Origin of the sequence: Brachybacterium muris, assembly GCF_016907455.1 — a bacterium.
GTDB classification, from domain to species: Bacteria; Actinomycetota; Actinomycetes; order Actinomycetales; family Dermabacteraceae; genus Brachybacterium; species Brachybacterium muris.
Map to the genome: position 1 here is coordinate 1,944,034 of NZ_JAFBCB010000001.1, position 230,686 is coordinate 2,174,719.

Here is a 230,686-nt window from a genome sequence, read left to right on the forward strand (position 1 = left end):
CCCCGGATCCTTCGCACGCTGCATCGCACCGTATTCGTGGTGACCACCGAAGGGCTCACACTCACACCTCTGCACGAGTCCTCGCGGCATGTGCCCTGGGATGATGTCGACCACCTGGCCCAAGAGGAGAGCTCGAGACTGCGCGGCGCCCTGGTGGTGGCGACCACCGACGGCGAGCGCATCACCGCGACCGGCACCGGCCCCGCCAGTGCCATCAGCTTCGCGCCTCTTCCCGCTCGCCTCGCACGCAACACCCGAGGCGCACCCGCTCCGCACGTTGCGGCCCACGCCGCACTCGACCTGTATCGCAGCGGCGCGTTCCACCGTTGATGCACCGTCGCGACGGGTTCTAGAGCTGGCGGTCCGCTTCCTCTGCGGGATCGTGCACCCTCCCGCTCGAGGCACCCGGATCCTCGTCCTCGATGATCTCGGTGATGCGACGCACGCCTTCGGCGAACTCCGGATGGGTGCGCAGGTTGTGGACGGTCTCGTCGTCCCTGCCCGAGTAGGCGGGAAGGATCTCGTCGTGGACGACGCGACCGGGCCGCGGTGACATAACGATCACACGGTCCCCGAGGTATACGGCCTCTTCCACGCTGTGAGTGATGAAGAAGACGGTGTCCTTGCGCAGGTGGTGCAGCACCAGCAGGTCGCTCTGCAGGCGGCGACGGGTCAGGGAGTCCAACGCACCAAAGGGCTCGTCCAGCAGCATGATCTGCGGGCTGTTGGCCAGCACGCGGGCGATCTGGCAGCGCTGCTTCATGCCCCCGGACAGCTCGTAGGGCTTGGAGTCGGCGAAGTCGGCCAGGCCCACCATCTCCAGGTAGCGGTCCGCGATGCGAGTGCGTTCCTCTGCGGGGACGCCCCGGTACTTCGGGCCCGCCTCCACATTGCGTCGCACGGTCCACCACGGGAACAGGTTGGGCTGCTGGAACACCACGCCGCGCTCCGGCGACGGACCGGTGACGGGCGCGCCGTCGACCGAGACGGTGCCCTCGGAGGGGCTGAGGAAGCCGGCCAGCATCCGCAGCAGCGTCGTCTTGCCGCATCCCGAAGGGCCCACCACAGTCACGAAGGATCCGGCCTCGATGTCGAGGTCCACACCGTCGAGCGCGGTCACCTCCGCACCGGCGTCGGTGAGATAGCGGTGTGTGATCGATTCCAGTCTGATACCGCCGCCTGCCTGCTCGTTCTGAGCGTCGGTGCTCATTCGGCGACCTCCTGGACGGCGTCGCCGTAGACCCGTTCGGCGTAGTGCTCGGGCGAGTGCGCCCCGGTGCTCTGCCGCACCTGGGCCAGGAACTCGGCGGTGGAGGCGATCGACTCGGCCGCTCCCCCGCCCATCCATTCCTCACCGGCGAGGTCCTCGGCGGTGAGGTAGGTGTAGCCGGACATCTGGTCCAGCGCCACCGCCGGGGTGATGCCCAGCTGCGCGGAGATCGATTCGGCTGCCAGTTCGGGGTCCTCGATCACTCTTTGAGCCGCGTGGTCCTGCATACGGGTCCACATCAGCATGAACTCGGGTTCGGCCTCGATGAACTCATCTCGGGCGGTCTGTGAATATTCGCCTCGCTGGGGTCCGCTGATCGAGGGTTCGGGTGCCACGTCGCTGCCGTAGCGGTGGCGTCGTTCGGGACCACCAGTGGTGTCGTTGGGGCCGCTCTGTCTACGCTCCTTCCGCCGTGTGTATAGGGCACGCGGCGGAAGGAGCAATCTGGAATGGTACGGAAGATCAGGGCGAAGCTGGTGCTCCAGCTGCGCGCAGAAGGTCTGTCGGGGCGAGCGATTTCGTCCTCGCAGGGCATGTCCCGCAAGTCCGTGAGGGCGGTGTTCGAGGCCGCTGACGCTGCAGGGATCGGGTGGGGCGATATCGCGGACGTCGCCGATGAGCAGGTGTATGCCCGGTTGTTCCCGGGCCGGGGCGAGCACGAGAGCGTGTTCGCACAGCCGGACTGGGAACAGGTCCATCGAGAGATGGCCAGGGTCGGCGTGACGCTGAAGCTGTTGCACGGCGAGTACTTCGACGCGACCACGGCGGCTGGGGATCCGGCGATGGGGTATGACCGGTTTTGCCGCACCTACCAGCACCACGTCATGGTCACCGGTGCCGCTTCGAGAGTCGGTCACAAGGCCGGCCAGAGCGTGGAGGTCGACTGGTCCGGCCCCACGATGGAGCTGGCCGATCCGGTCACCGGCGAGGTCTCGAAGGTGTTCTTGTTCGTTGCCTGCCTGCCTTTTTCTCGTTACGCGTTCTGCTTCCCGGCGCTGGATATGCGCCAGGAGTCCTGGCTGCGAGCGCACGTAGCGATGTTCGAGGCGCTGGGCGGGACGGTCCCGAGGATCGTTCCGGACAACCTCAAGACCGGTGTGGTGAAGCACCCCCGCGAGGGCGAGATCGTCCTGAACGATGCGTATCGCGAGATGGCAGCGCATTACTCGGCGGCGGTGCTCCCGGGGAGGGTGCGGAAACCGAAAGACAAGGCGAGCGTGGAGAACACCGTCGCGCACGTCGCGACCTGGGTCATCGCCGGGCTGCGGGATCAGCGATTCACGTCCCTGCCCGAACTTGCAGCCGCCATCGGGCAGCGGATGGAGGCCTATAACGCGGAGCCGTTCCAGAAGCGGCCCGGATCCCGCGCCAGCGTGTTCGACGCGGAGGAGCGGCCGCTGCTGACGCCGCTGCCGGCGGTGCCCTACGAGATCTCGACATGGCACTACGGACGACGAGTGGGCAGGAACGGGCACGTCACGTTCGCGCGGAACTTCTACTCCGCGCCGTTCGCGCACATCGGCGCGAAGGTCGATCTGCGCATCACGGCCCGGACGCTGGAGATCTATCAGGGCAGCCAGCGACTGACCAGTCACCTGCTGCTCCCGGAGACCGCGAGCAATGAGTACCGCACCAACGACGCGGACCTACCTGCGGGCGAGCGTTTCCAGGCCTGGGACGCGCAGAGGGTGCGGGCGTGGGCAGATCGGGTCGGGCCGGCCACGGTGATCGTGATCCAGCGGATCTTCGAGTCCGTGCCGATCGTGGAACAGGGCCTGGATCCCGCGTTGGCGGTGCTACGGCTCTCTCGCCGCTTCTCCGTAGATCGGGTCGAGGCGGCCTGCGCACTCGCGCTGACGGGACGGGTCCGTTCACCGCGCTATGCGCATCTGCACCCGATCTTGGCCACCGGGCAGGACAAGGTCGCCGCCCTGCGTCCACCCCGCGAGGAACCCGCGGAAGACGGCGGATACGTCCGTGGCGCCGACTACTACGCCGGAGGTGTCCGGTGAGCGTGATCGATAACGACACGAAGCGGAAGCTGCGCGAGATGGGCGCGACCGCGCTGCTGGACGCGATCGATGCCCAGGATGAGGCTCACGTGCTGGGGATGTCGTTCCAGGAACGGCTCCAGCTGATCGTGGACGAGGCGCATTCCATCTTCAATCATGGAAAGGTCGAGGGTCTGATCCGCCGGGCGGGGCTGCGTTATCCCGGAGCGGACCTGCGGCGGCTGGATCTGGTCGAGGAACGGGGACTGAACCGGAACGTGATCGCGCAACTGGCAACCTGCTCCTTCATCCAGCGGCAACAGAACGTGGTCTTCCAGGGCTTCACCGGCTCAGGGAAGTCCTACCTCGGCTGCGCGCTGGCGAAGCAGGCCTGCCAGCACCGGCTCCGAGCCCACTACATCCGAATGCCCGACCTCGAAGAGGCCTGGGCCCTGGCAAAGGACAAGCCGCAGGGCCAGACGAAGTTCCTGCGGAAGTACTCCACGTTCTCGCTGCTGGTGATCGACGAGTGGCTGCTGGACCATCCTGACGAGGGAATGCGTTCGATGCTGCTGGAACTGCTCGAGCGCCGCTATGACACCGGCTCGACCGTGTTCTGCACCCAGTACCCGAAGAAGGACTGGCACGCCCGGCTCGGTGGAGCAGTCCACGCCGATGCGATCATGGACCGCATCGTGCACAACACAATCTGGATCGACACCGGCGACAGGAACATGCGAGAACACACCGCACTGCCCCAGTGACCCGATGCCGGCGGGAGCCAGTGGTCCCCACCGCGGCGGCTACTGGCCCCCGTCGGCACGATCGGCGGTCCCCAAGAGCAAGATTCGGTGGCTCCCACGACTACGAATACTCAGTCTGCATGTCGAAGGTGACGAAGCCCTGCTCTGCGGCCTCGGCGCTGTCGATCACCACGGTCCCGCCGATGTCGGTGAGCTCGGTGAGTGTGGGTTCCCAGGTCCAGGCGGCATCGATCTGTCCGGCGCGGGCCGCGGCGGGCATCTTGTCATTGGTCAGGTTGATGACCTCGACCTGCCCTTCGATACCGGCAGCCGAGATCATCGACAGCAGCACGTAGTGCGGGGTCGCGCCGAAGGTGACCGCCACGCGCTTGCCGGCGAGGTCCTCGATCGACGTGATCTCCTCGTCGAAGGCCACCAGGGCCTCGGACGACCCGATCACGTCGGGCACCCAGACCAGGGAGATGGGGAGGTCCAGGGGCGGGCTCATGGCCTTGACCCCGGCGGAGGAGCCGTAGATGCCGATGTCGATGGAGCTCGATCCGAACGCCTGGATCACGTCGTTGCCACCGTTGAAGCGCAGCCATTCGATCGTGGCGTTGATTCCTCGTGCTCGGAGCGGCCGTCGGGCTCAAGCTCTTCGAGGGGCGACTGAACATCATCCCGCCCAGCCGTCACATCAAGCTCAAGGAGACCGAGCTGCCCGATCACCGCATCACCGACCGCTGATCTCCGAGTCCGCACCATCCCGCACTGACCACCGATAGACCTTCAGGGAAGGAACACCACCCATGTCCGACACCAAGCGTCACCTCATCGTCGGCGGCGTCGCCGGCGGCGCCTCCACCGCAGCCCGACTCCGTCGCCTGGACGAGAGCGCCGAGATCATCATGTTCGAGCGGGGACCCCACGTCTCCTTCTCCAACTGCTGCCTGCCCTGGCACCTCTCCAGCGCGATCCCCGAGGCCGACAACCTGGTGCTCATGTCCCCGCCGCAGTTCTGGGCCCAGTACCGCATCATCGCCCGCACCGGCCACGAGGTCACCGCTGTGGACACGGCCGCCAAGACCATCACCGTCAAGGACATGGCCACCGGTGAGGAGAGCACCGAGAAGTACGACACCCTCACCCTCTCCCCCGGCGCCGCACCGATCCGTCCACAGATCCCCGGCATCGACTCCGACCACGTCTTCACCGTGCGCAACGTCCCGGACATCGACGCCCTGCAGCGGTTCGTCGTCGGCAACGATGCGAAGGACATCGTGGTCATCGGCGGCGGCTTCATCGGCCTGGAGGTCGCGGAGAACCTGGTGCACGCCGGCCGCAAGGTGGCCCTGGCCGAGGCGCTGCCGCAGGTGCTCGCCCCGGTGGACCCGGAGCTCGCCGCCGTGCTGCACAAGGAGCTGCACGACAAGGGTGTGGACCTGCGCCTGGCCGACGGTGTCGCCGAGATCCGCGAGAAAGAGGTCGTGCTGACCTCCGGCGCGGTGCTCCCGGCCGACGCAGTCGTCATGTCCATCGGTGTGCGCCCGGAGACCGAGCTGGCCAAGGCCGCGGGCCTGGAGATCGGCACCACCGGCGGCATCAAGGTGGACGAGAACTTCCAGACCTCCGCCAAGGACGTGTACGCCGTGGGCGATGCGATCGAGGTGAGGAACCACATCACCGGTGAGCCGACCCGTCTGGCCCTGGCCGGTCCGGCGCAGCGGCAGGCCCGTATCGCCGCAGACCACATGTACGGTCGCCCCACCCGCAACCGCGGCGTGATCGGCTCCTCCGTGGTCCAGGTGTTCGACTACACCGCTGCCTCCACGGGCCTGAACGAGGAGCAGGCCAAGGCAGCAGGGCTCGACTACGGTTTCGTGTACGTGATCCCTGCGGACTCCGTAGGCATCATGCCGGACTCGAAGCCCATGTTCTTCAAGCTGCTGTTCGAGCGTCCCTCGGGTCGAGTGCTGGGCGCTCAGGCCGTGGGCAAGGGCGGCGCCGACAAGCGCGTGGACGTGGTCGCCACCCTGATCATGATGGACGGGACGCTGGAGGACCTCGCGGACCTGGAGCTGGCGTACTCGCCGCTGTACTCCACCGCCAAGGACGTGGTGATCCACGCCGCCCTGGTGGGCCTGAACGTCCTGAACAATGAGTTCGAGCAGGTGCCGGTGACGGCGGTGCGAGGCCTGGTCGAGCAGGGCGCCTTCATCATCGACGCGCGCGAGCCCGATGAGTTCGAGGCCGGCCACATCACCACCGCGGTGAACATCCCGCTCTCGCAGTTCCGCGACCGATTGGACGAGATCCCGGAGGACCGCGAGGTGTACGTGCACTGCCGTTCCTCGCAGCGCTCGTACAACGAGGTCCGCGCCCTGCAGCAGCTGGGCAGGCCCAACGCGGTGAACATCTCCGGTTCCTACCTGGGCATCTCGATGGAGCAGTACTTCGACGATCAGGCCTCCGGGCGCGAGCCGATCGTCACCGAGTACAACTTCACCTGACCTCGGCGGGCTCAGCCTGTCGATCCGGCGTGGTCCCGGCTCCGTGGGGAGCAGGGTCGGGACCACCACCTCCGGGGCGGTGCGATCATGGATCGCACCGCCCCGCCATGCTGCGTGGGATGAGACGAGCAACGGGAAGGACATGCATGGGGACTGCGACGGCGGCACCTCCGGGCCGGGGCCAGGAGCTGTACAGGGCCGAGTTCTACCCGATCTTCCCCATCCTGCAACGGATCGGGCTGGTGATCGCCGGAGCGGTCTTCGTGGTCCCCGCGCTCCTGCTCGGGGTCCTCGTCGCGATCGCCATGCAGTCGACCTGGGGCATCGTGGTGGCACTGGGAGTGGTCCTCGTCGGAGCCGCCCTGGGCGGGGTGTTCATCGCACTGACGTGGCGCAGCACGTCGATGGCCATGGTGGTGACCACCACCGGCATCGAGGTGCGCGGGTACTGGATCCGCCGTTGGGTCCCGTGGGAGCAGATCGCGAGGATCGAGTCCAGCGCCCACTGGTACTGGCGCCGGGCCACCTGCATCCTCACCCACCACAGCCTTACGGCCAACGGCGAGCGCATCATCGCCACCGTGACGGCCTACCAATACATCTTCTGGCGCAATGAGGCGTACGACGCCCAGGCCCGCGATCCGCGCGAACACCTCATGCCCACCCGGGTGGCGATCGACGCGCACCGCAGATACCTGCGCGGCGAGTTCTCTGCTGCCGCTTCCCCCGACCGGGAGAAAGCCTGATGACGGCGCCGTCGATCGTGGCACCCGTACGGGTGCTCACCGCTGCGCAGGCCCGTCAGGCCCGGCTGCTCCACGAGGAGCGGGCCGACGCCCTCACTGCCGAGCACCGGGAGCGCCGCGCGCGAGGTGAGAAGCACCCCGTGGAGGACTTCCTGTTCTCCTACTACCCGTTCTCCACTGCGCGTCTGCGGCGCTGGCATCCGGGGTGGCGCATGGCCTACGACCCTGTCGCCGACCTGGACCCCGCGGGGCACGGGATCGGCGGTGACGTGCAGGAGGACGGCTCACGCACCTGGTACGTGGACGTTCCCGCGGGAACGTTCGAGTCCGAGATCCCGGACGGGGACGTTCCTGCGGGAACGCTTCTGCGCCGGGCCGATGTGGACCGGTATCTCGCCGAACGCTCTGATGCGCTCGGCTTCATGGTGCGTCTGCTGTCTGCCTCATCCATGGCGCGGCGCACCCCGCAGTTCGGCTGCTTCGGGCTGCATGAGTGGGCGATGGTGCACGGACTGCGACCGGGACAGCAGCGCCACGAGGCCCTCCCGCTGCGCCTGAGCCAGGCCGAGACCGACGCAGTGGTGGAGAGGGAGCGCCTGGTGTGCTCGCACATCGATGCGTTCCGCTTCTTCACCCCCTCGGCCGCCCCGCGCAACGCCACCCAGCCCACCCGGGCCACCCAGGAGGCCAACGACAACCCGGCCTGCCTGCACGTGGGGATGGACCTCCACACGTCATAAAGACATCGTACCTCTGGTGAGGCACACCACTCTTTGTGCTCGGCACAGGTATGCTCAGCTCACACGCTGAACATAGGAGAAGAAATGCCCACGACCTGCGCTGTCAACGGTTGCCCCGCCGAAGCCAAGACCCCCCTCCCCCTCCTGGCGGGAGGAGAGGTGCGGTTGGAGTGGTTGACGTGCCAACTTCACGCCGATGCGATCCGCGCGGGCGAGGAGTTCTCCATCTCGGGGGCCAACGACTCCACGATCTTCATGGGTACCGACCTCCCGCCCAAACTCGAAAGCGTCAGTGCGGTCGGCTTGGGAAACGTGCCCACCCTGCTCCTCAACCTCGAGGACCGTGACGGCGGCAAGCGCCAGATTGCCATTGAAGTGACCCGTGACCAGATCGACATGCTTGGAGACCTGCTCGTCAAGGACGTGATGTTTGAGGCAACACCTGTAGCCGACGCGTGATCAGTGGTTCATACGCACCGGGAGAGCGCCCGACTTTCGGCGAATTGTGCTCAGGTGCGGATGGACGACTCCTGGCGTTAGCCTCGATCTTTCATGGTGCTGCTGAGCGGCGGTGTCCGGCGTCGTTGCCGGTGTGCGCGAGCTGATTGTGGCATGAGGGTGTGACGGGTCGCCGCGTGTCGATCGCGGTGGCCGGGCGTTCCGGTGCCAGGGTCCTTGGGGAGTGCGGTCAGCGACGGGGCCGGGAGCTATCCGGCCGGGGCGGGAAGCTGGGTGAGGCGGTCGTAGCCTGCCTGGATGATCCCGGCCCAGCGTGACCGGTCCGAGAGATGCAGGACCCGCTGCCGGGCATGGCGAGCGAAGGTTGCGGCGGTCTGGAACAGACGCAGTCGCTGGCGTTTGGGTTCCCATCGCCGTGCCGAGGAGTCGGGAAGCGCGAGCAGGCCCATCCAGGCAGTGATTTCGCTGGCCAGAGCGATGATCTGGCACCAGATCCGGTTCTGGGCGAAGGATTTCAGCGGCAGGTTCCGTAAGCCAGCGTCTTTCGCGGCCCGGATCCGGTCCTCGCAGCGAGCACGGCGACGGTGGCGCACTTCCAGGTCCGCCAACTGGCCTTGCGTGGTGTTGGTCGCGAAGGCGGTCAGGCGGTAACCGTCGACGTCCTCGAACCGCAGCTGCGCCCCGGGGTGCGGTCGCTCGCGGCGGACGATGACCCGCACCTGAATATTCGCCTCGCTGGGGTCCGCTGATCGAGGGTTCGGGTGCCACGTCGCTGCCGTAGCGGTGGCGTCGTTCGGGACCACCAGTGGTGTCGTTGGGGCCGCTCTGTCTACGCTCCTTCCGCCGTGTGTATAGGGCACGCGGCGGAAGGAGCAATCTGGAATGGTACGGAAGATCAGGGCGAAGCTGGTGCTCCAGCTGCGCGCAGAAGGTCTGTCGGGGCGAGCGATTTCGTCCTCGCAGGGCATGTCCCGCAAGTCCGTGAGGGCGGTGTTCGAGGCCGCTGACGCTGCAGGGATCGGGTGGGGCGATATCGCGGACGTCGCCGATGAGCAGGTGTATGCCCGGTTGTTCCCGGGCCGGGGCGAGCACGAGAGCGTGTTCGCACAGCCGGACTGGGAACAGGTCCATCGAGAGATGGCCAGGGTCGGCGTGACGCTGAAGCTGTTGCACGGCGAGTACTTCGACGCGACCACGGCGGCTGGGGATCCGGCGATGGGGTATGACCGGTTTTGCCGCACCTACCAGCACCACGTCATGGTCACCGGTGCCGCTTCGAGAGTCGGTCACAAGGCCGGCCAGAGCGTGGAGGTCGACTGGTCCGGCCCCACGATGGAGCTGGCCGATCCGGTCACCGGCGAGGTCTCGAAGGTGTTCTTGTTCGTTGCCTGCCTGCCTTTTTCTCGTTACGCGTTCTGCTTCCCGGCGCTGGATATGCGCCAGGAGTCCTGGCTGCGAGCGCACGTAGCGATGTTCGAGGCGCTGGGCGGGACGGTCCCGAGGATCGTTCCGGACAACCTCAAGACCGGTGTGGTGAAGCACCCCCGCGAGGGCGAGATCGTCCTGAACGATGCGTATCGCGAGATGGCAGCGCATTACTCGGCGGCGGTGCTCCCGGGGAGGGTGCGGAAACCGAAAGACAAGGCGAGCGTGGAGAACACCGTCGCGCACGTCGCGACCTGGGTCATCGCCGGGCTGCGGGATCAGCGATTCACGTCCCTGCCCGAACTTGCAGCCGCCATCGGGCAGCGGATGGAGGCCTATAACGCGGAGCCGTTCCAGAAGCGGCCCGGATCCCGCGCCAGCGTGTTCGACGCGGAGGAGCGGCCGCTGCTGACGCCGCTGCCGGCGGTGCCCTACGAGATCTCGACATGGCACTACGGACGACGAGTGGGCAGGAACGGGCACGTCACGTTCGCGCGGAACTTCTACTCCGCGCCGTTCGCGCACATCGGCGCGAAGGTCGATCTGCGCATCACGGCCCGGACGCTGGAGATCTATCAGGGCAGCCAGCGACTGACCAGTCACCTGCTGCTCCCGGAGACCGCGAGCAATGAGTACCGCACCAACGACGCGGACCTACCTGCGGGCGAGCGTTTCCAGGCCTGGGACGCGCAGAGGGTGCGGGCGTGGGCAGATCGGGTCGGGCCGGCCACGGTGATCGTGATCCAGCGGATCTTCGAGTCCGTGCCGATCGTGGAACAGGGCCTGGATCCCGCGTTGGCGGTGCTACGGCTCTCTCGCCGCTTCTCCGTAGATCGGGTCGAGGCGGCCTGCGCACTCGCGCTGACGGGACGGGTCCGTTCACCGCGCTATGCGCATCTGCACCCGATCTTGGCCACCGGGCAGGACAAGGTCGCCGCCCTGCGTCCACCCCGCGAGGAACCCGCGGAAGACGGCGGATACGTCCGTGGCGCCGACTACTACGCCGGAGGTGTCCGGTGAGCGTGATCGATAACGACACGAAGCGGAAGCTGCGCGAGATGGGCGCGACCGCGCTGCTGGACGCGATCGATGCCCAGGATGAGGCTCACGTGCTGGGGATGTCGTTCCAGGAACGGCTCCAGCTGATCGTGGACGAGGCGCATTCCATCTTCAATCATGGAAAGGTCGAGGGTCTGATCCGCCGGGCGGGGCTGCGTTATCCCGGAGCGGACCTGCGGCGGCTGGATCTGGTCGAGGAACGGGGACTGAACCGGAACGTGATCGCGCAACTGGCAACCTGCTCCTTCATCCAGCGGCAACAGAACGTGGTCTTCCAGGGCTTCACCGGCTCAGGGAAGTCCTACCTCGGCTGCGCGCTGGCGAAGCAGGCCTGCCAGCACCGGCTCCGAGCCCACTACATCCGAATGCCCGACCTCGAAGAGGCCTGGGCCCTGGCAAAGGACAAGCCGCAGGGCCAGACGAAGTTCCTGCGGAAGTACTCCACGTTCTCGCTGCTGGTGATCGACGAGTGGCTGCTGGACCATCCTGACGAGGGAATGCGTTCGATGCTGCTGGAACTGCTCGAGCGCCGCTATGACACCGGCTCGACCGTGTTCTGCACCCAGTACCCGAAGAAGGACTGGCACGCCCGGCTCGGTGGAGCAGTCCACGCCGATGCGATCATGGACCGCATCGTGCACAACACAATCTGGATCGACACCGGCGACAGGAACATGCGAGAACACACCGCACTGCCCCAGTGACCCGATGCCGGCGGGAGCCAGTGGTCCCCACCGCGGCGGCTACTGGCCCCCGTCGGCACGATCGGCGGTCCCCAAGAGCAAGATTCGGTGGCTCCCACGACTACGAATACTCAGCATCTGCTCAGGCCAGTCCTTGAGGTCCAGCAGTCCGGTCAGCTCGGCCACGTCCGCCCCTTCTCGTGGGGTGCCGTCGGGGTCATAGGCCGGCTCCCAGACATGCTCGGGGATGATCCGATAGACCTCCGGGGTGTTGGCGGGCAACGTGAATCCCACCGAGTACGAGACCCGGCGTTTGACCAGCTCCTCGATGGTTTTCTTGGTGGAGCCGGCACCGTCGATCCGGATCAGCACCTTCTTCCCCGGCCTGGGCCCCAGCCCTACTTGGGCCAGCGCCTGTCTGATCACGGTCTTGTGGTCAGCAGCCGTGTTCGAGCCCGCGTTCCCGGGCCGGAGCAGGCAGGTCAGCATCTCCCCACCACCGCCTTCGCCGTGGTCGGCGAAGGCCAGCAGGGGATGGAACCCGAATCCCTTCTTGAACGTCGCTCGTGCGTTCTCCTTCTCGCTATGAGCTGTCACGAGGGTGGCGTCCAGATCGATGACCAGCGGGTTCTTCGCGGTGACGTGATGGCTCGGGGCATGGCTGCCGGCCCGAGCCCACGCCGCCTCGCGGGCGCGGCGCCGGGCGGTGTTGATCGCGCGTTCGGCAGCATCGACATCGCTGGCCAGGAGCGCGAGCAGGCGAGAGATCGTGGGATCCGAGGCCACCTGACCGTAGACGTCCGGCTCGGCCCGCACCGCGGCGACGTCGGCCAGGCAGTCCCCGCCCACAGCCAGTGTCAGCGCGAGGTCGAGCAGGATCTTGCCTGGATCATGCTGCGCCAACGGGCGCCGCCACGGTCCCAGCGCTTGCGACAGGGCCCGGTCCAGACCGGTGGCGCGGACCGTCTCGGTCAGCAGCACCCCACCCGCCTGCCCCACCGCCGCACTCGGTGCGACATCAACCTGCACCCGCGGATACAACCCGGTAGTGTTCACCCTGAAGGTGCTCCTTCGACCTTGGAGAATTGGACCCTAAGCAAGCCCTATTCTTCCAGGTCAGGAGCACCTTTCCGCGTCTACGACCACCCCTCGGACACCTCAACGATGAAAGCCCGAGGTTAACTGCGCACCCCTACGACCCGCAGCTCCCGGCACCGTACGATTCCTCTAGCGTCGAACGCGGCGCAGGATGCCGCCGAACAGAGCCGTTAGGAAGCGTCATATGGAGAGCACAGGCAGAACCAGCCACCGCGCCCCGAGCACCTGCATGATGCCGAGCACGTGCCGCATACCAGTCGTGCACAGGCGACTTGAAGCCGCGCATCGCGCATGGCATACCGCCCGCGAAGGCTACAACGACCCCAATGACTTTACTTTTGGCCTAAATAGCTGCATTCAAGAGCTACGCAACGTAACATTCGCCCTTCAATCGGCTCTCCGGAATAAAGTAGAGGGATTCGATGAGTGGTATGCACCATGGTCCCAGACACTTCGATCAGACGACGTATGCAAATGGGCAAGTAACGCTCGCACGGAAATCACCAAGGTTGGCGATCTAAATTCACGTTCAACCCTCCGAGTGTGGCACCTCTTCACCTACGATGATGTTGCCGCGTTTCGCCAGTACAAGGTAAATGGCGCCGATTATAGCAACTACGCAATAGAGCCACTCTTAAGCGCCGCCGAGGTTGTCGAGAATGACAAATTAGCCTCCGGCAATTCGCCTAGAGTTCAAGCGCTCGGGATGGAGCGACGGTGGACCGTCCCTGAGATTCCCGAGTGGGAGCTTCTGGATGCTCTTTCACACTGCTACGGCGTACTGGCAAAACTCGTAATAGACTGCGAAGCCAGCCTCATCGCGCCTCTAAGCGGCAGGAACTATTCCGCCTTCGCGGAGCAAATTACGGACAAAACCACAACGCCGAACTGCATGCGAGCAAAGGAAACTGACCGGCTAGAGCTAGTCTCTCCGAAAACCGGCCTTGCCAGCGCGCACCGCATTACGAGAATCGAGCGAGATGATAGTACGCTGCCAGAATTAGTGGAGCGTTATGGGCCGCTTCGGGTTCTGCCGAAAGACGTGTCCTCCCCCCTCGATCTAGTATTACCTCAGTTCAATAACGCCAAGAGAGTGCTTGCCGCCGACGGTTATCACCTTCGAATACAGATGCTGTATCGAGGTACTACTATCGTTCACAACGAAGCGGTCGAGCTAGGCGACCGGACCGATAAATATATGCACTCCTTGCGTTTGGCCGAGCTTGCAACGCGACTTGGCGCGGACGGCTTCTTCGAGATAGCCGAAGCCTGGTACGCAAGCGCGCATTCAGCAACGGCTGATCCATACGGCGAAATCTCCGACCGGGAAGGTCGACGCGAGATACTCTTCGTGACAGCGTTTACCCGGCGGGAGGGCGTTCTGTCGCGATGGTGCTTTTTCAATCGCACGGCTTTCGGGATTACTTTCGAGGAAGACCGCTCGGATACCCTAGCGTGGAATCACCTCAAGCCCCTAGCCCAGTCCTGGGGAGTGGGTTTCGAAGCAACCATTTAGGTAATCTGCCTCTTTGAACGGCTTTGCATGAAAGTTGAGGGATAGGTCATGGTCGCTCTATACCGATCGTGCGTCGGAACCGTAGCGGATCACAAACGTTGACTCCCAAGCTATGGCCGTAAAGGCGCAACTTTGAGTGCTATTTTCTCCTGACCTGTACAAGTGGGCGATGAAGCTCTCCCCCTTGGTGCCGAGCTCCCTGGTGCTGGACTGCTTCGAGCACGCCCGCGAGACCCGCGTGCTGGACATGGAAGCGAGCCCGTATGACGTGCGGCCCCTGGGCTACGGGGTGGTCCCGATCGAGACGCCTGCCGGGAAGGCGGAGTACGTGCGGCGGCAACGTGCCCTGGTCGACAGGGCCGAGCAGCTCCGCGGGCGGATCCTGGGTGAGCTCGAGGGATTGCCGGTCGACGCTCCCTGAGCGGGCCCGCCCCTGTCGCGCAGGGACCGGATCATGCACGATGGACACCGCACGCCCGCCCATCACATCCGGGACCGAGGAGACGAGCGCCTGGTTCAGGTGCTGTGCCTGCTGCCACCTTTCAAACTCCCGGACTGAGCTGAGGAGCACCATGACCGCACGCCGATCCGATGACCCGACCGCCGACGCCGCGGCGCCGGATGCCGCGTCGAGTCTCGAGTACTGGACGAAGGAGCGTCGTGACGCAGCGAATCCGGTGCCGATGACCCGTGAAGTCCCGACTGAGAGTGAGGAGGACCGGGCCGACAGGACCCCGGATCCACCCTCTACCTGCAACGACACCGGCGAACAGGAGCCGGGGACCTCCGAGTGATCGCACCCGAGGACCAGTACGGAAGTACCAGCGAGTAACGGGAGAAGCGGGCACGGCAGGAGAAAGTCCATCCTTTGGTGCCGCCGGGCATACACGGACGAATCGGTCGCCGCGAGGGTCGTGCCCCGATGTGGGCCAGGTCACCGCTCCTACGATGACTGGCCTCGGCTCCCGCAGTCGGGACCTGTCCACGTAGTCCCTTCGAAAGGACTCCCCTCGTGGCCAACGCATCGATCACCAAGAACGACCGGACCAGACGCTCCTCACGGATCCGCAACGGGGTGAAGCTCGCCGGCGGCGCCGCCTTCGCCCTCACCCTGTCCCTCAGCAGTGCCGGCCTCGCCGGTGCCGATCCGATCTCCAGCCCGAGCATGGACCGAGGAGCGGATGGAGCAGGCCACCCCTGCCGACGAGCTGGTCGAGGACAAGGGCGCGGCCCCCGCCGAGGTCGAGCGGGACGCTGCCCCGTTGAAGGTGCCGTCGGTCTCCACCAGCAACCTGCCGCAGACCGCTGCCGAGACCGTTCCCGGCAGCGGAGACCTTGGAGGCACCGACCACATCGGCAAGGTGTTCTTCACCGTCGGCGGCAACGACTACGTGTGCTCCGGCAACTCGGTGGCCTCCACCAACGGCTCCACCGTCTCCACCGCGGGTCACTGCGCCAGCAGCGGTGGCACCTGGGCCAGCAACTGGGTGTTCGCCCCGGGATACGACCACGGTGAGACCCCCCACGGACTGTGGGCGGCCACCGAGATCGTCTCCACCAGCCAGTGGATCAACAGCGAGGACATCAACTACGACGTGGCCTTCGCCAAGGTGCAGTCCGATACCGCCGCGGGCACCCTGTCCGAGACCGTCGGAGCGTCCGGCGTCGCCTTCAACGAGGAGCGCGGTCTGGCATACAGCGCCTACGGCTACCCGGCCGATGTCCCGTTCGACGGTGAGGGCCTGGAGCAGTGCCACGGCACCACCTCGGACGACACCCTGGGCGGCACCCAGAGCCAGGGCATCGACTGCGACATGACCGGCGGCTCCTCCGGTGGCCCCTGGTTCATCGGCGGTGACGCCGGCGGCTACCAGAACTCGGTGAACAGCTTCGGCTACAAGACCCAGGCCAATGTGATGTACGGCCCGTACTTCGGTGACGAGGCCAAGCAGGCCTACCAGGAGGCAGAGGTCGCCTGACCTCACCCTGCATGGCCGCGTGACAGCACGGGCACGTGACTGCGCGACGAAGGCCGGTGTCCACCAGGGCACCGGCCTTCGTCACGTCCGGGTGCCCGCGTGCATAGCCGTTTCCTCGGGGGATGTCGTTCAGTCCTCGAGCAGCAGGGAGCGGATCCGCAGCTCCGCCTCTTCGTAGCTGATGCCGTCGTAGAAGTCCCGCACCAGCGGGTGGTCGACCTCGGGATCGGGCTCGAGGAAGGGCCGAAGGTCTCCCCGGGTGGTGACTCGCATCGCCAACGGCTGGGGGAACTCGTACCCGGGGATCGCGGTGCTGAGCCAGCCGAAGTAGTGGGCGTGATGGTCCGGATCGTCCCAGTGGTCGACGTAGTCGGTGAAGCTCTGCTCGCTGAGGGATACCCATGGCCCGTACTCGAGCGTGCGCTGATGGCCGATCACGGGCAGAGACAGGGTGACCCGGATGAAGCGGTCCACCTGGTCTCCCCAGTCGATCACCACCAGGTCGTCGTCGGCGTGTGCCCGTTCCTGCTCCTCGGGTGTGAGTTCCAGGTACGGGTCGGGACGGTGGAAGCTCAGCGCGGGCCAGTCGTCCCCGCCGCCGTGGGACCCGTCGTGGTGCTCACCGCAGGCGTCGCAGTGGAAGCTGGTGTCGGCCATCGGACCTCCCCTTCCTCAAGGCCGGCGCCGTCGGCCGCCCCTGCACGCATCGTAGGCGCTCACGCACCTGAGAGACTGGACCCATGGCTTCGCTGACCCCTTTCCTGCCCGGTGACCACTCCTCCCCCGTCGCCGCGGACGACGAGGCGGCGCAGGACCGGATCGTCGACGGGTTCATCGCCTCCCAGGAGGAGATCGGCCGCACCCTGTACCCCCACCAGGAGGAGGCGCTGCTGGCGATCGCCGCCGGGGACCATGTGATCGCAGCGACCCCCACCGGATCGGGGAAGACCACCATCGCCTACGCAGCCCTGTTCGCGGCCATGGCCCGCGGCGAGCGGGCCTACTACACCGCCCCCATCAAGGCCCTGGTGAGCGAGAAGTTCTTCGACCTGGTCTCCCAGTTCGGCGCGGAGAACGTGGGCATGATGACCGGGGACAGCTCCGTGAACCACGATGCCCCGATCATCGTGTGCACCGCGGAGATCTTCGCCAACCATGCCCTGCGCGACGGTCCCACCTCCGATGTGGGCCTGGCGGTGATGGACGAGTTCCACTTCTACGGCGACTCCCAGCGCGGTTGGGCCTGGCAGGTGCCGCTGGTGGAGCTGCCCAACTGCCAGTTCGTGCTGATGAGCGCGACCCTGGGCGATGTCACCTTCTTCGAGGAGGACCTCGAGCAGCGCACCGGCCGCCCGGTCACCACGATCGACGACGCGCCCCGCCCGGTGCCGCTGGACTTCCGCTGGTCGATGGAGCCGCTGCCGGACACGATCGCCACGATCCTCCAGGACCGCGACGCCCCGGTGTACATCGTGCACTTCACGCAGAAGGAGGCGCTGGAGCAGGCACAGGCCCTGCAGAGCCAGAAGATCCTCACGGCTGAGGAGAAGGAGCGGGTGCGGGAGATCATCGGCGACTTCCGCTTCGCCAAGGGCTTCGGCCGCACCCTGTCCAAGCTGGTGCGGGAGGGAATCGGTGTGCACCACGCCGGGATGCTGCCCAAGTACCGGCGACTGGTGGAGAAGCTCGCCCAGTCGGGCCTGCTGAAGATCATCTGCGGCACCGACACCCTGGGTGTGGGCATCAATGTGCCGATCCGCACCGTGCTGCTGACGGGACTGGTGAAGTACGACGGACGCCGCTCCCGCCTGCTGAACGCCCGCGAGTTCCACCAGATCGCCGGTCGTGCTGGAAGGGCCGGCTACGACACCGTCGGTCACGTGGTGGTCCAGGCCCCGATCTGGACCATCGAGTTCGAGCGCGAGCGCGCCAAGGTGCGCGCCCGGGAGGAGGCCGGCAAGGCCCCCAACAACGCGAAGAAGCGCAAGAAGGAACCCAAGCCCAAAGTGCCCGATGGTGCGGTGACCTGGTCCGAGCAGAACCTCACCAAGCTGGTGGAGAACCCCCCGGAGCAGCTGCGCCCCCACCTGCGGATCACCGCTTCCATGGTGCTGGCGCTGATCACCCGCCCCGGGGACGCGATCGCCGCGGGCCGGCACCTGATCATGACCAGCCACCAGACCCGCACCCAGAAACTGGTGCTGGTGAAGCAGGCCGTGGAGATCTTCCGCGGGCTGCGCGACGCCGACATCATCGAGATCCTCGATGAGCCCGACCACCTGGGCCGCCGGATCGCCCTGGTGGAGGACCTGCAGCTGGACTTCACCATGAACCAGCCGCTGGCCCCCTTCGCGATCGCGATGATCGACTCCCTGGACGAGGAGGCGGACACGGTCACCCTGGACACCGTCTCGATCATCGAGGCGATCCTGGAGGACCCGATGCAGATCCTGCTGGCCCAGCAGAACGCCGCCAAGGGCGAGCTGCTGGCGGAGCTGAAGGCCGACGGCGTGGAGTACACCGAGCGGATGGCGCAGCTGGACGAGGTCACGTGGCCGAAGCCCCTGGCCGAGGACCTCGAGGCGGCACTGGAGATCTATCGCGCCAAGCACCCCTGGGTGCGGGCCGGGGACCTCTCCCCCAAGTCGATCGTGCGGGAGATCTACGAGACCGGGCAGACCTTCAGCGAGTTCGTGCAGCGCTACACCCTGGCCCGCTCCGAGGGCATCGTGCTGCGGTACCTCTCGGACGCCTACCAGGCGATGCGCCGCACTATCCCCCAGGACCTGCGCACCGAGCAGCTCGAGGACATGATCGAGTGGCTGGGCGTGCTGGTGCGCGGCATCGACTCCTCCCTGCTGGACGAGTGGGAGGCCCTCACCCATCCCGAGGACGCTCCCGACGGCGCCGAGGAGATCAGGCCCACGACCCCGCGGGGGCTGTCCGCCCAGACCAAGGTGCTGCGCACGATGGTGCGCTCGGCGATGTGGCAGCGGGTGGAGCACTTCGCCTTCGAGCGGGAGGCACGCCTGGCAGAGCTGGACGGCGCCTCCGGATGGGACCGGAAGGCCTGGGCCGAGGCCATGGACGACTACTACGACACCTACGACCACGTGGGGATAGACGGCCCGGCCCGCTCACCGCAGCTGCTGCAGATCACCGAGGAGTCCAAGGTGTGGCGGATCCGCCAGGTGCTGGATGACCCGGACCACAACCGCGACTGGGGCATCGAGGCGGAGCTGGACCTGGAGGCCACCGACGAGGCCGGCGAGCCGGTGCTGGCGATCACCCACGTGGGCGTGAATATTCGCCTCGCTGGGGTCCGCTGATCGAGGGTTCGGGTGCCACGTCGCTGCCGTAGCGGTGGCGTCGTTCGGGACCACCAGTGGTGTCGTTGGGGCCGCTCTGTCTACGCTCCTTCCGCCGTGTGTATAGGGCACGCGGCGGAAGGAGCAATCTGGAATGGTACGGAAGATCAGGGCGAAGCTGGTGCTCCAGCTGCGCGCAGAAGGTCTGTCGGGGCGAGCGATTTCGTCCTCGCAGGGCATGTCCCGCAAGTCCGTGAGGGCGGTGTTCGAGGCCGCTGACGCTGCAGGGATCGGGTGGGGCGATATCGCGGACGTCGCCGATGAGCAGGTGTATGCCCGGTTGTTCCCGGGCCGGGGCGAGCACGAGAGCGTGTTCGCACAGCCGGACTGGGAACAGGTCCATCGAGAGATGGCCAGGGTCGGCGTGACGCTGAAGCTGTTGCACGGCGAGTACTTCGACGCGACCACGGCGGCTGGGGATCCGGCGATGGGGTATGACCGGTTTTGCCGCACCTACCAGCACCACGTCATGGTCACCGGTGCCGCTTCGAGAGTCGGTCACAAGGCCGGCCAGAGCGTGGAGGTCGACTGGTCCGGCCCCACGATGGAGCTGGCCGATCCGGTCACCGGCGAGGTCTCGAAGGTGTTCTTGTTCGTTGCCTGCCTGCCTTTTTCTCGTTACGCGTTCTGCTTCCCGGCGCTGGATATGCGCCAGGAGTCCTGGCTGCGAGCGCACGTAGCGATGTTCGAGGCGCTGGGCGGGACGGTCCCGAGGATCGTTCCGGACAACCTCAAGACCGGTGTGGTGAAGCACCCCCGCGAGGGCGAGATCGTCCTGAACGATGCGTATCGCGAGATGGCAGCGCATTACTCGGCGGCGGTGCTCCCGGGGAGGGTGCGGAAACCGAAAGACAAGGCGAGCGTGGAGAACACCGTCGCGCACGTCGCGACCTGGGTCATCGCCGGGCTGCGGGATCAGCGATTCACGTCCCTGCCCGAACTTGCAGCCGCCATCGGGCAGCGGATGGAGGCCTATAACGCGGAGCCGTTCCAGAAGCGGCCCGGATCCCGCGCCAGCGTGTTCGACGCGGAGGAGCGGCCGCTGCTGACGCCGCTGCCGGCGGTGCCCTACGAGATCTCGACATGGCACTACGGACGACGAGTGGGCAGGAACGGGCACGTCACGTTCGCGCGGAACTTCTACTCCGCGCCGTTCGCGCACATCGGCGCGAAGGTCGATCTGCGCATCACGGCCCGGACGCTGGAGATCTATCAGGGCAGCCAGCGACTGACCAGTCACCTGCTGCTCCCGGAGACCGCGAGCAATGAGTACCGCACCAACGACGCGGACCTACCTGCGGGCGAGCGTTTCCAGGCCTGGGACGCGCAGAGGGTGCGGGCGTGGGCAGATCGGGTCGGGCCGGCCACGGTGATCGTGATCCAGCGGATCTTCGAGTCCGTGCCGATCGTGGAACAGGGCCTGGATCCCGCGTTGGCGGTGCTACGGCTCTCTCGCCGCTTCTCCGTAGATCGGGTCGAGGCGGCCTGCGCACTCGCGCTGACGGGACGGGTCCGTTCACCGCGCTATGCGCATCTGCACCCGATCTTGGCCACCGGGCAGGACAAGGTCGCCGCCCTGCGTCCACCCCGCGAGGAACCCGCGGAAGACGGCGGATACGTCCGTGGCGCCGACTACTACGCCGGAGGTGTCCGGTGAGCGTGATCGATAACGACACGAAGCGGAAGCTGCGCGAGATGGGCGCGACCGCGCTGCTGGACGCGATCGATGCCCAGGATGAGGCTCACGTGCTGGGGATGTCGTTCCAGGAACGGCTCCAGCTGATCGTGGACGAGGCGCATTCCATCTTCAATCATGGAAAGGTCGAGGGTCTGATCCGCCGGGCGGGGCTGCGTTATCCCGGAGCGGACCTGCGGCGGCTGGATCTGGTCGAGGAACGGGGACTGAACCGGAACGTGATCGCGCAACTGGCAACCTGCTCCTTCATCCAGCGGCAACAGAACGTGGTCTTCCAGGGCTTCACCGGCTCAGGGAAGTCCTACCTCGGCTGCGCGCTGGCGAAGCAGGCCTGCCAGCACCGGCTCCGAGCCCACTACATCCGAATGCCCGACCTCGAAGAGGCCTGGGCCCTGGCAAAGGACAAGCCGCAGGGCCAGACGAAGTTCCTGCGGAAGTACTCCACGTTCTCGCTGCTGGTGATCGACGAGTGGCTGCTGGACCATCCTGACGAGGGAATGCGTTCGATGCTGCTGGAACTGCTCGAGCGCCGCTATGACACCGGCTCGACCGTGTTCTGCACCCAGTACCCGAAGAAGGACTGGCACGCCCGGCTCGGTGGAGCAGTCCACGCCGATGCGATCATGGACCGCATCGTGCACAACACAATCTGGATCGACACCGGCGACAGGAACATGCGAGAACACACCGCACTGCCCCAGTGACCCGATGCCGGCGGGAGCCAGTGGTCCCCACCGCGGCGGCTACTGGCCCCCGTCGGCACGATCGGCGGTCCCCAAGAGCAAGATTCGGTGGCTCCCACGACTACGAATACTCAGGCGAGCTGGGCGGGCACTGAGGTCGTCCGCGCGTCCCGCCGGAGTGCCCAGCAGCCGCGTACGGTTGCCGGATGAACCAGACACGGCGCTTCGACCTCGTTCTCTTCGGTGCCAGCGGCTTCGTGGGCCGCTTGGTGGCCCAGCACCTGGCCGATCAGGCCCCTGCTGGGGTGCGCATCGCCCTGGCAGGACGCACCCTCGCCCGGCTGGAGGAGGTGCGGGACCGTCACGGCCGGTCCGAGTGGGCTCTCCTCACCGCCGACAGCAGCGACCACGCCGCGTTGGCCGACCTCGCCGGGGCGGCCCGCGTGGTGGCGAGCACCGTCGGCCCGTACCACCGCCACGGCCTGCCCCTGGTGCTCGAGTGCGCCCGAGCCGGCACCGACTACGTGGACCTGACCGGGGAGGTCGCCTTCGTCCGCGAGTCGATCGACCGCGCCCACGACGAGGCGGTGCGCACTGGAGCCCGCATCGTGCACTCCTGCGGTTTCGACTCGGTCCCCTCCGACCTGGCCGTCCACCTCCTGCACGGCGCCGCCACCGCGGACGGCGCCGGCGGGCTGGGCGACACCACGCTGCTGGTGACGCAGCTGCGCGGCGGCCTCAGCGGCGGCACCGTCGACTCGATGCGCGAACAGCTCACCCTGGTCCGCTCGGACCGGGAGGCAGCGCAGCTGGCCGCCGATCCCTACGCGCTCGCACCGGACCGGGCCACCGAGCCGCGCCTGCCCGGGCAGGACGACTCGACCGAGATCTTCATCGAGTCCGCATCGGGTCGGTGGACGGCGCCGTTCGTGATGGCGTCCTACAACACCCGTATCGTGCGCCGCAGCCACGCGCTGCTGCGCGAGCACGGGGACACACCGGCGGGGTACGGCGCGGCGTTCCGGTACCGCGAGATGGTCGACACCGGGCGAGGGCGGAGGGGACGCCGGCGTGCACAGGCGCTCCGAACCGGACTCGCGGCGCTGTGGCTGGGGCTGAGCACACCGGGCCTGTCGCGGATCGTCGATGCCCTGCTGCCGGAGCCCGGCGAGGGCCCCTCCGCGGCGCAGCGTGACGCCGGCAGGTTCGAGGTGCAGGCACGGACCACCACCGACAGCGGGGAGTACCTCGCCACCGTGGGAGCACAGGGCGATCCCGGGTACGCCGCGACCTCCGTCATGATCGGACAGGCCGCCCTCGCGCTGGCTGTCGACCCCGGCCACTGCCACCCCGATGGCGGCGTGCTGACACCGGCCGTGGCCCTGGGCGATGTGCTCGTGGAGCGGCTGCGGGCGCAGGGTTTCCGGTTGCGCGTGGACCCCCTCTAGGCGCCGGTCTTCTGCGGCTCCCGGCGGGGCAGCACCTTGCGCATGATGTCGGTCGAGGTGACCACGCCGAGGAACTCCTCCCCGTCCATGACCGCCGCGAGCTGCTCGTTCTCTCCGCGGATCATGGTCAGCGCGGCCAGCACCGGGGTGTCCCCCTGGAGCCGGAAGGCGGGGCGAGCCAGTTCGGCGACGGGACGGGCCGGGTCCTCCAGCAGGGTGTCGCGCACGTGGATCACACCGGGGCCGTCTGCATCCAGGTCCCGCACCAGGATCCGCTTGTGACCGGTGCGGGCCGAGGCCGCCTGGAGATCGGCGACGGTGGCATCGCGATCCACGGCGGTGGCCCGATCGGCCGGGTCGATCAGCTCGCGCAGCGGGACGTCGGCCAGGTCCAGCACCTCGGAGATCTGCGAGCGGAACTCCTCCTCCAGCACGCCCTGCTCGCCGGAGTGCTCCACCAGCTGGCGGATGGTGTCCGCGTCCCGCCCTCCCACGGCGGCGCGGTCGACGGGCTCGATGCCGCTGGCCTTCACCAGGCGGTTGGCGACGGCGTTGACGAAGGTGAGCAGGGGTCGCACCAACGTGATGAACACGCGGGAGGGGATCGCGATGACCTTCGCAGCGGTCTCGGGAGCGGCGATCGCCCAGGACTTCGGAGCCATCTCCCCGACCACCAGGTGCAGGAACGTCACCAGCAACAGGGAGAGGACGAACGACGTGGTGCCCGCCACCTGGGACGGCAGACCGATGGTCTCCAGCAGTGGCCCGAGTGCCTTGTCCACGCCGGGCTTGGTGATCGCGCCCAGGGCGAAGGTGCACAGGGTGATGCCGAGCTGGGCGCCGGCCAGCATGATCGTCAACTCGTGCATGCCCTTCAGCGCTGCCCTGGCGGAAGCGCTGGTATCAGCCTCCTCCTCCAGACGGTGGCCTCGTGCGCCCAGCAGGGCGAACTCGATGATCACGAAGAATGCGCTGGCCACCAGCAGCAGGATCGTCGCGACGATGACGAAGACGGGATTGGTGCTCATCGTTGCTCCTCCTCGTCACGGGTCTCGTCGTCGTCCAGGTCCTCCAGCTCGCCCGGATCGACCTCGTGCTCCTGCAGCTCGACCCGCAGGCGGCTGGGCACGTGCCGGTCGGTCTCCAGCACCTCGATGTGCAGCTCGCGCCGCATCGGCTGGTCGGCGACCATGTCGCTTGGCACCGCCGGCAGCGTCACGGTCAGGGTGCGGCCCTCTTCGGGCAGCTCGCCGAGCTGGGCGATGACCAGGCCACCCACGGTCTCGTAGTCGTCCTCCGGCAGCGGGTAGCCGATCAGCCGGATCAGCTCGTCGGCGTGGACGTCGCCGTCCATCTCCCAGGAGTCCTCGGGGCCGTCGGAGGCGGTGACCTCGTCGGTGTCCTCGTCGTGCTCGTCGTGCAGCTCACCGATGAGCTCCTCGGCCAGGTCCTCCTCGGTGAGGATCCCGGAGAAGGTGCCGAACTCGTCGATCACGCAGGCGATCTCCTGACCCACCTCGCTGAGCGCCTCGAGCACGTCCGGCAACGGCATGCGCTCGGGCACGATGAGCGGTTCGCGCATGGCGACGGTGACGGGCTCCTCGTCCCGGTGGCGGGCCGCCAGCAGGTCGGTCATCAGAACCACGCCGACGGGCTCGTCCTCGTCGGAGACCACGGGGTAGCGGCTGTGAGCGCCGGCCATCAGGGTGCGGATCTCGCCGATCGTGGTGTCCTCGTCCACCGTGTCCACCTTGGCGCGGGGCACCATGGCGTGCTCGGCGTCCTGCTCGGGGAAGTCGATCACCCGGTCGATGACGTTGGAGAGGTCCTCGGGCATGTCACCGCTGGCGCGGGAGTCCCGCACGATGCGCTCGAGGTCCTTGGCGGTGGCGGTGGAGTCCACGTCGTGCACGGGCTCCATGCCCAGCAGGCGGATCAGTGCATTGGAGGCGTGGTCGAAGAAGGAGATCAACCAGCCGAACAGGGCCAGGTAGATCAGGGTGGTGCGGGATACGAGGCGCGCCACCTTGTCCGCGGCGGCGATGGCGAGGTTCTTGGGGTACAGCTCACCGAAGATCATCTGCACCACGGTGGCGATCACCAGGGCCAGCACGGTGCCCACCGAGATGCTCACGGCGGCCGGTACGCCGGCCCTGCCGAGCAGATCGCCGAGGGCCTCTCCCACCAGGGGTTCGGCAACGTAGCCGACCATCAGGCCGGTGACGGTGATGCCCAGCTGCGCTCCGGAGAGCATAAACGAGGTGCGCTCGGTGACCTTGAGGGCACGTGCAGCCGCTTCGTCGCCACCGGCTGCCGCGGCGCGCAACTTGGCACGGTCCACTGACATGAAGGCGAATTCCTGGGCCACGAAGTAGCCGTTGGCGGCGATCAGCACCAGGATGATGAGAATGCCGAGCAGCAGGAGGAGGATCGTGGTGCCCATCAGCCACGCCCTCCGATGAGCGCACTGGTGGGCCGGGGACTGGCAGACGGGGAGTCGTCGGTCATGACGGCGATCGTAATGGCTTTCCTACGCGGTGTCTGAGAAGGGGCTGGCACTGGCAGCGAGGTGTAGCGCCTGTCACCCCTGGATCATCAGGGCAGGTCGTCGACCTCGAGATCCACCATCAGTTCCCCGGCGATCCGCTCCAGGGCCTCGCGCACCTCGGTCGGGTCGCCCTGGGCAGGAAGGTGCACCAGCGCCTCGGCCTCGAACAGCACCCCACCGCCCTGCGGGGCGTCGGTGGTCCACGAGCGCAGCTCCTCGATGCTGGCGTGCAGCGCTGCCAATGCCGTGGTCACCTCGCGCACCATGCCGGAGCGGTCCTGGCCGATCAGGTGCACGTGCAACGGCACGGACCCCTCCGCCGGGCCGTCGGCGAGCATGGCATCGCGTTCTGCTGTGCGGGCCTCGGTGACATCGACCCGCAGCCCGACGCTCTGCTGCAGGGAGGCGAGGGCCGCTGTGAGCTCCTCGGCGCGGTCCTCGGGGACGTCCACCAGCACGACGCCGGCGAATTTGCCTGCCAGGTGGGAGAGGCCGCTCTCCAGCCAGTTGCCGCCGTGCAGGTCCACCTGCTCGGCCAGTGCGGAGACCAGTCCTTCGCGGTCGTCCCCGATCGCGGTCAGCACGAGTTGAGTCATGCTGCGCAGACTATCCGAGACCGACGTCACTCGGGAGTGCTCGATCACGATGACGGTGGGATCAGCCGGTGGGTGCGGCCACGCCCGCCTTGTACAACCCGTAGGTGTACGCGTCGGAGATGGCCTCCCAGGATGCCTCGATGATGTTGGGACCCACGCCGACGGTGGTGAACTCGAGGTCCGCCCCGGCGGTGCGCACCAGCACGCGGGTGGTGGCGTCGGTGCCGTGGTGGGCATCGAGGATCCGCACCTTGAAATCCTGCAGCTCCAGCTGGTCGATCAGTGGGAAGCGGTCCCGCAGTGCCTGCCGCAGGGCGAGGTCCAGGGCGTTGACAGGACCGTTGCCCTCGGCGATCGCCACAGCTCGTCCCGTGGAGGCGCCCCCGTTCTGCCCTGTGCCGGTTCCGCTGACGGTTCCGCGCAGCTTCACGGTGGCCTCGGTCTCCAGGGTGCCGTCACGCAGCTGCTGGGAGGTGGCGCGCCAGGACTCCACCTCGAAGTACCGCGGCACACGGCCGATCTCGTCCAGCAGCAGCAGCTCGAAGGAGGCATCGGCAGCCTCGTAGGAGTACCCCTCGGCCTCGCGCTGCTTCACCGTGCCCGCCAGGCGCGAGAGCACGTTCTGCTCCCCCGTCAGGTCGAAGCCCAGCTCACGGCCCTTCAGCTCGATGGAGGCGCGGCCTGCCATGTCCGAGATGATCATGCGCATGTCGTTGCCGATGGCGCGCGGATCCATGTGCTGGTAGAGGTCCGGGTCCACCCGGATGGCGCTGGCGTGCAGGCCCGCCTTGTGGGCGAAGGCGCTCGCCCCGACGTAGGGCGCGCGGGCGCCGACGGGCATGTTGACGATCTCGCCGATGGCGTGCGCGATCCGTGTGGCCTCGGCGAGGGTCTCCCCCGGCACCAGGTCCAACCCCATCTTCAGCTGCAGGTCTCCGAGCATGGTGAGCAGGTCCGCGTTGCCGGTGCGCTCCCCGTAGCCGTTGACGCAGCCCTGCACGTGGGTGATGCCCGCTCGCACTGCCATGAGGGCGTTGGCAACGGCACAGCCGGAGTCGTTGTGGGTGTGTGCGCCCAACCGCGCCCCGGCGTGCCCTGCGGCCTCCAGGCGGGCGCGCAGCTCCTCGACCACCTCGGTCACCTGGTGCGGGAGCATGCCACCGTTGGTGTCGCACAGCACCACCACGCGCGCGCCCGCCGCGAAGGCCTCGACCACCACGGAGGTGGTGTAGTCGGGATCATGGGCGAAGCCGTCGAAGAAGTGCTCGGCGTCCACGAACACCTCCCGCCCCAGCCGGACCAGGTGGGCGACGGTGTCCCGCACCATCGCCAGGTTCTCCTCGCCGTTGGTGCGCAGCGCGCCGGTGACGTGGCGCAGATCGGACTTGGCCACCAGCGTCACCGTGGGGGCGCCGGAGCCCACCAGGGCCGTGACCTGCGGGTCGTCCTGCACGGGCACGCCGGCCTTGCGGGTGGCACCGAAGGCCGCGAGCCTGGCGCAGTGCAGGTCCAGTTCGGTGCGGGCGCGGGCGAAGAACTCGGTGTCGCGCGGCACGGCACCGGGCCAGCCGCCCTCGATGTAGGTGACGCCGAGCTCGTCGAGGTGGCGGGCCACCGCGAGCTTGTCGGCCACCGACAGGGTGAGACCCTCCTGCTGGGAGCCGTCACGCAGGGTGGTGTCGTAGAGGTGGAACGCGTCGATCGGATCGACTGCGGTGCGGGGACCGGGGGTCGTCATGGCATCCTCACACCAGTCGGGTCAGCCAGCCGTGGCGGTCGGGGACCCGGCCGTACTGGATGCCGGTCAGCTCCTCGCGCAGGGCGAGGGTGGTCTGGCCGGAACCGCCGTCGCCGATGGTCCAGGTGCCGTCCTGGGAGCGGAACTCACCGATCGGGGTGATCACCGCCGCGGTGCCGCAGGCGAACATCTCGGTGATCTCCCCGGCGCTGATCTGGCGGGCGACCTCGCTCATCAGCAGCGTGGTCTCCACGGGCTGAAGCCCGCGGTCCTGGGCGATGCGCAGCACGGACTCGCGGGTCACGCCCTCCAGGATCGATCCGGACAGGCGCGGGGTGAGGATGCGGTCGTCCCGCGTGATCGCGAAGACGTTCATGCCGGAGAGCTCGTCGATCGCGGTGTGGGTCTCGGAGTCCAGGAACATCACCTCATCGGCCCCGTGGGAGACGGCCTCGTTCTTGGCCAGCAGAGAGGAGGCGTAGTTGCCGCCGCACTTGGCGGCGCCCGTGCCACCGGCGCCGGCGCGGGCGTAGGTGTCGGTCACCCACACCACCAGCGGCTGCACGCCGCGCGGGAAGTAGGTGCCGGCCGGGGAGGCGATCACGTAGTAGTCCACCGTGTGGGAGGCCCGCACCCCCAGGAACTCCTCGGAGGCGAACATGAACGGCCTCAGGTACAGGGAGGTCTCCCCCTCCGGCTGCGGCACCCAGGGCTCATCGGCGGCAACGAGGGCGCGCACGGACTCCAGGAAGTCCCGCTCGGGAAGCTCGGGCAGTGCGAGCCGGCGGGCGGAGCGCATCATGCGGCGCGCGTTCTGCTCGGGCCGGAAGGTCCACACGGAGCCGTCGGCGTGGCGGAACGCCTTCATGCCCTCGAAGATCTCCTGCCCGTAGTGCAGCACCGCCGCAGCGGGTGAGAGCTGCAGCGGCCCGAAGGGCACCAGCTCGGCGCCGGTCCAGCCCTCCGACACGGTCCAGCGGGCGTGAGCCATGAAGTCGGTGAAGTGCTGGCCGAAGCCGGGGGCGGCGAGGATGCGGGCGCGCTCGTCGTCGGTGATGCGCCGCGCGGTGGCGGCGGGGGTGAAGGTGAGCGCGCTCATCGATGTCTCCTCGGGACGGGGTAGGGGCAGGATAGTTCGGTCAGTGTCCGCTGATCGCGGCGACCAGGGCGTCGCCGATCTCGGTGGTGCTGCGGGTACCCAGCTCGCCCCGAGCGGCGAGGTCGGCCTCGACGGCGGCCCGCACGGTCGCGGCGGCCTGCTCGTGGCCCAGGTGGTCCAGCAGCAGTGCCACGGAGGACACGGTCGCGGTGGGGTCAGCGATTCCCTGCCCGGCGATGTCGGGGGCGGAGCCGTGCACCGGCTCGAACATGGAGGGGAACTCGCCGGTGGGGTTGATGTTCCCGCTGGCGGCCAGTCCGATGCCGCCGCCGATCGCGGCGGCGAGGTCGGTGAGGATGTCGCCGAACAGGTTGTCGGTGACGATCACGTCGAAGCGGCCCGGGTCGTTGACCAGGTAGATGGTGGCGGCATCGATGTGGGCGTAGTCCACGGTGACCTCGGGGAACTCGCGGCCCACCTGGTCCACCACGCGGCTCCACAGCTTCCCGGCGTGGACCAGCACGTTGTGCTTGTGGACCAGGGTGAGGCGCCGGCGGCGGCGCTGGGCCTGCTCGAAGGCGTAGCGCACCACGCGATCGACACCGACGGCGGTGTTCAGCGAGACCTCGGTGGCGACCTCCAGCTCGGTGCCGGTGCGCATGGATCCGCCGTTGCCGACGTACGGGCCCTCGGTGCCCTCGCGGACCACCAGGAAGTCCACCTCGCCGGGATCGGCCAACGGTGAGGCAACGCCGGGCACCAGGCGGGTGGGGCGCAGGTTCACGAAGTGGTCGAAGCCGAAGCGGAGCTTCAGCAGCAGCCCTCGCTCGAGGACCCCGGAGGGGACCTCGGGGTCGCCGACGGCACCCAGCAGGATCGCGTCGTGCTCGGCCAGGCGCTGCATGTCGTCCTCGGTGAGGGTCTCGCCGGTGCGGTGCCAGCGGCCGGCGCCGAGGTCGAAGTCGGTGGTCTCCACCGACACGCCGGCGGGTTCGAGAGCGGCGCGCAGGGCCCGCAGACCCTGGGGGACCACCTCTTTGCCGATGCCGTCGCCCTCGATGACGGCGAGGCGGATGCGGGTGCGCCGGGGGTCGGGGGCGCTGGGAGTGCTGGGGTTGCTCGTCATGGCTGTCTCCGGTTCAGTACGCGATGTCGACGGTGTGGATGGCGCGGGCACCGATGGCCTCGCCGATCCGCTCGGCGAGCTCGCGCGGGGCGGACTGGTCGAGGTTGAGGATCACCAGGGCCTCGGCGCCGGGTCCGTCCCCGGCGCGGGACACCTGCATGCCGGCGATGTTGACGCCGGCCTCGCCCAGCAGGGCACCGTACTGGCCGATCTGGCCGGGGCGGTCCTCGTAGCGGATCATCATCAGGTGGTCGCTGAGTGTCACGTCCAGGGGGTGCCCGGCCACCTCGATCAGCTTGTGGATCTGGTCCACTCCGCTGAGGGTGCCGGAGACGGAGACCACCTCGCCGTCACGGAGGGTGCCGCGCACCTGGATCACGTTGCGGAAGCGCTCGGTGCCCTCGTGGGTCTCGAGGTTCACGGTGATCCCGCGCTCCTCGGCGAGGACGGGGGCGTTGACATAGCTGACCTGCTCGGTGACGACGCTGCGGAACACACCGCGCAGCACCGACAGCTTCAGCGCGGTGACGTCGCGGGAGGCGATCTCGCCGCGGATCACGATGTCCAGCAGCTCGGGAGCCTCCCCCGCCATCACGGTGAACAGCTGGCCCAGGCGGTCGGCGAGGGCCACCCCCGGGCGCACCAGGTCGTCGATGGCTCCCCCGGCCACGTTGACGGCGTCGGGGACCAGCTCCCCGGCCAGGGCCAAGCGCACGGACTGGGCCACGGCGATGCCGGCCTTCTCCTGCGCCTCGGCGGTGGAGGCACCCAGGTGCGGGGTCAGGGTGACGTTGTCGAGCTCCAGCAGCTTCGCGGCGCTCGGGGAGGCCGAGGGCGGCTCCGAGGAGTACACGTCCAGCGCGGCGCCGGCGATCCGCCCACTGGTGAGAGCCTCCACCAGGGCGTGCTCGTCGATGAGACCACCGCGGGCGGCGTTGACCACGTGCAGGGTGGGCTTGGCCATCGCCAGCTGCTCGGCGCCGATCAGACCCGTGGTCTCCGGGGTCTTGGGCATGTGCACGGTGACCACGTCGGATTCGCGCATCAGCTCGTCGAGCTCGACCACCCGCGCGCCCAGCTCGGCGGCGCGGGTGTGGTTGACGTACGGGTCGTAGGCCAGCAGGTGCACGCCGAAGGGGGCCAGGCGCTCGGCGACCAGCTGACCGATGCGGCCGAAGCCCACCACACCCACGGTCTTGCCCAGCAGCTCGGTGCCCGTGAGGGCCTTGCGCTCCCACTTGCCCTGCTTCATCGAGGCGTCGGCGCGGCCAAGGTTGCGCAGGGAGGCCAGGATCAGCGTCACCGCGAGCTCGGCGGCCGAGACGATGTTGGAGGTGGGGGCGTTGATCACCATCACCCCGGCGGCGGTCGCGGCGGGGACGTCGACGTTGTCCAGGCCCACGCCGGCGCGGGCGACGACGCGCAGCTTCGGGGCCGCGGCGTACACCTCCGCGTCGACCAGGGTGGCGGAGCGGACCAGCAGGGCATCGGCCTCCGCCACCGCGGCGAGCAGCGCGGGACGGTCGGTGCCGTCCACGCTGCGGACCTCGACGTCGGGGCCCAGGACCTCGACGGTGGCGGGCGACAGCTCCTCAGCGATGAGCACGACAGGACGCGTCACGGAATCTCCTCCGGTACGGATGGGGGTCGTCGCTCACGCCCTCGGGTGCGACGGGTTTCAGGGGACAGCGTAGTCCGGTGTCCGCCATGCGGGAACGCGGGTCAGAATGCGAGATCAGCGGCCGGTGAGTCCACTCGTGCTGCGCCGACAGCCTGATCAATCGCTGGCTGCGGAGCTGTCGGCGACGGGACAGGGCTCCCCCGCTTCCGCTTCGATCGCCGAAGCAGCAGACCTCTCATCACTGCGAGGCATTCTGCTCACCGGGTCGAGGCGAACTGCAGCGCGCCGAGGAGTCGCTCCGCTCACCCCTCCACGCGAATCCCCGCCAGCACCTGGTGGGCGAGGACGGGCGCCTCCTCGGCGGAGACCCCGTTGACCTGCACGCGATACTCCTCCTCCCCCACGTGCACGCGTACGGCGACGACCATCCCGTCCTCGCCACCCCGGCTGACCGCGGCGGTGACCAGGTCCGCACCGCCGATCTCCGCCCGCGCGGCGTAGAGCACGGCGTCGAGCAGGTAGGGGCTCGGGACCGGCAGGCGGAACAGGGTGATCCCGCCCTTGCGAGTGCCATTCTCGTCGACGCTGGAGATGCCGAGCTCTACCTCCTCGAGCTCACCCGACGTCGGAGGGATCGCGGCGGTGAGGCGGCCGAAGGAGATCTCCTGCCAGTCCTCGGGCACCTCGGTCGGCTCGACCAGTGGCAGCTCCTCCGCGTCGGAGATCGCGAGCGTGGGCACCGTGGCGACGACGTAGGTCATCAGCGCGTTCATCCGGCCGTCCTCGACGCCGAGATAGAAGGCGACCTCGCGCCGCAGGAACCCGTCCTCTCCCTCGCGCACGATCGGCACCACGCCGCGCACGAACGCGACCAGAGCGGCGCCCGCGCCGGGGAACGTGGTGCCCTCCGGCACCCGTGCGAGGAGGCTGGAGGTGTCCAGCACGCTCATCCGAGGACCATCCTCGGGATAGGGCGCCGGTTCGAGGTCGAACATCTCCGGCACGCCCACCTCGGGCGTCGGCGCCCCGCTGATGGGGACTTGCTCGAACAGCGGGTCGAAGGCCGAGGGGTTGAAGCCCTCGAGCCCGAACGCCTTCACGAGGACGGGCCCGATCTCACCGCTGCGGGAGTTGTCGGCCTCGAGCAGCAGAGGGGTGTCGGCGACCTCGACGACCGTCTGGAGCAGCACGTCACGCAGGGCGCTGCGCGCCTCGGAATCCCCACCGAGTGCCGCCGCGGCCTCGGCGTCGAACTCGAGCGGCTCGGCGGTGAGCAGGGGCGAGTCATCCGGGAAGCCGGGAGAGGCCCAGGTCCCGAAGCGGTCCTCTCGCTCGAGCGGCCCTGGCTCGATCCTCGTGCGCTCGTCCGCCGCGGCGGTGTCGATCTCCACGAGCCGCAGATCCTCCGCCGCCGCCCAGTCGTCGAAGGTGGTGCCAGGCTCCGGGGCGGGCTCCGAGGAGGCGCCTCCCCCGTCGCTTCCGGCACCCGGCGCCGGGTCCGTCCCTCCGGCCGGCTCCTCGTCCCCGCCCGGAAGCAGGGAGCATGCCCCCGCCGTCGTCATCACGCCCAGGGTCCCCAGCCCGGTCAGCGCCGTGCGTCGGTGGTCGTGCGGGTGGTCGCGTCCTTGCTCATCCCTGGATCCCCCTGCTCGGCACGTCGGCCGAGCTGTCGTGTGTGTGTTCAGAACATCATGATGCACGAAAGACCGCGGCGGGAGCACCTCGAGGGTGCTCCCGCCGTCGCGTGGGGATCGGGTGGGTCAGCGCGCGGCGCTGCCCTCGGTGTAGCCGTCATCCTGGGAGTCCTTGTTCCAGGAGAACATCTTGCGCAGGTCCTTGCCGACCACCTCGATGGGGTGCTTGGCCTCGTCCTCGCGGAGCTTCTTGAACTCGGTGCCGCCGGCGTCCTGGTCCTCGATGAAGCGCTTGGCGAAGGTGCCGTCCTGGATGTCGGTCAGCACCGCCTTCATGGACTCCTTGACGCGGTCGTCCACCACGCGGGGGCCGGAGACGTAGTCGCCGAACTCGGCGGTGTCGGAGATGGACCAGCGCTGCTTGGCGATGCCGCCCTCGATCATCAGGTCCACGATCAGCTTGAGCTCGTGGAGCACCTCGAAGTAGGCGATCTCGGGCTGGTAGCCAGCCTCGGTGAGGATCTCGAACCCGGCCTGGACCAGGTGGCTCATGCCGCCGCACAGCACGGCCTGCTCGCCGAACAGGTCGGTCTCGGTCTCCTCGGTGAAGGTGGTGCGGATACCGCCCGCACGCAGTCCGCCGATGGCCTTGGCGTAGGAGAGTGCGAGGTCCCATGCGCTGCCGCTGGCATCCTCCTCGACCGCCACAATCACGGGCACGCCGCGACCGGCCACGTACTCGCGGCGCACGATGTGGCCGGGGCCCTTGGGGGCCACCATCGCCACGTCCACACCCGCCGGGGGCTGGATGTAGCCGTAGCGGATGTTGAAGCCGTGGGCGAAGAACAGGGCATCGCCCTCGCGCAGCTTGTCCTTGATCTGCTCGTCGTAGATGGTGCGCTGGTACTGGTCCGGCGCCAGGATCATCACCACGTCGGCCCAGTCGGAGACCTCGGCAGGGGTGCCGACGGCCAGGCCCTGCTCCTCGGCCTTCGCGCGCGAGCTCGAGCCCTCCTTGAGGCCGATGCGAACCTCGACCCCGCTGTCGCGCAGGCTCAGCGCATGGGCGTGGCCCTGGGAGCCGAAACCGATGACCGCGACCTTCCTGCCCTGGATGATCGAGAGATCGGCGTCGTCGTCGTAGAACATGTCGGCCACGGTGTGTGCTCCTTGGGTCGATGGTGCGGGCCCGGATCGGGTCGCTGATCGGGGCAGATGCAGGATCATCCTACAGCCCGCCGTCTTACAGGTTGAGAGGGAATATCAGATGATGGAACGCGATAGGTGGGGAGGCGGGCTCAGCCCAGCAGGTTCTTGTCGGTGAGAGCGCGGCCGCCGCGTCCGATGGCCACTTCGCCGGACTTCACGATCTCGCGGATCCCGAAGGGCTCCAGCATGCTCAGCAGCGCGGTGAGCTTGTCCTGGGTGCCGGTGGCCTCGATGGTCACCGCGTCGGCGGCGGCGTCCACCACCTTCGCGCGGAACATCTGCACGATCTCCAGCACCGAGGTGCGGGTGGTGTTGTCGGCGGAGACCTTGACCAGCACCAGTTCGCGCTGCACTGTCTGCCGGGGCTCCAGCTGCACGATCTTCAGCACGTTGACCAGCTTGTTGAGCTGCTTGGTGATCTGCTCCAGAGGGTGCTGGGCGACGTCCACCACCACGGTGATGCGGGAGATCTCCGGGTGCTCGGTGGGGCCCACCGCGAGCGAGGCGATGTTGTAGCCGCGACGGGCGAACAGGGCGGCGACGCGGGTCAGCACACCGGGCTTGTTCTCCACCAGGACCGAGAGGGTCTGGGTGTCGGCGGGCATGACGGATTCGGTGGCGTTCATTCTCAGATGTCCCTCTCCCACTCGGGGCTCATGCCCTGCGCGATCTGGATCTCGTCGTTGGAGACGCCGGCGGGGACCATGGGCCAGACCATGGCGTCGGCGCTGACCTGGAAGTCCACCACCACCGGGCGGTCGTTGATCTCCATGGCCTGCTCGATGGTGGCGTCGATGTCCTCATCCCTCTCGCAGCGCAGACCGGCCGCGCCGTAGGCGTCGGCGAGCTTGACGAAGTCGGGGATGCGGCGGGTGCCGTGCCCGGTGTTGAGATCGGTGTGGGAGTACCGCTTGTCGTAGAAGAGGTTCTGCCACTGCCGCACCATGCCCAGCGAGCTGTTGTTGATCACCGCGACCTTGATCGGGATGTCGTTGATGACGCAGGTGGCCAGCTCCTGATTGGTCATCTGGAAGCAGCCGTCGCCGTCGATCGCCCACACGGTGGTGTCCGGCCGGCCCACCTTGGCGCCCATCGCGGCGGGCACCGAGTAGCCCATGGTGCCCAGGCCCCCGGAGTTGATCCAGGAGTTGGGCTTCTCGTAGCGAATGAACTGGCTGGACCACATCTGGTGCTGGCCCACGCCCGCCACGTAGATCGAGTCCGGTCCGGAGATCTCGCCGATCCGGGAGATCACCTTCTGCGGGGCGGTGTAACCGTCGGCGGTGGCGGTCCATCCCAGCGGGTAGGTGTCACGCAGCATCGACAGGGTGCTCCACCAGGACTCGTAGTCACGGGTGTCGTCGGCGGCGATGCGCTCACGCAGCTCTGCTGTCAGCGCGGTGGCCACCTCGGCGGCCTGGCCCACGATCGGGACGTCGGCGGTGCGGTTCTTGGAGATCTCCGCAGGGTCGATATCGGCATGGACGATCGTCGCGTTCGGCGCGAAGGAGTCCAGGCGACCGGTCACGCGGTCGTCGAAGCGCGCACCGATGGCCACGATCAGATCCGCCCGCTGCAGCGCGGAGACCGCCGCGACGGTGCCGTGCATGCCGGGCATGCCCAGGTGGCTGGGATGCGAGTCCGGCAGGGCGCCGCGGCCCATGAGGGTGGTGACGAACGGTGCGCCGCTGGTGTCGATCAGCTCGGTGACCCGCTGGGAGGCGCGGCCACGGATCACGCCGCCGCCCAGCAGGAACACGGGGCGACGCGCCTGCATCAGCAACGAGGCCGCCTCCCTGATCTGCTTGGTGTGGGGGCGGGGCTGCGGCCGGTAGCCGGGCAGGTCCAGGGTCTCGGGCCACACGAACTCGGCGGTGGCCTGCTGGGCGTCCTTGGTGACGTCCACCAGCACCACGCCGGGGCGGCCGGTGGAGGCGATGTGGAATGCCTGCTTGATCACCTTGGGGATCTCGGCCGCGTCCTTGACCAGGAAGTTGTGCTTGGTCACCGGCATCGTCATGCCCACGATGTCCGCCTCCTGGAAGGCGTCCGTACCGATGAAGGAGGAGCCCACCTGGCCGGTGATCGCCACCATCGGGATGGAGTCCATCTGGGCATCGGCGATGGGGGTGATGAGGTTGGTGGCACCGGGTCCGGAGGTTGCCAGGCACACGCCCACCTTGCCGGTGGCGTGGGCATAGCCGCTGGCAGCGTGGCCGGCGCCCTGCTCGTGACGCACCAGCACGTGGCGCAGCTTCTTCGCGTCCATCAGCGGGTCGTAGGTGGGCAGGATGGCGCCGCCGGGAAGGCCGAAGACGACCTCGGCCCCGGCATGCTCGAGGGACTGGACCAGCGCCTGGGCGCCGGTGAGGTGCTGAGGTGTCATCGGTACTCCTTCGTCGACATGGTGGACAGGTTTCATGCGACCGAACAGGTGGTGCGGGTAATGAAAAAGCCCCTCAGCCTGAGGCTCTGAGGGGCGCGGGACGTCTCGTGGGGACGAACGGGCGTCAGCCGCGCTCGGTGATTACGAGAAGAATCATGTGCATGCGGTCACCATAGCCCCCGTGGTGCCACCACCCGGACAGGGTGTCCACGATACGGACCCTTATGTCGTACGTCCCGGCCCCACCAGGTTCATCCCCACCAGGTACTTACCAGACCCCGGCCCGCCGCGCGACGGTCGGAAAGTCCCGCCCGATGCTCCCGGCTCCCCTATTCTGGTCGCAAGCAGTCCCCTCGCAGAGAGTCGCGTGAACCACTGATGACCGCTCCCGGACACTCCCCCCTGACCACCGTCGAGGACAACGACACGACCCCACCGCTGGAGGGCGAGCACATCGTCGTCGTGGGCGGCGGCATGACCGGCCACCGCTTCGTCTCCCGCCTGCGCGCCCAGGACCCCGAGGGGACCTGGACCCTCACCATGATCGGTGAGGAGCCCCAGCAGCCGTACGACCGCGTGCACCTGTCGAACTGGTTCTCCAGCCGCAACGCGGACCTGCTCACCCTGGACCCCACGGTCTGGGACGATCCCCGCATCACCCTGGTCACCGGCGACGCCGTGACCGCCCTGGACCGCGATGCGCAGACGGTCACCACCGCCAGCGGCACCGTGCACGCCTACGACCGCCTGGTGCTGGCCACCGGCTCCTGGGCATGGTCGCCCCGCGCCGAGGGCAACGACCTCCCGGGCACCTTCTCCTACCGCACCATCGATGACGTCGAGAAGATGGCCGAGTGGGTCACCCTGCGCTCGCAGAAGGTGGGCCGTCCACTGCGCGGCGTGGTCGTCGGAGGTGGCGTGCTCGGCCTGGAGGCAGCTGCCGCCCTGAAGAACATGGAGGTGGACACCACCGTCGTCGAGTTCGCGGACCGCCTGATGGCCGTCCAGCTGGATCAGGGCGGCGGCGAGATGCTGCGCCTGCTGATCGAGGATCTCGGCATCGGCGTGCGCACCGGCGTGGGAGCGGCCCGCTTCTCCCCCGCCGCCGATGGCGCCATGGGCACTGCCCACCTCACCGACGACTCCGAGCTGCCCGCCGACATCGTGGTGTTCTCGACCGGCATCCGCCCCCGCGACAAGGTGGCCCGCGAGGCGGGCCTGGCGATCGGTGAGCGCGGCGGCGTGGTGGTGGGTGACTCCTGCCAGACCTCCGACGATGCCATCTGGGCCGTGGGCGAGTGCGCCTCCTTCAACGGCGTGTGCGCGGGCCTGGTGGCCCCCGGCAACGACATGGCCGATGTGGTGGTGGACCGCTTCCTCGGGGGCAAGCGCACCCATGAGCGCGGGGTTGAGGGCACCAAGCTCAAGGGCGTCGGCGTGGAGGCCGCGGCCTTCGGCGACGTCAACGGGATCACCCCCGGAGCACTGGACGTCACATTCATCGACCCCTTCCACCGCCAGTACCGCAAGCTGGTGATGAGCGATGACGCCAAGACCCTGCTGGGCGGCGTGTTCATCGGCGACATCGAGCTTTACTCCTCGCTGCGCCCGCTGGTGGGCCGCGAACTGGGCGCCGATCCCTCAGCGCTGATCGCACCGGCCGGTGCGGGCGCGATGCCCGACACCGAACTGCCCGATGATGCCGTGGTGTGCTCCTGCAACAACGTTGCGGCGGGCACCATCCGCACCGCGGTCAACGAGCAGGGCTGCCACACCATCGGCCAGATCAAGGAGTGCACCAAGGCCGGCACCGTGTGCGGCTCCTGCGTTCCGCTGCTGACCAAGATCCTGAACAAGGAGCTGGAGAAGTCCGGCATCACCGTCTCCAAGGGCCTGTGCGAGCACTTCGCCCACTCCCGCGCGGAGCTGTTCAAGCTGGTGGAGGAGGGCGGCCAGCAGACCTTCAGCGAGGTGGTCGCCGCCTTCGGTACCGGCCGCGGCTGCGCTGCCTGTCGCCCCGTGGTGGCCTCGATCCTGTCCACGCTGGGCGCGATCACCGGCAAGCGCCACAACCCGGTGGGACGCCAGCTGGGCTCCCTGCAGGACACCAACGACTTCGTGATGGCCAACATCCAGAAGGACGGCACCTACTCGGTGATCCCGGCGATGCCCGCCGGTGAGGTCACCCCCGAGGGGCTGATGGTGATCGCGCAGGTCGCCCAGGACTACGGCCTGTACGTGAAGCTCAACGGTGCCCAGCGCATCGGCATGTTCGGCGCCCGCCTGGAGCAGCTGCCGGAGATCTGGAAGCGCCTGGTCGACGCCGGTTTCCAGTCCGGTCACGCCTACGGCAAGTCCCTGCGCATGGTGAAGGCGTGCCTGGGCACCAACTGGTGCCGCTTCGGTGTGCAGGACTCCACCACCATGGCCGTGGCGCTCGAGAAGCGCTACCGCGGCCTGCGCTCCCCGCACAAGCTGAAGATCTCCGTCTCCGGCTGCGCCCGCGAGTGCGCGGAGGCCCAAGCCAAGGACGTGGGCGTCATCGCCACCACCAAGGGCTGGAACCTGTACGTGGGCGGCAACGGCGGAGCCCAGCCGGCCCACGGCAAGCTGCTGGTGGAGGACCTGGACGACACCAACCTGGTCAAGTGCATCGACCGCTTCCTGATGCTGTACGTGCGTGAGGCCGACAAGCTGCAGCGCACCGCACGCTGGGTGGAGGAGTTCCCCGGTGGGGTCGACGAGCTGCGTCGCATCATCGTGGACGACTCGCTCGGCATCGGCGAGCAGCTGGAGGAGTCCATGCAGAAGCACGCCGACTCCTACGTGGACGAGTGGGCCGAGGCCGTGTACGACCCGGAGCGCCGCGCGAAGTTCGTCTCCTTCGTCAACGCGCCGGACGCCTCGGACCCGAGCCTGAAGTACGTAATCGAGCGCGGTCAGGCCCGCCCGGCGATGGAGGGCGAGACCGACACCTACCCATCGCTGCTGGCGGCCCGCGAGCACGCCATGGCCACCCCGGGCACCGCCGAGCCCTCCGGCTACGACCCCACCGACAAGAATTGAGGAGTGCGCAGCGATGAACACCGACGCCACCGTGGACACCTCGGCCGGCACCGCCGGCGAGATGATCGAGATCTGCTCCGTGGACGCCCTGACCGTGGAGCGCGGCGCCGCCGCACTGCTGCCTGACGGCACCCAGATCGGCGTGTTCCTGCTGGAGGACGGCAGCGTGCACGCGATCCAGCAGCTGGATCCGTACTCGGGCACCAACATCCTCTCTCGCGGCCTGGTGGGCTCCCACCTGGTGCCGGGCGAGGGCGAGGAGGCCGGGACGATCGTTCCCACGATCGCCTCCCCGATGTACAAGCAGGCCTGGAACCTGAGCACCGGCGAGGTGCTGGACTCCGGTGGTGGCGAGAAGAAGCCGATCTCGGTGTTCGACGCCGAGATCCGGGACGGGAAGGTCTACGTCTCCTCCTCGCCCCGCGCCCTGCCCGAGGCATGACGACCACCGACCCGCTCGAGGCCGATCCGCTGACCGTCGACGCGCTGTCCGCAGCGGTCCTGGAGCCCGGTTCCGTCGCCCTGGTGGGCGGTGGTCCGGGCGCCCTGGACCTGATCACCGTGCGGGGCCTGGCACTGCTGCGCCAGGCCGACGTGGTGGTGGTGGACAGGCTCGGCCCGGTGGGCCTGACCGAGCTGCTGGGCGACGAGGTGGAGATCATCCCCGTGGGCAAGGCCCCCGGGCAGCACTCCATGCGCCAGGCCGACATCGAGCAGGTGCTCGTGGACCAGGCCCGGGCAGGCAAGCGCGTGGTGCGCCTGAAGGGCGGGGACCCGTTCCTGCTGGGGCGTGGTGGCGAGGAAGTGATCGCGTGCCGTACCGCCGGTGTCGACGTGCAGGTGGTGCCCGGGGTGACGTCCTCGATCGCCGGGCCCGCTGCCGGTGACGTGCCGGTGACCCACCGCGGCACGGCGGTGGCCGTGCACGTGGTCAACGCCCACGGTGACCTGGGGCCTGCGGACCTCGCGGCCCTGCGCGATGCCGGCACCACCACGGTGCTGATGATGGGCGTGGAATGGCTGCCCCGCCTGGTCTCCCAGGCGATGCTCAACGGCGTCTCCGGGCACACCCCGGTGGCGATCGTGCAGAGCGCCACCCTGCCCGAGCAGAAGGTGGCCCGCGGGACCCTCGCGACCATAGAGCAGGTGGTAGCCGAGCAGCAGATCCAGCACCCTGCGGTGATCGTCGTCGGTGCCACCGCTGCTGAGGGCTTCCTGGCCGCGCCGGAGCCCGAGGGAACCGGTCGCGGAGCCGGCCGTGACAACCTCACCGCCCCGCAGGAGGAGCCGGAGGAGCCCTTCGCCGCACGCACCGACTCCCCCGTGCTGATCGGCTGCGCCCACGGCACCCGCTTCCGAGGTGGCCGCGACGTGATCCGGGAACTGCTGGTGATGGCCTCCCAGCTGGTGGACGCCCCCGTGCGCGAGTCCTTCGTGGACATCCAGGCCCCCGCGATCGACGACGCCGTGGCCGCCCACGCCGGGCCGTCGGTCGCCACCCGACCGGACACCCCCGTGACCGCGGTGGTGGTGCCGGTGCTGCTCTCGACCGGGTACCACGTGCGCAAGGACATCGGCTCGGCCGTGGCCGGTCGCACGGCGGTGGCCGCTCCCCCGCTGGGACCCGACGAGCGCCTGGCCACTGTGATGGCCGAGCGCCTGCTGGAGGCCGGTCTCACCGAGGGCGACACCGTGGTGATGGCCGCGGCCGGCACCAGCGACCCCGACGGCCTGGCGATGGTGGAGCAGATGCGGGACCTGCTGGCCGAGACCCTGGGTGCCGAGATCGGACTGGGCTACGTCGCGGCCTCCGAGCCGGATATGACCACAGCCGTGACCCAGGCCCGCGAGGGCGGGGCCGGGCGCGTGGTGGTGGCCTCGTACATGCTGGCACCGGGCCACTTCCAGAAGAAGCTGGAGAGCGCGGGGGCCGACGTGGTCGCCGAACCGCTGGGCACTCATCCGCTCGTGGCGGAGATCATCGCGGACCGGTACCGCGCGGCCGTCGGCGACTGAGCCGTCAAGATCGCCCACCGAGATCGACGTCGTGAACAGTTGAGCACAGCAGAACTGTTCACAACGTCGATCCCGGTGATAGCAGGCGTCGGCGATCCACCATGCGGGCTCCGCTGACCCAGCCGGAGAGACCGCGGTGGTCACCGATCAGTGCACTGATCACGGCCACCAGCACCACCAGCCCGGACACCCCGGAGATGAGACCGGGCAGCAGCGGCCAGCCGTCCAGCAGCGCGGGCAGCACCCGCCCCGCGGCATAGACTCCGCCCACGGCGCTCGCACGCAGCAGCCTGCGCGGCAGGGATGAGTGCCCGTCGGCCCAGACGGGGGCGATGCCCACCAGGAGCTGGCCGACCGACGCCCCGGAGCCCACCAGAGCGGGCACAGCCAGCACCAGCACCGCCGCAACCAGGGCCGCCAGGCCGTGCTCGATGGAGGTCGGCGCGGTGGCCTGGGTAGCGTCCTGGCCCAGCATCAGCACCTTGGCGGCCATCAGCACCACGGTAGCGATCACTGCGACAGTGGTGAACGCGAACCAGTCCAGCGCCATGCCCAGCAGTCGCCGGGGTGCATTCACCGCTGAGTATTCGTAGTCGTGGGAGCCACCGAATCTTGCTCTTGGGGACCGCCGATCGTGCCGACGGGGGCCAGTAGCCGCCGCGGTGGGGACCACTGGCTCCCGCCGGCATCGGGTCACTGGGGCAGTGCGGTGTGTTCTCGCATGTTCCTGTCGCCGGTGTCGATCCAGATTGTGTTGTGCACGATGCGGTCCATGATCGCATCGGCGTGGACTGCTCCACCGAGCCGGGCGTGCCAGTCCTTCTTCGGGTACTGGGTGCAGAACACGGTCGAGCCGGTGTCATAGCGGCGCTCGAGCAGTTCCAGCAGCATCGAACGCATTCCCTCGTCAGGATGGTCCAGCAGCCACTCGTCGATCACCAGCAGCGAGAACGTGGAGTACTTCCGCAGGAACTTCGTCTGGCCCTGCGGCTTGTCCTTTGCCAGGGCCCAGGCCTCTTCGAGGTCGGGCATTCGGATGTAGTGGGCTCGGAGCCGGTGCTGGCAGGCCTGCTTCGCCAGCGCGCAGCCGAGGTAGGACTTCCCTGAGCCGGTGAAGCCCTGGAAGACCACGTTCTGTTGCCGCTGGATGAAGGAGCAGGTTGCCAGTTGCGCGATCACGTTCCGGTTCAGTCCCCGTTCCTCGACCAGATCCAGCCGCCGCAGGTCCGCTCCGGGATAACGCAGCCCCGCCCGGCGGATCAGACCCTCGACCTTTCCATGATTGAAGATGGAATGCGCCTCGTCCACGATCAGCTGGAGCCGTTCCTGGAACGACATCCCCAGCACGTGAGCCTCATCCTGGGCATCGATCGCGTCCAGCAGCGCGGTCGCGCCCATCTCGCGCAGCTTCCGCTTCGTGTCGTTATCGATCACGCTCACCGGACACCTCCGGCGTAGTAGTCGGCGCCACGGACGTATCCGCCGTCTTCCGCGGGTTCCTCGCGGGGTGGACGCAGGGCGGCGACCTTGTCCTGCCCGGTGGCCAAGATCGGGTGCAGATGCGCATAGCGCGGTGAACGGACCCGTCCCGTCAGCGCGAGTGCGCAGGCCGCCTCGACCCGATCTACGGAGAAGCGGCGAGAGAGCCGTAGCACCGCCAACGCGGGATCCAGGCCCTGTTCCACGATCGGCACGGACTCGAAGATCCGCTGGATCACGATCACCGTGGCCGGCCCGACCCGATCTGCCCACGCCCGCACCCTCTGCGCGTCCCAGGCCTGGAAACGCTCGCCCGCAGGTAGGTCCGCGTCGTTGGTGCGGTACTCATTGCTCGCGGTCTCCGGGAGCAGCAGGTGACTGGTCAGTCGCTGGCTGCCCTGATAGATCTCCAGCGTCCGGGCCGTGATGCGCAGATCGACCTTCGCGCCGATGTGCGCGAACGGCGCGGAGTAGAAGTTCCGCGCGAACGTGACGTGCCCGTTCCTGCCCACTCGTCGTCCGTAGTGCCATGTCGAGATCTCGTAGGGCACCGCCGGCAGCGGCGTCAGCAGCGGCCGCTCCTCCGCGTCGAACACGCTGGCGCGGGATCCGGGCCGCTTCTGGAACGGCTCCGCGTTATAGGCCTCCATCCGCTGCCCGATGGCGGCTGCAAGTTCGGGCAGGGACGTGAATCGCTGATCCCGCAGCCCGGCGATGACCCAGGTCGCGACGTGCGCGACGGTGTTCTCCACGCTCGCCTTGTCTTTCGGTTTCCGCACCCTCCCCGGGAGCACCGCCGCCGAGTAATGCGCTGCCATCTCGCGATACGCATCGTTCAGGACGATCTCGCCCTCGCGGGGGTGCTTCACCACACCGGTCTTGAGGTTGTCCGGAACGATCCTCGGGACCGTCCCGCCCAGCGCCTCGAACATCGCTACGTGCGCTCGCAGCCAGGACTCCTGGCGCATATCCAGCGCCGGGAAGCAGAACGCGTAACGAGAAAAAGGCAGGCAGGCAACGAACAAGAACACCTTCGAGACCTCGCCGGTGACCGGATCGGCCAGCTCCATCGTGGGGCCGGACCAGTCGACCTCCACGCTCTGGCCGGCCTTGTGACCGACTCTCGAAGCGGCACCGGTGACCATGACGTGGTGCTGGTAGGTGCGGCAAAACCGGTCATACCCCATCGCCGGATCCCCAGCCGCCGTGGTCGCGTCGAAGTACTCGCCGTGCAACAGCTTCAGCGTCACGCCGACCCTGGCCATCTCTCGATGGACCTGTTCCCAGTCCGGCTGTGCGAACACGCTCTCGTGCTCGCCCCGGCCCGGGAACAACCGGGCATACACCTGCTCATCGGCGACGTCCGCGATATCGCCCCACCCGATCCCTGCAGCGTCAGCGGCCTCGAACACCGCCCTCACGGACTTGCGGGACATGCCCTGCGAGGACGAAATCGCTCGCCCCGACAGACCTTCTGCGCGCAGCTGGAGCACCAGCTTCGCCCTGATCTTCCGTACCATTCCAGATTGCTCCTTCCGCCGCGTGCCCTATACACACGGCGGAAGGAGCGTAGACAGAGCGGCCCCAACGACACCACTGGTGGTCCCGAACGACGCCACCGCTACGGCAGCGACGTGGCACCCGAACCCTCGATCAGCGGACCCCAGCGAGGCGAATATTCACACCGCCGGAGGTGCTGCGGTGCGCAGGGCCGCGGCAAGGCGGATCCAGCCCACCCCCAGGGGTGCCAGCAACGCACCGATCAGGGCCCCGGCAGTGTTGGTCATCAGATCGTCCACGTCCGCCACCCGGAACCCGCAAGGGTACAGGCCCCACACCCCGGAGTACTGGGTGGCCTCGACCAGCAGCGAGAGGCCGAAACCGGCCGCCGTGGTGAACGCGACGCCGCGGTGGGTCATGCCACGGGCCAGGATCCCGAAGGGCACGAACAGCACCACGTTCAGCACCACCTGCAACGTCACGAAACCCGTGAGCGCCCCGGGCAGGGACGTCTTCGCGGCCTCCTCGGCGATGTCGGCCACGAAGCCGAAGGGGATCGCCTGGAGGATCGGCCCGGTGCGCAGCCCGCAGGCCTCCGCAACCGTGGGCAGGGGGAACAGGGTGAAGGCGATCAGGGAGCACAGGTACACGCTGACGGCGGCGGTGCCCAGCAGCCGGGTAGCGCTAAGGCGGCCGTAGCGCCAGTACTGCACGATCAGCAGCGGCACCAGGATCGCGAGGAAGCATCCGGTGCCCACCGTGATGCCGAGGGCGGCGAGGATCGGGTAGTCGCTCATGCCCCCAGGTTCTGTCCCCGGGCCCCACGGCCGCGTCGGCCGGGAGCGCGATCCGGGGTCGTCCTGAGGACCAGATCCTCCGCGAGCAGTCCTACTGCGGTCGGACCCTCACCGGCTCAGTCCAGCGGCCGGCGGGTGGCGCCGTAGGTGGCCGAGCGCACCAGGTGGGCGTACACCTTCAGCGCCTGGGTGACCTTCCGCTCGCGGCTCACGGGCCGCCACGGCAGCGGGCCCTTCTTCTCACGGCGGCGCTTCAGCTCGGCCTCGTCCACCTCGAGGCTGAGGGAGCGCTTGTCCACGTCGATGACGATGCGGTCGCCGTCCTCCACCAAACCGATCAGGCCGCCCTCGGCGGCCTCCGGGGAGACGTGGCCGATGGAGACACCGCTGGTGCCGCCGGAGAAGCGGCCATCGGTGATCAGGGCGCAGTCCCGGCCCAGGCCCCGGCCCTTGAGGAAGGAGGTGGGGTAGAGCATCTCCTGCATGCCGGGGCCGCCCTGCGGGCCCTCGTAACGGATCACCACGACGTGGCCGGCCTTGACGGTCTTGTCCAGGATCTTCTGGACCGCCTCCTCCTGTGACTCGCACACCACCGCGGTGCCCTCGAAGTGGAACAGGTCCTCGGTGATGCCGGCGGTCTTGATCACGCTGCCCTCGGAGGCGAGGTTGCCGGTGAGCACGCACAGGCCGCCGTCCTTGGTGTGGGCGTGGGGCACGGCGCGGATCACCCCGCCCTCGGCGTCGGTGTCCAGCTCCTTGTAGGTGTTGGTGGAGGAGAACGCCTGGGTGGTGCGCACGCCACCGGGGGCCGCATGGAACAGGGCGTTGGCCTTCTCGGTGGGGGAACCGCCGCGGATGTCCCAGTCCTTCAGCCAGGACTGCAGGTCTGGGGAGTGGACGGAGTGGACGGTGTGGTCCAGCAGCCCGGCGCGGTCCAGCTCGCCCAGGATCGCGGGGATGCCACCGGCGCGGTGCACGTCCTCCACGTGGGCGGTGCCGTTGGGCGCCACCTTGGACAGGCACGGCACGGTGCGGGAGATGCGGTCGATGTCCTCGAGGGTGAAGTCGACCTCGCCTTCGATGGCGGTGGCCAGGATGTGCAGCACTGTGTTGGTGGAGCCGCCCATGGCGACGTCCAGGCTCATGGCGTTGGCGAAGGCGGCCTTGGTGGCGATGTTCCGCGGCAGCACGGACTCGTCATCCTGCTCGTAGTAGCGCTTGGCGAGATCCACCACGGTGCGGCCGGCCTGCAGGAACAGCTCCTTGCGGAAGGCGTGGGTGGCCAGCGTGGTGCCGTTGCCGGGCAGGGACAGGCCCAGTGCCTCGGTCAGGCAGTTCATGGAGTTCGCGGTGAACATGCCGGAGCAGGAGCCGCAGGTGGGGCAGGCGTTCTCCTCGATGTCGGCGAGCTGGGCGTCGGTGACGGTGTCGTCCGCGCTCTGCACGATCGCGTCGATCAGGTCCAGGCGGTGCTCGACCACGCCTTCGACGGGGTTGCCGGACTCCATCGGCCCACCGGAGACGAATACCACCGGGATGTTCAGGCGCATGGCGGCCATCAGGTGGCCGGGGGTGATCTTGTCGCAGTTGGAGATGCACACCAGCGCATCGGCGGTGTGGGCGTTGACCATGTACTCGATGGAGTCGGCGATCACGTCGCGGCTGGGCAGCGAGTAGAGCATGCCGCCGTGGCCCATGGCGATGCCGTCGTCCACCGCAATGGTGTTGAACTCCTTGGCGACACCTCCGGCCTCCTTGACGGCGGAGGCCACCAGGTCGCCCATGTTCTTCAGGTGCACGTGGCCGGGCACGAACTGGGTGTAGGAGTTGGCGATCGCGATGATCGGCTTGCCGAAGTCCGAGGTCTCCATGCCGGTGGCGCGCCAGAGGGCACGCGCGCCCGCCATGTTGCGGCCGTGGGTCGAGGTGCGGGAGCGGAGCTGAGGCATGGCGGAAGTCTACGCCGCAGCCACCATGCGAGATGTGAGGCTCACGATGTGGACACGCGGTCGTCGGTTGACATGCAGGCCTGTCGGAGGCGCGCGGGACTGCGGGACGCGTGCCCGCCGTCTCTTCCCACAGGGAAGTTCTCCCCATCGACACCGTACGGCCGCAGCCCCATACTTCTACGACGTAGAGATCGCCAGGAGTAAGGCCGGGGCATGTCGTCATTTCTGGGGAGCGATCCGGAAGCCGTTCGACGTTTCGCTCAACTCCTCCGTGACCGGCAAGAGGCGCTGGAGCGAACTCGATCGATTCTGGAGCCGGCAGCCCAATGCGACCCGATCTGGAAAGGGCCAGACGGTGACAGCTTCCGAATCGCGGTCCGCACCGACGTTCTCCCTGTCCTCATCGACGTGACGTCCGGGTTCAGCACCCTGGCCGGCGAAGCCGATGCTCATGCGGATGAACAGGACGGCGCCTCTGCGGCCTCTGACCCCGTGGGCGTGCAGACCCATCTCCCTCCCCCGGCTTCACCAAGACCGGAGACACCGAGCAGGGCGGGGCGCGAGGGTGGTCGTGCGCATGACCGTCGTGGCGATGGAAGTGAAGTCGGGCCCCCCGACGGGCCACTGGGATCCGGACTCCCTGACGGTCTCGGCGACCCAGTGCCAGGCACAACTGCAAATGACCCGGGGATGACGGAATGGCATCCTGTTGATCCCGGCGCCTGCGACTGGTCCAGTGAGGATGCAACTATTGCCGACCACGCATCCCATGAGGCCGCAACATTGGCCGCGACCCTCATGTCATCGACCTGGCCCGACGCCTCGGACAACCTTCTTCACTTCCTTAGCAACTCTGGCGCGGACAAGCAAATGGATCTCGACGCATATCTGGAGGACGAGTCCGAGATCCGCACTGCCATACAGTCGAGAGAACGAAGCATCGGATTGGCGGCGATCGAGAGGGCCAAGACATCCGGCATCGAGGGTCCAGTGACATTTCCCGTACAAACAGGCTGGCCCGGCGTGGAAGCGGCATCCCACAACTGGTACTACGCCACCGGATCTGGAAACTATTCCATGCATGGGCAGGTCACCGTTTATCCACCGGATGCCAATCATCCCGAATGGAGATTCGAAATGGACACCACACTCCACTACCGTGACCAGTACAACTGGGACGGATCCAAGTCCACAGTTATCGACTTGCCGGGACCGTTCGACCCGACCGTCACGGATCAGCAGCTCGCCGAGTTGCATCGAGCGGGTCTTGCCAAGGAGTTCCTTCTTCACGGATCGACCGCAAGAAGGACGACAGGGCCATGAGACGTCGAATCGCCCTCATCGGGGCTCTGAGCTTGGTTCCACCGTCACTGCTGACGGCCTGCAGCATTTCCGATCCGAAGAGCGAGAAGACCACGGCTATGACAAGCAAGCCCAGTACTCCTGAAGAAGCACTCACCGCTGTGGGCCTGCCTGTCCCCGACGCAGAACTGACTCTCAGCGAAGGAATCGTCAACACCGAACTCCTCGAATGGAGTCTGCGAGTCACCTTCACGGGCAGCGCCGAGACGGTGCAGACGTGGATGGCCGATGCCTTCGGGGAAGGTACGAACGGCCTCCCCGTCAGTGAGGACGGGGCCCCCATCTCCCCGCGCATAGCGCCGGAGGAGGTGCACACGGGAATGCGCTGGGAAAGCGGCTCCAACCCCAGGGATCCGAACGCCACCTACACGGTGCTGATCTCGTCCGACGGCACCGACGTCGTGGTCGCAGCCGCCCGTACCACTCGCTGACGCCTGCGAACTGGACGAACGGACAGGGCGAAGGTCCAGGCCCTCCTCACCTGTGCCTCAGTCGGCGCGGTGCGATCCACCGCCGGCGGGCCCACTCCCCGCTCCCCCATCGCCCTCGCTGCGCCGCTCCTCGACCGCCAGGAACTGTCCGGTGTCCGGGATCGGCTCATCGGGGGTGCCCATCGGTGAGGCGAGGTCGTCTCCGTGGTGGGCGGCGCGCACCGGGAAGTGCGGGTCGTCCGAGAGCGTTGAATATTCGCCTCGCTGGGGTCCGCTGATCGAGGGTTCGGGTGCCACGTCGCTGCCGTAGCGGTGGCGTCGTTCGGGACCACCAGTGGTGTCGTTGGGGCCGCTCTGTCTACGCTCCTTCCGCCGTGTGTATAGGGCACGCGGCGGAAGGAGCAATCTGGAATGGTACGGAAGATCAGGGCGAAGCTGGTGCTCCAGCTGCGCGCAGAAGGTCTGTCGGGGCGAGCGATTTCGTCCTCGCAGGGCATGTCCCGCAAGTCCGTGAGGGCGGTGTTCGAGGCCGCTGACGCTGCAGGGATCGGGTGGGGCGATATCGCGGACGTCGCCGATGAGCAGGTGTATGCCCGGTTGTTCCCGGGCCGGGGCGAGCACGAGAGCGTGTTCGCACAGCCGGACTGGGAACAGGTCCATCGAGAGATGGCCAGGGTCGGCGTGACGCTGAAGCTGTTGCACGGCGAGTACTTCGACGCGACCACGGCGGCTGGGGATCCGGCGATGGGGTATGACCGGTTTTGCCGCACCTACCAGCACCACGTCATGGTCACCGGTGCCGCTTCGAGAGTCGGTCACAAGGCCGGCCAGAGCGTGGAGGTCGACTGGTCCGGCCCCACGATGGAGCTGGCCGATCCGGTCACCGGCGAGGTCTCGAAGGTGTTCTTGTTCGTTGCCTGCCTGCCTTTTTCTCGTTACGCGTTCTGCTTCCCGGCGCTGGATATGCGCCAGGAGTCCTGGCTGCGAGCGCACGTAGCGATGTTCGAGGCGCTGGGCGGGACGGTCCCGAGGATCGTTCCGGACAACCTCAAGACCGGTGTGGTGAAGCACCCCCGCGAGGGCGAGATCGTCCTGAACGATGCGTATCGCGAGATGGCAGCGCATTACTCGGCGGCGGTGCTCCCGGGGAGGGTGCGGAAACCGAAAGACAAGGCGAGCGTGGAGAACACCGTCGCGCACGTCGCGACCTGGGTCATCGCCGGGCTGCGGGATCAGCGATTCACGTCCCTGCCCGAACTTGCAGCCGCCATCGGGCAGCGGATGGAGGCCTATAACGCGGAGCCGTTCCAGAAGCGGCCCGGATCCCGCGCCAGCGTGTTCGACGCGGAGGAGCGGCCGCTGCTGACGCCGCTGCCGGCGGTGCCCTACGAGATCTCGACATGGCACTACGGACGACGAGTGGGCAGGAACGGGCACGTCACGTTCGCGCGGAACTTCTACTCCGCGCCGTTCGCGCACATCGGCGCGAAGGTCGATCTGCGCATCACGGCCCGGACGCTGGAGATCTATCAGGGCAGCCAGCGACTGACCAGTCACCTGCTGCTCCCGGAGACCGCGAGCAATGAGTACCGCACCAACGACGCGGACCTACCTGCGGGCGAGCGTTTCCAGGCCTGGGACGCGCAGAGGGTGCGGGCGTGGGCAGATCGGGTCGGGCCGGCCACGGTGATCGTGATCCAGCGGATCTTCGAGTCCGTGCCGATCGTGGAACAGGGCCTGGATCCCGCGTTGGCGGTGCTACGGCTCTCTCGCCGCTTCTCCGTAGATCGGGTCGAGGCGGCCTGCGCACTCGCGCTGACGGGACGGGTCCGTTCACCGCGCTATGCGCATCTGCACCCGATCTTGGCCACCGGGCAGGACAAGGTCGCCGCCCTGCGTCCACCCCGCGAGGAACCCGCGGAAGACGGCGGATACGTCCGTGGCGCCGACTACTACGCCGGAGGTGTCCGGTGAGCGTGATCGATAACGACACGAAGCGGAAGCTGCGCGAGATGGGCGCGACCGCGCTGCTGGACGCGATCGATGCCCAGGATGAGGCTCACGTGCTGGGGATGTCGTTCCAGGAACGGCTCCAGCTGATCGTGGACGAGGCGCATTCCATCTTCAATCATGGAAAGGTCGAGGGTCTGATCCGCCGGGCGGGGCTGCGTTATCCCGGAGCGGACCTGCGGCGGCTGGATCTGGTCGAGGAACGGGGACTGAACCGGAACGTGATCGCGCAACTGGCAACCTGCTCCTTCATCCAGCGGCAACAGAACGTGGTCTTCCAGGGCTTCACCGGCTCAGGGAAGTCCTACCTCGGCTGCGCGCTGGCGAAGCAGGCCTGCCAGCACCGGCTCCGAGCCCACTACATCCGAATGCCCGACCTCGAAGAGGCCTGGGCCCTGGCAAAGGACAAGCCGCAGGGCCAGACGAAGTTCCTGCGGAAGTACTCCACGTTCTCGCTGCTGGTGATCGACGAGTGGCTGCTGGACCATCCTGACGAGGGAATGCGTTCGATGCTGCTGGAACTGCTCGAGCGCCGCTATGACACCGGCTCGACCGTGTTCTGCACCCAGTACCCGAAGAAGGACTGGCACGCCCGGCTCGGTGGAGCAGTCCACGCCGATGCGATCATGGACCGCATCGTGCACAACACAATCTGGATCGACACCGGCGACAGGAACATGCGAGAACACACCGCACTGCCCCAGTGACCCGATGCCGGCGGGAGCCAGTGGTCCCCACCGCGGCGGCTACTGGCCCCCGTCGGCACGATCGGCGGTCCCCAAGAGCAAGATTCGGTGGCTCCCACGACTACGAATACTCAAGCGTGCGGTGCAGGGTGCGCAGGCGCTCCTTCTCCGCGCGCTCCTCCTTCTCCGCTCGCTGCGTCTGCTCTGGGGTCGGGTCCTCCGAGACCAGCCCAACCCGCAGGTCCTCGTCCTCGACCGCTTCGATGGACCCGGCACACAGACGGCGGTTGAACCCGAAGATCTCCAGGCGCACCACCTTCGCCAGGAAGTAGATGCCCAGGATGTTGGGGACCGCCATCAGGAAGAACGACGCATCGCCGAAGGCGATCACGGCGTCGAGGGAGGCGGCCGAACCGATCACTGCACCGACGATCCCCAGCACGCGGAAGGTGTAGATGATGGACTTCTTGTAGCCGAAGAGGTACGTCAGTGCCTGCTCACCGTAGTAGGCGTAGGCCAGCAGGGTGGAGTAGCCGAAGAGTGCCACTGCCAGGGTGAGCAGCAGGGGGAACCAGTCGGCGACGGTGCTGAAGGCCGAGGCGGTCAGCTGCACGCCCTCGGTGTTCTCACCGGATCCCGCGAGGTGCTTGCCGGTGACCACGATGGCGATGGCGGTGAGCATGCAGACCACCACCGAGTCGATCAGCGGCTCCCACATCGCCGTCAGGCCCTCGGTGGCGGGATGCTTGGTCTTGGAGGCGGAATGCGCCATGCCGGCGGTGCCGACACCCGCGCCGTTGGAGAACAGGGCTCGCTGGATGCCGACGATCGCCACGCCGACCACGCCACCGGCGATGCCCTCACCGGTGAACACGCCCTCGACCATCGCGCCCAGAGCAGCGGGGACATTGTCGAGGTTCACGACGATCACGGCGAACACGCACAGCATGTAGACGATCGCCATCGCCGGCATGATGCGGGAGGTCCAGCGGGCGATCGAGGTGACCCCGCCGAAGATCGCGATGCCCACCAGCGCCGCGATGACCGCACCGAGCAGCCAGGTGTTGCCCTGCAGGAACTCGCTGCCGCTGGAGTCGGCGACGATGGCCGCCACCTGGTTGGTCTGGAACAGGTCCGCGCCGAAGGCGCCCAGCACAGTGAACACGGCGTACGCCGAGCCCAGCACGACGCCCAGGCGGCGGTAGCCGATGGAGGCGAGGCCGTCGCGCAGGTAGACCATGGGGCCACCCTGGATGCTGCCGTCCTCGCGGATTTCCCGGAACTTCGACCCCAGCGTGGCCTCGGCCATCTTCATGCTCATGCCCAGGACGCCGAAGGCCGCGATCCACAGCGCCGCGCCCGGGCCGCCCAGGGACACGGCCACCGCCACGCCGGCGATGTTGCCCAGGCCCACGGTGCCGGACAGCTCGGTGGCCAGTGCCTGGAAGCTGGAGACCTCACCGGGGTCGGCCCGGGCGCTGAACTTCCCTCGGATCACCTGCATGGACGCCCGGAATCCGCTGATCGGCTGGAAGCGCAGCCACACCGTCATGAACAGCGCGCCGATCGCGAGCCACAGCACGATGATCGGCAGCCCGCCGAAGAGGGGATCTCAAAGAAGACGACCGCGCTCATCACGTCGGCGGCCGGGCCCATGAACCTCTCGATCAGCTCGTCGATGTTCGGCATGGCCCCATCCCCTCCGCGTCGTGGACACGGACGGGGCCGGACCCCGCAGGGTCCGGCCCCGTCCGCTCGTACGTCGACCGTATGCGGTCAGGACGGGCGGGACCTGCACAAAGATCCGGACTCTGGGCTCAGGCGTCCCGCGAGGGGGTGCCGTCGATGTCCTGGGGTGCACCGGGGATGCGGTCACCGGCCGTGGCCGTCGCCGTGGCAGCGCCACCGGCGACATGCGAACCGCCCTCCTCCGCGACGGCCGGGAACTGGCCGGTCTCCGGGATCGGCTCGGCCGGCGCCCCCATCGGGGAGGTCAGGTCCTCGCCGTGATGATCGGCGCGCACCGGGAAATCCGGATCGTCGGAGAGGGTGCGGCGCACCTCGGTGATGCGCTGCTGCTCCTCGCGCTCGGCGAGCTCGGCCTGGGCGACCTGCTCCTCGGTGGGCTCGTGGTCGCGCATGCCCACCTGCAGATCCTCATCCACCTCGCCGAGGGCGCCGGTAGAGGCACGGTACTTGTGCCGCAGGATCTCCAGGCGCAGCACCTTGGCCAGGAAGTAGATGCCCAGCAGGTTCGGGACGGCCATCAGGAAGAACATGGCGTCGGAGAACGCGATCACCGAGTCCAGGGAGATGGCGGCGCCGACCACGACGGCCAGGGCCCAGATCACCCGGAAGGTGGTCTGCACGGACTTCGTGGAGCCGAACAGGTACATGGCGTTCAGCTCGCCGTAGTAGGCGTAGGCCAGCACGGTGGAGAAGCCGAACAGGGCCACGGCCACCAGCAGCACGTACGGGAACCAGGGTGCGACGGTGCCGAAGGCCTGGCTGGTCAGCTGGACGCCGTCCTCACCGCCGGTGGTGTACACGCCGGTGACCACGATCGCGATAGCGGTGAGCATGCAGACCACCACCGAGTCGATCAGCGGCTCCCACATGGCGGTGAAGCCCTCGGTCGCCGGCTCCTTGGTCTTGGAGGCGCTGTGCGCCATCGCGGCCGAGCCCACGCCCGCGGCGTTGGAGAACAGGGCACGCTGGATGCCCACCACGGCCACACCGATGATGCCACCGGTCACACCCTCAGCGGTGAACGCACCGGAGAAGATCTGGCCGATCGCGTTCGGCACGGCCTCGATGTTCAGCACCACGATCAGCAGCACGCACAGCACGTAGAGCACGGCCATGGCGGGCGTGAGCGCGGAGGTCCAGCGAGCGATGGCCTTCACGCCACCCAGGATCACGATGCCCACCAGGATGGCCATGACCACGCCGATCAGCCACTTGTTGTTGACCAGGAACTCACTGCCGATACCGGAGGAGACGATCGCTGCGACCTGGTTGGCCTGGAACAGGTTGCCGGCGCCGAACACACCCACCAGGGCGAAGATCGCGTACATGGTGGCGAGCACGCCGCCCAGCTTCTTGCGACCGATGGAGGCGAGGCCGTCACGCAGGAAGTACATCGGCCCACCCTCGGTGGTGCCGTCCGCATTGACCTTGCGGAACATGACGCCCAGGGTGGCCTCGGCCATCTTCACGCTCATGCCGAAGAAGCCGAAGATGGCGATCCACAGGGCGGCGCCGGGGCCGCCGGCGACGATCGCGACGGCCACGCCGGCGATGTTGCCCAGGCCGACGGTGCCGGAGAGCTCGGTGGCCAGGGCCTGGAAGCTCGAGACCTCACCGGGATCCGTCTTGGCGGTGTACTTGCCGCGGATCACCTTGATCGAATGCTTCAGACCGGTGATGGGCTGGAATCGCAGCCACACGGTGAGGAACACCGCGGCGGCCATCAGCCACACGACGATAATGGGGATTCCCCCGGCGACATCGATCTCGAAGAAGACGATATTGCTGAGCCAGGTGGCGACAGGTCCGAAGACCCTCTCGATCCAGGCGTCGATCTCGTTCATAAGCAGGCTGCTCCTCGGGCGGGTTCTCCGCGTGGTGGTCTCGTCTGCACGCCGGTCTCGGGATCCCTCCGACCTCGTTAGCCACGACCTGGGGGTCGTGATCCACGGAGTCGTCGGCACCTGGTCGAGGACGCGCCGCAACGCCTGCCGACTGTTCGGTCGACAGCTGCTGCGATGTGGGCGTCTTTACTGTAGGGAGGCCCTGTACCCACTGGGTAACCCCTGTGCGCCACCCCCTGAACAGCCGTCCCACCAGGTCAGATGCTGTTCTGATGGAATCCTTGACCATTGAGGATGTGATCGGGTCGTGACCCCTTCTTCACACAATGTTCACAACTGCAGTGACCGCACACACGTGAGCATTATCGGCGGTCCGTGAGAGAACTGGAACGGCCCGCCCCCGCACTGAACCGGTGACCAGTTCAGAACACGGGGGCGGGCCGTCGAGCAGGACCGGAAGGGCCTCAGCTCACACCGAGTCGTTCCATGATGATCTCCCGCACCCGGCCGGCGTCGGCCTGGCCGCGGGTGGCCTTCATGATCGGGCCGATCAGCGCGCCGATCGCCTGCACCTTGCCGCCGCGGATCTTCTCGACCACCTCGGGGTTGTCGGCGATCGCCTGATCAACGGCTCCGGTGAGAACGGAGTCGTCGGAGACGACGGCCAGGCCCTCGCTCTCCACGATCGTGGCAGGGTCGCCCTTGGCCTCCAGCACCTTGCCGAGCACCTGCTTGGCGATCTTGTCGTTGATCTTCTTGCCGTCCACCAGACCCTGCAGCTCCGCGATCTGCCCCGGGGTGACGGCCAGCTGCTCGAGCTCGAGGTCCTGCTCCTTGGCGGTGCGGGCAAGTTCGCCCATCCACCACTTGCGGGCGGCCTGGGCGCTGGTGCCGGCGGCGACGGTGGACTCGATGAGATCCAGTGCCCCGGCGTTGATGACGTCGCGCATCTCCAGGTCGGTGAAGCCCCACTCGCCAATCAGGCGGCGACGGCGAGCCGCCGGCAGCTCGGGAAGGGTCGCGCGGATCTCCTCGACCCACTCGCGGCTGGGCGCCACGGGCACCAGGTCCGGCTCGGGGAAGTAGCGGTAGTCCTCCGCGTCGGACTTCACGCGGCCCGAGGATGTGTGCCCGGTGTCCTCGTGGAAGTGACGCGTCTCCTGGATCACCGTCCCACCGGCGTCGAGGATCCCCGCTTGACGGGAGATCTCGAACCGCACTGTGCGCTCGATGGAGCGGAAGGAGTTGACGTTCTTGGTCTCGGTGCGGGTGCCCAGCGGGGATTCCGGCTCCGGACGCAGGGACACGTTGATGTCCGCACGCACGTTGCCGCGCTCCATGCGGGCCTCGGAGACCTCCAGGGTGCGGAAGATGTCGCGCAGGGTGCGCACGTAGGCGGCGGCCACTTCGGGAGCCCGCTCCCCCACGCCCTCGATGGGGCGGGTGACGATCTCCACCAGCGGCACACCGGCACGGTTGTAGTCCACCAGGGAGCGGGTGGCGCCCTGGATACGACCGGCAGCGCCACCCAGGTGGGTGTTCTTCCCGGCGTCCTCCTCCATGTGCGCGCGCTCGATCTGGACGCGCACCGTCTCGCCGTCCTCCAGCTCCACGTCGATCCACCCGTCGAAGGCGATCGGCTCGTCGTACTGGGAGGTCTGGAAGTTCTTGGTGAGGTCGGGGTAGAAGTACTGCTTGCGGGAGAAGCGGCAGGTCTCGGCGATCTGGCAGTTCAGGGCCAGGCCGATCTTGATCGCGTACTCGATCGCGGTGCCGTTGACCACCGGCAGCGTGCCGGGCAGGCCCAGGGACACCGGGGTGATGGCGGTGTTCGGCTCGGCGGCGAACACGTTGGGGGCGCCGTCGAACATCTTGGTGTCGGTGCCCAGCTCCACGTGCACCTCGATGCCGAGCACGGGGTCGTAGCGGTCCACGGCCTCGTCGTAGTCCACCAGCTCGGTGGTATCAGCGGTGCTCATCACTTGGTTCCTCCTGCGAGCTCGGGGGCCTTGGCCAGCAGCGGACCGCCCCAGGCGTCCTCGAGCAGCGCCTCCAGGGTGCCGCCCACGCGGTACAGGCGCTCATCGGCCCGGGCGGGGGCCAGGAACTGGATGCCCGCGGGCAGGCCGTCCTCGGCCAGGCCGCTGGGCACCGAGATGCCCGGGGTGCCGGCGAGGTTGGCGGGGATGGTGGCGATGTCGTTGAGGTACATGGCCATCGGGTCGTCGAGCTTCTCACCGAGGCGGAAGGCGACGGTGGGGGCGGTGGGCGAGGCCAGCACGTCCACCTGCTCGAAGGCAGTGGTGAAGTCGCGCTGCACCAGGGTGCGCACCTTCTGGGCGCTGCCGTAGTAGGCGTCGTAATAACCGGCAGAGAGCGCGTAGGTGCCCAGCAGGATGCGGCGCTTGACCTCGGCACCGAACCCGGCACCGCGGGTGGCGGCCATGACCTGCTCAGCGGTGGCACCACCCTCGGGGACCACCCGCAGGCCGAAGCGCATGCCGTCGAACTTGGCGAGGTTCGAGGATGCTTCCGACGGCATGATCAGGTAGTACGCCCCGAGCGCGTACTGGAAGTTCGGGCAGGAGACGCGCACGATTTCGGCGCCGGCCTTCTCCAGCAGCTCCAGGGACTCCTGGAAGCGAGCGCGCACCTCGGGGGCGAAGCCTTCGCCCTCGAGCTCGGAGATGACGCCGATGCGCAGGCCCTTGACCTCACGTCGACGCGCTGCCTCGACGTAGGGGCCGACGGGGTCCGGCAGTGAGGTGGAGTCGCGCGGGTCGTGCCCGGCGATCAGCTCGTGCAGCAGGGCGGAGTCCTCGACGGTGCGGGTCACGGGGCCGGCCTGGTCCAGGGAACTGGCCATGGCGATCAGACCGTAGCGGGAGACGGAGCCGTAGGTGGGCTTGACGCCCACGGTGCCGGTGACGGCACCGGGCTGGCGGATGGAGCCACCGGTGTCGGTGCCGATCGCCAGCGGCGCCTCGTAGGCGGCGACCGCGGCGGAGCTGCCGCCGCCGGAGCCGCCGGGGATGCGGTCGCGGTCCCAGGGGTTGCGGGTGGGGCCGTAGGCGCTGGTCTCGGTGGAGGAGCCCATCGCGAACTCGTCCATGTTTGTCTTGCCGAGGATCGGCAGGCCCGCGGCGCGCAGGCGCTCCACCAGGGTGGCGTCGTACGGCGGCACCCAACCCTCGAGGATCTTGGAGCCCGCGGTGGTGGGCATGCCCTCGGTGACCACGACGTCCTTGACGGCGATCGGCACGCCGGCCAGCTCGTGCAGCTCCTCACCGGAGGCGCGGCGGGAGTCGATGTCACGGGCGGTGGCCAGGGCGTCGTCCTGGTTCAGGTGCAGGAAGGCGTTCAGGTCGCCGTCCACGGCGGCGATGCGGTCCAGGTGGGCGCGGGTGAGCTCCTCGGAGGAGACCTCCCCGGCCTTCAGCGCAGCGGCCTGGGCGGCGGCGCTGCGGCGGATGATGTCAGTGTTCATGGGTGTGCTCACGCTCCTCATTCCTCGCCCAGGATCTGAGGGACGGCGAACCGGCCGTCCTCGGCCTCGGGAGCACCGGCGAGCGCCTGCTCCTGGGTGAGGGTGCCGGTGACGACGTCCTTGCGGAACACGTTCGTCATGGGGATGGGATGGGAGGTTGCGGGGACGTCGGCCGTGGCGACCTCGGAGACGGAGGCGACAGCGTCCATGATGGCGTCGAACTCGCCGGGAAGGCGGTCGATCTCCTCATCGGTGAGCTGGATCCGTGCGAGGTCGGCGAGGCGTGCGACGTCGTCTCGTCCGATAGAAGGCATGGGAACAGTCTAGGTCGCCTCGCCGGGAGCGGCTCGCACCCGGTAGTGGTACCCGGTGATCCGCTGGAATCCCAGGCCGTTGTACAGGGCATGGGCGGCTGGGTTGGTGATCTCCACCTCCAGCAGGGCGCGCGTGGCACCCTGCTGGGCAGCGGAATCGAGCAGGGTGCGTGAGAGCGCCTTGGCGATGCCCTGTCTGCGGTGCTCGGGGTGCACGGCGATCATGTTCAGCACGGCGATCCGCTCGCGGCCCGCCTCGACCAGCGCGGCGCGGCCCACCCCGATGGGCTCCTGCTCCTTCGCTGCTGCCGGGGCGGGCACCATCACCTGAACGGCGGGGGTGCCGGCGAGGATGTCGTGCAGGGTGCTGCGGGCGTGCTCGCCGTCGCGCGGTGCCAGCTGCCAGGCGGCGTCGAACCAGGTCTCGTCCAGCGCGCCGACGACGGTTTCGTGCGGGGGTGCCTGGCCGGCCCCTGCACGTGGTGCGGGCGTCAGTGGCAGCTCGAGGACATGACTGGCGCCTGCGGTGCCATAGCCGCGGGTGACCAGCAGATCGTCGAGGGCGGTGGGTTCGTGGCCCTCGAAGACCCGGAACGTCGGCGGTTCCTGCACTGCCTCCCACATTCCTTCGAGGCGTGCGACCGCGTCCTCCAGGGCATCGGTGTGGGCGCGCGGATCGATGGGCACCGCACTGTTGGCACGCCGGGTGATGCCCCGTGAGCGCAACAGGGCGAACCCGTCGATGTCCAGGCGCGCGAGTGGCCGCCACCCACCGATGAGTGTCTCCAGCAGATATCCACGCGAGAGTGGATCGGTCTTTGCTGGGTCACGGTGGCGGGGGGCAGATCGTCTGGGGCGTCGGGGGGACATCTGCATGAGAGTAGGCAGTTCTGCCCCCGGTAGGCTGTGCGCGACGCCCTGCGAGACACCGCGAGAGAAGAGGATCGCCGCCATGTCCGTCGACCCGAACATCGACTACTCCTCCCACGATCCCGAGGACAAGGAGGAGCTCTCCGACGATCCCCGGATCCGCGAGGCCCAGGAGTACGAGGCGAAGATGCGCCGCGCCCTGGCCACCAAGGAGGATCCGCTGCGGGACTCGGAGACCACCTCGGAGCGGCTTAAGCGCCTGGCTCGCGAGGACCAGGAGAAGAAGGCTGCCGGAGGCTCCGACCAGGCCTGATCCGCCGACCCGCGTTCGACCGGTGACGCCGACACTCCCCGCCGGGGGTGTCGGCGTCATCGTGCATCCAGCTGACTCCTCTGGCGCGCCCTTGGACGGTCCTCCCCAGCGATCGATCGTCCACAGGGAGGCACGGACCGAACCATCTGTCAGGCCTCGTTGTCACACTGGGTCCATGTCACAGACCTCAGACCCGTCCGGCCCCAAGCCGCCTGCCGATCTAGGCGCGCTGGACTCAGCTCTGCACGAGGAGGCGCTCGAGGCCCTCCGTGCGCTCACGGGTCGTGAGGATGCGCGGTTCCACGACGGCCAGTTCGAGGCGATCCAGGCGCTGGTGGAGCAGCGGCGGCGGGTGCTGGTGGTGCAGCGCACCGGTTGGGGGAAGTCGGCCGTGTACTTCCTGGCGGCTCTGCTGCAGCGCCGTCGCGGCATGGGCCCGGCGCTCATCATCTCCCCGCTGATCGCCCTGATGCGTGACCAGGTGGCGGCGGCGCAGCGGGCCGGGGTACGGGCTGCGGCGATCAGCTCCGCGAACCCCACCGAGTGGGGGGACATCGAACAGGGCCTCGCAGCAGATTCCCTCGACGTGCTGCTGGTCTCCCCGGAACGCCTGGTGAACCCGCGGTTCCGTGAGGAGCAGCTGCCGCGTCTGGTGGAGCGGTGCGGCCTGCTGGTGATCGACGAGGCGCACTGCATCTCCGACTGGGGCCATGACTTCCGTCCGGACTACCGGCGGCTGCGTGATCTGGTGGCCGAACTGGACCCGGCCGTGCCCGTGCTGGCCACCACTGCGACCGCGAACTCGCGGGTGGTGGCGGATGTGGAGGAGCAGCTCGGTGTCACCGCGACCACCGATGCCACCCTCGAGGGTGATCCCGCGCAGAGCAACGGTCCCCAGGGTTCCACTGCTCAGGGCTCGCCTGCTCCGGACTCGGCGGTGCTGACCCTGCGCGGGCCGCTCACGCGGGAGTCCCTGCGTCTGGGCTGCCTGACCCTTCCCGATGATCGGGCACGCCTGGAGTACCTGGTGGAGCACCTCGATCAGCTGCCGGGGTCAGGCATCATCTACACCCTCACCGTCTCGGCCGCGGAAGATCTGGCCGACCTGCTGGACCGGCCGGGCCGCCGGGTGCGGGCCTACACCGGCCGCACCGACGCGGAGGAGAGGGCCGCGCTCGAGCAGGCCCTGAAGGACAACCAGGTCAAGGCGCTCGCAGCCACCAGTGCACTGGGTATGGGTTTCGACAAGCCGGACCTGGGGTTCGTGGTGCACCTGGGCGCCCCCAGCTCCCCTGTGGCGTATTACCAGCAGGTGGGCCGCGCCGGTCGCGCCACCGACTCTGCTGACGTGCTGCTGCTGCCGGGCCGGGAGGACCGCGCGATCTGGGAGTACTTCGCCACCGCCTCGATGCCCTCCCAGGAATCCGCCGACGCCGTCCTCGCCGAGCTGGCGCGCGCCGGTACACCGCTGTCCACGCCGGCGCTGGAGGCCCGCGTGGACATCAAGCGCAGCCCGCTGGAGCTGCTGCTGAAGGTTCTCGCCGTGGAAGGCGCGGTCCAGAACGTCAAGGGCGGATGGGTGACCACCGGCCTGCCGTGGACCTACGACGCGCCCCGCTACGAGAACGTGGCCCGCGCCCGCCGTGCCGAGCAGCAGGCGATGCTCGACTACGAGCGCCTCCAGCCCGGTGAGCCGCAGCAGTGCCGGATGGTGTTCCTGGCCCATCAGCTGGACGATGCGACCGCACAGCCCTGCGGCCGCTGCGACGTGTGCGCGGGCCCCTGGTACCCGGCGCCCGGCAGCAGCGGCGTGACCGCTGCCGACGCCCGATCCGGTTCCGCCGAGCAGGCGCCCGGCGCCGGGCAGTCCCCCGCCGACGACTCACGTCAGGCCGTCTCCCGCCTGCTGGATCGCGTGGGCGTCCCCGTCGATCCGCGCAAGCAGTGGCCACAGGGCCTGGACCGCCTGGATGTTCGCACCGAGTCCGGGGCGGCCCCGCGGGGGAACATCCCGCCCGCAGAACGGGTGGAGGAGGGCCGCGTGCTGGCCCGGATGTCGGACCTGGGATGGGCGGTGCCCCTGCGGGAGCTGCTGACGGTGGACGAGCAGGGCCACGCGATCGATGCGGAGGTCACCCCGCGCATCGCCCAGAGGGTGGTGGAGGTGCTCACCGACTGGGACTGGGAGCAGCGGCCGGCCGCCGTGCTCGCCGTCCCCTCACTCTCCCGGCCCCGCCTGGTGCGTTCCTTGGCCGACGGCATCTCCCGGGTGGGTCGCCTGCAGGATCTGGGGGACCTGGGACTGTCCCCCTCCGCGCAGCCCCTCCACGGGGCACGCAACAGTGCGTTCCGAGTGGCCGCACTGTGGGACCGCTTCACGGTGCCGCCGGCCCTGGCCCAGGCGATCAGCGAGCTGGACGGTGCCCCGATCCTGCTGGTGGACGACACGATCGACACTCGCTGGACCATGACCATCGCCGGGCGTCTGCTGCGTCGCGCTGGTTCCGGCCCGGTCCTGCCCCTGGCTCTCGCCCAACAGGCCTGAATCCCCTGTTGGCCCTCGCCAGGGCGTATCAGTCCTCGTCCGTGGAAGCTGCCTCGTCCTCCGCCTCCGTGTCGCCGACGCCGGCAGGACCGTCCGCCAGCAGGGCCACGAACCCGGCCTCGTCGAGGATCCGCAGGCCCAGCTCCTCGGCCTTGGTGGCCTTGGAGCCGGCGTTCTCCCCGACCACCACGTAGTCGGTCTTCTTGGAGACCGAGCCGGAGGCCTTCCCGCCGCGCGAGATGATCGCCTCCTTGGCACCGTCGCGCGTGAAGCCTTCCAGGCCGCCGGTGACCACCACCGTGAGCCCCTCCAAGGTCTTCACGAAACCCTCCTCGACGTCGTCGGCCATGCGCACGCCGCTTGCCTCCCATGCCTTCACCAGGGCGTCGTGCCAGTCCACCGCGAACCAGTCCCGCACGGACTCGGCGATCACCGGGCCCACGCCGTCGGTGCCGGAGAGGTCCTCCAGGCTCGCCTCGCGGATCGCCTGCATCGAGCCGTAGGCGGTGGCCAGGGAACGGGCGGCCGTCGGCCCCACGTGGCGGATCGACAGCGCCACCAGCACCCGCCACAGCGGCTGGGCCTTCGCCTTCTCCAGCTCTTCGATCAGCTTCAGGGTGTTCGCGGCAGGACGCTCCTGGCCCACCTGGCGCCACTCGGCGTCGCGCTTGTAGTACCGCCAGGTGGGGCGGGACCAGAAGGCCGGGGCGATGCGCCAGTCCCCGGTGGGCTCCCCGTCTCGTCGCTCCGGCTGCCACACCACCACCTCGTGGAGGTCCTCGGCGGTGAGGTCGAACAGGTTCTCGCCGATGCGCACAACGGGCTGCTGGGGGGCGGGCAGGGCCGGATCGTCCTCGCGGGTGATGCGCAGCAGCGGCACCCCGTCGGTGCCATCGGTGACCTCGCCGTTGCGGATCACCGCGAAGGACTCCGAGTCCAGGGCCTCGGCGGTGCGGATCGGCACGTGGACCGCGTGGCCCGCCCGCAGGGCAGTGAGGGCCTGCTCGCGACGCTTGTCCGGGTCGGTCAGGGCGATCGCGGACTCCTCGCCCAGGGACTCGATGTCGAAGGCTCCGCGGGAGGCGGCATGCTCGATGCGTCCGGTGACCTGGGCGGGGCAGTCCTTGGCGTTGGGGCAGCGCCAGTCCTTGTCGCCCTCCTTCTCCGGCTTGATGGGGGTGCCGCAGGAGGGGCAGTCCGTGGGCATCACGAAGGGGCGTTCGGTGCCGTCGCGCAGTGCCTCGACCGGGCCGATGATCTCCGGGATCACGTCCCCGGCCTTGCGCAGCACGATGGTGTCGCCGATCAGCACGCCCTTGCGCTCCACGTCGTACTGGTTGTGCAGGGTGGCCATCTCCACGGTGGAGCCGGCCACCTTCACCGGCTCCATCACGCCGTAGGGGGTGACCCGGCCGGTGCGGCCCACGTTGACCTGGATGTCCAGGAGCTTGGTGGTGACCTCCTCGGGCGGGTACTTGAAGGCGATCGCCCACCGTGGAGCGCGGGAGGTGGAGCCCAGCGCGCGCTGCTGGGCGAAGGAGTCGATCTTGATGACCACGCCGTCGATCTCGTGCTCCACGTCATGGCGGTGCTCGCCGGTCTCGGCGATGAACTCGCGCACCTCCTCCAGCGTCGCCAGCACGCGGGTATGGGGCGAGGTGGGCAGGCCCCAGGAGGCCAGCAGCTCGTACACCTCGGACTGCGAGCTCAGGGTGACGCCCTCGTGGGCGCCGATGCCGTGCACATAGACGGCGAGCGCCCTGGAAGCGGTGACTGCGGTGTCCTTCTGCCGCAGGGAGCCGGCGGCGGTGTTGCGGGGATTGGCGAACTCGGCGAGCCCGGCCTCGCGACGCTGCTCGTTGAGCTTCTCGAACTCGGCGGTCGGGTAGAACACCTCGCCGCGCACCTCCAGCAGGGCGGGCGGGTCCTCGACGTCCAGCCGGTCAGGGACGGTGTCGATGGTGCGCACGTTGGCGGTGACGTCCTCGCCCTCGCGCCCGTCGCCGCGGGTCACGCCGCGCACCAGTTCGCCGTTCTCGTAGACCAGGGAGATGGCCAGGCCGTCGATCTTCAGCTCGGTCAGGTAACGCACGTCCGCGGCGCCGGCGCCGAGCCCCTCCGCGGCGCGGTGCGCCCAGGCGTCGATCTCCTCGAGGTCGAAGGCGTTGTCCAGGCTCATCATGCGTTCGATGTGCTTCACCGCCGCGAAGCCCGCGGCGACCGCGCCGCCCACGCTCTGGGTGGGGGAATCAGCCGCGGCGAGCTGAGGGTTGGCCTGCTCGAGCTTCCGGAGCTCGCGTTCGAGCCGGTCGTACTCGGCGTCCGACAGGGTGGGCGCGTCGTTCTCGTAGTACTCCACGCGCGCCTGCTCGATCCGGGCGGTGAGCTCGGCGATGCGCTCCTGCACCGGACGGGCGTCGCTGTGCTCGGCAGGGTTCTCTGTCTGGTCCTTCTGGGTTCCGCTCACGGGGCACATTCTCGCCCATGACGGGCCGGAGGTGTCAGCGCTGCTGGTCGACGAGGGCCTGGAGTGCGCCGTCGAGCCGCGCGGGCCAGGGCCCGTCCCACACCACCCGCAGGGAGCGACGCAGGTCCACCCCTCGTACGGGGACGTGCACCAGCCGGCCCTCGCGGATGTCGGCGGTGACCACCAGCTCGCTCAGCAGAGCGCAGCCCGCTCCCCCGGCCACGGCGGTGCGCACCGCGGCGTTGGAGTGCAGCACCAGGACCGGTGGGGCGATGGCTCGCGGTGCCAGTGCCCTGGCCAGCACATCGCGGGTGCCGGAGCCCTCCTCCCGCACGATCAGTGCGGTGGCGGCCAGCTCCTCGGCCTCGATACCCTCCTTGTGGGCCCATGGGTGGGTAGGAGCAACCACCGCGATCAGGCGGTCGTGGCCGATCACACGGCTGTGCAGCCCACTGGGGTCATCGGCCCCTTCCACGAATCCGAGGTCTGCTCGGCCGCGCCGCACGGCCGAGAGCACCCCGGCGGTGTTCTCCACCTCGAAGGTGGCGGGTACACCGGGCAGGTCGGCCGCCAGTGCGGCGAGGAAGCTGGGCATCAGGTGCTCGGCGATGGTCTGGGAGGCGACGATCCGCACCCGACCGCTGCCGGCCGCGCCCCGCACCTGCTCGACCAGACCATCCGCCGCATCGAGCACCCGCCGTGCATGCTCGACGGCGACCTGTCCCGCCGCCGTCGGGTCGGTGCCGCGGGCGCCGCGGTCGAACAGGCGCACGCCCAGGCGGCGTTCGAGGCGCGAGAGCTGACGGGAGGCGTTGGGCTGGGCGATGTCCAGGGCGGCAGCGGCGGCGGAGAGGCTGCCGCGCTCGGCGATCGTCACCAGCAGTTCGAGAGAGGCGATGTCGGGCCGGGCAGGGGTGCGGCCCGAACGAGGCGTGCCCCCGCTGCTCGAGCGTCCGGAGGGAACTGCAGAGCCTGTCATATCCCTGATGATATGGGCCCCAACGGATTCAGGGGTTCTGCGACGGGCGGGTTCGGCGGAGGCTGTGCGGGTGTCCCGAAGCATCACCACTGCCCCCGCCCACCCTGTGACTCCCGAGAAGGATGGGGCTCCCCGTCGCCAGGGCGGGGCTCCCGGCGGGCGATCGAGCGCACTGCCCCGCCGGATGACCGACCTGCTGCCCGGCCTGCTGCTGAGCCTTGTGATCGGCGTGGTCACCGTGGCCCTGGGCCGGGTGGTCCCGGAGGCTTCCCCGGCGCTGGTGGCGATCCTGCTCGGTGCGGTCCTCGCGAACTCGGGCCGGATGCACCCCACGCTGAATCCGGGCCTGCAGTTCACCGCACGCACCGTGCTGCGCGCAGGCATCGTGCTGCTGGGGCTCCAGCTCGCCCTCGGGGACGTCCTGGCGCTGGGACCGGTGGTGATCGCCGCGATCGTGGCCGTGGTGGGGATCGGTATCGGCAGCGGGCTTCTGCTGGGGCGGATGCTGCGGCTGCCCTCGGATCTGACCGTGCTGATCGCCTGCGGCTTCTCGATCTGCGGTGCCGCGGCGGTAGCAGGTGTCAGCGGGGTGCTCTCCTCCGCGGACCGTACGCAGGATCCCGAGCGGACAGCGCAGAGGGAGACCCGCACCGCGACAGCGGTGGCCCTGGTGGTCGTGTTCGGCACGCTGATGATCCCCCTGCTGCCGGTGCTCGCCCGGCTCCTGGAGCTCCCCGCACCGACCGCGGGGATCTGGACCGGGCTGTCCGTGCTGGAGGTGGCGCAGGTCGTCGCGGCGGGCAGTCTGATCGGGGACCCTGCGCTCAGCGCGGCTGTGGTGGTCAAGCTCGGCCGCGTGCTGATGCTCGCCCCTGTGGTGGCACTGCTCTCCATCGCCCTGCGTCGCACCGCCGCTCACGCGGGGCAGGGGGCAGATGCGCAGGCGCGCGGGCGCGGCGCGAGGGTGCCGCTGGTGCCGGGCTTCGTGGCCGGGTTCCTGGTCGCCGTGGCGATCCGCTCCACGGGCCTGGTTCCGGCCACCGTGCTGGACGTGGCGCAGCTGGTGCAGGCAGTGCTGCTGGCGGCCGCCATGTTCGCCCTGGGCACCGGCGTGCGCGTGGCGCTGCTGCGCACCGTGGGCGCGCGGCCGGTGGTCCTGGCCTCGCTGCTGCTGATCGTGGTGACCGCCGTGGGCCTGGCCGGGTCGATGCTGGCCGGCTGATCCCCGCGTACCCGGGGCACGCGTACGGCGAGGGGCAGTCGCTGCCCCCGGGTGGCGGACCGGTAGCGGGAGGGCTGGTCGTGGGTGGGCGTCAGCGCTCGACGAGCTCGGCCCACGCGGGAGCGGAGCGCAGCAGGGCCTCGATGGTGGCCTCGTCCAGCAGTGTCGACGCGGCGGGCTGCTGGGACGGGTCGGGCTTCCCGCTGCGCACCGCATGCGAGGCGCCGGTATGGGCGATCAGGGTGAATCCGGCCGCATCCCCGGCTGCGTATCCCAGCTTCTGCCAGGACTCCAGTACCCCGTCCAGGACCGCGGTCATACCTCCGCCGGGCCGAGGGTCCACCGCCAGCTCCAGGTGGCAGCCACTGTCGTGGGCGGTGGCCAGCTCCTCCCACAGCACGCGTCCGGCAGGGGTCTCCAGCGACGGCAGGCGCGCCGGCGAGACCGCCAGGCGCCGCACCCCGATCTCCCGGGCAGTGCGCAGCACCGTCACGTCGGTGCCGATCCCCAGGGTGATCGACTCCGGATCGAGCACGCTGGACGAGCGCAGCCCGGCCATGAGGCACTGCCACAGGGTGCCGGCCTCAGGCGCGGGGACCGCGGGGTAGGCGCGCCTCCCGGACGGGGTGGGGATACGACCCTCGACCACGGCGTTGACCGCGTCCTCGCGCAACAGCAGGTGAGGCCGGGCACCGGGCACCCGCGCGCGCAGCAGTGCCAGGTGCTCGCCGAGCCCTTCAGCCAGCAGCATCGGCAGGTCCCGCACCGCACCGCGGTCCGCAAGGGTGCGCTCCCCCGACGGCAGGAAGGTCGCGGCCGCGAGGGTCACCGGGCCCATGGCAGTGACAGCCAGGGGGCCCTCATAGCCCAGCAGTGCGATGCGGGCGGCATCGAGGGTGCGGTCGCGCACGTCCTGCGCCCGCTGCCATGCCCGCCCGATGCCGGGGCCCAGGCGCCAGCCGTAGCTGGCCAGATCCCCACTGGTGCCGGCCAGCAGGGCCAAGGTGGCGGGGAGCAGGTGGTCGGTGTCGTCCAGGCCGAGGGCCGAGGGGAGGTACAGGCGGGTGGCGATCTGCTCCTCGGGCGGGTCCCCCAGCAGTGAGCGGAGCCGCATCAGGGCCAGCAGGAACGGGTCCTCGGCCACATCGTTGCCGATCGCCCCGGTGCCGAGCCGGAAGGTGCCGTCACCGGTGATCGTGACCAGGGGGCTCATGCGCGTCGCTCCAGGGTGGCGGCGGCGAGCACCCGGTCGCCGTCGTACAGGACCAGGGTCTGGCCGGGTGCCACTCCCCGCACCGGGGTGTCCAGGCGCACCTGCAGCAGCGAGCCAGGTGCATCGGGAGCGGGCACCTGCTGGACCACTGCGGGCACGGCCTCACCGTGGGCCCGGATCTGGGCGTGCACCGGACGACCTTCGGTGAGCTCCTCGAAGGAGATCACATCCGTGGCGTGCAGCTCCCTGGTGGAGAGCAGTTCGGAGGCGCCCACCACCACCTGTCGCAGGGCAGGATCGATGTCCACCACGTATCGGGGGCGACCGTCGGGCGCGGGGTGCTGGATGCCCAGTCCCTTGCGCTGCCCGATGGTGTAGCCGTGGGTGCCGGTGTGGGTGGCGAGCACGGTGCCGTCGGGGTCCACCACCTCCCCGGGGGCCTCCCCCAGGCTGCGCTCGAGGAAGCCGCGGGTGTCGCCGTCGGCGATGAAGCAGATGTCGTAGCTGTCGGGTTTGGTGGAGACTCCCAGGCCACGGGCCCGGGCCTCCTCGCGCACAGCCTGCTTGTCCTCGAAGTCGCCGAGGGGGAACAGGGAGCGCCCCACCGCCTCGGGCCCCATCACCGCCAGGACGTAGCTCTGGTCCTTCGCATCGTTGCGGGAGCGGTGCAGGGAGGGGGCCCCGCCCGGCCCCTCGGATCGGATACTGGCGTAGTGACCCGTGCACACGGCGTCGAAGCCCAGCAGGGTGGCGCGCTCCAGCAGGGAGGCGAACTTGATCCGCTCGTTGCAGCGCACGCAGGGATTCGGGGTCCGGCCGGCCGCGTACTCGGTGAGGAAGTCCTCGACCACCAGGTCGTGGAAGTCGTCGGAGAGGTCCCACACGTAGTACGGGATGCCGATCCGGTCCGCTGCGCGGCGAGCATCGGAGGCGTCCTCCACGGTGCAGCAGCCACGGGATCCGGTGCGCCGCTGATCGCGGTTCTTCGACAGTGCCATGTGCACCCCCACCACCTCGTGACCGGCCTCGGCGGCGCGGGCGGCGGCCACGGCGGAATCGACGCCGCCACTCATCGCCGCCAGTACCTTCACGTGCTCGTCTCCTTCGATCAGCTGCATCGCACCCGGGTTCGCGGTCTCTGCCGGTCCCGGTTGCCGAGTCTACGGAGAGGCAGCCCCGCAGGACGGTGGCGCGCACGTGAGATGCATCAGACTCAGGTGCGACACGACACGTGCCGCCCTCAGCCGAACAGCGATCCCACGGCCCGGGCCTTCTGCAGCGCCTCGGGGAGGGCGGCAAGGAACAGGTCCACGTCGCGCTCCGTACTGCTCCAGCCGAACGACAGCCGCAGCGCTCCGCGCGCTTCAGCGTCACTGATCCCCATCGCCGCCAGCACCGGACTGGCCTGGGTGACCCCCGCGGAGCACGCGGATCCGGCCGAGCAGTCCACGCCCCGTTCGTCCAGCAGGAACAGCAGGGAGTCGGTGTCAGCCCCGGGGAACCGGACGTGGACGACGTGCCCGGCCTGCGGGGAGGACTCCGGGAGGGTGAACCGCGCTTCGGGGTCCACCGCGGCGATGCCTGCGCGGAGGCGGCCGGCGAGCGCACGATAGCGGGCGTTCTCCTCCTCGCGGTGATCCATCAGCTCCGCGAAGGCGGCCGCGAAGGCGGCCGCGTGAGCGGCGTCCAGCGTGCCGGAGCGCACCCCGCGCTGCTGCCCGCCGCCGGTGCTAGTCACCGCCAGCGGCACCTCGGGCTTCGCCACCAGGACACCCACCCCCACCGGGGCTCCGATCTTGTGCCCCGACAGCGACATCAGGTCCACGTCGTCCCACGACGGGGTGGGGACATGACCGATGCCCTGGACGGCATCCGTGTGCACCCAGGTGCCGTGCTGACGAGCCACGGAGGCCAGAGTGCCGATGTCCTGCACCGCGCCGGTCTCGTTGTTGACCAGGGCCGCGCTGAGGACACCCACGGCGCCGTCGGCGAGTGCCGCGGCCACCGCATCGAGCTCCAGGATCCCTGCGCCGTCCACCGGGAGGATCCGCGCCTCGATACCGGGGGGCGTCTCACCTGGAGCCACCTGGGGGGACTCCAGGGAACGGGCGGTGGCCAGGACCGCGGGATGGTCCGTCGCCGCGACAGCGACAGCGCGGCGCCGGGCATCAGCAGCCTGCGCCCCCAGGGCCACCGCCCGGATCGCGAGGTTGTCGGCCTCGGTGCCACCGGAGGTGAGGATCAGCCAACTGCGAGGTACGCCCAGCCGTTCGGCGATCGAGGCGAGGGCCTCGTCGAGCACGGCTCGTGCCCGCCGGCCGGATGTGTGCACGGAGGAGGGGTTGCCCTGCACCAGCGATGCCTCCAGATAGGCGTCCCGTGCCGCCGGCCGTATCACCGTGGTGGCGGCATGATCGAGGTAGGCCCGTTCGGGGCGGGCATCTGACGTGGTCACCATGGCTTGGGCTGCTCCTCGCTGCCACCGTTGGGGTCGTCCTCGCCCTCACCGCCCTGCGCGTCGCGGTTGCGGTTCTCGAGCTCGTCCTCCTTCTGCTGCTCCTCGCTGCTCCCTTCGGTGGGGGCCTCCTCCTCGGGGCCATCACCCTCGGGGTCCTCGCGCTTGGGGTCACCGGCCGGCGGCGGTTCGCCGCCGCCCTGCTCCTCACCGCCGGAGCCCTGCTCGGTGCCGCGGTCATCGGGGTCGTTCCCGGCTTCCTCGTCGGCTTCGCGGCGCTTCTCCCGGATCCGCTCGCCGTTGTCCTCGGTGGTCTCGGAGTCCTCGTTGCCGGCACCCCCGCCGCCCTGGCCCTCGCCCTCGCCCTCGCCGCCGCCACCGCCTCCGGCGCACGGGGCCATGATCTCCTCGGCCTCGTAGAGGCGGTCGGCCCTCTGGGCAGGGTCCTGGATCTCCTCGGCCTGGCGCTCGATGGAGATCGCGAGGTTGTTGATGATCTTGCACTGGGCGTGCAGGGGGTGGTTGAGGTCCGTGCCGTTCTCCCACTTCTGGAGCGACTCGCGCAGCTCCGCCTCCGCCTCGGCGTTCTGTCCCTGCTGCAGCAGGTCGGTGCCGCGGGTGAGGTGCGGGAGATACGGCTCGAACCAGTTGGCCACCCACACCGGCTGCAGGCGCTCGATGGCGGCGGGGTAGTCGCCGTCCTCGTAGGCACCCTGGTGCCATGCCTGGGTGATCGGCATGGACGTGAACTTCACCGCGAGCAGGCCCAGCACCAGGATCGGCAGTGCCAGCAGGGCGAACACGATGGCGCGCACCCGGCGCAGCCGTCGCACGTTCAGGCCGAAGTTCTCCGGGCGTCCCTGGGGGCGGGCATCCAGCGACGGGTCGACATCGCGCCCCGTACGGGCGGAGCTGTCCCCGGGCGCATCGGCCGGTTCGGTGCGGGGGGCGTCGGTCGAGGTGCTCATCGCTGCGCTCCTGAGATGTCGTAGCGGTCCAGCCTGCGCGGGAGCCGATAGGTCATCTCCCCCAGCTCCCAGATGAACAGGGCCGCCAGTGGGATCGAGGCGATCCAGTACCAGTCCTCGAAGCTGGCGACGCTGCGCGCGGACTCGATGGGCACCGGGCGCAGGGTGATCCCCTCCATGGTGCCCTCGATCGGTGCCTCGGGATCGGTGCGGTGGATGTAGGGGACGCCCAGATCCGCGGCGATCTTCTCCAGCTGTCCCTGGTCGATCGTGGATATGCCCTGGCCGCCGTCGGGGGACGGGATGTACTCGCCGTGGTTCTCGCCGCCCTGAGCCTTCATCGGGCCACCCGTGGGTGTCCCGTAGCCCAGCACGGCGCCCCCGTCGACCATGGGGTTCGCCTGCCCGAAGGACTCCGATTCGCGCTCGTCGGTGTTCTCGCCGTCGGAGAGGAAGTAGACCAGTATGTGGGAGTCGGGGTCCTCACGCTCGGTCTCCTGCAGGGCCGTGAGCAGGGACGTGAGCGGCCGGTCCACGTTCGAGCCCTGGGAGTAGGCGGTGGGCTCGGTGGTGAGGGTGTCCACCCAGGCCGTCGCGGCGCCAGCATCGGTGGTCAGCGGCAGCTGCTCGGTGGCAGTGGAGTCGAAGGCGATGATGCTGTACCGGGCACCCTCGGTCATGCCCATGATGCGTTCCATGTCGGCCTTGACGCCCTCCAGGCGCGGCTGGTCCCCGGCATAGTCCTCGGCGTTCATGGAACCGGTGCGGTCCACCACGAAGAACACGTTCGCGTTCATCCGCTGGGTCTGCTCGCCCTCCAGCGGCGTCACCGGTCTCAGTGCCACCACCAGCAGCAGCAGCACCATCAGGGTGCGGCGCAGCCAGGCAACACGCTGCCGGGGTCGCAGCACCAGCAGCACCACGCAGAAGATCAGCAGCAGGCCGAAAAGGGGCACGGAGGCCCATAGGGGCATCAGCGGCTCGAGGCGGATCATCGCGCCCTCCATCCCAGCACGATCACGCCCACCAGGGTCAGGAAGGTGAGCACGAAGCCGAAGCCCGGGTGGTCGGTGCGCACCACCGTGGGGGTCGCCCCCATCGCCGCGGCCTGGGTGCGCTGGATCTCCTGGATGATCGAGGGGATCGCATCGGGGTCGGTGGACTGGTACAGCACCCCGTCGTGCTCCTCGGTGGCGGTCTTCAGCTCCGTGAGGCAGTCCGAGGCGCACTCGTAGGCGCCGGGGAAGAAGGTGTACAGGGTGATGTCGCGTCGGGCCACCGAGTCCGCGGCCTCGTCGAGGGTGAAGATCGGGGTGCCGTTGACCTCGTTGTCGGTCGCGAAGATGATCGACCGGGAGCGGTCCTCCTCGGCACGGTCGAACAGCTGCCCGCAGGAGGCCAGGCCGTCCGGCACGATCGAGGCCTCGTCGGGGATGCCCCGGGTGCCCTCGACGAACTCGACGTACTTGCTCACCTTGTCGTCGTCGTAGTCCCGCGTGCCCAGGCGATACCCGAACTCGTCGAAGTCGATCGCCTCGGCGCCTTCGGAGAGCTCGCGGTGGATCAGGTCGTAGTCGTTGGTCAGGGGGAACACGGTGCGACTGGTCGAGTTGAAGATCGACAGCGCCACCCGCTCCCCCTCGAAGCCGTCCACCATCTCGGCGAAGGTCTGCAGGATCTCGGTGTCGTACTCGTACATCGATCCGGAGACGTCCAGGCACAGCACGATGTCGCGGGAGGCGAAGTCCGGGGTCTCGATGCGCTCGGTGGCGATGCGACCGGACAGCACCGAGGCCGCGATGACGCCCAGCACCGCGATGCCCACCTGCAGCACCCGCACCGCGCGGGCGGTGCGCTGGGCGCGCAGGAAGCTGGGGATGCGGTCCATGTAGGACGAGTTCGCCACCAGCACCGGCGACTTCCGCATCGCCCGGCGGTTCCAGAACGTGATCGCCCAGACCGCGAGCCCCGCCAGCAGCAGCAGGGCCGTGACCCACCAGAAGATCATGACCACCTGCGGATCACCTCCCGTGCACGGCGCACCGATTCCTGCAGCTGCGCGTCCGAGCTCGGTGCGAAGTCCGGCTCGTACAGGGCGAGGATCAGCTCACCGACCGGCCGGGTGCGCGGATCGGCCAGCAGGGTGGAGACGTCCTGGCTGGTGACGTCGTGGCCGGTGGTCCGGCGCACGAAGCGCCTCATCACGCCGGTCAGCTCGCGGTGCCCCTCACGCGCTTCCAGCTCACCGGCCTCGTGTCGATCGGCGACGCGGTTGACGGCGCGGAGGAACTCTGCCTTGAGGTTCTCCGCGTCGCTGGGGCGCTTCCTGTAGGCGGCGCGCTTCTCGATCGACCTCGTGATACGGAGGGTCCCCCACACCAGGGCGGTGATCACCAGGGCGCACAGGATCGCCAGGATCACCCACGCAACCGAGTACTGAGGGGGGTCGATGATCTCGGGCGGGGCGGGTTCGGCGATCACCACGACACCCACCGCACCGGTGATCGCACCGCGGAGGAGCTCAGGCACGGGCATGGCGGAACTCCCTCGACCTCAGCATCGTCACCATGTCGTCCACCACCGTGGTCTCCCCCGCGGTCAGCATGTGGGTGACGTGCAGACGGTCGAGCATCTCGGAGATCCCCTGTCGGCGGGCCTGCCGGTAGGCCTCGACGTCCTGTGCGACACGCTTCGAGGTGCGGGCGATGGAGGCGACCTCCCGCGGGGAGTCCACGTCCACCACGTCGTGGTCCAGCGAGTCGCGCTGCAGCGGGTCGGCATCGGCGATCCGGATCACCATCACGTCGTGCCGGGTGGTGAGCCGGCGCAGTGCCGCGAAATCCTCGACATCGGGGCGCGCCTCGTCGGTGATGATGGTCATCAGGGTGGAGCGGGTGGTCACCCGGAACGCCCGCTCCAGCAGCCAGGCACTGTCCGGCTGCGACGCCGCAGTGGTGGTGGCCTGCTGGACGCTGCGCAGCAGCAGCTCGAGGTGCCCGTCGCTGGAGCGCGCGGGCAGCTGCACGGGGTGTGCGTCGTCACCGGCGACCAGGCCCACCAGGTCCCCGTTCTTCTGCGCCAGGTAGCAGATCATCCCGGCCGCCATCACCATCGCATCGCGCTTGGAGGTGCCGTCAGCGGCGGTGGCGGCCATCGCCGAGGAGGTGTCGGCCACGATCGACAGGTGCCGCACGCGCTCCTCGTTGAACTGCCGGATCAGCGGCTCACCGGAACGCGCGGTCGCCTTCCAGTCGATGTCGGAGATCTTGTCGCCGGGCTGGTAGTACTTCAGGTCGTCGAAGTCCTCCCCGCTGCCCTTGAACAGCGAGCGGCCGCGGCCCTGGATCAGGCCGCGCGCCCGGTTCGAGGTGTGCAGGTCCACCCGGGCCTTGACCCGGGTGAGCAGCGAGGTCGCCATCGGTTCTCTCCGCGCCCGATCAGGGCATCGGCACGGCGTGGAACACCGCGTCGATGATCTGCTCGGGCTTGATCCCGCTGGCCAGGGCGTCGAAGGTGAGCACGAGGCGGTGCCGCAGCACGCCGTGGCGCATAGCGCGCACGTCGTCCGGGGTCACGTAGTCGCGGCCGTGGAGCAGGGCATGTGCCTGCCCCACCCGCATCAGGGCCAGGGAGCCGCGGGGGCTGGCGCCCACACGCACCGACTGGGTGAGGTTCGGGACCGGACGGGGGCCGGAGCCGCGGGTCGTGAAGACCACGTCGATGATGTAGCGCTTGACCGCGGGATCGACGTAGACGGTGTCCACCATCTCCTGCAGGAAGCGGATGTCCTCCAGGCTCACCGCGCCCACGGACTGCTTGGGGCCCGAGAGACTGCCGGAGGTGGAGCGGTCCAGGATCTCGTGCTCCTCGGCGGGCCGCGGGTAGGTGAGCACCTCCTTCATCAGGAAGCGGTCCATCTGGGCCTCGGGCAGCACGTAGGTGCCCTCCTCCTCGATGGGGTTCTGGGTGGCCAGCACCATGAACGGCTCGGGCAGCTTGTGGATCTCGCCGCCGATGGAGGTCTGGCGCTCCTGCATCGCCTCGAGCATCGCGGACTGGGTCTTGGCGGAGGAGCGGTTGATCTCGTCCAGCAGCACCACGTTGGCGTGCACCGGACCCAGCTGTGTGGTGAAGGTGCCGGAGCCGTAGTTGAAGATCTGGGTGCCGATGATGTCGTTGGGCATCAGGTCCGGAGTGCACTGGATGCGGGAGAAGGAACCGGTGATCGCCGAGGCCAGCGCGCTGGCGGCGGTGGTCTTGGCCAGACCCGGCACCGACTCCAGCAGCACGTGCCCACCGGCGGCGAGCGCCGTCAGCAGGCTCAGGCGTAGGTTCTCCTGGCCCACCACGCGCGACTGGAACACCTGGGTGATGGTGCGCACGATGGCGGTGGAGCGCTCCATGTCGGCCGGGGCGATCGCGGCGCTGGACGGCGCGAAAGATCCGGTCCCGCGCTGCGGGGTGCTCCCACCCCGGGACGGTGCGGGCGCTGAACCCGAGGGGCCGGCCGGCCCTCTCGATGACGGCGGGGCAGGCGCGGCAGGGCGCGCACCCTGCGGGTTCGGTGGCTGGCTCATGTGCTGCGGCTCCCCCGTCGGCGGACTGACTGCTGGCTGGTGCCCACCCCTCCCCCGAGGTTGTCCGGCTGCCGGCACCGGGACGGAGCACGGGGCACCGAGGCGATCCTAGCGGTTGTGAGGTGTCACCGGTCCGTCATGCCCATCCGGTATCGGGCGCGTCGTCGATGCGACAATGCCCGGGTGCATGCCGATCGCTTCGACCGCGCCACCCCTCCGGTGGCCCCCACCTCCCCCGGTCTCAGCGTGGACGAGCAGGGACGCGGCACCTTCGCCGTGGCCGCTCCCCGCGCCGACGCCGTGGACCTGTGCATCGACCGGGGTGGCGCAGAGCTGCACCACCGGCTGCGTCACTACGACGGCGGTCTGCGCTGGGACCACGTCACCGGCATGACCCCCGGCACCCGCTACGGCCTGCGGGTGCACGGCCCCTGGGACCCGGGCGCCGGTCTGTACGGCAACCCGCGCAAGCTGCTGCTGGACCCGTACGCCCACGGTGTCTCCCACGCCTCCCCACTGCTGAGCTCGTTCTTCCCCTTCGAGGTGGACGCGATGCTGGACCCGGCCGGGGACCGGCTCGTCCCCAGCACGCTGGACGACCGCGAGACCGCCGTGTGGTCCGTGGTGACCACCGACCGCTTCGACTGGCAGGGGGACCTGCGGCCGATGGTGGACTGGGACGAGACCGTCCTGTACGAGCTGCACGTCAAGGGCTTCACCCGACTGCACCCCGAGGTGCCGCCGGAGCAGCGCGGCACCTACGCGGGCCTCGGCCACCCGGCCGTCACCGGCTACCTCACCGACCTGGGCGTCACCACGGTGGAACTGCTGCCCATCCATGCCGCGATGGACGAGCCGCACCTGACCCGATTGGGACTGACCAACTACTGGGGCTACTCGACCATGTCCTTCATGGCGCCCGAGCCGTCCCTGGCCACCGCCGCCGCCCAACGCTCCGGTGCCCAGGCCGTGCTGGACGAGGTCAGGACCATGGTGCGCAACCTCCACACCGCCGGTCTCGAGGTGGTGCTGGACGTGGTCTACAACCACACCGCCGAGGGCGGCGCAGGCGGGCCCTCCCTGTCACTGCGGGGACTGGACAACCGCGAGTACTACTGGATGGACCACAGCTCCTTCCTGGACGTCACCGGCACCGGCGGCACCCTGGACCCCCGGTCCGTGCACGTGATGGACCTGATCCTCGCCTCCCTGCGGTACTGGGTGCAGGAGATCCACGTGGACGGCTTCCGCTTCGACCTGGCCGCCACCCTGGGGCGCGACGAGCACGGCTTCCGACCGGACCACCCGCTGCTGCGGGCGATCGTGACCGACCCGGTGCTGCGCCGGGTCAAGCTGATCGCCGAGCCCTGGGACGTGGGCACCGGTGGTTGGCAGACCGGCGGCTTCCCCGCACCGTTCGCGGAGTGGAACGACTCCTTCCGCGATGACGTGCGCGCGTTCTGGCTCTCCGACCGCGCCCTGCGCGAACGGGACGGCAACCCGGCCGTGGGTGGGGTGCGCGACCTGGCCACCCGGTTGACCGCCTCGAGCGACCTGTTCACCTCCCGGGACCCCTCGCACCTGCCCGCCGGCCGCAGCCTGCGCTCCCCCTGGGCCTCGATCAACTTCGTCACCGCCCATGACGGCTTCACCCTGCGGGACCTGACCACGTACGAGTCCAAGCACAACGAGGCCAATGGGGAGGACAACCGGGACGGCACCTCCGACAACCGCTCCTGGAACCATGGGTTCGAAGGTGAACCGGTCACGGGCCTTGGGGAAGCCGATCCCCTGCTGGCTGCCCGCCGCCGCACCTCCCGTGGGATCCTCGCGACGCTGCTGCTGGCGTCGGGCACCCCGATGCTCACCGCGGGCGACGAGTTCGGCCGCACCCAGCACGGCAACAACAACGCCTACTGCCAGGACAACGAGATCTCCTGGGTGGACTGGACGCTGCGTCCCCAGGACCGGGCCCTGCGCGATACCGTCAAGGCTCTGCTGTGGCTGCGCGCCGAGCACCCCCAGCTGCGCAGCCCCCACTTCCTGAGGCCTGCGGACCCGGCGGCGCTGGATCCCGGTCAGGTGGCATGGTTCGGTCCCGATGGCACCGGCATGGAGCACGCCGATTGGATGGACCCCTCCCGCCACCTGCTGGCGATGCTGCGGCCGGGTGTGCCCGGCCCGGACGGCTCCCAGCACCTGCTGATCGTGATCTCCACCGAGGCGGAGCAGGTGGACCTCACCCTGCCCGGGGCGCCGTGGCCCCAGGGACCCACCCGGGTGCTGTTCGACAGCTCGCTGGAGGACCAGTCCCTCCTACCCACCGGTCCGGTGCAGGGCGGGCAGGTCCCGGTCGAGCCCGGTAGCGTGATCGTCCTCGGGATCACCACTCCCGAGCGACTATCGTGAGACCTTCCAGGACGACCTCACTGCAGGCAGGAGCAGACATGCCCGAGCCCACCGCCCCCGGATCCCCCGCAACGCCCCCGCCCCCGGCACTGGACGCCGGCATCGGACGCATCCCGATCATGTCCGTCCAGCCGGTCGTGGACTGCGGCCGCTTCCCCGCCTCCTGCGTGGAGGGCGAGACGGTGCCGGTGCGGGTCAACGCCTTCCGCGAGGGGCACGACGCGATGGGCGTGCAGGTGGTGCTCACCGCGCCCGACGGGACCGAGCACGTGCGTCGCCTCGCCAGCACCAACCCCGGCCTGGACCTGTGGGAGACCACGGTACGGCCGGAGACCACCGGTCACTGGACCTTCCGGGTGGAGTCCTTCTCCTCCCCGTACGACACCTGGGCGCACACCGCGGAAGTGAAGATCCCCGCAGGGATGGACACCGAGCTGGTGATCGCCGAGGGCGTGCAGGTGCTGGAGCGGGCGCTGGCCGAGATCGAGGCCGGCCGCCGCCCCGAGGCCGACGGCCCACGACTGCGCGCCGCGATCAACAGCCTGCACGACACGTCCCTGTCGCCGTCGGGGCGGGTGGGGCCCGCCCTCGCCGCCGACCTGCGCGGGGTGATGCAGGAGCGGCCACTGCGCGAGGGCGTCACCACCGCCGGTCCCTTCGAACTGATCGTGCACCGCAAGCGTGCCCTGTTCGGCTCCTGGTACGAGTTCTTCCCGCGGTCCGAGGGTGCGCGCTTCGATCCCGAGCACGGCGGCTGGACCTCCGGCACGCTGGCCACCGCCACCGGGTCGCTGGACCGCATCGCCGCGATGGGCTTCGACGTCGCCTACCTCACGCCCATCCACCCCATCGGCACCACCTTCCGCAAGGGCCGCAACAACACCCTGGACCCCCGCGAGGGCGACCCGGGCTCCCCCTACGCCATCGGTGCACCCGAGGGCGGCCACGACGCGATCCATCCCGACCTCGGCACCATGGATGACTTCGACGCCTTCGTGACCCGCGCCAAGGAGCTGGGGCTCGAGGTGGCGATGGACATCGCCCTGCAGTGCTCCCCGGACCACCCCTGGGTCACCGAGCACCCCGAATGGTTCGTGATCCGGCCCGACGGCACCATCGCCTACGCCGAGAACCCCCCGAAGAAGTACCAGGACATCTACCCCCTCAGCTTCGACACCGACTACGACGGGCTGTACGCGGCGATCCGCGACATGCTCGAGCTGTGGGTGGAGCACGGAGTGACCCTGTTCCGCGTAGACAACCCTCACACCAAGCCCGTGCGCTTCTGGGAGGACCTGCTGGCGGAGTTCGACCGGAAGCACCCCGAGGTGATCTTCCTGGCCGAGGCGTTCACCCGGCCCACCATGATGCACACCCTGGGCAAGGTCGGCTTCCATCAGTCCTACACCTACTTCACCTGGCGCCACACCCCCCAGGAGCTGCGGGAGTACCTCGAGGAGCTCGCGGCCTCGGCGCACTACATGCGGCCCAGCTTCTGGCCCACCACCCACGACATCCTCACCCCGTTCATGAGCGAAGGGGGCCGCAGCGCCTTCGTGCTGCGGGCGATCCTGGCGGCCACCCTGGTGCCCACCTGGGGCATCTACACCGGCTACGAGCTGGTGGAGGACGTGCCCCGCCCCGGTGCGCAGGAGCAGATCGACAACGAGAAGTACGAGTACAAGCCTCGTGACTTCGCCGGAGCGCTCACCCGGGGCGAGAGCCTGGAGCCGCTGCTGACGGACCTGAACCGGATCCGCCGTGAGCACCCGGCCCTGCAGTCCCTGACCACGATCCGCTTCCACGAGGCCGACGACCCGCAGGTGCTGGTGTTCTCCAAGCACCTCGATGCGGAGGCCACCGGCACCGGCGTGTCGGACACGGTGCTGGTGGTGTCGCTGACAGAGCACGACCGCGACGCCTGGACCACCCTCCACCTGGACCTCGCAGCGCTCGGCGTCGGCGATCAGTTCGAGGTGGAGGACCTGCTCACCGGTGAGCGATTCAGCTGGAACCACAACCCGTATGTGATCCTGAGCGCCGCCGACAGGCCCGCCCACGTGCTGCGCGTCATCCATCCCGAGGAGGAACGACATGCCTGAGAGCCCCGACCCCACCACCCCGCGCCGCTCCCAGCGCTCCGGCGCCACCGGCAGAGAACCGGGAACGCGCTCGCAGCGCCAGGCCCCGGCCACGTCGCCGGCCTCCTCCGCACCCGCGGCACCGGCAGCCCCCGTCGCGCCCGAAGCTCCGTCGGCCCCCACGGCCGATCATCCCGCCGGCGGGATCAGCGGACCGCGCGTGATGCCGCTGGGTGAGCACGAGCTGGGCTCGGCCGCCACCGGCAGCTACCACGACCCCCACTCCGTGCTCGGTGCCCACCAGTACGACGGCGGCGTCACCGTGCGCACCCTGAAGCCCTTCGCCCACGCGGTCGAGGTGCTCACCGCCGACGGCACCGCCCATCCCATGCAGCACGAGTACGACGGCGTGTGGGTCGCCGCGATCGATGCCGCCGCCCTGTCCTCCTACCAGGTGCGCGTCACCTGGCAGGAAGGCGAGGCGCCCGTGGTGATGGAGGAGCCGTACCGCTTCTGGCCCACCCTGGGTGACCTGGACCTGCACCTGATCCGCGAGGGTCGCCACGAGGAGCTGTGGCGGGCGCTCGGCGCCCACGTGCGCACCGTCGACGGGGTGGACGGCACCAGCTTCGCGGTGTGGGCCCCCTCCGCCCGCGCCATCCAGGTGGTGGGCTCCTTCAACGGCTGGGACGGCCGCAGCCACTCCCTGCGCTCCCTGGGCGGCTCCGGCGTGTGGGAGCTGTTCGTTCCCGGCATCGGCGACGGCGAGGTGTACAAGTTCCGCGTGCTCGGGGCCGACGGCACCTGGCGGGACAAGGCCGACCCCATGGCGCGCCTGGCCGAGGTGCCGCCCGCCACCGGCTCCGTGGTCACCACCAGCGATTACGAGTGGAAGGACGACGCCTGGCTGGCCGCCCGCGCCGAGTCCGACGCCCTGGCCTCCCGGATGTCGATCTACGAGGTGCACCTGGCAAGCTGGCGGCCGGGACTGGGCTACGAGGAGCTGGCCACCGAGCTGGTGCAGTACGTGACCGACATGGGCTTCACCCACGTGGAGTTCATGCCCCTGGCGGAGCACCCCTTCGGCGGCTCCTGGGGCTACCAGGTGACCGGCTACTACGCCCCCACCTCGCGCCTGGGTTCCCCCGACGAGCTGCGCCACCTGATCGACACCCTGCATGCCGCCGGCATCGGCGTGATCATGGACTGGGTGCCCGCGCACTTCCCGAAGGACGAGTGGGCCCTGGCCCGCTTCGACGGCACCGCGCTGTACGAGCACGCGGATCCCCGCAAGGGCGAGCACCCCGACTGGGGCACCTACATCTTCGACCTGGGCCGCAAGGAAGTGCGCAACTTCCTGGTCGCCAACGCCTGCTACTGGCTCGAGGAGTTCCACGTCGACGGTCTGCGCGTGGACGCCGTGGCCTCGATGCTGTACCTGGACTACTCCCGTAAGGAGGGCGAGTGGATCCCCAACCGCCACGGCGGCCGGGAGAACCTCGAGGCGATCGACTTCCTGCAGGAGGCCAACGCCACCGCCTACAAGCGCGCCCCCGGCATCGTGATGATCGCCGAGGAGTCCACCTCGTTCCCGGGCGTCACCCGCCCCACCGACGTGGGCGGGCTGGGCTTCGGCTTCAAGTGGAACATGGGCTGGATGCACGACTCGCTGGTGTACCTGGGCGAGGACCCGATCAACCGCCAGTACCACCACAGCGAGCTCACCTTCTCGATGGTGTACCAGTACTCCGAGAACTTCGTGCTGCCCATCAGCCATGACGAGGTGGTCCACGGGAAGGGATCGCTGCTGCGCAAGGCCCCCGGGGACGACTGGCAGCAGGCCGCGTCGCTGCGGACCTTCCTCACCTACCAGTGGACCCACCCGGGCAAGCAGCTTCTGTTCATGGGCTCCGAGTTCGGTCAGGGCACCGAGTGGTCCGAGCAGGCCGGTCTGCCGTGGTGGCTGCTGGAGTACCCGCTTCACCGCGGCACCCAGCAGCTGGTCAAGGACCTCAACTCCCTCCAGGCCGAGTTCGACTCCCTGTACCAGCTGGACCAGGACCCGCAGGGCTTCGAGTGGCTGATCGGGGACGACGCCGGACACAACACGATCGCGTTCGTGCGACGCAACCGCGAGGGCGACCCGGTGGTGGTGGTGCTGAACTTCTCCACCCAGCCCTGGAACGAGTACCGCGTGCCCATGCCCGAGGGTGGCACGTGGCTGGAGCTGCTGAACTCCGACTCCCCCGTGTATGGCGGTAGCGGTGTGGGCAACCTCGGCAAGGTGCATGTGGAGCAGGTCCCGATGCATGGCCGCGAGCACTCGGTGCGCCTGGCGGTCCCGCCGCTAGGTGCGGTGATCCTCGCCCCGGAGCGCCTGCGCCAGGGCTGATCCCCTGCCCTGCTCGCGGCTGAGCGACGACCGGCCGGACGTAGAACTGCCCGGGTCCCCCTCGTGGGGCCCGGGCAGTTCTGTGTCGGTCGTGCAGCCCTGTGTGGTCGTGCAGTCCTGTGTCGGTCGGGCAGCTCTGTCGCGGTCTCGTCAGAACAGGAGGTTCGCCAGGCGCTTGCGGGCCGGCGGCACACGCGGGTCGTCGGGGCCGGCGATCTCGAACAGCTCCAGCAGGCGCTCCCTCACCGCGTCCTTGGTGTCCTGGTCGGCGCCGGGCAGCAGGTCCAGCAGGCGACCGAAGGCATCGTCCACATGCCCGCCCAGCATGTCCACGTCGGCGGCGAGCAGCTGGGCCTCCAGGTCGCGAGGGCCGTTGGCAGCGTTGGTGCGCACCGTGTCCAGGTCAGCGCCCTGCGTGCGGCGCATCAGACGCACGGTGGAGAGGCCGGCCTTCGCCTCGGCATCTGCCGGGGTCTGCAGGAGCTGCTTCTCGAACGCGGCCACGGCAGCGTCGAGGTCACCGGAGTCGATCGCCTCGTAGGCCTCGGCCACCAGCGGCGGCAGCGGCTCCTCCACCGGCTGCTCGGCGCTCTCCTCGCCCTCGGCGCCGGCGGGGACATCAATGCCCTGCTGGCGCGCCAGCTCGATCACCTGGGTGACAAGACCGTCCAGCTCCGAGGTGGGCAGCACCGACTCGACGATCGGCTGGACCTGACCCAGCAGGAGCAGCATCAGGGTGGGCAGCTGCTGCACGCGCAGTGCACCGGCCACGCGCGGCTGGGTGTCGGCATCCACCGTGGCCAGGCGCACCGCACCGCCCTTCGCGTCCACCGCGCGGCGCAGCCCCTCGAGGTACTCGTCGCCCTGCGGCACCCGCGAGCTGGTGACCAGCAGCAGGGTGGGGATGGTCTGGGAATCGGCCACCAGCTGCTCGAGGCCCTGCTCGGTGACGGCCACCTCATGGGTGCCGGGAGTGCCGCTGCCGGTGCCGGCCCCCTCGCCGGCGGCTCCGGCCGGCTTCTTCAGCGAGGCGAGATCGATGATGCCGTACGGATCGGTCACAGATGTGCTCCTTCGATGATCGGTGTCCACACCAGTCTACGGAGTACGGCGCACGGCAGTTCTCAACCGTGCGCCGGCGCCGTTCGAAGATCCGGACCGGCTCAGGTACCGCTGGCCCCGAGGGCGGTCTGGGTGCCGCCGATGGGCTGGATCTGGGTGCCGGCATCTGCCGGTGGGACGTACATGGCCACGGTGGTGCCGTAGGTGCGCACGTAGGTGTCGGTGAAGTCCTTCTTCCCGATCAGCTTGGTGTACTTGTTGTCCTCGGCGTAGCTCATGGTGGCGCCGTCCTTGACGTCCACCGTGCGGGTGGACATCAGGGTGCCCATCACGATGGCGCCGCCGTCGTCGGTGCGCAGTCCCGCGAACTCGCCCTCCTTGACGGTGTACACCTCCTTGATGGTGGCGGCCTCGTCCCGCTCCACCCCGGCGTTCAACTCGGCGCGCTCGGCCTGGATGCGCTCGTGGGTGACGGTCTGGAAGGGGTTGGGGGCCAGCTTGTCCTCCGGGTCCGCCCCGTCGCCGTCGCTGAGCACCTTCGCGTACAGGGCCAGTGCCTCGGCCGGGGTCATCAGCAGGCCGGCCTCATCGATCGCGACGGGCTCGGAGCCCACCCGCTGATCGGGGACCATCGGCATCTCGATGCCCACGGCCTGCTGTGCCCAGCCCCAGGTGGTGTACGGGGAGCGGGCATCGTTCTGCTGCAGCACCATGAAGTAGGGAACGCCCTCGGCCACGGAATCCGAGACCAGTGCGATCGCCACCCGCGGGAACGCATCGCCCACCGAGGTCATCGGCACGATCAGCTCGTTGCCGGGCCGCTTGAGGTCCTCGGCCCACTCCTCGGCCTTGGCGATCATGCCGTAGGCAGCGGTGCGGAACTCCGCGGCGGAACCGGTGACGCGAGGCGCCAGCAGGGCCGCGTCGCGAGCCTCGTCGGCCGCCATCACGGCGTCGTGGATCTCGGTCACGAAGGTCTCGAACTGGCCCTCCCCGGTGACGGGGGTGGGCTCGGCCAGCGTCGGCCCGCTGGGCGGCGCGGCGGGCGGCTCGGGCTCGGAGGCGCAACCGGCCAGCACCGCGCCTGCCAGCAGGGTGCCGGTGCCCATCAGCAGGCGACGACGACCCATCAGGGGGGTCGCAGGATTCCAGGGGGTCGTGGGGGTCATCGCAGCTCCTGCGTCGTGGGCTCGCCGTCAGCGGGGGCCTCGTCATCGATCGGATCATGCTCGTCGTCCCGGCGGCGTGAGCCGACCGAGACCACCAGCAGCACCAGACCGATCACGGCCACGGCCGCACCGGCGGCGTAGGCGTAGGGCACCCATTCGTTCTTCACGTGCACCGGCCAGGTGATGGAGATGCTCTGCGCACCGGGGGCGGTGCCGTCGGTGACGACCAGGATGGCGCGGTACATCTGCTCGTTCTCGCCGTGCTCACCGGCGGCGAACTGCGCGACGTCGATGGTGGCGGGGCTGGGGCTGGTGTCCACCGTGCGCCACAGATCGGACTGGGTGGGGGGGGGCAGTTCGGCCGGTCCATCGGGGTTGACCTGCTCGGTGGTGATCGTCGACCAGTCGGACAGGCCCGTCACCCGGGTGTAGCGGGCATCGCCCAGCCACGCCTCGATGTCGCCGTTGGGGGCAGTGATCAGGGAGACGTCGGAGGCACCGGTGATGGTGACCTCGCCCTCCTGCCCACCCACGTACAGCACTCCGGGATCGATCAGCACAGCGGGACCGGGATCGTCCAGTTCGACTGTGGCGGTGCGCTCGGTGGCGGGAGCCCAGACGGTCTCACCGAGCCTTCCGAGCACCAGGCCTGCGACGCCGAGCAGCACCAGCAGGACGGCGAGGACGCGTTGCACGATGGTTCTCTCCTTGACGGCGTGCCGGGACCCTGCCCCGACGGGGGACCTCCCCACGATACGGTCGGCCCCCACCGGGGAACAGTGCGACGTGAGCATCTGCACGCCTGGCCGTGCCGTACGCTGATCGGGTGCGTCTTGTCGTTGCCCGTTGCTCCGTCGACTACACCGGTCGACTCACCGCCCACCTGCCGCTGGCACCGCGCCTGCTGATCCTGAAGGCCGACGGCAGCGTGCTGATCCACTCCGACGGCGGCAGCTACAAGCCCCTGAACTGGATGAGCCCGCCCTGCACCCTGACCACCACCCGTCGCAGCGACGACGAGATCCAGGGCGATCCCGAGGGTGAGTGGATCGAGCAGTGGGACGTGGTGCACGACAAGTCCGGGGACCGGCTGCGGGTGCGCCTGCACGAGGTCTTCGAGGACTCCAGCCACGAGCTGGGCGTGGACCCGGGACTGGTCAAGGACGGCGTGGAGGCCCACCTGCAGGCCCTCCTGGCCGAGAACATCGGGACCCTGGGGCCGGGCTGGACCCTGGTGCGCCGCGAGTACGCCACCGCCATCGGGCCGGTGGACATCCTGGCCCGCGACCCGGAGGGCCGCGCGGTGGCCATCGAGATCAAGCGCCGCGGCGAGATCGACGGCGTGGAGCAGCTCACCCGCTATCTCGAACTGCTGAACCGCGATCCCCTGCTGGCCCCCGTGCGCGGCATGTTCGCCGCCCAGGCCATCAAGCCCCAGGCCAAGGTCCTCGCCGGGGACCGCGGCATCGACTGCGTGACCCTGGACTACGACGCCCTGCGCGGCATCGACGACGTGGAGTCGCGCCTCTTCTGACCGTTCCTCGCCACCACAGGAGAGACATGTCGCCCGCTGATCCCGCCTCCTCCCCCACATCCTCGACGCACCCCGACGTGCTCCGGGCAGACCTCGCCCTGCACGGCACCGCCGTGCTGGAGCGCGGCCTGGTTCCCGGTGCCGTGGTGCTGCTGGCGGGCGGTCACGTGCTGTGGTCCGGCTCCGCCGTGGATGCCCCCTCCTACGAGGCCGCCCGCACCATCGAGCACGACGGCCTGATCCTGCCGGGGCTGGTGGACATCCACTGCCACGGCGGGGGCGGTGCCTCCTTCCCCGATGCGGACGGACCCGAGCAGATGATGCAGGCCGTGCTCGAGCACCGCCGCCACGGCACCACCTCGCTGGTGGCATCGCTGGTGACCGCCTCCCCCGAGACCCTTCGCGCCCGCGTCGCCGACCTGGCGCGCCTGGCGGCCGACGGGGAGATCGCGGCGATCCACCTGGAGGGCCCCTTCATCTCCGTGGCCCGCAAGGGGGCGCAGAACCCCGAGCACATCACCGGCGGTGATGCCGCGCTGGTGCGGGAGTTGGCCGGCGTCGCCGGCGGGGCGCTGGCCACCATGACCGTCGCACCGGAGGCGGAGGACGCCGATGCGGTGATCACCGCCCTCGCCGAATCCGGTGCTGTCCCCTCCCTGGGCCACACCGACTGCACCAGTGCTGAGATGTCCTGGGCCGTGCAGGCATCCCGGACCGCGCTGCGCCGGGCCCACGGTCGCTCATCGCTGCCCACGGCGACCCATCTGTTCAACGGGATGCGCCCGATTCACCACCGCGACCCCGGCCCGGCATTCGCCTGCCTGGACGCGGCCGCACGCGGGGAGATGGTGGTGGAGCTGGTGGCCGACGGCGCGCACCTGGACCACCGCACCGTTGCCCACGTGTTCGCGGTGGCCGCCGAAGACCACGTGATGTTGGTGACCGATGCCATGGCCGCCGCCGGCATGGCCGACGGCCAGTACACCCTGGGTGCGCAGGAGGTCACCGTCGCCGGGGGTGTCGCCACCCTCACCCACGGCGGCTCGATCGCCGGGGGCACCGCCCACCTGCTGGACGTGCTGCGCCACACCGTGCAGGGATCCGGGGTAGACCTCGTGCGCGCCGTGCGCGCAGCCACGATCGTGCCTGCCACGGTGCTGGGCATGCAGGACACCATCGGCTCGCTCGAGGCCGGTCGCAGGGCGGACGTGCTGCTGGTGGATTCGCAGCTGCAGCCGGTGACGGTGCTGCGCGGCGGCGAGAGCGTCTGAGCGGCCAGGCCCGCCTGAGGGAACGGGCCGGTCGCCGTCCCAGGTCAGTCGGTGTCGCCCGCCACCATGCCGGTGGGCGCCGCCTCCAACCAGGAGTTGAGAGCGGCTCCCGCGGAGAGGTCCACGATCGCCTGGATCTCCTGACCGTCCCGCAGGTGGAACACCACCAGGCAGGAGTCCTCGTCCCCGGGGACCTGGGCGGGCAGGCGCTCACGGTCCATCTCGGCGATGTCCCGGCGGTGGATCACCGCTGACGGTGACAGGCGCATCGAGAATGCCCGGAACCAGCGGACCCGGTCGGTGCCGAACCTCATCAGGCCCCGCTGCCAGCTCTCGGGCCCGGTCAGGCCCCGGCGACGCAGCGTGCAGTCGAAGGCACCGCGCTGGCGGGAGACGAACAGCTGCCGGCCGATCACGGCCACCGCCAGCACGACGAAGAGCACCCCGATCCCCACCAGGAGGACCGGGATGCTCAGATCGTTCATGGATGCGCGCGTGGGCTCAGCGCTCGGAACGGGACACGCGCTCGGCGTCGTCCACCGCGATCGTGACCACGTCGCCGTCCACGGAGACGAAGCCGCCCACCACGTCGCGCTCGGTGACCTCGCCGCCCTCGGCGATGATGCGCACCAGCCCGCGGTCCAGGACCGCGAGGGTGGGCTGCATCTGGGGCAGGATGCCCATCGAGCCGTCGGCCGCGGGCACCACCACCTGGGCGGCGCGACCGGACCACACGGTCCGGTCGGCCGTCACGAAGGTGACCTCGAGGGTGCTCACTTCTCGAGCCCCTTCTGGATCCGGTGGTGGGCCTCCATCACCATGTCGATGCCGCCCACGTTGAAGAAGGCCTGCTCGGGGATGTGGTCGAACTCGCCGTCGCAGATGCCCTTGAAGCCCTCGATGGTGTCGCGCAGCGGCACGTCGGAGCCGTCCACACCGGTGAACTGCTTGGCGATGTGGGTGTTCTGGGACAGGAACTGCTGGATGCGACGAGCGCGCGAGACGATGACCTTGTCCTCCTCGGACAGCTCGTCCACACCCAGCATCGCGATGATGTCCTGCAGCTCCTTGTTGCGCTGCAGCACCTGCTTGACGCGCACCGCGGTGTCGTAGTGGTCCTGGCCGATGTAGCGGGGATCCAGGATCCGGGAGGTGGAGGACAGCGGGTCGATCGCCGGGTACAGACCACGCGAGGCGATCTCACGGGACAGCTCGGTGGTGGCGTCGAGGTGGGCGAAGGTGGTCGCCGGGGCCGGGTCGGTGTAGTCGTCGGCCGGGACGTAGATCGCCTGCATCGAGGTGATGGAGTGGCCGCGGGTGGAGGTGATGCGTTCCTGCAGCACGCCCATCTCGTCGGCCAGGTTCGGCTGGTAGCCCACGGCGGAGGGCATGCGGCCCAGCAGGGTTGACACCTCGGAACCGGCCTGGGTGAAGCGGAAGATGTTGTCGATGAACAGCAGCACGTCCTGGCTCTGCACATCGCGGAAGTACTCCGCCATGGTCAGCGCCGACAGGGCCACGCGCAGACGGGTGCCCGGCGGCTCGTCCATCTGGCCGAAGACCAGGGCGGTCTTCTCGATGACGCCGGACTCGGTCATCTCCTCGATCAGGTCCCAGCCCTCACGGGTGCGCTCGCCCACGCCGGCGAACACGGAGACGCCGTCGTGGTTGTTGGCCACGCGGTAGATCATCTCCTGGATCAGCACCGTCTTGCCCACGCCGGCGCCGCCGAACAGGCCGATCTTGCCGCCCTGCACGTAGGGGGTGAGCAGGTCGATCGACTTGATGCCGGTCTCGAACATCTGGGTCTTGGACTCCAGCTGGTCGAAGTTCGGGGCCTTGCGGTGGATCGGCCAGCGCTCGTCCACCTGGAAGGTGGCGGCGTCCTTGTTCAGCGGGGTGCCGGTCACGTCGAACACGGTGCCCAGGGTGGCGTCTCCCACGGGCACCGAGATCGGGGCTCCGGTGTCGTTCACGGACTGGCCGCGCACCAGGCCGTCGGTGGGCTTCAGGGCGATCGCGCGCACCATGCCGTCGCCGAGGTGCTGGGCGGTCTCCAGCCACAGGACGCGCTTGGTCTCGCCGTCACCGGAGAAGTCGATCTCGGTGTTCAGCGCGTTGTACAGCTCGGGGATCTGCCCCGGGGGGAACTCGATGTCGACGACGGCGCCGGTGACGCGCGCGACGCGGCCGGTGCCGGCCGGGGCCTGGGACTCGGTGGGGGCAGTGGCGGTGGTGGTCATGTCCGTACTCTCCATGGGTATGGCGGGCGATGGGGCTCGCGGCGGGATCTCAGGGTCCGTGGGTGTCAGCGTTCGCTGCGTCCGGAGCCCGACAGGGCGTCGGCACCGCCGACGATCTCGGTGATCTCCTGGGTGATCTCCGCCTGACGGGCGGAGTTCGCCAGTCGGGTGAACTTGTTGATCTGGGTCTCTGCGTTGTCGGTGGCGGTCTTCATCGCACGCTGGCGGGAGGCATGCTCGGAGGCCATCGACTGCAGCAGGATGTTGATGATCCGCGCCTCCACGTAGCGCGGGATCAGCTGCTCCATCACGGTGTCCGCATCCGGGGTGAACGAGTACAGCGGGTAGCTGGGGCGCAGCTCGTCGGGATCCGCGTCCACCACACCCATGGGCACCAGGCGCACGGACTTGGTGTACTGCTGGAAGCGGCTCTCGAAGCGGGTGCCCACCACGTACAGCTCGTCGATGTGCTGCTCGAGGTCCTCGGCGAGCAGGTCCTCGGTGACCACCTTGGCGATCTCCCGACCCAGCTCAGGCAGCTCGGCCTCCTTGTACGGGGTCCACGAGCGGTGCGGTTCCCGGTTCCGGAAGCGGTAGTAGCTGTCGCCCTTGCGACCGACCACGTACATCACCGGGGTCTTGCCCTGGTCCCGCAGCAGGTTGGCGAGCTGCTCGGCGCCGCGGATGGCGTTGGGCGAGTAGGCCCCGGCCATGCCGCGGTCCGAGGTGATCAGCAGGATCCCCACGCGGCCGCTGAGCGAGCGGTCCGCCTGCAGGAACGGGTGGTCGATCTCGTCGGAATGCGTGGCGACCGAGCCGATGGCCGCGGTGATCGCCTCGGCGTACGGGGTGGTGGCCCGCACGCGGGCATGGGCCTTGGAGATGCGCGCTGCCGCGATCATCTCCTGGGCCTTGAAGATCTTCTTCATGCCCTGAGCGGACTTGATCCGCTGCTTGTAGACCCTCTGCTGGGCTCCCATGTCTCTCCTCGTGCGCCGTGGATGCGTCCTGGCCGGTTTGCCGCCCGTCCGATGGACGGGCGGCTGCTGCAGATCAGCCCCGGACGATCTTCTCCTGCTCGATGTCATCGGCGGACATGCGTCCGCTCTCGTCGTTGCGCTCGAGGCGGTCCTCGCTCTTGCCGGCCAGGTATTCGCGCTTGACGTCCTCGAGGATGCGGGCCAGCTCCTCCTCCGTGTCCTTCTCGAACTTGGAGGATTCACGGATGGTGGACAGCACCGAGCCGTTGTGGCGCAGGTGCTCCAGCAGCTGTGCCTCGAAGTCGCGCACGTCCTCGACCTCGATGTCGTCGAACTTGCCGGTGGTGCCTGCCCAGATCGAGACCACCTGCTCCTCGACCGGGAACGGCGAGTACTGGGACTGCTTCAGCAGCTCCATCAGGCGTGCGCCACGGCCCAGCTGCTGCTTGGAGGCAGCGTCCAGGTCGGAGGCGAACATGGCGAAGGACTCCAGGTCGCGGTACTGCGCCAGGGAGATCTTCAGGGTGCCCGAGACGGACTTCATCGCCTTGATCTGCGCCGAGCCGCCCACGCGGGACACCGAGATGCCCACGTCGACCGCCGGACGCTGGTTGGCGTTGAACAGGTCCGACTGCAGGAAGCACTGGCCGTCGGTGATCGAGATGACGTTGGTGGGGATGTACGCCGAGACGTCGTTGGCCTTGGTCTCGATGATCGGCAGACCGGTCATCGAACCGCCGCCCATCTCGTCCGAGAGCTTCGCGCAGCGCTCCAGCAGGCGGGAGTGCAGGTAGAAGACGTCACCGGGGTACGCCTCACGGCCCGGGGGACGACGCAGCAGCAGGGACACGGCGCGGTAGGCCTCGGCCTGCTTGGAGAGGTCGTCGAAGATGATCAGGACGTGCTTGCCCTCGTACATCCAGTGCTGACCGATGGCCGAACCGGTGTAGGGGGCGATGTACTTGAAGCCGGCCGGGTCCGAGGCGGGGGCCGCCACGATGGTCGTGTACTCCAGGGCGCCGTTCTCCTCGAGGGTGGCGCGCACCGAGGCGATGGTGGAGCCCTTCTGACCCACGGCCACGTAGATGCAGCGCACCTGCTTGGATGGGTCGCCGGACTCCCAGTTGGCCTTCTGGTTCAGGATGGTGTCGATCGCGATGGCGGTCTTGCCGGTCTGGCGGTCACCGATGATCAGCTGGCGCTGACCACGGCCGATCGGGGTCATCGCGTCGATGGCCTTCAGGCCCGTCTGCATGGGCTCCTTGACGGCCTTGCGCTGCATGACCGTGGGGGCCTGCAGCTCGAGGGCGCGACGGTCCACGGTGTCGATGTCGCCGAGACCGTCAATGGGGTTGCCGACGGGGTCGACGACGCGGCCCAGGTAGCCCTCGCCCACGGGGACGGAGAGCACCTCGCCGGTGCGGCGGACCTCCTGGCCCTCCTCGATCCCGGTGAACTCACCGAGGACCACCACGCCGACCTCGCGCAGGTCGAGGTTCAGGGCCAGGCCCAGGGTGCCGTCCTCGAAGCGCACCAGCTCGTTGGCCATGACGTCGGGCAGGCCCTCGACGCGCGCGATGCCATCGGCGGCCTCGGTGACGCGGCCGATCTCCTCGCGCTCGGTGGCGCCGGCCTGGTAGGTGGACACCGCGGTGTCCAGGGCGTTCCGGATCTCCTCCGGGCTGATCGTGAGCTCGGCCATCGCTGTGCTTCGCTTCCTCTCGGTCTCCCCGCGGACGGGGGATGTACTGGTGATGCTGCGACGCGGGGGCGTCTGGGCAGGGTCTGGACGTCAGGTCGTGGTCATGAGGACACCAGCTGCTGCTTGGCCCGGGCGAGCCGGGCCAGCACCGTGGCGTCGTAGAGGTCGTTGCCGACCTGGATCCGCAGACCACCCACGACCTCGGGGTCGACCTGGACGTTCATGTGGATCTCCCGGCCGTAGATGCCGGTGAGGATCGCGCCGAGTCGGGCCTGCTGGGGCTCGCTCAGCTCGATCGCGCTGGACACGCTGGCGAAACTGCGGCGGCGACGATCCAAGGCGAACCGGGCCAGCTCGGAGATGCGCCGGGCGGGTTTGGTGTCGCTGCGGCGGGTCACTGCACGGGTCACGAGCTGGAGCGTGAGGCGGTGCACCCGACCCGCCAGGACCGACCGCATGATCCGCTCACGCTGCTCCGGGCTCTCCCGGGCATCGTCCAGCGCCGCGTGCAGATCGCCGTTGCGGTCGATCATCCGCGACACCTGGAACATCTCGTCCTCCACCAGGCCCAGGACGCCCTCGCGCTCCGCCTGCCCGAGCAGCACGGAGACCCCCGCGAGCTCGAGGGCGTCGAGGATGTCCTCCTGCTCGGACCAGCGTCGGCGCACGACCTCGTGGGTGACCTCGAGGGCCTGCGGGCTGACCTTGTCCGCGAACAGGGTGGTGACGACGGACTGCTTGACCTCGGCCGGGCGGCCCGCGTCGGAGAGCAGTCGCACCAGCTGGTTGCTGGAGTCGATGGCGTCGGCCACCGAGAACAGCTGCTCGGCACCGGACTCCAACGAGTCCGTCGGCACCGCCTGGGCGGAGTCGACGAGTCGGAGCACCTCACCGAGGGAGGTGGAGGAAGTTCCTCGCATCACTGGTCCTTATCGGGTGGCGGCCTGGGACGACTCGAGGTCGTCCAGGAAGCGGTCGATCACGCGGCGGGAGCGCTCGTCGTCGTTGAGGGACTCGCCGACGATCTTGGAGGCGAGGTCGCTCGCGAGCGTGCCCACCTCTGCGCGCAGCTCGTGCGAGGCGGCCATCCGCTCCGCGGAGAGCTGCTGACGGCCGGCGGCGAGGACACGCTCGTTCTCGGCCTCGGCGCGGGCCTTGGCCTCCTCGACGATGCGCTGTCCGTCCTGGCGGGCCTTCTCCCGGATCGCTGCCGCCTCCTGGCGGGCCGCGGCGAGAGCGGACTCCTGGTCGGACTTCAGCTGGTCGGCCTGCTCCTGGACCTCTTCGGCCCGGCGGATGCCGCCCTCGATCTTCTCTGCGCGTTCATCGAGCACCGCATTAAGGCGGGGCAGGACGAAGCGCATGAAGACCACGGCGAAGATCGCGATGAAGATCGCCGACCAGATGATCTCCGGGACGTACGGCACGAACAGGCGCCAGCCCGGCGTGGGGGTGTCTCCTGCGCTGAGGATCATGGGGCGATCCTCAGATGAAGGTGAGGACGAAGCCGAAGACGATCGCCAGCAGGGCCAGGAACTCGACGAAGCCGGCGCCGATCAGCATGGTGGTCTGCAGCTGCGAGCGGAGCTCGGGCTGGCGGGCCTGAGCCTCGGCGGTCTTGCCGACGAGGATGCCCAGGCCGATGCCGGGGCCGAGGGCTGCGAGACCGAAGCCGACGGAGGCGATGTTGCCCTCGATGGCGGACAGGATCATCGGGTCCACGGGGGTTTCCTTTCGTTGGGCCGACCGGGTGGACGGCAGTTCAGGGGTTCCAGCGAGCTGGAAGCTTGGGGGGTGGTGCAGATCAGGGAAGGTCGGGGAGCAAGGGGCGATCAGTGCTCGTCGGTGACGGCCATCTGGATGTACACCGCCGAGAGGATCGTGAAGATGAAGGCCTGCAGGGCGGCCACGAAGATCTTGAAGGCGAACACGCCGAGGCTCAGAGCCCCGGCCAGCGGCGAGAGCACGGTCAGCCAGCTGAGCGAGACCACCAGGGCGTGGGTGAGGCCGATCAGCACCACGATGATCATGTGGCCGCCCACCATGTTGGCCAGCAGACGGATGGTGAGCGAGGCCCAGCGGACCACGAACACCTGGATCAGCTCGATCGGGATCAGCAGGATGTAGACCACGCCCGGGACTCCCGGCGGCATGGTGGCGTGCTTGAGGTAGCCGCCCACACCGTGCTCCTTGATACCGGCGGCCACGTAGATCACGAAGGTGGCCAGGGCCAGCAGTAGCGGGATGCCGATCACGGCGGTGCCGGACATGTTGAGGCCGGGGACCATGAATCCGAGGTTCATCGCCAGGATCAGCACGAACACCGTGATCAGCCACGGGCCGAACCGCCTGCCGTCCTTCTCGCCCAGCACGTTCACGACGATGTTCTTGTGCACGAACTCGACCAGCATCTCCACGACGCTCTGGACGCGACCGGGCACCAGCTTGGAGCGGGAGGCGACGATGCACATGAAGATCAGTACGGCCGCGAGGATGATCAGGCGCACCAGCTGGATGCGGTTGAACTCGAAAGGAGTCCCCGCGAACAGGATCGGGTCCGGGAAGAACTCGTCCACCGTGGGGATGTGGAGGAAGGACTCGCCCTCGGCGAGGAGAGGGGGCGCAGCGTCGGCGGTGTTCAGCTCGATCTCCCGTGGTCGTGCAGCCCGCCTCGAAGGTGGCGGACCTGATGTTCACTTCGTGCAGCCTCGCTCCGCACAGGTGCGCCAAGGGGGTCGGTCGCGGTGACGCTCGGGTCACCGGCCGGGGTGCGTCCGCGCCGACAGGTCAGGCCCGTGAACAGCGGCTTGGCACCTATGGGAGCATAACAGAGCATCACTGGTCCTTCGTGCCCGTGTCAGCCCCTCGGACGGGGGTCACATCCAGGGGCTGGCGCACCTTGGCCAGCAGGATCATCTCGCTCGCGATCGCGCACAGCGCTCCCACCAGCAGGGCGATCCCGATCCACAGCATGGAGACCTGTTCGACGCCGCGCAGGACGAGCAGCGTCACGACCACGACCACCATCTTCCCGCCCCACGATGCGAGAACCGTCACGGCCATGGAAGCGGCCCCCAGCCGGGGTGCCAGGTAGGCGGTGACCACGGTGGGGACGACGACGACGAGCGTGAGCACGGTGCCCACCAGCGTGCCCAGCACGGCTGGGGTGTCGTAGGCCATCGCGGCCACTGCGATCACCACGACGTCCAGCACCACCCCCACGATGAGAGCGACCACGGTGGCGCGAAGCATCCCCCGGTCACCGGCGGTGCGTCCGGTTCCTGTGCGGGTGGTGGAGCCGCTGGGTGCAGCGGCCGTCCCCCCGGGGGGGACCTGCGCCTGCGCGGCGGTCTCGACGCTGGGCTCAGAGGGCGTGGACATCGTGCTCCTTACGCCGGCGGACGCGCCGGAGGTCGAGGGGGTCGAAGGTGAGGACCAGGGCTATCAGCACGCCCACGATCCAGAAGATGATCACCGAGCGGGTCTGCATCACCAGTGGGAGCAGCATCCCGACCGAGATCACCACCGTCCAGGTGTACATGATCAGCACCGCGGTGGTCTTGGAGTGCCCAAGGCTCAGCAGGCGGTGGTGCAGATGAGCCTTATCGGCGTGGAACGGGGAGCGGCCCGCACCGATTCGTCGCAGCACCGCGAGGGCGAAGTCCAGGAAGGGGATCACCATCACGGCGATGGGCAGCAGGATCGGCAGGAACTGTCCGAGCAGGTCTGCCCCGGACAGGCGTGCCGGGTCCACCTGCCCGGTGACGGTGATGGTGCTGGCCGCCAGCAGCAGGCCCAGCAGCATCGACCCGGAGTCCCCCATGAAGATCCGGGCCCGGGCCATGTTGTGGGGAAGGAACCCCACGCAGGCGCCGATCATCACCGCGGTGATGAGTGCGGCAAGGGATGAGTAGTCGGTGGTGGAGGCACTGCGGGTGAGGAGGTAGGCGTACAGGAAGAAAGCGGTGCCGCCGATCGCCATCACTCCCGCGGCCAGCCCGTCCAGTCCGTCCACGAAGTTCACGGCGTTCATGCTGACGACCACCACCAGCACGGTGAGGATCAGCGAGGTGTGCCCGGACAGCAGCGTCACGCCTCCGATGGGCAGGGACACCAGCTGCACCCCCTGCCAGGCCAGCAGCAGCGCTGCCAGCACCTGGCCGGCGAGCTTGGTGACCCAGTCCAGGTCCCACTTGTCGTCGGCCGCGCCCAGCAGGCACACCAGGCCGGCGGCGGCCAGGATCCCCCACGGCTGGGTGGAATCGGTGTACAGGCCCTCCAGGAAGGGCACCTGGCTGGCCAGCAGCAGCGCCACCGCCACCCCGGCGAACATGGCCAGGCCCCCCAGTCGTGGGGTCACCGAGTCGTGCACGTCCCGGTCTCGCACTGCCGTCATCGCCCCGGCCCGGCGCGCGAGCAGCCGTGCCGCCGGTGTGGTCAGGAAGGAGACGGCCGCGGCGACCAGGAGCAGGAAGAGATAGATCCTCACCCGGGGGTGTTCCGGGTCGGACCGGCGCCGGGCTCAGCGTCCTCACCGGGGAGGGTGCCGCCGGCGTCCAGCGGGGTGCTGTCCGGGGCATTGTCCCCGGAGGAGATGTCCCTCAGGTCCGGTTCGGAGGGCAGGTCGATGGCGGCATCCCGAGCGGGTGCGCTCGCCTGATCGGTGGCCGGTGGCTCCGCGTTCGAGGGCTCTGCCGCCGGTCCTTCGGGCGCGGTCTCCCTGATGTCGGTGTAGCTGTACTGGTAGCTGCCGTCGGCATCGGCGGGGCCGTCCTCGGCCTCTGCGCCGTCCCCGGCATCGGGGCCGTCGTCCGGTTCCGTCCCGTGGTCGGACGGCTCGGGCTCGGGGGCGGTGAAGATGTCGCCCAGGGCCTCCACGATCTGCTCCCGGGTCAGGGCACCCTCGCGCACGATCTCCGGGGGTTCGACAGTGGTGTCGATGATGGTGGAGCTGGTGCCGATGCGAGCGGTCCCACCATCGAGGTACACCTCCGCCGCGTCACCCAGCTGGGTCGCGGCGTCCAGCACGGTGAGGGCGGCGGGCTTGCCGTGACGGTTCGCGCTGGAGACGGCCATCGGGCCGGTGCGGCGCAGCAGGTCCAGGGCCACCTCGTCGTCGGGCATGCGCAGGGCGACGGTGCCGCGGGTCTCGCCCAGGTCCCAGGTGAGGGAGGGCTGGGCGGTGAGGATCAGGGTGAGAGGCCCGGGCCAGAACTCCTCTGCCAGGCGTTCGGCGTAGTCGGGCACGTCCACCGCGAGGGCCAGCAGCACGGAGGGGTCCCCCACCAGCACCGGCGGCGGGGTGTCGCGGCCGCGTCCCTTGGCGTCCAGCAGGGCGTCGACGGCCTCGGCGGAGAAGGCGTCCGCACCGATGCCGTACACGGTGTCGGTGGGCAGGACGATCAGTCGTCCCTCACGCACCGCCTCGACGGCGGTCTGGAGGGCGTCCTCGCGGGACTCGGGGTTCTGGGTGTCATGCACGCTCACCGGGTCAGTCTCTCACTTCCGTGGCTGATCGGGTCCTGGCCGCCCTCGTCATCGCTGCGCCGTGCGAGCAGGAAGCGGTCGCGCCCGGTCAGGTCCGGGCAGGTGGCCACGTCCTCGAACCCCCCGATGTGCTGGGCGAGCTCACGGGTGGCTGGGCCCTGCACGTCGGCGTGCTCCATGATCAGCAGGCCTCCGGTTCGCAGCTTCCTCCGAGCGTGCTCGATGACGGCGCGGGGCAGGTCCAGCCCGTCCTCGCCGCCGCCGTACAGTGCACGGGGCGGATCGTGGCGCAGCACCTCGAGGTCCTGCGGCACGGCATCGGCCGGGACGTACGGCGGGTTGGACACGATCGCGTCGAGCACCGGCACTCCCGCCAGGGCATCGTGATCGGCGAGATCGGCCTGGCGCACCTCGACCCGATCTGCCCAGGGGGCGGTGTTCAGCCGTGCCAGGTCCGCGGCGGCCTCGTCGATCTCGACAGCGAGCACCGTGGTGCCCGGGATCTCGTCGAGCAGGGCCGCGGCCAGGGCCCCGCTGCCGGTGCACAGGTCCGCCACCCGGGCAAGGGGACCGCGGTGGTGCTGCCGCAGCAGGTCCACGACCAGTTCGGTCTCCGGCCGCGGGATGAACACCCCGGGCCTGACCGTGATCCGAAGGCGGCGGAAGGCGGCGTGGCCCTCGATCAGCTGCAGGGGCTCGCGGGCCTCGCGCCGCGCCGCCAGCATCTCGAGGCGGGACTCGAAGTCCGTAGGCAGGTGGTCCAGCAGCACGAGGGGACGCTCGGTCCCGGCGGCAAGGGCGATCAGTGCCCGGGCATCGACGCTCGGGGAAGGAACCCCCGCGGCACCGAGTCGCTCGGAGGTGGTGGCAAGAGCCTGGCGCAGCCGGTCGCGGACCTCGCTCATGCGCCGGTGCCCTGCGCCTGGTCCAGACGGGCCTCGCGCTCGGCTGCGCGGGAGGAGGCGATCAGGTCCTCGAGGTCACCGGCCAGGACGTGCTGGAGGTTGCCTGCCTTGTACCCGGTGCGGTGGTCGGCCACACGCGATTCGGGGAAGTTGTAGGTGCGGATGCGTTCGGATCGGTCCACGGTGCGCACCTGGGAGCGGCGTGCACTGGCCGCTTCGGCGTCCTGGGCGGCGCGGTGCTCGTCCAGCAGCCGGGTGCGCAGGATCCGCATGGCCTGTTCCCTGTTCTGCAGCTGGCTCTTCTCGTCCTGGCAGGACACCACGATCCCGCTGGGGAGGTGGGTGATGCGCACGGCCGAATCCGTGGTGTTGACGCTCTGCCCGCCGGGACCCGATGAGCGGAACACGTCGATGCGCAGATTGGCGGGGGCCATCGCCTCGGCCAGCAGTTCGCTCTCGTCGGTCTCGTCGGCCTCGGGCAGCACCAGGACGCCCACGGCGGAGGTGTGGATCCGGCCGGCGGACTCGGTGACCGGGACCCGCTGCACACGGTGCACCCCGGCCTCGTGCTTGAGGTGGGCGTACACGCCGTCGGCCGGAGTGGCTGCGGCACGGGAGGCAATCGAGACGGTGACGTCCTTCAGCCCGCCGAGTTCGGTGGGTGAGGAGCTCAGCAGCTCGAAGCGCCACCCTCGGTTCTCCGCGAAGGATCGGTACATGCGCAGCATCTCGGCGGCGAAGAGCGCGGACTCCTCTCCCCCGGCACCGGCCTTGATCTCCAGGATCACGTCGCGGGCATCGTCGGGGTCGCGGGGTGCCAGCAGGTCCTCGAGGTGCTCGCGCTGGGCAGCCAGCTGCGCGCTGATCTGCTCGGCCTCCGCGGCGAGCTCCGGGTCCTCGGCTCCGAGCTCCCGGGCTGCGTCGAGATCCTCCTGGGATGAGGCGACGGCGGCGGCGGCGCGCAGCACGGCCTCCACCTCGGCCCAGCGCCGCGCCACCCGGCGTGCCCGGGCGGCGTCGTCGTGCAGGGTGGGATCGGCCATCTGCTCCTGCAGCTGGGCGTGCTCCGCCCGCAGCGGCGCCAGGCGATCGGTTCCCTGCTGGTTCAACATCCCTCCCCCGGGGTGCTCGAGCGGTGCGTGCACCCCTCACATACGAGGACGCCGGCACGCACCCTGGGGCGCGCGCCGGCGTCGACGAGAGGTGTCAGGCCTTCTTCTTGCCGTAGCGGGCCTGGAAGCGGGCGACGCGGCCGCCGGTGTCCAGGATCTTCTGCTTACCGGTGTAGAACGGGTGGCACGCGGAGCAGACCTCGGTGCTGATCGCACCGTCGGTCTTGGTGCTGCGGGTGGTGAACGTGTTGCCGCAGGTGCAGGTGACCTGGGTGACGACGTACTCGGGGTGGATCTCGGCCTTCATCGCTTCTCTCCTTCTCGGGTCGCTGGGTCGGCACCCGGCGGGCGCCGTGAACCAGAACCGACGCACCAGTGTGCCACGTCGTGGGCCGAAGGGACAGGGCAGCGCAGTGCGGCGTTCGCCATACTCGTGGCCCACCTCCGTGGCCCGCCGCGCAGCTCAGGCGGAGTCGCGCACCAGGAGCCGGTACGGGACCGTGCGCAGCGCCTGCTCCCCGTGCAGCGGCACGGCGCCCTCGAGCATCCCGGCCACCAGCGCCACCGTCTGCTCGGCGATCTCCGCTATGTCGATGGCCAGGGTGGTCAGCTCCGGTGTGACAAGTCCGGAGATCGCCAGTCCGTCGACCCCGACCACCCTCACCCTGCCGGGCACATCCACCCCCAGGGAGCGCAGGCCGTGCAGCAGGCGCACCGCTAGTTCGTCGTTGAAGGCGATCAGGGCGTCGGCGCCGTCGGCCAGGACGGCTTCGAGCACGTCGCGGTGACCGTCCCTGGCATCGACCGCCACCACGGGCGCGGCCGCTGCGCCGCGGATGCGGTCCAGTGCCGCGACGAGGCCCTGGGCGCGGATGCTGGGGCCGGCGGCCCCGGCCATGGCGAGGTCGAGCACCATGGGGCGGCGGACGCCGGAGACCTCGAGGTGCCGGGCCAGATCATCCATGGCGGCCGCTGCCCCGAACTGCACCACCCCTGCCGACTCCGCCTGGCGCGCACTGCCGTCCAGGTGCACCACCGGCATGCCGATCGCTCCGCGGATGTCGTCGATGTCCACGCCGTAGCCGACAATCGCATCGACCCTTCTGGACAGCTCCACCGCGACCCGCTCGGGTTCGGGAGCGTGATCGATCTCGGCCAGCACCACGTTCCAGCCGTGCGGGGCGCTGCTGCGCACCAAGGCCGCTCCGAGCTCGGCGAAGAAGGAGTTGGACAGGTCCTTGATCACCACACCGAGCGTGGTGGGCCCCTGCTCGACGAGCCCCCGGCCGAACCGGGAAGGACGGTAGTTCAGCTCCTGGGCGGCGCGCAGTACCCGCTCCCGGGTGGCGGCACTGATCCCGGGCATGTCGTTGACCGCCCGGGTGACGGTCTGCCGGGACACCCCGGCACGGGCGGCCACGTCGATGATCGTGGCCCGCCGGGCCGAGGTGCCCCGGGGCGGGGTGCTCGATGGCGGGGAGCTCATCGGGTCTCCGTTCGCAGGTCGAGCCACTGGACGTCGCGCTCGGACAGGCTGACCCCGAGCCCGCGCATGGAGGACCGCATCTCGGCCAGGGTGCGCGGGCCGAACAGCGCGTAGGTCTCGAAGCGCTGATGCAGCACGTAGGCGAGGGCCACGGCGGTGGGCGGGACCTGCTGCTCCTCAGCGATGACGCGAGCGCGTTCCAGACGTTGAAAGTTTTCCTCGCTGTAGTAGCAGCGCACGAGCTCGGGATCCGAGGTGTCCTGGGGGTGGGCGCGGCCGGTGAAGAACCCGCGGGCCTGGGAGGACCAGGGAAGCAGGGCGATCTTCCGCTGCTCGAGCCATTGCCGGGAGTCGGGATCGGTGGAGTGGACGCATCCGGCCCAGGGCACGTCCAGTGCCCTGGCCAGACCGAAGTGGTTCGAGAGCACCGAGAACTCGCGGCGGCCGGTGCGGCGCGCGTACTCCTGGGCCTCGTCCACCCGCTCGGGGGTCCAGTTGGAGCCGCCGAACGCCGTGATCCGACCGGCGCCGGCCAATTCGTCGAGCACATCGACGAACTCCCCGACCGGGACCTGGAGGTTGTCACGATGCATCATGTAAATGTCAGCATGGTCGGTGCCGAGGCGTTCGAGGGACTCGGTGAGCTGCCGGATGATCGACTCGGGGTCGCAGTGCGGGGTGTGGGCACCCTTGGCGATCAGCACCACGTCGTCACGCACGCCGCGGTTGCGCATCCACGCGCCCAGCAGTGCCTCCGGGCGGCCCCCGCCGTACACGTACGCGGTGTCGAAGGTGGTGCCACCGGCCTCGAGGAAGGCATCGAACATGGCCGAGGCATGGGGCAGCTCGGACTGGTTGTCGCAGCCCATCACCAGGCGGGAGACCGGCTTGTCGATGCCGGGGATCCGCCCGTACGGCATCGCGGGCGTCCCTTCGGTCCCCGCTGTCCTCCCATCCACCACTGCGCTCCGGGCGCCGGCGCCCATCACGAGAGGGCGACCGCTGAGGGTGGGGATCTCCGCATCGTCCTTCTCGAAGGGGTACGTCACTCCCACCGCCCGGCGCCAGGAGTCCTGGGCCCGGGCCTGCCCCAAGGAGTTCGCGAGGTCGATCTCAGGAACCTCGGTGCCGGTTGCCGCGGCCCGGGCAAGGGCGTCGGCCTCCAGCGCGTAGGAACGCGCGGCCGGGACCTCGATGCGGGCCAGCCCCTCGCCCACCGCGGCCAGCTCGATCACCTGCTGATCCCCCAGCGCCCAGGGATCGGCCAGGCGGATCACACCCCGGGAACCGGTGATGGTGGCCGACTGGGGATCATCGAGCCTGATGCCAGTGCGCAGGGCGGCGGTGATGCCGTCGGCGAAGCTCAGGTGGGCGGCAGCGGCCAGGTCCACCCCGGTGGCACCCACGGTACCCGCTCCGCGCACGTCCGTCGGGTCCGCATACGCCGTCCCCTGCGTCGCTCCGACCACGAACCGGGCCAAGGAGAGGGGGTAGCCGCCGACGTCGAGGATCCCTCCCCCGGCGGTGGCGGGGTCGAAGAGGCGGCCCTCCTCCCGCCCGGTGTCGAAGGCGAAGGAGGCGTCGATGTGGAGGACCTCGCCGATCGCGCCATCGCGCACCAGCTCGAGCACCTTCACCGTCTGCGGGTGGAAGCGGTACATGTATGCCTCCAGCAGCGTGAGACCGCTGCGGGTGGCGAGGTCGGCCAGTGCCATCGTGGTGGCGGCGTTCGGCGTCATCGGCTTCTCGCACAGCACGTGCTTGCCGGCCTCCAGGGCGGCCGCGGCGAGCGGGGCGTGGGTGGTGTGCACGGTCGCGACGTACACGGCGTCGACCTCCGGGCAGGCGAGCACCTCGTCATAGGTGCCGACGACAGCAGGGGCCGCTGGCGCGAACTCCTCGGCGAAGGAGCGGGCCCGGTCGGGCGAGGTGCTGCCCACCGCCACCAGGACACCGGCCTCGGAGTACGGAAGCTCGGAGGCGAAGCGGCGGGCGATGGATCCGGGGCCGAGGACGGCCCATCTGACGGGTGCGGCGGCGCTGCTCATGGGGCGGACCGTCCTTTCGTGAACGTTCTCGACCCTGGCAGGCTACCCGGCGACCGTTTCCGGGGCAATCAACGATCGCCCCCGCCGCACCGGCACCGCACCCGTCACGACGACAGCGCCCGTGACAGCGGCACGCCGGTGCCGTCCCAGGTGGACGGCACCGGCGTGCGCCGATACTGCGGAGCGGACCGCTGTCAGTCGTTGGTGCGGGCACCCACGCTGGGGGTGTTCTTCTGCACCGTCATCAGGAACTCCGAGTTGGACTGGGTCTTCTTCACGCGCTCCAGGAGCAGCTCGAGGGCCTGCTGCTGCTCGAGGGAACCCAGCACGCGGCGCAGCTTCCACATGATCGCCAGCTCCTCCTTGCCCATCAGCTCCTCCTCGCGGCGGGTGCTGGACGCGTTGACGTCCACCGCCGGGAAGATGCGCTTGTCGGCGAGGTTGCGCGAGAGGCGCAGCTCCATGTTGCCGGTGCCCTTGAACTCCTCGAAGATGACCTCGTCCATCTTGGAGCCGGTCTCCACCAGTGCCGAGGCGAGGATGGTGAGCGAGCCGCCGTGCTCGATGTTGCGGGCGGCGCCGAAGAACCGCTTGGGCGGGTACAGTGCCGAGGCGTCCACACCACCGGAGAGGATGCGGCCGGAGGCGGGGGCGGCCAGGTTGTAGGCGCGGCCCAGGCGGGTGATGGAGTCCAGCAGCACCACCACGTCGCGGCCCATCTCCACCAGGCGCTTGGCGCGCTCGATGGCGAGCTCGGCGACGATGGTGTGGTCCGATGCGGGACGGTCGAAGGTGGAGGCGATGACCTCACCCTTGACCGTGCGCTGCATGTCGGTGACCTCCTCGGGCCGCTCGTCCACCAGCACCACCATCAGGTGCACCTCGGGGTTGTTGGTGGTGATGGCGTTGGCGATCTGCTGCATGATGATCGTCTTGCCGGCCTTGGGCGGGGAGACGATCAGGCCGCGCTGGCCCTTGCCGATGGGCGAGACCAGGTCGATCACCCGGGGCGAGAGGATGTGCGGGGCGGTCTCCAGGCGCAGGCGCTCGTCCGGGTACAGCGGGGTGAGCTTGCCGAAGTCCACCCGGGTGCGGGCCCGCTCGGGGGTCATCCCGTTGATGGTGTCCACCTGCACCAGGGCAGCGTACTTGCTCTGGTTCTGGTTGTTGCGACCGCGGCGGTTGCGGCCGGAGCCGCCGCCGTGGTGCTGCTGCTCGACCTGCGGCTCCTCGCCGTCGCGCGGGGCCTTGACCTGGCCGGTGAGCGCGTCGCCCTTGCGCAGGCCGTACTTGCGCACCTGGTTCATGCTCACGTACACGTCGCTGGGACCGGGGAGGTACCCGGTGGTGCGCACGTAGGCGTTGTTGTCGCGGATGTCGAGGATGCCGGCCACGTTCACCAGCTCGTCGCCCTCGCGGACGTCGTTCTCGTCCTGCTGGCGGCCCTGCTGGTTGCCGCGCTGCTGGTCCTGACCACCGTCGTCCTGGCCGCGACCGCGACGCTTGCGGTCGCGCGAGCGGTTGCGGTTGCGGGAGCGGCCACGACGGTCATCACCGTCGTCGCGGTTGTCGCGGTTGTCCTGGGACCCACGACGGTCGTCCTCGCCGGAGCGGTCCGGCAGCTCGATGTCCTCGATGCGGCGCGGGCGGCCCCGGTGCTGGTCCTCGCCACGCTGGTTGCGGTCCTCACGCTGGTTGCGGTCCTCGCGCTGGGAGCGGTCCTCACGCTGCTGATCGCGCCCGTCGCGCTGCTGACCACGACCGTCACGGTCGTTGCGGTCCTCGCGGTCCTCGCGGTCGTTGCGGTCCTCGCGCTGGGAACGGTCATCGCGCTGCTGGTCGCGGTCACCCCGCTGGCGGCCACGGCCACCACGATCCTGCTGATCACGGCCGGGCAGCTCCATGGCGAGCTCCGGATCGGTGCTGCCCTGCGGCGCGGCCCCGCTGGAAGCCGGATCGCCGGATGTCGACTCGCCGGAAGCCGAAACGCGGGTAGCCGAACCGCGGCGGGATGATTCACGCGGTGCGGACTGCTGCGTCGCAGCTGCCTCGGAGGCAGCACCCGCCGGGGCGTCCTGGCGGCCGGCAGCACCCGCCGGGGCGGCACCGGTGCGGATCGCCTCGATGAGCTCTCCCTTGCGCAGCTTGCGCACGTTCTTGATCCCGATGGAGGAGGCGATGGCCTGCAGTTCGGGCAGCTTCTTCGCCGCGAGATCGGCGTTGCCGTTGGAGGGGGTGGTGTCGTTCACCCGGATTCCTTCCTGTCGGACCGGTCGGGCCGGTCCCGGTGATGGGCTGTGTGCTCACGAGCGCCCGCGGTGAGATGTCGTCGCGGGAGCCGTGGCTCGTCCGAGCAGGGCGGGGTGCGGGGAGGCACCGGCGTTGCTCCTGCCGGGATGCTTCGGGTTGCGCCCCGTCGTGGCCGAGCCCGACCTGAACCGCCTGCGGAATCGCAGTACGGGGAGAAGGGTCGCCCTGGATCGCTGGCGGGGGGTCGTCACCTGAGGGACACCGGCGGAAGTGACCGCACGCGGTGCACCACACGGCTGAGATACCGCCTGGACGCAGGCTCAACCTACCACAGCACGACTGGGCACCCGGCGCAGCGGCACCTGCGCAATCCGCCAGGCAGCCGGGTCATCGACGATCCGACGCACCAGCGGTGCCACCTCGGCGCGATCGCCTGCCAGGACCATCACCGCTGGCCCAGCACCGGAGATGACGGCCGGTACGCCCTCCTGGCGCAGCACCCGCATCAGCTCGACGCTCTGCGGCATCCCCGGGGCCCGCTGCTCCTGGTGGAGGCGGTCCTCGGTGGCCTCCAGGAGCAGATCACGGTCCCCGGCAACCAGGGCATGCACCAGCAGCGCGCTGCGTGCAGCGTTGTGGACGGCGTCACCGTGCGGCACCTCCGCAGGCAGCAGCGAGCGCGCCACGTGGGTGGACAGGGTGATGCGAGGCAGCAGGATCAGCGGCCGCAGGACCCCGTCGGCCAAGCTCAGAGGTATCGAGCGCGACTGCTGCCCGCGCATCCAGGACAGCACCACCCCGCCCAGCAGCGCGGGGGCCGCGTTGTCGGGATGGCCCTCGAACTCACAGGCCAGCTGCAGCACGGTGTCGTCGTCCAGTGCGTCCGGTTCGGCCACCAGGCCGCGGGCAAGCAGCAGTCCGGCCACCGTGGCCGCGGCGCTGGACCCCATGCCCCGGCCGTGCGGGATGCGGTTGGTCGATCGTAGGCGCACTCCCACCTGCGGGGCCCCGGCGTGGTCGAGGCCGCGGCGCAGTGCCCGCACCACCAGGTGCTCCTCCCCGGTGGGCACCGAATCGGCGCCCTCCCCCCGGGCCAGGATCTCCACTCCCCCGGTGGTGGCCTCCAGCTCGAGGTCATCGCACAGGTCAAGCGCCAGGCCCAGGGCGTCGAAGCCCGGGCCCAGGTTCGCCGAGGTGGCGGGGACACGGACCGAGACGCGGGTGTGCGTGATCCTCACAGGCCGATGGCCTCCACCACCGCCGCCAGGTCCACGGGCAGCACTGTCGGCTCCAGGTCCCGGCGGGACAGCGCGGTCTCCGTGTCCTTGAGGCCGTTGCCGGTCACGGTCACGGCGATCGTGGCCCCGGCGGGCACCAGGCCGCGCTCGGCCTGTTGCAGCAGGCCCGCCACGCTCGCGGCGGAGGCGGGCTCCACGAAGACCCCCACCTCCTCGGCCAGACGCTGCTGGGCATCGAGGATCTGCTCGTCCGTGACCGCGTCGATCAGGCCCCCGGAGTCGTCCCGTGCGGCAACGGCCAGGTTCCAGGAGGCGGGGGCTCCGATGCGGATGGCCGTCGCCACCGTCTCGGGGTCGGTGATGGGGTGGCCGGCCACGAAGGGGGCGGCACCAGCTGCCTGGAAGCCCCACATGGCCGGGGTGGCCTCGGTGATGCCGGCCTCACGGTACTCGCGGTACCCCATCCAGTAGGCGGAGATGTTGCCGGCGTTGCCCACCGGCAGCACGTGGACGTCGGGCGCGCGGCCCAGGGCGTCGCACACCTCGAAGGCGGCCGTCTTCTGCCCCTGCAGGCGGAAGGGGTTCACGGAGTTGACCAGCTCCACGGGATGCTCGGCGTGCAGCTTCCGCGCGATCTCCAGGCAGTCGTCGAAGTTGCCGTCCACCTGGACCAGCTTCGCGCCGTGCACCACGGCCTGAGCGAGCTTGCCGGCGGCGATCTTGCCCTGGGGCAGCAGCACCACGCAGGTCATGCCTGCGCGCGCGGCGTACGCGGCGGCCGAGGCGCTGGTGTTGCCGGTGGAGGCGCACACCACGGTCGTGGCACCGTCGTTCAGGGCACGGGTCATGGCCGAGACCATGCCGCGGTCCTTGAAGGACCCGGTGGGGTTCTGCCCCTCCACCTTGATGTGCACCTCGGCACCGACGGCCTCGGACAGTGCGGGGGCGGGAACCAGGGGGGTCCCGCCCTCCCCGAGGGTCAGCAGGGTGTCCTGCGCGGTGAAGGGAAGATGGTCGCGGTACTCGGCGAGGACGCCCTGCCACTGGTGTGCCATCGGGTCATTCTCCTTCGATGCGCAGCACGGAATCCACGCCGAGCACGATGGACGTGGAGGAGAACACGTCCAGCACCGCGGTCATGGCGGATTCCAGGGCCCGGTGGGTGGTGATCCCGATGTGGGCGCTGCCGGTGCCGGCACCGTGGGCGGCACTCCCCTCGGCGGGCTCCAGGTCGTCCTCGAGCAGCTGCTGATGGATGGTGGAGATGGAGATGCCGTGCTTGGACAGGGTGCCGGCGATCTCGGCGAGCACGCCGGGGCGGTCCTGCACTCGCAGCGAGACGTAGAAGGCACTGCGCAGCTCCTCCAGGGGCACCAGCTCCAGGGCGGCGTAGTGGGACTCCCTCAGGCCCACTCCGCCGCGCAGTCGCTGGCGGGCGGCCGTGACCACGTCGCCCAGCACGGCCGAGGCGGTGGGGGCGCCACCGGCTCCCTGCCCGTAGAACATGAGGGAGCCGGCGGCATCAGCCTCGATGAACACGGCGTTGAACGCCTCGGAGACGGAGGCCAGGGGGTGGGTCGAGGGGATCAGCGCGGGGTAGACGCGGGCGGAGATCCGCTCGCCGCCCTCCCCGGGCACCCGCTCCACGATGGACAGCAGCTTGATGGTGCGACCCATCCGCTCGGCCGCGGCGATGTCCTGGTCCGACACGGAGGTGATGCCCTCGCAATGCACGTCGGCCAGGCGCACCCGCGAGTGGAAGGCGAGTGAGGCCAGGATCGAGGCCTTGGCGGCGGCGTCGTGGCCCTCCACGTCGGCGGTGGGATCGGCCTCGGCGTAGCCCAGCTGCTGGGCGGTGGCCAGGGCATCATCGAAGCTCGCCCCGGTGCGGGCCATCGCGTCGAGGATGTAGTTGGTGGTGCCGTTGACGATGCCCATCATCCGGTCGATGCGATCCCCGGCGAGCGACTCCCGCACCGGGCGCACCAGCGGGATGGCGCCGGCCACGGCGGCCTCGAAGGAGAGGTCCACGCCGTGGCGATCAGCGGCCTCGTACAGGGTGGCGCCGTCCTGGGCCAGCAGCGCCTTGTTGGCGGTGACCACGGCGGCCCCGTGCTCCATCGCCTCCAGGATGAGGGAGCGGGCAGGCTCGATGCCGCCCATCAGCTCGATCACCAGATCGGCCTGGCGCACCAGGGCGGAGGCGTCCTCGGTGAGCAGCGCAGGGTCCACGTGGACCCCGCGATCCCGTGCCAGGTCGCGCACGGCGACCCCGATCACCTCGAGGCGGCCACCGATGCGGTGGGCGAGGTCGTCGCCCTGCTTGGTGATCAGGCGCAGCACCTCGGTGCCGACGGTGCCGGCGCCGAGCACGGCCACCCGCAGCGTGGGCAGGCCCTCCCCGGAGGTGTCCTGGAGTCGTGCGGGGTGTTGGTTCGTCATCTGCGGCGGTCCTTCCACGCGGTCCGTCAGGGGTGCCAGGCGGCATCGGTACTGTATCCGAGCACCGAGCTCGCCTGAGTCGTCGTATGAACGTATGGGTCGGGCGGCCCGGCCGATGAGCCGGGTCGACCAGGTCGTGCGGCTCAGCCTGCGTCGAGAGCCAGCAGGTCGTCCTCGGTCTCCCGGCGCAGCAGCTGGCGGATCTCGCCGTCGCGCACGGAGACCACCGCCGGGCGGGGCACGTGGTTGTAGTTGGAGGAGAGCGAGTAGCAGTACGCGCCGGTGACGGGCACCGAGATCAGGTCGCCACGGCGCAGGTCGGCCGGCAGGTACTCGTCCTTGACCACGATGTCGCCGCTCTCGCAGTGCTTGCCCACCACGCGCACCACGGTGGGCTCCGCCTCCGAGACGCGACCGGCCAGCAGCACCGAGTAGTCGGCGTCGTACAGGGCGGTGCGGACGTTGTCGCTCATGCCGCCGTCCACGGACACGTAGACACGGTGGTGGGGCCCGCCCAGATGGACGTCCTTGATGGTGCCCACCGTGTACAGGGTCTGCGTGGAGGGCCCGGCGATCGCGCGACCGGGCTCGAAGGCCACCTGCGGCACCTCCAGGCCCAGCTCCCGGCACTCCTTGGCGACGATCTCGGCGATGCCGTCGGCCAGCACCTCGGGCGCTGCGGGGGTGTGCTGGGTGTTGTACATGACGCCGAAGCCGCCGCCCAGGTCCAGCGAGTCGATGGTGTGGCCCAGGTGCTCGCGCACCTCGGCCACCAGGCGCAGCACGCGACGGGCGGCGATCTCGAAGCCGCCCACGTCGAAGATCTGGGAGCCGATGTGGGAGTGCAGGCCCTCCAGGCGCAGTGTGGCGGGGCGCTCCAGCACCCGGCGCACCGCCTCCAGGGCGTCCCCGGCGGTCAGGGAGATGCCGAACTTCTGGTCCTCGTGGGCGGTCGCGATGAACTCGTGGGTGTGCGCTTCCACGCCGGTGGTGACGCGCAGCATCACCGAGGCGACCGCACCGAGCTGCTCGGCGATCTCGGAGACCCTCTCGATCTCCTCCAGCGAGTCCACCACCAGCCGCGCGACCCCGGCCTCGAGGGCGCGGCGGATCTCGACATCGGACTTGTTGTTGCCGTGCAGGGCGATCCGCTGGGCAGGGAACCCGGCTCGCAGCGCCACGGCCAGCTCACCGCCGGTGCACACGTCCAGGCCCAGCCCCTCCTGCTCCACCCAGCGGGCCACCTCGGTGCACAGGAACGCCTTGCCCGCGTAGAACACGTGCGCACCGCGGTACGGGGCGAAGGCCGCGGCGAAGGCGTCGCGGAAGCGTGAGGCCCGCGCCCGGAAGTCGGCCTCGTCCACCACCAGCACAGCAGTGCCCACCTCCTCGACGATCCTGCGCACGCTCACACCGCCCACCTCGAGCGCTCCGTCGGCGCCACGCATGGTGGTGCGGGACCACAGGCCGTCGATCAGGGCGTTGACGTCGGCGGGGTACGGCAGCCAGGTGGGCGCGGCGTCGTTGCCGTGGAGGGCTCCGGCTTCGTGGGCGCGCATGGTGGCTCCTTCGGGTGGGGACCGTGCGGGTCAGGGGGTCGTCGGAAGAGTGGTGCAGGCACCGTCCCGGTGTGCAGGCCGGTGGCCGGTCCGGGTCCTGGAGAACAATAGACGCGATGGTCCCGCGCCCGCTCGACCGTCCGTTCCGCGATCAGCAGGTGAGCATGCGCACTTGATAGCGTGGCGACACAGGACGCTCTCGCGCGGCGGGACATGGCGCGGCGCGTCCGCGTCATCGCGATGCACCACCGTCCAGCCTTCACCAGGAGTCCTCGTGCCCAGCACCGAGCCCCAGTCCGGATCCGGCCATGAGTTGGTCGTCGTCGCCAACCGTCTGCCCGTGGACGCCCGCACCCTGCCCGATGGTGCCACCGAGTGGGTGACCAGCCCCGGCGGTCTGGTCACGGCCATGGAATCGGTGATGCGCACCGTGGACTCCGGGGCCTGGGTGGGGTGGGCCGGCAGTCCGGGAGAGGCCCCTGAGCCCTTCGAGGCCGACGGCATGGCCCTGTACCCCGTCGCCCTAGAGAAGGACGATGTGGAGAAGTACTACGAGGGGTTCTCCAACGCCACCCTGTGGCCGCTGTACCACGACGTCATCGTGGACCCCGTGTTCCACCGCACCTGGTGGGACTCGTACGTGGCCACCAACCGCCGCTTCGCGAAGGCCGCCGCCCCGGTGGCCTCGCGCGGAGGAGTGGTGTGGGTGCACGACTACCAGCTGCAGCTGGTGCCGGAGATGATCCGCTCCGCCCGCCCCGATGTGCGGATCGGCTTCTTCAACCACATCCCCTTCCCCCCGGTGGAGCTGTTCTCCCAGCTGCCCAAGCGCAACCAGATCCTGCGTGGCCTGCTGGGCTCGGACGTGGTGGGCTTCCAGCGCGAGAGCGATGCGCTGAACTTCCTGGCCTCGGTGCGCAAGCTGCTGGGCTACCAGGTGGAGGGGCACGTGATCACCGTGCCTGGCATCGGTTCTGCACCGGCCCGCGAGGTGGTCGCCAAGACCTTCCCCATCTCGATCGACTCCAAGGCCGTCTCGGCCCTGACCGAGGAGCCGGACGTCATCGAGCGCACCGCCCAGCTGCGACGCGACCTCGGCAATCCCAAGAAGATCGTGCTGGGCGTGGACCGGCTGGACTACACCAAGGGCATCCGGCATCGCCTCAAGGCCTGGCAGGAGCTGCTCAACGACGGCAGCGTGGATCCCAGCGAGACGGTGATGATCCAGGTCGCCACCCCCTCCCGTGAGCGGGTCGAGGCCTACAAGCAGCTGCGGGACGAGGTCGAGCTGACGGTGGGCCGCATCAACGGCGACTTCGCCCCGATCGGCCGGCCTGCGGTGTCGTACCAGCACCGCTCCTTCGACCGCCGCGACATGACCGCCCTGTTCATGGCGGCCGACGTGGTGCTGGTGACCGCGCTGCGCGACGGCATGAACCTGGTGGCCAAGGAGTACGTGGCCTCCCGTCCGGACCTGCGCGGGGTGCTGGTGCTCAGTGAGTTCGCTGGCGCGGCCGATGAGCTGCGGGCCGCGGTCCTGGTGAACCCCCATGACATCGACGGCCTGAAGTCCGCCACCCTGCGCGCCCTGGCGATGCCGGAGGAGGACCAGGAGGAGGCGATGCGGTCCCTGCGCCGTCAGGTGATGGACCACGACGTGCAGGCCTGGGCGCACTCCTTCCTCGAGGAGCTGGAGCAGGCCGGTCAGCCGCAGGACTCCGGCCCGGCCCTGATCCGCCTGAGCGGTGACACGCCCACCGCGCCGGAGGAGCTGGACGCGGCGCTGGCTGCGTTCGCACGCACCCCGCGGATCCTGGTGGCCACGGACTTCGACGGGGTCATCGCCCCGATCGTCTCCGACCGTGATGCCGTCCAGCCCGACCAGGCGGCCCTGAGTGCGCTGCGGGACCTCTCCGAACTGCCCGCGACATCGGTGGCGCTGGTGTCCGGCCGTGCACTGGGCGACCTGGACCACCACACCCGCATGCCGGGGTCGGTGGTCCTGGTGGGCAGTCACGGCGCCGAGGTGGGCGCCCTTCCCCCGTGGATGCATGCGGAGGTGCTGGACAGCGGCGCGCTGGCGATGACCCCGGAGAAGGAGCAGCTGCTGGCGTCCGTGACGCGCACGCTGCGCCACATCGCCGCGGAGAACCCTGGCGCCGAGGTGGAGACCAAGCCCGCCGCCGCCGTGCTGCACACCCGCAACGCGCGGGGCCGCGGCTCGATCAATGCCACCGAGGCCGCACTGGCCTACGCCCGGTCGCTGCCGGACGTGGTGGTGACCCCCGGCAAGGAGGTGGTGGAGTTCTCCGTGATCCACACCTCCAAGGGCGTGGCGATGGACGCGCTGACCCGCGCCAGCGCGGCCGATGCCTGGCTGTACGTGGGCGACGACGTGACCGACGAGTCGGTGTTCGCCGAGCTCGGTGAGAACGACCTGGCCGTCAAGGTGGGCGGCGGGGACACCTCCGCGAACCTGCGCATCGAGGGTCCGGAAGCCGCCTCCGCCCTGTTCACCCGGCTCCTGGAGCTGCGCCGCGAGCAGCAGCGCTGAGGGCGGGCCACGGCGCCCGCTTCCCGGACCGGCCCCGGCGCCCGCTTCCCCATCGAGCCGTTGATTTTGGGGCTTATCCGCGCGGATAAGCCCCAAAATCTACGACTCGGTTGTGGCAAAGCTCGGCTGTGGCAAAGACTGAGCCGCGACATCGTCTCCCAACGATGTCTGCGCGGCGGCGATTGAGTATTCGTAGTCGTGGGAGCCACCGAATCTTGCTCTTGGGGACCGCCGATCGTGCCGACGGGGGCCAGTAGCCGCCGCGGTGGGGACCACTGGCTCCCGCCGGCATCGGGTCACTGGGGCAGTGCGGTGTGTTCTCGCATGTTCCTGTCGCCGGTGTCGATCCAGATTGTGTTGTGCACGATGCGGTCCATGATCGCATCGGCGTGGACTGCTCCACCGAGCCGGGCGTGCCAGTCCTTCTTCGGGTACTGGGTGCAGAACACGGTCGAGCCGGTGTCATAGCGGCGCTCGAGCAGTTCCAGCAGCATCGAACGCATTCCCTCGTCAGGATGGTCCAGCAGCCACTCGTCGATCACCAGCAGCGAGAACGTGGAGTACTTCCGCAGGAACTTCGTCTGGCCCTGCGGCTTGTCCTTTGCCAGGGCCCAGGCCTCTTCGAGGTCGGGCATTCGGATGTAGTGGGCTCGGAGCCGGTGCTGGCAGGCCTGCTTCGCCAGCGCGCAGCCGAGGTAGGACTTCCCTGAGCCGGTGAAGCCCTGGAAGACCACGTTCTGTTGCCGCTGGATGAAGGAGCAGGTTGCCAGTTGCGCGATCACGTTCCGGTTCAGTCCCCGTTCCTCGACCAGATCCAGCCGCCGCAGGTCCGCTCCGGGATAACGCAGCCCCGCCCGGCGGATCAGACCCTCGACCTTTCCATGATTGAAGATGGAATGCGCCTCGTCCACGATCAGCTGGAGCCGTTCCTGGAACGACATCCCCAGCACGTGAGCCTCATCCTGGGCATCGATCGCGTCCAGCAGCGCGGTCGCGCCCATCTCGCGCAGCTTCCGCTTCGTGTCGTTATCGATCACGCTCACCGGACACCTCCGGCGTAGTAGTCGGCGCCACGGACGTATCCGCCGTCTTCCGCGGGTTCCTCGCGGGGTGGACGCAGGGCGGCGACCTTGTCCTGCCCGGTGGCCAAGATCGGGTGCAGATGCGCATAGCGCGGTGAACGGACCCGTCCCGTCAGCGCGAGTGCGCAGGCCGCCTCGACCCGATCTACGGAGAAGCGGCGAGAGAGCCGTAGCACCGCCAACGCGGGATCCAGGCCCTGTTCCACGATCGGCACGGACTCGAAGATCCGCTGGATCACGATCACCGTGGCCGGCCCGACCCGATCTGCCCACGCCCGCACCCTCTGCGCGTCCCAGGCCTGGAAACGCTCGCCCGCAGGTAGGTCCGCGTCGTTGGTGCGGTACTCATTGCTCGCGGTCTCCGGGAGCAGCAGGTGACTGGTCAGTCGCTGGCTGCCCTGATAGATCTCCAGCGTCCGGGCCGTGATGCGCAGATCGACCTTCGCGCCGATGTGCGCGAACGGCGCGGAGTAGAAGTTCCGCGCGAACGTGACGTGCCCGTTCCTGCCCACTCGTCGTCCGTAGTGCCATGTCGAGATCTCGTAGGGCACCGCCGGCAGCGGCGTCAGCAGCGGCCGCTCCTCCGCGTCGAACACGCTGGCGCGGGATCCGGGCCGCTTCTGGAACGGCTCCGCGTTATAGGCCTCCATCCGCTGCCCGATGGCGGCTGCAAGTTCGGGCAGGGACGTGAATCGCTGATCCCGCAGCCCGGCGATGACCCAGGTCGCGACGTGCGCGACGGTGTTCTCCACGCTCGCCTTGTCTTTCGGTTTCCGCACCCTCCCCGGGAGCACCGCCGCCGAGTAATGCGCTGCCATCTCGCGATACGCATCGTTCAGGACGATCTCGCCCTCGCGGGGGTGCTTCACCACACCGGTCTTGAGGTTGTCCGGAACGATCCTCGGGACCGTCCCGCCCAGCGCCTCGAACATCGCTACGTGCGCTCGCAGCCAGGACTCCTGGCGCATATCCAGCGCCGGGAAGCAGAACGCGTAACGAGAAAAAGGCAGGCAGGCAACGAACAAGAACACCTTCGAGACCTCGCCGGTGACCGGATCGGCCAGCTCCATCGTGGGGCCGGACCAGTCGACCTCCACGCTCTGGCCGGCCTTGTGACCGACTCTCGAAGCGGCACCGGTGACCATGACGTGGTGCTGGTAGGTGCGGCAAAACCGGTCATACCCCATCGCCGGATCCCCAGCCGCCGTGGTCGCGTCGAAGTACTCGCCGTGCAACAGCTTCAGCGTCACGCCGACCCTGGCCATCTCTCGATGGACCTGTTCCCAGTCCGGCTGTGCGAACACGCTCTCGTGCTCGCCCCGGCCCGGGAACAACCGGGCATACACCTGCTCATCGGCGACGTCCGCGATATCGCCCCACCCGATCCCTGCAGCGTCAGCGGCCTCGAACACCGCCCTCACGGACTTGCGGGACATGCCCTGCGAGGACGAAATCGCTCGCCCCGACAGACCTTCTGCGCGCAGCTGGAGCACCAGCTTCGCCCTGATCTTCCGTACCATTCCAGATTGCTCCTTCCGCCGCGTGCCCTATACACACGGCGGAAGGAGCGTAGACAGAGCGGCCCCAACGACACCACTGGTGGTCCCGAACGACGCCACCGCTACGGCAGCGACGTGGCACCCGAACCCTCGATCAGCGGACCCCAGCGAGGCGAATATTCAGCGATCTCGTTGGTCGGATCCTCGGCGGCGAGGGCGGCGTTGAACCGGGCCTTTTGCTTGACGGTGAGGTGCTCGTAGCCGGTGAGCAGCAGTTGCCGGCTGGCCCAGACTTTGTCGGTGGCGGTGCCGCGGCGGCCGTGCAGTTGCCGGGTGATCCGTTGACGGACCTGGGTGACCATGAGGTTGGCGAGGGCGACGAGATGCCACTTGTCGACTGCGATCCGCGCGTCCGGCAGGGCGGTGCGGATCCCGGATCGACAGGTACAACAGTGCCCGCCCGCACACCCGCCTCGGCAACGCCCCACCCGCCGAGTACGAGGCAGCGCACTGCGCTGAGCCCACCAAGTCATCGCGACCGGCAATGACACCTGCATAGACGTGGCATCAACGCGTAGATGTTTCAGTTTCTTCTGTGCTGGGGCTGTGTCAGGTGCTGGACCGGGTGTAGGCAGCGGCGCGCACCACATCTTCGTCCTCCAGTCCAGCTCCTAGTGCTCCGCCCACGGTGGCCAGGCTGGCGGTGAGCCAGCTGATCTTCGCGTAGTCCAAAGCGTTCACTGGGTGACCGGCGACATCGGCCAGTACCTGCTCGTCGATGAGCAGCAGCGCGCCGACCCAGGACAGGATGAATAAGACGAGGTAGAACACCACAACCCCGATGGCCACGGTCGCGGTGGTGGCCAAATTGAACAGGATCACCTGCTCACGTTGGGCTCGCCGCCGTGGGCGCTCCCACAAGCCGGCTCCCAGGATCAGGGTGGCACTCACCGCCCCGATCGCCATCACCGCCAGCAGGACCAGGCGCACCGGCCCGTAGTCCATGCCCAGTACCCATAGGTCCGAGGCCACCAATGTCAGCATGCCGGTGGCCGCTGCCACGACCATCGCCCGGGAGAGCCGGGCCACGAAGGCCCAAGGCTGGTTGGCGCGGATCATGCCCAGCAGCAACCGCACGTTGCCGCTCAGCACTCGGGCCGTGAACTGCACGACGTTGTCGCCCGGGCGTTCGTCGAGATCGGTGGACAGCTGGTGGGCTCTTCGAGCAAGATCCCGCTGGGCGTTGAGGTCTTCGGCGTCGTAGCCCAGGAGCTGCCCGACCACGTGCACGGTGGTCTCTTGCACCTTCTGCCGCACGTGCACGGCTCCCAGGGCTGGGACGGAGACCAGTCCCACCCCGTGCACGGGGCTGAGCTGGGTGAGCACCGGACGTCGGCCGGTCTTCAGGGGGATCTCGGTGAGCACCACGGCCAAATCCCAGTTCTCCTCCAGCACGCGGTTTCGGGCCGCCTCCAGCAGGTCCAAGGTCTCGGTGGGCGGATCGACCAGCCGGTCTTCGGCCATCTTCAGTTGCCAGCGCACTCCCGGATACCGCTGCACCAAAATCTCGCGCACCGAGGTGGTGACCTCGGGGCCGAGCGCCGCACTCAGGGATGGTGAGACCACCAGGCCGATGAGCAGCTCGGCATCGGAAAGGGGTTCGGCAGGATCGGCAGTGGATCGGCAACGCTCAGCAGTCATCGCTCCATGATGAGGCAACCACGGGCCGGATTACCACTGGCTCGATGGAGCCCCCAAGGTTTCGTGCAGCACCGCAGGCCGGATTCGGTGGTCGCCTCGATCCCGGAAAGAGCGGTGCTGCTCACTGCGAAATCCTCTCCCCGCCGACGCCGCCAGCGCGAAGACATCACAGCCAGCGGGCCCGGGACCTGCCGGTGTCGAGGACGGCTTCTCGATGATGCTGCAGTGACGGATCGGTTGAAGTGCTTCGGCGGTGTGGGAGCAGTGATCAGCGTGGGGCCGGTCGATTCCGTTCGGACAGGTGATGCATCGACTGATTGAACCCAAGCAATACACTTCAATCACCTACACGAGTCGTCTTGTAGAAGCCGAGATTGAGGCGTCTGTCGGATCGACTGGCGATTCATATGATAACGCAGCAGCTGAAGCGCTGACGAAGCTTTTCAAGAAGGAGGTGGTGTGGAGAAACGGGCCATGGTCAGGTCGTGATTCTGTCGAATACGCGGTGATGGAATGGGTTCATTGGTACAACAACTCGCGGATTCATTCCCGATGCAGTGACATGGCCCCGATGGCGTTCGAGGCGCTGCACTACACTCGGTCCCGCCGGCCTGTTGAGGCTCGCGTACTAGAACCAGCTCTCTAGCAAACCCGGGGCGATCCAGTCGGAGGCAGGCAAGTCCTTGACTCGAACCAGTGGCCGCTCCTTGATCCTTGAGGTGAGCACCCCGCACTCGGGGCAGGCGCCCTCCGGGTCGATGACCTCGATGACGACACGCACCGTGTCGGCATCGATTCGTTCGAGCTGCAGGACGGTGAACTCGTCCTCCAGCCCGAGCAGCACTGACGTACCCTCGTTCATGCTCGTGGCCTCGCTGTTGTCGCGTTGTGAGAGACCAACAGCATGTCGGGGCCACGAGCCCCATCAACTACCGGGCACCCCGCTCAAGCGCGAAGAGCCCCTTACCTTGTTGTAGATTCTCGCCTTCGAGAATCCTCGTCGGTAGCGCGATATCTAAGTAGCCGTCTACTAGAGGTTTGCGCGCAAGTAACTAGATCCTTCACGAGCCCAGCGGTTCTGTCTACCGAAGCGCACCCCGTGGGCCCTTCAGCCCTCCTCGAGCCGACGCAGGATGTTTGACAGCAGGATCACGGCATCCGCGGTGATCCCGGTCGTGGCCCGGTCGGCCTTCGGTGAGTGCTTCATCTTGTGGGCGAGTGCCGACGCCTTCTTGGTCAGCCCGCGTAGCTCCTCGTTGGACCTGCCGGGCAGGCGGTGGTCGATGTACGCGCCGATGCGGATGTCCGTCTTGTCGACGGGAGGCTCTGAGTGTCCAGGTGGGCAGTGGACTGCAGGCTCGTAGACGTGGGCGCTGAGAGCCTCGAGGACGCCGACGCAACGGTTGCCCACGTCCTTGTAGTCCATGACCGTGGAAGCCGATCGGAAGCGCTGTCGGAGCTGTGCGATGTGGTCGTCTACGTCAGACCAGCCCAGGTCTCTGTGCGGTGAGATCCCCTCGGTCAGCTCGCCGATGAACTGCTGCTCGTCGGCCTCGTCGAGCTGGTCTTGCACGGGACGGAACCACTTCTCCAGGATGTCCCGACGGGCCTGCCAGCTGCCGTATGCACCCTCGGAGAGCCAGTGGCTCTTGAAGGAGGAGAAATCGCGCCACGGAGGCTTGAACTCGATCCCTTGCCGCTGGAGGACGAGACGGAGCGTCCTGAGAGCCGCTCTCGCTTCCTCCTCGGAGATACGTAGGCATGCCGGCTCGGTGCCGAATGCCTCGAACTCTTCCCTCACGAACCGCGTGAGCGACAGGGCTGTCTCGAGAGGCTTGGGGTCAGGGGCCGTGCCCTGTGCCAGTTGGGTCAGCAGCTCAGCGTTGAGCTCGGTCTCTTGTGAGTCCCAGGGGTTCCCCGTGTCGGGCGACTCCTGGAAGAAGTCGTCGATGCGCATGAGTCCATCATCGCTTGGACAACCCACAACCGGGCGGCGACGCGTCACGTATTGCGTACCTCAGTGCGTACCTGTCCGCTCTATCCAAGCATGAAGAAGGCCCCTGATCGGCGTTTCCGCTGACCAGGGGCCTTATCTGGTGCCCGCGACAGGATTCGAACCTACGACCTTCTGCTCCGGAGGCAGACGCTCTATCCACTGAGCTACGCGGGCGCGGCCACGGAGTCCGTGACCAACCCCGGCAGTCTAGCAACGTCACCCGGGGCAGTGCTCGTCCCCGCCCCGGCCCGGGACAGGGGTGAGGCAGAGGTCACGCTCGCGCGGCAACCGGGTGCGAGATGCCGGCGTGCCTCAGCGGGGCAGGGGCAGCTGGGCGCCGTGCAGCACGGCAGAGGGGTCCGCCGCGATCCCGAGGCCGCTGGCATCGGCGCCGGAGCGGACCAGGAGGTCGCCGACGGCGGCGATCATCGCACCGTTGTCGGTGCACAGGCGCGGTGGCGGGATGCGCAGCTCGATGCCCTCGCGCTCGCAGCGCTCGGCGGCCACCGCACGCAGGCGGGCATTGGCGGCCACGCCGCCCACGATCACCAGGGTGTCCAGTCCGCGGTCCTTGACGGCTTTCACGGACTTCGCGACCAGGACGTCCACCACGGCCTGCTCGAAGGAGGCGGCAATGTCGGCCACCGGCACCGGGTCGCCGGCGCGCTCGATGGTCTCCACCGTGCGGGCGACCGCCGTTTTCAGGCCGGAGAAGGAGAAGGTGTAGGCGGGGTCGCCGCTGCGCATCATCGCCCGGGGGAAGGCGAACGCCTTCGGGTCCCCATCCACAGCGGCCCGGGAGATCACCGGCCCACCCGGGTAGCCCAGCCCCAGCAAGCGGGCCACCTTGTCGAACGCTTCGCCTGCGGCGTCGTCGAGCGTGTCGCCCAGGTGCTCGATGGGGTCGCGCACCAGGTCACCGATCGCCAGGACGGAGGTGTGTCCACCGGAGACGATCAGCACGATGCTGCGCTCGGGAAGCGGGCCGTGCTCGAGGGTGTCGGCGGCCGCGTGGCCGGCAAGGTGGTGCACCCCGTACAGGGGGACGTCCAGTGCCCAGGCCACGGACTTCGCTGCGGCCAGGCCCACGTGCACGGCGGTTGCCAGGCCCGGTCCGGAGGTGGCGGCCACATGGGTGATGTCGCCCAGCTCCACGCCGGCGTCCTTCAGGGCGATCTGCAGGGTGGGGACGGCCGCGTCGAGATGGGCCCGCGCAGCGATCTCGGGAACCACTCCCCCGAACTCGGCGTGCTGGGAGGCGCTGGAGGCGAGTCCCTGTCCCAGCAGGGTCCCCTCGGAGACGAGGCCGAAGCCGGTCTCGTCGCAGGAAGACTCGACGCCGAGGACGACGGGCGTGCGGGTCACCGCAGCAGCGACATCGGGTTGGAGTAGTTCCCTGCCTCGTCCATCTTGGCGAAGTGGAGGTGGCAGCCGGTGGAGCGACCGGTGGAGCCGACGTAGCCGACGACCTCGCCGGCCTCGACGGTGGCGCCCACGGAGGTGCCGTAGCTCTGCAGGTGGTAGTAGCCGGTCACGACGCCGTTGCCGTGGTCGACCTTGACCCGCTTGCCGGAGGCGCCGTTGTACTCCACCGCGATGACGGTGCCGGACTGCACGGAGTGCACCGGGGTGCCGCAACTGGCGCCGAAGTCCACACCGTCGTGCAACTTGCTGTAGCCCAGCACGGGGTGGGTGCGGTAGCCGTAGCTGGAGGTGATGGGGCCGCCCACGGGGCGCACGTAGCCACCGGAGTTCTGGGGCAGGGGCTGGCCGGACTCGTCGATCGCGGCGGGCTCGGGCTCCGGCTCCGGCACCGAGACCTTGATCCCGGTGGTGGCGGCGGACTCGGCCACGTCGGACTCGTCCTCGACCGGTGCGGCGGGCTCGCCCTTGGGGGCCTCTGCGCCCGCAGGTGAGGTGCGCTCCTGATCGCGGCTGGCGGCGTCACCCTCGGCGCGCACCTCGGTGACCTCCGACGCGGGCAGCGGGGCCTCGGCGACAGGGAGGGCCACGGGCTCGACGGGGGCCTCGGCGACGGGTGCCGGGGCGGGCTGCGGTGCGGTGGCGGCGTCCTCGACGTCGGCGGCCATGGCGGCCAGCGGCGCGGCGATGGTGGCGGTGGCGAGAGCGCCGAGCACCCCGGCCTTCACGACACCCGTGCGGACGGCGGAATCACGGTGGGTACCGGCACCCGAGCGGGCACTCATGAGGGCACGGCCGTCAGCGCGATGGTTCGCCACTGTCATTTACCTGCTTCCGAATCGACGATCTTGTCCTGCCTGTCCGTGCGCGACGCCGGACATGGGAAGGACGCGTCGCCGAACAACCTCGACCAGGCTACGTCCGGGTAGCGAGGACGTCCGAGCAGGTCAACCGTCCCATTGCCAAACCTTTGCCCACAGGGCGGCGAGTGGGAGAAGTCTTGACGCAGCCCCTGGTCGACTTGGCAGGAGCCCGGTCCAAGCACGCTTCGCATGGGGGCGCCGGTCACATCGGAGGGCACCTGGACAGGATCCCGGTCGCTACAGTGGCGCCATGTCGACGCCAGATGCCCAGGGCCGCACCACCGCTCCCGTGCGCGTGGTGGTGATCGAGGACGAGCCGACCATCACCCGCGCGATCGCCGATCGCCTCACCGCGGAGGGCTGGGACGTCTCCACGGCGCTCGACGGCCCCACCGGGGTGCGGACCGTCGCCGAGGTGCGACCGGACGTGGTGGTGCTGGACGTGATGCTGCCGGGCTTCGACGGGCTCGAGGTGTGCCGCCGCATCCAGGCCGACGAGCCCGTCCCCGTCCTCATGCTCACCGCCCGCGACGACGAGACCGACATGCTGGTGGGTCTCGGTGTCGGCGCCGACGACTACATGACCAAGCCCTTCTCCATGCGGGAACTGGTGGCCCGGCTGAAGGCCCTGCTGCGCAGGGTCCGTCGGGCGGCGGCACCCGCACCGAGCAGCGAGGCGCAGACGGCGCTGGAGCTCGGGGACCTGATGATCGACCGGGCGGGCCGTCGCGTGACCCGGGCAGGCGTCCCCGCCCATCTCACCCCCACCGAGTTCGACCTGCTGCTGTGCCTGGCCACCACGCCGGGCACGGTGCTCACCCGTGAGCAGCTGCTCGCCGACGTGTGGGACTGGGTGGATGCCACCGGTACCCGCACCGTGGACTCCCATGTGAAGGCGCTGCGCCGGAAGCTGGGGGCCGACCTGGTGCGCACCGTCCACGGCGTCGGGTACGCGCTGGAGCTGCCGGGCTCCGCCGAAGGCGAGGACGCCGCGGACGGCGCCGACGAGGGTGCTGCGCAGGCATGAGCCCGCGCCGCGTGCCCGAAAGGCTCGATGTGCGCCCCCTGGACAGCTTCCGCTCGTTCAAGGTGAAGCTCGGGGTACTGGTGGTCGCCGTGGTGAGCGTCTCCACGCTTCTGACCTGGGTGGGGCTGCGCGCCGGCCTCGAGCCGATCCTGGCGATCCCGCTGGTGGTGCTAATCGCGCTGGTGTTCACCCAGCTCCTCGCCCGAGGGATGACCTCGCCGCTGCGTGAGATGACCGGCGCCGCGCGAGCGATGGCCCGCGGGGATTACACCCAGCGGATCCGCACCACCAGCCGTGACGAGGTGGGCCAGCTCGCCGACGCCTTCTCCACGATGGCCTCGGAGCTCGAGCAGACCGACCGGATGCGCAAGGACCTCGTGGCCAACGTGTCCCACGAGCTGCGCACACCGGTGGCCGGGCTGAGGGCACAGCTGGAGAACATCGTCGACGGTGTCACCGAGCCCGACCCGGCGGCGCTGTCGGTGGCCCTGGCGGAGACGGAGCGCCTCTCCCAGCTGGTGGATCATCTGCTGGACCTGTCCCGGATCGATGCAGGCGCCATCGAGCTGGACCTCGAGGAGATCGAGCTGACGCCCTTCCTCCACGAGGTGGTGGACGGCGCGGCCCTGGCACCGGGAGCACGAGGGGTGCGATGGGTGATCGACGTGGAGCCTCCGGGTCTGACCACGCGGGCCGATGCAGCGAGGCTGCACCAGACGATCGCGAACCTCCTGGACAACGCCACCCGCCACTCCCCTCCCGGCGGACGGGTCCACGTCAGTGCTGCCCGTACCGCAACGGACGACGGAGTGCGGATCGATGTGCACGACGAAGGGCCGGGCATCGCCCGGGAGGACCGCGACCTGGTGTTCGAGCGGTTCCAGCGCGGCGGAGGGTCGGACACGTCCGGTGGGACGGGCCTGGGACTCGCGATCGCCCGCTGGGCCGTGGGCCTGCACGGGGGGCGCATCGAAGTGATCGACGATCCCCGTGACGAACTCGCCCTGGAGGGGCGATCCTCACTGATCCGGGTCACCCTCCCTGATGCGGGGCCCCGCCCGGGGACCCGGACGGGTGCCCTGGACGTGGTCCGCACGGACCGCTCCGACCTGGGATACTGACAGGGCGACACGACAGGTCCCTCCCGCTGGACGGGAGGACGGTCGGCGCAGCGGCGCCTGGCCCCCAGCGGGCACATGCTCCGTTACGCTGGTCGCATCCACATCACTCGACCGTGAGAAGGCTGGCGATCTCAGAGTGTCACAGCAGACACAGAGCCCGGAGACCCCGGAGTTCGGTCCCAATCAGTGGCTCGTGGACGCGCTCCGCGAGCAGTGGCAGCAGGATCCCGCGAGCGTCGATCGGAGTTGGGCGGAGTTCTTCGCCTCGCATCCCGGCGGCTCGGGTTCCTCCACCGCCCAGCAGACCTCCGACTCCGAAGCGGACCCCGAGCCCGAACGGGCGCCCGAGCCTGACCGCGACGACGCCGAGAGCGCCGCGAGCACTCGTGCACCCGACGAGTCCCCCGCCTCCGAGCAGAGCCTCGACGCGCCCCCTGCCCCTTCATCGACTCCCGCGAAGGAATCCTCCCCCGTGAACGACGCCTCGAAGGCCGACGCGAAGACGCCCGAGCCGAAGCAGACCGAGAAGGCCGAGAAGGCTGAGAAGACCGACACCGCTGAGACGAGTCAGAAGACAGGCTCGTCGGACGGCCCCACGATCTCCAGCACCTCGGACCGGCCCGCCAAGATCCCCACCACCACCTCGCAGATCCCCGCGGTGGAGCTGAGTGAGCCCGAGCAGGTCAAGCTGCGCGGTCCGGCCGCCGCCGTGGTGCGGAACATGGACGAGTCCCTCACCGTCCCCACCGCCACGTCCGTGCGCGATGTGCCGGTCAAGCTGCTGTTCGACAACCGGATCGTCATCAACAACCACCTCAAGCGCAATCGGCAGGGGAAGGTCTCCTTCACCCACCTGATCGGCTGGGCGATGATCGAGGCGATCACCGAGATCCAGGACATGAACAACGGCTTCGACGTCGATGAGAAGGGCAAGCCCCTCCTGCTGAAGCGCGAGGACATCAACTTCGGTCTCGCGATCGACATGCCCCGCCCCGACGGCTCGCGCGGACTGGTGGTCCCCAACATCAAGGCCGCGCAGCGCTTCGACTTCCTGGGCTTCTGGCGCGCCTACGAGGAGGTCGTGAAGAAGGCCCGTGCGGGCAAGCTCACGATGGACGACTTCACCGGCACCACCGTGTCGCTGACCAACCCCGGTGGCATCGGCACCGTGCACTCGATCCCCCGCCTGATGAAGGGGCAGGGCGTGATCGTGGGCGTGGGCGCGATGGACTACCCCGCACAGTTCCAGGGCTCCAGCGCCGCCACCCTCGCGAACCTCGCCGTGTCCAAGGTGATGACGCTGACCTCCACCTACGACCATCGCATCATCCAGGGAGCCGCCTCCGGCGAGTTCCTGAAGAAGATGGCCGACAAGCTGCTGGGCAAGGACGCCTTCTACGACCGGGTGTTCGCGGCGCTGCGCATCCCCTACCAGCCCATCCGCTGGGTCGAGGACAACCCCTTCCGCTACTCGAAGTCCGAGCGCCTGGCACCGGTGATGGACCTGATCCACTCCTACCGGGTGCGCGGCCACCTGATGGCCGATACGGACCCGCTGCAGTACCGGGTCCGTCACCACCCGGATCTGGACGTGGAGACCTACGGCCTGACGCTGTGGGACCTGGACCGCACCTTCCCCACCCGGGGCCTGGGCGGCAAGGACGAGATGACCCTGCGCGAGATCCTCGCGGTGCTGCGCGATGCGTACTGCCGCTCGATCGGCGTGGAGTACATGCACATCACCGATCCCGAGGAGCGCAACTGGCTCCAGCGGGAGATCGAGACGCCGCGCCGCCCCTTCGAGAAGGAGGAGCACACCCACATCATGGACCGGCTCAACGCCGCCGAGGCGTTCGAGACGTTCCTGCAGACCAAGTTCGTGGGCCAGAAGCGATTCTCGCTCGAGGGCGGCGAATCCGTCATCCCCATGCTGGACTCGATCCTGCACGACTCCGCCCACGACCAGGTGGAAGAGGTCTGCATCGGGATGGCCCACCGCGGCCGCCTCAACGTGCTCTCCAACCTCGCCGGCAAGAGCTACTCCCAGATCTTCCAGGAGTTCGAGGGCAACGTGGGCCAGAACCTCGGTTCCGGCGACGTCAAGTACCACCTGGGCACCGAGGGCACCTTCACCGCGCGCGACGGCGCCGAGACCAAGGTGTACCTGGCGGCGAACCCCTCCCACCTGGAGGCCGTGAACCCGGTGCTCGAGGGCATCGTGCGCGCCAAGCAGGACAAGCTCGAGCGCGGCAACGACTTCCCGGTGCTGCCGATCCTGATCCACGGCGACGCGGCCTTCGCCGGGCAGGGCGTGGTCACCGAGACCCTGAACCTCTCGGAGCTGCGCGGCTACCGCACCGGCGGCACCATCCACGTGGTCATCAACAACCAGATCGGCTTCACCACCCTGCCGGACTCCTCGCGCTCGTCCTTCTACTCCACGGACGTAGCGAAGTCCACGCAGCTGCCGATCTTCCACGTCAACGGTGACGACCCGGAGGCCTGCGTGCGGGTCGCGGAGATCGCCTTCCGCTACCGTCAGAAGTTCCACCGCGACGTCGTCATCGACATGGTCTGCTACCGCCGCCGCGGTCACAACGAGGGGGACGACCCCTCGATGACCCAGCCCCAGATGTACGCGCTGATCAAGAACCAGCCCTCGGTGCGAAAGCTGTACACCGAGGCGCTGATCGAACGCGGCGACCTCACCGAGGACGAGACCCAGGGCGTGATGCGCAACTTCCAGGAGCACCTGGACCAGGCGTTCGCCTCGACGCGTCCCGCCAAGGGGGAGGACTCCCAGGACGAGGTGCAGGGCCTGGACCTGCCCGACTCGCAGAAGCAGGAGCAGGCCGGGGCCGCAAGCGACGAGGACAGCGTGAGCACCGCGATCGACGCCTCGGTGCTGGAACGGATCGGCGAGGCCCACACCTCCTACCCCGAGTCCTTCACCGTGCACCCGAAGCTGGCTCCCCTGGCCGCCAAGCGTCAGCAGATGTCCGCCGAGGGCGACATCGACTGGGCGTACGGCGAGCTGCTGGCCTTCGGCTCGCTGCTGATGGAGGGGCGCCGCGTGCGCCTGGCCGGTCAGGACTCGCGGCGCGGCACCTTCGTGCAGCGCCACAGCGTCTTCATCGACCACGAGAACGGTGACACCTGGACCCCGCTGCTGCACCTCGGGGACGACCAGGCACGGTTCAACGTGTACGACTCCTCGCTGTCGGAGTTCGCTGCCCTGGGCTTCGAGTACGGCTACTCCGTGGAGAGCCCGGACTCGCTGGTGCTGTGGGAGGCGCAGTTCGGCGACTTCGTCAACGGCGCGCAGACCATCATCGACGAGTTCATCTCGGCCTCCGAGCAGAAGTGGGGTCAGAACTCCGGCGTGGTGCTGCTGCTCCCCCACGGTTACGAGGGCCAGGGCCCGGACCACTCCTCCGCCCGCATCGAGCGCTTCCTGCAGCTGTGCGCCGAGGACAACATGCGGGTGGCGATGCCGTCCACGCCGGCCAGCTACTTCCACCTGCTGCGCCGTCAGGCCAAGGCCAGCCCCCGCAAGCCGCTGATCGTGTTCACGCCGAAGTCGATGCTGCGCAACAAGGCCGCCACCAGCCAGGTGGAGGACTTCACCTCCGGCACCTTCGAGCCGGTGCTGCCGGACACCACGGTGGATCCGGCGAAGGTGACGCGGGTCCTGCTCACCTCCGGGAAGGTCTACTGGGACCTGGTGGCCAAGCGCACCAAGGAGGAGTTGGAGGACACGGCGATCGTGCGGGTCGAGCAGCTGTACCCGCTGCCTGTCGACCAGTTGGTCGCCGCCCTGGACGCCTACCCAGAGGCCGAGCTCACCTGGGTGCAGGAGGAGCCGCGCAACCAGGGTGCCTGGTTCTACATGGCGATGAACTTCGCCGTGACCGTGGGGCGCACCCTGCGGGTGGTGGCCCGTCCGGCTTCGGCCTCGCCCGCCACCGGTTCCTCCACCGCCCACAAGGCGGAGCAGGAGGACCTGCTGCGCCGTGCCTTCGAACGCTGAGCGGCCTCGTCGCTACAGTGGAGCCTTCGTCCCCGTCCCAGGAGGTACCGGTGCCCTCGCCATCCACCCCGTCCGATGCCCACCAGGACCCCCGTATCCGCATCATCGCCCTGGGCGACGAACTGCTGGCCGGGGTGGGTGATGCGCGCGCCCTGGGCTGGCTGGGACGCGCTGTGGCCAACGAGCAGGGTGCCACCAGCCGCATCGACCTGTTCACCTCGGCACTGCCGCAGGAGACCTCCGCGGAGCTCGCCGAGCGGTGGGACGCGGAGGTCGCTCGTCGCACCGATGAGCGGGGACGCGCCGATGGCAGTATCGACCATCGTGTGGTGCTGGGGATGGGCCGGGCGGACGTCACCTCCGGCATCTCCCTGGCGCGCTCGCGCCTGAACCTGGCCAAGGTGCTGGACGGCCTGGAGCGGCAGCGGATGTCCGCTTTCGTGGTGGGACCCCCGCCCAGCCGCGATGCCGGCCTGACCGCCGCCGTGCGGGACCTGTCCGGCGCCTACGAGGACGTCTGCTCACGGCGCCGCATCCCCTACGTGGACACGGTCCAGGCGCTGGACGGCCACGAGCAGTGGACCGGCGACATGGCGCGTTCCCAGGGCGATCATCCCGGTCAGACGGGCTACGGCCTGATGGCCTGGCTGGTGCTCCACGGGGGCTTCGGGAGCTGGCTGGGCACCTCCGCGTGATCCATCCGACTCACTCCGGCGCGGCACCCGCCGGCTGAGCACGACAACCGGACCCCGGGCTATGGCACAATTGCGGGGTTGACCGGCCCGAAGGAAGGAGAGCGCGATGAGCAAGCGCGGACGCAAGCGCAAGTCCCGCCGCAAGAACGGCGCCAATCACGGCAAGCGCCCCAACTGCTGATGCAGCTGATCACCTCGGTGATTACGAAGGCCTCTCCCCGCTCGGGGAGAGGCCTTCTGCATGTCCGGCCGGTGATCGGGCGCGATGGCAGCACCGGCGGCCCCGTCGGCCCTGACATCGGCGTCAGGTGCGCGGCTGCCTGACGGTCGAGCTGGTGGTGGAGATGTGCACGCTGGAGGAGCCGTCGGCCGCGGCGCGGGAGACGGTCACGCTGCGGTACTGGACGGTGATCCGCTCGCGCAGCGAGCTGGGGGCGCGGTCCGCGCAGCTGCGGCGCACCAGGTCCTTGACCCGGCGCAGCCGTTCGAGCTCCTCGGCGCATTCGGGGCACCCCTGAGCGTGGCTTAGCATGCGCTCGACGATGTCGATGGGCAGCTCGCCGTCGAGGGCTTCCTCCAGTCCGAAGCGGGGGTCCCGTTCGGTCGGCATGCGGTCGATCGGTTCGCGGTTCATCGCTCCTCCTCCGACTGCTCGGCGCTGTCGTCGCTCTCGCGCAGGTAGCCGCTGCGACGGGCGTAGTCGGACAGTAGCTCCCGCAGCTGGCGGCGCCCGCGGTGCAGTCGCGACATCACCGTCCCGATCGGGGTGTCCATGATCTCGGCGATCTCCTTGTAGGCGAAGCCCTCGACGTCCGCGAGGTAGACCGCCATGCGGTAGTCCTCGCGCAGCTCGGCCAGGGCGTCATTCACCGCGGAGTCCGGCAGGTGGTCCAGTGCCTCGGTCTCGGCCGAGCGCAGGCCCTTGCTGGTGTGGGACTCCACCTCGGCCAGCTGCCAGTCCTCGACCGTGTCGGTCCAGGACTCCTTGGGGCGGCGCTGCTTCTGCCGGTAGGTGGAGATGTAGGTGTTTGTCATGATGCGGTACAGCCAGGCGCGCATGTTGGTGCCCGGGGTGAACCGGTCCCGAGCGCGGAAGGCCTTCATGAAGGTCTCCTGCACCAGGTCCTCGGCATCGGCCGGGTTGCGGGTCATCCGCAGGGCACCGCCGTAGAGGGAGTCGAGGTGGGACAGCGCCTCGGTCTCGAAGTCGAAGTCGGTGTCCCCCGCTGTCGCATCGTCCGGTACCGGGGCGGCCTGGCCGCCGGGCAGCTCGGTGGGCTCGGTCTGTGTCATCGGTACCCAACTTACGCCAGGAACCTCGGGCGCGCGCCCGGGCGCGTCCAGGACTGCGAGGCTCATCCGGCCCCCTCTCCACGTTCTGGGTCCTCGGGCCGGTCTCGGCCCGTCGAAGGTCTGAACGCCGCGGCGGCGGCCGATGTTCCCGTCCCGGCTGCGGTCGTTCCCGGCCCTGCACCGGTCCCGCACCTGATGGTGGTGCCAGTCACGGTAGGCTGATCCGCGTGCCGAGGTATCCCGGGTCGGCCAGAACACCCGGCCTCGGCTCTCCAGACAATCGTCGAGAACGTGAGGACACCATGTCTCTGGTCCGCCGCATCGCCCGCCCCCTGCTCGCTGCCCCCTTCATCCTCGAAGGGATTCGCACGGCCTCCCAGCCGGAGCGCGAGATCGATGTCTACCCGCAGGCCTTCGAGGCCGTCGACTCCGCCCTGGCGAAGACCTCCACCCCTGATTTCCTCGATGCCCGCACAATCATCCGCGTCTCCGGTGCCGTCGCCGCCGGCGCCGGCATCATGTACGCCTCCAACCGCTGCCCGCGCCTGGCGGCGGCCACCCTGCTGGTGACCACCTCGGTGGGCTGGGCCGGCCGCAAGCGCATCTGGGAGCTCTCCGGTGAGGAGCGCATGCAGGAGCTGCAGTCGATCCTCACCGACGCCGGTCTGCTCGGTGGCGTGCTGCTCGCCGTGGTCGACCACGACGGCCGTCCCTCCATGGGCTACCGCGTCGAGAAGTTCGTCGAGCGCAGCAAGAAGAACGCCGAGGCCAAGCAGCGCGAGCTGGAGAAGAAGGCCGACAAGCTGGGCAAGAAGGCCAAGAAGAGCGTGGACGCCACGCAGAAGAAGCTGGCCGCTCAGCGGGGCTGAGCGCGTGAGCTCCGAGGTTCTGTGGACCGCTCCGGTCGCCCAGAGGCCGGTGGACGCCCTGGTGAGGGTGCCCGGATCGAAGTCGCTCACGGCTCGGTGGATGCTCCTGGCCGCGATCGCGGATGAGCCCACCGAGCTGCGCGGGGCCTTGGTGTCCCGCGACACGCGCCTGATGCGCGATGCGCTCGAGCGCCTGGGCGCGGTGCTGTCGGTGAGGGACGGGGCGCTGCACGTCACCCCGATCCCCCCGCCGGCGGCGGAACCCGCCGAGCCGATCGAGATCAACGCGGGCCTGGCCGGGACGGTGATGCGCTTCGTGCCGCTGCTGGCCGCCCTGCACCACGGGGACGTCCGCTTCACCGGGGACACCGGCGCGCTGCTGCGGCCCATGTCCCCGGTGATAGCGGTGCTCAGAGCCCAGGGGATCGAGGTCACCGAGCACGGCGAGCCGGGGCACCTCCCCTTCACCGTGCACGGCACGGGCCGCCTCGCCGGTGGCCGCGTGGTGGTGGACGCCTCGGACTCCAGCCAGTTCGTCTCCAACGCGCTGCTGGTCGCCGCCCGCGGCGAGGAGGACCTCGAACTGGTGCACCGCGGTGCCTCGCTGCCGTCCTTGCCGCACATCGAGATGACGATGGAGACCCTCGCCGAGGTGGGGGTGCAGGCCCAGCACGAGGTGGATCCGGACGGCCAGCACACGTGGCGTGTGGCCCGTGGCCCGATCCGGCCCGGCAGCATCATGGTGGAGCCGGACCTGTCCAACGCCGGCCCGTTCCTGGCGGCCGCCATGGTCACCGAGGGCACGATCGCCATCGCCGACTGGCCCGAGCGCACCACCCAGCCCGGCGACGCGTACCGGGAGCTGCTGGAGAAGATGGGCGCAGAGGTGTGGCGTGAGGACGACGCGATCTGCGTGGGAGGCACCGGCACCATCATGGGCATCGATGCCGACCTGTCCCGCACCGGCGAGCTGACACCCACCATCGCCGCACTGGCGGCACTGGCGGAGACCCCCAGCAGGCTGCGCGGCATCGGGCACCTGCGCGGTCACGAGACCGATCGGCTGCGGGCCCTGTCCACCGAGCTCACCCGGATCGGGGCCACCACGGTGGAGACCGAGGACGGACTGGAGATCGCCCCCGGACCGCTGACCGGCACCGTGTTCGAGACCTACGAGGACCACCGCATGGCCACCGCCGCCGCGATCATCGGACTGCTGGTGCCGGACGTGCGGGTGGTGAACGTGGAGACCACGCAGAAGACGCTGCCGGACTTCGTGGGCATGTGGCTGTCCATGCTCCACACCGACTCCCCCGCAGGGGGCACCTGTTGAGCCGCTCAGCGCGCGACTTCGACGAGTCCGACGTGAAGGTGCGCCCCAACCGCCGGGGCAGCCGTCCGCGCACCAAGGAGCGCCCTGCCCACAAGGACGCGGTCCCCGCCCGCGTGGTGTCCGTGGACCGAGGGCGGTGGCGCACCGTGGTCGGTGCCGGCACCGAGGACGAGCGCACCGTGACCGCGATGCGGGCCCGCGAGCTGGGCCGCTCCCCCGTCGTCCCCGGGGACATCGTGGCGCTGGTGGGTGACACGTCCGGTGCCGATGGCACCCTGGCCCGGATCGTGCGGATCGAGGAGCGCAGCTCGTTCCTGCGGCGCAGCGCCGACGACGACGACTCCTCGGAGCGTCCCTTGGTGGCGAACGTGGACACCATGGTGATGGTGACCGCCCTGGCCGATCCGGAGCCGCGCGGTGGCATGGTGGACCGCTGCCTGGTCGCGGCGTACGTGGCCGGGATCGATGCGCTGCTGGTGCTGACCAAGGCGGACCTGCGAGACCCGGAGGGTTTCCTGCACAGCTACGCGCCGCTGGGACTGGAGCACCTGGTCACCCACCAGGCGGAGGACGGGACCATCGTAGGCCTGGACGAGCTGCGTGAGCGGCTCACCGGGCACGTCAGCGTGCTGATCGGCCACTCCGGGGTGGGCAAGTCCACCCTGCTCAACGCCCTGGTGCCCGGGACGCAGCGCGCCACCGGGGTGGTCAACGCCGTGACCGGCCGCGGCCGGCACACCTCCTCCTCGGCACTGGCGATGCAGCTGCCGGACTCCGCGGGCTGGGTGATCGACACCCCGGGGGTGCGCTCCTTCGGCCTGGGGCACGTGGCGCCCGAGGAGCTGCTGGAGGCCTTCGCAGACCTCGCGGAGCTGGCGGAGCAGTGCCCCCGCGGCTGCACCCACCTCGAGGACGCCCCGGACTGCGCACTGGATGAGCTGGTGGAGCGCGGCGAGGCCGGGACGGCCGGGCCCGCACGGTTGGCCTCGTACCGACGTCTGGCCGCGGCGCTGCGCCGGAACGACCCCTGGGACGTCTAGGCTCTACCCATGTCCAGCCGCTTCGCCGATGATCTCCGTCTGGCCCATGTGCTCGCCGATGCCGTGGATCAGCTCACCATGTCCCGCTTCAAGGCCCAGGACCTGGAGGTCACCACCAAACCGGACCTCACCGAGGTCACCGACGCCGACCGGGCCGCCGAACAGCTGGTGCGCTCGCAGCTGTCGCGGTCCCGCTCGCGGGACCAGGTGATCGGTGAGGAGTTCGGCTCCACCGGCTCCTCGAACCGCCAGTGGGTGATCGACCCGATCGACGGCACCAGCAACTTCGTGCGCGGTGTGCCCGTATGGGGCACCCTGATCGGTCTGATCGAGGACGGTCAGCCCGTGGTGGGCCTGGTCTCGGCCCCCTCCCTCTCGCGCCGCTGGTGGGGAGGTGCCGGTGCCGGTGCATGGACGGGTTCCAGGATCAGCAGCGCCTCGCGGCTGCAGGTGTCTCAGGTGGACTCCATCGAGGACGCCTCCCTGTCCTACTCCTCTCTGCACGGCTGGGCCGACGCCGAGCGGCTCCCGCAGATGCTCAACCTCATGCAGCGGTTCTGGCGCACCCGCGCCTACGGGGACTTCTGGTCGTACATGCTGGTGGCCGAGGGCGCGGTGGACGTGGCCTGTGAGCCGGAGCTGAACCTGCACGACATGGTGGCCCTGGCCCCCATCGTCACCGAGGCCGGCGGCCGCTTCACCTCCATCGACGGGGAGGACGGTCCCTTCGGCGGCAGTGCCGTCGCCACCAACGGCATCCTGCACGACGAGGTGCTCGAGGCGATCGCCGCCCGCGACGACCGCGACTGAACCACCCGCAGCGGACGCGGCTGAATCGTCCGCCGCGACCGCGCCTGATGCAGCAGTCCCCCTCTAGTCCCGGTCCTTCGGGACGTGCCGGGGACTGCGCTGGACGGAGGTCCCTATGCGGCTCGGTAGACTCTGGGCGTCTTTGACCCGAACTCTGAAGGGATCTGATCGTCCATGACCGTCAAGCGCGTCGCTCTGCTCACCGCCGGTGGCTATGCCCCCTGCCTCTCCTCCGCCGTGGGCGGCCTGATCGAGCGGTACAACGAGCTGGTGCCCGAGGTCGAGATCATCGCCTACAAGCACGGCTACTGGGGCCTCCTGTCCGGCGAGAAGATCGTGGTGGACGAGGAGGTGCGTGCCAAGGCCGGCCTGCTGCACAACTACGGCGGCTCCCCCATCGGCAACTCCCGCGTCAAGCTCACCAACACCGCGGATCTGGTCAAGCGGGGCCTGATCAAGGAGGGCGAGAACGCCCTCGAGGTCGCCGCGAACAAGCTCAAGGAGGACGGCGTCGACGTCCTGCACACCATCGGTGGTGACGACACCAACACCACCGCCGCGGACCTCGCGAAGTACCTCCACGACAACGACTACGACCTGCACGTGGTGGGCCTGCCCAAGACGATCGACAACGATATCGTGCCGATCCGTCAGTCCCTGGGCGCGATGACCGCTGCCGAGCAGACCAGCGTGTTCGCGCAGAACATCATCGCCGAGCACGGCTCCAACCCGCGAATGCTGATCATCCACGAGATCATGGGCCGCGCCTGCGGGTACCTCACCGCCCAGGCCGCCGAGTACTACCAGCAGTGGCACGCCCAGCAGGAGTGGCTGCCCGGGATCGGCCACAAGGCCGAGCGCTGGGACGTGCACGCCGTGTTCCTGCCGGAGATGTCCCTGGACATCGACGGTGAGGCCGAGCGCCTGAAGAAGGTCATGGACGAGCACGGCTGCGTGAACATCTTCCTGTCCGAGGGGGCCGGCATCCCCGAGATCGTCGCCGAGATGCAGAGCCGTGGCGAGGAGCCGGAGAAGGACCCCTTCGGCCACGTGAAGATCGACAAGATCAACCCCGGCCAGTGGTTCGCGAAGCAGTTCGCCGAGAAGCTGGGCGCCGAGAAGGTCATGGTCCAGAAGTCCGGCTACTTCTCCCGCTCGGCGAAGGCCAACGCCGATGACCTGCGCCTGATCAAGTCGATGACCGATCTCGCCGTGCAGGTGTCGCTGGAGGGCGGCTCCGGTGTGATCGGCCACGACGAGGACAATGGCAACGTGCTGCGCGCGATCGAGTTCGACCGCATCGCCGGCCACAAGGCGTTCGACATCTCCCAGCAGTGGTTCACGGACGTGATGGACCGCATCGGCCAGAAGGTCGCCCCGGCCGAGAAGGACTGACCGACCAGCGGCCGATACCGCACGCCCGACGAGCCCCGCACACCCGATGAGCACCCCCGTCCCCGAGGCGGCCGCTCACGGGCAGCGCGGGGCTCGCGTGCGCCTGCGCACCTGGCGACGGTCCCTGACGGCTTTGGCCAGCCTCCTGGGTCGCATCAGGGTGACGTCGTCCTCGTTGGCCTCGCCGGGTTCAGAGACGACATCCTCGGAGGGCCTGGCCCCGGGTCCGCATGCCGTACGGTTCGCGCAGGACCGTGGGCCCTGGCGGCCATCGGCTCGGCCCCGCCAGGGACGCCTGGGCGACTGCTGGGTGATGGCAGGGATGCTCGCGGTGCACGAGACGGCTCCGGAGCGTCTGCAGGCGCTGATGACCCGGGAGCAGGACGGATCGGTGACCGTACGGCTGCCAGGAGCCGGGCACCCCGTGCGGGTGGATCGGATGATGCCGGTGGACGCAGCAGGCATGTTCGTCTACGGCCGGCAGGACGGCGGAGGCCCCGGCTGGGCGGGGGTGCTGGAGAAGGCCATCGCCCTGCAGGTCGCGGGCGGCTACCGATTCCTTCAGCGGGGCTTCGGGCGCTTCGGCCTGGAGCTGCTGCTGGGCGAGTGGGGACGCATGCTGCTGGCGATGCCCCCCGCCGGTCAGATCGAGGCCTGGAGGGCCGAGCACCGCGCGATCCTCGCCTCCACCCACCCGCTGAGCCGCCGGGTGCGCACGGCCCACGGCCCTCTGCCGCCGAACCACGTGTTCGCGGTGGTCGGGGCGGAACCGGTCAGTGGTCACATACTGCTGCGGAATCCGGTGAACCCAGGGCGGGTGCTGCGGGTGGATGCACGCACGTTCCGGCGCGGGTTCATCTCGGTGGATGTCACCAGGCCGCTGCGCTGACCGGGCAGCCGGGAGCAGCCGGTCCCGTCAGTCCCGGGCGTCGTCGATCCGTGCGAATTCGGCCAGCCAGGCGTCGGCGATGAGGCGGTGACCGGCGATCGTGGGGTGCACGCCGTCCTCGGCGATGCTGGCGGGTGTGTGCCCCGCCGACCAGGCCCGCTCCATCACCTGCTCCAGGTCCACCACTGCGTGCCGGAACTCGTGGGCCAGATCGCGGATCACTGCCACCTTCTGGTCGAGATCGGCATGGAAGCCGGCCTTCTCCTGGTCGATGTCGGTGACAAAGGGGACCACCATCAGCACAGGCACAGCGGGCCGGGTGGCCGAGAGCTGGTCCAGCATGTACCGGTAGTCGCGCTCGAACTCCTCCGCGGTGACGCTCTCGCCCCGGGTGAAGCCGTGCCAGGTGTCGTTGACTCCGATGTAGATGGTGATGACGTCGGTCTCGAGCTCCAGGCAGTCCCGATCGAAGCGACGCACCAGCTCCTGAGCCCGGTCACCGGAGATGCCGCGGTTGATGACGCGGGCGGTGGGCTCGTGAGCCGCGAAGTGCTCGGCGATGAGGCGCACGTAGCCATAGCCGACACCCTGTGGGTCCTCGGCGCGGCTGCAGTCCGTGATGGAGTCGCCGAGGAACAGGAAGGATCGCTGAGCGCGGGCAGCGGGTGCGGTGGCCGTCATGGGGCAATCCTGCCAGACCACCGAGGAATCGGGCGAGTACGACTGGCCTGGAGGAATAGCGAAGGCCCTGATCAGCATTCCTGCTGATCAGGGCCTTCATCTCGTAGCAGGGATAGGATTTGAACCTATGACCTCCGGGTTTTCACCCCTGGCAGATTGCGGTCTTCCAGCAGGTCATAGCCGCCTTTGAGTGACCTTTGAGGCTCCGGCGCGCTTCAGATTCCCTCAGAATTCCCGGATCTTGCGTAGAACCTTGCGCATAACCTTGGGTCGTGACGAGACAGCGCGGACGGGCGGCGACGACCCGGTTGAGCGAAGGCCAGACGAGCATCGACCGAGCGTCCGTGGCGGTCATCAGAGACGATCAGGGTTGCGCGACAGGAAGGCGGCTTGCATGGTCGATCCTGCTCCCGGGCAATGCCTCACCGACCAGACGGTACACTCAGGGCGGCCACCGGGAGGGCGGCCCCCGGGATACGGATACGGCAATCCGCGCTCGTGCCCGGGCGAAGGCCGATGAGATGCTGGCAGAGCACCGGCGCGGTGCCGCGACCGTCTGGACTCGCCGCGCATCGCTACGGGACTTCTGCGAAGCCATCGTGCGACCCGAGATCCAAGGCGCGCCGCGGCTGAGCGAACGCACGAAGACGGCCTACCTTGCGGCCCTCACCCTCTTGCTGGGAGACTGCGAAGGTAGCAGCAAGGACCCCATCGCCATTGCGAAGGACTCGGGGACAAGACCATCTCGGCGGCGACCAAGTACCTCGCCATGGAAGGTTGCCTGCAGGAGATCTCGAGTCTCCACGGCCGGGAGGTCGCCCATCGCTCTCGCTCCGTCCTCGCAGGGTGGGTCATGCGAAGCCTCCGTCGCCATGAGCCTCGAGATTTCATCGAGGTGTGGTTTCGACTGGTGGACGGCATAGAGAAAGATGCTCCTGACCTGGGATGATACGGGTTGTCCAGACTCGTAGCCATCCACTGGAAGGAGCACCTTTCAGGTGTCCCACCCTACCTTGTTCTTCTACCCCCGCCCGCGCGTGGACATCGCCCCGGTTCCAGCGGTCTCGCATGCTGGTGCGGTGCTGCTGACCGACGCGATCCACGCCACCGGCCTCGCCTCTTCGCTGCGTGAGGTGCTGGATCCTTGGACGAAACCGCTGGCAGAGCATCACGCTGCGAAGATCCTGTTGGACCTGGCGATGACTCTCGCAGTCGGCGGAGAGGTCACCCGTGACACCGACCTACTGCGGTGCGAACCGGGCCTGTTCGGCGATGTCGCCTCGACCCCGACGATCTCCCGCATGATCACTACACTGGCCGAGGACACGCCCGCGGTGATCGAGGCGATCTCCCAGGCCCGCCGCACCGCGCGTGAAAGAGCCTGGACCCTCGCCGGAGCGCATTCCCCGGCTGCGGGGGTCAGTGCGAAGAACCCGCTGGTCGTCGACCTCGATGCCACCCTGATCAACGTCCACAGTGAGAAGGAGCAGGCCGCACCGACGTTCAAACGCGGGTTCGGCTATCACCCGTTGTGCGCGTTCCTGGACCACGGCAGCGAAGGAACCGGGGAACCGCTGGCGATCCAGCTGCGCCCCGGCAACGCCGGTTCCAACACCGCCGCCGATCACATCACCATCACCAGGCAGGCCCTTGCGCAGCTCCCGGCTGGTCTGCTCTCCTCCGGCGGAAGGGGGTCGAAGAAGGTCCTGATCCGCACCGACGGAGCCGGTGGCACCAAGGACTTCGTCAAGTGGCTGACCGGGCAGCGTCTGGCCTACTCAGTCGGGTTCACCCTCCCCGCGAACACTCCCGACCTGCTGGAACGTATCGATGAGGCGAAGACGTGGACTCCTGCCTACGACACCGACACCGACGGGATCCGCGACGGAGCATGGGTCGCGGAACTGACCGGGCTGCTGGATCTTCAGGGTTGGCCGCCCGGGATGCGGGTGATCGTGCGGAAGGAACGTCCTCATCCTGGGGCGCAGCTGCGGATCACCGATCACGAGGGGATGCGCATCACCGCGTTCGCCACCAACTCCCCGCGCGGCCAGCTTCCCGTGCTCGAGCTGCGGCACCGTCGCCGGGCGCGCTGCGAAGACCGGATCCGTAACGCCAAAGACACGGGCCTGATGAAATTCCCGTTGCAGGGCTTCGCGCAGAATCAGCTCTGGTGCCAGATCATCCAGCTCGCCAGCGAGCTCGTCGCCTGGATGCAGACCATCGCGCTGACCGGCCACGACGCACGTCGCTGGGAGCCCAAACGTCTCCGCGCCCGGCTGTTCGAGATCCCCGCGACCCTCGTGCGCCGCTGCCGGCACAGGATCCTGCACCTCGCCGAGCACGCTCCCGAAGCACTGACCGTCCTAACCGGCGTCAACCGGCTCCGCATTGCCGTCGCGCAGACCTGATCCGGCAAGGCCGCCCGTCCCACCGACCAGCAGCATCTCTTCTCGGGAGTGGAACCCGACCGCCCGCAACGGACACTGCGACGATCTGTCACACCCGAATGCCACAATCAGCAGCTGAACACCGGCAACGACGCCGACAGTCCCCGCTCACCAGCCCGATGAAACATCGAGGATGAGCTCATTGACGCCAACCCGATCAAGGGCGAGACCATCGATATTCGATCGTTGGCACGACGGAACGATGACGCGCGCGACGGAGCGACCGTGGCGCTCTCCCGCGCCGAATACGAGAAGGTGGTCCAATATCTCGTCGATCGCGATCCGGCCAGGGGGATCGTCGCTCCGAAGCGGGGTCGCTGGACGCTTGAGCATAGCGTGACGATGCGCAGGAATCTGATCTCGCTCACTCGGATCCAGGCTGGCACCGGGCTGCTCTTAGGTCGAGGTAGGGGGCAGCCGTGGCGGGGTTCCACATCGAGAGGGAGATGCAGGAGCTCGGAGAGCACTTGCGCAACTGGCGCATGGTGCTGGGCCTGACCGCGTAACAGGTCTCCGAGCGCGCGGAGATCCCGCGGACCACGTTGCCCATCTCTACCTCCCGCCTCCTCGCCGGCAGGCCGCAAGGGAAGCTGACGCCCCCCAGGGTTTCTCGGATCCCCGATTCAGCAACTGATGACCATCCGTTCTCGGCTTATCCGACTCGTCTGTCAGACCGATTTGGGATAATCAAGAAGGTCACCATTCCCCAGATTCCCTGAAACGGAGAGCCACGACGTGAGCATCGGTTACCGTTCGATTCTGCAGCTCGAAGACACCACAGATGCAGTGGGCGTCGCCGAGGAGCAGATGCACTACTGGTTGCGCGGCAAGACCAAGGGGCGCGATCGATCCATCGAGCGATCCGACTGGGACGGGCCGGGGGTGCACGAGCTCGGCGAACGGGCACGTCTGACGGTGCTGGGGAACACGAGCCACGACGGCAGGCTGCGTCGGCAGCTGCTCGAGTTCGTCGAGGACAACGACCATGGTGTGTGGACCACCCGCGTCTATGCGATGAGCTCCCCTGACTCCCGACGCTACCGCCAGACCGTGTGGTTCGAGAGCGAAGGGCTCGGCCGCAAAGGGCAGAGCGTCGCACCCTCGCCGCCGAGGATCGTCCGTAACACCCTCGAGACTGTTCTGGCGTTCGACGGTGCCGTACCGATCCTCCCGGAGCCGACGATGGTGCGCGGCGACGAGGCGGAGACCCTCTTCGGCCACATCACCGACCAGGAGCGCTCTCTCTCCCTCATCATCGCCTCGCCGATCCCTGAGGTGGGTGATGAGCCCTGGCGTCGCGCCGTCGACTCGATCACGAAGGAGACTATGGGCTGCGCCTCGTTCTTCGTGCTCGACCAGGACGCGCACCGGCTCCTCAACGATCTCCTCGGCGCAGCCCACTCCCTGCCGCTCGGGGCGCTGCGCACCTTCGTCCCCGGGGTCGAGCTCGATGACCGGCTCGACGCGCGTCGCCATCGCGTGCTGACCACGATGACGGTCCTCAAGGGTCTCGTGCGGAAGCCGACGACGTCGAGCGCGCCCGATCGACTGGTCTTCGATGACCGCACCAAGCGCCTGGTCTCCGTTGAATATTCGCCTCGCTGGGGTCCGCTGATCGAGGGTTCGGGTGCCACGTCGCTGCCGTAGCGGTGGCGTCGTTCGGGACCACCAGTGGTGTCGTTGGGGCCGCTCTGTCTACGCTCCTTCCGCCGTGTGTATAGGGCACGCGGCGGAAGGAGCAATCTGGAATGGTACGGAAGATCAGGGCGAAGCTGGTGCTCCAGCTGCGCGCAGAAGGTCTGTCGGGGCGAGCGATTTCGTCCTCGCAGGGCATGTCCCGCAAGTCCGTGAGGGCGGTGTTCGAGGCCGCTGACGCTGCAGGGATCGGGTGGGGCGATATCGCGGACGTCGCCGATGAGCAGGTGTATGCCCGGTTGTTCCCGGGCCGGGGCGAGCACGAGAGCGTGTTCGCACAGCCGGACTGGGAACAGGTCCATCGAGAGATGGCCAGGGTCGGCGTGACGCTGAAGCTGTTGCACGGCGAGTACTTCGACGCGACCACGGCGGCTGGGGATCCGGCGATGGGGTATGACCGGTTTTGCCGCACCTACCAGCACCACGTCATGGTCACCGGTGCCGCTTCGAGAGTCGGTCACAAGGCCGGCCAGAGCGTGGAGGTCGACTGGTCCGGCCCCACGATGGAGCTGGCCGATCCGGTCACCGGCGAGGTCTCGAAGGTGTTCTTGTTCGTTGCCTGCCTGCCTTTTTCTCGTTACGCGTTCTGCTTCCCGGCGCTGGATATGCGCCAGGAGTCCTGGCTGCGAGCGCACGTAGCGATGTTCGAGGCGCTGGGCGGGACGGTCCCGAGGATCGTTCCGGACAACCTCAAGACCGGTGTGGTGAAGCACCCCCGCGAGGGCGAGATCGTCCTGAACGATGCGTATCGCGAGATGGCAGCGCATTACTCGGCGGCGGTGCTCCCGGGGAGGGTGCGGAAACCGAAAGACAAGGCGAGCGTGGAGAACACCGTCGCGCACGTCGCGACCTGGGTCATCGCCGGGCTGCGGGATCAGCGATTCACGTCCCTGCCCGAACTTGCAGCCGCCATCGGGCAGCGGATGGAGGCCTATAACGCGGAGCCGTTCCAGAAGCGGCCCGGATCCCGCGCCAGCGTGTTCGACGCGGAGGAGCGGCCGCTGCTGACGCCGCTGCCGGCGGTGCCCTACGAGATCTCGACATGGCACTACGGACGACGAGTGGGCAGGAACGGGCACGTCACGTTCGCGCGGAACTTCTACTCCGCGCCGTTCGCGCACATCGGCGCGAAGGTCGATCTGCGCATCACGGCCCGGACGCTGGAGATCTATCAGGGCAGCCAGCGACTGACCAGTCACCTGCTGCTCCCGGAGACCGCGAGCAATGAGTACCGCACCAACGACGCGGACCTACCTGCGGGCGAGCGTTTCCAGGCCTGGGACGCGCAGAGGGTGCGGGCGTGGGCAGATCGGGTCGGGCCGGCCACGGTGATCGTGATCCAGCGGATCTTCGAGTCCGTGCCGATCGTGGAACAGGGCCTGGATCCCGCGTTGGCGGTGCTACGGCTCTCTCGCCGCTTCTCCGTAGATCGGGTCGAGGCGGCCTGCGCACTCGCGCTGACGGGACGGGTCCGTTCACCGCGCTATGCGCATCTGCACCCGATCTTGGCCACCGGGCAGGACAAGGTCGCCGCCCTGCGTCCACCCCGCGAGGAACCCGCGGAAGACGGCGGATACGTCCGTGGCGCCGACTACTACGCCGGAGGTGTCCGGTGAGCGTGATCGATAACGACACGAAGCGGAAGCTGCGCGAGATGGGCGCGACCGCGCTGCTGGACGCGATCGATGCCCAGGATGAGGCTCACGTGCTGGGGATGTCGTTCCAGGAACGGCTCCAGCTGATCGTGGACGAGGCGCATTCCATCTTCAATCATGGAAAGGTCGAGGGTCTGATCCGCCGGGCGGGGCTGCGTTATCCCGGAGCGGACCTGCGGCGGCTGGATCTGGTCGAGGAACGGGGACTGAACCGGAACGTGATCGCGCAACTGGCAACCTGCTCCTTCATCCAGCGGCAACAGAACGTGGTCTTCCAGGGCTTCACCGGCTCAGGGAAGTCCTACCTCGGCTGCGCGCTGGCGAAGCAGGCCTGCCAGCACCGGCTCCGAGCCCACTACATCCGAATGCCCGACCTCGAAGAGGCCTGGGCCCTGGCAAAGGACAAGCCGCAGGGCCAGACGAAGTTCCTGCGGAAGTACTCCACGTTCTCGCTGCTGGTGATCGACGAGTGGCTGCTGGACCATCCTGACGAGGGAATGCGTTCGATGCTGCTGGAACTGCTCGAGCGCCGCTATGACACCGGCTCGACCGTGTTCTGCACCCAGTACCCGAAGAAGGACTGGCACGCCCGGCTCGGTGGAGCAGTCCACGCCGATGCGATCATGGACCGCATCGTGCACAACACAATCTGGATCGACACCGGCGACAGGAACATGCGAGAACACACCGCACTGCCCCAGTGACCCGATGCCGGCGGGAGCCAGTGGTCCCCACCGCGGCGGCTACTGGCCCCCGTCGGCACGATCGGCGGTCCCCAAGAGCAAGATTCGGTGGCTCCCACGACTACGAATACTCACGCTGCACCTCGCCCTCGTCGTCGACGTGCTCGCGGACCACAGGAGCCTTCGTGCGCGGTGCGATGGAGTAGACCGCGCTCCAGTCGAAGCCGGGGTCGGAGCCGATCGCGTAGGAGTGGAGCATCCCCTGGGTGTCGATCTCGAGCACGTACCGGCCGCACATATGGGCCTCCTTCGGCGTCGTGGGTGGCCATCGTAGGCACGTGCGGTCGCGGGGTCACTGCATCGTGGGCGGACTGCTCGCCATGAGGCCTCGGCTCGCGCTGGTTACAGATCGAGGGACATCGCCCTAGGCGACGTTATCCCGCTTGAGTTCAGCGACACGTCTCTGATCCTCGTAACGGAATGCCTCGAGGAGTCGCTGGATCGTGGCAGGGGCGTTCGCATCCTCTGGCCCAGCGGGGCGGGTGTCGTAGGTGCCCGCAAGTTGGACAAGGTCCGCGTTTCTCGGGAACTTCACGGACGCGTTCTCCACGACGCCGGAGATCCTGGCCTGCACTTCCCGCAGGCGCTCCTCACTCGCACGGCGGTGCCAGGATTTCCCCTCGGGGAATCCGATTGCGCCGATCGCCTGATCGATCTTCGCCTTGACGACACCTCGTCGGCGCTCTCCGGCAAAAGAGACCCACAGCCGCCATGCCGCAAGGAGTCCAACGATCCCCGCAAGCAACATGGCGACAACCGATCCGGGTGTAACGGTGACCTCACCATCTGGTGAGGTCGGCGCGACCATGACCAACACCAGCCAGATGAAGCCAAGGAACGCGGCGGCGATCGCGGCCACAAAGCCCTGCAGTCGCGCGCGACGCATCGCCACAGCCGAGACCGTCGGCACGCTCGCCTCGGCGTCTGCGACGATCTGTGGTCGAGCAGCCTCTCGCCGCTCCTGGAGATCCAGCTCCCATGCCAGCTCCCACGCGTCTTGACGGTCGTCGATCGCACGCAACGCTTCGAGCGCGTGGTGGCTCCATCGCTCGAAGCGCTGCCCGTCAGGCGTCTGGATCCACATCGCGAACTGGCCCTGCTGAGCCGCCGCATGAGCCTGCGCAAACATCGCATCTCGCGCCTCGTCGCGGGCCTTCTGCTCCTTGGCGATCCGGCGATCCTGAAACTTCTGGTCGACCTGTGTGAGGAAGATGAGTCCCAGCCACGTGTTCGTCCTCATGCAGACCTGCTCTCGTTTTCGTGCATCGACATGACGGTATTCAACCGCGTGAGAGGCGGAGGCGATGCGGGAATCGATGGATGACACGGCTGCCGCGAGTCCCATCTGCATCCCGGTTGGATCCATCACTGGATCACCCACATGGCCGAGGACGTCGAATCTCGGCTGGAAGCACTGCAGCGCACCTGAGCCGTCAGCTCAGCGGGACGTTTCCACGGGAGTCGTCCTCGGCAGGTCGTTCTCGGTCTGGCCCGAGCTGAGCATGAGGCTCACGCAGCCGGGGTATCTCTTCTCGTGGGAGAGGATAGAGTCGTTGTCCTCGATCCACTGAACGCGCCCCTCGTAGATCGTGCCGCGGTGCTCGAAGCGCACGGTGGGCGCGGTCTGCATCGCGGCGATGTCGCCGGCCTGGATCATGCCGTCTCCTCCTTGGTCGTGGTGGATGCGGGCGAGGCACCGGTGGGTGACTCGTGCAGCCAGATCGCCCGGTCAAGCGCCCGCACCTCGACCCCGAGCTCGCGAGCCACCTCGGTCAGCAGTTCCGTCGCGAGGGCGACCGAGATCTTCTGCCCGGTGACCCGCCCGAGGTAGCGGCGGATCATGACGTCGGGCTTCGTCAGGGATCCGACGCCGGCGTTCATCAGCAAGTACTGCCACGACAGCGGGCCGAGCCCCTTCGGCCTTCTCCACGCCCATTGCGCCTCGTCATCCTCCGCGCGCTCCCGCAGCTGCGCGGTGGTCGTGATCCCGATCGCCTCGAGGTTCGTCAGCGCCTCGTAGATCCCCTCGGCGCGCAGGCGCTTGGTCCTGGGCAGCTTCGAGTGGTTGCGGGTCACCTCGTCCGAGAACCCCGCTGGCCCGCCGGCGGCGTCGATCACGGCCAGGAGGTCCGGGCCCGAGTCCCGCTCAGGGTCCGCGCCGGCGGCGAGTCGGTGGTCGCGGTAGCGGCGCAGCACGCGGCGGACCGACGTGCTGCCCGCCCGCAGCGAGTGGGCGGAGTTCAGAGCGCACAGCGCCAGGGAGTCGCGCATCTCAACGGGCGCACCCCACGTGGCGGGGTCGCCGAGATCGGAACGCACGGCGCGGAGGACACGTTGGGTGGGATCGTCCGTCATGAGCGGATCGTACGAGACGGCACCCACGCCGTCGCGCGTTCGCGCTGACTTCTCAGCTCCGGCACGGCCGCAGACTCACGTACTGCTGCGCGTCGACCGCGTACATAGATGCCCGTGTTCGGGGCACGAGTAGCTCGCGCGAATCATAGAGAACTCGTGCAGGCGTTCTCGATGCTCCTCCCCCAGGAGGTCGACCACTTGGTCGAGCGGGGAGCCGTACTCGCACGCCGACGCGGGGAGGCTGTCAGGGTCGGTCATGGGTCGAGCGTCGGTCGGGTGGTGCATCCGGAGTTCCAGTCGAGGCCCACGAGTCCGCTCAGACGTCATCCCAATCCAGAGCACCCTCTTCAAGCGCCCACATGCGGAACCCGCCCTTCTTGAAGGGCAGGAAGTACTCCCCCGCGAGCAGGTCTTCAGCCAGTGCCTCGACCATCGAGAGGGTCAGTTGCTTCTCTCGGATGGCTTGGCACAGCAGGGATAGGGTCACCTCAACCGTCATCCCTTCCTCTTCACCGATGGCTCGCGGCGTCGAGTCGTCGAGGATCACGGTGTAGCCGTGCACGGAGCCGAGTGCGAGCACGCCGCACTCCCCGAGGTTCTGCCGACCGACAGCGAGCCTTTTCTCATACCTCGCGAACGCCGCGCTCTCGCTCAGGTCATCCAAGCGGTCGACCCGGATCCAGTCAGCATCGAGAACCAGCACCAACTCTGGGATCGTCGCGCGCTGCTCCTCCAGTTCCCTTCTCACGGAGAGTGGGATGACGACCTCGGCGTCGTTCTTCTGCGCGAGAAACTTCAGCACGCCAACCCAGCCGTTCGTCGCGAAGTGCCGCAGCGGCCCGGTGTCAAACACCCAGACCGTGCGGTCGCTCATGAGGTGAACCGCCAGATCTCGTTCTCGTCCCGCTGTGCCGGGCCCGGGAGCTCAGACTGATCCACCAGGTCCCAGAGGAGCTGCACAGCTCGTTCCGGGCTGATCTTCTGGTCGCGGACCAGGCGCAGCACCGCGCGCTGAAAGATGGCCGGCTGTGTGGTGCCCGCGAGCTCGTCATCCGCGAGGAACGCGTCGTACTCGATCATGTCCGTGCGGGTGGTGACGGTGCCCCGGACCTGAGCGGCCTCGGACGAGTCCACGATCTCGAGGTCCGACAGTCGCCGGGCGAGCGTCGACATGTCCACGCGGTACCGGCTCGCGAGGATCACCGCGGCCGCACGCACCCCAGAGCGCTCAGCAAGGCGCTTCCAGTCAGACGTGACCGATGCCGCCGGCAGGAGCAGTGCGCGGGCGAACGCGTCGAGCCGAGACTCGACGTCGCCTCGCCCCTCGCTCACCCGGTAGTCGACCGTGTACTGGTCGCCGACCAGGTAGTGGCCGAGCTCATGAGCGGCGGTGAGACGGCGACGGCCCAGCTTCATGCCGCTGTTGACGAGCGTGACCCCGCCCTGGCGCAGGAGGATCGTGCCGGCATCGGCGACGTCCTGGCCGAGGTCACGGCTCATCACCAAAAGTCCGAGCTCGGCGAAGCGGCGCGGCAGATCCAGCAGCGGAGCACCCGGCTCGACCCCGAGCTGCGACCGCACCTGCGCAGCCAGTTGCTCCGCGTCCTTCCGGGAGGACGGGACGGGCCAGTGACCCTCCGCTGAGGGCAGCGTGAGCGCACCGAGGCTCTGGACGAACTCCACCTCGTCGGCCAGATCTGCAAGCAGCGCGTCGATCGTCGTGTCCGCCGTGTCCAGGCCCTGCGAGGAGCGATGGGCGACAAGCGCCGGCGTCGGCTCCTCGAAGAAGACCGCCATCCGCACACTGAGAGCCTCAGCGATTTCCGAAAGCTCGAGCGCCGAGACCCGCCGCTGCCCGCTCTCGAGCTTGCTGATGACGGAGCGCTCGAGCGAGACGAGGTCAGCGAGCTCACTCTGGGAGAAGCCGCGCCGGATGCGCTGCTCCTGGATGCGCTCACCGAGCTGCTGCGGGGTGACGGTAGCCATGTGTGCGATTATGGCACAGCCGCTTGGAGTGCTGGTTATCAGCCCGTTGCGACAGTCTCAGAGAGCGGCAGCGCCGTGATCGGACTTCTCGGCGGCATCCGCCGCTCAGCCCTCGCCCGCCTCCGCCTCCGCTGCGACCATCGCCGCAGTCTCCGCGTAGCGCGCAGCGATGTACTCCTCGAGCGCCGAGAGCGCGACCCGCCACTGCTTCCGGCCGCCGACCTGGATCGCCCTCAGCTCCCCCGAGCGGACGATGGCCGGCCCACGCCCAGCGCTACATCTCCATCAAGCACACCTACGACCTGACCCTCTCCAGCGAGGCCGAGCGGAAGGCGCTGCAGGAGATGCTCGGCGGGACGACCGCGCCAGCCGGCCCCTTCCTCGACGTGAAGAAGGGCGTCGAGCACTACGACGCGATGGTGTGGATGAAGACCAAGGGCATCTCCACCGGCTGGAAGGTCTCCGGCGGCTACGAATACCGGCCCCTGAACGCGGTGAACCGCGACGCCATGGCGGCGTTCCTGTACCGCCTGGCCGGCTCCCCGAAGGTGTCCCTGCCGAAGGCGAGCCCGTTCCGGGACGTGAAGCCGGGCCAGGAGCACTACACCGCGATCATCTGGGCCTACCAGAAGGGCATCACCACCGGCTGGCCCGACGGCACCTTCCGACCCACCCAGTCGATCAAGCGCGACGCGATGGCGGCGTTCCTCTACCGCTTCGCCGGCGAGCCGAAGACCTCCGCAGCGTCGGGCTCATGCTTCCGGGACGTCTCGAGCAACCAGCAGTTCGCCAAGGAGATGTGCTGGATGAAGAACCAGGGCATCTCCACCGGCTGGTCCGACGGCACCTACCGCCCGCTCCAGTCCGTCAAGCGCGACGCGATGGCCGCGTTCTTGCACCGCTACGACGCGAAGTTCTGACCCGCACATGGATCAGCACAGCAGTCCCGCACTCGATCGAGTACGGGGCTGCTGTGCGCTGTGGGGCATCGACCGCACACCTGCTGCAGTCGGACGAGAGCAAGCTCCTACGTGGATGGCTGCGACGGGTCCGGCTCAACGCGGAGGCAGCGGTGGGGTGCGCGACCGCAGCGCCTCGTTGAGGTCCCGCGCGGCGGTGTCCTTCACGGGAGCGCCGGGCAGCAGCCGGCAGCCGATGCGTACCGCGCGTCCGCATTCCTGGCACTCCCAGGTCCGGTGCCCGCCATGCTGCGGCCCCACGGCGCAGGGACAACTGTGCCAGCCGACGAGGTGTCGGGTGGACCCGCACTGGCACGGCGGCAGAGGCTCCGCCCAGCCGTTCGGGCCGTGGACGAGCCAGGGGTCACGGGGTATCGGGGTCGAGATCGGGGCGGCCATGGGGTCAGGATCGCAGCGGGGTGCGACGGGTGGGGGTGGAGCAGGGCGCAGCCCTCAGCCGCGCCGCCACGCCCCGTCCATCACGCCCGGGTCCCCGAGATCGGCGAAGGTAGCCGCCGAGCGGGCCCAGTCCTCCGCGGCGACCGTCGCGGCGCGCGGGCTCGAGGCCTCCCGCTCGAAGAGTCGGCGAAGATACTCGTTGCGTGAGAGGCCCAGTGCCGCCGCGTCGGCGTCGATGCGTCGGATCGCCGCCTCGCTCAGTCCACGGATCAGGATGCTCACCGTGGTGACCGCCTCCTGATCGGACGCTATCCGATGTCCTCGGGCGCGTCGTCGGTCCGCATCCGGCGGGACTGGTACAGGTACGTCCCGATGAGGCGGATGAACTCGTCGGCGCGATCGTTCTCGCCGGTGAGCGCGCCGGTGAGCTTGCCGAACGCGCCCTCGTTGAGGACGGCAGCATCGGTCAGCGTCTCGCGGAGCTCCGGAGAAGCCATGAACTGGTCCAGCGCGTTGTGGTCGATCTGGTCTGCGATACGGGGGTCCTCCCCCGCCATACCAGCTGCCGCGACGACGAACCCTTCGATCTGCGGGTCCGCGAACTCCGAGCCGAAGAGCGCATTGATCCGGTCGACGATCTCCGATAGGAGGACCAACTGCGGATCCGGGCGCGATCCGCCGGTGCCGGGTTCCTTGTAGCCGCCCCCGAGCGTCGGAGTCTCTTCGTCGCCACCGAGCCCGATGTCAGCCTTGCCTCGGTCGATCTGCCGCACGCGTCGGAGCTCGAGACCGCTGACGTCGACATCCGGCTCGACTCCCTCCGAGGGCAGGACCCGCACCAGCTGGCGCAGGAACTCGGCGAGCTTCTCGAGGTCGGTGGTGCCGTAGTCGACGACCTGGGACATGAAGTCGTACAGCCGCACGTAGGAGCCGCAGTCCTTCTTGAAGGTGCGCAGCTCGTCCAGGGTCTGGCTGTCCTCCTCGCTCGCGGCCTCCTCCCACTGTGCGCAGTACTCCTCGAGGGCCGGGGTCACGGCCCTCGCGAGCCGTCCGCTGGACTCCTTCTCGGCCCACCACGCCTCGGCAAAGCGCTCGACGTCGGCCGGGGTGTAGATCCGCGTCTGGGCGAGCTTCGTGGCGAGCTTGTGGACGAGGTTCGGGTCCGTCGCCTTCTCGATGTGCGCCTCGGTGTAGTAGGTCAGGAACGCCTCGCGGATCTCCTCCGGCTCGTTGACGAAGTCCAGGACGAAGGTGCGCTCCTTCTTCTCCCCCGACGGGGCCCGGTAGGTGCGGTTCAGCCGCGACAGGGTCTGCACCGCGTGGACGTCGGGCAGCTTCTTGTCGACGTACATCGCGCACAGCAGCGGCTGGTCGAAGCCGGTCTGGAACTTGTCGGCGACGAGCATGAGCCGGTACTCGGGCCGGCGGAACTCGCGGGCGAGGTCGGAGCCGAGCCCAGGGTTCATCGACGCCTCGGTGACGTCCTCGAGGTGGTACTCGTCGTCGCTGAGCGACCCGCTGAAGGCGACGATGGACTTGTAGCCGTAGTTCCTCGAGTGCAGGTACTTGTCGACCTCGACCTTGTACCGCACGGCGGCCTGCCGGGAATCGGTGACGACCATGGCCTTCGCATGCCCGTCCAGCAGATGCGCGACGTTCGCGTGGAAGTGCTCGACGATGATCTCGACCTTCTGGCCGATGTTCGTCCGGTGCAGCTTCGCGAACCGCATGATCTTCCGGGTCGCGACCTTCTGGTCGACGAGCTGATCCTCATTGCCGCCGGTGATGCTGGTGACGATGCCGTCGTCGCTGTGCTGCTCGATCTCGAAGGCCGTCCTGTAGCTCTGGTAGCCGCGCAGGACGTCCAGGATGAAGTCCTCCTCGATCGCCTGCCGCATCGTGTAGACGTCGAAGGCCACGGGCAGCCCGTCATCTTTCGCGCGGCCGAAGAGCTCCTTGGTCTTGTGCTTCGGCGTCGCCGTGAACGCGAGCAGCGAGACGTTGCGGGCCCCGGCCCGCGCGGCCGTCTCGGCGGCGATCGTCCTCTCCCGGGCGACGTCCGCTTCGACGAGGTCGTTGACGATGTCCTGGCTGTCCAGGTCGTCCTCGTCGGTGACCTCGCCGCCGTCGGTGAGGACCTTCTTCAGCTCCGCCGCGCTCTTACCCGACTGGGAGGTGTGCGCCTCGTCGATGATGACCGCGAAGTTCCTGTCCCCGAGGGTCGTCTCGAGCAGACCCTTGACGTGCGGGAAGGTCTGGAGGGTGACCACGATGATCAGCGCGGAGCCGGTGAGCGCGTCCAGCAGCGCCCGGGACTTCGAACCGCCGGAGCTGCGCACCGCGGCGGAGTCGATGACGGCGACCGTGCCCTTGGTGCCGTCGACCTGCTCGACGGCCTGCTGCAGCTGAGCGTCCAGCACCTTCCGGTCCGAGACGATGAGGACCTTGTCGAAGACCTTCTCGTTGCGCACATCGTGGAGGCGGGCGAGCCGGTGCGCTGTCCACGCGATGGTGTTCGTCTTCCCGGAGCCGGCGGAGTGCTCGATGAGGTATCGCTGGCCGGGCCCGTCCTCGGCGATCGAGTCGACGAGCTTCGTGACCGCCCGCCACTGGTGGTAGCGAGGGAACATCAGCGCCGTGGAGCGCTTGATCTTCCGCGTCGCCGGATCCTCGGACGTCTCCTGCTTGAGGAACATCTGCGATCCGAGGATCGCGAGCCACGCGTCCCGCTGCAGGACCTCCTCCCACAGGTACGAGGTCGCCGAGCCATCGGGGTTCGCGGGGTTGCCGGACGCGCCCGTGTCCGCGTGGCCGCGGTTGAAGGGCAGGAAGTAGGTCTTCTCCCCCGCGAGCTTCGTCGTCATGTGGACCTGGCCGTTGTCGACCGCGAAGTGCACGAGCGCCCGGTTGCCGAAACCCAGCAGCGGCTGCCCAGCCGGGTCACGGTCCTTCCGGTACTGCGTGATCGCAGCACGGACCTCCTGCTTGAAGAAGGACTTCAGCTCGCAGGTCGCGACCGGGATCCCGTTGACGAAGAACACCAGGTCGATGGAGCGGTTGTCGCCGCGCTTCGGCGAGAAGTGCACCTGGCGCACGACCCGGAGCCGCACCTTCTCGTAGTTCGCGGTGACCTCACGATTCAGCGTGGTCGCCGGCTTGAACTGGCACATGCGCAGGTTCGCCGTCGCACCCCGGGTGTGGGAGAACTTCCGACGCAGTACGTTCAGCGTCCCCCCGCCAGAGAGCATCGGGGTGTCCAGCCAGGAGACGAGCGCATCCAGCAGCGCCTCGCGGTCGGCCTGCTCGGCCCCGGTGCCGACGCGGACGACCTTCGCGTACTCCTCGGGCTGGGTCTCGGACAGCCACCAGTGGACGTCCTCGGGCCACAACGCCCGCTGCACGTCGTAGCCCTCGTCGGTGGCGCTGTACTCCCAGCCATGCGCGGCGAGATGCTCGGCGATGTCCGTCTCGAAGACCGATTCGCGGGTCCCATCGATCCCAGCCATAACTCAGCTCGCCTTCCTCGCCGAGCGCACGTCAATCTGTCCGGTCACCGCGGCCGTGATCAGGGCCGAGCGTCGCTCTTTCGCGAGTGAGATGTGTTGTTCCGCCTTGGCAATGAGGGCTTCAAGTTGCTCATTCCTCTCGCGATACTCCGCAGTGAACCACTCCTGGTGTTCAGGCGATGAAATACTTAGAGGTACCCGGGCGAAGGTTCCCCAATTACGAAAGTCAACGCTTCGTTGCCTTGTATTGGGAGCCTGACTCGCCAGGAAACCCGAAGTCCCCAGATATCTGAGGAGCATTGATAGATATTCCGCGTCGTCCGAGTATCGAGGCCGACATACATGATACACAGGAGAGCACTGTCCATTACTGTCCGAGACGCCGACAGCGCCTGCAAATCCATCGAGGGCATGAAAAACAATATCCCCTTCGTGAACACCTTGAAACCCCGCCTCTGCCGCTGACAAAGTATAACCCTCGGCGCGACGGTTTTCACGCAACGTAACTACGCCATCTCGGTACGCTGTCACGACTCCGGCACCACGAGCCACAGGTCGATCGAGCCGAACGAGGGCTTGCCGGACAGTTACAAGCCTCCGACCTTCACAACCTTGGAACTCAGCATCGAGCAGTGCTCTGTCGCGCTCTCGAAACAGCTCGATGAGCTCCTCCTGCTTCGCCACGAGCGCGTCGATCTGGGCCGTCTCTCGGTCCAGGTAGTCGGCGATGGCGCGCTGCTCATCGAGGGGAGGAAGTGGGACCGAAGTCGAAGCGAACGCAGAAGACGAAAGCTCGAGAAAAGTCGTGCCCTGCCCGCGCGCGATGAGCTCGGAACGGGCCGCGACGAGAGCTTTAGCGATGTAACGCGGTTCAATCCCGTCCCACACTGCAACGGCTCTGCACCCTTGATTAAATGCGGAGGTCGCAGCGACTCTTCCGACATGGCCAATGGGGGCGCGCGTCGACACGAGAACACTCCCTGCTGGAGCAAGCCCGGCCCCATTCCCCCCCTTCACCGAAAGGGAGCGGTCGGTCGATGAGATCAATGCACCATCGGCACCGTTAAGGTCTGGCGGAGTCACGAAAGGAAGGTCGCCATTCCAGTTCTCCGGATCTGAAGTCGGAGTCCCTCCGTTCAGGACCTGTCCTACGCGTCTGATGGGCGCTGCCTGCCAGCCGTTCGGGAGGGCCGAGTAGCTGAACCACATCGTCGTCATGCCTCCACTTCCCGCAGCAGCCCCATAATCTCGCCGACGACGCGTTCGAGATCCGCGTCGATCTCTTCGAGCGGCCTGGGCGGGATGTACTCGTAGAAGTGGCGGGTGAAGGGGATCTCGTACCCGGTCTTGGTCTTGTCCCAGTCGATCCACGCGTCGGCGATATGGGGCTTCACTTCGGCGTCGAAGTAGGCTTCGACGGTCTCGCGCAGCGCCTCGTGGGTCTTCGGGTGTTCGCCCCAGCCGAAGGGAACGTTCTCGGTATCGCGTAGGGCCGGGTCAGGTTCGACGTCGCCCTTGTACTTGCCGGACTGAACGCGGCAGTAGTCGGCCTGGTCGTCGTGGACGCCGATGACCTGCAGCAGGGTCTTTCGGATCGCGGGCTTCAAGAGCGGGCCGTGCTCGCCGAGATGCTGGCCGAGCGCCTTGTCGAACTCCTCGCGGTTCAGGTACGCCGTGTCGCCGAAGGCCTCAAGGGATGCCGCAAGACCGTCGACCTGGCTGAGCTTCTTGTGCTCGGCAACGGCGGCGATCACCTCAGACGTGCACTCGAACCGCAGCTGGAGCGGCCGCTCCACGGTCACGGTCCAGTACGCGAAGTCGCGGTTGCCGAAGGTCTTCACCGGCACCTGGATCTCGGCGTCCTCGCCCTGCTGGCCGCCGAACGCGGCGACGATCGCGTCGCGGCTCGAGTCGGAGATCTCCATGCGCTTGGAGCCGATGGACTTCCGCAGCTTCGTGCCGAGCTTCGACGCGTCGATGAGCTGGACCGTGCCCTTGCGCTCCTCCGGCTTCGCGTTCGAGAGGACCCACAGGTAGGTCGCAATGCCGGTGTTGTAGAACATGTCGTTCGGGAGCGCGACGATCGCTTCGACGAGGTCGTTCTCGAGCATGTGCCCGCGGATCTCGGACGGGCCCGAGCCGGCCCCGCCGTTGAACAGCGGCGAGCCGTTGAGGACGATGCCGGCCTTGCCGCCGCGGCCGTTCTCGTCGACGGGCCGCATCTTCGAGGCGACGTGGAGCAGGAACAGCATCGCCGCGTCCCCGACGGCCGGGAGGCCGGGCGCGAACCTGCCCTGACCGCCCCGGGCGTGCTCGTTCTTCACCTCCGACTCGACGGCCTTCCAGTCGGTGCCGAACGGCGGGTTCGAGAGCACGTAGTCGAACTGCCGGTCCTCGAACCGGTCGACGACGAGGGTGTCCCCGCGACGGACGTTGCTCGGGTCCTGCCCCTTGATCAGCAGGTCCGCCTTGCAGATCGCGTAGGTGCGCGGGTTGATCTCCTGACCGTACAGCGCCGTCGACGCATCCGGGTTCAGCTCGTGCAGGTGCTCGTCGGCGACGGTGAGCATCCCGCCGGTGCCGACCGTGGGGTCGTAGATGGAGCGCACCGTGCCGCGATCCCGCAGCGCCTCGGTGTCCTCCGCGTAGACCAGGTCGACCAGCAGGCGGACAACGTCGCGAGGGGTGTAGAACTGGCCGGCACCGTCATTCGCCGACTCCGCGAAGCGATAGATCAGGTTCTCAAACAGGTCCCCCATGTCCGCGTTCGAGACCGCCTCCGGGGAGAGGTCGATCTTCTCGAAGTGGCGCGTGACCTGCGCGAGGCGACCCCGGGCGTCCAGCGTGCGGAGGACGTTCTCGAAGTCGAAGGACTGGAAGACGTCGAGGTTCGCCGAGAACCCGCCCACGTAGTCGATGAGGTTTTCGGCGAGGTTGTCCGGATCCTGCAGCGCGCGGGTCAGCGTGTAGTCGCTCGTCGTCCAGAACGAGAGTCCCGCGCTGTCGGCGCTGCGGGTGCGGATCTTGAGGTGGGTCCGGCGCTGCTGCTCCCCCTCGTAGGTGGCGACGACGTCGCTCATGACCTCGCGGTGCGGCTCCATCACACACTCGAGCCGGCGCAGCACGGTAAAAGGCAGGACGACGGAGCCGTACTCGGCCTCGGCATAGGGGCCGCGAAGCGTGTCGGCGACGCTCCACACGAAGTTGGACAGGGCTGACACGGCTGGTGATGCTCCTCGTCGATGCAGGATCGGATCTGACATCGATCCTAAGTGCCGGTCCCGACATAATTCCGATGGTCTCGACACTCAGAGACGAGCGCAGCCGTCACGCTCCGGGACGCCGTGCGCCGAGGATGCCGCTCCCTGAGGATCTTGCGTATAGGTCTGCGGATAGTCTGCCGATCCGAGGGCATAGCAAAGGGCCCCTCACCAGCATTTGTGCTGGTGAGGGGCCCTACTCGTAGCGGGGATAGGATTTGAACCTATGACCTCCGGGTTATGAGCCCGGCGAGCTACCGAACTGCTCCACCCCGCGGCGACGTCCTCCACTGTAGGGGATACGGCGTCGGCCCGTCCAGGCGGGAGGGCGTGAACGTGGGACAGCCCACGTTCACGCCCCGTTCCACTGCTGGTCACGGAGGGCCGGGCCCCAAGGCCAGCGTCCAGCAGTCAGGGGAATCGATCCCTGACCGCTGGACACCATGTCCCGGGGTCAGCCGCCGGCGCCCTCGAGTTCCTGGTTCGCTGCGATCGCCCTCTGCAGGGCATCGGCGACCCGGTCCTGGGCCTCGCCGTAGGCGGTCCAGTCACCTTCCGCCATCGCCGCCTCGGAGTCCTTGACGGCCTGGTCCATGTCGGCCAGGGCGCGGTCCAGCCGCTCCTGCGGGGTCCCGTCACCGGGGGCTGCCGGGGCCGGCGCCTCGGTCGTGGGATCGGCCGGAGCATCCGTTGCCGGGGCGTCCGTGGGCTGATCGGCAGGGGCGTCGCCGGGGGTCTCGACCTCGCCCTCACCGGTCTCGGTGTCGGCGGTGCCCTTGGCGCCGTCGGGGTCGGTGACCGCAGCATCACCGGCATCGGCACCGGAGTCGCCGCCGAACACCAGGTCCAGCGCCTCGTTCAGCGTGGGCGCGAACCCGATCTTCTCGCCGAAGGAGACCAGCACCATCTGCAGCAGCGGGTACTGGGTGCCACCACCGGAGGCCGAGGACTGCAGGTACACGGGCTGCACGTAGAGCAGGCCGCCACCGACGGGCAGGGTCAGGAGGTTTCCGTTGATGACCTCGGAGTTGCCGGACTTCAGCAGGTTCAGCGCCTGGGACACGTTCGGCTCGGCGTTAAAGGTGGCCTGCACCTGACCGGGTCCGTTGACCGGGTTGGTGGCCGGGAGCACCAGCAGCGTCATGTCACCGAAGGTCTCCGCGGGGTTGCCCTCCAGGCTGCCCGTCTCGGAGTCCACGGCCAGGAACCCGGTGAGCACGTTCTGCCCCTGGGCCGGGATGTAGCTGGAGGACAGCGTGAAGCGCGGATCATCCATCCCGGGCACCTGCATGGTGAGGTACATGGGCGGCTGCGGCGCCTGCTGACCCGCGGATCCATCCGGGTTCTGGGGGGCCGGCTGGGTGGGATCCGGGGGGATCTGCCAGAAGTCCTGCTGACCGAAGAAGTCATCCGCATCAGTGACGTGGTACGTGGCCAGCAGTTCGCGCTGCGCCTTGAAGTAGTCCGCGGGGTAGCGCAGGTGGCTCATCAGCTCGCCGCTGATCTCCGTCGCGGGCTGCAGGGCCTCGGGGAACACCTCGCCCCACGCCTTGAGGATCGGATCCTCCGTGTCCCAGGCGTACAGGGTCACCGATCCGTCGAAGGCGGAGACGGTGGCCTTGACGCCGTTGCGCATGTAGTTGGCCTGCCGCACCCGATTGCCAGCCGTCTCCCCCGGTGTGGTCTGGGAGTCGTTGATGGCGTCGTCCAGATTGACGCTGCGGGAGTACGGGTAGTGGGTGGTGGTGGTGTAGCCGTCGACCACCCACACCAGCTCACCGTCGACGACCGCCGGGTACATCTGCGAGTCCAGCGACAGGAACGGTGCCACCTCCCGCACCCGCTGCTGCGGGTCGCGGTCGTAGAGGATCTGCGACTCGGGGTTGACGTAGTCGGAGATGACGATGTTGGGGTCGCGGAACTTGATGGCGTACAGCAGGCGGTTGAAGAAGGTGCCCACCGACGGGCCGCCATCACCCTGGTAGGTGTTGTTCACCTGGGTGCCGCCGTCCTCTTCCCCGGTTCCGAGCTGGTAGTCGAACTCCTCGGGCTCGGCACCCTCGGGGGCGCCGACGATCGAGTAGTCCGGGGAGTGGCGGCCGAAGTACACCCGCTCCTCGTACTCGCCCAGGGCGCCCTCACCGGGCACGCCGGACTGCAGGAAGCTGGGCTCACCGTCGGCGTTGCGGCGGTTGCCGTAGGCGGCGGCGGTGCCGTAACCATGGGTGTAGATGATGTGCTGGTCCACCCAGGAGCGGCTGTCCAGCTCGAACTGGTCCGGGCGCAGCTCGCGCACACCGATCACGGTGTCCTGCAGCGCGCCGTCGATCTCGTAGCGGTCCACGCTGAGCACCTCGTCGAAGCCCCAGTAGCGACGGTTGGCCTCGCGCTGCTCGAAGGTCTTGGAGACGATGTTGGGGTCCATCAGGCGGATCTGCGCGGTGGTCTCGGCGTCCTCGCGCAGTGCACCCGGGGAGGCGTCGGTGCTGGCGGCGTAGGAGACCTCGCGAACGCCGTCGATGGCGAACGCGGCACGGGTGGCGTCGATGCTGCGCTGGATGTAGGGCTGCTCGAGGGCACGCTCATTGGGGTTGACCTGGAACTGCTGGATCGCCCAGGGGTAGAGGTTGCCCACCACCAGGGTGGACAGCACCATCAGGCCGGCACCGATGGCAGGGATCCGCCAGTCGGCGCGCACGATCCACACGATGAACAGCGACGCGACGATCACTGCGGCGATCGCCAGGATGGTCTGCGCCGGCAGGATCGCCTTGACGTCGGTGTAGGAGGCGCCGTCGAAGCGACCGTGCGCAGTGGTCAGCAGGTCGTAGCGGTGGAACCAGTGCCCCAGGCCCAGCAGCAGAACGTACACGGTGGCCAGCACACCGAGATGACGACGGGCCGACTTGGTGACCTCGAGCCCGCTCTCCTGCCCCCAGGCGACACCGCCGTACAGGAAGTGGCCCACCACGGCGCCCACGATGGCGACCAGGCACACGAACTGCCCGAAGGCGATGATCAGGTCGATCAGCGGCAGGGTGAACACGTAGAACGAGATGTCGTTGCCGAACACCGGATCGGTCTCACCGAAGGGCTGCGGGTGCAGGAACAGCTGCACGTCCTGCCAGCGCCGTGAGGCGGCCAGGCCCCCGAAGGCACCGATGATCAGGGGCGCCACGATGGTCAGGCCGCGACGCAACGGGTCCACCGCGGAGCGGAACTGCTCCAGGGCCTCCTGTTCACGCGTGACCGGCGGGTACACGGGGCGCTTCGTGTAGGCGATGCGCAGGCTCAGGTACAGCGGGATCGCGAACAGCACAAAGCCGATCACGAACAGGATCGCTTCGGTGATCCAGCGGGTCAGCAGCACGTCCGTACGGCCGAGCTGATCGAACCACAGATAGGTGGTCCACACCTCGGAGGCGATGATCAGCGCCACCACCAGCGCACCGAGCACCAGCGCGGTGATGCTCAACGGGTTCAGCCGGGGGCGGGACCCACCACCGGCCGCAGGCGCTGGGCGGGGGCGCGGGGACGGGTTGTCACCGAAGGGGACGGAGAAGCTCACAGAAGACCTCGTGTCGATCTCGGGTCCGGCGCCACCGCCACGAAGGAGGGGCACGGGGTCCGGGTACAGTGTGGTGCCCCCGTTGACGACGGCGGCCCGGCCATTCTGTCAGGTGAACCTGTAAGGGGACCTCTCAATCTGATGACGAAAACATCGCCCGACCCCCTCGACGCACCCACCGCTGCCCTGGCCGCCGCGGTGCTGGAGATCGCCCGCCACGTGGGCGACGACGCCATGGCCGCCCCACGCTGGTTCGCCCTGGCCAACAGCGCCCGTTTGCTGGCCGAGCAGCCCGGCCTGGCAGCCCTGCTGGGCGAGGAGTCCTCAACCATCATGGCTGCCGATGAGCTGCAGCTGATCTCCATCGAGCTGGATCACCACGAACCCGGCTCCGCGGCATCGGCCGATCACACCGACCCCTTGCAGGCCCTCACCGCAGTCGAATGGCCGGACATGGCCAACGGCGCCGTTCTCGCCTGCGACCTCGCCCCTGAGCAGTGGATGGTACGAGCCCAGGACACCGACCCCACGGCCATCGACGCCGCTCAGGGCGAAGAGGCTCTCGGTGCGCTCCGGGTCGTGGTGGGTGCGCTGGAGGACGGGACCACCTGGTCGGCCCTGCGGCGGGCCGGGGAGCAGCAGTACACCCTCGGTGCCGCACTCCTCCCCGACCTCACCGCTGCCCTGCTGGAGAGCCTCCAACCGCCCCAGTGACGCAGCTGGCTCAGGGCGTTCCTACCAGGGCGCGCTCGGCTGCCTCGCCATCGGCGTCGACGTCGCCGACCAGACTGTCGGTGTCGTAGCCGCCCTCGTCCTGGCCGGTGGGCGCGGGCTTGATCTCCCCGGTGTCGTAGTCGAGGTCCGGCACGTCGGCGAGCTTGGGTGCCTTGGCGGGCTTGGTGAACGCGGAGGTGCCGAACGTGAGGTCGTGCCCGATCGTCTCGGCGTTCAGGGTGAGAGAGAAGAAGGGCTTGCCGTCGTCGTCGGTCCATTCGGTGCTGCCCAGGCGGCCGGTGGCCACCAGCGGCTGCCCCTTCTTCACCGAGGCCAGCACGTTGCGGGCCAATGCGCGGCGGGCGTAGACGTTCACGAACTCGGTCTTGCGATCGTTGTAGTCGTTGATGTCCTGGTCGTAGTATCGGGAGTTCACGGCGATGCGCACCATCACGCTGATGTCGCCGTTGGGGTACTGGGTCTCGCGGGGGTCACCGGTGGCGTTGCCGATCACGGTGGTACGGATGTCCTTCATGGTGGTGTCCTTCCTCGGTGCGGGGACTGTCCCCTCGCCGGCTCCGTGCCGACCACCTCAGACTTCCCGCCTCAAATGCGGCGCACCATCGACCGTCGCGGATTGGGGACGAACCCTCGATGGGGAGGAACCTCGCTGTGCGCGCCCCGCTGGCGTGCCCGCCTCATCGTTGCACCGTGACCGCCGGCGTACCTGTGGCGACGTGCTCACCTGTCGCAGAACGCCGACGACCGGCCCCCTTGTCGGGGACCGGCCGTCGTTCGTGGATCGCGGGGCGATCAGGCCTTCGGAACCACCAGGCCCGAGGCGTTGCTGCGTGCGTTCTCGAAGCGCGCCTGGACATCGGCCCAGTTCACGATCTTCCAGATCGCCTCGACGTAGTCCGCCTTGACGTTCTGGTAGTCCAGGTAGAAGGCGTGCTCCCACATGTCCAGCTGGAACAGCGGGATCGTGGCGACGGGGACACCGTTCTGCTGGTCGTAGAACTGCTCGATGACGAGGTTGCCACCGACCGGCTCGCACGCGAGCACGGCCCAGCCGGAGCCCTGGATGCCCAGCGCTGCGGCAGTGAAGTGCTTGCGGAAGGCGTCGAAGGAGCCGAAGTACTCGTCGATCGCGGAGGCGAGCTCACCGGTGGGCTTGTCGCCGCCCTCCGGGGAGAGGTTCTTCCAGAAGATCGAGTGGTTGGTGTGGCCGCCCAGGTTGAAGGCGAGATCCTTCGAGAGCTGGTTGACGTTGCCGAACTCGCCGGACTCGCGGGCCGCGGCCAGCTTCTCCAGGGCAGTGTTGGCGCCCTTGACGTAGGTGGCGTGATGCTTGGAGTGGTGAAGCTCCATGATCTTGCCGGAGATGGAGGGGGCCAGTGCCCCGTAGTCGTAGTCGAGATCCGGAAGCGTGTACTCCGCCATGTCGTCCATCCTCTCTGTTGGTCGTTCCGAGCCCGAGGGGGCCCGGTGCCCTTCCATCCTGCCACGATCACCCCGGGCATGGTGAGGGGCACCTGAACGGGCCGACCGGGCGTTCAGGTGGACAGGTCGATGTCGTCCCATCCCTGATGCGGGATCAGCGGCACCTGCAGCATCCACTCCAGGGCCCGGCGGCGCTCGAGGTGGACGTACGCCTCGACCGGGCCCGGGGAAGGCCTGCCCTGCAGGTGTGTCTCCGTGTGCCCCCAGGTCAGGACGTAGTGCAGGTCCAGCTGGGCTGCGATGTCCGCGAGTCCGCGTGGCTCGAGGGCGGTTCGCGAGCGCCGGTGCGGGGCCGTCTCTGCGGTGCGCAGTTCGGGCAGCAGGGCAGCGAGCTGGTCACCGCAGTAGCTAGCAGGGTCGAGATCCTCCACCAGCCCCAAGGTCCAGGCCAGGGCCCACGTGGCTTCGACGCAGACCTGCTCGGACGGGTCGATCCCGGCCGCCCCGGCGAGGCGTGCGGACTCCGACGGGGTGATGCAGTCGATGAGGTCATTGTCTGCGAGCCAGGCGCGTCCCACCTCCGGTGGCATCCGCATCGCGAGCCCGAGTCGCACGTTCAGCACCAGCAGTCGCTCGATGATCTCCTCGTGGGATCGCACAGCCAGGGGCTCTGCGCCGACGAGAGGCAGGTGCGGCGGTGGCATAGGGAATCCGAGCTCTCTCGCCACGGCGAGCGACCTCACGCGCAGCTGCTGCGGATCGGTCAAGGGGTCTCCTCCGTCATTGGATCTGCGGTCCCCTCATCGTGCCGGGTCGAGCCGCTCCCGTGGGAGACCCTCGGGGATCGCGTTCTGCGACGTGCTCCGAGTGTCCCACCCACGGTCCACAATGGGGCGGTGGCACCACGGGAGCAAGCAGCAAAGGGGCCGGCGTCCAGTGCGCTGGATCTGTTCAGCGCGCCCACGTCCCGCTGGTTCCGCGAGGCCTTCGGCTCCCCCACCCCCGCGCAGGAGGGCGCCTGGCGGGCCGTGTCGGCCGGGCAGGACACGCTGGTGGTGGCGCCGACGGGCTCCGGCAAGACCCTCGCCGCGTTCCTGGCCGCCATCGACCACCTCGCCTTCGGCCGAGGGGATGACGCAGACGATGCGCCCGGCACGAGCGTCCTGTACATCTCCCCCCTCAAGGCTCTGGGCGTGGACGTGGAGCGGAACCTCACCTCCCCGCTGATCGGCACCATGCGAGCCGCGGAGGTGCTGGGACATCCGCACCGCGGGATCGAGGTGGGGGTGCGCACCGGTGACACGCCGCCAGCCGAGCGCCGGCGCCTCATCTCCCACCCCCCGGACGTGCTGATCACCACCCCGGAATCGCTGTTCCTGATGCTGTCCTCCCAGGCCAGGGAGACCCTGCGCTCGGTGCGCACGGTGATCGTGGACGAGGTGCATGCCGTGGCCGGCACCAAGCGCGGCGTGCACCTGGCGCTGTCCCTGGCCAGGTTGGACGCGCTCGCCGCGCACCCCGTGCAGCGGATCGGGCTGTCGGCCACGGTGGAGCCGGCCGATGAAGTCGCTGCATTCCTGGCCGGGCACGGCCGGCCCCGGGAGGTGGCGGTGGTGCGCCCGCCCTCCCAGAAGCGCTGGGACCTCTCGGTGCAGCTGCCCGTCCCGGATCTCACGGCGATCGAGCCGCCGGCCGATGCGGTGGACGAGGACGACGTCTCCGGCACCATCTGGCCGCACGTGGAGCGGGCGGTGCTGGAGGAAGTGCTGGCACACCGCTCCACCATCGTGTTCACCAACTCCCGGCGACAGGCCGAGCGGCTCACCAGCAAGCTCAACCTGCTGCACCGCCGCCGCACAGCGCGGAATGCGGACGGCGAGGGCCGTGGAGAGGGCGAGTACGCGGAGCCCGGGACCGACGGCGCGGAGCTGGAGGACGTGGCGCGAGCCCACCACGGCTCCATGTCCAAGGAGCATCGCAAGCAGATCGAGGAGCAGCTCAAGGCCGGCACACTGCGCTGCGTGGTGGCCACCAGCTCCCTGGAGCTGGGGATCGACATGGGGGCGGTGGACCTGGTGATCCAGGTGGAGACCCCGTTCTCCGTCTCCTCCACCCTGCAGCGCATCGGCCGGGCCGGGCACGACGTCGGTGCCGTCTCCCACGGCATCGTCCACCCTCTGCACGCTGCGGACGTGGTGCGCGCCGCCGTCACCGTCGGCGAAGCCGTCGCCGGCCGGATCGAGCCGCTGACCGTGCCCCGCAACGCCCTGGACGTGCTGGCCCAGCACACCGTTTCCGCCGCGGTGGAGGACGACCTCGATGTCGAGGAGTGGTTCGACCTGGTGCGCACCGCGCACCCGTACGCGAACCTACCGCGCTCCGCCTTCGACCAGACCATCGACCTGCTGGCCGGCCGCTACCCCTCCACCGCCTTCTCCGAGCTGCGGCCGCGGCTGGTCCACGACCGCGAAGCCGGCACCCTCGCCGCCCGACCCGGCGCCCAGCGCCTGGTGGTCACCAGCGGCGGCACAATCCCCGACCGCGGCCTGTTCCCGGTGTACATCGTGGCCGGGGACGACGACACCCAGGCCCGGCGGGTCGGTGAGCTGGACGAGGAGATGGTGTACGAGTCCCGCCGCGGGGACGTGATCACCCTGGGCACCTCCTCCTGGCGGATCGAGGAGATCACCCACGACCGCGTCAGCGTCTCCCCCGCCTTCGGGCTGGCCGGTCGTATCCCCTTCTGGCACGGCGACGGGGTGGGCAGGCCACCGTCGCTCGGACGAGCTGTCGCCGGTTTCCAGTCCGAGATCTCCCGCCTGGAGGAGCCCGCCGCCCGCGAGCGGCTCGCCGCACTCGGTCTGGACGAGAACGCCTCCGGCACCGTGATCTCCCACCTGGCCGAGCAGCGGGAAGCCACAGGTTCCGTACCCGGCCCCCAGCACCTGGTGGTGGAGAGGTTCCTGGACGAGCTCGGCGACTGGCGGGTGGTGCTGCACTGTGCGCTGGGGCAGCGGATCAACGCGCCCTGGGCACTCGCGGTCGGTGCCCGCGTCGAGGAGCGGTACGGCCTGGAGGGGCAGGTGATGGCGGCCGATGACGGGATCGTGCTGCGCATCCCCCACGGCGAGGAACCTCCGGGAGCGGACCTGTTCGTGTTCACCGCGGAGGAGATCGACGAGGAGGTGCGGCGCCTGGTGGGCAGCTCGGCGCTGTTCGCCTCGCGGTTCAGGGAGTGCGCGGCGCGAGCCCTGCTGCTGCCGAGGCGGGACCCGCGTTCCCGGGCACCGCTGTGGCAGCAGCGCCAACGGGCAGCGCACCTGCTGGACGTGGCCCGGCCCTACCCGCAGTTCCCGATCATGCTGGAGGCGGCCCGGGAGTGCCTGCAGGACGTGTACGACCTGCCCGCCCTGGTGGAACTGATGGGGCAGGTGGCCTCCCGCCGTGTGCAGGTGCAGGAGGTGGAGACCACCGCCCCCTCCCCCTTTGCCCGCTCGCTGCTGTTCGGGTACCTCGCGCAGTTCATCTACGACACCGATGCGCCGCTGGCCGAGCGACGCACCGCGGCCCTGACCCTGGACCAGTCACTGCTGGCGGAGCTGCTGGGCACTGTGAGCCTGCGTGAGCTGCTGGATGCGGGCGTGATCGAGGAGGTCACGCGGCGCCTGCAGGGCCTGACCGAGGAACGGGCCCTGCGCGGCGCCGAGGACCTTGCCGACGCCCTGCGGCGCCTGGGCCCGCTCACCGCCCAGGAGATAGGCGAGCGTGCCGCGCCCGGGGTGGACCCTGCCGGTGCGATCACGGAACTGCTTCAGGCCCGGCGCGCGATCGAGGTGCGCATCGCCGGTGCCACCCGCTTCGCCGCCGCGGAGGATGCTGGGCTGCTGCGCGACGCTCTCGGTGTGGCCCTGCCGCCCGGGATCGCGGAGGCGCACCTGGCCCCGGTCGCCCGGGCCGTCGAGGAGCTGCTGTCGAGGTGGGCACGTTCCCGGGGCCCCTTCGATGCCCAGCGGGTGGTGGACTCCTGGGGCCTCGCCCCCGGGGTCGCCCGATCCGCATTGGAGTCGCTGACAGCCGAGCGGGTGCTGAACCAGGGCGAGTTCACTCCGGGCCGCGAGGGCACCGAGTGGGTGGAGGCCGACGTGCTGCGGCGCATCCGTCGGGCCAGCCTCGCCGCCTCCCGCCGGGAGATCGAACCGGTGGGCCCGGAGGTGTACGCCCGGTTCCTCGGTGACTGGCAGCACCTTTCAGCACGCAAGGCCGACGGCACACGGGAGCGCGCCGCGTGGTCAGGGGCCGACGGGGTGCTGTCGGTGATCGACCAGCTCACCGGGGTGTCGCTGCCGCTGTCCACCTGGGAGGCCCAGGTGCTGCCGGCGAGGCTTCCGGACTACTCCCCTGCCACGCTGGACGGATTGTTCGCCGCCGGTGAGCTCTCCTGGACCGGCCACGGCCGCCTCGGCTCCGACGACGGCTGGGTGCGTCTGCACCTGGCCGATGCCCTGCCGCTCGGGGTGGATGCCGAGGAGGTGGAGCAGGCCGCCGATGCTCTCGAGCCGGGATCGGTGCCGGCCCGGATCCTTGACCTGCTGCGCTCGTCCCCGGGTGCTCTGCGGCACGGGGAGATCCTGCGGTCCCTCGCCGATGACGGTGACGCCGTGGGCCCGGCCGATCTCACGGCGGCGCTGTGGGACCTGGCATTCGCCACGCTCATCACCAACGACTCCTTCGCCGTGCTGCGCACCCACGCGCTGGGCGCGGCACCTCGCTCCGGTGCACGCCGTGCAGGTCGTTCTCGGCCGGCCTCGCGTCGGGGGGCGGCCCGGCTGTCGGCGGCGATGATGCGCACCGGCACCAGTTCCCCGTCCGAGCTGGCCGAGGTGACGGGGCCGGCCGGCACCGGACGCTGGTCCGCAGTCCGGGTGGCGCAGGTGGATGCGTCAGCGCGCGCGGCGGCGATCGCCACGCTGCTGCTGGACCGCCACGGTGTGGTCACCCGCGGGGCGATGGACGTCGAAGCGATCCCCGGATCGTTCGCGGCGGTGTACCGGGTGCTGTCGGCACTGGAGGAGAACGGGTCCTGCCGTCGCGGCTACTTCGTGGACGGGCTGGGGGCCTCACAGTTCGCACCGTCGGAGGCGGTGGACCTGCTGCGGGACCGCGACCGGGAACGCGAGGCACGTTCCCGCGGGAACGTCTCGGGGCAGCACCCGGGTAGCGGTGAGCAGGGCGGCCCGGCAGGCCGGCTCGGACATGGCGGCGCCGCTGATCCCTCTTCCTTCACGGTGCTGGCCGCCACTGATCCCGCGAACCCCTATGGCGCAGCCCTGCCCTGGCCCGCGCTGCCCATCGAACCGCCCGACGGCGTGACCGTGCGGCCGGCCCGCCGTGCCGGCGCGATCGTGGTGCTGCACGACGGTGCCGTGGCGGCCTTCGTGGACAAGGGAGGCAAGCACCTGCTGTGGTGGGCAGATGAGCAGGAGACTCCCGAGGTGGCAGCCCAGGTGGTGCGTGCCATCGCCGAGGACGCCGTGCTGCCGGCGCTGACGATCGAACGGGTCAGTGGCCGGCCGATCAGCGCCGAGCAGTCCATCCCGGTGGTGGAGGCGCTGGTCGCGGCCGGCTGCTACCGCTCACCGCGCTCGGTGCGGGTGCGGGCAGGAGGCCGCTGATGACACGTGGTGAGCGGGAGACGGTGGGGGTGACCCGTGCCTGAGGGTGACACCGTGTACCGCCAGTGCAAGGTGCTGGATGAGGCTCTTGCCGGTGGCACGCTCACCGCTGCCGAGCTGCGGGTCCCAGGGTCGGCCACAGCGAACCTGGCCGGATGGCGGGTGCAGGAGGTGGTGCCACGAGGCAAGCACCTGCTGATCCGCCTGATGCCGCCGCAGGAAGCCGGCGGGGCCGGCGACATCGGCACGCCGTCCCGGCCCCGATTGACCCTGCACAACCACCTGATGATGGACGGCATCTGGCACGTGGACGGAAAGGCCCTGCGCTCCAGCGACACCACGGCGGGCCCCCGCCCTGCGCACACCCTGCGCATCCGGCTGACGGTCCAGCACAGGGACGGCCGCACGGTTGTCGCCAGCGGGTGGGACGTGAAGCAGGTGCGGCTGATCCGCACGTCCGACGAGTACGAGCTGATCGGGCACCTGGGTCCTGACCTGCTGGATGCGGACTGGGGAGAGGAGCACCGAGAGCAGGCCGTGATGAACCTGGTCCGGCAGGCTGATCGCGAGCTGGGGTTGGCGCTACTGGACCAGCAGGTGATGGCAGGCCTGGGCAACATCTACCGCTCCGAGCTGTGCTTCCTGCAGCGCGTCCACCCCGCTGTCCCCGTGAGCAGCTGGATCGACAGTGGTGGCGATCCGGGCGCGATGGTGGATCTGGCCCATCGCCTCCTGGTGCTGAACAAGGACCGTACGGTGCGGGTCACCACCGGCGGCATGATGGGCCGCGACGGAGACATGTGGGTCTACGGCCGCTCCGGGAAACCGTGCCGACGCTGCGGCGCGCGGATCCAGCGCGGGATGCTGGCGGATCCGAGCATCGAGGGCAGCACCCCGCGAGTGATCCACACCTGTCCGCGGTGCCAGGGGGAAGCGCCCGCGAGCAGATAGGATCGCGGGGCGGGAAACAAGCCCGCCGCACCGGCTGGGGCCGGTATCAGCCTCCATAGCTCAATGGATAGAGCAACGGCCTTCTAATCCGTAGGTTGCAGGTTCGAGTCCTGCTGGGGGCGCTGACCGCACCCGCGGCCCGACCGAGGGGATCTCGATCGCCGGCGGGGCTCCCTCAGTCTGCAGCCGTGTGCCGAGCGGGCTTCATCAGCCGAGCGTGGCCAGCAGCTCGGCGCACGCCTGCTCGCAGCGACGGCAGGACTCGGCGCAGATCCTGCAGTGCTCGTGCATCTCGGCGTGCTTCTCGCACTCCGCAGCACAGGACCGGCACGCTGCCCGACACGCCTCGAGCAGGGCGCGGACGAGGGCGTCGTTGCTGCCCGTCCGGCGAGACAGGACCCGGCCGGTCGCCTCGCAGACGTCGGCGCAGTCCTGGTTCAAACGGATGCACGGGGTCAGTTCCGCCACCATGTCCTCGGCCAAGCAGGCGTCCGCACAGGCGGTGCAGGTCTGAGCGCACTCGAAGCAGGCCTCGATGCACTCGGCTAGCTTCTGCTGGTCGATGCTGCCGAGGTCCTTCGGGTAGGTCTTGAGCATGGATGCCACGCGATCAGTCATGATTCTGCTCCTTCTCGATCCGAACGGCCGGCGGACACCGGCCCGCTGTTTCGACGGTAGACCCTGCTGGACGAGGCATGGAAGCGAGTGGACCGTGCGTTCGGAGGCGGGACAGGTCCGCCCATGCGCCCACCTCGCATCTTTCGAGGAGTCCGTCAGGACCGTGCGTGCTGCGCCGAGTCCCGCGTCCAGTCCTGCACCCAGGCGGGCACCTCGAGTCCCTCGGGAACCCCGCCCACGGCCTCGATCAGCTCGGCGCTGGTCACGGAGCCGCCGGTCTTCTTCAGGAACCGGGCGCGCACGATCGCGTCGGCGATCAGCACGTCGCCGCGGTGGAAGCTCTGCTCCATGTACACCCAGGCCTCGTCGATCCCCAGCACCTTGGTGCGCACCTCGAACTTCTGCCACAGCTCAAGCGACTTGCGGAAGGTGATGCCCTGCCCGGCCACCACGGGATACCAACCACGCTCCTGGGTGACCTTCCAGAAGCCCGAGCGGAGCATCAGGTCCATCCGCCCCAGGTCCAGGATGGAGAGGTAGCGCCCGTTGTTCATGTGCATCAGCACGTCCAGGTCCAGCGGGTTCACCCGGAACGGGGTGCGGGCCGTGTCCCAGATGGACAGGCGGCGCCGGAACCTCATGCGCACCATCAGCATCAGCAGGCGGAAGAACAGGTTCACGTCGGCTCCTTCACCACGTCGGGGACCCAGGTGAGCCTACTGGAGGGTCACCCCGTAGGCTCTTCCCGTGAGCTCTTCTCCTACGCGCAGCAATCAGGACCGCATCATCTGGGTCGACTGCGAGATGACCGGGCTCGACAAGCAGCGGGATGCGCTGGTCGAGATCGCCGTCCTCGTCACCGATGCCGATCTCAACATCCTCGGCGAGGGGGTGGACGTGGTGATCAAGCCGCCGGCGCAGGCGCTGGCGCAGATGGATCCCTTCGTGCGCACCATGCACACCACCTCGGGGCTGCTCGAGGAGCTCGACGGCGGGATGACCCTGCCCCAGGCGGAGCAGGAGTGCCTGGACTACGTGCGCCAGTACTGCCCGGAGCCGGGGAAGGCGCCCCTGGCCGGCAACAGCGTGGGCACCGACCGGGTGTTCCTGGACCGTGACGTGCCGGAGTTCGCCGGGCACCTCTCCTACCGCACCATCGACGTGTCCAGCCTCAAGGAGCTGGCCAAGCGCTGGTTCCCTCGCGCGTACTACAACATGCCAAAGAAGAACGGCGGCCATCGCGCGCTGGCCGACATCCGCGAGTCGATCCAGGAGCTGAAGTACTACCGGCAGGTGCTGCTGGTGGCCGAGCCCGGCCCCACTACCGCCGAGGTGCAGGCCGCAGCCAAGTCCTTCGAGCTGCCCGCCGACGACACCGAGACCACCGAGAACGCTTCGACCACCGAGGACACCACCGTGACCATCGACTCCCCTGCCGTCGAGTCCGCCGCAGCCGCTCGCACCCCGTGGCTGGACGTTCCCGCACATCGCACCTGGCTCGAGGGCGAGGGCGATGACCTGCTGGTGTTCGCCACCGAGTCCGCGCGGGAGGACGGCGGCTTCGCCTGGCTGGACGAGAACGGCGAGGCGGATCTCGACCGCCCCTCCGAGCTGTGGATCACCTGCCGCATGACCCACTGCTTCGCGCTCGGCCACCTGATGGGCCGCCCCGAGTTCGGACGTTTCGCCGACCACGGCGTGGCCTCGCTGCGAGGCGTGTTCCGCGACGCCGAGCACGGCGGCTGGTTCGCCTCCGTGGCGGGCGGCGAACCGGTGGACGACTCGAAGCAGGCCTACGCCCACGCCTTCGTGGTGCTCGCGGCGGCCTCCGCCACCGCGGCAGGCCGACCCGGTGCCCGCGGCCTGCTGGACGAGGCGCTCGAGGTGCTGGATGAGAAGTTCTTCGACTCCTCCGCCGGGATGAGTGTTGACACCTTCGACCGCACCTTCACCGAGTGCGAGGCCTACCGCGGTATCAACGCCAACATGCACACCGTCGAGGCGCTGCTGTCCGCGGCCGACGTCACCGGCGAGCGCCGCTGGCTGGATCGGGCCGTGGGGATCATGACCCGTGCGATCGACGAGTTCGCCCGCGGCAACGACTGGGCGCTGCCCGAGCACTTCGACGTGGACTGGAACCCGCTGCTGGACTACAACCGCGACGAGCCCAACCACCCGTTCCGTCCCTATGGCGCCACCGTGGGCCACTGGATCGAGTGGGCCCGCCTGGTGCTGCACGCCCGCGCCGCCCTGCTGGCGGCCGACGGCTCCGCCCCGGAGTGGATGCTGGAGGCGGCCACGGCACTGATGGAGAAGTCCGCGGACAGCTTCGGCACCGACGGTGCACCTGGATTCGTGTACACCGTGGACTGGGACGGCACCCCGATGGCGCGCGAGCGCATGCACTGGGTGGCGGCCGAGGCGGTGGGCGCCGCAGCGGTGATGTACCGGGTGACCGGGGATCGGGTGTGGGCCGAGCGCTACGAGCAGTGGTGGGAGTACATCTCCGCCTACCTGCTGGATGCGGACGGAGGCTCCTGGTTCCACGAGCTCGATGCGGACAACGAGCCGCAGGGCGTGACCTGGCCGGGCAAGCCGGACGTGTACCACGCCTTCCAGGCCACGATCATCCCGCGCCTGCCGGTGGCTCCCACGATGGCGGCTGCGCTGCGCGAGGGGATGCTGGACTCCGGCAGGGCCTGAGCCTCAGTCGCGGCCCAGCGCCTTCTCCATGCGCTCGATCTTCCCGTCGAGCTCGCCGCTGCGGCCGGGCCTGATGTCGGCCTTCAGCACCAGGGACACGCGGGAGCCGTAGCAGCCCGCGGCCTCGGTGGCGCGGCGCACGACGTCCATCACCTCGTCCCATTCGCCCTCGATCTCGGTGAACATCGAGCTGGTGCGGTGCGGCAGTCCGGAATCCCGCACGATCCGCACCGCTGCGGCGACCGCGTCGTGCACGCTCGCGCTGTCCGAGCCCTCCTGAAGGGCGCGGCGCAGGGTGGGGTCGGAGGGCTCACCGGTGGGCTGGATGGAGAAGGCGACGATCATGCGTCCCACTGTGCGCCGCGGCAGGTCCCCTGGCAACCCACCGCTCAGTGCCGGCGGGGCGATCCTGGCGGTCATAGAGCCGCGACCGTCACCCGGCCGCGATGGACAGTCGGCACATCCCGCGGATCGAAGACGCTCCGACGATCGTCGGGGGTGTCCGGTCCCTTGGACGGGTCGGGTCTAGCCCCCCGAGGGGTGGGTCGAACCGGCAGCGACTCCTAGCGTGGAGGCCATGAACACGACACCCCTGCACGACGACTCCGACGGTCGGCCCGATCGATCCGGACACGGTCCCGCCTCGCTGCTGTCCAACCCCTATGCGCTGATCGCCCTGGTGTTCGGCATGGTAGGCGCGGCCATGATGGTCGGCGGCAACAATGCGGGCCTGCCGTTCCTGGTGATCGCCCTCAGCTTCCTGGTGATCAGCTTCGACGGGAGCGCCGAGGAGACTGATCCCCAGCACCGGCCTGACGCCCGCTCCTGAATCGGCTTTCACCGCGTGGGCTTCGGCTCCGGACCCCTTGGCCAGCATCGTCCCGTCGGTGCAACGCGTCTCACACGAACAGGTGGCCCACCAGGTCTGATCCAGACCCGCAGAGACGGTATGCTGGTCTCTCGTTGCGGTCGGTGACTGCACATGGTGGTCGTAGCTCAGTTGGTAGAGCTCCTGGTTGTGGTCCAGGCGGTCGCGGGTTCAAATCCCGTCGATCACCCCAGAAAACGCCCTGGCAACAGGGCGTTTCTCTTTGCCTCGGCGAGGTCCACGGCATCGTGGCGGACCGATGGCCACCTCGATCCGGCAGGTGGCCCGCTGTCATCCGCTGTCCCTGACATGGGCATGGCGCAGCACTCCGGAGCGCCGACTATCCTTGCGCGGTGTCCCACCCCCCTGACTCCTCGCACACCGACGACGGCTTCCCCGTCATCCGCACAATCGGCCTGGTGATCGTCGCGCTGGTGATGATCTGGCTGGCACTGACCGTGCGCCTGCCGGGCACGGACGCTCTGCGCGACCGGATCGACGACTTCGGCTTCTGGAGCTGGGCCGTGTTCATCCTGGTCTACGCGGGGGTGGCCCTCACCCCAATCCCGGTGACCGTCATGGCACTGGCCGGAGGCCTGCTGTTCGGGGTGACGATCGGCAGCGTGCTCTCGGTGATCGGAGCGATGCTGGGAAGCCTCGCCGGCTACGCGATCGCACGCGGTTTGGGCAGGGAGACCGTGCTGCAGCTGCTGGGATCCCGCCGCAAGACCCTCGAGGAGCGCCTAGAGGACGCAGGTTTCGAGGCCGTGTTCACGCTGCGGGTGCTGCCGGGCATGCCGTACTGGCCGATCAACTACGCGGCCGGGGCCCTCGGCGTGCCGTTCCAGGTGTTCGCGATCTCCTCCCTGGTCGCCTCGATCCCGGGCCAGGTGTCCCTGGTGGCGATCGGCGCGTTCCTGGGCCAGCCCACCGTCGCGATGGGGGTGGTGGTCGCCCTCGCCTGGGTGGTGGTGATCGTGATGACGATCTGGGCGTGGCGCGCGTGGAAGGGCATAGCCAGGTTCCCTCTGCCCGGCTCGGCCGACCGCGACTGATGCCGGGGCATGACGAAGCCGGTGCCGCGGCCGACCGGCCGGGCTGAGACCCCGCGTCCGATTGCTGCGGCTCGGCTGCCGCGCCCGATTGCTGCGGCTCATCTGCCGCGGTCGATTGCTGCCCTTCAGCTGCGCCGGACCATGGGCCGGTGGTCCGTGGCCCCGGCGGGTGCGCCGCGCCGCCTCAGCTCCGCCGCCACGCGATCCAGGCCTCCGTGTTCGAGACCCGCCAGATCCGTGACCCCGCTCCACACCTCGGTGCGGCCCTGCCGCACGGTCACCTCGAGGTGACCTCCGAGGTGCTCGATCGCCCCGGCGGTGTTGCGCCGCTCGGTCGGCAGCGGGACCGGCAGCACGTGCGCATCGCCCAGGGGTGCGGCGGCGTGCACGTCGATCTGCCAGCGGGCCGAGCGTCCGCACAGCTCCCAGGTCTCATGCCCCACATCGGCCCGGACCGGTGAGATGCCCGGGTTGCCCAGTCGCATCACGGTGCCGTCGGGAAGCCGTGCGACCAGGCCCGTGACCTCGGTGCGGAAGGGTCCGGCGCTCACGTCTCCCCCGGCGAAGGCGATGCTCGCCCCCGGCTCGGTGAAGCCGTGGGCCTGCCCCCACCACCAGGAGTCCGGGAAGCCGCCGCGGCCCCAGTTCTTCTCCCCGTACGCCTGTGCGCCGTCGAGCTCGTACCGGGTGCCGTCGATCTCCACCACGCCATCGGCTCGTCCGCCCAGCAGCCAGGGGTGCCAGTACTGGTTCAGCGCCGGCACCATCTGGAACACACTGGACCCGCCCAGCAGCCGGGAGGGCCAGCGCTGGTGCTGGGAGATCGCTACATCGATGTGCACCCGGTCCTCCAGATCCACGGTGACGCGCTGGTCGGTGCCGCAGAAGATGCTCCCGTTGCGGGCACCCAGCTGGTGCACCCTCGCCTGCGCCCCTGGCCAGGCACCGGTGATCAGGCCCCCGTCGGGCCAGCTCGCCACGCCGATGGTGGACCACGCCTCCGTCGAGGCAGCAGAGGGTCGATTCACGCCGTGCAGCACGATCACCGAGCGACCGGCCGCCACATCGGTGAAGCGCCAGAAGTAGCCCTCCATCGCCACGCCGTGCCAGCGCTCCGGCGAGGAGAACGGCAGATCAGCACCACTGCGTCGATAGGCGGACAGCCTGGGCGCACTCGCGCCGTCGATGGCGGCCCCGATCGGAGCGGGCACAGGAGTTCTCATCGACCCAGTGTGCCCGCCGTCACTGTGCCGGCCCTGGACCGCGATCGGAACCGAGCCCAAGAGCTGCGGAGTTCTCCATGCATCCCCAATGCCTTGACCGGGGGTGACGGACTTTCGTCCCCCGCATGGACTACGATTCGCGGTGAAGGCAATATCCACTGCCCCACCGGTCACAGCGGGGGTCGAACGCGCAAGCGGCCCGGGACCTGAGGGACAGCAGCCGCCGGCCTGCGGTCGGCCTGTCACGGAGGCTCCCGTGGATCTTGTCAGTCCCGACTTCCCCTTCTGGCTTCGCGCCTCGCACCTCATCAACTTCGTCCTGATCGGGATCCTGCTGCGCAGCGGCATCGAGATCCTCTCCTCCCTCCCCCGCCTGTGGTGGCGCAACGACTGCGCCCCCGGCACCGAGTGGCTGCGCTTCACGAAGCGCAAGCTGCCCAAGGAGGAGGGCGTGTACACCTCCCTGATGGACGAGAAGCCCGTCAGCCCGCTGCTGGCACTGCCCGGCAACGAGAACATCGGCCTGGGCCGCCACTGGCACGGCCTGGGCGTGATGCTGTGGGTGCTCAACGGCGTGATCTACGTGATCCTGCTGTTCGCCACCGGGCTGTGGAGGCGCATCATCCCCACCTCCTGGGACGTGATCCCGGAGGCGTGGGAGTCGTTCAAGATCTACCTGGGCTTCGGCGTGCCCGACGTCTCCCACTTCACCCCGTACGACTCACTGCAGATGATCGCGTACACCGGCGTCATCTTCGTCATCGCCCCGCTGCTGATCGCCACCGGCATCGCCATGTCCCCCACGGTGCGCACCCGCTTCCCGTGGTACGTGCGGCTGTGGGGCGGTCACCAGGGCGCCCGCTCCATCCACTTCCTGGGCATGGTGGCGATGTCGATCTTCATCGTGGTGCACGTGGGCCTGGTGTTCCTGGTGCACCCCACCTACAACCTGCCCCACATGGTCTTCGGCGTCACCGATCCCTCGCGCTTCGCGCAGGCCTTCACCATCGCCATCGCCACCATCGTGGTGGTGATCGGGTTCTGGATCTTCCTGAGCTACTGGACGCTCGCCGACCGCGCCCGCGCCCACCGCTTCCTGGTGCCCCTGACCGAGATCGGTCGTAAGATGGGCCTGGGCTGGGTGAAGATGAAGCCGAACTCCCCCGGCCAGTACACCGAGAAGGACATCTCCGCCTTCCACTGGACCAACGGCCTGCCCCCCACGGAGGACGAGTCCGCCTACTGGGTGGCCTCGCGGGACAAGGACTTCGCGGACTACGAGATCCTGGTCAAGGACATCACCACCGGGGTGGAGAAGCGCGTCACCCTCGAGGAGATCAAGGCGCTGCCGCGCCAGGAGTACATCACCACCACCACCTGCATGCAGGGCTGGTCGGCCACCTCCAAGTTCACCGGTGCCAGGCTGAGCGACGTGATGGGCCTGCTGGGGCCCCGCCCCGAGGGCGTGAACTACGTGATGGCGACGTCCTACGGCCTGGCACAGAAGATGTACGACAACCGTCCGCGTGAGCCGTTCTACTCGGTGATCGATCTCAACGACGCCGACTCGGAGATGACGATCCTGGCCTACGAGCGCAACGGCCACCCGCTGGACATCCACCTGGGCGGGCCGCTGCGCCTGCGCGTGGAGTCCAGCCACGGGTACAAGATGACCAAGTGGATCGCCGAGGTGGCGTGGATCGCCGACTACGCCGAGTACGGTGACGGTCGAGGCGGTACTCGCGAGGACTCCGCCCTCCAGGCGTTCAACGGGAGGATCTGAGATGGCTCCCGAGGAGGATCAGATGATCATCACCAGCATCTTCGAGGTCACCGGGCTCACGAAGGACGACGACATCAAGCGCGTCAAGGGCACCGTGTACGACACTCCCCACGTGGGCGCAGTGGCGTTCGAAGTGACACCCGAACGCACGCTGATTGAATATTCGCCTCGCTGGGGTCCGCTGATCGAGGGTTCGGGTGCCACGTCGCTGCCGTAGCGGTGGCGTCGTTCGGGACCACCAGTGGTGTCGTTGGGGCCGCTCTGTCTACGCTCCTTCCGCCGTGTGTATAGGGCACGCGGCGGAAGGAGCAATCTGGAATGGTACGGAAGATCAGGGCGAAGCTGGTGCTCCAGCTGCGCGCAGAAGGTCTGTCGGGGCGAGCGATTTCGTCCTCGCAGGGCATGTCCCGCAAGTCCGTGAGGGCGGTGTTCGAGGCCGCTGACGCTGCAGGGATCGGGTGGGGCGATATCGCGGACGTCGCCGATGAGCAGGTGTATGCCCGGTTGTTCCCGGGCCGGGGCGAGCACGAGAGCGTGTTCGCACAGCCGGACTGGGAACAGGTCCATCGAGAGATGGCCAGGGTCGGCGTGACGCTGAAGCTGTTGCACGGCGAGTACTTCGACGCGACCACGGCGGCTGGGGATCCGGCGATGGGGTATGACCGGTTTTGCCGCACCTACCAGCACCACGTCATGGTCACCGGTGCCGCTTCGAGAGTCGGTCACAAGGCCGGCCAGAGCGTGGAGGTCGACTGGTCCGGCCCCACGATGGAGCTGGCCGATCCGGTCACCGGCGAGGTCTCGAAGGTGTTCTTGTTCGTTGCCTGCCTGCCTTTTTCTCGTTACGCGTTCTGCTTCCCGGCGCTGGATATGCGCCAGGAGTCCTGGCTGCGAGCGCACGTAGCGATGTTCGAGGCGCTGGGCGGGACGGTCCCGAGGATCGTTCCGGACAACCTCAAGACCGGTGTGGTGAAGCACCCCCGCGAGGGCGAGATCGTCCTGAACGATGCGTATCGCGAGATGGCAGCGCATTACTCGGCGGCGGTGCTCCCGGGGAGGGTGCGGAAACCGAAAGACAAGGCGAGCGTGGAGAACACCGTCGCGCACGTCGCGACCTGGGTCATCGCCGGGCTGCGGGATCAGCGATTCACGTCCCTGCCCGAACTTGCAGCCGCCATCGGGCAGCGGATGGAGGCCTATAACGCGGAGCCGTTCCAGAAGCGGCCCGGATCCCGCGCCAGCGTGTTCGACGCGGAGGAGCGGCCGCTGCTGACGCCGCTGCCGGCGGTGCCCTACGAGATCTCGACATGGCACTACGGACGACGAGTGGGCAGGAACGGGCACGTCACGTTCGCGCGGAACTTCTACTCCGCGCCGTTCGCGCACATCGGCGCGAAGGTCGATCTGCGCATCACGGCCCGGACGCTGGAGATCTATCAGGGCAGCCAGCGACTGACCAGTCACCTGCTGCTCCCGGAGACCGCGAGCAATGAGTACCGCACCAACGACGCGGACCTACCTGCGGGCGAGCGTTTCCAGGCCTGGGACGCGCAGAGGGTGCGGGCGTGGGCAGATCGGGTCGGGCCGGCCACGGTGATCGTGATCCAGCGGATCTTCGAGTCCGTGCCGATCGTGGAACAGGGCCTGGATCCCGCGTTGGCGGTGCTACGGCTCTCTCGCCGCTTCTCCGTAGATCGGGTCGAGGCGGCCTGCGCACTCGCGCTGACGGGACGGGTCCGTTCACCGCGCTATGCGCATCTGCACCCGATCTTGGCCACCGGGCAGGACAAGGTCGCCGCCCTGCGTCCACCCCGCGAGGAACCCGCGGAAGACGGCGGATACGTCCGTGGCGCCGACTACTACGCCGGAGGTGTCCGGTGAGCGTGATCGATAACGACACGAAGCGGAAGCTGCGCGAGATGGGCGCGACCGCGCTGCTGGACGCGATCGATGCCCAGGATGAGGCTCACGTGCTGGGGATGTCGTTCCAGGAACGGCTCCAGCTGATCGTGGACGAGGCGCATTCCATCTTCAATCATGGAAAGGTCGAGGGTCTGATCCGCCGGGCGGGGCTGCGTTATCCCGGAGCGGACCTGCGGCGGCTGGATCTGGTCGAGGAACGGGGACTGAACCGGAACGTGATCGCGCAACTGGCAACCTGCTCCTTCATCCAGCGGCAACAGAACGTGGTCTTCCAGGGCTTCACCGGCTCAGGGAAGTCCTACCTCGGCTGCGCGCTGGCGAAGCAGGCCTGCCAGCACCGGCTCCGAGCCCACTACATCCGAATGCCCGACCTCGAAGAGGCCTGGGCCCTGGCAAAGGACAAGCCGCAGGGCCAGACGAAGTTCCTGCGGAAGTACTCCACGTTCTCGCTGCTGGTGATCGACGAGTGGCTGCTGGACCATCCTGACGAGGGAATGCGTTCGATGCTGCTGGAACTGCTCGAGCGCCGCTATGACACCGGCTCGACCGTGTTCTGCACCCAGTACCCGAAGAAGGACTGGCACGCCCGGCTCGGTGGAGCAGTCCACGCCGATGCGATCATGGACCGCATCGTGCACAACACAATCTGGATCGACACCGGCGACAGGAACATGCGAGAACACACCGCACTGCCCCAGTGACCCGATGCCGGCGGGAGCCAGTGGTCCCCACCGCGGCGGCTACTGGCCCCCGTCGGCACGATCGGCGGTCCCCAAGAGCAAGATTCGGTGGCTCCCACGACTACGAATACTCAGCTGATGTTCCTCAAGCACCCCGAGGGCACCACGGTGGACCGCGAGGCGATCTCCCGCGCCCTTGCCTCCGTCGGCGAATTCCGCCTGGCCTGACCACACCCCGGACCGAGAGCACAGCTGCCACCACCCATGCACGAGAACTCCCCGCATCCGGCCCGATCCCATCCGGGGATCGGGCCGGCTGGCGCCCTGATGCTGCAGATCCAGCACCCGCACGTGTGCTCGGCCCAGACCCGTGCCGAGGTGCTGGGCCACGTGCGCCTGTTCCACGACCTCGACGCATCGGGCATTGCCGAGGTCGACTCGATGATGGCCTCCCGCTCCGCACCGGCAGACGCCGTGCTGTGCCGCGCCGGGGACCCGGCCGATGCCCTGTACGTGCTGGCTGCGGGGCGGGCCAAGTCCTGTACCGACACCACCGACGGCCACGAGGTGATCGACAGCCTGCTGGCACCCGGTGACATCTTCGGGGGCCTGCCCGCTCTGGGCCGGCGACAGCATCCCACCACGGTGCGCACGCTCACCGATGTGTGCGTGCTGCGGATCGACGCCCCCTCGTTCCGTCAGCTGCTGCTGCGCCTGCCTGCGGTGTCGCTGCGGGTGATCGACGAGCTGGCCGAGCAGCTCGATGCCTCCCGGGGGACCTCGGCGATGCTGGCCTCGGCCACGGTCCTCACCCGGGTCGCGGCCACCCTGGACTCCCTGTGCACCAAGTTCGGCACCCCCAACCGTGTCCATCCCGGCGCGATCGATCTGCACCTGCCCCTGTCCCGTGCGGATCTGGCCGGGCTCACCGGCTCCACCGTCGAATCGGTCTCCCGTGCCATGAGCACGCTGCGCCGGGAGGGAACGGTGGACACCGGTCGGCGCTGGACCACGGTGCTGGACCGAGAACGGCTGCGTTCACTCGCCGGCGGCGAGGCGCTCTGAGGACGGCGGTCCCCTCTGCACCCTCACCGAGGGCGCAGGACCCTGCACGAGCGAACCCCCGCGTCGACGTTCCAGGCGCCTGTCGGAAATCTTTCGACCCAGCTTGACCTGAATCATTCCCAACACATCCCCCGGCCCCTATCGTCGGGCCATGGGCTCCCCCGGTCCGCAGCTGCAGCATGATCGCACTGCGGCGCGGACGGAGGCCGGAACCGACCGGAACGACCGGGCATCACGGTGCTGGGAGGACTCGACCCCGCCCGCCACCGCGACAGTGTCACGCCACGTCCTCAGCCTTCACGGACCGGCATGACCGCCCGGTCGTTGCCGGGAGCAGAATACTGCTCGGACCTGGACGCCGCCGGCCCGTCGGCACCCATAATGGGGAGCGTGAACACTTCAGCGACGACCAACCCAACGGCGAAGAAGAGAATCCTGATCACCGGTGCGACCGGTGGCATCGGTCTGCACCTCAGCGATGTGCTGGCAGACGACTACGACATCGTCCAGCACGGTCGCACTCCGAAGAACGAGGAGCAGGAGAAGGTGCTGCAGCGCGCCGACCTCAGCGACTACGACGAGGTGCTGGCCCTCATGGACGGGGTGGACACCATCGTCCACATGGCCGGCTCCGCCTCCCCCGAGTCCGACTGGGACTCCGTGCTGGCAGCCAACATCATCGGGCTGCGCAACGTGCTCGAGGCTGCACGTGAGTCGGGTGTGCGGCGCGTCGTGTTCGCCTCCTCGAACCATGCGATGGGCATGTACGACCGCTATGAGGAGTGGCCGGTGTACCCCCATCAGCTCCCCCGCGGCGACTCCCTCTACGGGGTCTCCAAGATCTTTGGCGAGGCCCTGGGGCGCTTCTACCACGACGAGCACGGGCTGGACTTCATCGCGCTGCGCATCGGGTGGATGAGCGAGGACCCGTTCACCGCGGACGAGGACATCCTGCACGCCATGTGGCTGAGCCCGGACGACTGCGAGCAGGTGGTGCGGTGCGCGATCGAGGCGGAGGTGACGTTCGGCCTGTACTACGCGGTCTCGGACAATCCCAACCGTCGCTGGTCGATGACCAACACCACCCTCGAACTGGGCTACCGCCCGCAGGACTCCTGGACCGATCGTTCTGACCGGCCCGAGGACGTCGTCGAGGGCGGCGAGGACGTACGGGACGACTGGCCCAAGAACGCATGAGGACTGCCGTGGTGGCGGCCCGGCTGCTGGTCGCCGCCGCGGTGCTGGCCGCCCTGGTCTCCAATGCGATCGGGGCATGGCAGGAAGGTCTGCTCGCGCAGAACCTGTCCTACTTCACCAACCAGTCCAACCTCGCGTTCGTGCTGCTGGCCGTCACCGGTGCCGCGATGGTCCGCCGACGACCCGCATGGTTCGACGACGCGCGTGGTGCCGTCGCGTTCTACCTGGTGATGACCGGGATCATCTATGCGCTGCTGGTGGCACCACTGGACGAGCTGACCCGCTGGGACATCGGCTGGACCGGGATCGTGCTGCACCGCCTGGCACCGGTGGCAGCCCTGCTGGACTGGCTGCTGACCCCGCAGGGCCGCCGTCCGCGCGCCCGCAGGATCCTGTGGTGGCTGCTGTACCCGGTGGTCTTCCTGGTGTTCACCTGGGTGCGCGGCGGGATCACCGGCTGGTACCCGTACGAGTTCCTGGACCCCACCGCGAGCTCCTGGACCCAGGTGCTGCTGACCACCGTGGTGGTGCTGGTGGCCTTCGTGTCCATCGCCGTCGTGATGCACCTGATCGGCGGGAGGCTGCGACGCTCCACCGGCGCGCTCGACCCTGCCTCCCCCGGTTCCGTCTCCGTCGGCTCCGTCTCCCGCCGCTCGGTCAGGACCACCTCTGTCTCGCTCGACACAGCCTCCCCGCACGAAGAGCAGCGACCATAGGCTGGGGTCCATGAGCGCTCCCCTCTTCGACCCCACCGGCCTCGATCCCCGCTCCGCCACCGATGAGCAGCGCGCCGAGGGTCCACTGGCCCGCACCCCCGAGGGCACCTGGATCGTGCTGAGGCACGAGGAAGCTGCCCGCGTCGCCACGGATCCCGAGACCTTCTCCTCGGCCGTGTCCCGTTTCCTGCAGGTCCCCAATGGGCTGGACGGCGCCGAGCACACCGCGATGCGCGCGGCGACCGACCCGTACTTCGCGCTCGCGGAGATGGCGAAGCTCGAGCCCGCCGTCCGTGAGATCGCCCGCGATCTGGTCGAGGAGCTCACCGCCGACGTGGGGGCGGAGGGGACCGAGGTCGATGCGGTCTCGGCGATCGGAGCCGTGTTCGCGGTGAGGGCCCAGACCAGCTGGCTGGGCTGGTCTTCCGAGCTCGAGGGCGAGCTGCTGCAGTGGATGGTGGACAACCATGTGGCCACCCGTTCCGGGGATCTGGCGCGCACCAGGGAGGTGGCCGAGCGGTTCGATGCGATCATCGGCTCGGTGCTGGCACCTCGGCGGGCGGCAGGGGGCGACGCCCCGGACGACGTCACCACCCGGTTGATGCGGCAGAAGGTCTCGGTGACCTCGCTTGCGGATCAGGTGGCAGGGACCCGTTCCGGCGAGCGCGGGACTGCGGAGCGGGAGCTTCGCGAGGAGGAGATCGTCTCGATCCTGCGCAACTGGACCGGTGGTGACCTGGGCTCGATCGCTCTGTGCACGGGCGTGCTGCTGACCGGGCTGGCACAGATGCCGGCAGTGGCCGAGCGGGTGCGCGCCGGCAGCTACACGGAAGCCTGCGCGATCGTGTGAATCGTCCGGGGTTTGATAGAGGGTGAGCCAGACATCCTGGAAGGACCCCCTGATCACCATGGCCAACTACAAGTACCCCGTCGAGCTGCGGGAGCGAGCGACCCGCCTGGCCGTCGAGGCCCGCCGCGACCCGGCGACACGCATCGGCGCGATCGCGCGGATCGCGAAGCAGACGAACGTGCACAAGGAAGCGCTGCGGAACTGGGTCAGCAAGGCAGAAGCCGCAGACATCCCGACCGAGGCGGTGGACGCCGAAACGCGGATTCGTCAGTTGGAGGCGGAGAACCGTGAGCTGCGCCGCTCGAACGAGATCCTGAAGTCCGCGACGGCTTTTTTCGCGGCGGAGTTCGACCGCCCACAGAAGTGATCGTCGCCTACATCGACGAACAAAAAGACACGTGGGGGATCGAACCGATCTGCCGAGTTCTCACCAAAGAGCTCGATGTGAAGATCGCCCCGCAGACCTACTATGCGGCCCGCAGCCGACCTCCCTCGGCTCGCAGTGTTCGTGATGCCGAATTATCGAAGGAGATTATGCGCATTCATTTTCATCCACGAATGCGGGTCTACGGGATCCGGAAGATTCATGCGCAGCTCGTCCGCGAGGGCATCGCGGTCGGCAAGGGCAGAGTCGAGCGACTGTGCCGTTCCCTCGGCATCCGCGGCACCGTACGGGGCAAGTACCCGCGCACCACGAAGCCGGCCCCGGAGACCGGCCGCCCCTTGGACCTCGTCCAGCGGGAATTCACCGCGACCGCCCCGAATCAGCTATGGGTAGCGGACATCACCTATGTGCCCACCAGGTCGGGATGGGTATACGTCGCCTTCGTGCTCGACGTGTTCTCACGAATAATCGTCGGCTGGCAAACCTCGACGCGGCTCTATACCGATCTGGCCCTCGACGCGCTTAACATGGGATTCTGGAACCGTCGGAAAGCTGGCCAAGACGTGAGTGGATTGATACATCATAGCGACCGCGGAGTTCAATACCGCGCCATCAAATACTCGCAGGCGCTGGAGGAAGCCGAAGTTGTCGCTTCTGTCGGCTCGAAGGGAGATTCGTACGATAACGCGATGGCCGAGGCACTGAACTCACTCTACAAGCACGAACTGATCTTTCTCGATGGGCCCTGGAACGGCATCGAGGACGTCGAGCCGGCCACCGCCGACTGGGTCCACTGGTTCAATACCGACCGCCTCCACGGCAAGCTCGACCACCGCACCCCCACCGAGATCGAGACGGACCACCGGGTCCGTCAGCACGCCCCTCAGACCGCCACCGCGGCCTGAGCAACCATCACCCGCACACCCTCAACGAAACCCGGGACTTGACAGTGGACGAGCTGCTGAGGATCGACGATCCTTTCGTCTCCAACCGCCGCGTGGCCACCTGCCCGGTGACGCTCGCGGGCCAGGAGATCTCCCCGGGCGACCGCCTCGCCATCCACTGGACCTCCGCCAACCGCGACCAGCGCACCTTCGGTGACCCCGATCGGTTCGACCCCGAGGGCAACGCATCGCAGAACCTGGTGTGGGGTACGGGCAAGCACGTGTGCCCGGGACGCCCCCTGGCCACCATGGAACTGGTGGTGCTGCTCCAGGAACTGCTGGCCGTCGCCGATGTGGCCCCCGCCGGGACCGCGGGGCGTCGCGCCGTGGCACCGACCGGTGGCTGGAGTCACGCCCCGGTGCTGCTGACACCGCGCGCCTGACCCCGGGAGAGCCTGCCGGAGGCCCGGGTCCGGCCAGGCCCCGCACGACCTGTCGGTCGGATCCTCCCTTCCCCCGTCACGCCTGCCGTGCCTACGGTGAGCACACCACGCCACCATCGAAAGGACGTGCCATGACTGCCAAGGACCAGCTCACCTTCTGCGATCCTGTCTCCCGTTTCCCGGACATCACCCCGCCGAAGCAGCATCAGCCCGAGCCCGGCCTGGATGCCGAGCTCGAGCCGCAGACCGATCGCGGGGAGGATTCCTACCGCGGCACCGGCCGCCTGGAGGGCCGCAAGGCCCTGATCACTGGAGCGGACTCCGGCATCGGTGCGGCCGTCGCGATCGCCTTCGCCCGCGAAGGAGCCGACGTCGCGCTGTCCTATCTCCCCGCCGAGGAGGAGGACGCCCAGCACATCAAGAAGGTGATCGAGGAGACCGGGCGCACGGCCGTGCTGCTGCCCGGCGACCTGTCCGACAAGGAGTTCTGCACCCAGGTGGTGGAGGACGCCGTGCGAGAGCTGGGCGGTCTCGACGCCCTGGTGAACAACGCCGGCAAGCAGATCGCCCTGGAGGACATCGAGGAGCTGGACGATGAGCAGTGGACCACCACCTACGAGGTGAACATCCACGCCATCTTCCGCATCACCAAGGCCGCGCTCAAGCACCTCCCGGCGGGCTCGACCATCGTCAACTCCACCTCGATCCAGGCGTACGAGCCCTCCCCCACGCTGGTGGACTACGCCTCCACCAAGGCTGCGATCAACAACTTCACCAAGGGACTGGCCCAGCAGGTGGCCCCCAAGGGCATCCGCGTGAACGCGGTGGCGCCCGGGCCGATCTGGACGCCCCTGCAGGTCAGCGACGGCCAGCCGAAGGAGGCCCTGCCCGAGTTCGGCAAGAGCACCCCGCTGGGCCGCGCCGGCCAGCCCACCGAGCTGGCCCCGGCCTACGTGTTCCTCACCTCCCCGGAGTCCAGCTACGTGCTGGGAGAGACCCTCAACGTGAACGGCGGCATGCCCACCCCGTGATCGGACGGCGCAGGGGCTGAGCACCCCTGCCTCTCTCACATGCGACGACCGGTCCGTCCCCTCCCGGGGCGGGCCGGTCGTCCATGTCGGAGGGGATGACGCTGCACGAGCTGACTTGCACTTCCTCGGACCTCGACGTCTAATTGCGTATGTACGCAAGTAGTTGAGTGGGAGGTGGGTCCCATGGGCCACGGAGACGATCACGAGCACGGTCGCGGCCACCGCGAGCCGTACGACCACGGGCATCCGCACGAGCAATCCCATGGCCACGACCACGGCCACCCCCATGATCACGACCATGACCATCTGCACGGGTCCGGGTTCTGGGCGCAGGTCAAGCACGCGATCGTTCCCCACTCCCACGACCACGTCGAGAAGGCGCAATCGGCCGACGAGGCCCGTGCCGATGGGATCCGCACCGCCTGGATCGGGCTGGTCGGGATGCTGGCGATCGCCGCGGCCCAGATCCTGATCGTCTGGATCTCCGGCTCCGTGGGCCTGCTGGCCGACACGGTCCACAGCATCAGCCACGCCGTCACCACCATCCCGCTGATCATCGCGTTCCGACTCGGAGCACGCGCGGCCACCAGTCGGCTCCCCTACGGCTACCACCGCTTCGAGGACATCGTCGGGATCTTCATCTCCCTGGTGGTCTTCGGTGTCGCGCTGCTGATCGGATGGGAGGCGATCGACGGTCTGCGCAACCCCGAGCCGCTGCAGAACCTGGGCTGGGCCTTCGCCGCAGGCCTGGTGGGATTCATCGGCAACGAGGTGATCGCCGAGTACCGGATCCGTGGCGGCAAGCGCATCGGATCCGCGGCCCTGATCGCCGAGGGCCAGCATGCGCGTGCCGACGGCTTCACCTCCCTGGCAGTGGTGCTGGGCATCGTCGGCGCCTGGCTGGGCTATCCCCAGGCCGATTCCGTGGTGGGCCTCATCATCGCCCTGATGATCTTCGGGATCATGCTGGCCTCCCTGCGCACCACCGTGATGCGCCTGATGGACGGCGTGGAGCCGGGCCTGCTGGACTCCGTGACCGAGACGGTGCTGGCCACCGAGGGCGTGTGTTCGGCCATCGTGCGCGCCCGCTGGAGCGGTCACCGCATGTTCGCCGAGGCCCACATCGGGGTGGACCCGGACCTCACTGTCGCCCAGGCCGATCAGGTCTCCGCAGCTGCTCGCGACGCCCTCGAGACGAGGCTCGGCAACGTCGAGCGAACCGTCGTCGAACTGGTCCCCGCCCGATGAGCACCGCCGACCGCACGTCCCGCCCGGCGCCGCACCCCGGTGAGGGTGAGGTGGATGTCGCGGCAGCAGTCGGGATCTTCGCCATGCTGGCCGACGCCACCCGGGTGCGGATCGTCCTGGCCCTCCGCGAGGGCGAGATGGCCGTGGGTGAGATCGCCGGCGCCGTCGGCAAACCTGTCCCGGCGGTATCCCAGCACCTGGCGAAGCTGCGGCTGTCGGCCATGGTGGAGTCCCGACAGGACGGCAACCGGGTGTACTACCGCCTGATCAACGACCATGCCGCACGTCTGGTCGGGGACGCGATGCACCAGGCGGAGCATGCCGCGTCCCCGCACCCTGCGCACCATGCGACCGGAGGGTCGGCCCACCGGCATTGACCGGTGCACTTCCCGGCGTAGGGTGGCCGCCATGTCCTCGTGGCCCTCGGTCGCAGCAACGACGCCCTCCTCCCCCGCCGTGCACGGTGCCGGGGACGAGCGACCATGGCGCTGCCGACTCATGCATCTGGTGCGGATCGTGACTGCACTGCTCGCTCTGTGCGTGATCACTACCGGGTGTGCGAGTGGCCTGCCCCGCGACAGCCAGGGCACCCTGGACCGCGTCACCGGCGGTGTCCTCCGGGTGGGGATCAGCGAGCACCCACCATTCGCCACCGTCGGTGCGGACGGGCAGGTCGGTGGCGAGGAGGCAGAACTGGTGCGCGAGTACGCCGCGAGCATCGATGCCGAGATCGACTGGATGCCGGGACCGGAGAGCGCGCTTGCAGAGGCGATGAAGGCCGGCGAGCTCGACGTGGTGATCGGAGGCTTCACCGAGGATTCCCCCTTCACCGGCGACATGGCCTTCACCCGCCCGTACACCACCCTGGAGCGGCCCGACGGCTCCACGGCGAAGGTGGTGATGGGGGTGCGCCCCGGGGAGAACGCCTTGATGGTGGACCTGGAACTGTTCCTGGCGCGGACGACGGGTGAGATCTGATGGGACGGGGCGACCGCAGCTGGAGCAGCGGGGCGAACCGGCCGGGCAACGCGCAGCCGCAGTCCGGTCACTCGGCGATGGGCGAGGACCAACGGCTCGCCCTGCGCCGCGCCGTCCGCCTGGAATGGATCACCATCGCCTGGATGGGCAGCACCGTGGTGCTGGTGGGCATCGTCGCCGGCCAGTCCCAGGCGATGCGCGCCGCCTGGGCGGAGGATGCGCTGTCGCTGCTGCCTCCGATCGCCTTCCTGGTGGCCACCCGCTTCATCCGCCGTCCCCGCAGCCGGGGGCACCCCTACGGCCATCACCGCGCGATCGGCGTGGCACACCTGGTGGCGGCCCTCGCCCTGCTGGGCATGGGTTCATACCTCGCCGTCAGCTCTGCCCTCGGCCTGATCCGGGTGGAGCGCCCGCCCGTGGGTCTGACGGTGCTGCTCGGGCAGCCGATCTGGGCGGGCTGGCTGATGATCGCGGTCATGGTCATCACCAGCCCGGGACCCGTGGTGCTGGGACGGATGAAGAGGAAGCTCGCCGAGGACCTTCACGACAAGGTGCTCATCGCCGATGGCGACATGGGCAGCGCCGACTGGAAGACCGCTGTCGCCACCGTGGTCGGAGTGCTCGGCATCGGTATCGGCTGGTGGTGGGCCGACTCCGTCGCCGCGATCATCGTCTCGATCTCGATCGTCAAGGACGGGGTCCACAACCTGTGGTCGGCGATCGCCGGCCTCACCGACACCGAGGCCCGCACCGTGGACGACTCCGCTCCCCATCCCCTCACGCTGCAGGTCGAGCAGCAGGCCCTAGCCGAGCCATGGGTCGCCGATGCAGCCGCGCGGATGCGGGACCTGGGGCATCTGTTCCACGTCGAGCTGTTCGTCGCCCCGCATCCCGGTGCGTGGCCTACAGCTGATCAGCTCGATGCCCTCCATCAGGCCGTCTCCGAACTGGACTGGAAGCTGCACGACGTGGTGGTGGTGCCGGTGCGCGTACTGCCGGAGGCCCAGACCTTTCGGTCGACGCTGCGGGACTGAGCGCATCTCATCGTTACGGTGGTGGGCACCCTCGGGCGATCGGTCCCGCACCACGGGATCGCGCCCGCACCTCGATCGAAGGCGGGATCATGAAGGCAGTCACCTGGCAGGGAACCCGGAAGGTCAGTGTCGAGGACGTCCCCGATCCCGGCATCCAGCAGCCCACCGATGCGGTGATCGAGGTGACCTCCACCGCGATCTGCGGCTCGGACCTGCACCTGTACGAGGTGCTGGGCCCGTTCATGACCGCAGGAGACGTGATCGGCCATGAGCCCATGGGCATCGTGGTGGAGACCGGCAGCCAGGTCACTCACGTGCAGGTGGGTGACAGGGTCGTGGTCCCCTTCAACATCTCCTGCGGGCACTGCGCGATGTGCACCGCAGGCCTGCAGTCCCAGTGCGAGACCACGCAGGTCACCGAGTACGGGTCCGGTGCGGCGCTGCTGGGCTACTCCAAGCTGTACGGGCAGGTGCCCGGCGGCCAGGCGCAGTTCCTGCGGGTCCCGCACGCCGACTACGGGCTGGTGAAGGTGGGGACCGAGCTGCCGGACGATCGTTACCTGTTCCTCAGCGACATCCTGCCCACCGCCTGGCAGGGCGTGAAGTACGCCGATGTGCCCGCCGGCGGCACCCTCGCGGTACTGGGCCTGGGCCCCGTCGGCCAGTTCTGTGCTCGCATCGGCCTGCACCTGGGTGCACGCGTGGTCGCGATCGACCCGGTGCCTGAGAGACGAGAGATGGCCTCCCGCTACGGCGTCGAGGTGTTCGACATGGGCAAGGACTCACTGGAGGCGATCCGCGAGGCCACCTCCGGTCGCGGTCCGGATGCGGTGGTGGACGCCGTGGGCATGGAGGCCCATGGCAGCCCCGTGGCCGGTCTCGCGCACCGTGCCGCCTCCCTGCTGCCCGACGTGGTGGCGAAGCCGATGATGCAGCACGCCGGCGTGGACCGCCTGCAGGCCCTGCACACGGCGATCGAGCTGGTGCGCCGTGGCGGCACCGTCTCCCTCAGCGGCGTGTACGGCGGGGCGGCCAGCCCGATGCCGCTGCTGACCATGTTCGACAAGCAGCTGCAGCTGCGCATGGGTCAGTGCAACGTGCGAGCGTGGACCGACCAGCTGATGGACCTGGTGGAGGATCCCGCGGATCCCCTGGGCACCGCTGATCTGGTCACCCACCGTCTGCCGCTGTCGCAGGCGCCGGAGGCGTACGAGATGTTCCAGAAGAAGCAGGACGGCTGCATCAAGGTGGTCCTGGACCCGAAGGCGAGCTGACCCCGTTGGCGAGCACCCGCACCGGGCGGAGATCGTGGAGTCGGCGAACGCCCTGTACCGGGCCGCACAGCGCGCACAGGTGCCGGTGTTCGTGATCACCACGATGCACAGCCGCGACCGCTCCACCTGGACCCTGTCGATGCTGGACGACGACCAGGGCTACCTGTTCAGCGGCGACCCCGGCACCGAACTGGTCCATGAACTGGAGACCGAGGGCACCACACGGCTGGAGAAGTCCCGCGACAGCGCCTGGTTCGGCACCGACCTGCTACTGCGGATCCACAACCTCGGCGTGGACCGGGTGGTGATCGCAGGCGTGTCCACCCACGCATGCATCGCCCAGACCACCCGCGATGCCTACGCCAACAACGTGCGCGCCGTGATCGTGGCCGATGCGATCGGTGACGAGCGCCCGGAGCACCGCCAGATGGTGCTGGACCAGCTGGTGGAGGACCGCCAGGCCGCCGTAGCCTCCCTCGAGGAGGTCGTAGGTGGATGGGACGGCTGACAGGTGGAGGTCATGACGACTGTCATGGGCATCGGACCTGGGCTCTTCCTACGGTCGAAGCATGAGACGTCTAGGGAAGTTCCTCGTTCGCGCGCTCGCCGTGATGGTGGCGCTGGTGCTGGTCGTGGTGGGGGTGCGCGTGGTCAACGGCTGGCGGTACCCCTCGGCGGAGGGATCCGACCCGCGCGCCATCGCGTCCTATGACCTGGATCAGGAGGGGATGAGCATCGAGCACATCACCGGGGACTACCTCAGCGGCTTCCACCTGGTGCCGGACGCGGTCACCCGGGACGGTGTGGTGGTGACCTTCGGCGGCTCCGAGGGCAGCCCGGACTTCTCCCGGGCGGTGTCCTTGGCCGAGCTGGGCTACGAGGTGTACGCCCTGTTCTTCTTCGGCCAGGAGAATCAGCAGGCCCAGCTGCAGGACGTGCCGCTGGAGTTCTTCGGCGAGGTCACCGATCGCATCGAGGCCGGCAGTGCGCGGCCCGGCCCGCTCACGGTGATCGGCTCCTCCAAGGGCGCGGAGCTGGCGCTGCTGCTGGCCGAGCAGTACGAGCAGATCGACAACGTGGTGCTGTTCGCCCCCACCATGCACTCCTATCAGGGCCTGGTGTTCGGGCAGGAGGTGCCCGCTTCGTTCACCCGCGCCGGCGAGGACGTGCCGTTCCTGTCCTTCCGTGATGCGTCGCTCGGGGCGCTGGCCGGCCAGCTCTCGGCGATGGCCTTCAACTACCCGATCTCCTACCTCGCCACCTACGAGAGCGTGGTCGAGGGCTCGGACCCAGATGCCATCGAAGCGGCGGCGCTGGATCCGACAGCCGTGGAGGGTGGGCTGTTGGTGTTCGCCGGCGGTGATGACCGCATGTGGCAGAGCGCCACCGCCGCCCAGCAGATCCAGGACCTGAACCCTGCAGCCGAGGTGCACGTGTACCCGGAGGCCGGTCACGTCTTCGGCGGGACCGGCCATGCCGCTGGGCTCGCCCTGGGCGGCACCGAGCAGGCCAACGCCGAGGCCCGCGAGGACAGCACCCGGGTGCTGACGGAGACCCTGACCACCTGGCACAGCTGACGGCGACCGGCGACCGGTGGCCAGGAGATGTCCCGTGGCGCAGGAGGGCCGCGCTGCCGCTTACAGTTCTCTAATGCAGCAGGCGCCTTCCCCCGCGCATACGGGGCCTCTTCCCGGTCGCTCCCAGCCGATCCTGGTGGGCATCACCACCGCGCTGGTGGGATTCACCAGCTCCTTCGCCGTGGTCCTCGCGGGCCTGAGGGCCGTGGGAGCATCCCTGGCCCAGGCCACCACCGGTCTGATCGTGCTGTGCGCGGTGATCGGCCTGGCCACCCTGTGGCTGAGCACCCGGCACCGACTGCCGATCACCCTGGCCTGGTCCACCCCCGGTGCTGCGGTGCTGGTGGCCGCCGGGGCGGTGGACGGCGGCTGGCCCGCCGCCGTCGGGGCATTCCTGCTGGTGGGCCTGCTGCTGGTGGCCACCGCCGTGGTGCCGGGCCTGGGCCGGCTGGTACAGGCCATCCCGGCACCGGTGGCGCACGCGATGCTGGCGGGCGTCCTGCTGACGATCTGCCTGCAGACGGTCACCGCACTGGTGGCGATCCCCCTGGTGGTGGGACCGGTGGTGCTGCTGTGGCTGCTGCTGGTGCGTTACGCACCTCGCTGGTCCACCCCCGTGGCCTTCGCCGTGGCCCTCGCGATCGCGGCGGGCCTGGCACTCGCTGAGGGACGCGGCATCGCTGTCCAGGCACCCACGTTCACGCCCACGATCCCCTCGTTCTCGGTGGCGGCACTGGTGGGCATCGCGATCCCGCTGTGGGTGGTGACGGTTGCCTCCCAGCACGTTCCCGGGGTGGCGGTGATGGGGTCCTTCGGGCACCGGGTGCCGTGGAAGGAGACCCTGGTGGTCACCGGGGCCGGCACCCTGTTCGGTGCCGCCGGTGGGGCCCACGCGATCAACCTGGCGGCGATCACCGCGGCCCTGCCCGCCTCGGAGGAGTCCCATCCCGACGCCACCCGGCGCTGGATCGCAGCGCACACCGCTGGCTGGACCTACCTGGTGCTCGCCCTGCTGGTGCCGGTGATGACCGGTCTTGCGGCGGACGCACCGCCCGGGCTGCTCGAGGCCATCGCCGGCCTTGCACTGCTGGGCACCCTGGGTGCCTCCCTCAGCTCCGCGATGGAGGTGCCATCCCGGCGGGTCCCCGCGGTGACAGCATTCCTGGTGGCAGCCAGCGGCGTGGTCGTCGCCGGGATCGGCTCCACGTTCTGGGGTCTGATCGCGGGGCTGCTGGTGTGGTGGCTGCTGTCGCCGCGGAAAGTGTGAGCAGCCGTCAGCGCCGATCAGACTGTGAATCGCCCATGCGGTGCAGCCAGTCGGTGAGCAGCGCGCCGACCAGGGTGGGCTGTTCGAGGTGGGCGTTGTGCCCAGCGCCGTCCAGCACGGCGAAGGTGCCACGCACGTAGTGCTCCTGCCAGGCCAGGCCGTCCTCGAAACCGGCCACGTGGTCCTGCCTGCCGAAGACGTGCAGGGCGGGCTTGTCGAACGGATCGCCGTGGGCCTGCTCGGGCACGGCGTCCAGCGCGTAGGACTTCGAGATCGCGGCCATCACACGCTTGTCGGCCGTGCGGATCCCCGGGTATGAGTGCGTCAGGAACGCCTCCAGCATCGCGGGGGTGCGGATCACCGACACCTCCTCGAAGTCCTCGCGGGCCTCCCCCGCTTCCTCGAGCACCGCAGGATCGTCGTGCAGCACGCGCTTGGCGGGCAGGCGGCGCTCGGAGCTGTCGGCCACGAAGACGGCCGCGAGGGTGGCCAGGCCAAGTACCTGCTCGCCCATCTCATGGGCGACGTGGCGGGCAAGCATGCCGCCGAAGGAGTTGCCGAGGATCGCGAAGGGCTCCTCGCCCAGGTGGTCCTGGAGGACCTCCACCAGCGCGTCGGCGACGGCCTGGGACGAGGTCAGGTCCCGGTTCAGCCCGCCCTCGGTCCAGGGCAGGTCGATGTAGATGCGCCGCCAGCCGGTCGGTTCGAGTACGGGTTCCAGGGCGCGCAGCAGGCGGTGGTCCACCGAGAAGCCGTGCACCAGCACCAGGGGCCTGCCGGTGCCGAGGTCCGCTGCGATCATCGACGTCTGCGTCATCGTCACTCTCCTGTACCCGCCGCCTCAGTCGGTGGAGCGCACCAGGCGCTCGTGACCGGTCTCCTCGAGCTGGGCGATGTCGGAGTTGGCCTTGAGGAAGTCGGAGAAGGACTTGAAGCCCAGTGCCTTCTCGCTGAAGGAGGGGTCCATGCGGCGCATGTGGGTCTTCACCGCCGAGCTGTGCAGCCAGTCGCCGTCCCCGCGGTCGCCGAGCTGGAGTGCGCGCTGCAGCAGGCGGGAGGCGATCTCCTGGGGGTCCTCCACGGCCTCCTCGGAGAAGACGACAGCGCCGCTGGGCTCGTCCACGACCTCCGTCTGGTCGTTGCCGTTCTCCGGGGTCGACTTGCCACCACGGCCGCGCCCGCGCCCCGAGCCGGAGCCGCGGCCGCCACGCGAGCGGCCGTTCTCGGCGGGTGTCTCGGGCTTGGTGACGCCGGGCAGCTGGTCGTAGGCCTCGAACTCATCGCAGGCAGCGGCCAGGGACTTCGCGGTGGAGCCGGTGACACCCATGCCGATCACGTAGCGGCCAAGGCGGCGGCAGCGCTGCGCCAGCGGCACGTAGTCGGAGTCGCCGCCCACGATCACCACGTGGGTGAGGTCGGGGATGCGGAACATGTCCTCCACGGTGTCGACCGCGAGGCGGATGTCGGCGCCGTTCTTGGCGTACGCGGCGGCGGGGAACAGCTGTACCAGGTCCACGGCGCGGGCCACCAGCTGGCTGCGGTAGTCCGCGTTCAGCGGGGCCGACCAGTCGGCGTAGGCGCGGGTGAGCATCAGGGAGCCGAAGGAGGCGGCGTAGTCGATGATCGCGCCCACGTCCACGGTGGCGGCGGCGAGCCGCTCGGCGATCTCCGGGTCGGTGATGTCATCGGCGATCTTCTGGCGGTCGCGGCTGTAGGCGTTGCGGCCGTGCACGCGGTCGTACCAGGACATGACGATGTTGTCGAAGTCCAGGTAGACGGCGACACGGGGATCTGAGGTCTCTGCCATCCCCCCAGTCTGCCTCAGCGGAGCGAATCCAGCGCACGCACCGAGCGCCAGGCGGCAGGGATCACGATCGCCGCGATCGCGGCCTTGACCAGGCCACCGGCGATGAACGGGGTGACGCCCACGGCGATGATCCCGCCCAGGTCGTAGCCGGCGCCCATCACCACGTTCAGGATGTACGCCATGTAGGGCACGCCCACCAGGAAAGGCACGATGCTGGCGGCGATGAGTATTCGTAGTCGTGGGAGCCACCGAATCTTGCTCTTGGGGACCGCCGATCGTGCCGACGGGGGCCAGTAGCCGCCGCGGTGGGGACCACTGGCTCCCGCCGGCATCGGGTCACTGGGGCAGTGCGGTGTGTTCTCGCATGTTCCTGTCGCCGGTGTCGATCCAGATTGTGTTGTGCACGATGCGGTCCATGATCGCATCGGCGTGGACTGCTCCACCGAGCCGGGCGTGCCAGTCCTTCTTCGGGTACTGGGTGCAGAACACGGTCGAGCCGGTGTCATAGCGGCGCTCGAGCAGTTCCAGCAGCATCGAACGCATTCCCTCGTCAGGATGGTCCAGCAGCCACTCGTCGATCACCAGCAGCGAGAACGTGGAGTACTTCCGCAGGAACTTCGTCTGGCCCTGCGGCTTGTCCTTTGCCAGGGCCCAGGCCTCTTCGAGGTCGGGCATTCGGATGTAGTGGGCTCGGAGCCGGTGCTGGCAGGCCTGCTTCGCCAGCGCGCAGCCGAGGTAGGACTTCCCTGAGCCGGTGAAGCCCTGGAAGACCACGTTCTGTTGCCGCTGGATGAAGGAGCAGGTTGCCAGTTGCGCGATCACGTTCCGGTTCAGTCCCCGTTCCTCGACCAGATCCAGCCGCCGCAGGTCCGCTCCGGGATAACGCAGCCCCGCCCGGCGGATCAGACCCTCGACCTTTCCATGATTGAAGATGGAATGCGCCTCGTCCACGATCAGCTGGAGCCGTTCCTGGAACGACATCCCCAGCACGTGAGCCTCATCCTGGGCATCGATCGCGTCCAGCAGCGCGGTCGCGCCCATCTCGCGCAGCTTCCGCTTCGTGTCGTTATCGATCACGCTCACCGGACACCTCCGGCGTAGTAGTCGGCGCCACGGACGTATCCGCCGTCTTCCGCGGGTTCCTCGCGGGGTGGACGCAGGGCGGCGACCTTGTCCTGCCCGGTGGCCAAGATCGGGTGCAGATGCGCATAGCGCGGTGAACGGACCCGTCCCGTCAGCGCGAGTGCGCAGGCCGCCTCGACCCGATCTACGGAGAAGCGGCGAGAGAGCCGTAGCACCGCCAACGCGGGATCCAGGCCCTGTTCCACGATCGGCACGGACTCGAAGATCCGCTGGATCACGATCACCGTGGCCGGCCCGACCCGATCTGCCCACGCCCGCACCCTCTGCGCGTCCCAGGCCTGGAAACGCTCGCCCGCAGGTAGGTCCGCGTCGTTGGTGCGGTACTCATTGCTCGCGGTCTCCGGGAGCAGCAGGTGACTGGTCAGTCGCTGGCTGCCCTGATAGATCTCCAGCGTCCGGGCCGTGATGCGCAGATCGACCTTCGCGCCGATGTGCGCGAACGGCGCGGAGTAGAAGTTCCGCGCGAACGTGACGTGCCCGTTCCTGCCCACTCGTCGTCCGTAGTGCCATGTCGAGATCTCGTAGGGCACCGCCGGCAGCGGCGTCAGCAGCGGCCGCTCCTCCGCGTCGAACACGCTGGCGCGGGATCCGGGCCGCTTCTGGAACGGCTCCGCGTTATAGGCCTCCATCCGCTGCCCGATGGCGGCTGCAAGTTCGGGCAGGGACGTGAATCGCTGATCCCGCAGCCCGGCGATGACCCAGGTCGCGACGTGCGCGACGGTGTTCTCCACGCTCGCCTTGTCTTTCGGTTTCCGCACCCTCCCCGGGAGCACCGCCGCCGAGTAATGCGCTGCCATCTCGCGATACGCATCGTTCAGGACGATCTCGCCCTCGCGGGGGTGCTTCACCACACCGGTCTTGAGGTTGTCCGGAACGATCCTCGGGACCGTCCCGCCCAGCGCCTCGAACATCGCTACGTGCGCTCGCAGCCAGGACTCCTGGCGCATATCCAGCGCCGGGAAGCAGAACGCGTAACGAGAAAAAGGCAGGCAGGCAACGAACAAGAACACCTTCGAGACCTCGCCGGTGACCGGATCGGCCAGCTCCATCGTGGGGCCGGACCAGTCGACCTCCACGCTCTGGCCGGCCTTGTGACCGACTCTCGAAGCGGCACCGGTGACCATGACGTGGTGCTGGTAGGTGCGGCAAAACCGGTCATACCCCATCGCCGGATCCCCAGCCGCCGTGGTCGCGTCGAAGTACTCGCCGTGCAACAGCTTCAGCGTCACGCCGACCCTGGCCATCTCTCGATGGACCTGTTCCCAGTCCGGCTGTGCGAACACGCTCTCGTGCTCGCCCCGGCCCGGGAACAACCGGGCATACACCTGCTCATCGGCGACGTCCGCGATATCGCCCCACCCGATCCCTGCAGCGTCAGCGGCCTCGAACACCGCCCTCACGGACTTGCGGGACATGCCCTGCGAGGACGAAATCGCTCGCCCCGACAGACCTTCTGCGCGCAGCTGGAGCACCAGCTTCGCCCTGATCTTCCGTACCATTCCAGATTGCTCCTTCCGCCGCGTGCCCTATACACACGGCGGAAGGAGCGTAGACAGAGCGGCCCCAACGACACCACTGGTGGTCCCGAACGACGCCACCGCTACGGCAGCGACGTGGCACCCGAACCCTCGATCAGCGGACCCCAGCGAGGCGAATATTCAGGCGACGAAGCCGACCATCGCCAGCCACGGGCGGCGGTCCCCGGTGCGCTCGGCGAACCAGCCGGCCAGGAACGCAGCGGGGATGAACCCGAGGATGAATCCGAAGCTGGGGGTCGCGACCGCCGCGATGGTGCCGGTAAACCCGGCGAACACCGGCAGGCCGGCCAGTCCCGCCAGCATGTAGGTGGTCAGCGCCGCAGCACCCCGACGCGCACCGAGGGCGGCACCGACGACGAGCACGCCGAGGGTCTGGCCGGTGATGGGCACTATCGGCAGCGGGATCGTTACCTGCGCGAGCAGGGCTACCAGTGCGGCGCCGGCGAGCACGAGCACAACATCGGACATCGCACCGGCGCGGGGAAGGATCGCGTCGACCAGCACCGGACGACGGGCAGGGACGGCGTGGGCGGAAGCGGTCATGGTGCTCCTCGGGGACGTAGGCATGAAGAGGCACACCGTAGCGTGCCGCACGCGTTCTTCCGCGCGGACTCCGGATGGCGAGAGCCCGGATGCCGTCCCATTGGTCGGCACCCGGGCTCATGCGACAGGGGTCAGCCGACGGGGCCCTGCTGCTGTTGGGCCTGCTGCTCCTGCCAGGTGGGGTAGTCGTTGTACCCCTCCTCGCCGCCGCCGTAGCCGCGGCGCATGTCCACCTCGGTCAGCGGCCAGTCGTTTTGCATCCGCTCCACCAGGTCCGGGTTGGACATGTAAGCGCGGCCGAACACGAACAGGTCTGCCTTGCCGGCATCCAGCGCGTTCTGCGCGAGCTCCTTGGTGAGATCACCGGAGGCGATCACGGTGCCGTTGTAGTTCTCGCGGATGAACTCGTAGGGGAAGCGGTGCCAGATCTCGCCGCCGGCGATGTCATCGTTGTCCTGGCCGGCCAGCGAGCGCAGGGACTCCGGGGTCTGGAACGCCACGTACGCCAGGTCCAGCTCGTTGAGCTGGGAGATCAGCGCGGTGTACGTCTCCTCCACCTCGTTCTCCACGCTGCCGTTGTAGAGGATCCCGGGAGAGATCTTCACACCGATGCGGTGGGAGTCACCCCAGGCGTCGATCAGGCACTTCAGCACCTCGATCATGAAGCGGGTGCGCTTGTGCGGGGTACCCCCGAAGTCGTCGTCGCGCAGGTTGGAGGTGTCCGAGAGGAACTGGTGGGGCAGGTACCCGGAGGCGCCGTGCAGCTCGATGCCGTCGAAGCCGGCGGCCTTGGTGCGCTTGGCGGCCTTGCCGTACTTGTCGATGACCTCCCACACCTCCTCGGCGCTGAGTACGTGCAGGTCCGTGGTCATCTGGGTAAGGCCGCTCTCGCGGGTGAAGATCTTGAAGTCGGCCGGGACGCTGCTGGGGGCGCACAGCTGGTTGCCCCGCTGTTGACCTCATGGCCCACGCGGCCTGTGTGCTCCATCTGCAGGAAGATCCGGCCATCGGCCGCGTGCACGGCATCGGTGATGCTCGCCCAGGCGTCCTGCTGCTCCTGGGCTGCGATGCCGGGGATGTCGAAGTAGCCCTGGCCGCGGCGCTCGGGCCAGGTTCCCTCGGTGATGATCAGGCCGGCGCTGGCCCGTTGCGCGTAGTGGGTGGCCATCATCGGGGTGGGCACGCCCTCGGGGGTGGCCTTCGCGCGGGTCATCGGTCCCATCACGAGGCGGTTGGGCAGGGTGAGGTCGTGCAGCTGGTACGGCTCGAACAGGGAGGGCATGGCGGGCAGTCCTTCCGGTGGACGTCAGTGTCCACTGCAGGTTATCGACGCACTGTAGCGATCGGTAGGGCGGAGGGCCGTTGCATTACCGGGGTTCCTCTGATCACCTCTCCGACCCCCGTTGCTTCCGAGCGGAACCTTGGAGCCTCAAAGGCAAGCGCGCGCATCGCTCAAATACGGCAGTTACCCCTACCGCCCTTTGACGTAGAACGTTCTACCCAGTCACATGATCGGGCTCCTATGATGGAGTGCCTACTTGCCATAAGTAGCACGCAACGAGTAAACAGAATGATGGAACGCAGCCCAAAACCAAAAAATAATCCGAGAATTCGCTTCCTCGCACGATTCAAAAGTAGGCACTTCATACAGATTGGCCGCCCATGACATCTTCCGGTGAGGTCGCGTCACCGACACTCCCGCGGCGGCGATCTGGAATCCCCTTCCACATCTCGATAAACTGGGACGGCGAGCGAAGCTCAAACCGCAAAGGCAGGCCGTCGCCCTTCAGTCGGGCATGTGGAATAATTAGCTGATCACTTCTCATCGAAGGCATAAACCCGGAGAACACTGCTGTCGGGGAGTAAAGCTCGACCGTGCGCCTCTTAGCGACCGTGTGAACAAACACCCTTCGACCCCAACGGCCACTTTTCACTTCCGTCAATGAACTAAGCGCGGGGACAAACCCTGCGGTATCTAAGCTACGAAGTATTTCAAGTACGTCGCCAACAGTTTTGCCGATCTTCCCCGATTCAACACTATTAGGCCTATAATGCAGTTGGCTATTCCTCAACGAGGCAATGCCGCTCGCTGCCAGCATATTGTGTGCCTTATGGAGTGTTCCGATGATGCCTTCTCTAGATTCATTCGACAGCGCATCAAACATTGCATTCGTCCTAAAAGGAAACTCGATGAGACTCCCCTTGGCGGCTACCTCTGGAACAAACTCTTCCTTAATTTCCTCACCAACCTGAGAGGATTGCGCGGCACACAGCAACCTCTCTAGGGCGCCAATCGCTTCTATCAGCGGGGCGATGGTCGCCTTTTCCGGATCCAGTATCATCGCACCCGGCAAACCTGGATTCAAAGTCTGCGCAGCGAACACAAAGGCGCGATCTGAATCATACTGAAATGCATTAGGTTCTTGGAAATGATCCGCCACAAGAGACCAGGTTGCAAAGGAGACAACTTCCCGGAGGACCATCTCCAGAGTAACGAAATAGCTTGACGCGGCCTCCCGAATCCCCCTTGACCCGCGAATTGAATGCATTTGATCAGAATCTGCGTCTTCAGACTCCCCAATTACAAATGCGTCGGTCTGCGAAGCAATAATGTCATGGAATCTTCGTGACTCCTCTTCAAAGAGCGCAAAGACATCTCCCCTCAAAGGCACGTCGAATCCAAGCTTCCAAGCAACAAGCTCGGAAACATTAGCTCGGGTAACATGCTGTGAACTCAATCCGATTAGGTCACATGTGGCCAAGGCGTGCTTTCGTGAATCGACCATCAAACTATCGATTAAATCCAGGAGCTCGCCACGCCTCAGCGCCTCGTGCACCTTGGCAGAAACATCAAAACCTTCAAACCGGCGTAGCTTCCAAGAAATTTCATCACTACCTTCCTCACCCCTGTAAAGTTCCTTTATTGCCCGATCAAGCCGAAGCGGGGCCAAGTCGCGGGATCCCGCCACACGAGTCCCGTGACGTGACAATTCGGTACGAGTCCGGAAATATCCGTACCCATGATTCTTCACAAGCACGCCTCGTCTAATCTCTCCTGGTGGGATTTTTAACCGAGCGGGCGCCATAAGAACTAACTCATCGAGAGCATCAGCTATTTCCGAGTCACGAAACCAAAGCACTTCCTGCAGGCACTCTGCCTCCGACAACGAATTAACATAAGCCGCCGCATCACGGATCTCACGGGGTGGATTCTTCGCTACCCTAAACGCGTCTTGATTAGCTTCTATCAAGCGAAGCAGAAGTTCTCGCTTCTCAACTAAACTTAAACCGTCACCCACTAAAGGCATCACGCCTGAATGAACGTCATCCTGGAATGCGCGAGGGTCATCGCTAGTTACGGAACGGAAAGCGTCGAACCACTCCCATTCGGTAGACTCTTTAGCGAGATAGCTCTGAATGAGCTCCCTTCGAGCATTTATTGGCGCAAGCTGCGAAGTCCTGAGCCAGGTTGTATGCACAGTCGGGCAACTAATGTCGTTACAATGTTGAAGCGGCACCCTTATTATCGGGGGCGTAAGCCTTTGTTCCCGAACAGAATAGATCCCTTTCGGTCCAGATAGCCATTCATTTGTTTGAAATACTCCCTGCTCAGTTCCTTCTAGCAAATCCATTGTTTGCTGATGGCTAAGCTGCTCTAGTAGGTCGGGAAATAGGTCCGCAGCCTTCCTGTAGAGACTCGACCCGAAAATATAAGGATGTCGCACTGCTCCCCGCGTGAATTCGGCAGAGATCGCAGCCCGGACTGCTTCAATATCAATATCATCAAGGTCAATAAGGGGTTCGCCGTTGCCAAGCTCCAGCAAGCACATTAGCTGGGCTTCACGGGTGAATCTAGGTGCGGCCGTTCGCTTTGTGTTAGATTTTGCATGAGAAGGCGTATCAAGTGAGAGCCTCCGTGCAACACTATGACCCTTCGCAGTCAGTTTGATCGATTCTGACAACTGCTCACTAGGCGTGTACGAGTCATTGATTATACTGTTTCTAAGTGAGTCAACGAGACCCATCAGGCGGAATGCCTTGCGAACCGCGTCTTCTCCTAACTGGTCAACGATCTCAGCTCCGGACACTTTTCTGCTATCTGGCATCAGAATTCTCCTAAGTCAATGCCTGATCACTTCACTTGCAATGAAGCAGCATGTTATGTCTATTCTAGGCCCTTGCGTCAATCTGCATACAGGATGAAGTTCACCCGTCTTTGTGGACCAGTAGTTTGAATAACATGTGGTACGGCCACTTCCTGTAGAGTCCTGATTATACACCTGAGAACTACGGGACAGTTCCCGCTTCAATATTTGCGTGTCGCCGGGTACTCATCAGACTAGTCGGATAAAATAGCGAGCCGCTCGTACTCGAAACGGTGACTGCCTACCGCCATACGACTGGAATCGTGACTGCCCGCGGGTCGATGCACTAATTCCGGCGGCGTATCTTTAGGGTAGTCTCGGATTTTTTAGTGTAGGCGAGAGCTTGTGCTTCTGTCGTCGAGGGAGCCTAGCCTCGATGTTTCATCGGGCTGGTGAGCGGGGACGGTCGGCGTCGTTGCCGGTGTTCAGCTGCTGATTGTGGCATTCGGGTGTGACAGATCGTCGCAGTGTCCGTTGCGGGCGGTCGGGTTCCACTCCCGAGAAGAGATGCTGCTGGTCGGTGGGACGGGCGGCCTTGCCGGATCAGGTCTGCGCGACGGCAATGCGGAGCCGGTTGACGCCGGTTAGGACGGTCAGTGCTTCGGGAGCGTGCTGGGCGAGGTGCAGGATCCTGTGCCGGCAGCGGCGCACGAGGGTCGCGGGGATCTCGAACAGCCGGGCGCGGAGACGTTTGGGCTCCCAGCGACGTGCGTCGTGGCCGGTCAAAGCGATTGCCTGCATCCAGGCGACGAGCTCGCTGGCGAGCTGGACGATCTGGCACCAGAGCTGATTCTGCGCGAAACCCTGCAACGGGAATTTCATCAGGCCCGTGTCTTTGGCGTTACGGATCCGGTCCTCGCAGCGCGCCCGGCGACGGTGACGCAGCTCCAAGTGAATATTCGCCTCGCTGGGGTCCGCTGATCGAGGGTTCGGGTGCCACGTCGCTGCCGTAGCGGTGGCGTCGTTCGGGACCACCAGTGGTGTCGTTGGGGCCGCTCTGTCTACGCTCCTTCCGCCGTGTGTATAGGGCACGCGGCGGAAGGAGCAATCTGGAATGGTACGGAAGATCAGGGCGAAGCTGGTGCTCCAGCTGCGCGCAGAAGGTCTGTCGGGGCGAGCGATTTCGTCCTCGCAGGGCATGTCCCGCAAGTCCGTGAGGGCGGTGTTCGAGGCCGCTGACGCTGCAGGGATCGGGTGGGGCGATATCGCGGACGTCGCCGATGAGCAGGTGTATGCCCGGTTGTTCCCGGGCCGGGGCGAGCACGAGAGCGTGTTCGCACAGCCGGACTGGGAACAGGTCCATCGAGAGATGGCCAGGGTCGGCGTGACGCTGAAGCTGTTGCACGGCGAGTACTTCGACGCGACCACGGCGGCTGGGGATCCGGCGATGGGGTATGACCGGTTTTGCCGCACCTACCAGCACCACGTCATGGTCACCGGTGCCGCTTCGAGAGTCGGTCACAAGGCCGGCCAGAGCGTGGAGGTCGACTGGTCCGGCCCCACGATGGAGCTGGCCGATCCGGTCACCGGCGAGGTCTCGAAGGTGTTCTTGTTCGTTGCCTGCCTGCCTTTTTCTCGTTACGCGTTCTGCTTCCCGGCGCTGGATATGCGCCAGGAGTCCTGGCTGCGAGCGCACGTAGCGATGTTCGAGGCGCTGGGCGGGACGGTCCCGAGGATCGTTCCGGACAACCTCAAGACCGGTGTGGTGAAGCACCCCCGCGAGGGCGAGATCGTCCTGAACGATGCGTATCGCGAGATGGCAGCGCATTACTCGGCGGCGGTGCTCCCGGGGAGGGTGCGGAAACCGAAAGACAAGGCGAGCGTGGAGAACACCGTCGCGCACGTCGCGACCTGGGTCATCGCCGGGCTGCGGGATCAGCGATTCACGTCCCTGCCCGAACTTGCAGCCGCCATCGGGCAGCGGATGGAGGCCTATAACGCGGAGCCGTTCCAGAAGCGGCCCGGATCCCGCGCCAGCGTGTTCGACGCGGAGGAGCGGCCGCTGCTGACGCCGCTGCCGGCGGTGCCCTACGAGATCTCGACATGGCACTACGGACGACGAGTGGGCAGGAACGGGCACGTCACGTTCGCGCGGAACTTCTACTCCGCGCCGTTCGCGCACATCGGCGCGAAGGTCGATCTGCGCATCACGGCCCGGACGCTGGAGATCTATCAGGGCAGCCAGCGACTGACCAGTCACCTGCTGCTCCCGGAGACCGCGAGCAATGAGTACCGCACCAACGACGCGGACCTACCTGCGGGCGAGCGTTTCCAGGCCTGGGACGCGCAGAGGGTGCGGGCGTGGGCAGATCGGGTCGGGCCGGCCACGGTGATCGTGATCCAGCGGATCTTCGAGTCCGTGCCGATCGTGGAACAGGGCCTGGATCCCGCGTTGGCGGTGCTACGGCTCTCTCGCCGCTTCTCCGTAGATCGGGTCGAGGCGGCCTGCGCACTCGCGCTGACGGGACGGGTCCGTTCACCGCGCTATGCGCATCTGCACCCGATCTTGGCCACCGGGCAGGACAAGGTCGCCGCCCTGCGTCCACCCCGCGAGGAACCCGCGGAAGACGGCGGATACGTCCGTGGCGCCGACTACTACGCCGGAGGTGTCCGGTGAGCGTGATCGATAACGACACGAAGCGGAAGCTGCGCGAGATGGGCGCGACCGCGCTGCTGGACGCGATCGATGCCCAGGATGAGGCTCACGTGCTGGGGATGTCGTTCCAGGAACGGCTCCAGCTGATCGTGGACGAGGCGCATTCCATCTTCAATCATGGAAAGGTCGAGGGTCTGATCCGCCGGGCGGGGCTGCGTTATCCCGGAGCGGACCTGCGGCGGCTGGATCTGGTCGAGGAACGGGGACTGAACCGGAACGTGATCGCGCAACTGGCAACCTGCTCCTTCATCCAGCGGCAACAGAACGTGGTCTTCCAGGGCTTCACCGGCTCAGGGAAGTCCTACCTCGGCTGCGCGCTGGCGAAGCAGGCCTGCCAGCACCGGCTCCGAGCCCACTACATCCGAATGCCCGACCTCGAAGAGGCCTGGGCCCTGGCAAAGGACAAGCCGCAGGGCCAGACGAAGTTCCTGCGGAAGTACTCCACGTTCTCGCTGCTGGTGATCGACGAGTGGCTGCTGGACCATCCTGACGAGGGAATGCGTTCGATGCTGCTGGAACTGCTCGAGCGCCGCTATGACACCGGCTCGACCGTGTTCTGCACCCAGTACCCGAAGAAGGACTGGCACGCCCGGCTCGGTGGAGCAGTCCACGCCGATGCGATCATGGACCGCATCGTGCACAACACAATCTGGATCGACACCGGCGACAGGAACATGCGAGAACACACCGCACTGCCCCAGTGACCCGATGCCGGCGGGAGCCAGTGGTCCCCACCGCGGCGGCTACTGGCCCCCGTCGGCACGATCGGCGGTCCCCAAGAGCAAGATTCGGTGGCTCCCACGACTACGAATACTCATCCAAGACCGGGAGCTGGCCGCGCGGGGTGTTGGTCGCGAACGCGGTGATGCGCATCCCTTCGTGATCGGTGATCCGCAGCTGCGCTCCGGGGTGGGGGAGTTCCTTCCGCACGATCACCCGCATCCCGGCAGGCCACGCGGCTAAGTCAAGGAGCCCGGTCAGTTCCGCGACCCATGCCCCGTCGCGGATCCCGTCGGTCTCGGTGTCATAGGCGGGAGTCCACGCCTCCGCCTCGTCGAGGCGTTTCAGCAGGTCAGGGGTGCTTGCGGGGAGGGTGAACCCCACTGAGTAGGCCAGACGCTGCCTGGTCAGCCAGCCCATGAAGTCCTTGGTGCCGCCGGCCCCGTCGGTGCGGATCAGGATCTTCTTCGACCCCCGCCCGCCCCGGGCCAGCAGGCCCGCAGGCAGCTGCGCGAGAGCCTGCCGGGTGACGGCGATGTGATCAGCGGCGGTGTTCGAGCCGGCGTTGCCGGGGCGGAGGTGGATCGCCAGCGGTTCCCCGGTCCCTTCGCTGCCGTGGTCCAGGAACGCGCACAGCGGGTGATAGCCGAACCCGCGTTTGAACGTCGGTGCGGCCTGCTCCTTCTCACTGTGGACGTTGATCAGGGTGGCATCGAGGTCGACGACCAGCGGGTTCTTCGCACTGACCCCCGCAGCCGGGGAATGCGCTCCGGCGAGGGTCCAGGCTCTTTCACGCGCGGTGCGGCGGGCCTGGGAGATCGCCTCGATCACCGCGGGCGTGTCCTCGGCCAGTGTAGTGATCATGCGGGAGATCGTCGGGGTCGAGGCGACATCGCCGAACAGGTCCGGTTCGCACCGCAGTAGGTCGGTGTCACGGGTGACCTCTCCGCCGACTGCGAGAGTCATCGCCAGGTCCAACAGGATCTTCGCAGCGTGATGCTCTGCCAGCGGTTTCGTCCAAGGAGCCAGCACCTCACGCAGCGAAGAGGCGAGGCCGGTGGCGTGGATCGCGTCGGTCAGCAGCACCGCGCCCGCATGCGAGACCGCTGGAACCGGGGCGATGTCCACGCGCGGGCGGGGGTAGAAGAACAAGGTAGGGTGGGACACCTGAAAGGTGCTCCTTCCAGTGGATGGCTACGAGTCTGGACAACCCGTATCATCCCAGGTCAGGAGCATCTTTCTCTATGCCGTCCACCAGTCGAAACCACACCTCGATGAAATCTCGAGGCTAAGTCCCTCCAAGTAGTCAGTCTATTGTCTACCGGAGCGTCGGGACCCGGTTCGGAGGCCGATGCTACGGGCGGCACGGGAGAGGGCGCGCATGTGGTGAGCGCGGGAGGGGCTGTGTGCGACCCGATCTAGTTGGTGCTGGCCATCGCGTCGGCCCGTCGCAGCCGGGCGCGTGCCCGCACGTTCCAGGAGCTGCTCGCGCAGGCCGCTCACCAACTCCGCACCCCAACGCCACCTTGACGATGGAACTCGACGCCGCCCTGGCCGATCCTGCTCTCACCGGGCAGGGGCGCGACCTCGCGCAGCGGCTCTCCGTGCAGGTCGAGGCACAGAACTCCCTGATCCGGCGGCTCCTGGCCTACGCCCGCCTGGACCTGCGGACCGACCCCGTGGAAGTGGCCGATGCTGCCACCCTGCTGGAGGAGGCATCCCGGGTGCTGCACCCGCTCGCAGCCACCGAAGGAGCACGGGTCGAGGTCGATGCCCGCGCGGCCACGGTCCGCGGCAGCAGAGCCGAACTGCGGGAGCTGCTGGTGATCCTGGGGGAGAACGCGATCCTCCACGGGCACGGAACGGCGCGCCTGGTGATCCGGGAGGAGCCCCGCTCCACGATCATCGAGGTGTTCGATGAGGGGCCCGGGATCACTGCTGCACCCGGGACGGCTACTGAGGGCCGCAGCGGCAACGGACTGGGACTGGAGCTGGCCCGCCGGATCGCCGCACGCCATTACGGTTCCCTGCACATCGAGCAGCGTCCCATGTCCCGGGCGGCGCAGGTGCCCGTGGTCAGCGTGCGCCTGCCTCACCGCAAGACTCTCGCAAGGCATCCCTCCTAGCGTCGGAGGCATGAACGCATCCGCACCGTCCTCCGCACCGCTGGAGGGCTCGATCCCAACCCACCCGTCGCGGGGCTTCGATCGAGGTCAGCTGCTGTTCCTCGCCCTGTACGTCGCGTTCCTGATCGTCCCCGGCCGCCTCTTCGAGGCCCTCCACGCAGGTGCCGGGCCTCGCGCGTGGACCGGGATCCTCCGGTACGTGCTGCTGGCGGGCCTGGGCATCTGGGTGTTCCGGGACGCGATCGCCCGCAGCTGGACGCTCACCAGGGAGCGGCCGGTCCGCACGGGCATGTTGGTCATTGCCGCCGTGCTGGCGGCCGAGATCGCCCCGATCATCCCGGCCGTGCTGCTCTCCGCGCTCGGATGGATGCCCGAGGCGGGCACGAACGACGCCAACGTCTCCGTCCTCACCGATCAGGTGCCGGCCCTGGTCTTCGTGATCACGGTGGCGCTGCTGGGGCCGCTGACCGAGGAGTTCGTGTTCCGCGAGGCCCTCGTGCAGCGGGCACGGCGCTGGGTGCCGGTGTGGACATGCGTGCTGATCAGCAGCCTCGCCTTCGGTGCGCTGCACATCCACACCCTCGCCGAGCTGCCCCTGGTGCTCCTGTACGCGAGCATCGCCCTGGTGTACGCGCTCGCGCTGGTGATCTCCCGGGGGAACCTCCTGGTCCCGATCATCGCCCACGTGATCCGCAACGGGATCCCCGCCCTGAGTGCCCTACTCGAACGATGACCTGACGATCACAACGATCACGTTCCGTACATGTGCCGTATGGGTAGACATCCATGACGAGGTCGTCGGGACATCTGGCACAGGAAGAAGGCGCCTGATCGGACCACGGGTCCGATCCAGAGCCGACGGCGCCTCGATGCTGCTGCACTCGGGGATCTCCCGTGCTTGATGCCTTAGGTGCCTAGCCTCGAGATTTCATCGAGGTGTGGTTTCGACTGGTGGACGGCATAGAGAAAGATGCTCCTGACCTGGGATGATACGGGTTGTCCAGACTCGTAGCCATCCACTGGAAGGAGCACCTTTCAGGTGTCCCACCCTACCTTGTTCTTCTACCCCCGCCCGCGCGTGGACATCGCCCCGGTTCCAGCGGTCTCGCATGCGGGCGCGGTGCTGCTGACCGACGCGATCCACGCCACCGGCCTCGCCTCTTCGCTGCGTGAGGTGCTGGCTCCTTGGACGAAACCGCTGGCAGAGCATCACGCTGCGAAGATCCTGTTGGACCTGGCGATGACTCTCGCAGTCGGCGGAGAGGTCACCCGTGACACCGACCTACTGCGGTGCGAACCGGACCTGTTCGGCGATGTCGCCTCGACCCCGACGATCTCCCGCATGATCACTACACTGGCCGAGGACACGCCCGCGGTGATCGAGGCGATCTCCCAGGCCCGCCGCACCGCGCGTGAAAGAGCCTGGACCCTCGCCGGAGCGCATTCCCCGGCTGCGGGGGTCAGTGCGAAGAACCCGCTGGTCGTCGACCTCGATGCCACCCTGATCAACGTCCACAGTGAGAAGGAGCAGGCCGCACCGACGTTCAAACGCGGGTTCGGCTATCACCCGCTGTGCGCGTTCCTGGACCACGGCAGCGAAGGGACCGGGGAACCGCTGGCGATCCACCTCCGCCCCGGCAACGCCGGCTCGAACACCGCCGCTGATCACATCGCCGTCACCCGGCAGGCTCTCGCGCAGCTGCCTGCGGGCCTGCTGGCCCGGGGCGGGCGGGGGTCGAAGAAGATCCTGATCCGCACCGACGGGGCCGGCGGCACCAAGGACTTCATGGGCTGGCTGACCAGGCAGCGTCTGGCCTACTCAGTGGGGTTCACCCTCCCCGCAAGCACCCCTGACCTGCTGAAACGCCTCGACGAGGCGGAGGCGTGGACTCCCGCCTATGACACCGAGACCGACGGGATCCGCGACGGGGCATGGGTCGCGGAACTGACCGGGCTCCTTGACTTAGCCGCGTGGCCTGCCGGGATGCGGGTGATCGTGCGGAAGGAACTCCCCCACCCCGGAGCGCAGCTGCGGATCACCGATCACGAAGGGATGCGCATCACCGCGTTCGCGACCAACACCCCGCGCGGCCAGCTCCCGGTCTTGGAGCTGCGTCACCGTCGCCGGGCGCGCTGCGAGGACCGGATCCGTAACGCCAAAGACACGGGCCTGATGAAATTCCCGTTGCAGGGTTTCGCGCAGAATCAGCTCTGGTGCCAGATCGTCCAGCTCGCCAGCGAGCTCGTCGCCTGGATGCAGGCAATCGCTTTGACCGGCCACGACGCACGTCGCTGGGAGCCCAAACGTCTCCGCGCCCGGCTGTTCGAGATCCCCGCGACCCTCGTGCGCCGCTGCCGGCACAGGATCCTGCACCTCGCCCAGCACGCTCCCGAAGCACTGACCGTCCTAACCGGCGTCAACCGGCTCCGCATTGCCGTCGCGCAGACCTGATCCGGCAAGGCTGCCCGTCCCACCGACCAGCAGCATCTCTTCTCGGGAGTGGAACCCGACCGCCCGCAACGGACACTGCGACGATCTGTCACACCCGAATGCCACAATCAGCAGCTGAACACCGGCAACGACGCCGACCGTCCCCGCTCACCAGCCCGATGAAACATCGAGGTTAGAAACCTCCCCAACCAGTAAGGCACATGAGTGAGTAGCGACATTTTTCTGGCATATTCGGGCGATTCACCCCCAGTGGCGAGCCTAATGCGTGCATCCGGCGAGACATTAACGGCCCGCGGTCGTAGCACTTTTACCTGGGAGGAAATGCGGGTCGGAGGTCGAATACTAATTGACACCATTTTGCGCAGCATAGATGCGTGCGACTGCGTTGTCGCCGAAGTCGGGACAATGAACCTAAATGTCCTTTTTGAAGCAGGGTACGCAGTCTCGCGCGGAAAACAACTAATTTTCTCGATAAGTAGTGGGGACTCTGACGCCCGAGAACTGTGGAACTCAGTCAGTATGTTCGCGACAGTTGGAAGGATTGACCACACCGAAGATTCAAACGAGTTCGCCAATCGGATTCTTCGCGATTACGAGCCGAGCGCTGGCGAACAGCTACTCACCGCACTCCTAGAAGATGCCGGTCCGCGCGAAAATGCATCCATCTTTGCACCTTCCGCTCCAGAGTCAAACACTGCCCTATCGCAACTGGATAAGTTTCTTGGCAGGCAAGGCGAACTAAACCTCGTAGCTCGCGGTGACGATCTGACACTGGCCCCATTGAGCTACTACACAGGCAGTGTCTACAGAAGCTCAGCGGCCATACTTCCTCTCCTCAGCGAGGGCGCCGCAAGCGCTAGAACACACAATGCTCGAGCTAGTTTCCTTGCCGGCTTTGCGGTGGGCCAAGAAATACCGACACTGCTACTGGCGCCAAAATCATTGAATCCTCCACTCGATTACAAAGATCGCATGTTTCGGTTCGGGTCCGCCGTTGAGCTGACTTCCAAAATCGAAGCTTGGATTCAAAACCTGCAAAAAGACCCCTCCGATCGAAGGGTTGGACGCTTGCGGGTTTCTGTCGAGATGCCAATTAGCACTTTTGGGCGCTATGTCGCAGAAGAGGAATTGGATGCACTAAGCGACTATTATGTTCCTACCGTACAATTCGAGAATATTCTCTCAGGATCGTTCTCGACCCTTTTCCTGGGCAGGAAGGGGACTGGCAAGAGTGCCGCGATGGAGCAGGCCACACGAGGGTGGTGTCATAGCGTCGAAGCAACACTCCCGGTCGGCGGGGGTCTGATCGGTGGAGTGTGCGGATGGCGCGGGTGGGGTTGTCGTTCAGTGACAGGTCGGAGATCTCGACGGCCTCGAAAGCGGGCTGGTCGGTGCGGAGGATCGCCCGTCATCTGGGGCGTTGCCCGTCGGTGATCTCGCGGGAGCTTCACCGGAACTCGACGAAGACCCGCGGCTACCAAGCCGTGACCGCAGACGTCAGAGCGCAGCGTCGGCGGGCTCGCCCGCAGCAGCGGAAGGTCGCTCGGGATCCGGTGCTGCAGGCGAGGGTGGACGCCGACCTGGCCGCGTCCTGGACGCCGAATGAGATAGCGGGCCGGTTGCGTCTGGAGGCCGCAGACCCGACCGTTGAACGCATGGCGAACTCTCCTGACGCACGCGGCCGCACCGTCTCCGGTGAGGCGATCTACCAGTACATCTACGCAATCCCGAAGGGTGAGCTCGCCCGCAAGGGCATCTTCCTGCAGTCCAAGCGGACCAAGCGCCGACCACGTACGACCGGGCGGACGCGCGGTGGCCCAATCGTAGGTATGGTCCCGATCGCGGAGCGAGGTGAGGACGCCGCCCAGCGTCGGGTGCCGGGGCACTGGGAGGGTGACCTGATCATCGGGAAGAACGGCACCTCGTGCGCGGCGACGCTGGTGGAGCGGATGAGCGGGTTCACCGGGCTGCTGGCCCTGCCCTCGAAACACGCCGAGCCAACCGCTGACGCGGTCATCGAGTTTTTCAACGACCTGCCCGAGATGATGAAGGCATCGTTGGCGTGGGACCAGGGCAGCGAGATGGCCCAGCACGCGAAGGTCTCCCTGGCCACGGCGATGCCGGTCTACTTCGCCGATCCCCACTCGCCCTGGCAGAGGCCCAGCAACGAGAACACGAACCGGCTCTACCGGGAGTATCTGCCCAAGGGCACGGTGATCCCCGATCACCAGCCCTACCTCACCACCATCGCCGAGGAGATCAACAATCGACCCCGCCGCCGACTGGGCTATCTCACGCCCACCGAGGCATTCGCTCGACTGCTCGCCGGCGAGCCCCATGTTGCTTCGACGCCTTGACATCGCCGAGTGCTATCGCGAGAAACCGGAGTGCTCACCGTTGCCCTCAAGCCTGCTTCCTATGAAATACAGGGGATGCTCCAGGCCGCAGAAAGCATGTCAACTTCTTCGGAACTCTCATACTTCTTTATAAATCTTTGGCGACATCTCCTGTACACCGAGATCGCGTTTTCGGCCATAGAAGCCGTACGCTCTCAACCCTCTAGCGTAGAGGCCATAGGCCAAGTCGAAGACCTCGAGTCGTTCCTCGTTTCGATGAACGTCGATCCGCAAGCGGACTTCTCGGCTCGAATGGAAACGCTCATTGAAAGGCTAACCCTTGGGGAGTCGACCACTATCAACCAAGCGGCAATCGCCGAGTCCCTCAAAGTATCGAACCTAGCCCGCATCCTTACTCTTACAAAAAGGATTCTCGCACCCCAGTCCAGAGTCTCTGTGCTAATTGACAATTTGGATAAGGCTTGGGAGCCAGATAGTGAGCTGACGGACGTCTCACGCTTCCTGCTTAGCCTCATCGACGCCAGCCGGGACCTGGAGCGAAAGTCTGCACAGTCGAGGTCCGGCGAACCAAGCGTCACCTTCAATACAACCATTTTCCTGAGGCAGGACATCTTCGACGCCATCCGAAAGCGCGTGGCCGAACCAGACAAGCTGCCGATTGAGACTATCGAATGGCGGGACCAAGAGCTTCTTATACGCGTCCTCGAGGAGCGCTACCTTGCGAAGCGTCGAGGTGGCCGCAGTAAATCCGGAGACGTCTGGAAAGAGCTGTTCCCACAGGAGGTTAATGGACTTTCAGCCCGCGACTACTTCCTCTGGCGCTCACTTCCAAGACCGCGAGATCTCATTCATTTTGCAAATCTGTGCCTTTCGACGGCTATTAATCGAAATCATTCGCTTGTCACCCAGGACGACGTCGCGACCGCCGAGAGCGTTTACTCGCGGTTTGCAGTCGACGCTCTAATCGTGGAGAGCGCTTCGGAAGGCATGCCTGTCCAGGAAACTGTCTTGAACCTGGGTGGCCTAGAGAGCACAATTCTGGCGAGCGATATTTCCGTGATATTTTCAGAGCTTTCGAGCCCGGATGATATGCTTGAATGGCTCATTCGGACCTCATTCCTAGGGGTAGAAGTAGGGCCGGGCGAGTTCCGCCATGTTGAGGGATCTGCGGAAGCTCGCACACATATGGCCCTCGCAAGCCGCTTCGCCACCAAGCGTGGCGCCGAACCCCGATACAGAATTCACCCGGCCTTCCGCCCGCATCTACAGATTCGCGACGACGATTTGCATGACGGATTGGTTACAGACGTTACTCTCGGCTATCCGGAGGTTTCACATTCACATCCCTGAACGGTCGTGGTGTCGCGGCGAGTCTTGGAAGTAACTAACGCGTGAAGACTGGGGCACCCCGATCCGACTGACGGGTTTGCCGGACGAAGCCCCTGTTCCAATTTTCCACTGCCCGGTCCTCCATCTGAGAAGATGAAGCCATGAGCCAGAAGCCTCTTGTTTTGTCTGACGTCCGCTCGCGAGCCGGGGCGTTCGTGGCGCAGTGGCGTGAAGCAGAGGGTTACGAGCGCGGGGAAGCCCAGTCCTTCGTCCGGGATCTGCTGCGCGTCTTCGGCATCACCCGCTCCGGCGCGGCCCTCTACGAGAAGCGCGCCCAGCGCGCCTCCACCGGCGGCCAGGGCTACATCGACGCGCTGATCTCCGGCACCGCCCTGATCGAGATGAAGTCGACGGGCGCCGACCTCGCCAAGGCAGAGGCACAGGCGCTGGACTACATGGAGTCCCTGACCGAGCACGAGCGGCCCGACTTTGTGATCACCAGCGACTTCAAGCACTTCCGGCTGCTGGACCTCGCCGCCGCCTCCCCCGAGACCGAGCTGCTGGAATTCCCGCTCGAGGAGCTGCCCGCGCACGCCGAGGATCTGATGTTCCTCGCCGGCTACCGGCGCGCGAAGTTCGGCTCCATCGAGCAGGAGACCGCGTCGATCAAGGCCGCGCAGCTGATGGCCAAGCTGTACGAGCACCTCGAGGCCACCGGGTACGACGAGCACCAAGCATCGATCTTCCTGATCCGCACCCTGTTCTGCCTGTACGCCGACGACTCCGGACTCTGGGAACGCGACCTGTTCTCCCGCTACATCGAAGAGCGCACCAGCGAAGACGGCTCCGACCTCGGCGCGCAGCTGACCACGCTCTACCAGGCCCTGAACAAGCCCGAGGACAAGCGGTACGGGCGCGACGATGACCTGATCCAGGCGTTCCCCTACGTCAACGGCTCAGTGTTCGGCGAGGCCGTCGAGATCCCCTACTTCGACCGAGCCTCCCGCGAGCTACTGCTGCAAGCCGCGTACTTCAACTGGTCCAGCATCTCCCCCGCGATCTTCGGCTCCCTGTTCCAGGCCGTGAAGTCCAAGAAGGCCCGCCGCGAGCTCGGCGAGCACTACACGACCGAGACCAACATCCTCAAGGTCATCCGGCCCCTGTTCCTCGACGAGCTCGAGGACCAGTTCACCAAGGCGCACGCCAAGAAGCGCGAGCTGGAGAAGCTGCTCGAGCACCTCGGGTCGCTGTCGTTCCTGGACCCGGCCTGCGGATGCGGGAACTTCCTAATCATCGCCTACCGCGAGCTGCGCGCCCTCGAGCTACGCATTCACGAGCGCCTCCAGCAGCTCGACCCGTCCCGGGCTCAGCTGTCCTTGGATGCCGGCGATCGCGTGCACGTGAAGCTGTCGCAGTTCCATGGAATCGAGCTCGAGGAGTGGCCGGCCACCATCGCCCGCACCGCGATGTTCCTGGTCGAGCACCAGGCCAACCAGGCCGTGAACCTCACCCTTGGCTACGCGGTGCCGATGCTGCCCCTGCAGGACTCTGCCCGGGTCACTGTCGGTAACGCGCTGCGCTGCGACTGGACCGCCATCTTGCCTGCCACGCCGAGGACGTACGTGATGGGAAACCCCCCATTCCTCGGGCACGCAACCCGCACCCCCGAGCAGGCGCAGGACTTACGCGACGTCTGGCAACGCAAGGACATCGGGCGCCTCGACTACGTGACCGGCTGGTACCGCAAAGCCCTCGACTTCTTCGGTGACGTGGACGGCCGCTTCGCCTTCGTCTCGACGAACTCGACCACCCAGGGTGAACCCGTCCCCGCACTCTTTGGCCCGATCTTCCGGACCGGTTGGCGCGTCCGCTTCGCGCACCGCACTTTCGCTTGGACCAGCGAAGCCCCCGGTGCCGCGTCGGTCTACTGCACGATCGTCGGCTTTGATCGAGACACCAAGCCCGCGCCGCGGCTTTTCACCTACGAATCGGTGAAGGCGGAGCCCGCCGAGATGCCGGCGTCATCGATCAACGCCTACCTTGTTGACGGCCCCAACGTCCTGGTCGAGCAACGCCGAACGCCGCTGAGCCCCCAGCTGCCTCCGGCATCGATGGGAAGCATGCCCCGGGACGGAGGGCATCTGATCATCGAGAAGGACGAATACGAGGGAGTCGCCGCCGATCCCATCGCCGCGAAGTACATCAGGCAGTTCATAATGGGCAAGGAACTCATCCACGATCTGCCCCGCTGGTGTCTGTGGCTCGTCGACCTCGACCCCGCCGACGTGAAGAAGTCCCCTGTCCTCACCGAGAGAATCGCTGCTGTCCGGGCGTTCCGGCAGGCAAGCTCTGCCGCCTCGACTCGTGCAATGGCCGCCACGGCGCACCTCTTCGGCCAAAGGTCACAGCCAGACGTGGACTACTTGGCGATACCCCAGGTTTTCAGTGAACAACGATCCTTCGTGACCGCCGCACTTAAAGGGGCAGAGATTGTCGCAGGAAACAAGGTGTATAAGTGCGAGGATCCCGATGGCTTTGCGTTCGGGATCATCAGCAGCTCCATGTTCATCACCTGGCAGAAGGCAGTTGGTGGACGCATCAAGAACGATCCGGCGTTCTCGAACACGCTGACCTGGAACAGCTTCCCGCTCCCCGAGGTTAGCGACGCAGAGCGCCAGTCGATCATTGAAGCTGGCGCCCGCGTCCTCGAGGCACGAGCGAAGCATCCGGAGCGCACACTTGCTCAGCACTACGCCGAAGGCTTCATGGACACGGACTTACTCAAAGCTCATGCGGCACTGGACCGAGTCGTTGATCGGCAGTTCTCTCAACGCAAGTGCGAAACGAACGAGCGTCGTGCACAGCTGCTCTTCGAGCGCTACGCCCAGCTCACCACCAGCAAGAAGTACTGACCCACTCACCAGCCCGGAGGTCACCACGGTGCAGCACTATCTCGGTCCTGGACGGCCGCTGACAATTCTTGACACCTGGGACAAGGTGCGTGCGGCCTCCGAAGGGGGACTTCTCGCGGAGAACCAGTGGTGCGAGCTGAAGGAGGCGATTGGCCCGTCGACTAAGGCAGTCAACACTGAGCTGGCCCGCGACATCGCTTCTCTCAGCGTCCACGGCGGCATCCTCATTTTCGGGGTGAAGGACAAGACCTACGAGGTCGTGGGGTGCGAGACCGACGGACTACGGGATCGAATCTCCCAGGTGGCGGCAACAAGGATCTCCCCTCCCCTTGTGCCAGTCGTTCTGGATGACGTCCATGGCCCGGACGGCCGCAACGTCCTGGTTGTCTCCGTGCCGCCATCCCAGCTCGCGCCACACATGGTGGACGAGCGGTACTACGGGCGCTCTGCCGACGGCAAGCGCGTGCTCTCTGACCCCGAAGTGCGAACCCTCATCCTCGCGCGAGACCAGCGTACCCACGGCTTCATCGAGCGCCTGAAGGGACTCGCACTGAACGACCCGATCGACCAGCTGGTTGAAGAAGCCCCCACCGGGCACGGCCACGCCTTCTTCCTCGCAGAGCCCTGCTCTCCCGTCCCGTCGGAGCGTATCGACCAACATAAGCTCATCGAGATCCTTCTGAACCTGGACTACGGAAAGCGCGGAATGACGTCCCTGCTCGGTGACTGCACCTACGCCGGCAACGATCCGGACGGGCTAAGTCTGCGCACCGGACATAGGAAGGTGCGCGCAGAGTATGAGCACCGAGAGGCTCAGATCAGCGTGCATGACAACCTCATGAGTATTCGTAGTCGTGGGAGCCACCGAATCTTGCTCTTGGGGACCGCCGATCGTGCCGACGGGGGCCAGTAGCCGCCGCGGTGGGGACCACTGGCTCCCGCCGGCATCGGGTCACTGGGGCAGTGCGGTGTGTTCTCGCATGTTCCTGTCGCCGGTGTCGATCCAGATTGTGTTGTGCACGATGCGGTCCATGATCGCATCGGCGTGGACTGCTCCACCGAGCCGGGCGTGCCAGTCCTTCTTCGGGTACTGGGTGCAGAACACGGTCGAGCCGGTGTCATAGCGGCGCTCGAGCAGTTCCAGCAGCATCGAACGCATTCCCTCGTCAGGATGGTCCAGCAGCCACTCGTCGATCACCAGCAGCGAGAACGTGGAGTACTTCCGCAGGAACTTCGTCTGGCCCTGCGGCTTGTCCTTTGCCAGGGCCCAGGCCTCTTCGAGGTCGGGCATTCGGATGTAGTGGGCTCGGAGCCGGTGCTGGCAGGCCTGCTTCGCCAGCGCGCAGCCGAGGTAGGACTTCCCTGAGCCGGTGAAGCCCTGGAAGACCACGTTCTGTTGCCGCTGGATGAAGGAGCAGGTTGCCAGTTGCGCGATCACGTTCCGGTTCAGTCCCCGTTCCTCGACCAGATCCAGCCGCCGCAGGTCCGCTCCGGGATAACGCAGCCCCGCCCGGCGGATCAGACCCTCGACCTTTCCATGATTGAAGATGGAATGCGCCTCGTCCACGATCAGCTGGAGCCGTTCCTGGAACGACATCCCCAGCACGTGAGCCTCATCCTGGGCATCGATCGCGTCCAGCAGCGCGGTCGCGCCCATCTCGCGCAGCTTCCGCTTCGTGTCGTTATCGATCACGCTCACCGGACACCTCCGGCGTAGTAGTCGGCGCCACGGACGTATCCGCCGTCTTCCGCGGGTTCCTCGCGGGGTGGACGCAGGGCGGCGACCTTGTCCTGCCCGGTGGCCAAGATCGGGTGCAGATGCGCATAGCGCGGTGAACGGACCCGTCCCGTCAGCGCGAGTGCGCAGGCCGCCTCGACCCGATCTACGGAGAAGCGGCGAGAGAGCCGTAGCACCGCCAACGCGGGATCCAGGCCCTGTTCCACGATCGGCACGGACTCGAAGATCCGCTGGATCACGATCACCGTGGCCGGCCCGACCCGATCTGCCCACGCCCGCACCCTCTGCGCGTCCCAGGCCTGGAAACGCTCGCCCGCAGGTAGGTCCGCGTCGTTGGTGCGGTACTCATTGCTCGCGGTCTCCGGGAGCAGCAGGTGACTGGTCAGTCGCTGGCTGCCCTGATAGATCTCCAGCGTCCGGGCCGTGATGCGCAGATCGACCTTCGCGCCGATGTGCGCGAACGGCGCGGAGTAGAAGTTCCGCGCGAACGTGACGTGCCCGTTCCTGCCCACTCGTCGTCCGTAGTGCCATGTCGAGATCTCGTAGGGCACCGCCGGCAGCGGCGTCAGCAGCGGCCGCTCCTCCGCGTCGAACACGCTGGCGCGGGATCCGGGCCGCTTCTGGAACGGCTCCGCGTTATAGGCCTCCATCCGCTGCCCGATGGCGGCTGCAAGTTCGGGCAGGGACGTGAATCGCTGATCCCGCAGCCCGGCGATGACCCAGGTCGCGACGTGCGCGACGGTGTTCTCCACGCTCGCCTTGTCTTTCGGTTTCCGCACCCTCCCCGGGAGCACCGCCGCCGAGTAATGCGCTGCCATCTCGCGATACGCATCGTTCAGGACGATCTCGCCCTCGCGGGGGTGCTTCACCACACCGGTCTTGAGGTTGTCCGGAACGATCCTCGGGACCGTCCCGCCCAGCGCCTCGAACATCGCTACGTGCGCTCGCAGCCAGGACTCCTGGCGCATATCCAGCGCCGGGAAGCAGAACGCGTAACGAGAAAAAGGCAGGCAGGCAACGAACAAGAACACCTTCGAGACCTCGCCGGTGACCGGATCGGCCAGCTCCATCGTGGGGCCGGACCAGTCGACCTCCACGCTCTGGCCGGCCTTGTGACCGACTCTCGAAGCGGCACCGGTGACCATGACGTGGTGCTGGTAGGTGCGGCAAAACCGGTCATACCCCATCGCCGGATCCCCAGCCGCCGTGGTCGCGTCGAAGTACTCGCCGTGCAACAGCTTCAGCGTCACGCCGACCCTGGCCATCTCTCGATGGACCTGTTCCCAGTCCGGCTGTGCGAACACGCTCTCGTGCTCGCCCCGGCCCGGGAACAACCGGGCATACACCTGCTCATCGGCGACGTCCGCGATATCGCCCCACCCGATCCCTGCAGCGTCAGCGGCCTCGAACACCGCCCTCACGGACTTGCGGGACATGCCCTGCGAGGACGAAATCGCTCGCCCCGACAGACCTTCTGCGCGCAGCTGGAGCACCAGCTTCGCCCTGATCTTCCGTACCATTCCAGATTGCTCCTTCCGCCGCGTGCCCTATACACACGGCGGAAGGAGCGTAGACAGAGCGGCCCCAACGACACCACTGGTGGTCCCGAACGACGCCACCGCTACGGCAGCGACGTGGCACCCGAACCCTCGATCAGCGGACCCCAGCGAGGCGAATATTCACTCACGATCACCGCCGCGAGCGGGGGCGCGACACGAAGGATTGAGAATCGATCCAGGGAGATGCGACTCGTGGCGCTTACGGGAACGATGGCCCAGTTCGCAGCCCAGTTCATTGAAGCACTCCGTGAGATTTCCCTAGCCCAGGGGTACCAAGGGCAATGGCAGGTCGGCGTGCATCTGAATCACCTGCGGGGAGCAGCCGGGTACGAAGATTTCTCCTCCGGCAGTGCGCCGGAGTTTCCACAAGACTCCTGCACCCACCACGTTGTCATCCAGCCGACGGCATGGGACGCTCCGCAGACACAAATCGAGGCGGTCGCGGTCGAACTGCTGGCCAAGTATCTTCGAGGGCTGGGTCGAAGCGAGTGGTCGTTCAACCGCCTACTGCAGCAGGTCTAAAGAGCCCTCGTTAGGCAAGGCGGCCCGTCGAGCCTCAGTCAGCAGCCAGCGGTAGCGTCGGCGTATCGAGGTATCGGTACAGCGTGGATCGGCTGATGCCGTGCTCACGCGCTATCTGGGCTTTGGGCGTGCCGGCGAGGACGGCGTTGCGGACGGAGCGGATCTGGTCGCTCTCGAGGCTGCGGGGCCGGCCCTTGTAGGCGCCGCGCTTTTTCGCGGCAGCGATGCCCTCGGCCTGGCGCTGCCGGATGAGCTCGCGCTCGAACTGCGCGAAGGCGCCCATCATGTTCAGCTGGAACGCAGCCATCGGGTCCGACTGTCCGGGCTCGAAGGTAAGTCGCTCCTTGAGGAACTCGACGCTCGCTCCCTTCTTGGGATGCTGCTCGGTGTGCTCGGCAGGGTCGCCGGTGATCTGCTGGACGATGTCGTTGAGGTCGATGACCGAGCGGGCGAGGCGGTCCATGGACGCGACGACGACGTGGTCGCCGCGGCGGACGTGCCGGATCAGCGCCTGCAGCTGTGGGCGGTCCGTCGCGCTCTTGCCGGACTGCTTCTCGGTGAAGGTCTGGTCGCACTCCCCCACCGCTTCGAGCTGCCGCGCGAGGTTCTGCCCCGCCGAGGAAACACGAACATAGGCGACTCGCTGTCCGTGAGCCCTCTGCTTGGCGGGCACCTCAGCGCTCCTGCTCTGTCGACTGTCGGCGCGCTAGAACCTGCGAGATGTAGGTGGCAGAGACGTAGACGATGCCGGCGACGACGAAGAGCGCCGCGATGGCGATCGAGGCGGGGCTCCGCGTGAGGGCGAAGGCGAGGAGTAGCGCCAAGACAGGCACCGGGAGCACTAAAGCCGTGAGGCGGAAGCTCCGCCGGAACGGAGTCAAAGAGGTCTGATGTGTCTCATTCATGTCGTAGACCCTAGCCGAGACATGTGCCAAAACGTGAGAACGGGCCTTGTGGAACAGCGACGATGCCTCGGCGACAGGTGTAGCGTTTGGGTATACCCAGTGCGACAGATGTGTCGCAAAAGTGCGCCTTCGGGCCCTATTGGGAACCGTAAACGACCGGTGAGTAACTGTCCTGCTGAGGTGCCCCAGTTCGGCACGCAACGTGCGGCGCGGTGCGTGCCACCTTTCGGTGTGTCAGTCTTCAGCTGCCAACAGGGCGACCGGGCCCCGTTAGCGTCACCTGATTTGGGGTTGTTCGTCGTGGCGGTCAGCTGCGTGGAGTCGGGGCGGGGAGTATCTCGGTGAGCAGGTGGCGGACGCGGGTGTCGATCTCGTCGCGGACTGCGCGTGCTTGTTCGAGTGTGCTGTCTGCGGGGTCGCGGAGGTCCCAGTCTTCGTAGCGTTTGCCGGGGTAGATGGGGCAGGCGTCGCCGCAGCCCATGGTGATGACAACGTCGGCTGCGCGGACGACATCGTCGGTGAGGGGCTTGGGGAACGCGGAGCCCAGGTCGATCCCGATTTCTCGCATGACTTCCACGGCGCGTGGGTGCAGCGCGTCGCTGGGGGTGGAGCCGGCGGAGCGGACGTGCACTCGACCGGCAGCGTGGTGATCCAGCAGTGCGGCGGCCATCTGGGAGCGGCCTGCGTTTTGGACGCACACCAGCAGCACTTCGGGGACGGCGTGCGGGGCGGCGCCCTTGGACTGTGCGAGTGCGGTCAATCGGTCTCGGGCGAGCGGCCGGCGTTGTGGACGCAGACGAACAGGACGCTGGGACGTGCGGTCATGGGAGCCTCCCGACCGGGGGTGAGGTTCAGGCGATGTCGAGGAACGCGCGGAGTTCGGCAAAGGCTGACGGGACGACGGAGTAGTGGGCCCAGCGGCCGTTCTGCTCGCGCGTGAGCAGGCCGGCGTCGACAAGCTTCTTCATGTGGTGGCTGACGGTTGGCTGACTGATGCCGAGCGGCTCGGTGAGATCGCACGCGCAGACCGACTCACAGCCCTGGGCGGCGACGTGGGAGAGGAGCCGGAGGCGTGTGGGGTCGGACAGCGCCTTGAACAGGGAGGCGATCCTCTCGGCGTCGACGGTGTCGACCGGACCTGCGGACAGCGAGCAGCACTCCTCAGAGCCGGTCCTCGCCGCGGATCCGGTGGCTGTGGCGTCGGTCGTCGTGGCCATGCCCTCACCTTACATTGACAGTCATCGATGTCGGGCATAGCGTACGCATCGATAACCGTCGATGGAAGGAACATAGCCCTGATGAGTACGACCACCAAGGACGTGGAGCAGCCGCGCGTAATGAAGGAGATGTCCTTCCTCGATCGCTGGCTCCCGGTATGGATCCTGGCCGCCATGGCCGTGGGACTCCTGCTGGGGAGGTTCGTCCCCGGCCTGAACACCGCACTGGAGGCGGTAAAGATCGGATCCGTGTCCCTCCCCATCGCGATCGGACTGCTGGTGATGATGTACCCGGTCCTGGCGAAGGTCCGCTACGACGAGACCCGGAGAATCGGAGCTGACCGACGCCTGCTGGTGACCTCCCTGGTGCTGAACTGGCTCGTCGGACCGGCACTCATGTTCGGCCTCGCGTGGATCTTCCTTGCCGACCTGCCGGAGTACCGGACCGGCCTGATCATCGTGGGCCTCGCGCGCTGCATCGCGATGGTGCTCATCTGGAACGACCTCGCCTGCGGCGACCGCGAAGCTGCCGCCGTGCTGGTCGCGATCAACTCCGTCTTCCAGGTGATCGCCTTCGGTGCCCTGGGCTGGTTCTACCTCCAGGCGCTGCCGTCGTGGCTAGGGCTGCCGACCACGTCGGCCGAATTCTCGATCGGCGCGATCGTCCTCAGCGTGCTGATCTTCCTCGGGATCCCCCTGGTCGCCGGCTTCCTGACCCGCATCCTCGGGGAGAAGGCGAAGGGTCGGGCCTGGTACGAGGAGCGGTTCCTCCCGAAGATCGGCCCGTGGGCGCTGTACGGGCTGCTTTTCACCATCGTGCTGCTGTTCGCTCTCCAAGGCGACGCGATCCTCTCCGCCCCGGGAGACGTGGCCCGCATCGCTCTGCCGCTGCTGGTCTACTTCGTGGTCATGTTTCTGGGGTCCTTCCTGCTCGGACGGGCGATCGGCCTGAATTACGCCAAGTCCACGACCGTCGCGTTCACCGCCTCGGGCAACAACTTCGAGCTCGCCATCGCCGTCGCCATCGGCACCTTCGGCGTCACCTCCGGCCAGGCCCTCGCCGGTGTCGTCGGCCCCCTGATCGAGGTCCCGGTCCTCGTCGCCCTCGTCTACGTCGCCCTCGCGATGGGCCGCCGGCTCTTCCCCGGCGACGCGACCGTTCCCACCCGATGAACCAGCAGAGAGATCGAGTCACCATGACCGCGAAACGCCCCGCAGTCCTGTTCGTGTGCGTGAAGAACGGCGGCAAGTCCCAGATGGCTGCGGCCCTCATGCGCCACCACGCCGGCGACGCCGTCCAGGTGCACTCCGCCGGTACCCGCCCCGGTACGGCCATCAACGCCCAGTCCGCCGCGGCGATCGCGGAAGTCGGCGCGGACATGTCCTCCGCTGTGCCCCAGCCGGTCACTGCCGAGCTGCTGCGCAACGTCGATCGGGTGATCGTCCTCGGGGATGAGGCTGTCATCGAGCCCGTTGCGGGGATGACCGCGCCGGTGACCACCTGGCACACCGACGAGCCCTCGACGCGCGGCATTGAAGGAGTGGAGCGGATGCGCCTGGTCCGCGACGACATCGACCGCCGCGTCCGTGCGCTCCTGGCCGACCTCACACAGTCCTCGGCCTGACCCGGTGAGCGCGTCCTCGCCACCCCGGACAAGAAGATCTGCATCGTCGGCGTGAAACGCTATGGGCGGCCGCCGAACCAGCGTGTCGCCGCCTGCCCGGACAGCGGCGCCTCGTGCCGCAGCGAATGCGTCCTCCTGGACGAGCGCCACCAGCCCTGCACATCCCGTGACGCTGCTGAAGGAGCACCCCGACTGTGAACCGCCTGGTCTCCTGGTGGGACGCCCACCAGATCGCGCTGTACCTGGCCGCGATGGCGGCCGGCGCCGCTATCGGGCTGGCAGCTCCCGGGCTCGCGCCGACGTTGGAGCACTCCATCGAGCCGGTGTTGATGCTGCTGCTGTTCGCCACGTTCCTGGGTGTGCCGCTGATCGAGGTCGGGCAGGCCTTCCGTGACCGGCGGTTCCTGGGAACGGTGCTGGTGGCGAACTTCGCGATCGTGCCGCTGCTCGCCTGGGCACTGTCCCGGTTCGTCGCCGACGATCAAGGGCTCCTGCTCGGCGTGCTCCTGGTGCTGCTAACCCCATGCATCGACTACGTCATCGTCTTCACGGGCCTCGCGGGGGGAGCGCGCGCGAAACTCCTGGCCGCTGCGCCCTTGCTGATGCTCCTCCAACTGGCGTTGTTGCCGCTGCACCTGTTCGCCTTCGCGGGCCGCGAGGTCGTCGGGGTGATTGACGTGGCCCCGTTCGCAGAGGCGTTCTTCCTGCTGATCGTGGTGCCGCTGACCGCGGCAGCGGCCGTGCAGGCGCTGGCGCGCCGACACCGGTCGGGCCGAGCCATCGAGGGGGTCATGGCGGGGGCCATGGTGCCGCTGATGATGCTCACCCTCGCAACTGTGATCGGTTCCCAGATCGCTGCCGTCGGCTCACAGATCGGGACCCTCGCGCGGCTCCTACCCCTGTATGCAGGGTTCGTGGTCGCGGCCGTCTTCATCGGTTTCGCGGCCTCGAGGGTCACGAGGCTGGATACCGCCTCGACGCGGGCGGTGATGTTCTCGGTCGCCACCCGCAACTCCCTGGTGGTCCTTCCCCTCGCACTGGCCCTCCCCGATGCCCTGGCGATCGCGCCACTCGCAGTCGTCACCCAGACCCTGGTCGAACTCATCGCCATGGTCGCCCTGGTCCGCATCGTGCCCGCCATCGTTCCGAGCACAACGGCTGTGCCATAAACCGGTGTGTAGGGCGCGGGAGCTTTCGCTCTTCTGGTCCGAGTAGTTGTGCAGCGTCGACCAGGGCTCCGGCGCCTCGCCCTTGAGGCGCCCGGGACGGGAGCAGCAGGAGGCTGTTGGTCACCCGGCAGAGAGGGCTGGGTGTGGATCGACGCGACTGGGTTCCCCTGATGCACTGTGCAGTCAGCCAAAGCTGTATGGTCACTGCATGCTGACTACAGCTCCTCGTCGTGACGTGATGAACCGGCTGGGGCGGGCGATGGCCGATCCCACGCGCTTTCGCATCTTGTTGTCGTTGCTCGAGCAGCCCGGATACCCGGCTGCTTTGGCCGCGGAACTGGATCTGACGCGTACGAACGTCTCCAACCATCTCGCGTGCTTGCGGGGGTGCGGGATCGTGGTCGCCGTTCCGGAGGGGCGGCGGACGCGTTACGAGATTGTCGACGCGCACCTGACGAAGGCGCTGAGCGCTCTGGTGGACACGGTGCTCGCGGTGGATGACGACCGTGCCTGTGTCGACGAGTACTGCGATGTGCCCTTGTGCTGCCAGCGTGGCGCAGCCATCGAGGTGACGCGATGAGCGATGAGTGCTGCGGCCCCGTGAAGACCCCTGCCCCGGTTGAGCCCGCGATCGAGGACGCCTGCTGCGGGAGCACTACTCCGGCCGTCGCATCCGAGGGGATGGAGGTCGAGCAGCCCACGCCCTGGTGGCGTGATCGGGCGCTGCTGCTGCCGATCGCCTCGGGAGTGCTGTGGGTGGCTGGTCTGCTGCTGAGTTGGGCCGGCGCCGAGACGGCCGCGCTGAGCGCGCACGTGCTGGCACTGGGGGCGGGGGCCTGGACTTTCGTTCCCGGCACACTGCGGCGCCTGGTGCAGGGCCGGGGGCGGGGCCGGCTCGGCGTGGGCTTGCTGATGACGCTCGCCGCGCTGGGGGCGGTGCTGCTGGGCCATGTCGGGGAGGCCGCAGCTCTCGCGTTCTTGTTCTCCCTCGCTGAGGCGCTCGAGGACCGGTCGATGGATCGCGCGAAGCAGGGGCTGCGCGCTCTGTTGGCCCTGATCCCCGAAACGGCCCGGGTTGCTCGAGCTTCGGGCCCCGAGGTCGTCCCGGCCGCGGAGCTCCGCCGGGGCGATGTGCTCCTGGTCGGTGCCGGCGATCGGGTCGCCACGGACGCCGTGGTGATCGAGGGGCGCTCCTGGATGGATACCTCGGCGATCACGGGCGAATCGATCCCGGTCGAGGTGGGCCCCGGAGACGAGGTGCATGCGGGCTCCGTCAACGGCGCCGGGTCGGTGCAGCTGCGGGCCACGGCCGATGGTCGCGACAACTCGCTGACCCAGATCGTGCGCCTGGTCGAGCAGGCGCATGCCGCCAAGGGGGAGCGGGCGCGGCTGGCCGACCGGATCGCGCGCCCCCTGGTGCCCGTGGTGCTCGTCGTCGCCGCCCTGGTTGCACTCCTGGGTATCGTCACCGGTGATCTCCTCCTCTGGATCGAACGGGCGCTGGTGGTGCTGGTCGCTGCCTCGCCCTGTGCGCTGGCGATCGCGGTACCGGTCACGGTGATCTCCTCGATCGGTTCGGCGAGCAAGCTTGGCGTGGTCATCAAGTCCGGAGCCGCCTTCGAGCAGCTGGGAACGGTCCGCACCGTTGCGTTCGACAAGACCGGGACCCTGACCCGTAACGACCCGCGCGTGGTGGACGTCGCCACCGCTCCGGGACGCAGCCGGGAGGATGTCCTGGCGGTGGCCGCCGCGCTCGAGTCCGGCAGCAGCCATCCGTTGGCTGCGGCCATCGTCGCGGCGGCCGACACCAGTGCGGAGGCCACCGCCGTTCAGGAGACCCCGGGGCACGGCATCACCGGGCAGGTCGGCGGGCGATCGGTGCGGGTGGGGAACCCGCGCTGGATCGCTCCGGGCGAGCTGGCGGCCCGCACGCAAGAGATGGCCTCCCGCGGCATGAGTGTGGTGCTGGTCGAGGTGGACGGTCGGGTGATCGGTGCGATCGGGGTGCGCGATGAACTGCGTGCCGAGGCCGCCGAGACCATCGCTGCGCTGCATGCGCAGGGGATCCGGACTGTGATGCTGACCGGCGACAACGCCCTGACCGCCCGCGCGATCGCGGCCGCGGCCGGCATCGACGAGGTCCATGCCGAGCAGCTGCCCGCGGACAAGGCCGCCCATATCCGGCGCCTGGCCGCGCAGACGCCGACCGCGATGATCGGCGACGGCATCAACGACGCCCCGGCCCTGGCCTCGGCCACCGTGGGTATCGCGATGGGAGTCACCGGCACGGCCGCCGCCGTGGAGTCCGCCGATGTCGCTTTCACCGGCACCGACCTGCGCCAGCTGCCCGCCGCTCTCGCCCACGCCCGCCGGGGCCGCCGCATCATGACCGGCAACATCGCCCTGGCCCTGGCGATCATCGTCATCTTGTTCCCGCTGGCCCTGTTCGGCGTGCTGGGACTGGCCGCGGTCGTGCTGGTCCACGAGGTCGCCGAGGTCGTGGTGATCGCCAACGGCATGCGGGCCGCCCGCACCCGCGGCAGAGCCCTGCAGGGGCCTGTCATGTTCGTTGGGCAGGATCAGCCCGACCCCGCCCCCGTAGGAGGCCGCGCATGAGCCGCAGCACCAAGTTCACCCTGGGACTGATCGCGGTGACCGCCCTGATCCTGACCAGCTTCGTCCTGTTCCTCAACCCCGAGGAAGACACCCCCACGACAGAGCCAGG

196 protein-coding genes, 4 tRNA genes, 7 pseudogenes and 1 other annotated feature (2 of these 208 running past the window's edge) are annotated in these 230,686 nt (G+C 68.3%); of the genes and pseudogenes, 92 read left to right on the forward strand and 115 right to left on the reverse strand.

Annotated elements, in window-relative coordinates:
• On the forward strand, positions 1 to 330 hold the 3' portion of the coding sequence (locus JOD52_RS09010) for a hypothetical protein (RefSeq protein WP_204409575.1). Its footprint begins 249 nt before the window's first position; the window shows 330 of its 579 coding nt (coding positions 250-579); its start codon lies off the left edge, out of view; the stop codon is at positions 328 to 330.
• 19 nt (positions 331 to 349) lie between these two features.
• Here the strand turns inward: JOD52_RS09010 and JOD52_RS09015 are convergent, their stop codons facing one another.
• Together JOD52_RS09015 and JOD52_RS09020 are read right to left on the reverse strand one after the other, a co-directional pair.
• Positions 350 to 1,210, reverse strand: a complete 861-nt coding sequence (locus JOD52_RS09015; protein WP_204409576.1) for an ABC transporter ATP-binding protein — start codon at positions 1,208 to 1,210, stop codon at positions 350 to 352.
• Positions 1,207 to 1,605, reverse strand: coding sequence for a hypothetical protein (locus JOD52_RS09020; protein ID WP_204409578.1), 399 nt, complete (start codon positions 1,603 to 1,605; stop codon positions 1,207 to 1,209). The genes JOD52_RS09015 and JOD52_RS09020 overlap by 4 nt, the downstream gene beginning before the upstream one ends.
• Positions 1,606 to 1,719: 114 nt before the next feature.
• Here JOD52_RS09020 and istA (JOD52_RS09025) point away from each other — a divergent pair, with 114 nt between their 5' ends.
• Both istA (JOD52_RS09025) and JOD52_RS09030 read left to right on the forward strand, forming a co-directional pair.
• Positions 1,720 to 3,282: an IS21 family transposase gene (gene istA / locus JOD52_RS09025; RefSeq protein WP_204408388.1), complete on the forward strand. Its 1,563-nt coding sequence runs from the start codon at positions 1,720 to 1,722 to the stop codon at positions 3,280 to 3,282.
• A complete protein-coding gene (locus JOD52_RS09030; protein WP_338124028.1) occupies positions 3,279 to 4,025 on the forward strand; it encodes an ATP-binding protein in 747 nt (248 codons plus the stop codon). Before istA (JOD52_RS09025) ends, JOD52_RS09030 begins: the two co-directional genes overlap by 4 nt.
• A 100-nt stretch (positions 4,026 to 4,125) precedes the next feature.
• Here the strand turns inward: JOD52_RS09030 and JOD52_RS09035 are convergent, their stop codons facing one another.
• Positions 4,126 to 4,626, reverse strand: coding sequence for an ABC transporter substrate-binding protein (locus tag JOD52_RS09035; RefSeq protein WP_338124129.1), 501 nt, complete (start codon positions 4,624 to 4,626; stop codon positions 4,126 to 4,128).
• A 187-nt stretch (positions 4,627 to 4,813) separates the two neighbouring features.
• Between JOD52_RS09035 and JOD52_RS09040 the strand changes: the two genes are divergently transcribed.
• From JOD52_RS09040 to JOD52_RS09055, 4 genes are all read left to right on the forward strand, one after another.
• A complete protein-coding gene (locus JOD52_RS09040) occupies positions 4,814 to 6,514 on the forward strand; it encodes an FAD-dependent oxidoreductase (protein ID WP_204409582.1) in 1,701 nt (566 codons plus the stop codon).
• A gap of 146 nt (positions 6,515 to 6,660) precedes the next feature.
• Positions 6,661 to 7,260 (forward strand): hypothetical protein, encoded by a 600-nt coding sequence (locus JOD52_RS09045; protein ID WP_204409584.1) that lies wholly within the window; start codon positions 6,661 to 6,663, stop codon positions 7,258 to 7,260.
• Positions 7,260 to 8,000: a 3-methyladenine DNA glycosylase gene (locus JOD52_RS09050; RefSeq protein ID WP_239551850.1), complete on the forward strand. Its 741-nt coding sequence runs from the start codon at positions 7,260 to 7,262 to the stop codon at positions 7,998 to 8,000. The genes JOD52_RS09045 and JOD52_RS09050 overlap by 1 nt, the downstream gene beginning before the upstream one ends.
• 84 nt (positions 8,001 to 8,084) lie before the next feature.
• The gene (locus JOD52_RS09055) at positions 8,085 to 8,459 is read left to right on the forward strand and encodes a hypothetical protein (protein WP_204409586.1); all 375 of its coding nucleotides are present in this window, start codon (positions 8,085 to 8,087) and stop codon (positions 8,457 to 8,459) included.
• A 248-nt stretch (positions 8,460 to 8,707) separates the two neighbouring features.
• Here JOD52_RS09055 and JOD52_RS09060 read toward each other — a convergent pair.
• Positions 8,708 to 9,178 (reverse strand): annotated as a pseudogene (locus JOD52_RS09060) (transposase); the annotation flags it as partial.
• Positions 9,179 to 9,341: 163 nt separating this feature from the next.
• Between JOD52_RS09060 and istA (JOD52_RS09065) the strand changes: the two are divergent.
• Together istA (JOD52_RS09065) and JOD52_RS09070 are read left to right on the forward strand one after the other, a co-directional pair.
• On the forward strand, positions 9,342 to 10,904 hold the full coding sequence (gene istA, locus JOD52_RS09065) for an IS21 family transposase (RefSeq protein WP_204408388.1): 1,563 nt from the start codon (positions 9,342 to 9,344) through the stop codon (positions 10,902 to 10,904).
• Positions 10,901 to 11,647: an ATP-binding protein gene (locus tag JOD52_RS09070; RefSeq protein ID WP_338124028.1), complete on the forward strand. Its 747-nt coding sequence runs from the start codon at positions 10,901 to 10,903 to the stop codon at positions 11,645 to 11,647. The genes istA (JOD52_RS09065) and JOD52_RS09070 overlap by 4 nt, the downstream gene beginning before the upstream one ends.
• A gap of 96 nt (positions 11,648 to 11,743) precedes the next feature.
• Here the strand turns inward: JOD52_RS09070 and JOD52_RS09075 are convergent.
• Positions 11,744 to 12,682 (reverse strand): annotated as a pseudogene (locus JOD52_RS09075) (IS1380 family transposase); the annotation flags it as partial.
• A gap of 583 nt (positions 12,683 to 13,265) precedes the next feature.
• On the opposite strand from JOD52_RS09075, the gene JOD52_RS09080 reads away from it, so the two are divergent.
• The 3 genes and pseudogenes from JOD52_RS09080 to JOD52_RS09090 all read left to right on the forward strand — a co-directional run bounded on the left by JOD52_RS09080 (position 13,266) and on the right by JOD52_RS09090 (position 16,219).
• The gene (locus tag JOD52_RS09080) at positions 13,266 to 14,240 is read left to right on the forward strand and encodes a hypothetical protein (RefSeq protein WP_204409590.1); all 975 of its coding nucleotides are present in this window, start codon (positions 13,266 to 13,268) and stop codon (positions 14,238 to 14,240) included.
• A gap of 151 nt (positions 14,241 to 14,391) precedes the next feature.
• Positions 14,392 to 14,661 (forward strand): annotated as a pseudogene (locus JOD52_RS09085) (3-methyladenine DNA glycosylase); the annotation flags it as partial.
• Positions 14,662 to 15,421: 760 nt separating this feature from the next.
• Entirely contained in the window at positions 15,422 to 16,219 is a 798-nt protein-coding gene (locus tag JOD52_RS09090; protein ID WP_239551851.1) for a trypsin-like serine peptidase, read from the forward strand.
• Positions 16,220 to 16,348: 129 nt separating this feature from the next.
• Here the strand turns inward: JOD52_RS09090 and JOD52_RS09095 are convergent, their stop codons facing one another.
• The gene (locus JOD52_RS09095; protein ID WP_204409592.1) at positions 16,349 to 16,876 is read right to left on the reverse strand and encodes a DUF2199 domain-containing protein; all 528 of its coding nucleotides are present in this window, start codon (positions 16,874 to 16,876) and stop codon (positions 16,349 to 16,351) included.
• Positions 16,877 to 16,959: 83 nt separating this feature from the next.
• Between JOD52_RS09095 and JOD52_RS09100 the strand changes: the two genes are divergently transcribed.
• The 4 genes from JOD52_RS09100 to JOD52_RS09115 all read left to right on the forward strand — a co-directional run bounded on the left by JOD52_RS09100 (position 16,960) and on the right by JOD52_RS09115 (position 23,414).
• Positions 16,960 to 19,548 (forward strand): DEAD/DEAH box helicase, encoded by a 2,589-nt coding sequence (locus tag JOD52_RS09100; RefSeq protein ID WP_204409595.1) that lies wholly within the window; start codon positions 16,960 to 16,962, stop codon positions 19,546 to 19,548.
• A gap of 133 nt (positions 19,549 to 19,681) precedes the next feature.
• On the forward strand, positions 19,682 to 21,244 hold the full coding sequence (gene istA / locus JOD52_RS09105; protein WP_204408388.1) for an IS21 family transposase: 1,563 nt from the start codon (positions 19,682 to 19,684) through the stop codon (positions 21,242 to 21,244).
• Positions 21,241 to 21,987 (forward strand): ATP-binding protein, encoded by a 747-nt coding sequence (locus JOD52_RS09110; RefSeq protein ID WP_338124028.1) that lies wholly within the window; start codon positions 21,241 to 21,243, stop codon positions 21,985 to 21,987. Before istA (JOD52_RS09105) ends, JOD52_RS09110 begins: the two co-directional genes overlap by 4 nt.
• Positions 21,988 to 22,172: 185 nt before the next feature.
• Complete coding sequence (locus JOD52_RS09115; RefSeq protein ID WP_017824157.1) at positions 22,173 to 23,414, forward strand: saccharopine dehydrogenase family protein; 1,242 nt, start codon at positions 22,173 to 22,175, stop codon at positions 23,412 to 23,414.
• On the opposite strand, the gene JOD52_RS09120 is transcribed toward JOD52_RS09115, so the two are convergent.
• From JOD52_RS09120 to JOD52_RS09170, 11 genes are all read right to left on the reverse strand, one after another.
• A complete protein-coding gene (locus JOD52_RS09120; RefSeq protein WP_017824158.1) occupies positions 23,411 to 24,442 on the reverse strand; it encodes a hemolysin family protein in 1,032 nt (343 codons plus the stop codon). The two genes, JOD52_RS09115 and JOD52_RS09120, sit on opposite strands and share 4 nt — an antisense overlap.
• A complete protein-coding gene (locus JOD52_RS09125; RefSeq protein WP_017824159.1) occupies positions 24,439 to 25,857 on the reverse strand; it encodes a hemolysin family protein in 1,419 nt (472 codons plus the stop codon). The genes JOD52_RS09120 and JOD52_RS09125 overlap by 4 nt, the downstream gene beginning before the upstream one ends.
• 152 nt (positions 25,858 to 26,009) lie before the next feature.
• The gene (locus JOD52_RS09130; RefSeq protein WP_031307272.1) at positions 26,010 to 26,558 is read right to left on the reverse strand and encodes a glycine cleavage system transcriptional repressor; all 549 of its coding nucleotides are present in this window, start codon (positions 26,556 to 26,558) and stop codon (positions 26,010 to 26,012) included.
• 61 nt (positions 26,559 to 26,619) lie between these two features.
• Complete coding sequence (gene cimA / locus JOD52_RS09135; protein WP_204409596.1) at positions 26,620 to 28,296, reverse strand: citramalate synthase; 1,677 nt, start codon at positions 28,294 to 28,296, stop codon at positions 26,620 to 26,622.
• A gap of 7 nt (positions 28,297 to 28,303) precedes the next feature.
• The gene (locus tag JOD52_RS09140) at positions 28,304 to 29,395 is read right to left on the reverse strand and encodes a branched-chain amino acid aminotransferase (protein WP_204409597.1); all 1,092 of its coding nucleotides are present in this window, start codon (positions 29,393 to 29,395) and stop codon (positions 28,304 to 28,306) included.
• A 40-nt stretch (positions 29,396 to 29,435) separates the two neighbouring features.
• Positions 29,436 to 30,521 (reverse strand): 3-isopropylmalate dehydrogenase, encoded by a 1,086-nt coding sequence (locus tag JOD52_RS09145; RefSeq protein WP_204409598.1) that lies wholly within the window; start codon positions 30,519 to 30,521, stop codon positions 29,436 to 29,438.
• 13 nt (positions 30,522 to 30,534) lie between these two features.
• Positions 30,535 to 32,142 carry a phosphoglycerate dehydrogenase gene (gene serA / locus JOD52_RS09150; RefSeq protein WP_204409599.1) on the reverse strand — a complete coding sequence of 536 codons (1,608 nt, stop codon included), beginning with the start codon at positions 32,140 to 32,142 and terminating at the stop codon, positions 30,535 to 30,537.
• Between the two features lie 302 nt (positions 32,143 to 32,444).
• Positions 32,445 to 33,704 (reverse strand): hypothetical protein, encoded by a 1,260-nt coding sequence (locus tag JOD52_RS09155; RefSeq protein WP_204409600.1) that lies wholly within the window; start codon positions 33,702 to 33,704, stop codon positions 32,445 to 32,447.
• 198 nt (positions 33,705 to 33,902) lie between these two features.
• Positions 33,903 to 34,934, reverse strand: coding sequence for a ketol-acid reductoisomerase (gene ilvC / locus JOD52_RS09160; RefSeq protein ID WP_338124073.1), 1,032 nt, complete (start codon positions 34,932 to 34,934; stop codon positions 33,903 to 33,905).
• Positions 34,935 to 35,074: 140 nt separating this feature from the next.
• Positions 35,075 to 35,611, reverse strand: a complete 537-nt coding sequence (ilvN, locus tag JOD52_RS09165) for an acetolactate synthase small subunit (RefSeq protein WP_017824167.1) — start codon at positions 35,609 to 35,611, stop codon at positions 35,075 to 35,077.
• A 2-nt stretch (positions 35,612 to 35,613) separates the two neighbouring features.
• Positions 35,614 to 37,371, reverse strand: a complete 1,758-nt coding sequence (locus JOD52_RS09170; RefSeq protein WP_204409601.1) for an acetolactate synthase large subunit — start codon at positions 37,369 to 37,371, stop codon at positions 35,614 to 35,616.
• Positions 37,372 to 37,749: 378 nt separating this feature from the next.
• On the opposite strand from JOD52_RS09170, the gene nirB reads away from it, so the two are divergent.
• Genes nirB through cobA form a run of 3 tightly spaced genes read left to right on the forward strand, consistent with a single transcriptional unit; the run spans position 37,750 to position 42,453 of the window.
• Complete coding sequence (gene nirB / locus JOD52_RS09175) at positions 37,750 to 40,437, forward strand: nitrite reductase large subunit NirB (protein WP_204409603.1); 2,688 nt, start codon at positions 37,750 to 37,752, stop codon at positions 40,435 to 40,437.
• Positions 40,438 to 40,450: 13 nt separating this feature from the next.
• Complete coding sequence (locus JOD52_RS09180; RefSeq protein WP_204409604.1) at positions 40,451 to 40,879, forward strand: nitrite reductase (NAD(P)H) small subunit; 429 nt, start codon at positions 40,451 to 40,453, stop codon at positions 40,877 to 40,879.
• On the forward strand, positions 40,876 to 42,453 hold the full coding sequence (cobA, locus tag JOD52_RS09185; RefSeq protein WP_204409606.1) for a uroporphyrinogen-III C-methyltransferase: 1,578 nt from the start codon (positions 40,876 to 40,878) through the stop codon (positions 42,451 to 42,453). The genes JOD52_RS09180 and cobA overlap by 4 nt, the downstream gene beginning before the upstream one ends.
• 58 nt (positions 42,454 to 42,511) lie before the next feature.
• Here cobA and JOD52_RS09190 read toward each other — a convergent pair whose 3' ends face one another.
• The 6 genes from JOD52_RS09190 to JOD52_RS09215 all read right to left on the reverse strand — a co-directional run bounded on the left by JOD52_RS09190 (position 42,512) and on the right by JOD52_RS09215 (position 48,688).
• The gene (locus tag JOD52_RS09190; RefSeq protein WP_204409608.1) at positions 42,512 to 43,030 is read right to left on the reverse strand and encodes an RDD family protein; all 519 of its coding nucleotides are present in this window, start codon (positions 43,028 to 43,030) and stop codon (positions 42,512 to 42,514) included.
• 116 nt (positions 43,031 to 43,146) lie between these two features.
• Entirely contained in the window at positions 43,147 to 43,893 is a 747-nt protein-coding gene (locus JOD52_RS09195; protein WP_338124028.1) for an ATP-binding protein, read from the reverse strand.
• The gene (istA, locus tag JOD52_RS09200; protein WP_204408388.1) at positions 43,890 to 45,452 is read right to left on the reverse strand and encodes an IS21 family transposase; all 1,563 of its coding nucleotides are present in this window, start codon (positions 45,450 to 45,452) and stop codon (positions 43,890 to 43,892) included. The genes JOD52_RS09195 and istA (JOD52_RS09200) overlap by 4 nt, the downstream gene beginning before the upstream one ends.
• A gap of 159 nt (positions 45,453 to 45,611) precedes the next feature.
• Positions 45,612 to 46,229 (reverse strand): VanZ family protein, encoded by a 618-nt coding sequence (locus JOD52_RS09205; protein WP_204409609.1) that lies wholly within the window; start codon positions 46,227 to 46,229, stop codon positions 45,612 to 45,614.
• 116 nt (positions 46,230 to 46,345) lie between these two features.
• Positions 46,346 to 48,178, reverse strand: a complete 1,833-nt coding sequence (gene ilvD, locus JOD52_RS09210) for a dihydroxy-acid dehydratase (RefSeq protein ID WP_204409611.1) — start codon at positions 48,176 to 48,178, stop codon at positions 46,346 to 46,348.
• Between the two features lie 219 nt (positions 48,179 to 48,397).
• Entirely contained in the window at positions 48,398 to 48,688 is a 291-nt protein-coding gene (locus JOD52_RS09215) for a hypothetical protein (protein ID WP_204409612.1), read from the reverse strand.
• Positions 48,689 to 48,868: 180 nt separating this feature from the next.
• On the opposite strand from JOD52_RS09215, the gene JOD52_RS09220 reads away from it, so the two are divergent.
• Together JOD52_RS09220 and JOD52_RS09225 are read left to right on the forward strand one after the other, a co-directional pair.
• Complete coding sequence (locus tag JOD52_RS09220) at positions 48,869 to 49,501, forward strand: hypothetical protein (RefSeq protein WP_204409614.1); 633 nt, start codon at positions 48,869 to 48,871, stop codon at positions 49,499 to 49,501.
• Positions 49,498 to 49,971, forward strand: a complete 474-nt coding sequence (locus JOD52_RS09225) for a hypothetical protein (RefSeq protein WP_204409615.1) — start codon at positions 49,498 to 49,500, stop codon at positions 49,969 to 49,971. The genes JOD52_RS09220 and JOD52_RS09225 overlap by 4 nt, the downstream gene beginning before the upstream one ends.
• Before the next feature lie 57 nt (positions 49,972 to 50,028).
• On the opposite strand, the gene JOD52_RS09230 is transcribed toward JOD52_RS09225, so the two are convergent.
• Positions 50,029 to 50,268, reverse strand: a complete 240-nt coding sequence (locus tag JOD52_RS09230; protein WP_204409616.1) for a hypothetical protein — start codon at positions 50,266 to 50,268, stop codon at positions 50,029 to 50,031.
• 114 nt (positions 50,269 to 50,382) lie between these two features.
• On the opposite strand from JOD52_RS09230, the gene istA (JOD52_RS09235) reads away from it, so the two are divergent.
• Both istA (JOD52_RS09235) and JOD52_RS09240 read left to right on the forward strand, forming a co-directional pair.
• Positions 50,383 to 51,945, forward strand: a complete 1,563-nt coding sequence (istA, locus tag JOD52_RS09235; protein ID WP_204408388.1) for an IS21 family transposase — start codon at positions 50,383 to 50,385, stop codon at positions 51,943 to 51,945.
• The gene (locus tag JOD52_RS09240) at positions 51,942 to 52,688 is read left to right on the forward strand and encodes an ATP-binding protein (protein ID WP_338124028.1); all 747 of its coding nucleotides are present in this window, start codon (positions 51,942 to 51,944) and stop codon (positions 52,686 to 52,688) included. The genes istA (JOD52_RS09235) and JOD52_RS09240 overlap by 4 nt, the downstream gene beginning before the upstream one ends.
• Positions 52,689 to 52,788: 100 nt before the next feature.
• Here the strand turns inward: JOD52_RS09240 and JOD52_RS09245 are convergent, their stop codons facing one another.
• From JOD52_RS09245 to JOD52_RS17725, 6 genes are all read right to left on the reverse strand, one after another.
• The gene (locus tag JOD52_RS09245) at positions 52,789 to 54,249 is read right to left on the reverse strand and encodes an alanine/glycine:cation symporter family protein (protein ID WP_338124074.1); all 1,461 of its coding nucleotides are present in this window, start codon (positions 54,247 to 54,249) and stop codon (positions 52,789 to 52,791) included.
• Between the two features lie 235 nt (positions 54,250 to 54,484).
• Positions 54,485 to 56,260, reverse strand: a complete 1,776-nt coding sequence (locus JOD52_RS09250; protein WP_204409617.1) for an alanine/glycine:cation symporter family protein — start codon at positions 56,258 to 56,260, stop codon at positions 54,485 to 54,487.
• A 464-nt stretch (positions 56,261 to 56,724) separates the two neighbouring features.
• Positions 56,725 to 58,239 (reverse strand): Asp-tRNA(Asn)/Glu-tRNA(Gln) amidotransferase subunit GatB, encoded by a 1,515-nt coding sequence (gatB, locus tag JOD52_RS09255; protein ID WP_017823935.1) that lies wholly within the window; start codon positions 58,237 to 58,239, stop codon positions 56,725 to 56,727.
• Positions 58,239 to 59,747: an Asp-tRNA(Asn)/Glu-tRNA(Gln) amidotransferase subunit GatA gene (gatA, locus tag JOD52_RS09260; protein ID WP_017823934.1), complete on the reverse strand. Its 1,509-nt coding sequence runs from the start codon at positions 59,745 to 59,747 to the stop codon at positions 58,239 to 58,241. Before gatA ends, gatB begins: the two co-directional genes overlap by 1 nt.
• Before the next feature lie 17 nt (positions 59,748 to 59,764).
• Positions 59,765 to 60,061: an Asp-tRNA(Asn)/Glu-tRNA(Gln) amidotransferase subunit GatC gene (gatC, locus tag JOD52_RS09265; protein ID WP_017823933.1), complete on the reverse strand. Its 297-nt coding sequence runs from the start codon at positions 60,059 to 60,061 to the stop codon at positions 59,765 to 59,767.
• A 9-nt stretch (positions 60,062 to 60,070) separates the two neighbouring features.
• Positions 60,071 to 61,033, reverse strand: a complete 963-nt coding sequence (locus tag JOD52_RS17725; protein ID WP_083871785.1) for a GNAT family N-acetyltransferase — start codon at positions 61,031 to 61,033, stop codon at positions 60,071 to 60,073.
• Here JOD52_RS17725 and JOD52_RS09275 point away from each other — a divergent pair.
• Together JOD52_RS09275 and JOD52_RS09280 are read left to right on the forward strand one after the other, a co-directional pair.
• Positions 61,014 to 61,244, forward strand: coding sequence for a hypothetical protein (locus JOD52_RS09275; RefSeq protein WP_017823931.1), 231 nt, complete (start codon positions 61,014 to 61,016; stop codon positions 61,242 to 61,244). The two genes, JOD52_RS17725 and JOD52_RS09275, sit on opposite strands and share 20 nt — an antisense overlap.
• Before the next feature lie 175 nt (positions 61,245 to 61,419).
• On the forward strand, positions 61,420 to 63,789 hold the full coding sequence (locus tag JOD52_RS09280; RefSeq protein WP_017823930.1) for a RecQ family ATP-dependent DNA helicase: 2,370 nt from the start codon (positions 61,420 to 61,422) through the stop codon (positions 63,787 to 63,789).
• Positions 63,790 to 63,817: 28 nt separating this feature from the next.
• Here the strand turns inward: JOD52_RS09280 and ligA are convergent, their stop codons facing one another.
• Together ligA and JOD52_RS09290 are read right to left on the reverse strand one after the other, a co-directional pair.
• Positions 63,818 to 66,265 carry an NAD-dependent DNA ligase LigA gene (gene ligA, locus JOD52_RS09285; RefSeq protein WP_239551852.1) on the reverse strand — a complete coding sequence of 816 codons (2,448 nt, stop codon included), beginning with the start codon at positions 66,263 to 66,265 and terminating at the stop codon, positions 63,818 to 63,820.
• A 25-nt stretch (positions 66,266 to 66,290) separates the two neighbouring features.
• The gene (locus JOD52_RS09290) at positions 66,291 to 67,235 is read right to left on the reverse strand and encodes a LysR family transcriptional regulator (RefSeq protein ID WP_204409619.1); all 945 of its coding nucleotides are present in this window, start codon (positions 67,233 to 67,235) and stop codon (positions 66,291 to 66,293) included.
• A gap of 184 nt (positions 67,236 to 67,419) precedes the next feature.
• Here JOD52_RS09290 and JOD52_RS09295 point away from each other — a divergent pair, with 184 nt between their 5' ends.
• Positions 67,420 to 68,457 (forward strand): YeiH family protein, encoded by a 1,038-nt coding sequence (locus tag JOD52_RS09295; RefSeq protein ID WP_204409620.1) that lies wholly within the window; start codon positions 67,420 to 67,422, stop codon positions 68,455 to 68,457.
• A 91-nt stretch (positions 68,458 to 68,548) separates the two neighbouring features.
• Here JOD52_RS09295 and JOD52_RS09300 read toward each other — a convergent pair whose 3' ends face one another.
• From JOD52_RS09300 to JOD52_RS09340, 9 genes are all read right to left on the reverse strand, one after another.
• Entirely contained in the window at positions 68,549 to 69,670 is a 1,122-nt protein-coding gene (locus JOD52_RS09300; RefSeq protein ID WP_204409621.1) for a hypothetical protein, read from the reverse strand.
• Positions 69,667 to 70,761, reverse strand: a complete 1,095-nt coding sequence (gene mnmA / locus JOD52_RS09305; RefSeq protein ID WP_204411618.1) for a tRNA 2-thiouridine(34) synthase MnmA — start codon at positions 70,759 to 70,761, stop codon at positions 69,667 to 69,669. The genes JOD52_RS09300 and mnmA overlap by 4 nt, the downstream gene beginning before the upstream one ends.
• A gap of 149 nt (positions 70,762 to 70,910) precedes the next feature.
• Positions 70,911 to 72,128 carry a cysteine desulfurase family protein gene (locus tag JOD52_RS09310; protein WP_017823924.1) on the reverse strand — a complete coding sequence of 406 codons (1,218 nt, stop codon included), beginning with the start codon at positions 72,126 to 72,128 and terminating at the stop codon, positions 70,911 to 70,913.
• Positions 72,122 to 73,093, reverse strand: coding sequence for a hypothetical protein (locus JOD52_RS09315; protein WP_017823923.1), 972 nt, complete (start codon positions 73,091 to 73,093; stop codon positions 72,122 to 72,124). Before JOD52_RS09315 ends, JOD52_RS09310 begins: the two co-directional genes overlap by 7 nt.
• A complete protein-coding gene (locus JOD52_RS09320) occupies positions 73,090 to 74,088 on the reverse strand; it encodes a vWA domain-containing protein (protein WP_204409623.1) in 999 nt (332 codons plus the stop codon). The genes JOD52_RS09315 and JOD52_RS09320 overlap by 4 nt, the downstream gene beginning before the upstream one ends.
• Entirely contained in the window at positions 74,085 to 75,101 is a 1,017-nt protein-coding gene (locus JOD52_RS09325; protein ID WP_239552256.1) for a vWA domain-containing protein, read from the reverse strand. Before JOD52_RS09325 ends, JOD52_RS09320 begins: the two co-directional genes overlap by 4 nt.
• On the reverse strand, positions 75,098 to 75,628 hold the full coding sequence (locus tag JOD52_RS09330) for a hypothetical protein (protein WP_204409627.1): 531 nt from the start codon (positions 75,626 to 75,628) through the stop codon (positions 75,098 to 75,100). The genes JOD52_RS09325 and JOD52_RS09330 overlap by 4 nt, the downstream gene beginning before the upstream one ends.
• Positions 75,615 to 76,511 (reverse strand): DUF58 domain-containing protein, encoded by an 897-nt coding sequence (locus tag JOD52_RS09335; protein ID WP_017823919.1) that lies wholly within the window; start codon positions 76,509 to 76,511, stop codon positions 75,615 to 75,617. Before JOD52_RS09335 ends, JOD52_RS09330 begins: the two co-directional genes overlap by 14 nt.
• A gap of 19 nt (positions 76,512 to 76,530) precedes the next feature.
• On the reverse strand, positions 76,531 to 77,496 hold the full coding sequence (locus JOD52_RS09340; protein ID WP_017823918.1) for an AAA family ATPase: 966 nt from the start codon (positions 77,494 to 77,496) through the stop codon (positions 76,531 to 76,533).
• Positions 77,497 to 77,853: 357 nt separating this feature from the next.
• Here JOD52_RS09340 and glgX point away from each other — a divergent pair, with 357 nt between their 5' ends.
• The 3 genes from glgX (at position 77,854) to glgB (ending at position 84,552) form a co-directional block, all read left to right on the forward strand.
• Positions 77,854 to 80,079, forward strand: coding sequence for a glycogen debranching protein GlgX (gene glgX / locus JOD52_RS09345; protein WP_204409631.1), 2,226 nt, complete (start codon positions 77,854 to 77,856; stop codon positions 80,077 to 80,079).
• 38 nt (positions 80,080 to 80,117) lie between these two features.
• Positions 80,118 to 82,181, forward strand: coding sequence for an alpha-1,4-glucan--maltose-1-phosphate maltosyltransferase (locus tag JOD52_RS09350; RefSeq protein ID WP_204409632.1), 2,064 nt, complete (start codon positions 80,118 to 80,120; stop codon positions 82,179 to 82,181).
• A gap of 202 nt (positions 82,182 to 82,383) precedes the next feature.
• Entirely contained in the window at positions 82,384 to 84,552 is a 2,169-nt protein-coding gene (gene glgB / locus JOD52_RS09355) for a 1,4-alpha-glucan branching protein GlgB (RefSeq protein WP_204411622.1), read from the forward strand.
• A gap of 150 nt (positions 84,553 to 84,702) precedes the next feature.
• Here the strand turns inward: glgB and JOD52_RS09360 are convergent, their stop codons facing one another.
• From JOD52_RS09360 to JOD52_RS09370, 3 genes are all read right to left on the reverse strand, one after another.
• The gene (locus JOD52_RS09360; protein WP_204409633.1) at positions 84,703 to 85,614 is read right to left on the reverse strand and encodes a tetratricopeptide repeat protein; all 912 of its coding nucleotides are present in this window, start codon (positions 85,612 to 85,614) and stop codon (positions 84,703 to 84,705) included.
• A gap of 101 nt (positions 85,615 to 85,715) precedes the next feature.
• Positions 85,716 to 86,783, reverse strand: a complete 1,068-nt coding sequence (locus tag JOD52_RS09365) for a DUF8094 domain-containing protein (protein ID WP_017823914.1) — start codon at positions 86,781 to 86,783, stop codon at positions 85,716 to 85,718.
• Entirely contained in the window at positions 86,780 to 87,478 is a 699-nt protein-coding gene (locus JOD52_RS09370) for a hypothetical protein (protein WP_204409634.1), read from the reverse strand. The genes JOD52_RS09365 and JOD52_RS09370 overlap by 4 nt, the downstream gene beginning before the upstream one ends.
• A 131-nt stretch (positions 87,479 to 87,609) precedes the next feature.
• Here JOD52_RS09370 and nucS point away from each other — a divergent pair, with 131 nt between their 5' ends.
• Positions 87,610 to 88,317, forward strand: coding sequence for an endonuclease NucS (gene nucS / locus JOD52_RS09375; RefSeq protein ID WP_031307205.1), 708 nt, complete (start codon positions 87,610 to 87,612; stop codon positions 88,315 to 88,317).
• Positions 88,318 to 88,343: 26 nt separating this feature from the next.
• On the forward strand, positions 88,344 to 89,588 hold the full coding sequence (locus tag JOD52_RS09380; RefSeq protein ID WP_204409635.1) for an N-acetylglucosamine-6-phosphate deacetylase: 1,245 nt from the start codon (positions 88,344 to 88,346) through the stop codon (positions 89,586 to 89,588).
• Positions 89,589 to 89,632: 44 nt separating this feature from the next.
• Here the strand turns inward: JOD52_RS09380 and JOD52_RS09385 are convergent, their stop codons facing one another.
• The 22 genes from JOD52_RS09385 to lysA all read right to left on the reverse strand — a co-directional run bounded on the left by JOD52_RS09385 (position 89,633) and on the right by lysA (position 113,040).
• Positions 89,633 to 90,073 (reverse strand): DUF2550 domain-containing protein, encoded by a 441-nt coding sequence (locus JOD52_RS09385; protein WP_204409636.1) that lies wholly within the window; start codon positions 90,071 to 90,073, stop codon positions 89,633 to 89,635.
• Between the two features lie 16 nt (positions 90,074 to 90,089).
• A complete protein-coding gene (locus JOD52_RS09390) occupies positions 90,090 to 90,365 on the reverse strand; it encodes a F0F1 ATP synthase subunit epsilon (RefSeq protein ID WP_204409637.1) in 276 nt (91 codons plus the stop codon).
• The gene (gene atpD / locus JOD52_RS09395) at positions 90,362 to 91,831 is read right to left on the reverse strand and encodes a F0F1 ATP synthase subunit beta (RefSeq protein WP_204409638.1); all 1,470 of its coding nucleotides are present in this window, start codon (positions 91,829 to 91,831) and stop codon (positions 90,362 to 90,364) included. The genes JOD52_RS09390 and atpD overlap by 4 nt, the downstream gene beginning before the upstream one ends.
• Positions 91,832 to 91,896: 65 nt before the next feature.
• Complete coding sequence (locus tag JOD52_RS09400) at positions 91,897 to 92,811, reverse strand: F0F1 ATP synthase subunit gamma (RefSeq protein WP_204409639.1); 915 nt, start codon at positions 92,809 to 92,811, stop codon at positions 91,897 to 91,899.
• Between the two features lie 73 nt (positions 92,812 to 92,884).
• Positions 92,885 to 94,513: a F0F1 ATP synthase subunit alpha gene (gene atpA, locus JOD52_RS09405; RefSeq protein ID WP_204409641.1), complete on the reverse strand. Its 1,629-nt coding sequence runs from the start codon at positions 94,511 to 94,513 to the stop codon at positions 92,885 to 92,887.
• Positions 94,514 to 94,614: 101 nt separating this feature from the next.
• Positions 94,615 to 95,433, reverse strand: a complete 819-nt coding sequence (locus tag JOD52_RS09410; protein WP_204409643.1) for a F0F1 ATP synthase subunit delta — start codon at positions 95,431 to 95,433, stop codon at positions 94,615 to 94,617.
• 9 nt (positions 95,434 to 95,442) lie between these two features.
• On the reverse strand, positions 95,443 to 95,988 hold the full coding sequence (locus JOD52_RS09415; protein ID WP_017823904.1) for a F0F1 ATP synthase subunit B: 546 nt from the start codon (positions 95,986 to 95,988) through the stop codon (positions 95,443 to 95,445).
• Between the two features lie 10 nt (positions 95,989 to 95,998).
• Positions 95,999 to 96,235 (reverse strand): ATP synthase F0 subunit C, encoded by a 237-nt coding sequence (atpE, locus tag JOD52_RS09420; protein WP_204409645.1) that lies wholly within the window; start codon positions 96,233 to 96,235, stop codon positions 95,999 to 96,001.
• A gap of 110 nt (positions 96,236 to 96,345) precedes the next feature.
• On the reverse strand, positions 96,346 to 97,089 hold the full coding sequence (atpB, locus tag JOD52_RS09425) for a F0F1 ATP synthase subunit A (RefSeq protein WP_017823902.1): 744 nt from the start codon (positions 97,087 to 97,089) through the stop codon (positions 96,346 to 96,348).
• Between the two features lie 259 nt (positions 97,090 to 97,348).
• Positions 97,349 to 97,894 carry a Cg1360 family ATP-synthase-associated protein gene (locus tag JOD52_RS09430; protein ID WP_017823901.1) on the reverse strand — a complete coding sequence of 182 codons (546 nt, stop codon included), beginning with the start codon at positions 97,892 to 97,894 and terminating at the stop codon, positions 97,349 to 97,351.
• A complete protein-coding gene (locus JOD52_RS09435) occupies positions 97,878 to 99,002 on the reverse strand; it encodes an MraY family glycosyltransferase (RefSeq protein WP_017823900.1) in 1,125 nt (374 codons plus the stop codon). The genes JOD52_RS09430 and JOD52_RS09435 overlap by 17 nt, the downstream gene beginning before the upstream one ends.
• Positions 98,999 to 100,000, reverse strand: coding sequence for an L-threonylcarbamoyladenylate synthase (locus JOD52_RS09440; protein ID WP_204409647.1), 1,002 nt, complete (start codon positions 99,998 to 100,000; stop codon positions 98,999 to 99,001). The genes JOD52_RS09435 and JOD52_RS09440 overlap by 4 nt, the downstream gene beginning before the upstream one ends.
• Positions 99,997 to 100,905, reverse strand: coding sequence for a peptide chain release factor N(5)-glutamine methyltransferase (prmC, locus tag JOD52_RS09445; protein ID WP_017823898.1), 909 nt, complete (start codon positions 100,903 to 100,905; stop codon positions 99,997 to 99,999). The genes JOD52_RS09440 and prmC overlap by 4 nt, the downstream gene beginning before the upstream one ends.
• On the reverse strand, positions 100,902 to 102,017 hold the full coding sequence (gene prfA, locus JOD52_RS09450) for a peptide chain release factor 1 (RefSeq protein ID WP_017823897.1): 1,116 nt from the start codon (positions 102,015 to 102,017) through the stop codon (positions 100,902 to 100,904). Before prfA ends, prmC begins: the two co-directional genes overlap by 4 nt.
• Before the next feature lie 94 nt (positions 102,018 to 102,111).
• A complete protein-coding gene (gene rpmE, locus JOD52_RS09455) occupies positions 102,112 to 102,324 on the reverse strand; it encodes a 50S ribosomal protein L31 (RefSeq protein WP_017823896.1) in 213 nt (70 codons plus the stop codon).
• 156 nt (positions 102,325 to 102,480) lie between these two features.
• Entirely contained in the window at positions 102,481 to 103,503 is a 1,023-nt protein-coding gene (locus JOD52_RS09460) for a LacI family DNA-binding transcriptional regulator (RefSeq protein ID WP_017823895.1), read from the reverse strand.
• Positions 103,500 to 105,551 carry an aldo/keto reductase gene (locus JOD52_RS09465; protein WP_204409649.1) on the reverse strand — a complete coding sequence of 684 codons (2,052 nt, stop codon included), beginning with the start codon at positions 105,549 to 105,551 and terminating at the stop codon, positions 103,500 to 103,502. The genes JOD52_RS09460 and JOD52_RS09465 overlap by 4 nt, the downstream gene beginning before the upstream one ends.
• A 194-nt stretch (positions 105,552 to 105,745) precedes the next feature.
• Entirely contained in the window at positions 105,746 to 107,800 is a 2,055-nt protein-coding gene (gene rho / locus JOD52_RS09470) for a transcription termination factor Rho (RefSeq protein WP_204409652.1), read from the reverse strand.
• A 321-nt stretch (positions 107,801 to 108,121) separates the two neighbouring features.
• A complete protein-coding gene (gene thrB, locus JOD52_RS09475) occupies positions 108,122 to 109,039 on the reverse strand; it encodes a homoserine kinase (RefSeq protein ID WP_204409654.1) in 918 nt (305 codons plus the stop codon).
• The gene (thrC, locus tag JOD52_RS09480) at positions 109,036 to 110,094 is read right to left on the reverse strand and encodes a threonine synthase (protein WP_204409656.1); all 1,059 of its coding nucleotides are present in this window, start codon (positions 110,092 to 110,094) and stop codon (positions 109,036 to 109,038) included. The genes thrB and thrC overlap by 4 nt, the downstream gene beginning before the upstream one ends.
• A gap of 4 nt (positions 110,095 to 110,098) precedes the next feature.
• Complete coding sequence (locus tag JOD52_RS09485; protein WP_017823890.1) at positions 110,099 to 111,481, reverse strand: homoserine dehydrogenase; 1,383 nt, start codon at positions 111,479 to 111,481, stop codon at positions 110,099 to 110,101.
• A 143-nt stretch (positions 111,482 to 111,624) separates the two neighbouring features.
• Positions 111,625 to 113,040, reverse strand: a complete 1,416-nt coding sequence (gene lysA / locus JOD52_RS09490) for a diaminopimelate decarboxylase (RefSeq protein WP_204409658.1) — start codon at positions 113,038 to 113,040, stop codon at positions 111,625 to 111,627.
• Positions 113,041 to 113,314: 274 nt separating this feature from the next.
• On the opposite strand from lysA, the gene JOD52_RS09495 reads away from it, so the two are divergent.
• Positions 113,315 to 115,594 carry a bifunctional alpha,alpha-trehalose-phosphate synthase (UDP-forming)/trehalose-phosphatase gene (locus JOD52_RS09495; protein ID WP_017823888.1) on the forward strand — a complete coding sequence of 760 codons (2,280 nt, stop codon included), beginning with the start codon at positions 113,315 to 113,317 and terminating at the stop codon, positions 115,592 to 115,594.
• Positions 115,595 to 115,890: 296 nt separating this feature from the next.
• Here JOD52_RS09495 and JOD52_RS09500 read toward each other — a convergent pair whose 3' ends face one another.
• The 4 genes from JOD52_RS09500 to JOD52_RS09515 all read right to left on the reverse strand — a co-directional run bounded on the left by JOD52_RS09500 (position 115,891) and on the right by JOD52_RS09515 (position 119,876).
• Positions 115,891 to 116,637 carry an ATP-binding protein gene (locus JOD52_RS09500; RefSeq protein WP_338124028.1) on the reverse strand — a complete coding sequence of 249 codons (747 nt, stop codon included), beginning with the start codon at positions 116,635 to 116,637 and terminating at the stop codon, positions 115,891 to 115,893.
• Complete coding sequence (gene istA / locus JOD52_RS09505; protein WP_204408388.1) at positions 116,634 to 118,196, reverse strand: IS21 family transposase; 1,563 nt, start codon at positions 118,194 to 118,196, stop codon at positions 116,634 to 116,636. The genes JOD52_RS09500 and istA (JOD52_RS09505) overlap by 4 nt, the downstream gene beginning before the upstream one ends.
• Positions 118,197 to 118,297: 101 nt before the next feature.
• Positions 118,298 to 118,825, reverse strand: a complete 528-nt coding sequence (locus tag JOD52_RS09510) for a transposase (protein WP_338124075.1) — start codon at positions 118,823 to 118,825, stop codon at positions 118,298 to 118,300.
• A complete protein-coding gene (locus JOD52_RS09515; protein ID WP_204409662.1) occupies positions 118,785 to 119,876 on the reverse strand; it encodes a hypothetical protein in 1,092 nt (363 codons plus the stop codon). Before JOD52_RS09515 ends, JOD52_RS09510 begins: the two co-directional genes overlap by 41 nt.
• 328 nt (positions 119,877 to 120,204) lie before the next feature.
• Between JOD52_RS09515 and JOD52_RS17020 the strand changes: the two are divergent.
• Positions 120,205 to 120,412 (forward strand): annotated as a pseudogene (locus tag JOD52_RS17020) (integrase core domain-containing protein); the annotation flags it as partial.
• Between the two features lie 92 nt (positions 120,413 to 120,504).
• Here JOD52_RS17020 and JOD52_RS09525 read toward each other — a convergent pair.
• From JOD52_RS09525 to JOD52_RS17485, 5 genes are all read right to left on the reverse strand, one after another.
• On the reverse strand, positions 120,505 to 120,738 hold the full coding sequence (locus JOD52_RS09525; protein WP_204409666.1) for a hypothetical protein: 234 nt from the start codon (positions 120,736 to 120,738) through the stop codon (positions 120,505 to 120,507).
• 246 nt (positions 120,739 to 120,984) lie between these two features.
• Positions 120,985 to 121,833, reverse strand: coding sequence for a hypothetical protein (locus JOD52_RS09530; protein WP_204409667.1), 849 nt, complete (start codon positions 121,831 to 121,833; stop codon positions 120,985 to 120,987).
• Between the two features lie 137 nt (positions 121,834 to 121,970).
• Positions 121,971 to 122,046 (reverse strand) — tRNA-Arg (locus JOD52_RS09535).
• Between the two features lie 138 nt (positions 122,047 to 122,184).
• Positions 122,185 to 123,237, reverse strand: a complete 1,053-nt coding sequence (gene tsaD, locus JOD52_RS09540) for a tRNA (adenosine(37)-N6)-threonylcarbamoyltransferase complex transferase subunit TsaD (RefSeq protein WP_204409669.1) — start codon at positions 123,235 to 123,237, stop codon at positions 122,185 to 122,187.
• Positions 123,234 to 124,118 (reverse strand): M23 family metallopeptidase, encoded by an 885-nt coding sequence (locus tag JOD52_RS17485; RefSeq protein ID WP_275579098.1) that lies wholly within the window; start codon positions 124,116 to 124,118, stop codon positions 123,234 to 123,236. The genes tsaD and JOD52_RS17485 overlap by 4 nt, the downstream gene beginning before the upstream one ends.
• Positions 124,119 to 124,407: 289 nt before the next feature.
• Here JOD52_RS17485 and JOD52_RS09550 point away from each other — a divergent pair, with 289 nt between their 5' ends.
• From JOD52_RS09550 to JOD52_RS17875, 5 genes are all read left to right on the forward strand, one after another.
• The gene (locus JOD52_RS09550) at positions 124,408 to 125,184 is read left to right on the forward strand and encodes a response regulator transcription factor (RefSeq protein WP_204409671.1); all 777 of its coding nucleotides are present in this window, start codon (positions 124,408 to 124,410) and stop codon (positions 125,182 to 125,184) included.
• Entirely contained in the window at positions 125,181 to 126,305 is a 1,125-nt protein-coding gene (locus JOD52_RS09555; protein ID WP_204409674.1) for a HAMP domain-containing sensor histidine kinase, read from the forward strand. Before JOD52_RS09550 ends, JOD52_RS09555 begins: the two co-directional genes overlap by 4 nt.
• 136 nt (positions 126,306 to 126,441) lie before the next feature.
• Positions 126,442 to 130,335, forward strand: a complete 3,894-nt coding sequence (locus tag JOD52_RS09560; RefSeq protein ID WP_204409676.1) for a multifunctional oxoglutarate decarboxylase/oxoglutarate dehydrogenase thiamine pyrophosphate-binding subunit/dihydrolipoyllysine-residue succinyltransferase subunit — start codon at positions 126,442 to 126,444, stop codon at positions 130,333 to 130,335.
• A gap of 50 nt (positions 130,336 to 130,385) precedes the next feature.
• Positions 130,386 to 131,030: a GDSL-type esterase/lipase family protein gene (locus tag JOD52_RS09565; protein ID WP_204409678.1), complete on the forward strand. Its 645-nt coding sequence runs from the start codon at positions 130,386 to 130,388 to the stop codon at positions 131,028 to 131,030.
• A 106-nt stretch (positions 131,031 to 131,136) separates the two neighbouring features.
• Entirely contained in the window at positions 131,137 to 131,211 is a 75-nt protein-coding gene (locus JOD52_RS17875) for a 50S ribosomal protein bL37 (protein WP_370696128.1), read from the forward strand.
• Between the two features lie 123 nt (positions 131,212 to 131,334).
• On the opposite strand, the gene JOD52_RS09570 is transcribed toward JOD52_RS17875, so the two are convergent.
• On the reverse strand, positions 131,335 to 131,664 hold the full coding sequence (locus JOD52_RS09570) for a hypothetical protein (RefSeq protein ID WP_017824037.1): 330 nt from the start codon (positions 131,662 to 131,664) through the stop codon (positions 131,335 to 131,337).
• The gene (locus tag JOD52_RS09575) at positions 131,661 to 132,323 is read right to left on the reverse strand and encodes a sigma-70 family RNA polymerase sigma factor (protein ID WP_204409680.1); all 663 of its coding nucleotides are present in this window, start codon (positions 132,321 to 132,323) and stop codon (positions 131,661 to 131,663) included. The genes JOD52_RS09570 and JOD52_RS09575 overlap by 4 nt, the downstream gene beginning before the upstream one ends.
• Before the next feature lie 302 nt (positions 132,324 to 132,625).
• Between JOD52_RS09575 and JOD52_RS09580 the strand changes: the two genes are divergently transcribed.
• The 6 genes from JOD52_RS09580 (at position 132,626) to JOD52_RS09605 (ending at position 138,659) form a co-directional block, all read left to right on the forward strand.
• Positions 132,626 to 133,192: a DoxX family membrane protein gene (locus JOD52_RS09580; RefSeq protein WP_017824035.1), complete on the forward strand. Its 567-nt coding sequence runs from the start codon at positions 132,626 to 132,628 to the stop codon at positions 133,190 to 133,192.
• Between the two features lie 4 nt (positions 133,193 to 133,196).
• Complete coding sequence (gene aroA / locus JOD52_RS09585; protein ID WP_204409682.1) at positions 133,197 to 134,525, forward strand: 3-phosphoshikimate 1-carboxyvinyltransferase; 1,329 nt, start codon at positions 133,197 to 133,199, stop codon at positions 134,523 to 134,525.
• Positions 134,522 to 135,565 (forward strand): ribosome small subunit-dependent GTPase A, encoded by a 1,044-nt coding sequence (gene rsgA / locus JOD52_RS09590; RefSeq protein ID WP_017824033.1) that lies wholly within the window; start codon positions 134,522 to 134,524, stop codon positions 135,563 to 135,565. The genes aroA and rsgA overlap by 4 nt, the downstream gene beginning before the upstream one ends.
• Positions 135,566 to 135,574: 9 nt before the next feature.
• Positions 135,575 to 136,375 carry a histidinol-phosphatase gene (gene hisN / locus JOD52_RS09595; protein WP_017824032.1) on the forward strand — a complete coding sequence of 267 codons (801 nt, stop codon included), beginning with the start codon at positions 135,575 to 135,577 and terminating at the stop codon, positions 136,373 to 136,375.
• A gap of 174 nt (positions 136,376 to 136,549) precedes the next feature.
• Positions 136,550 to 137,770 (forward strand): pyrophosphate--fructose-6-phosphate 1-phosphotransferase, encoded by a 1,221-nt coding sequence (locus tag JOD52_RS09600; RefSeq protein ID WP_204409685.1) that lies wholly within the window; start codon positions 136,550 to 136,552, stop codon positions 137,768 to 137,770.
• A 46-nt stretch (positions 137,771 to 137,816) separates the two neighbouring features.
• A complete protein-coding gene (locus tag JOD52_RS09605; protein WP_204409686.1) occupies positions 137,817 to 138,659 on the forward strand; it encodes a C2 family cysteine protease in 843 nt (280 codons plus the stop codon).
• 27 nt (positions 138,660 to 138,686) lie between these two features.
• On the opposite strand, the gene JOD52_RS09610 is transcribed toward JOD52_RS09605, so the two are convergent.
• Complete coding sequence (locus JOD52_RS09610; RefSeq protein WP_204409687.1) at positions 138,687 to 139,340, reverse strand: SGNH/GDSL hydrolase family protein; 654 nt, start codon at positions 139,338 to 139,340, stop codon at positions 138,687 to 138,689.
• 998 nt (positions 139,341 to 140,338) lie between these two features.
• Here JOD52_RS09610 and JOD52_RS09615 point away from each other — a divergent pair.
• Complete coding sequence (locus JOD52_RS09615; RefSeq protein ID WP_420887412.1) at positions 140,339 to 141,751, forward strand: IS1380 family transposase; 1,413 nt, start codon at positions 140,339 to 140,341, stop codon at positions 141,749 to 141,751.
• A 147-nt stretch (positions 141,752 to 141,898) separates the two neighbouring features.
• On the opposite strand, the gene JOD52_RS09620 is transcribed toward JOD52_RS09615, so the two are convergent.
• Positions 141,899 to 142,123 carry a hypothetical protein gene (locus tag JOD52_RS09620; protein WP_204409688.1) on the reverse strand — a complete coding sequence of 75 codons (225 nt, stop codon included), beginning with the start codon at positions 142,121 to 142,123 and terminating at the stop codon, positions 141,899 to 141,901.
• Between the two features lie 402 nt (positions 142,124 to 142,525).
• Here JOD52_RS09620 and JOD52_RS09625 point away from each other — a divergent pair, with 402 nt between their 5' ends.
• The 3 genes from JOD52_RS09625 to JOD52_RS09635 all read left to right on the forward strand — a co-directional run bounded on the left by JOD52_RS09625 (position 142,526) and on the right by JOD52_RS09635 (position 145,844).
• A complete protein-coding gene (locus JOD52_RS09625) occupies positions 142,526 to 143,437 on the forward strand; it encodes a hypothetical protein (RefSeq protein ID WP_204409689.1) in 912 nt (303 codons plus the stop codon).
• A gap of 101 nt (positions 143,438 to 143,538) precedes the next feature.
• A complete protein-coding gene (gene istA / locus JOD52_RS09630; RefSeq protein WP_204408388.1) occupies positions 143,539 to 145,101 on the forward strand; it encodes an IS21 family transposase in 1,563 nt (520 codons plus the stop codon).
• Positions 145,098 to 145,844, forward strand: a complete 747-nt coding sequence (locus JOD52_RS09635) for an ATP-binding protein (protein ID WP_338124028.1) — start codon at positions 145,098 to 145,100, stop codon at positions 145,842 to 145,844. The genes istA (JOD52_RS09630) and JOD52_RS09635 overlap by 4 nt, the downstream gene beginning before the upstream one ends.
• Before the next feature lie 100 nt (positions 145,845 to 145,944).
• Here the strand turns inward: JOD52_RS09635 and JOD52_RS09640 are convergent, their stop codons facing one another.
• From JOD52_RS09640 to JOD52_RS09665, 6 genes are all read right to left on the reverse strand, one after another.
• Positions 145,945 to 146,121: an SOS response-associated peptidase family protein gene (locus JOD52_RS09640; RefSeq protein WP_204409690.1), complete on the reverse strand. Its 177-nt coding sequence runs from the start codon at positions 146,119 to 146,121 to the stop codon at positions 145,945 to 145,947.
• A gap of 126 nt (positions 146,122 to 146,247) precedes the next feature.
• Complete coding sequence (locus JOD52_RS09645; RefSeq protein WP_204409691.1) at positions 146,248 to 147,234, reverse strand: hypothetical protein; 987 nt, start codon at positions 147,232 to 147,234, stop codon at positions 146,248 to 146,250.
• An 87-nt stretch (positions 147,235 to 147,321) separates the two neighbouring features.
• Positions 147,322 to 147,540: a hypothetical protein gene (locus JOD52_RS09650; protein ID WP_204409692.1), complete on the reverse strand. Its 219-nt coding sequence runs from the start codon at positions 147,538 to 147,540 to the stop codon at positions 147,322 to 147,324.
• Positions 147,537 to 148,265: a hypothetical protein gene (locus JOD52_RS09655; protein WP_204409694.1), complete on the reverse strand. Its 729-nt coding sequence runs from the start codon at positions 148,263 to 148,265 to the stop codon at positions 147,537 to 147,539. Before JOD52_RS09655 ends, JOD52_RS09650 begins: the two co-directional genes overlap by 4 nt.
• A 289-nt stretch (positions 148,266 to 148,554) precedes the next feature.
• Positions 148,555 to 149,112: a PIN domain-containing protein gene (locus JOD52_RS09660; RefSeq protein ID WP_204409695.1), complete on the reverse strand. Its 558-nt coding sequence runs from the start codon at positions 149,110 to 149,112 to the stop codon at positions 148,555 to 148,557.
• Positions 149,109 to 150,224, reverse strand: a complete 1,116-nt coding sequence (locus JOD52_RS09665) for a helix-turn-helix domain-containing protein (protein ID WP_204409696.1) — start codon at positions 150,222 to 150,224, stop codon at positions 149,109 to 149,111. The genes JOD52_RS09660 and JOD52_RS09665 overlap by 4 nt, the downstream gene beginning before the upstream one ends.
• A 344-nt stretch (positions 150,225 to 150,568) precedes the next feature.
• Between JOD52_RS09665 and JOD52_RS09670 the strand changes: the two genes are divergently transcribed.
• The gene (locus JOD52_RS09670) at positions 150,569 to 151,144 is read left to right on the forward strand and encodes an S-layer homology domain-containing protein (RefSeq protein WP_204409698.1); all 576 of its coding nucleotides are present in this window, start codon (positions 150,569 to 150,571) and stop codon (positions 151,142 to 151,144) included.
• A 492-nt stretch (positions 151,145 to 151,636) separates the two neighbouring features.
• Here JOD52_RS09670 and vapB read toward each other — a convergent pair whose 3' ends face one another.
• From vapB to JOD52_RS09700, 6 genes are all read right to left on the reverse strand, one after another.
• Positions 151,637 to 151,864, reverse strand: coding sequence for a type II toxin-antitoxin system VapB family antitoxin (gene vapB, locus JOD52_RS09675; RefSeq protein WP_204409699.1), 228 nt, complete (start codon positions 151,862 to 151,864; stop codon positions 151,637 to 151,639).
• 26 nt (positions 151,865 to 151,890) lie between these two features.
• Positions 151,891 to 155,088, reverse strand: coding sequence for a type I restriction endonuclease subunit R (locus JOD52_RS09680; RefSeq protein ID WP_204409701.1), 3,198 nt, complete (start codon positions 155,086 to 155,088; stop codon positions 151,891 to 151,893).
• Positions 155,089 to 155,091: 3 nt separating this feature from the next.
• Positions 155,092 to 156,306: a restriction endonuclease subunit S gene (locus JOD52_RS09685; RefSeq protein WP_204409702.1), complete on the reverse strand. Its 1,215-nt coding sequence runs from the start codon at positions 156,304 to 156,306 to the stop codon at positions 155,092 to 155,094.
• Entirely contained in the window at positions 156,303 to 158,309 is a 2,007-nt protein-coding gene (locus tag JOD52_RS09690; RefSeq protein WP_204409704.1) for an N-6 DNA methylase, read from the reverse strand. Before JOD52_RS09690 ends, JOD52_RS09685 begins: the two co-directional genes overlap by 4 nt.
• A gap of 242 nt (positions 158,310 to 158,551) precedes the next feature.
• A tRNA-Met gene (locus JOD52_RS09695) sits at positions 158,552 to 158,625 on the reverse strand.
• A gap of 177 nt (positions 158,626 to 158,802) precedes the next feature.
• On the reverse strand, positions 158,803 to 161,916 hold the full coding sequence (locus JOD52_RS09700) for a UPF0182 family protein (RefSeq protein WP_204409705.1): 3,114 nt from the start codon (positions 161,914 to 161,916) through the stop codon (positions 158,803 to 158,805).
• Between the two features lie 141 nt (positions 161,917 to 162,057).
• On the opposite strand from JOD52_RS09700, the gene JOD52_RS09705 reads away from it, so the two are divergent.
• Complete coding sequence (locus tag JOD52_RS09705) at positions 162,058 to 162,630, forward strand: PPA1309 family protein (protein WP_204409706.1); 573 nt, start codon at positions 162,058 to 162,060, stop codon at positions 162,628 to 162,630.
• Between the two features lie 10 nt (positions 162,631 to 162,640).
• On the opposite strand, the gene JOD52_RS09710 is transcribed toward JOD52_RS09705, so the two are convergent.
• The 3 genes from JOD52_RS09710 to JOD52_RS09720 form a co-directional block, all read right to left on the reverse strand.
• Complete coding sequence (locus JOD52_RS09710; protein ID WP_204409708.1) at positions 162,641 to 163,165, reverse strand: single-stranded DNA-binding protein; 525 nt, start codon at positions 163,163 to 163,165, stop codon at positions 162,641 to 162,643.
• Positions 163,166 to 163,443: 278 nt separating this feature from the next.
• Positions 163,444 to 164,073 (reverse strand): superoxide dismutase, encoded by a 630-nt coding sequence (locus tag JOD52_RS09715; RefSeq protein WP_204409710.1) that lies wholly within the window; start codon positions 164,071 to 164,073, stop codon positions 163,444 to 163,446.
• A gap of 113 nt (positions 164,074 to 164,186) precedes the next feature.
• Complete coding sequence (locus tag JOD52_RS09720; RefSeq protein WP_338124130.1) at positions 164,187 to 164,816, reverse strand: DUF4272 domain-containing protein; 630 nt, start codon at positions 164,814 to 164,816, stop codon at positions 164,187 to 164,189.
• A gap of 153 nt (positions 164,817 to 164,969) precedes the next feature.
• Here JOD52_RS09720 and JOD52_RS09725 point away from each other — a divergent pair, with 153 nt between their 5' ends.
• From JOD52_RS09725 to JOD52_RS09735, 3 genes are all read left to right on the forward strand, one after another.
• Complete coding sequence (locus JOD52_RS09725; protein ID WP_259850415.1) at positions 164,970 to 169,745, forward strand: DEAD/DEAH box helicase; 4,776 nt, start codon at positions 164,970 to 164,972, stop codon at positions 169,743 to 169,745.
• A gap of 36 nt (positions 169,746 to 169,781) precedes the next feature.
• Positions 169,782 to 170,696 (forward strand): DNA-formamidopyrimidine glycosylase family protein, encoded by a 915-nt coding sequence (locus tag JOD52_RS17730; RefSeq protein ID WP_204409715.1) that lies wholly within the window; start codon positions 169,782 to 169,784, stop codon positions 170,694 to 170,696.
• A 49-nt stretch (positions 170,697 to 170,745) separates the two neighbouring features.
• Positions 170,746 to 170,818: transfer RNA gene (locus JOD52_RS09735), tRNA-Arg, on the forward strand.
• 85 nt (positions 170,819 to 170,903) lie between these two features.
• On the opposite strand, the gene JOD52_RS09740 is transcribed toward JOD52_RS09735, so the two are convergent.
• Both JOD52_RS09740 and JOD52_RS09745 read right to left on the reverse strand, forming a co-directional pair.
• Entirely contained in the window at positions 170,904 to 171,314 is a 411-nt protein-coding gene (locus tag JOD52_RS09740; protein ID WP_017824019.1) for a four-helix bundle copper-binding protein, read from the reverse strand.
• A gap of 155 nt (positions 171,315 to 171,469) precedes the next feature.
• A complete protein-coding gene (locus JOD52_RS09745; protein ID WP_017824018.1) occupies positions 171,470 to 171,994 on the reverse strand; it encodes an acyl-CoA thioesterase in 525 nt (174 codons plus the stop codon).
• A gap of 67 nt (positions 171,995 to 172,061) precedes the next feature.
• Here JOD52_RS09745 and orn point away from each other — a divergent pair, with 67 nt between their 5' ends.
• The gene (gene orn / locus JOD52_RS17735; protein WP_031307240.1) at positions 172,062 to 174,017 is read left to right on the forward strand and encodes an oligoribonuclease; all 1,956 of its coding nucleotides are present in this window, start codon (positions 172,062 to 172,064) and stop codon (positions 174,015 to 174,017) included.
• Between the two features lie 3 nt (positions 174,018 to 174,020).
• Here orn and JOD52_RS09755 read toward each other — a convergent pair whose 3' ends face one another.
• A complete protein-coding gene (locus tag JOD52_RS09755) occupies positions 174,021 to 174,362 on the reverse strand; it encodes a thiamine-binding protein (RefSeq protein WP_017824016.1) in 342 nt (113 codons plus the stop codon).
• 232 nt (positions 174,363 to 174,594) lie between these two features.
• Between JOD52_RS09755 and JOD52_RS09760 the strand changes: the two genes are divergently transcribed.
• The 3 genes from JOD52_RS09760 (at position 174,595) to JOD52_RS09770 (ending at position 175,940) form a co-directional block, all read left to right on the forward strand.
• Complete coding sequence (locus tag JOD52_RS09760) at positions 174,595 to 174,846, forward strand: hypothetical protein (protein WP_017824015.1); 252 nt, start codon at positions 174,595 to 174,597, stop codon at positions 174,844 to 174,846.
• 156 nt (positions 174,847 to 175,002) lie between these two features.
• A tRNA-His gene (locus tag JOD52_RS09765) sits at positions 175,003 to 175,078 on the forward strand.
• Positions 175,079 to 175,238: 160 nt separating this feature from the next.
• Complete coding sequence (locus JOD52_RS09770) at positions 175,239 to 175,940, forward strand: TVP38/TMEM64 family protein (RefSeq protein WP_017824014.1); 702 nt, start codon at positions 175,239 to 175,241, stop codon at positions 175,938 to 175,940.
• Positions 175,941 to 176,065: 125 nt separating this feature from the next.
• On the opposite strand, the gene JOD52_RS09775 is transcribed toward JOD52_RS09770, so the two are convergent.
• Positions 176,066 to 177,163, reverse strand: a complete 1,098-nt coding sequence (locus tag JOD52_RS09775; protein ID WP_042343351.1) for a tocopherol cyclase family protein — start codon at positions 177,161 to 177,163, stop codon at positions 176,066 to 176,068.
• 256 nt (positions 177,164 to 177,419) lie between these two features.
• On the opposite strand from JOD52_RS09775, the gene JOD52_RS17740 reads away from it, so the two are divergent.
• The 19 genes and pseudogenes from JOD52_RS17740 to JOD52_RS09870 all read left to right on the forward strand — a co-directional run bounded on the left by JOD52_RS17740 (position 177,420) and on the right by JOD52_RS09870 (position 195,498).
• Positions 177,420 to 178,946, forward strand: coding sequence for a molybdopterin-dependent oxidoreductase (locus tag JOD52_RS17740; protein WP_204409717.1), 1,527 nt, complete (start codon positions 177,420 to 177,422; stop codon positions 178,944 to 178,946).
• A gap of 22 nt (positions 178,947 to 178,968) precedes the next feature.
• Positions 178,969 to 179,163: a hypothetical protein gene (locus JOD52_RS09785; RefSeq protein WP_204409718.1), complete on the forward strand. Its 195-nt coding sequence runs from the start codon at positions 178,969 to 178,971 to the stop codon at positions 179,161 to 179,163.
• A 101-nt stretch (positions 179,164 to 179,264) separates the two neighbouring features.
• The gene (gene istA, locus JOD52_RS09790) at positions 179,265 to 180,827 is read left to right on the forward strand and encodes an IS21 family transposase (protein ID WP_204408388.1); all 1,563 of its coding nucleotides are present in this window, start codon (positions 179,265 to 179,267) and stop codon (positions 180,825 to 180,827) included.
• Positions 180,824 to 181,570 (forward strand): ATP-binding protein, encoded by a 747-nt coding sequence (locus JOD52_RS09795; RefSeq protein ID WP_338124028.1) that lies wholly within the window; start codon positions 180,824 to 180,826, stop codon positions 181,568 to 181,570. Before istA (JOD52_RS09790) ends, JOD52_RS09795 begins: the two co-directional genes overlap by 4 nt.
• A 306-nt stretch (positions 181,571 to 181,876) precedes the next feature.
• Complete coding sequence (locus JOD52_RS09800; RefSeq protein ID WP_083871790.1) at positions 181,877 to 182,614, forward strand: Crp/Fnr family transcriptional regulator; 738 nt, start codon at positions 181,877 to 181,879, stop codon at positions 182,612 to 182,614.
• A gap of 381 nt (positions 182,615 to 182,995) precedes the next feature.
• Complete coding sequence (locus tag JOD52_RS09805; RefSeq protein WP_017824009.1) at positions 182,996 to 183,811, forward strand: NAD-dependent epimerase/dehydratase family protein; 816 nt, start codon at positions 182,996 to 182,998, stop codon at positions 183,809 to 183,811.
• Positions 183,808 to 184,527 carry a Pr6Pr family membrane protein gene (locus JOD52_RS09810; RefSeq protein ID WP_204409719.1) on the forward strand — a complete coding sequence of 240 codons (720 nt, stop codon included), beginning with the start codon at positions 183,808 to 183,810 and terminating at the stop codon, positions 184,525 to 184,527. The genes JOD52_RS09805 and JOD52_RS09810 overlap by 4 nt, the downstream gene beginning before the upstream one ends.
• A 10-nt stretch (positions 184,528 to 184,537) precedes the next feature.
• Complete coding sequence (locus tag JOD52_RS09815; RefSeq protein WP_239551857.1) at positions 184,538 to 185,377, forward strand: cytochrome P450 family protein; 840 nt, start codon at positions 184,538 to 184,540, stop codon at positions 185,375 to 185,377.
• Between the two features lie 58 nt (positions 185,378 to 185,435).
• Positions 185,436 to 186,667: pseudogene (locus tag JOD52_RS17045) on the forward strand (IS3 family transposase).
• Positions 185,705 to 185,836: a sequence feature (AL1L pseudoknot), on the forward strand. Its footprint overlaps the pseudogene before it by 132 nt.
• Positions 186,668 to 186,711: 44 nt before the next feature.
• Complete coding sequence (locus JOD52_RS17050; protein ID WP_259784196.1) at positions 186,712 to 187,089, forward strand: cytochrome P450; 378 nt, start codon at positions 186,712 to 186,714, stop codon at positions 187,087 to 187,089.
• Between the two features lie 131 nt (positions 187,090 to 187,220).
• On the forward strand, positions 187,221 to 188,120 hold the full coding sequence (locus JOD52_RS09830; protein ID WP_017824006.1) for an SDR family oxidoreductase: 900 nt from the start codon (positions 187,221 to 187,223) through the stop codon (positions 188,118 to 188,120).
• Between the two features lie 183 nt (positions 188,121 to 188,303).
• On the forward strand, positions 188,304 to 189,368 hold the full coding sequence (locus JOD52_RS09835) for a cation diffusion facilitator family transporter (protein WP_204409720.1): 1,065 nt from the start codon (positions 188,304 to 188,306) through the stop codon (positions 189,366 to 189,368).
• Positions 189,365 to 189,745: an ArsR/SmtB family transcription factor gene (locus JOD52_RS09840; protein WP_204409721.1), complete on the forward strand. Its 381-nt coding sequence runs from the start codon at positions 189,365 to 189,367 to the stop codon at positions 189,743 to 189,745. Before JOD52_RS09835 ends, JOD52_RS09840 begins: the two co-directional genes overlap by 4 nt.
• A 139-nt stretch (positions 189,746 to 189,884) precedes the next feature.
• Positions 189,885 to 190,346: a substrate-binding periplasmic protein gene (locus tag JOD52_RS09845; RefSeq protein ID WP_338124077.1), complete on the forward strand. Its 462-nt coding sequence runs from the start codon at positions 189,885 to 189,887 to the stop codon at positions 190,344 to 190,346.
• A complete protein-coding gene (locus tag JOD52_RS09850) occupies positions 190,346 to 191,380 on the forward strand; it encodes a cation efflux transmembrane domain-containing protein (protein WP_204409722.1) in 1,035 nt (344 codons plus the stop codon). The genes JOD52_RS09845 and JOD52_RS09850 overlap by 1 nt, the downstream gene beginning before the upstream one ends.
• Before the next feature lie 89 nt (positions 191,381 to 191,469).
• Positions 191,470 to 192,654: a zinc-dependent alcohol dehydrogenase gene (locus JOD52_RS09855; RefSeq protein WP_204409723.1), complete on the forward strand. Its 1,185-nt coding sequence runs from the start codon at positions 191,470 to 191,472 to the stop codon at positions 192,652 to 192,654.
• Positions 192,545 to 193,162, forward strand: a complete 618-nt coding sequence (locus tag JOD52_RS09860) for a cysteine hydrolase family protein (protein ID WP_259879013.1) — start codon at positions 192,545 to 192,547, stop codon at positions 193,160 to 193,162. Before JOD52_RS09855 ends, JOD52_RS09860 begins: the two co-directional genes overlap by 110 nt.
• 61 nt (positions 193,163 to 193,223) lie before the next feature.
• Positions 193,224 to 194,231 carry a dienelactone hydrolase family protein gene (locus tag JOD52_RS09865; protein WP_204409725.1) on the forward strand — a complete coding sequence of 336 codons (1,008 nt, stop codon included), beginning with the start codon at positions 193,224 to 193,226 and terminating at the stop codon, positions 194,229 to 194,231.
• A 73-nt stretch (positions 194,232 to 194,304) separates the two neighbouring features.
• The gene (locus JOD52_RS09870; protein WP_204409727.1) at positions 194,305 to 195,498 is read left to right on the forward strand and encodes a benzoate/H(+) symporter BenE family transporter; all 1,194 of its coding nucleotides are present in this window, start codon (positions 194,305 to 194,307) and stop codon (positions 195,496 to 195,498) included.
• Positions 195,499 to 195,505: 7 nt separating this feature from the next.
• On the opposite strand, the gene JOD52_RS09875 is transcribed toward JOD52_RS09870, so the two are convergent.
• The 10 genes and pseudogenes from JOD52_RS09875 to JOD52_RS09920 form a co-directional block, all read right to left on the reverse strand.
• A complete protein-coding gene (locus JOD52_RS09875) occupies positions 195,506 to 196,315 on the reverse strand; it encodes an alpha/beta fold hydrolase (protein ID WP_204409729.1) in 810 nt (269 codons plus the stop codon).
• A 24-nt stretch (positions 196,316 to 196,339) separates the two neighbouring features.
• Positions 196,340 to 197,305 carry an NYN domain-containing protein gene (locus JOD52_RS09880; RefSeq protein ID WP_017823996.1) on the reverse strand — a complete coding sequence of 322 codons (966 nt, stop codon included), beginning with the start codon at positions 197,303 to 197,305 and terminating at the stop codon, positions 196,340 to 196,342.
• Positions 197,306 to 197,319: 14 nt separating this feature from the next.
• On the reverse strand, positions 197,320 to 197,637 hold the full coding sequence (locus tag JOD52_RS09885; RefSeq protein ID WP_275579099.1) for a biotin transporter BioY: 318 nt from the start codon (positions 197,635 to 197,637) through the stop codon (positions 197,320 to 197,322).
• 4 nt (positions 197,638 to 197,641) lie between these two features.
• Positions 197,642 to 198,388, reverse strand: coding sequence for an ATP-binding protein (locus JOD52_RS09890; protein ID WP_338124028.1), 747 nt, complete (start codon positions 198,386 to 198,388; stop codon positions 197,642 to 197,644).
• The gene (gene istA / locus JOD52_RS09895) at positions 198,385 to 199,947 is read right to left on the reverse strand and encodes an IS21 family transposase (RefSeq protein ID WP_204408388.1); all 1,563 of its coding nucleotides are present in this window, start codon (positions 199,945 to 199,947) and stop codon (positions 198,385 to 198,387) included. Before istA (JOD52_RS09895) ends, JOD52_RS09890 begins: the two co-directional genes overlap by 4 nt.
• Positions 199,948 to 200,106: 159 nt before the next feature.
• Entirely contained in the window at positions 200,107 to 200,529 is a 423-nt protein-coding gene (locus tag JOD52_RS09900) for a biotin transporter BioY (protein WP_239551858.1), read from the reverse strand.
• A 131-nt stretch (positions 200,530 to 200,660) separates the two neighbouring features.
• The gene (locus JOD52_RS09905) at positions 200,661 to 201,401 is read right to left on the reverse strand and encodes an oxidoreductase (RefSeq protein ID WP_204409730.1); all 741 of its coding nucleotides are present in this window, start codon (positions 201,399 to 201,401) and stop codon (positions 200,661 to 200,663) included.
• Positions 201,398 to 201,811 (reverse strand): oxidoreductase, encoded by a 414-nt coding sequence (locus JOD52_RS17510; RefSeq protein ID WP_204409732.1) that lies wholly within the window; start codon positions 201,809 to 201,811, stop codon positions 201,398 to 201,400. Before JOD52_RS17510 ends, JOD52_RS09905 begins: the two co-directional genes overlap by 4 nt.
• A 361-nt stretch (positions 201,812 to 202,172) precedes the next feature.
• Positions 202,173 to 204,635, reverse strand: a complete 2,463-nt coding sequence (locus JOD52_RS09915) for a hypothetical protein (RefSeq protein WP_204409734.1) — start codon at positions 204,633 to 204,635, stop codon at positions 202,173 to 202,175.
• Between the two features lie 582 nt (positions 204,636 to 205,217).
• Positions 205,218 to 205,565: pseudogene (locus tag JOD52_RS09920) on the reverse strand (transposase); the annotation flags it as partial.
• A gap of 163 nt (positions 205,566 to 205,728) precedes the next feature.
• Between JOD52_RS09920 and istA (JOD52_RS09925) the strand changes: the two are divergent.
• The gene (gene istA, locus JOD52_RS09925; RefSeq protein WP_204408388.1) at positions 205,729 to 207,291 is read left to right on the forward strand and encodes an IS21 family transposase; all 1,563 of its coding nucleotides are present in this window, start codon (positions 205,729 to 205,731) and stop codon (positions 207,289 to 207,291) included.
• The gene (locus JOD52_RS09930; RefSeq protein ID WP_338124028.1) at positions 207,288 to 208,034 is read left to right on the forward strand and encodes an ATP-binding protein; all 747 of its coding nucleotides are present in this window, start codon (positions 207,288 to 207,290) and stop codon (positions 208,032 to 208,034) included. The genes istA (JOD52_RS09925) and JOD52_RS09930 overlap by 4 nt, the downstream gene beginning before the upstream one ends.
• Positions 208,035 to 208,146: 112 nt before the next feature.
• On the opposite strand, the pseudogene JOD52_RS09935 reads toward JOD52_RS09930, so the two are convergent.
• Positions 208,147 to 209,217 (reverse strand): annotated as a pseudogene (locus JOD52_RS09935) (IS1380 family transposase); the annotation flags it as partial.
• A gap of 365 nt (positions 209,218 to 209,582) precedes the next feature.
• Between JOD52_RS09935 and JOD52_RS09940 the strand changes: the two are divergent.
• The 7 genes from JOD52_RS09940 to JOD52_RS09970 all read left to right on the forward strand — a co-directional run bounded on the left by JOD52_RS09940 (position 209,583) and on the right by JOD52_RS09970 (position 220,139).
• The gene (locus tag JOD52_RS09940; RefSeq protein WP_017823991.1) at positions 209,583 to 210,176 is read left to right on the forward strand and encodes a sensor histidine kinase; all 594 of its coding nucleotides are present in this window, start codon (positions 209,583 to 209,585) and stop codon (positions 210,174 to 210,176) included.
• Positions 210,177 to 210,186: 10 nt separating this feature from the next.
• On the forward strand, positions 210,187 to 210,909 hold the full coding sequence (locus JOD52_RS09945; RefSeq protein ID WP_204409738.1) for a CPBP family intramembrane glutamic endopeptidase: 723 nt from the start codon (positions 210,187 to 210,189) through the stop codon (positions 210,907 to 210,909).
• Positions 210,910 to 211,215: 306 nt separating this feature from the next.
• Positions 211,216 to 212,628 (forward strand): IS1380 family transposase, encoded by a 1,413-nt coding sequence (locus JOD52_RS09950; RefSeq protein ID WP_204409740.1) that lies wholly within the window; start codon positions 211,216 to 211,218, stop codon positions 212,626 to 212,628.
• A gap of 1,322 nt (positions 212,629 to 213,950) precedes the next feature.
• Positions 213,951 to 214,985 carry an IS30 family transposase gene (locus tag JOD52_RS09955; protein ID WP_204409742.1) on the forward strand — a complete coding sequence of 345 codons (1,035 nt, stop codon included), beginning with the start codon at positions 213,951 to 213,953 and terminating at the stop codon, positions 214,983 to 214,985.
• A 30-nt stretch (positions 214,986 to 215,015) separates the two neighbouring features.
• Positions 215,016 to 216,335, forward strand: coding sequence for a P-loop ATPase, Sll1717 family (locus tag JOD52_RS09960; RefSeq protein WP_204409744.1), 1,320 nt, complete (start codon positions 215,016 to 215,018; stop codon positions 216,333 to 216,335).
• A gap of 140 nt (positions 216,336 to 216,475) precedes the next feature.
• Positions 216,476 to 219,226 (forward strand): class I SAM-dependent DNA methyltransferase, encoded by a 2,751-nt coding sequence (locus JOD52_RS09965; RefSeq protein ID WP_204409746.1) that lies wholly within the window; start codon positions 216,476 to 216,478, stop codon positions 219,224 to 219,226.
• A gap of 28 nt (positions 219,227 to 219,254) precedes the next feature.
• The gene (locus JOD52_RS09970; RefSeq protein WP_204409748.1) at positions 219,255 to 220,139 is read left to right on the forward strand and encodes an RNA-binding domain-containing protein; all 885 of its coding nucleotides are present in this window, start codon (positions 219,255 to 219,257) and stop codon (positions 220,137 to 220,139) included.
• Between the two features lie 39 nt (positions 220,140 to 220,178).
• Here the strand turns inward: JOD52_RS09970 and JOD52_RS09975 are convergent, their stop codons facing one another.
• Positions 220,179 to 220,925: an ATP-binding protein gene (locus tag JOD52_RS09975; protein WP_338124028.1), complete on the reverse strand. Its 747-nt coding sequence runs from the start codon at positions 220,923 to 220,925 to the stop codon at positions 220,179 to 220,181.
• A complete protein-coding gene (gene istA / locus JOD52_RS09980; protein WP_204408388.1) occupies positions 220,922 to 222,484 on the reverse strand; it encodes an IS21 family transposase in 1,563 nt (520 codons plus the stop codon). Before istA (JOD52_RS09980) ends, JOD52_RS09975 begins: the two co-directional genes overlap by 4 nt.
• A 114-nt stretch (positions 222,485 to 222,598) precedes the next feature.
• Here istA (JOD52_RS09980) and JOD52_RS09985 point away from each other — a divergent pair, with 114 nt between their 5' ends.
• Positions 222,599 to 223,045 carry a hypothetical protein gene (locus tag JOD52_RS09985; protein WP_204409751.1) on the forward strand — a complete coding sequence of 149 codons (447 nt, stop codon included), beginning with the start codon at positions 222,599 to 222,601 and terminating at the stop codon, positions 223,043 to 223,045.
• Between the two features lie 34 nt (positions 223,046 to 223,079).
• On the opposite strand, the gene JOD52_RS09990 is transcribed toward JOD52_RS09985, so the two are convergent.
• The 4 genes from JOD52_RS09990 to JOD52_RS10005 all read right to left on the reverse strand — a co-directional run bounded on the left by JOD52_RS09990 (position 223,080) and on the right by JOD52_RS10005 (position 225,167).
• A complete protein-coding gene (locus JOD52_RS09990; RefSeq protein ID WP_204409753.1) occupies positions 223,080 to 223,718 on the reverse strand; it encodes a recombinase family protein in 639 nt (212 codons plus the stop codon).
• Between the two features lies 1 nt (position 223,719).
• Positions 223,720 to 223,950 carry a hypothetical protein gene (locus JOD52_RS09995; protein ID WP_204409755.1) on the reverse strand — a complete coding sequence of 77 codons (231 nt, stop codon included), beginning with the start codon at positions 223,948 to 223,950 and terminating at the stop codon, positions 223,720 to 223,722.
• A gap of 307 nt (positions 223,951 to 224,257) precedes the next feature.
• Positions 224,258 to 224,659, reverse strand: a complete 402-nt coding sequence (locus tag JOD52_RS17055; RefSeq protein WP_338124131.1) for an arsenate reductase ArsC — start codon at positions 224,657 to 224,659, stop codon at positions 224,258 to 224,260.
• A gap of 142 nt (positions 224,660 to 224,801) precedes the next feature.
• Positions 224,802 to 225,167: an ArsR/SmtB family transcription factor gene (locus JOD52_RS10005; protein ID WP_204409759.1), complete on the reverse strand. Its 366-nt coding sequence runs from the start codon at positions 225,165 to 225,167 to the stop codon at positions 224,802 to 224,804.
• A gap of 81 nt (positions 225,168 to 225,248) precedes the next feature.
• Between JOD52_RS10005 and arsB the strand changes: the two genes are divergently transcribed.
• The 6 genes from arsB to JOD52_RS10035 all read left to right on the forward strand — a co-directional run.
• Entirely contained in the window at positions 225,249 to 226,340 is a 1,092-nt protein-coding gene (gene arsB, locus JOD52_RS10010) for an ACR3 family arsenite efflux transporter (RefSeq protein ID WP_275579100.1), read from the forward strand.
• Positions 226,341 to 226,363: 23 nt separating this feature from the next.
• Complete coding sequence (locus JOD52_RS10015) at positions 226,364 to 226,792, forward strand: arsenate-mycothiol transferase ArsC (protein WP_204409761.1); 429 nt, start codon at positions 226,364 to 226,366, stop codon at positions 226,790 to 226,792.
• 194 nt (positions 226,793 to 226,986) lie between these two features.
• The gene (locus JOD52_RS10020; RefSeq protein WP_259850779.1) at positions 226,987 to 227,961 is read left to right on the forward strand and encodes an arsenic resistance protein; all 975 of its coding nucleotides are present in this window, start codon (positions 226,987 to 226,989) and stop codon (positions 227,959 to 227,961) included.
• Positions 227,962 to 228,169: 208 nt separating this feature from the next.
• On the forward strand, positions 228,170 to 228,541 hold the full coding sequence (gene cmtR / locus JOD52_RS10025; RefSeq protein WP_204409763.1) for a Cd(II)/Pb(II)-sensing metalloregulatory transcriptional regulator CmtR: 372 nt from the start codon (positions 228,170 to 228,172) through the stop codon (positions 228,539 to 228,541).
• Complete coding sequence (locus JOD52_RS10030; protein WP_204409765.1) at positions 228,538 to 230,577, forward strand: heavy metal translocating P-type ATPase; 2,040 nt, start codon at positions 228,538 to 228,540, stop codon at positions 230,575 to 230,577. Before cmtR ends, JOD52_RS10030 begins: the two co-directional genes overlap by 4 nt.
• On the forward strand, positions 230,574 to 230,686 hold the start of the coding sequence (locus JOD52_RS10035; protein WP_204409767.1) for a DsbA family protein. 535 nt of this gene lie beyond the right edge of the window; only the first 113 of its 648 coding nucleotides appear in the window; it begins with the start codon at positions 230,574 to 230,576; its stop codon lies beyond the right edge, outside the window. Before JOD52_RS10030 ends, JOD52_RS10035 begins: the two co-directional genes overlap by 4 nt.

Excerpts from the sequence above, each read along its gene's own strand:
- JOD52_RS09015 (WP_204409576.1), bottom strand. The coding sequence starts at position 1,210 with ATGAGCACCGACGCTCAGAACGAGCAGGCAGGCGGCGGTATCAGACTG.
- istA (WP_204408388.1), top strand. The coding sequence starts at position 1,720 with ATGGTACGGAAGATCAGGGCGAAGCTGGTGCTCCAGCTGCGCGCAGAA.
- JOD52_RS09040 (WP_204409582.1), top strand. The coding sequence starts at position 4,814 with ATGTCCGACACCAAGCGTCACCTCATCGTCGGCGGCGTCGCCGGCGGC.
- JOD52_RS09045 (WP_204409584.1), top strand. The coding sequence starts at position 6,661 with ATGGGGACTGCGACGGCGGCACCTCCGGGCCGGGGCCAGGAGCTGTAC.
- JOD52_RS09050 (WP_239551850.1), top strand. The coding sequence starts at position 7,260 with ATGACGGCGCCGTCGATCGTGGCACCCGTACGGGTGCTCACCGCTGCG.
- JOD52_RS09055 (WP_204409586.1), top strand. The coding sequence starts at position 8,085 with ATGCCCACGACCTGCGCTGTCAACGGTTGCCCCGCCGAAGCCAAGACC.
- istA (WP_204408388.1), top strand. The coding sequence starts at position 9,342 with ATGGTACGGAAGATCAGGGCGAAGCTGGTGCTCCAGCTGCGCGCAGAA.
- JOD52_RS09090 (WP_239551851.1), top strand. The coding sequence starts at position 15,422 with ATGGAGCAGGCCACCCCTGCCGACGAGCTGGTCGAGGACAAGGGCGCG.
- JOD52_RS09095 (WP_204409592.1), bottom strand. The coding sequence starts at position 16,876 with ATGGCCGACACCAGCTTCCACTGCGACGCCTGCGGTGAGCACCACGAC.
- JOD52_RS09100 (WP_204409595.1), top strand. The coding sequence starts at position 16,960 with ATGGCTTCGCTGACCCCTTTCCTGCCCGGTGACCACTCCTCCCCCGTC.
- istA (WP_204408388.1), top strand. The coding sequence starts at position 19,682 with ATGGTACGGAAGATCAGGGCGAAGCTGGTGCTCCAGCTGCGCGCAGAA.
- JOD52_RS09115 (WP_017824157.1), top strand. The coding sequence starts at position 22,173 with ATGAACCAGACACGGCGCTTCGACCTCGTTCTCTTCGGTGCCAGCGGC.
- JOD52_RS09120 (WP_017824158.1), bottom strand. The coding sequence starts at position 24,442 with ATGAGCACCAATCCCGTCTTCGTCATCGTCGCGACGATCCTGCTGCTG.
- JOD52_RS09125 (WP_017824159.1), bottom strand. The coding sequence starts at position 25,857 with ATGGGCACCACGATCCTCCTCCTGCTGCTCGGCATTCTCATCATCCTG.
- JOD52_RS09130 (WP_031307272.1), bottom strand. The coding sequence starts at position 26,558 with ATGACTCAACTCGTGCTGACCGCGATCGGGGACGACCGCGAAGGACTG.
- cimA (WP_204409596.1), bottom strand. The coding sequence starts at position 28,296 with ATGACGACCCCCGGTCCCCGCACCGCAGTCGATCCGATCGACGCGTTC.
- JOD52_RS09140 (WP_204409597.1), bottom strand. The coding sequence starts at position 29,395 with ATGAGCGCGCTCACCTTCACCCCCGCCGCCACCGCGCGGCGCATCACC.
- JOD52_RS09145 (WP_204409598.1), bottom strand. The coding sequence starts at position 30,521 with ATGACGAGCAACCCCAGCACTCCCAGCGCCCCCGACCCCCGGCGCACC.
- JOD52_RS09155 (WP_204409600.1), bottom strand. The coding sequence starts at position 33,704 with ATGACGACGGCGGGGGCATGCTCCCTGCTTCCGGGCGGGGACGAGGAG.
- ilvN (WP_017824167.1), bottom strand. The coding sequence starts at position 35,611 with ATGAACGCCACCGAATCCGTCATGCCCGCCGACACCCAGACCCTCTCG.
- JOD52_RS09170 (WP_204409601.1), bottom strand. The coding sequence starts at position 37,371 with ATGACACCTCAGCACCTCACCGGCGCCCAGGCGCTGGTCCAGTCCCTC.
- nirB (WP_204409603.1), top strand. The coding sequence starts at position 37,750 with ATGACCGCTCCCGGACACTCCCCCCTGACCACCGTCGAGGACAACGAC.
- JOD52_RS09180 (WP_204409604.1), top strand. The coding sequence starts at position 40,451 with ATGAACACCGACGCCACCGTGGACACCTCGGCCGGCACCGCCGGCGAG.
- cobA (WP_204409606.1), top strand. The coding sequence starts at position 40,876 with ATGACGACCACCGACCCGCTCGAGGCCGATCCGCTGACCGTCGACGCG.
- istA (WP_204408388.1), bottom strand. The coding sequence starts at position 45,452 with ATGGTACGGAAGATCAGGGCGAAGCTGGTGCTCCAGCTGCGCGCAGAA.
- JOD52_RS09205 (WP_204409609.1), bottom strand. The coding sequence starts at position 46,229 with ATGAGCGACTACCCGATCCTCGCCGCCCTCGGCATCACGGTGGGCACC.
- ilvD (WP_204409611.1), bottom strand. The coding sequence starts at position 48,178 with ATGCCTCAGCTCCGCTCCCGCACCTCGACCCACGGCCGCAACATGGCG.
- JOD52_RS09215 (WP_204409612.1), bottom strand. The coding sequence starts at position 48,688 with ATGGGTCTGCACGCCCACGGGGTCAGAGGCCGCAGAGGCGCCGTCCTG.
- JOD52_RS09220 (WP_204409614.1), top strand. The coding sequence starts at position 48,869 with ATGACGGAATGGCATCCTGTTGATCCCGGCGCCTGCGACTGGTCCAGT.
- JOD52_RS09225 (WP_204409615.1), top strand. The coding sequence starts at position 49,498 with ATGAGACGTCGAATCGCCCTCATCGGGGCTCTGAGCTTGGTTCCACCG.
- istA (WP_204408388.1), top strand. The coding sequence starts at position 50,383 with ATGGTACGGAAGATCAGGGCGAAGCTGGTGCTCCAGCTGCGCGCAGAA.
- JOD52_RS09250 (WP_204409617.1), bottom strand. The coding sequence starts at position 56,260 with ATGAACGAGATCGACGCCTGGATCGAGAGGGTCTTCGGACCTGTCGCC.
- gatB (WP_017823935.1), bottom strand. The coding sequence starts at position 58,239 with ATGAGCACCGCTGATACCACCGAGCTGGTGGACTACGACGAGGCCGTG.
- gatA (WP_017823934.1), bottom strand. The coding sequence starts at position 59,747 with ATGAACACTGACATCATCCGCCGCAGCGCCGCCGCCCAGGCCGCTGCG.
- gatC (WP_017823933.1), bottom strand. The coding sequence starts at position 60,061 with ATGCCTTCTATCGGACGAGACGACGTCGCACGCCTCGCCGACCTCGCA.
- JOD52_RS09275 (WP_017823931.1), top strand. The coding sequence starts at position 61,014 with ATGTCCGTCGACCCGAACATCGACTACTCCTCCCACGATCCCGAGGAC.
- JOD52_RS17725 (WP_083871785.1), bottom strand. The coding sequence starts at position 61,033 with ATGTTCGGGTCGACGGACATGGCGGCGATCCTCTTCTCTCGCGGTGTC.
- JOD52_RS09280 (WP_017823930.1), top strand. The coding sequence starts at position 61,420 with ATGTCACAGACCTCAGACCCGTCCGGCCCCAAGCCGCCTGCCGATCTA.
- ligA (WP_239551852.1), bottom strand. The coding sequence starts at position 66,265 with ATGTGCCCCGTGAGCGGAACCCAGAAGGACCAGACAGAGAACCCTGCC.
- JOD52_RS09290 (WP_204409619.1), bottom strand. The coding sequence starts at position 67,235 with ATGACAGGCTCTGCAGTTCCCTCCGGACGCTCGAGCAGCGGGGGCACG.
- JOD52_RS09295 (WP_204409620.1), top strand. The coding sequence starts at position 67,420 with ATGACCGACCTGCTGCCCGGCCTGCTGCTGAGCCTTGTGATCGGCGTG.
- JOD52_RS09300 (WP_204409621.1), bottom strand. The coding sequence starts at position 69,670 with ATGAGCCCCCTGGTCACGATCACCGGTGACGGCACCTTCCGGCTCGGC.
- JOD52_RS09310 (WP_017823924.1), bottom strand. The coding sequence starts at position 72,128 with ATGGTGACCACGTCAGATGCCCGCCCCGAACGGGCCTACCTCGATCAT.
- JOD52_RS09315 (WP_017823923.1), bottom strand. The coding sequence starts at position 73,093 with ATGAGCACCTCGACCGACGCCCCCCGCACCGAACCGGCCGATGCGCCC.
- JOD52_RS09320 (WP_204409623.1), bottom strand. The coding sequence starts at position 74,088 with ATGATCCGCCTCGAGCCGCTGATGCCCCTATGGGCCTCCGTGCCCCTT.
- JOD52_RS09325 (WP_239552256.1), bottom strand. The coding sequence starts at position 75,101 with ATGATCTTCTGGTGGGTCACGGCCCTGCTGCTGCTGGCGGGGCTCGCG.
- JOD52_RS09330 (WP_204409627.1), bottom strand. The coding sequence starts at position 75,628 with ATGCCCGTGCCTGAGCTCCTCCGCGGTGCGATCACCGGTGCGGTGGGT.
- JOD52_RS09335 (WP_017823919.1), bottom strand. The coding sequence starts at position 76,511 with ATGGCGACCTCGCTGCTCACCCGGGTCAAGGCCCGGGTGGACCTGCAC.
- JOD52_RS09340 (WP_017823918.1), bottom strand. The coding sequence starts at position 77,496 with ATGGAGCGCTCCACCGCCATCGTGCGCACCATCACCCAGGTGTTCCAG.
- JOD52_RS09350 (WP_204409632.1), top strand. The coding sequence starts at position 80,118 with ATGCCCGAGCCCACCGCCCCCGGATCCCCCGCAACGCCCCCGCCCCCG.
- glgB (WP_204411622.1), top strand. The coding sequence starts at position 82,384 with ATGCCGCTGGGTGAGCACGAGCTGGGCTCGGCCGCCACCGGCAGCTAC.
- JOD52_RS09365 (WP_017823914.1), bottom strand. The coding sequence starts at position 86,783 with ATGACCCCCACGACCCCCTGGAATCCTGCGACCCCCCTGATGGGTCGT.
- JOD52_RS09380 (WP_204409635.1), top strand. The coding sequence starts at position 88,344 with ATGTCGCCCGCTGATCCCGCCTCCTCCCCCACATCCTCGACGCACCCC.
- JOD52_RS09385 (WP_204409636.1), bottom strand. The coding sequence starts at position 90,073 with ATGAACGATCTGAGCATCCCGGTCCTCCTGGTGGGGATCGGGGTGCTC.
- atpD (WP_204409638.1), bottom strand. The coding sequence starts at position 91,831 with ATGACCACCACCGCCACTGCCCCCACCGAGTCCCAGGCCCCGGCCGGC.
- JOD52_RS09400 (WP_204409639.1), bottom strand. The coding sequence starts at position 92,811 with ATGGGAGCCCAGCAGAGGGTCTACAAGCAGCGGATCAAGTCCGCTCAG.
- atpA (WP_204409641.1), bottom strand. The coding sequence starts at position 94,513 with ATGGCCGAGCTCACGATCAGCCCGGAGGAGATCCGGAACGCCCTGGAC.
- JOD52_RS09410 (WP_204409643.1), bottom strand. The coding sequence starts at position 95,433 with ATGCGAGGAACTTCCTCCACCTCCCTCGGTGAGGTGCTCCGACTCGTC.
- JOD52_RS09415 (WP_017823904.1), bottom strand. The coding sequence starts at position 95,988 with ATGATCCTCAGCGCAGGAGACACCCCCACGCCGGGCTGGCGCCTGTTC.
- JOD52_RS09430 (WP_017823901.1), bottom strand. The coding sequence starts at position 97,894 with ATGTCCACGCCCTCTGAGCCCAGCGTCGAGACCGCCGCGCAGGCGCAG.
- prmC (WP_017823898.1), bottom strand. The coding sequence starts at position 100,905 with ATGAGCGAGGTCCGCGACCGGCTGCGCCAGGCTCTTGCCACCACCTCC.
- prfA (WP_017823897.1), bottom strand. The coding sequence starts at position 102,017 with ATGTTGAACCAGCAGGGAACCGATCGCCTGGCGCCGCTGCGGGCGGAG.
- rpmE (WP_017823896.1), bottom strand. The coding sequence starts at position 102,324 with ATGAAGGCCGAGATCCACCCCGAGTACGTCGTCACCCAGGTCACCTGC.
- JOD52_RS09460 (WP_017823895.1), bottom strand. The coding sequence starts at position 103,503 with ATGAGCTCCCCGCCATCGAGCACCCCGCCCCGGGGCACCTCGGCCCGG.
- JOD52_RS09465 (WP_204409649.1), bottom strand. The coding sequence starts at position 105,551 with ATGAGCAGCGCCGCCGCACCCGTCAGATGGGCCGTCCTCGGCCCCGGA.
- thrC (WP_204409656.1), bottom strand. The coding sequence starts at position 110,094 with ATGGCACACCAGTGGCAGGGCGTCCTCGCCGAGTACCGCGACCATCTT.
- JOD52_RS09485 (WP_017823890.1), bottom strand. The coding sequence starts at position 111,481 with ATGACGAACCAACACCCCGCACGACTCCAGGACACCTCCGGGGAGGGC.
- lysA (WP_204409658.1), bottom strand. The coding sequence starts at position 113,040 with ATGCGCGCCCACGAAGCCGGAGCCCTCCACGGCAACGACGCCGCGCCC.
- istA (WP_204408388.1), bottom strand. The coding sequence starts at position 118,196 with ATGGTACGGAAGATCAGGGCGAAGCTGGTGCTCCAGCTGCGCGCAGAA.
- JOD52_RS09510 (WP_338124075.1), bottom strand. The coding sequence starts at position 118,825 with ATGTGGTGCGCGCCGCTGCCTACACCCGGTCCAGCACCTGACACAGCC.
- JOD52_RS09515 (WP_204409662.1), bottom strand. The coding sequence starts at position 119,876 with ATGACTGCTGAGCGTTGCCGATCCACTGCCGATCCTGCCGAACCCCTT.
- JOD52_RS09525 (WP_204409666.1), bottom strand. The coding sequence starts at position 120,738 with ATGAACGAGGGTACGTCAGTGCTGCTCGGGCTGGAGGACGAGTTCACC.
- JOD52_RS09530 (WP_204409667.1), bottom strand. The coding sequence starts at position 121,833 with ATGCGCATCGACGACTTCTTCCAGGAGTCGCCCGACACGGGGAACCCC.
- JOD52_RS17485 (WP_275579098.1), bottom strand. The coding sequence starts at position 124,118 with ATGACAGTGGCGAACCATCGCGCTGACGGCCGTGCCCTCATGAGTGCC.
- JOD52_RS09550 (WP_204409671.1), top strand. The coding sequence starts at position 124,408 with ATGTCGACGCCAGATGCCCAGGGCCGCACCACCGCTCCCGTGCGCGTG.
- JOD52_RS09555 (WP_204409674.1), top strand. The coding sequence starts at position 125,181 with ATGAGCCCGCGCCGCGTGCCCGAAAGGCTCGATGTGCGCCCCCTGGAC.
- JOD52_RS09570 (WP_017824037.1), bottom strand. The coding sequence starts at position 131,664 with ATGAACCGCGAACCGATCGACCGCATGCCGACCGAACGGGACCCCCGC.
- JOD52_RS09575 (WP_204409680.1), bottom strand. The coding sequence starts at position 132,323 with ATGACACAGACCGAGCCCACCGAGCTGCCCGGCGGCCAGGCCGCCCCG.
- JOD52_RS09580 (WP_017824035.1), top strand. The coding sequence starts at position 132,626 with ATGTCTCTGGTCCGCCGCATCGCCCGCCCCCTGCTCGCTGCCCCCTTC.
- hisN (WP_017824032.1), top strand. The coding sequence starts at position 135,575 with ATGTCCAGCCGCTTCGCCGATGATCTCCGTCTGGCCCATGTGCTCGCC.
- JOD52_RS09600 (WP_204409685.1), top strand. The coding sequence starts at position 136,550 with ATGACCGTCAAGCGCGTCGCTCTGCTCACCGCCGGTGGCTATGCCCCC.
- JOD52_RS09605 (WP_204409686.1), top strand. The coding sequence starts at position 137,817 with ATGAGCACCCCCGTCCCCGAGGCGGCCGCTCACGGGCAGCGCGGGGCT.
- JOD52_RS09610 (WP_204409687.1), bottom strand. The coding sequence starts at position 139,340 with ATGACGGCCACCGCACCCGCTGCCCGCGCTCAGCGATCCTTCCTGTTC.
- JOD52_RS09620 (WP_204409688.1), bottom strand. The coding sequence starts at position 142,123 with ATGCTCAAGCGTCCAGCGACCCCGCTTCGGAGCGACGATCCCCCTGGC.
- istA (WP_204408388.1), top strand. The coding sequence starts at position 143,539 with ATGGTACGGAAGATCAGGGCGAAGCTGGTGCTCCAGCTGCGCGCAGAA.
- JOD52_RS09640 (WP_204409690.1), bottom strand. The coding sequence starts at position 146,121 with ATGTGCGGCCGGTACGTGCTCGAGATCGACACCCAGGGGATGCTCCAC.
- JOD52_RS09645 (WP_204409691.1), bottom strand. The coding sequence starts at position 147,234 with ATGCAGATGGGACTCGCGGCAGCCGTGTCATCCATCGATTCCCGCATC.
- JOD52_RS09650 (WP_204409692.1), bottom strand. The coding sequence starts at position 147,540 with ATGATCCAGGCCGGCGACATCGCCGCGATGCAGACCGCGCCCACCGTG.
- JOD52_RS09660 (WP_204409695.1), bottom strand. The coding sequence starts at position 149,112 with ATGAGCGACCGCACGGTCTGGGTGTTTGACACCGGGCCGCTGCGGCAC.
- JOD52_RS09665 (WP_204409696.1), bottom strand. The coding sequence starts at position 150,224 with ATGGCTACCGTCACCCCGCAGCAGCTCGGTGAGCGCATCCAGGAGCAG.
- JOD52_RS09670 (WP_204409698.1), top strand. The coding sequence starts at position 150,569 with ATGCTCGGCGGGACGACCGCGCCAGCCGGCCCCTTCCTCGACGTGAAG.
- JOD52_RS09680 (WP_204409701.1), bottom strand. The coding sequence starts at position 155,088 with ATGGCTGGGATCGATGGGACCCGCGAATCGGTCTTCGAGACGGACATC.
- JOD52_RS09685 (WP_204409702.1), bottom strand. The coding sequence starts at position 156,306 with ATGACGACGATGTGGTTCAGCTACTCGGCCCTCCCGAACGGCTGGCAG.
- JOD52_RS09705 (WP_204409706.1), top strand. The coding sequence starts at position 162,058 with ATGACGAAAACATCGCCCGACCCCCTCGACGCACCCACCGCTGCCCTG.
- JOD52_RS09710 (WP_204409708.1), bottom strand. The coding sequence starts at position 163,165 with ATGAAGGACATCCGTACCACCGTGATCGGCAACGCCACCGGTGACCCC.
- JOD52_RS09715 (WP_204409710.1), bottom strand. The coding sequence starts at position 164,073 with ATGGCGGAGTACACGCTTCCGGATCTCGACTACGACTACGGGGCACTG.
- JOD52_RS09740 (WP_017824019.1), bottom strand. The coding sequence starts at position 171,314 with ATGACTGATCGCGTGGCATCCATGCTCAAGACCTACCCGAAGGACCTC.
- JOD52_RS09755 (WP_017824016.1), bottom strand. The coding sequence starts at position 174,362 with ATGATCGTCGCCTTCTCCATCCAGCCCACCGGTGAGCCCTCCGACCCC.
- JOD52_RS09760 (WP_017824015.1), top strand. The coding sequence starts at position 174,595 with ATGAACACGACACCCCTGCACGACGACTCCGACGGTCGGCCCGATCGA.
- JOD52_RS09775 (WP_042343351.1), bottom strand. The coding sequence starts at position 177,163 with ATGAGAACTCCTGTGCCCGCTCCGATCGGGGCCGCCATCGACGGCGCG.
- JOD52_RS09785 (WP_204409718.1), top strand. The coding sequence starts at position 178,969 with ATGATCATCACCAGCATCTTCGAGGTCACCGGGCTCACGAAGGACGAC.
- istA (WP_204408388.1), top strand. The coding sequence starts at position 179,265 with ATGGTACGGAAGATCAGGGCGAAGCTGGTGCTCCAGCTGCGCGCAGAA.
- JOD52_RS09800 (WP_083871790.1), top strand. The coding sequence starts at position 181,877 with ATGCTGCAGATCCAGCACCCGCACGTGTGCTCGGCCCAGACCCGTGCC.
- JOD52_RS09805 (WP_017824009.1), top strand. The coding sequence starts at position 182,996 with ATGGGGAGCGTGAACACTTCAGCGACGACCAACCCAACGGCGAAGAAG.
- JOD52_RS09810 (WP_204409719.1), top strand. The coding sequence starts at position 183,808 with ATGAGGACTGCCGTGGTGGCGGCCCGGCTGCTGGTCGCCGCCGCGGTG.
- JOD52_RS09815 (WP_239551857.1), top strand. The coding sequence starts at position 184,538 with ATGAGCGCTCCCCTCTTCGACCCCACCGGCCTCGATCCCCGCTCCGCC.
- JOD52_RS09830 (WP_017824006.1), top strand. The coding sequence starts at position 187,221 with ATGACTGCCAAGGACCAGCTCACCTTCTGCGATCCTGTCTCCCGTTTC.
- JOD52_RS09835 (WP_204409720.1), top strand. The coding sequence starts at position 188,304 with ATGGGCCACGGAGACGATCACGAGCACGGTCGCGGCCACCGCGAGCCG.
- JOD52_RS09840 (WP_204409721.1), top strand. The coding sequence starts at position 189,365 with ATGAGCACCGCCGACCGCACGTCCCGCCCGGCGCCGCACCCCGGTGAG.
- JOD52_RS09850 (WP_204409722.1), top strand. The coding sequence starts at position 190,346 with ATGGGACGGGGCGACCGCAGCTGGAGCAGCGGGGCGAACCGGCCGGGC.
- JOD52_RS09855 (WP_204409723.1), top strand. The coding sequence starts at position 191,470 with ATGAAGGCAGTCACCTGGCAGGGAACCCGGAAGGTCAGTGTCGAGGAC.
- JOD52_RS09865 (WP_204409725.1), top strand. The coding sequence starts at position 193,224 with ATGAGACGTCTAGGGAAGTTCCTCGTTCGCGCGCTCGCCGTGATGGTG.
- JOD52_RS09870 (WP_204409727.1), top strand. The coding sequence starts at position 194,305 with ATGCAGCAGGCGCCTTCCCCCGCGCATACGGGGCCTCTTCCCGGTCGC.
- JOD52_RS09875 (WP_204409729.1), bottom strand. The coding sequence starts at position 196,315 with ATGACGCAGACGTCGATGATCGCAGCGGACCTCGGCACCGGCAGGCCC.
- JOD52_RS09880 (WP_017823996.1), bottom strand. The coding sequence starts at position 197,305 with ATGGCAGAGACCTCAGATCCCCGTGTCGCCGTCTACCTGGACTTCGAC.
- JOD52_RS09885 (WP_275579099.1), bottom strand. The coding sequence starts at position 197,637 with ATGCCGGCGGGAGCCAGTGGTCCCCACCGCGGCGGCTACTGGCCCCCG.
- istA (WP_204408388.1), bottom strand. The coding sequence starts at position 199,947 with ATGGTACGGAAGATCAGGGCGAAGCTGGTGCTCCAGCTGCGCGCAGAA.
- JOD52_RS09900 (WP_239551858.1), bottom strand. The coding sequence starts at position 200,529 with ATGACCGCTTCCGCCCACGCCGTCCCTGCCCGTCGTCCGGTGCTGGTC.
- JOD52_RS09905 (WP_204409730.1), bottom strand. The coding sequence starts at position 201,401 with ATGACCACGGACCTGCACGTACTCAGCGCCGAGGAGGTGTGGGAGGTC.
- JOD52_RS17510 (WP_204409732.1), bottom strand. The coding sequence starts at position 201,811 with ATGCCCTCCCTGTTCGAGCCGTACCAGCTGCACGACCTCACCCTGCCC.
- JOD52_RS09915 (WP_204409734.1), bottom strand. The coding sequence starts at position 204,635 with ATGCCAGATAGCAGAAAAGTGTCCGGAGCTGAGATCGTTGACCAGTTA.
- istA (WP_204408388.1), top strand. The coding sequence starts at position 205,729 with ATGGTACGGAAGATCAGGGCGAAGCTGGTGCTCCAGCTGCGCGCAGAA.
- JOD52_RS09940 (WP_017823991.1), top strand. The coding sequence starts at position 209,583 with ATGGAACTCGACGCCGCCCTGGCCGATCCTGCTCTCACCGGGCAGGGG.
- JOD52_RS09945 (WP_204409738.1), top strand. The coding sequence starts at position 210,187 with ATGAACGCATCCGCACCGTCCTCCGCACCGCTGGAGGGCTCGATCCCA.
- JOD52_RS09955 (WP_204409742.1), top strand. The coding sequence starts at position 213,951 with ATGGCGCGGGTGGGGTTGTCGTTCAGTGACAGGTCGGAGATCTCGACG.
- JOD52_RS09965 (WP_204409746.1), top strand. The coding sequence starts at position 216,476 with ATGAGCCAGAAGCCTCTTGTTTTGTCTGACGTCCGCTCGCGAGCCGGG.
- istA (WP_204408388.1), bottom strand. The coding sequence starts at position 222,484 with ATGGTACGGAAGATCAGGGCGAAGCTGGTGCTCCAGCTGCGCGCAGAA.
- JOD52_RS09995 (WP_204409755.1), bottom strand. The coding sequence starts at position 223,950 with ATGAATGAGACACATCAGACCTCTTTGACTCCGTTCCGGCGGAGCTTC.
- JOD52_RS10005 (WP_204409759.1), bottom strand. The coding sequence starts at position 225,167 with ATGGCCACGACGACCGACGCCACAGCCACCGGATCCGCGGCGAGGACC.
- arsB (WP_275579100.1), top strand. The coding sequence starts at position 225,249 with ATGAGTACGACCACCAAGGACGTGGAGCAGCCGCGCGTAATGAAGGAG.
- JOD52_RS10015 (WP_204409761.1), top strand. The coding sequence starts at position 226,364 with ATGACCGCGAAACGCCCCGCAGTCCTGTTCGTGTGCGTGAAGAACGGC.
- cmtR (WP_204409763.1), top strand. The coding sequence starts at position 228,170 with ATGCTGACTACAGCTCCTCGTCGTGACGTGATGAACCGGCTGGGGCGG.
- JOD52_RS10030 (WP_204409765.1), top strand. The coding sequence starts at position 228,538 with ATGAGCGATGAGTGCTGCGGCCCCGTGAAGACCCCTGCCCCGGTTGAG.